Consider the following 230,686-nt stretch of genomic DNA (forward strand, 5'->3'; position numbering starts at 1 on the left):
ACAATTTGTAGTATCTGCTAGAAAATACCGTCCGCAAACTTTTAAAGATGTGGTAGGACAACAGGCGATTACCAATACTTTGGTAAACGCTATCGAAAACAATCACTTGGCTCAGGCCTTGTTGTTTACCGGTCCTCGTGGTGTCGGTAAAACGACCTGTGCGAGAATTTTAGCTCGTAAAATCAACCAAGTGGGCTACGACGACCCTACAGAGGATTTTGCGTTTAATGTATTCGAACTCGATGCGGCGTCTAATAATAGTGTGGAAGATATCCGTAATTTGATAGACCAAGTGCGTATCCCACCACAAACGGGGCAGTACAAGGTATATATCATCGATGAGGTACACATGTTGTCGAGTGCAGCTTTCAATGCCTTTTTGAAAACCTTAGAAGAACCGCCAAAACATGCTATTTTTATCTTAGCTACTACTGAAAAACACAAGATTATTCCTACGATATTGTCTCGTTGTCAAATTTTTGATTTTAAACGAATCACAGTTCAGGATGCCAAAGAGCATTTGATGGAAGTAGCAAAATCTCAAAATATTACATTTGAGGAAGATGCTCTACAAATCATTGCACAAAAGGCAGATGGAGCGATGCGTGATGCCTTGTCTATTTTTGACCGTGTGGTCTCGTATTGTGGAAATCATTTGACGTATAAGGATGTAGCAGAAAATCTCAATGTATTGGATTATGATACTTATCTAAAAGTAACTGATAGTATGATTGTCAATGATTTACCTCAGTTGTTGTTGGGATTTGACGATATATTGGCAAGAGGATTTGACCCACATCATTTCGTAATGGGCTTGAGTTCACATTTCCGTAATTTGATGGTTTGTAGAAATCCCCAGACATTGGAGTTGTTGCAAGTATCTGACGAGGTAAAAGAGCAATTTAAAATTCAGGCACAAAAACTTTCGCAAGCTCAGTTGATAGAAGCGATAGAAATTGCCAATACATGTGATTTGAATTATCGTACCAGTCAGAACCAGCGATTGTTGATTGAGTTGTGTTTGATGCAATTGGGATCAATTACACATCCAGAGACTGAAAAAAAAAAAGTAAATTTTTCATAATTCCCACTTCGTATTTCGCTACTCAATCCGTAGAATCGCAAACTTCGGTGCAAAATGTAGTAAAACAAATAGTAAATTCAACTCAAGAAGAGAAAGTAGCCGAATCACAAGGAGAAGTTTATTCGAGTTTGTCGTTGAAGAGCATAGAAAACAAACGCAAATTAGAATCGAGCATTCACCCCATGGATATGAGTGACGAAAACAAACCACAGGATAGTTTTTCCGAAGCACAATTGTATGATTTGTGGGAGCAATGTGAGAAAAATTATTATACTACTGGTCGTATGGTGATGGCGTCTAATATGCAAATAGCTGAAAAGCGATTGAATGAAAATATTTTACAATTGGAATTTCCATCAGAAGGAACCAAATTGAGTTTTGAAGAAAATATGTATGATTTGGTTTCGTTTTTAAGGCGAAAGTTAAACAATTATAATTTTCAAATTGAAACAATCGTTAATGAAAAGATGCCTACAAAGAAAATGATTTTTACGACGGAAGAAAAAGTAAATCATTTGAAAGAGAAATATATAGCGTTTCAGGAGTTGATAAAAGTATTTGAATTATCATCGAAAGATTAGGTGTTGATAGAAAAGAGAAAGATAAAAAAATAAAATATTTTCAAAAAAGTTTGCTTGTTGTAGAAAAAAGTTCTACTTTTGCAACACTTTTAAAAAAGAAAAGTTCTTATCATTGTAAGAAAAAATAGGAGAGGTGCCGGAGTGGTAACGGAGCAGATTGCTAATCTGTCATCGGGTAACCGATGCCAGGGTTCGAATCCCTGTCTCTCCGCACAGAAAATATTTCGGGGTGTAGCGTAGCCCGGTTATCGCGCTTGGTTTGGGACCAAGAGGTCGCAGGTTCGAATCCTGCCACCCCGACAAAGTATTTTTCATAATTTTTGGGTTTTAAGTATTATAATGGTAGGTCCAGTAGCTCAGCTGGATAGAGCAACTGCCTTCTAAGCAGTAGGTCTTAGGTTCGAATCCTAACTGGATCACGAGAAAAGTTCATTCATTTATATGAATAGGAGAGGTGCCGGAGTGGTAACGGAGCAGATTGCTAATCTGTCATCGGGTAACCGATGCCAGGGTTCGAATCCCTGTCTCTCCGCACAGAAAATATTTCGGGGTGTAGCGTAGCCCGGTTATCGCGCTTGGTTTGGGACCAAGAGGTCGCAGGTTCGAATCCTGCCACCCCGACAAAGATTTTCATAATTTTTGATTTTTAAATTGTTATTCATGGTGGGGTCCAGTAGCTCAGCTGGATAGAGCAACTGCCTTCTAAGCAGTAGGTCCTAGGTTCGAATCCTAGCTGGATCACTTCATCAGACTCGATAGCTCAGTTGGTAGAGCACAACACTTTTAATGTTGGGGTCCTGGGTTCGAGCCCCAGTCGGGTCACGAAAGCCTTCTTGCTAAAGAAGGTTTTTTTATGTCTTTAACCTTCATTAATGGTATTTTGTGAATTTTTTTCCGAACTTTTTATTTATTTTGTAGCAATTTTATAAAAACGAATATTTTTTATGCTAAAACATATAGTTTCTTGTTTATTGCTGTTTTTTATCTCCACAACTTCTTTTGCCCAAGTGGTGTTTGAAGTCAAGGTAAATCGCTCAAAAATAGCTCCCGACGATGTGATAGAAATTTATTTTGTTTCTAATGTAAATGGTAGTATCTCTTTGCCAAATTTTGATGGATTTCAAATTTATGGTGGTCCCAATCGTTTTCATAATTCATCTAATATTAATGGTAAAGTAACTACCGAGTCAGGAATCTCTTTTGTACTTTCTCCTAAAAAAAATGGAACCATAACCATCGAAAGTGCTCAACTGGAATACCAAGGAAAAAAATACCAAACCCAACCCATCCGCATAGAGGTGAGCGAAAAATATCAAAATCAACAGCCCCGTCAGCAATCTCCGCAAAACAGACATCAGCAATTGTATCAACAGATGCAACAGCAAATGCAACAACAGATGCAACGTCATCAGCAAATGATGCAACAGTTTGACGAACTATTTGAACAAAGACAGCGTCCTCAATTTCGCATTCCTCAAGATGCGGGAAGAGGGGTTCATATCGAAACAAAAGTGAGCAAAAACTCGGCTTATGTAAACGAACCAATCTATATCGAGTACATCTTGCATGTGAGTTATTTTTCGAGTGCAAATGATATCGAATTTGAACAAGCTCCTGTGTTTAAAGATTTTTGGAACTATACAGAAGATAATAGAAATCCGCCGATTGAAGAGCGAACTTACAATGGTAAGAAATATCGCTCAATCGTGTTGAAAAAAGCGGTGTTGATGCCTCAAAAAGAAGGTACATTGGAAATTCAGCCTGTAAAAATGCGAATGATTCAAGAAGATTTTACCGATAGTTTTGATGCTTTTGGTCGTCCGCAAATGGATAGAAAGCGTGTTACTATTGCTTCCCAACCTGTGAAAATTCAATCAAAAGCTTTGCCTGTAGCCAATCAACCAGTCAATTTTTCGGGAGCGGTTGGTAGTTTTGATCTGTCGCAAACAATTGATAAAACCATTCACAAAGCTGGGGAAGCGATGACGTTCAGCATCACTCTCAAAGGAAAAGGGAATCTCGATTTGATTCAATTGCCTACTTTGAAATCGGTAGAACATTTAGAAATCTATGAACCGACCATCAAAGACAATTTTTCTAAAAATATTCAAAACGGATTGGAAGGTTCGCGTACCTATACCTACACGATTGTTCCTGCATATAAGGGTGATTATACCATCGAACCGATTGAGTTTTCGTATTTTGATTTGGCTTCGCAATCTTATAAAATATTGAAAACAAATGAAATAAATCTTAAAATAACTGAGGGAGATACACCACCAATAGAAAGTGATTTGGACGAAAAAGAATTAGATACTACGGTTGTTCAATCTATAAAAAAACAATTTGATACAAACAAAGGACGTTTAGGATGGGCAAAATCTAAGAGTTTTGATTGGTTGTTTTTTATCCCATTGGTTGCTATTCCTATGCTTTTTATTGGAAAAAAATATTCAAAAAAAATAGATTTTTTACCTAAGGAAAATCAAAGTAAATTGGCAAAAAAATATTTATTTCAGGCAAAAGCTCAAATAGAAAATCCTACTGAATTTTATTTTACCTTAGAAAAATGTTTACATAATTATTTAAAAGGAAAATATCAGTTGGAAATCAAAGATTTGACTTCGGAAAAAATTGCTCTTTTGTTACAGGAAAAAAATGTTTCGGAGGAAATAATCAGCCAATTTATACAGTTGAAAGAAACTTGCGAAATGGCAAGATATGCCTTGGTTGATCATCAAAATACAGAAAATGATTATCAACTGGCAGTAGAAACGATTCAAAATTTAGATAAACAATTGAAAAAATAATATGAGAAAGTTACTGATAGTGTGTGAACTGTTTTTTTCAATTTCGTTGTTTGCACAGGATGCTCAATCGTTGTTTTCAAAAGCAACTACGGCTTATGAAAAAAATGATTTTCCTACAGCAATTACATCCTACAAAACTTTGTTGAAAGACTATCCTTACAACGTAGATATTCATTACAATCTGGCAAATGCCTATCAAAAACAGCAAGATACAGTTTGGGCAGTGTATCACTACGAACAAGTGTTGAAAGTGCAACCTGACTTTAAAGCTGCGAGGGTAAATTTACAGTTTTTACGTCCAATAGAATCACCTGATCGTCATTTTCAAATGGAAACAAGCGAAGTCTTTTATAGTTTGTTTTCAATGTTTTCTATTGGAACTTGGTCGATGATTGCCTTGTTGTTCAGTGTTTTGACATTGGTAGGATTTGCTGTAAAATTGTATGTTGCAAATAATACCAAAATCGGAAATTACGCGTTTTGGATTGCCCTTCCGTTGGCATTGTTTAGCTATGGAATAGTAAAATTTCAGCAAAATTATTTAACCACACCTCATTATGTTTTGACTTTGAAATCTGCTTCATTGAAAAATGAACAAAGAGAGTTTTCTAGAGAAATTATGACTTTACCACAAGCAACCAAATGTAGACTTTTGTCAAAAGAAAATAATTGGTATCAAGTGCAATTGGTAGATGAAACCGTTGGTTGGGTAGAGAAAAATTTGGTGATTGGTTTGTAATATTACATTATACTCCATTCTATTAGAAAATACCAAAATCCGATAGTGAGAAATGATATTGGAATACCAAAACCGACCATCATATTGCTCAATTCGGGTTTTAGACCGTATGAATTGGCTAAAATGGCTCCTGTAATCATAGGAGCCATTGCTGCTTCTATGATACATATTTTTGTTTCTAAAGTGTTGAATCCTAAAATGTAATAATATAAAGTGAAAATCACAAAGGGGAATAAGAGTAATTTATATGCAAGTCCCAATCCCAAAAAGCCAAAGTGTTTGCTATAGGTTTTGAATTTGAGTTGAAAACCTACCGAAATCAACGCAATAGGGGATATGGTAGCAGCTAATCTTTTGAAAACTTCTTTCAACTCGAAAGGAAAATCTATACCGAGGATTAGTAAAAGTATAGCAAAACAAAATGCAATAAAAGGAGGAAAAGAAATGATTTTTTGAATGAGACTTTCGCTTTCATTTTTAGCAGATTTTTTTGCATAATAGGTAGCAGTCAAAATTCCCAAAGTAGATAAAACGACAAAAGTACCAGGTAAATCTACGATAATTAGTGTTTTCATTCCCTCGTCACCATATAGTCCAGTAATAATCGGAATGCCAACGAATGAGGTGTTTCCCAAACCTGCAGTGAGTGTCAAACAGCCGATCAGTTTTTTTGACCAATGAAAGATTTTTCCCAACAAAGCAAACAACAAAAATGAAAGGGTAAAACAAATCCAAGCTACGCCAATTGGTAATAACAACGACCATTGCAATTGCAAATCGGGGATGTAATATAGTGCCATTGCCGGAAGTGCTACATATAGTATATAGCCGTTGAGAACGGCAGGTGTGTTTTTGGGAAAAGTTTTGCTGTATCTCAATCCGATACCGATTGCCAAACAAATAAATATGAGTAGTATCTGTGTCATAGTCTAAATGTTTTGATGTCGTAAAGATACTATAATTCTATTGTTTTTAGAATGAATTTAAAGAAAAAGATTTTTTTATGTCAAAAAAAAAAGAGGCTGAAATGTCGCCTCTTTTTCATTATTATTCTTCAATAGGTAAATAACCTCTTGTTTTTAAATTTTGTTCTGTTGTTTCGTACATTTTTCTATACAAAGTAATGGCTTCTTCAACAGATGTAAATTTGGTTTTGTCTAAATTATCTTCAAACCATTTTTCAACCTTCTCCAAATGTGGATAAAGGTTAGAGGTTTCTTTTAGGAATTGTTCAATACTTACCTTTGAGTTGAATCGTCTAATCAAACCAATTTCCGTATCATATTCCATGCTCTTGTTGTAGTTTTCACGAAGAATATTCATTCTATCTGTTTCAGTTTCTTGAGCAGAAACATTGAATAATGTGAGTAAAAAAGCTGATAATATTATTATTTTTTTCATTGTTAATGAATATTATTAATTAATTATTTATGATTCGAGAAAATGAGTTCCAAGGTTATTATATTTTTTATAAATGCAAAAGTTTTTTAATTTTTTAAGGAGGAATAATTAAATTTCTAAATTTATTATATGGTAAATTTAAATGTTATAAAAAAAGAGGCTGTTTTTTACAGTCTCTTTTTTTATTTACTTTACTGGTGTTCCGTACAAATCAAATTCTGTAGCATTGTGAATCTCTACATTGACAAATTCACCTACTTTTACATAGTGTTGAGTAGCATCGATGAGTACTTCGTTGTCCACATCTGGCGAATCGAACTCGGTGCGTCCGATGAAGTGATTGCCTTCTTTGCGGTCGATGATACAACGGAACGATTTTCCGATTTTTTCTTGGTTCAACTCCCACGATATCTGTGCTTGTATCTCCATGATTTCATTGGCACGGACTTGTTTTATCTCTTCTGGCACATCGTCTTCCAATGTATAGGCGTGGGTATTTTCTTCGTGTGAATAGGTAAAACAACCCAATCTTTCGAAACGCATTTCTTTTACCCAATCTTTCAAAATTTGGAAATCTTCTTCTGTTTCACCAGGATAGCCTACAATCAAAGTAGTACGAATAGCCATTTCGGGTACGCGATTTCTAAATTCTTTTAACAAATCGGTTGTTTTTTGATAAGTGGTACCTCTACGCATAGATTTCAACACATTATCAGCGATATGTTGCAATGGAATGTCAATATAATTACAGATTTTTGGTTCTTTTTTCATCAAGTCCAATACCTCCATCGGAAAGCCTGTTGGGAAGGCATAATGCAAACGAATCCACTCAATACCTTCTACTTGGGCAAGGTTTTCCAGCAATTCGGCAAGGTTGCGTTTTTTGTATAAATCCAATCCGTAGTAGGTCAAATCTTGTGCAATCAAAATCAATTCTTTTACGCCGTTTTTTGCCAAATTTTCCGCTTCTTTTACCAATTTTTCAATAGGTTGAGAAATGTGTTTTCCTCTCATAATCGGAATCGCACAAAACGAACACGGACGGTCGCATCCCTCAGAAATTTTGAGATATGCATAGTTTTTTGGAGTAGTCGTCAATCGCTCACCCAACAATTCGTGTTTGTAATCCGCCCCTAACGCTTTGAGCAACAACGGTAAATCTGTAGTACCAAAATATTTGTCCACATCTGGAATTTCGGCTTCCAAATCTGGTTTGTAACGCTCAGAAAGACAACCTGTAACAAATACTTTATCTACTAATCCTTGTTCTTTTTTGTTTACATATTCGAGGATGGTGTTAACTGATTCTTCTTTGGCGTTGTTGATAAATCCGCAAGTGTTGATCACCACAATATTGGCTTTGTCGTTTACTGCCTCATGGGTTACATCTTTACCACTTGCTTTTAGTTGCCCCATCAATACTTCACTATCGTAAAGGTTTTTTGAGCAACCAAGGGTTACTACATTGATTTTATTTTTTCTAATTGATTTTGTACGCATGGTGTTGTTAGTTTATTTTGATAATTCCTCCAACGGCGATTATCGTTTGGAAGAAGGTAAAATCATGAGAGACAGAATCGTTTCCTGTGTCAGATGTTGGACTTTTTACGATGTCGATATATCCCACTTTTGATTCGTATTGAATAAAAAAGTGTTTAAACAAAGTAATATTTGCACCAATTTTGGCACCAGTACCCCAACCCGCTACATTAAAAGAGTCTTTTCTACCACGACCTAAAACAGTTGCATCTGTACGGGGATACAAAAATCCTACTCCTGCACCTGCTAACGCATTTATTTGGATTTTGTCTGTGTTTCTGATACCTAAATATTTTGATATATCTCTGTATAGGTAAATTCTGTGTTTACATAATTGAGTCCGTCTGTATGCTCAAATTGTAAAAAATGAGGTGTGAGTTTGGTCATTCCATCAGGCATTACCTCATTGTAGCTACCTACATTTGGGTAGTGTCCCGTAACTCTTGCTACTTGATTTTGAGTCATTACGTATTTCATGTGGTCAAATCCCAATGACACATTCCACTTGTCAGAAAAGAAATACCCCATACGGAAATTGGTTTGAGGAATCGTCAATCTCAATGGATTGATGTAGTCGATGTGCCAACCTTTAGGTCTATCATGAGCCGATGCATCATGAACAACAAAATCATAATCAGCTCCTTTGAAATGCAAATCAGAGTTGGAAAAATAACCTCTGTTTCCACCCCAATAGGCAAAGAACTTTCCTTTGTTTCCGTCTGTAAACTTTTTAGATTCAAAATCTTGTGCTGTAGTTTGTACGCTACTTATCAGAGCAATTGCTCCTATGATATATTGTAATTTTTTCATGTGGGAAAATTTTTGCAAAGATAAGGTATTAAATTTACATTTTTACATTGAATTCCTCTTAACTTCTTGTTTTTACATATCAGATGATATACGGATTCGAGTTTAAATTGATAAAACAATTACAAAATAATTTTTATTGTCCAAAGTTCTTTTATAAAATATTACTTACGCTTTAATTCTTAAGATTATACAAATACTCTTTGATTATAATACCTTTGTGGTCGATTACTTGATACAAACGGTTGAAACTATCGTATCGATAGGATTCTTTTCTACCGTTGGGGTCGGTTATACTACTCACACCTACCAAAGGTTGATGTAAATAGGTTGTAACAAATCCTTGAGGAAAATGATTTCTCAATTGATTCAAAGCGGTAATTAACAAATTTTCATTGTATTGCAATGGATTGGAATATTGTGTAATTTGGTTAATTATCGATGTAGGAATCGTCGAATAACGCACATTTTCCAATTTTGCAACCAATTCTGTTTGGTTATATCCCCATATTTGTGAAACCCATACACCTTTGGCTGTTTTATATTCGAGTATATTTTCGTTTTTGTCATAACGAGTTATTTCTTGCTCCATCTCAAATGGTAATTCTGCCTTGGCGATATGAGTTTTCGTTAAATTATACCCTTGTTGAAAATTACTCAATCCATATTTTTGATAATCCCATTTCGTACGATTGAGTGGTTGATTGTTTTTGGTATTGACTACTTGAGTTTTGTAATACGCATTTCCCAATTTTGAATAACTGATTTGTTTGTCTAATGTTTCATTCAATCCTACTAAATGTATTTTTTGTCGAGTCATATTTTGGGTAATACTATCATACGAACTCTCAATAATAGTTTTATTAGGAATGTTTGAATTGCTTTCATACAATGAAATGGTCGATTTTTCAGACAACATTTTAGGGTGAATAGAAACGCTATTCCCATTTATACTCAAATTATATGGAGCAGGTGAAAATGTTTGCTCTATCTCGATAGTTTCAATTAATTGATTCAGAGTGTTGTATTTTTTTATGCCGAAAGGATATTTACTTTTAAATACACTATTAGATTCTGATAAATCAAATTCGTTGATAACTTTACCTTTACTAGGCGTTTCTACCGTTATAAATTTATACATAATCAAAGAATGAAAATCGATGATGTTTCTGGTTTTATACCAATTATCTGTATAATAAGTGGTAAAATAGTGCGAATATCCACTACTTGTACGCGGATGATTGGGAATTTCGTAAGAAAACAATTGCTCATTGACCACATTTTGATTGGAATTGATATTAGTGGTGTTTTTTGAGAAACTTTTTATTCGTTTGATACGACTTCCCAAAGTATAATTGTAAAATTTCAATTGGTTAAACGGTTTAGCCTTTTTATAATAGGCTCTTACATATTCATAGTACTGCTTGTATTCAGGTTCTATTTTTATAAAATAAATTTCATCATCTAATACCCTATTCAATGTTGCTTTAGGAAAGCAATTGGTGTTGTTTTTTAGTTGATTATATGATGAAACAGCCGTTTGAGGATTGTTTTTCTTAGAATTCACAGCGTATATTTTAGGGTAATAAAAAGAGTGCTGTGGAAAATTAGTAAAAATAGGATTTAACTTAAAATCAATAAATAACTGCCTATAAATATCTGTATCATAAGGTTCGTATAATGTCAAATCAACCCAATAGCCACCATTTTGAGCATCGTAAGTTAGAGGAATTTCTTCAAAAGTATAATTTTCAGCAACACGAGTTTTAAATTCATTTAGAATCATATTATAAACAGGTCTTCCAGGAGTAGCTCTTGTGAGGTTTGTATATTCTTTGTACCCAACAGTATTAGGTTCGTATTCATAAAAAGTTACACCGCCCTCTGGAGTGATGATCTTTGAAACAGCTCCTAAAGAAAAATAGAGGTTTGCAGGAATAAAACCATTATCAGGACATTCTATTTTGTGATAAAAACCATTATAATTTTTATCAGGAGAACCACCTATCAAATCATAGAATATTTGATAGGTTCTTTTAGCTGTTCTTTGCTTGTTGTGAAAAACTACTTTGCCTAATGCTACTTTGAAAAAACTAGAGGTCATTTCAAAATCTATATCCGCTATCACATGACCGCTTAAATTTTTATACTTCAAATTTCTTTTTGGAGACTGTTTAGGAGAAAGCTCAATTGTGCCTTTATTAATAATATCAACAGATTTGAAGTTACAACTGTATTTTTTTCTAAATGTTACAGTTTTTGTATTTTCCTCGTCGTAATTGTATTTCAATAATTCGTTATTGTGTTTGTCTTGTATCCAACTTACATAAAAAGTTCGTTTTTCTGCAAACAGTGTATTTGTAAAAGCCCCTTCGGAAACTCCTTCTTTGGCACTATTTGCAAAATGATATTTAGTACCATGCTTGTCAGTAATAGTAAATGTATGCAATCGAAACTTTTCATTTGAATATGTATAATGAAATTGAATATCAGCATAATCATTTTGTTCTAACACTTTGATTGTAAAATTCGTATTTTTTTTAACGATTACAAATTTTCCAGTCAATCCCATTATGCTATAATGATAAACAGCATTTCCGTTTTTAGAATGAAAATCGGAATAATAAGATTCGTCATACCCCGAAGTAATTGCAATACTACCTATTAGGTTCAACGACCAACAGTCTCCTATATCATTGGTAGAAAAATATTTATTGATCGATGCATAGTGATTGTTTTCTACTTTTAGTGAAAAAGAGAAGTTAGGATTTTGCGTTTTTACATCAAACAGTGGAATTTCAATTTGCGGAATACCTGTATGCAAAGCCACTGGAAACACGGCATTGTTTACCGTTTGTACATTAGATTCTTGTGCAAAATTGAAATAACTGATACAACAAAATATCATTGTGTAGATTTTTTTCATCGTGTATTTTTATTTATTTAATAACATCTGATTTTCAATCAACAATATATTTTTTTTTCTATTTTCCAATAAAAAATAAAACGTTTCACAATCCAAATCACGAAAATTATATTCAATATAAGGGATTTGCCAACCATCCTCCAAAACGAAATTTTCAACATTCAGCAAATCAAAAATTCTATTTTTTATTTTTTCATTTTCGCTAAAAGCACTAATTTCATTAACAAATTGGTGGGAAATTTCAATAAATTCTTTTCCTTCTTTGGTCATTTTTGTTCGCTTTCCCTTTTCAAAAAAAGGATTGTATTCTCCTGTACACAAACGCTGATAATATTCGAGCTTTTCCAAATAATTATCTATCAAAAAAGAAAGTTTTGCTTCTCCTTTTCTTAATTCCTCATTTGAATTTTTAAGATAAACAATGTCTTCTGTAAACGAATGTTGTACATTCATCACAGACCTATCCAATACCAAGGGTTCTTTAGGTAAATTGGGTACATTTGTCGGTTTTTCTTTACACGAAACAAAAATCAATGTGAGTAATAAAATAGTTGTTGTTTTCATTTTTTATTATAAATTTACCTCGACAAGAAATACACTGTTGGAAAAATAAAAGCAACAAACCAAAATATAGCATTGAGAATACCATCTTTCATTAACGATAAATCGTTACTCCAAAATGTATCTTTCGGTTCTCGACCATAAAATTTCACAATTATCCAAACAAGAATTTTATACGAAACCCATTGAATAATAGGGATTTTTAAAAACTCAATTCCTTTTATATCTTTAAACAAAACAGCTAATAGAAAAAATAAAGTTCCTAATACAATGAAGTATTTGTTGTATTTTGGATTACTCAATATAGTTCTATCAAATAAGAAAATAGCTACTATTATTAAACTTATTATCAAAAATAAAGGTGCCATAAATATATTAATTAAAAGAATTGTACAATGAATCAAATGCTCCTAAACTATCTGCAACACCAAGAGTAATTGAAATTACCTTAATAGCATAGGTTGTTGTTTTACAATTTGTTTAAACCCAGAAGCACTAAATTTGATAACCCCTTTATCTAATAATATTTCATAATCATATAAAAACACTTTGCCATTGACAGATTTTCTTTTGTTTTTCATAATAATTTCTGAAATATACAATGACATTGAATCTTTATAATCTATAGAAATTTCTAAATTAGAAACATCATTAAAAATCAAAGTACAAGGCGAAATCCATAAATCATAAACATTTTGCTTATTTAAATCCCATTTAAATATATATTCAAGTTCAATTTTAAACTCGAAATTGTTATCTGGAAAAGATATTGAATGAATTAAAGAGTCATGCCAACTCATATCAATAAAATCTGTTTCTGTCCAAACATTTTTTTCTATCATTTTTTTCTATTTATGTGATTATAGATAGTTCTAATATCTTGTTGTGTCATAGGACGTACCCAATGCCTATCTTTATTCCAAAAAATTTCACCTGTATTTGGATTAAAATTTTTATATGAATGTTGTACATGAGGGGTTGGAACCCCTTTATGAGTTGCTCCAACTAAGTCATAATGAATAATCTTATTTGGTGTCCTTAATGAAATAGAGTTTTTTCCAATTTCTTTACTTACTTTAGTCGCTTGTTCAGCAACAGAAGCGGCTTTGTATGCATATTTCCCTCCTTTTGCTAAATCTCCAAAAGGCAAAATTGATATTGCACTAATAGCAGCACTTCCATAATCTCCGTTAATTAAATATATTACAGCATTTATTCCATCAGAAATACCTGTTGGATCGAAAACTCCAATTACATCAAGAGTAGTTTGTAATGACGAAACTACACCGTTAGTACCATTATATAAATTTCCACTTCCTCCTATATTTCCACCACCACTACCTGAACTACTTCCTGCACCGCCTCCGCCAGTAGTACCGTCGTATTTAAATAATTCGAAAATCATTTCTCCTTTTATGAGATAAGCAACTTGCAATTTTTGTCCTACGCGTACATAAGAAATCGAATTATGATCAACTCCCCAAAGTCCGTCGGTTCTTTTATACAATTCAAAACCAGACAGATTATTCCTCAACGCAAACGATTTCGCCTCCATTTCACTTTCAAACAACCCTGTTCTATCTTGCCAATATATAGGATTATTAAACCCATAACGGTACGGAGTGATGTTTGGGGCTAACTCACTTAGCAAATCTATTGAGCTAAATCGCTCAATTGCCGAGTTGTAGTGGCGGAAATCCGTTTCTACAACATGCAATCCTAATCGTTTAATAAAACATCTTTTTTTACTAACAACACATCTCTTTTTCTTTTTTCTAATTGAAAAACAACCATTTTTGGAGAATAACCATTGAAATACCAATACATATACAAAGCAAAACTATTTTCACCTATTGGAACATCATGCACCCCTAAAAGTTTTTCTATTCTTAGTTTAGAAGTTGATGAAAGTTCAAATTTCTCAAAACAAGAAAGATATTCTTTTGTTAGGTTCATAAAATTTTTACTCTCTGCGATTTCTTGGTCGTTTTGAAAAAATGGATTACTGTTTTCAACAGTAGTTTTTTCAATGATTTCATCTAAATATGTAATATAATCCTCAGTTTTTTGCTTGAAATTTTCATATCCTTCAGTTGTTCGTTTTGACTTTTCTATTTCTAAAATTTCTTGTTGCAAAAAATCAAAATCACTTTTTTCTTTTTTAGCATATTCAATAAAAAGGTTGTCGTGATTAATTTCATTTCCTTTTTGATTTTCACTACACGACACACATATTAATGTGAGTATTAAAATTGTTGTTGTTTTCATTTTATCTAATTGTATCTCCGTTAATAATATATCCTCTTCCATTACTGATAATTACATCATAAGCTCTACTTTTTGCACCTACAGGATTGAAAGAGTTAAACCAAATAGTGTCTGTTCTAATATAATTAAAAGACCTTATATCCACTTCGTTATTTGGAAAAAAACTATCTATTAAATCTTGTCCTATACTAATTCCATCCATTAAAGTTGAAATATGTTTCAAGAGGTTAACTCTTGTATTTAAATCAAGGCTTGGACTGTAGATATTATTCATTGAACCGTATAACACTCCATTACTTCCTAAAGAAGAGCCTATAAAGCCAGAACTCATTCCTCCTCCGTATTGAATATAACCACTAAAACTATTACCTAAAAAACTACTATTAGAACCATTAGGAATAGCAACATTATGGTGACAACAGGCAGTGGGTATTCCACTTATATTATTGGCTACACCTAAACTACCACCACTACCAGAATTACTTCCGCTACCGCTACCTCCACCACTACCTGTAGTACCGTCGTATTTAAATAATTCAAAAATCATTTCATCTTTTATGAGATAAGCAACTTGCAATTTTTCTCCTACGCGTACATAAGAAATCGAATTATGATCAACTCCCCAAAGTCCGTCGGTTCTTTTATACAATTCAAAACCAGACAGATTATTCCTCAATGCAAATGATTTCGCCTCCATCTCGCTTTCAAACAAACCTGTTCTATCTTGCCAATATATAGGATTATTAAACCCATAACGGTACGGAGTGATGTTTGGGGCTAACTCACTCAACAAATCTATTGAGCTAAATCGCTCAATTGCCGAGTTGTAATGACGGAAGTCGGTTTCTACGGCGTTTAATCCTAAATGTCTTTTTCATTACATATTAAAATTTTACTTTTGAAAATGAACGATATAGACCAACATAGGATTGTCTTTACTAAAATTTATATGAACACTTTCTCTATTAAAATTTTCATCATTTGTAATTGAATAATGATAACCTTTGTATACTAAACTATCTATTTTATTTTCATAATAAGTGAACTTTTTCAAATTAGCATATAAAATCGATTGTGCTTCTTCATTGGACAAAGGTATAATAAGAGTAGTAGTTTGCGAACTAAAATCTTGTTCTGTTTCAAAACCAATTCTATTTTCATTTACTTTAAATTCTGTTTGTAACAGTTTATTTAGTTGGTTTATGAAAATTTCTTTATCACTTCTATAGCTATTTGTACAGTTGAAGCATAAGACATACAGTAAAATCAAGATGTTTTTTTTCATCGTGTATTAATTTTTGTTGTACCATTAAAGTATATAGGATAAGCCGTACCGTGTCCATTAAACATCCCTCCCATAAAAGTTAAAAAATTTCTCATTGTAAAAATTTTTCCATGGTGTATTTCAAAATTGTATGTATTGGGTAAAGCCATTATTCTATTATTTCCAATATATACTAATGATATATTTCCGTAAATCAACCCTTGCTCTACTCTATTGTTTACAAAATCATTTCCTAAAAAATTAACAACTAACATTTTATGATCTTGATATTCTAATTTATATTTTAAAATCTTTCCACTGTAATTCCATCAAAATTTAAAGAACTTAAATTTACATAAACAGGTTCTCCTTTACCAAAATTATAATGATATATAGCATCTTCAAAAGTAAAATTGTTTAAAAACTTTTGTTTCAAATGTTGTTGATAAAAATCGTTATAACTTTTATAATTTCTATTTCCTAGAAAACTATTTTTTTTATCACCTCCACTATTATTACTACTGCTTCCACTCCCTTCACCATCCTTATCAAACGAAGACAACTTCATAATATTTTGTACAGTTACTTCTAATTCTTGTTTTGCAGTTTGTCCTGTCAATAGCATAAAAATATCTTTAGCGTCTTCGCCTGTAAATTGCCACCCCATCAACTCTCCATTGTGATAAATAGAGGTTGCATCTGCTCCGCTTGGGGCGCTCCAATATACAGGATTCCCACAAGTGTTATTTATTTTCATTTATCCAAGTAATAAAAACAATACAAAAAACTAAAAATAAAAGATATAAACCAAATGTCAAATTGTCTCTGAATTTATTTCTATTTTGGGAACTATATCTTTCGTTCAATTTATAAATCCATTTGTTTTTTAAAAAAAGAAAATAATTTAATCCTATTCCTAATGTTATAAAGAGAATTTTAAAAATAATGTCAGAATCTGAATTAATATTAATTTGAACATTTAAGAGTATTTCAACAAAACCTAATGCAATGACGATATGAATCAATTCAAATATTGACATAAAGCAAGTGAAACCTATAACAATAGGTACTGTTTCGTTTTGTTTTAAAGCTATTCTGTATATTTTGTAAATCATTAATTTGTAAATTTTTTTCATTTTTAAGAATCTATATAATTATAAAGTTGTTCTCCATACTCATTTTCTAATGCATTTAGAGCTATTCCTACAACAACTCCAACTCCTGGTATCCATAAATTTAAACCATATTCAATAGTTATAATACCTATCTGAACTCCAACTCTTGTAGTATTTCCCCATGTCTTGTTGTTATTCCAAGAGTAAATAGCACTTCCTAATGTAGAAACATTACCAACAATAGAAATAGCTCCTGTAACTTTGACTATTTTTGAAATAGCTTTTAAATCTTTTGGTGTTGCATTTTTCTTTGCTCTTAACGCACCTGTTTCAAAAATATTAGAAACATGGGTTGCAGTAAACATAACTCCATTATTGAAATCATTTAATTGATTTCCGAAACTACCTCCACTACTGTTATTTGATGAATTTCCTGTTGTGCCTAAACCAGAACCAACACCTCCCAATCCACCTCCTCCAGAAGAATCAGCACTCATTATTTCTGTGAAATTTATAACAAGAAGGTTACCAATATTATAAAAACTTTTAAGAGTAGTGCCAATTTTCATATATGTAGTTGCATCATACCTAACCATCCAAGTTCCTGCATCACTAAATATTTCTGCACAATACATTTTATTTCTCAATGCAAATGATTTCGCCTCCATCTCGCTTTCAAACAACCCTGTTCTATCTTGCCAATATATGGGATTATTAAATCCATAACGATACGGAGTAATGTTTGGTGCTAATTCACTTAACAAGTCTATTGAGCTAAATCGCCCAATTGCCGAGTTGTAGTGGCGGAAATCCGTTTCTACAACATTCAATCTCAATCGTTCTTCGTACTCCTTGTTGAGATATTTGTAGCGATGATTGGTACTTGCTAACATATTATACCCCTCGTGTTGCAATCCAAATGGGTAATAATTCGCCTCGTCGATGATTTCGCTTACAGGTTCGATACTGCCGTTTTGATTGAGGTCGGCATAGCTCAAACGGATATTCCCTAAATGGTCTTTGTACTGATATACATACAAATAACCACCGTTGTGTGGTTTTACATAGCCTTCGGGCTGGGCAAAAAACTGTAAATTGCCGTTTTCGTATTGAAAACCGTGCGTATAATCACTCGTAACTACTGCTCCTTGGTTGGGCTGTATGCGTTTTTGTAATTTCGTGCCTACGGCGTCGTAAAGATAATAGATTTTTCCTTGCGAAAGATGTACTTCCACCGGTTGGTTCAAATGATTGTATTTGATATGATAAATCCCCTTGTTGAGGTCTTCGGTCATATTGCCCAAATTGTCATAGACATAATCCATTCCTTGGGTGTTACCGTCTTTAAATCCTGCTGTGTGGTTGGTAGCATCGGCTACATCAAGCAATTGATTGCCCCAATAGTTGTATTGCAAATCGTCTATCTGTACCGTTTGCCCATTGATGGTTGCCCCTGTGCGTTGTAGGGTTTGTATATTGCCGTTTTTGTCGTAAGTCAATTGCTCTCGGTAATCGTTTTGTAGCAAATAGCCATTCAATGCCGAGCGATACTGCAAACTATGGGCTTGTGTCAGTCGGTTCAATGGGTCGTACAAATAGCGGTAACCTCGAGTAATTCCGTCGGTTTGTGTTCGCCATATTGTACTGTTGATATTGCCATTATAGAGCGGTTTTGCTCCTGCCACATTGGGGTTTTGGTTGTAGTTGAGTTGCAAGCTAAACAACTGCTCTGCATCGGCTTGTTGTGGATTGGCATTGTTGATGTCGGTAAGCCAACCTCTTATGTTGCGTTTGTATTGTACGGTTTGCAAAGGTGTGGTTTTCCCACCTACTTTTTTGGTTGTAAGATTTCCTAAATCGTCGTAACTATGCTCTACAATGGTTTCTATGGCTTGATTCCCTATTTGTTGTTGGTGTTTGTGCAACTGATTTTTATGCGTATAGCTATACAAATCTTTTACTACCAAGGGCGTAGATTGTGCATTTTTCTTATGTGTAGTAATACTTTGCGTTGCCAATCCTTGAAAATTGCGACTGTATTCGGTAGTTGTATCGCCTTGCAAATGATGGGTTGCATAGGTTTTAATGATGTGATACTTGTTGTTGTACAGCGTATAACTGTGCGAACCCTTCATTTCGTTGGGGTGAGTCAGTGTACGCGTAAAACTTCCTGTGGGCAATCCTTTTACTTTTTGCAAAGGTGTTTGTCCTTGCACAACAGCAAACTGTGTAGGTGCTTGTGGAAATTGATAATCGTCGTAATACTGCACCGTTAGCAATTTGTATTGCGTAGGAAACTGCTCGTTGCTGTATCGCACCGCCAAACCGTCGATGGTTTGTGTAGTGGTGGTTTTTTGTTCGGCATAACTCGGATAGGAATTTATCAAATCTTGTAAGGCTTTTCTATCGGCAGAAGAAACGCTATGTTGGTCGTAATATCCTGTGAGAATTGCTCTGCCCAGGGCATCGTATTTTGTCAATGTCCAACCTTGCGTTTCTGTACCAAAAGGATTATAGACCGGAGCGGTCAAAACTACTCGGTCGTTTTTGTCATAGACGATGTATTCCCAATCTTTTTGAGGGAGTTTTTTCTCTACCACACGGTTTTTGTGATCGTACAAATATTGATAGGCATACAATTCCAACGACATCACATCAATAGCACCGTTTGTCATTGGTGGGAGAATGTAGGACAGGTTGCCGTAAAAATCATAAATATGATAAGTGTCTAATACCTCATTGTTGAGGTAAGTTCTCCTCAAAATCAGTTTTTTATCCAAGGTAGAAAATTCCTCAACGGTATTATTTTTTCCGTCGTTGGGTTGCCAATTTTCGTTTTTGATAGTTTTCTTTTGCAAATTACTTTCTGCAAAAAATCCACCATTGCTCAGCTGATTGACAAACAGCCCACGAGTGGCATTCCACGAAGAATTTACCACAAATTTCTTTACTTCATTTGCAGTATTAAACCCATATTGTATGCGTTGCGTATGGCGATGATTTTCATTGGCAGACGAAGCCAAAGACCAAGTTGTACCTGCCGCAGTTTGTTCGATTACTCGAGCATTGGGCGAAGCCTCTACTCGTTGTTCGCTATACGGATGTTGCCCTTCATCAGGAAAGCGATTTTGATAATAGGTATGCGTTTCGCTTTTTGCATTGGATTCAAAATGAGTAGAATGTATATTATTCAAAAAAGAACTTCCTATACTACCACTGCTCCCTTTGTTTATTGCAGATTTTACATAAGGCAAATAGTTTTTTACTTGCCCTAAATTTTTCTCGTATTCGATATGCGTAATAGTATTGAGAATAAAATTTCCCGTATGACTATTAACCACTTGAATCGGTCGTTGAAAACCATCGAAATAAGTAGTAGTAACCTCTGCTTTAGGAAGCATTGTTGTTTTTCCATTAGGGTAAACAATCTCTGTTGTATGATTTTCTGTAGAGGATTGGGGGTAACTTTTCCAACTAAAAATCAATAGTAATATATAGAAAAAGTACTTCATATTACTCTCTAATCACTTTTATTGAATTTTCAAACGAGTCTGTTTTTACAAAAACAATATAAACACCTTGCGGAAACGAACTAAAATCTACGGGAATTATTCCGTGTTTTATTTTTTCGGAATGATACAATTTCCCACTCATATCATATATGCTCAATTCGCCTTGTTTGTACGATTGATGAATGACTATTTGTGAAAATTCGGCTGTAGGATTGGGAATGGCTTCCAATGGTGTTTGTTGAATAAATTCTTTTCCGTTGTCTTTCAATTTCAAAATCCAAAAATCCTCTTTTCCAATGCTTTGTTTCTTGTATTGTGGATTTTTTCCTGTAGAATTTCCTGCCAAAACTATTCCTTGGTCTCTGGTAAATACGGCTTTTCTCAGTAAATCATCGCCGTCGGTAGTTATGATTTTGTCCCAAATTTTATTTCCATTTCCATCTAATAGCAACGAAAAATATTGCTGTTTATTCGTGCGAATATCTTGTAAAATTCCTGCTAATAAATACTGATTGTCTTTTGTTTTTACAGTCGAACTCAACTGTACATCGCCCGAAAAGGAATGTGCTGTTTTATGAATGATTTGAAAATTTTTATCCAACTGCCAAAACACAATTTCTTGTATTCCGCTTTCTAAAGATGTTCCTGTTAGGGTATAATTTTCAGTGTTTTTATCCCAAAATAAATCGTTAGAAAAATCATTTTCTAAAGTTCCTATTGTTTTTTGTTGCAATAAATTTCCTTGTTTGTCTAATTTTAAAATTACAATATCGTTTGAACCCGATGGATTTATCGATTTAGTAAACGAATTGCCCAAAATCACAAAACTGTCCTGCAATTCCACAACCGCTTGAGGAATATCGTTGTAATTTTTACCAAAACTTTTCTCCCAAACCAATTGTCCAAAAGCGTTGATTTTCAATAACCAAAAATCCAAACCTCCGAAGTTATCTTGCGATTTAAACGCATGTTTATCCGAATTGGAAGTAGCTAAAATCAAAAATCCTTTATCTTGAGTTTCAATGATTTTTATCAATTGTTCGTTGCCTAATCCACCATAGGATTGTTCCCAAACCAATTGCCCTTTTGCATTGATTTTTACCAACCAAAGGTCGTTTTTTCCAAAATTTTCACTCGATTTATCTGCACTAATTCCAGAATTGGAATAACCGCCCAACAAATAGCCTACATCTGAAGTTTGCACTATACTTTGTAACACATCTTGCCCATCTCCACCAAAACTCAACTGCCATTCGGGATTGCCTTCACGATTCATTTTCCAAAGGAAATAATCCAAATCACCTTTGTTTTCTTCTTTTTTCAGTCCCGATTTGTCTGAAACCGAACTACCAGCCAACAAAAAGCCATAATCTACTGTTGGAACCATGTCAAACAAATAATCGGCGTGCGAACCACCGACTGTTTTTTGCCATAAAACTTCTTGGGAATATATTGTGAAACAGACAACTAATGATAAAAATGTAGTGAATTTTTTCATTTTATAATTATGTAAAGATAAAGAAATAGTTAGAATACAAATCCTGAATTTCTTGGGACTTGGTATTAAGGCTAATGCTTACACTAATTCGACACTGCTTTTAATCCTACAATCGAGGCGATGAGTGTGCTAATAAAAAACAATCGCCAAAAGCTAGCGGGTTCTTTGAAAACAAAAATTCCTACTAATACCGTTCCAACGGCTCCGATACCAGTCCAAACGGCGTAAGCAGTTCCTAAAGGTAAATTTTGAGATACTTTTACCAATAAACTCATGCTGATAAATGTGCAAACAGCAAATCCTAAATACCACAGATATACCATGTTTCCTGTGGCTTCTTTTGCCTTTCCTAAGCAAAAAGTAAAGGCTACTTCAAATATTCCTGCTATAATAAGTAATATCCAGTACATAGTGCTACGCAATTTAGTGCTTGACGATATTTAAACCTTCGGTATTAGAGTCTTCGACACTAGAGATTAGATCCTAACGGCATTAAAGCTTTCGGCATTTAGAAATTCTCAATCTCTTAATTAATCATATACCCCAACGCGATTCCCAATACAATTGCCAACATTTTGGCCGCATTGAATTTGTGTCCTTCGCTACTTTCAAAAATGATGGTTGAGGAAATGTGGAATAAGATACCAATTACAAAAGCTGAAATCTCAGTGTAATAGGTTTGTAAAAACGGCAATACATCAGAAATATAGGTTCCTGCAGGCGTCATTGCCGCAAATAAGATCATAAACAATGCGATAATTTTTTTGTTCAAACCTCCTTGGATGAAAAACAATGTCAAAATAATAGCAATGGGGAAGTGGTGAATGGCGATTCCCCAAGCCAAATGCGAATGCTGGCTAATAGGCATACCTTCAAACAAAGCGTGAATACACAAACTAATAAACAATGTCAGCGGAAATGCCTTTTGATGTTCGTGTGTGTGTGTATGTCCGTGTTCGGCACCACGAGAGAAATATTCCAAAACGATTTGAAAGATAATCCCCAACATAATAAACAAACCAATGTGTTTCATCATACCGTGATCGTGATGTATATGTGCATCTTCGCTTCCGTGAGAGCAATGTTCATCATGTACATGCTCTTCTTCGTTGTGAATATGTTTCGAAGGATTCTCGTGCGAATGCTCACAATTTTCATCGTGTATATGTTCATCGTGCTCGTGCGAATGTGAGTGTTCTACTTTTACAATTTCGTTGGCATAGACTTCGGGAAGTAAATGCGAAACCGTCATCGTCAACAAAAAAGCACCACTAAATGCCAAAAGTAATTTTACAACCTGTTTGTTTTTCGGTTGCATCACTAACGCAATCAAGTATCCAAGGATTACGGCTATAAAAGGGACAATATATATTTCCATAACAATAATAAAAGAAAGAGGCAATCCTTTTGAATATACCTCTTTTTGTAAATTTTAGTTTGCAAAATTAGAAAAAAATATGGTACAAATGTGATATTTATTTATATCTTTTATTTCAATCATAAATATTAGGCTAACTTTGTAGTTGAAATCACATTTAGCATATTATGAATTCAAACGAATTTTATTACCATTTAGTCAATCAATCGTCGGTAGCATTAACTGCCAAACAAGAGCAATTTTTACAGATGATTGCTCGTTTTTTGTTTCAAACTCAAGACGATCGTTTGTTTATTTTGAAAGGATATGCAGGTACAGGAAAGACTACAATGCTTTCTTTGGTAGTCAATTCATTGGCTATGATTGGCAAAAAATCTGTGATGTTGGCACCTACGGGGCGAGCAGCAAAAGTAATTGCTGGATATTCCAACAAACCCGCATATACCATTCACAAATGGATTTATTTTTCGCAAAAAGACGGTGGATTTGTATTGAAAAAAAACAAACACAAAGACACGGTTTTTATTGTAGATGAATCTTCGATGATTTCAGATTATGCAACAGAATACATCGGAAAAACGCAAAAATCCCTGTTGGAAGATTTGATTACTTATGTGTATTTGGGCACCAATTGTCAATTGATTTTTACAGGAGACACCGCCCAGTTGCCACCGATAGGCAGCGAGGAAAGTCCGGCGTTGAGCAGTTATTATTTGAGTAGTAATTTTCCCGTCGAAGTCGAAGAAATCGAATTAAACGAAGTGGTTCGTCAGGCGGAAGATTCAGGTATTTTGTACAATGCCACCGAATTGCGTTCAATGATAGAAGAAGATTTTTTTGAGTTTTTCAATTTTCAAACCCAATATTTCAAAGACATTCGGCGATTGACCGACAGCTACGATATACTCGATGCGATTCACGATTCGTACAGTCGAAAAGGGGTAGAGGACACCATTTTTATTGTGCGTTCCAACAAGAGAGCCAATCAGTACAATCAGCAGATACGATTCAAAATTTTGGATAGAGAAGGGGAGTTGTGTGCAGGAGATTTGGTAATGGTGGTAAAAAACAATTATTTTTGGTTGAAAGAAAGCAAAATCACCGATTTTATAGCCAATGGCGATGTGATGGAGATATTGCAAATCTACAAATTCATCGAATTGTATGGATTTAGATTTGCATCCGTACGCGTACAAATGATCGATTATCCCGATTTAGCCCCCTTTGATACCATTGTGCTTTTGGACACACTTAACGCCGATGCACCTGCTTTGACTTACGAACAAAATCAAATGTTGTATCAAGAAATAGCCAAAGATTACGAGGACATTTCACAAGCCTATTTGCGTATGCAAAAAATCAAAAACAACGAATATTTCAACGCTTTGCAGATAAAATTTGCCTATGCTGTTACCTGCCATAAAGCACAAGGTGGACAGTGGGATACGGTTTTTGTAGAGCAACCTTATTTACCAGAAGGACTGTCAAAAGACGCTGTTCGTTGGTTGTACACCGCCCTCACTCGTACCCAGAAAAAAGCCTATTTGATAGGTTTTGAGGATAAGTATTTTGATAATTAATAATGTATAATGTACAATTGAAATACGAGGTGAAGCCGACTGAGATAAAAATCGTATATTTACAAAAAAATAGAATAGCATGGGATGTTAGTTCATGCAACAACAAATAGTCAAAATGAGGTTTTGATAGCTTTATTAAAAGAAATGAATATAGAATTTGAAATAACTACAGAATATGAGTATGATTATTTGCAGAAGAAGATTTACTAAAAATTGAAAAAGGAAAGGAACAAGTCAAATTAGGAAAAGCGGTACCAAGTTATGAAGTTATAAAAAATATGCGAAACTAGGATATGGAGATAGAATGGGTTAAAGAAGCGAATGTTAGTGTTCAAAATACCTTAGATTATTGGGATGAAATAAATAAATTTATTTTTTATGCCGATAAAATTATTGATGCTGTAGAAAAGAAGAAGAAATATAGAAAAAAGATCCTTATTTTCTATCAAAATATGTAAAGAAAATAAACTTTTTTTTAAAAGTGTTTTTTGATGGAAAGTTTTCTTTGTTTTATGATATTGATGTAGAAAATGGTGTAATAAGAATAATACATTTTCGAAGCAATAGACAAAAAACTTTAAATTAATTTATGAAAAAAATAGCTGTAATACCTGCAAGGTATAATTCTACAAGATTTCCTGCCAAATTGGTGCAAGACCTAAACGGAAAACCAGTAATTGTGAGAACATATCTTGCAGTAAAAAATACCCAATTGTTTGACGATGTTATCGTTGCAACCGATTCAGAACAAATAAAACAACTCATCGAGAGCGAAGGTGGTCGTGTATTTATGAGCGTAAGATCTCACGAAAGCGGAAGCGACCGCATAGCTGAGGCTGTCGCATCTATTGATACCGATGTAGTGGTAAATATTCAAGGAGATGAACCCTTTGTATCGAAAGAAAATCTTCAAGCTATGCTCGATGCCTTGGAGGCTGATACCGAAAAGCAAATTTCTTTGGCATCGGTGATGACACCAATCACCGCATGGGAAGATATAGAAAATCCCAACCATGTAAAAGTGGTATTGGATAAGGACGATAACGCTTTGTATTTTTCGCGTTCTGTAATTCCATATCCAAGAGAAAAACAGCAAAAGATGCCTTATTTCAAGCATATAGGATTGTATGCCTTTCGCAAAGAAGCCTTGAGGCAATTTACACAATGGGAAACAGGCGTGTTGGAAAACATCGAAAAACTCGAACAACTCCGCTATCTCGAAAACGGAAAGAAAATAAAGATGATACGCACCCAACACATAGGAATAGGTATCGATACTGAGGAAGATTTAACAAAAGCACGTTTACATTGGCATAAAGATTGATATGTATCTATACTCAAAGTAAATGAGTAAATGAATATGAAAAAATCGATAATAGCTTTACTACTTCTTGGGAGTTTCACCGCATGTAACAACAAGGTAAATCCAGAAATCGGAGGACAAAAAGACGAATATGGTTGTCTTTCTGCTGCTGGTGAAACGTGGAGCGAATTGAGGCAAAGTTGCATTCAGGTTTTTAACGAAGGTCTGCGTCTCAATCCTATCATTACAAGTGACAACGATGCGGTAATCAGTGCTTTTTTGTTGGAAAGCGAAGATAAAAAAACGATGGAAATATTTTTGCCATCAGGAGAGACACAGTTATTGCCTGTTACTGCCGAAGGAGTTTATGAAAAGAAAAAATACAAATACATAGCCGAGGAACAAGCATTGTATATAGACAATGTGATAAAATACAAAGGATAATATTAATTAATTTTTTATACATAATGAGCAGACAAAACACTTACGAGTTGGCATTGAATCAATTGTTGGCCAATTATCAAGTACACTATCAAAACTTGCGTTCTTTGCATTGGAACATCAAAGGAGAAAACTTTTTCGAATTGCATGTAAAATACGAAGAATGGTATAATCGTACTTTGGAAATTATTGACGAATTGGCAGAGAGATTATTGACATTAGACTTGCAACCGTTGTCAAATTTTTCTTCTTATTTGGCTACGAGCGAAATCAAAGAGAACGATATTATCACTGACGGCAAAACAGGTATGCAATACATTTTCGAAGCTCAGCAAATTTTATTGAAGCAAGAGCGTTTGATTATGGGATTGGCTGATGAAAAAGAAGATGAGGGTACCAACGCATTGATGAGTGACTTGATCAGAGAAAAAGAAAAGGAAAACTGGATGCTACGTGCGTGGTTAAACAAATAAGAAAAAGCTGCCAATTGGCAGCTTTATTTCTTATTCTTTTGTATTACTGTAAATCTTTTGATACAAATCTTTGTACTTTTCCAAAATTACTTTTCGTTTCAATTTCAAAGTTGGAGTCAATTCTCCTGTGTCTATAGACCAAACATTTGGTGTGAGTTCAAAGCGTTTGATTTGCTCCCATTTACCAAATTTTTGATTGATATGTTCGATTTCTTGTTTGATTCGTTCTTTTACCTCTGGATGGTTACAAACTTCTTCTAAAGAAAAACCTAATGAAATTCCTTTTCTATTGGCCCATTCTTTTAAAAAATCAAAATTTGGTTGAATCAAAGCCGCTGGCATTTTTTCTCCCTCACCAATTACCATTACTTGTTCGATAAAACGAGAAAGTTTAAACGAATTTTCCAATACCTGTGGTGCAATGTATTTTCCCCCCGAAGTTTTAAACATTTCTTTCTTGCGGTCTGTGATAAACAAGAAACCATCTTCGTCGATTTTTCCAATATCTCCAGTGTGGAACCAACCGTCTGTAAAGGCTTCAGCTGTTTTTTCTTCGTCTTTAAAATAACCTTGAGTTACCGAAGGAGCTTTACATAAAATCTCACCATCTTCGGCAATTTTTACCGTTACATTGCTCAATACTTTTCCTACAGAACCCAATTTCCAACCGTTGTTTCGGCGGTCGTTTACAGAGATTACTGGCGAAGTTTCCGTAAGTCCATACCCTTCCAAAATAGGAATATCTGCCGTGGCAAATATTCTACCCAATTTTCCAGAAAGTGGAGCAGAACCCGATACTAAATAATGTAAATTTCCACCCAATGCCTCTTTCCATTTAGAGAAAATGAGTTTGCGTGCCCATTTCAATTGGAAGTTGTACCATGCACCGGCTTTCAATGGCACATCAAAATCTTTTCCTAAGCCCAATGCCCAGAAAAACAAAGCTTTTTTGATTCCTGTAAGTTCGCTTCCTTTCGCATAAATTTTATCATAAACCTTTTCTACTACTCTTGGTACTACGGTCATTACATTAGGTTTTACCTCTTGAAGGTTTTGCGAAATCGTTTCAATCGATTCGGCAAAGTGAATAGAAACCCCATTGGCTTGATAGATATACAATACGGTGCGTTCGAAAATATGACAACAAGGCAAGAAACTCAACGATTTAAAGTTACCTTTTGTCAAATCAAAGCGTTCTGTACCACCAAACACATTGGAAACGATATTGTTGTGTGTCAACAATACCCCTTTGGGTTTTCCTGTAGTACCCGAAGTGTAAATAATTGAAGATAAGTCGTTTGGGTGTACTCGATTTTTGTGTTCTTCGATAAGCAGAGGGTTCATAATGTTTTTTCCAGCTTCGAGTACTTTTGACCAATTGGCACAACCAGGAATTTCGTCAAAAGAAAAAATACCTCTCAATTTAGGCAAATTCATTTTGATTTGATCCAATTTGTCGAGGATAGATTTATCCGAAATAAACACATACAAACTTTCAGAGTGTTTCAAAATATATTCGTAATCTTCGGCAGAAATGGTAGGGTAAATAGGTACAGTTACAGCACCCAGCTGCAAAATACCAATATCCATAATATTCCATTCTGTACGATTGGATGAGGTAATCAAGGCGATTTTATCACCTTTTTTGATTCCCATATCGAGCAAAGCACTCGAGATATAATTTGCCTGTTGAATATATTCATCGATAGAAGTAGCGATCCATTCGCCGTTTTTCTTACTTACCAAAGCTTTTTGCTGAGGATAATGTCCCTTTTGATAATAGGGAATGTCAAATATTCTATAAATTCCTTCCATAGTTGTTTTGTTTTATTTGTTTATCGTATCTCTGTAATCGATTTTTTAAGCTAAAAAATCATTTTTAGAGATAAAACAAACCTTTATCGGTATAAATTTAAAAAAAATGTTTGATAAATTTTATTTTCGAAAAAAATAATGCTTTAATTGTTCAATTTTACTTGTTTTCTACTCTTTGTCTTCCCAAAAATCACAATTTTTCAAACCAATTTTTTTCGAATTAAATACAGGTTTTTCTATGCCATTTTTCTTTTGTTTGAGGTAATCTTTCCATACTTTGATGACGATATTGCTCAGCAATAATATTGCGATAATATTTACCCAAGCCATCAATCCTACACCAATATCACCTACAGCCCAAGCCAATTTTGCTTCTTTTATCGTTCCTATATAAATAGCAAATAGAAAACACACTCTCAATATCCAAATATAAACCTGGGCATTTCGCTTTCCTTTAAAAATATAGGCAATATTGGTTTCGGCATAATAATAATACGCCAAAATCGTAGTAAATGCAAAGAAAAATAATGCAATAGCTACAAAATGCGAACCGATACTTGGGAAGTGATGATTCAATGCCTCTTGTGTAAACGAAGTGTATTCAACCCCTGGTAAATGTTCAACAACAAACTGTTGTGTAGCTTCGTTTTGTACATTGTATTTTCCGGTAAAAAGTATCATAAAAGCGGTCGCTGTACAGATAAAAAGTGTATCTACATATACCGAAAACGCTTGAACCAATCCTTGTTCGGCAGGGTGATTTACTTCAGAAGCTGCTGCTGCATGAGGAGCAGTACCTTGCCCTGCTTCGTTGGAATAAATTCCTCGTTTGATTCCCCATGCAATAGCCGACCCCATCATACCAGCAAAGGCTGATTCGTTACTAAACGCCGATTCAAAAATCAATGAAAAGGCGGCAGGAATTTCTGAAAAATGCATCCCTATAATGATGAGTACCATGATGATATATCCTACCGCCATAAAAGGTACGATGATTTGAGTTACATTTCCCAATCGTTTTACACCTCCAAAAATGATGATAGAAACTAAAGTAATAATTGCCAATCCTACAGTATTGATTTCCACAGATGCTACGGTGATATTTGGAATGCTAACCGATTGATTTAGTGATTGTACGATGCTGTTGCTTTGGATTCCTGGTAGCAACAAACCACAACTCAAAATTGTAATTAGGGCGAATAAGATAGCGTACCATTTGATACCCAACCCTTTTTCAATGTAATAGGCAGGTCCCCCACGATATTCGCCTTTGATTTCTTGTTTGTAAATTTGCCCTAAAGTAGCTTCAGCAAATGCAGAAGCAGCTCCCAATACGGCAATCAACCACATCCAAAACACCGCACCAGGACCTCCTAAAGCGATTGCCGAGGCTACTCCGATGATATTTCCTGTACCCACACGACCAGAAATAGCCAATGAAAAGGCTTGGAAAGGAGAGATTCCTTGAGTAGATTTGTTTCCTGTAAGAAGCAATTTAACCATAGTAGGAATATAGCGAAACTGTAAAAATCCCGTGCGTATCGAAAAATATATTCCCGATAGTACACACAATCCTATCAAATAATACGACCAAACATAATCGCTAATTTTTGCTATAAAATCTTCCATTGTTTTATTTTTCAAAAAGTTATATAAAAAAGATATAGGCCAATGTAAATGAGGCTATAAACCCAATCAAATCAGAAAAAAGCATGACACCGAGTGCATATCGTGTGTTTCTGATACCTACAGCTCCAAAATAAACAGCCAATACATAAAAGGTCGTATCTGTACTACCTTGAACGATGCCTGTCAACTTTGCTTGAAAGGAATCTACACCAAACGTATTCATCGCATCGACCATCATACCTCTTGCCCCCGAACCAGACAATGGTTTGATGAGTGCTGTGGGTAATCCGTCAACAAATCTTGGGTCTAAACTCGTATAAGAAACTCCCCATCGAATACCGTCTAATATCAAATCAAATACGCCCGAGGTACGTAATAAGGAGATACTAATCAAAATTCCTACAAGATACGGCATGATTTTTACACAGACTGAAAATCCGTCTTTTGCACCTTCGATAAATGCATCAAACACATTGATTTTTTTGTAAACTCCTCCTAATACGATAGCTAAAAAGATAAAAAGTATTAGTCCATTGCTCAGTATTTTGCTAAACGAATCAAGCTCCATTTTGTCTAATTGAACTAAAAAATAGACAAACGTTGCAATTACAAAGGATATTCCTCCCAAAAATAAAAATAATACAGGTTGCAACAAATTGATTTTCTGTTTTACAGCTACTAAAATCAATGCAGCTAAGGTAGACATAAAAGTTGACAACATACATGGTAAAAAGACGTCAGTAGGGGATTCGGCTCCCATTGATGCTCTTATGGCGATGATAGACACAGGGATGATCGTCAATCCGCTGGCGTGTAAACACAAAAACATAATTTGCGAATTGGACGCTTTGTCTTTATCAGGATTGATTTCTTGTAAACTTTCCATAGCTCTTAGTCCAAAAGGCGTTGCTGCATTGTCCAATCCTAAAAGGTTTGCCGAAAAATTGAGCATCATTTGTCCAAAAGCAGGGTGATTTTTGGGTACTTCGGGAAATAATTTTGAAAAAAAAGGATGAATCCATCGACTCAACAGTCGTATACCACCTGCTTTTTCGGCAATAGACATAAATCCCATAAATAGCGTCATAATACCGATCAATCCCAAACAGATATTGATAGCTATTTTACTTGTAGTAATGATACCATCGGCTTTTTGAATGCGATACAAAGTGATGTTTTCTTGTTTTTCTTTGTATAAAATCTCTTTAGAATCGTTGATTTTATCTTGGTGTAGTTCGAAAAAATCACTTTTCGGATAAGTTTGCAACCAAACGGTATCACCAGAATTTCCAACAATCATATCGTTGTAAATATCTTTGTATGAGTCTGAAAATAGATGTTTTCCAAATGCAATGGAGATAGCTACAATGATAAAAGCACTCCAAATTCTACTTAATGCCATAGTTTTTTGTTTGATTCACAAATTTAATTCAATTGATTGGAAATTGGTAATGAAATAGATAAAAGATGTTTATTTTATTTTTGTTTTTTATTAAATGTTTAAAATTGAGATGTTTATTAGTTTTTTATATTTTGTTGAATGTAGCTAATCAATTCCCTTTCCCAAGAAATTCAGGATTTGTACTTCTTTGTATTTAATACTTTGTATTTAATACATTAAATCGTACCTTTGTAAATTATCTAATAGAAATGACACACAAAGCAGGTTTTGTAAATATTATCGGAAATCCCAATGTGGGAAAATCTACACTGATGAACGCTTTCGTTGGTGAGCGTTTGTCTATCATTACTTCAAAAGCTCAAACCACTCGACATAGAATATTGGGGATTGTAAACGGAGATGATTTTCAAATGGTGTTGTCTGATACACCTGGAATCATCAAACCCGCTTACGAATTGCAATCTTCGATGATGGATTTTGTAAAAACAGCTTTCGAAGATGCCGATGTGCTGATTTATATGGTGGAAATTGGTGAAAAAGAACTAAAAGATGAGGATTTTTTTAGAAAAATTCAACATGCAAAAGTTCCTGTTTTACTTTTGATTAATAAAATAGATAAATCCAACCAAGAAACATTAGAGGCTCAGACACAACATTGGAAAGAAAAAGTGCCCAATGCGGAAATTTATCCTATATCGGCATTGAACAATTTCAATGTGCAAGAAGTCTTTAATCGCATTGTAGAATTATTGCCGGATTCGCCTCCGTATTATCCAAAAGATGCCTTGACAGATAAACCAGAACGATTTTTTGTAAACGAAATCATTCGCGAAAAAATCTTGTTGAACTATCAAAAGGAAATTCCGTATTCGGTAGAAATCGAAACCGAAGAATTTAAAGAAGACGACGAAATCATCCGTATTAAAGCGGTGATTATGGTGGAAAGAGATAGCCAAAAAGGAATCATCATAGGACACAAAGGAGAGTCTATCAAAAAAGTAGGTATGCAGGCAAGAGAAGAAATGGAAAAATTCTTTGGAAAGCAAGTGCATATAGAAATGTTTGTAAAAGTAAATAAAGATTGGAGAAACAATTCGTATCAATTGAGGCGTTTTGGATACCAACAAAAATAATAAAATATGGGAAATATAGTAGCCATAGTAGGAAGACCCAATGTGGGCAAATCTACATTTTTCAATCGTTTGATTCAGCGTCGTGAGGCGATTGTAGATTCGGTAAGCGGTGTTACTCGCGATAGAAATTATGGAAAATCTGAGTGGAACGGAAAGGAATTTTCTGTTATCGACACAGGGGGATATGTAAAAGGTTCGGATGATATTTTCGAAGGAGAAATACGTCGTCAGGTAGAATTGGCAATAAACGAAGCAGATGCCATTGTTTTTGTGGTAGACGTGGAAGAGGGAATTACCCCTATGGATGAGGAGGTTGCCAAATTGCTAAGAAAAGTTACCAAACCTATCATTTTGGTAGTAAATAAGGTGGATTCTGCCAAAAGAGAGCAAGATGCCTTTGAATTTTACAATTTAGGATTGGGAGAATATTTTACCATGTCAGGAATCAGTGGTAGTGGTACAGGAGAAGTTTTGGATAAAATCGTAGAGGTATTGCCAGAATTGGAGGCTCCAGACCCAGATGCAGAAGAATTGCCAAGATTTGCCGTAGTAGGTCGTCCAAATGCAGGAAAATCGTCGTTTATCAACGCATTGATTGGCGAAGAACGCTTTGTAGTTACAGATATTGCAGGTACTACTCGCGATGCGATTGACACCAAATACAACCGTTTTGGATTTGAATTCAATTTGGTGGACACAGCCGGAATCCGCAGAAAATCAAAGGTAAAAGAAGATTTGGAGTTTTATTCGGTAATGCGTTCGGTTCGTGCCATTGAGCATAGTGATGTATGTATTTTGATGATTGATGCCACCAGAGGATTTGAAGGTCAAGATCAAAATATCTTTTGGTTGGCAGAAAAAAACAGAAAAGGTGTAGTGATTTTGGTAAACAAATGGGATTTGGTTGAAAAAGATACCATGACAACCAAGCAATATGAGGAAAAAATCCGCAAAGAGATTGCACCTTTTACCGATGTACCTATTTTGTTTGTATCGGCATTGACCAAACAACGTTTGTTGAAAGCCTTGGAAGCAGCAGTGCAAGTATATGAAAACAGAAAACAACGCATTGCAACATCCAAACTCAACGAAACTATGTTGCCAATCATCGAACACAATCCACCACCAGCAATTAAAGGTAAGTATATCAAAATCAAATATTGTATGCAATTGCCAACAGCAATACCACAGTTTGTATTCTTTGCCAATTTGCCACAATACATCAAAGATCCTTACAAGCGATTTGTAGAAAATAAATTGAGAGAAATCTACAATTTTGAAGGAGTGCCTATTGATATTTATTTCCGTCAGAAATAATAATGGATATAAAAAATCCCTTGAACATTGGTTCAAGGGATTTTTATATTAATTCGCTACTTCACTAATAAATTTGATACGCATTAGACGCAATTCTTCGATATCGTAATCTCCATCAAATTCTTTCAAAGCCGTGTCAATATCATCTGTATCGGCATCCATGAAATAATCGTAAATCTCATCTTGCTGATCTTCGTCGAGAATTTCCTCTATCCAATAGTTGATGTTCAACTTTGTACCCGAGTAAACGATGAGTTCCATGTCTTTAATCAACGCATTCATATCCAATCCTTTGGCAGATGCAATGTCGTTTAATGGCAATTTTCTGTCAATGCTTTGGATAATGTACAATTTGTTGCTCGAATTTGCACCTGTCGATTTGAAAACTAAATCATCTGGGCGTAAAATGTCAAATTCTTCTACATATTTGTCAATCAAAGCAACAAATTCTTTCCCATATTTTTTCGCTTTACTTTCAGAAACTCCATGTACATTAGACAATTCTTCAATGGTAATCGGATATTTCAATGCCATATCTTCCAACGATGGGTCTTGGAACACCACAAACGGAGGAACTTCCATTTTTTTAGCTACCTTTCTACGCAAATCTTTCAACATAGCGATGAGTTTTTCGTCGGCAACCAAGGCTTTGTTGTTTACACCCGTGGTATCGGTAGAAATTTCATCGTAATTGTGGTCTTTGGTCATAAGGAATGAAGAAGGATTTTTCAAAAAATCATTACCTTTTTCCGTCAATTTCAATACGCCATACGATTCTATTTCTTTGCGAATCAATCCGTGAACCATCACTTGTCTAATCAATGCCATCCAATATCTTTCGTCCATATCATTTCCAGAACCAAAAAATGGCTGTGCATCGATTTTGTACGATTTTATGACAGAATTTACTTTTCCTATTAAGGTATAAATAACTTCTTTTGATTTGTATAATTGTTTGGTTTCTTCTATGACTTTCAGTAGTTTGATAACATTTTCTTTAGCTTCTACTTGTTCTTTAGGGTTGCGTGTGTTGTCGTCCATATTGGCACCATCGCCATTGATTTCGTCAAATTCTTCTCCAAAATAATGCAATAAAAACTTACGACGCGAAACAGTAGTTTCGGCATACGCCACCACTTCTTGCAACAAAGCATTTCCGATTTCTTGCTCTGCCAAAGGCTTTCCGGTCATAAATTTTTCCAATTTTTCGATGTCTTTGTAGCAATAAAAAGCCAAGCAATACCCTTCACCGCCATCACGACCCGCACGACCTGTTTCTTGGTAATAACTTTCCAATGATTTTGGAATGTCGTAGTGAATCACAAAACGCACATCGGGTTTGTCGATTCCCATACCAAAGGCAATCGTAGCTACCACCACATCTGCCTCTTCCATCAAAAACATATCTTGATGTTTAGCACGGGTTTTTGCATCCAATCCTGCGTGATAAGCAATAGCTTTGAAACCATTTACTTGCAACAATTGCGTGATTTCTTCAACTTTTTTTCTACTCAAACAATAAATTACCCCCGATTTTCCTTTAAAACCGTTGATAAATTTGATGATGTCAGTATCTATATTTTTGGTTTTTGGGCGTACTTCGTAATAAAGGTTGGGTCTGTTGAACGACGCTTTGAATACATTGGCATCGGGCATATCGAGGTTTTTCAAGATATCTTCTTGAACCTTTGGAGTAGCAGTAGCCGTAAGACCTACGATTGGAATATCTCCAATTTTTTGAATAATGCTTTTGATGTTGCGGTATTCGGGTCTAAAGTCGTGTCCCCATTCCGAAATACAGTGAGCCTCATCAATGGCAACAAATGAAATAGTCGTACATTTTAAGAAATCGGTGTATTCATCCTTGGTAAGAGATTCAGGAGCCACAAACAAGAGTTTGGTCACACCGTCTGCAATGTCCTTTTTCACCTGATTGATTTCAGTTTTGTTGAGAGATGAGTTCAACACATGAGCGATACCATTTTCGTTGGAAAGCGAACGCACAACATCCACCTGATTTTTCATCAGAGCAATCAGCGGAGAGATGACAATGGCTGTACCTGGTAAAATTAACGCTGGAAGTTGATAACACAACGACTTTCCTCCACCCGTAGGCATAATTACAAAGGTATTCTGCTTTGAAATGACACTTTCTATCACGGATTTTTGTAACCCCTTGAATTGAGAAAAACCGAAATGTTTTTTTAATTCCTTATGTAAGTCAATTTCGTTTGATTTCATTTTATTGTATTGCTTTTTTGAAGTAAATTTGCAAGTATAAAGATAGTATAAATCTTTAAACAACAAAAATAATTAATAAAAGATTTTACAAGTGTTTTCAACGAAAGAAATAATAGATACTGCAAAAACTGTTTTGGTGTCTGAAAGTGAGAGTGTTGTGAAAAGTATTGACTTTTTAGACGAACATTTTTCAAAAGCTGTCGAAACGATTTATCATACAAAAGGAAGGCTGATTGTAACGGGGATTGGGAAAAGTGCACATATCGGAGCCAAAATCGTAGCTACCTTAAACTCTACGGGAACTCCAGCAGTATTTTTACACGCAGCCGAAGCTGTACATGGAGATTTGGGAATGATAACCCAAGACGATACTATATTATGTATATCAAAAAGTGGAAATAGCCCCGAAATAAAAGCATTGGTGCCTTTGTTGAAAAGAGATGGCAATCCGTTGATTGGTATGACGGCTGATGAAAATTCTTTTTTAGGAAAAGAATCAGATTTTGTAATTAACTGTTTTGTAGAAAGAGAAATTTGTCCCAACAATTTAGCACCGACCAATAGTACGGTTGTACAATTGGCGTTGGGAGATGCCATTGCCATTTGTCTGATGAAAATGAGAAAATTTACGGCGGAAAATTTTGCAAAATTTCATCCAGGTGGATCTTTGGGAAAAAAATTGTTGCTAAAGGTAAAAGATATTTTTTCGGAAACGGCTCAGCCTAAAGTGAGTCCATCAGCGGGAATACAAGAAATAATTTACGAAATTTCGAGTAAACGATTGGGAGTAACCGCAGTCTTGGACAACCGACAATTGGTCGGTATTATTACCGATGGAGACATTCGACGCATGTTGGAAAAATCGGTGGATATATATAAGGTAAAAGCAGAAGAAATTATGACTAAAAATCCTCGTACGATATCATCCGATTTGTTGGTTTCAAACGCATTAAACGAAATGGAAAACAACAAAATCACGCAATTGGTTGTAATGGAGGGTACGGAGTACAAGGGAATTGTACATTTACATGACATATTAAAAGAAGGAATTGTATGAGCCATTTGGTAGATAAAGAAATGTCGTTGTTAGAACATTTGGGCGAATTGCGAAAAATGATCATGCGTAGTGTATTGGGTATCATCATTTTTGGAATTGTAGCTGTATTTATAAAAGATTTTATTTTTGATTCAGTAATATTTGGACCTAAAAAGGCAAATTTTATTTCCTATCAATGGTTTTGTCAAGTAGGAATGGACAGTTTTTGTGGTAAAGTATTGCCCTTTTCATTGGAAAACCGTACGATGGACGGACAATTTTCTGTGATGATGTGGACATGTATTACTGCTGGATTTATCATGTCATTTCCATGGATTTTGTATCAATTGTGGTTGTTTATTAGTCCGGCTTTGTATCAAAATGAGAGAAAATATGCTGTGTGGTTTATCATTGTTTCGAGCATTTTGTTTTTCTTGGGAGTGTTATTTGGATATTTTATCCTCTTACCTTTGTCATTGGACTTTTTATCTGGAATTTCGGTAAGTGATGAAATCAAAAATGATATCGATGTGAAGTCATATATCGGAATGGTAAAGACAACCTCATTGGCAACTGGCTTGATTTTTGAGTTGCCAGTAGTAATTTTTTTTCTTGCTAAATTAGGTTTGGTAAGTGATTTATTTTTAAAGGAATATAGAAAATATGCTATCATATTGATATTGATTTTAGCAGCAATAATTACCCCACCAGATTTTATTAGTCAAATTATTGTAGCAATTCCTATGTTAATATTATATGAAATAAGTATCTTTATAGCCAAATTTGTACAGCCAAAACAAAAAGTGTAAAATGAAATTACGAGCAGAAAATTTAATCAAAACATACAAAGGCAGAAAAGTAGTAAAAGGCGTTTCTGTCGAGGTAAATCAAGGAGAAATCGTAGGTTTGCTTGGCCCTAATGGTGCAGGAAAAACCACTTCGTTTTACATGATTGTAGGTTTGGTAAAGCCCAATGGAGGGAATATTTTTTTAGACGACCTTAACATAACCAATTTTCCGATGTACCAAAGAGCTCAGCATGGAATTGGTTATTTGGCACAAGAGGCATCGGTATTTAGAAAAATGAGTATCGAAGATAATATTTTGAGTGTATTGCAATTGACTAAATTGTCAAAAAAAGAACAAGAAGCGAAAATGGAGTCATTGATAGAGGAGTTTAGTTTAGGACACATTCGTACCAACAGAGGCGATTTATTGTCGGGAGGAGAGAGAAGACGTACAGAGATTGCAAGAGCATTGGCAACCGATCCAAAATTTATTTTGTTAGACGAACCCTTTGCCGGAGTTGATCCTGTGGCGGTAGAAGACATTCAACGCATAGTAGCAAAGTTGAAAAAGAAAAACATAGGGATATTGATTACCGACCACAATGTACAAGAGACTTTGGCGATTACCGACAAAACCTATCTAATGTTTGAAGGAGGAATCTTGAAAGCAGGAAAACCAGCAGATTTAGCAGAAGATGAAATGGTAAGGAAAGTGTATTTAGGGCAAAATTTTGAATTGAGAACGAAAAAGTTGGAGTTTTAAAGTTTTACTAAAGTTTTTATTCTGCTGTATAATAAAGATATATAAATTTTACATGATTCTTTTTCCTATCATAAATGTGATACCTTATAAAAATCACCCAATATGAAACAAAATTACAATATTACAAATTATATAAAATCTATCACACAAATAAACTTTTTACCTAGGTGGATAGTACTATTACTCGATGTATTGATGGTATTTTTGTCATTTATGATAATCAATTATTTGATCGAAGGAGTAATAGCAGGATTTAAAAATAAAGAATATTTGTTTGAGTGTGTATTGTTTACATTAGTAAATATATTTTATTTTTGGCGTTTTAAAGTGTATTCTGGTATAATAAGACACTCTACTTTTATAGATTTACGAAAGATTATATTGTCTCAATTTTCAACTTCGTTGACGATATTTTTACTTAATACATTCTATTTTTTATTATATGATGTAAAGTTTTATTTAACGACTCATATCGCCTTGGTATTTGTACTTTCAACACTTTTTTTGTTGTCATTGCGATTGTTTGTTAAAACTTTTTTCTTGTTTTCAAAACGTTATATATCAAATTGCGCTCAAAAAGGATTGATTATTTATGGTGTGGATGAAAGAGCAGTGTCACTGGCAATGTCAATAAAAAACGACCCTGAATCACAATATGTTGTTAAAGGATTTATCAATCCTACAGTTACAAAATCGATAAGCTCATTGTTAAATTTACCTGTATATGGTCAAAAAGACAAACCGTATGTTATTGCCAGAAAATTAGGAGCAGAAGCGATACTTTATCTATCCAATAGTACCTCTATAAAAGAAAAAGTTAAAGAGGTGCGTACCAATATAGATTACAATATACAGGTCTTGTTTCTTCCAGAAATAACCGATTATAATGATCATAAAAAGATTTCATCAAGCATACGAAACTTCAAAATTCAGGATTTACTTGAAAGAAAAGAAATCACCATTCACAATGAAAAAATAGCTGAAGATGTAACGCATGAAACTATTTTAGTTACAGGTGCAGCAGGGTCTATTGGTAGTGAGATTGTAAGACAATTATTGAAATACAATCCTAAACGACTCATTGTTTTAGACCAAGCTGAAACACCTTTGCATAATATTTCTTTAGAATTAGAGAAAATCAAAGCAGATACAGAAATTGTGTATGCTATTGCTGATATTCGTAGAAAGGATGAACTGGAACATATTTTCAAAACTTACCAACCCAAAATCGTCTATCATGCTGCTGCCTATAAACATGTTCCATTAATGGAAAACAACCCTATTCAAGCGGTGAATACCAATATAATAGGCACTATGAATTTAGCCGAATTAGCGATGCGCTATTCGTTGAAAAAATTTGTTATGATCTCTACGGACAAAGCAGTGAATCCAAGTAATGTAATGGGAGCAAGTAAACGAATAGCTGAAAAGTATGTACAATCATTATCAAGCAAAATAGAACACACAACACAATTTATTACCACGCGTTTTGGAAATGTATTGGGATCAAATGGTTCGGTTGTACCGTTGTTTACACAACAAATCGAAGCAGGAGGACCGATTACAATTACACATCCAGACATTATTCGTTATTTTATGACCATTCCAGAGGCATGTCAATTGGTTTTAGAAGCTGGAACCATGGGTAAAGGAGGAGAAATTTTTATTTTCGATATGGGTGAGCCTGTAAAGATTATCGATTTAGCAAAAAAAATGATTCAATTGGCTGGTTTAAAATTGGATGAAGACATTGAAATAAAAGTGGTAGGATTGCGACCTGGAGAGAAGTTGTATGAAGAATTGTTGTACGATACAGCGACTACATTGCCTACCCATCACGAAAAAATTATGATTTCTAAAGACCAAAATGAAACATTTGAAGTTATAAGTAAAGAAGTGGAAAATTTGCGTATATTTGCAAACCAAAATAATGTTATAGAGGTTGTGAAAAATATGAAAAAAATAACTCCAGAATTTGTGAGTTTAAATTCAGAATACTCTTTATTAGATAAGAAAAATGTATGAAAAAATTAAAAGTCTCTTTGTTTTTGACGCTTGTTGCCATGATGATGTTTTCATGTGCATCTAAAAAGAATTATGTTTATTACAATGAAATAGATAGTAAAAATTTATTTCAAATAAATTTTTCAACTGAATTTCAAACGGATGATTTGTTGATGATTATTGTTTCAGCACAAGATCCAAAAGCTGCTCAGCCTTTTAATGTTATGACGCAGATGACGGTAAATCCTGAGAGTCAGAATGTTGCTGGGCAGTATCAGCAACAATTGTATTTAGTAAATAATAAAGGAGAAATTGAATTTCCTATATTAGGTACTTTAAAGGTTGCTGGTAAGACGAGAGAACAATTTACTAAGGAGTTACAGGAAAAAATATCAAAGTATATTCTCAATCCTATAGTAAATATACGTATAATGAATTATCAAATTGCTGTTCAAGGAGAAGTAACTATACCAGGCGTATATCGTTTTGAATCTGAAAAAGTGTCTTTACCTGAGGTTTTAGCTAAAGCAGGAGATCTGAGTATTTACGGAAACAGAACAAATGTTTTAGTCATTAGAGAAATAAATGGAGTACGTACTACAAAAAGAATCGATTTGACGAAATCAGATTTTATGTTTTCTGATTTTTATTATTTAAAACAAAACGACATCGTTTATGTAGAGCCAAATAAAGTGAAAGTTAACTCATCTGCTGTTGGTCCTAACGTATCCGTAATGTTATCAATATTGTCAAGTGTAATTGCAATTGTAGCTTTAGCAATAAGATAAGAAATGGAAGGAATTATAAAAGAACAGGAAGTCAATCTAAAAGATGAAGTCTTTAGATATTTAGTTCATTGGAGATGGTTTGTAATAGGTGTATTACTATCTCTAGCATTAGCCTTTATTTATGTAAAAAAGGCTACTAGAATCTATAGTGTCGAGTCAAAAATCTTGTTAAAAGAAGATAGTAAAAATGATTTAAGTAGCAAGTTATCTGCTTTTACTGAAGGAGGAGGGTTTTTAGGTGGTTCAGATAGAAATATAGAAAATGAAATTGAGATTCTAAAATCAAGAACTCTACACGAAAAGGTAGTTGACTCATTAAAAGCTTCAGTTGAAATTTGGAGTCAAGGAAGATTAGGAGAATCTTTTATTTATATTGATAATCCGTTTGATATAATCTATTCACTAAAAGAAGAAGAAAGAAATAAAGTACAAAATCTTTCTTTTTTAATTGAAAATAATAAATTGACAATAAATGTAAATGATGAGTCATTTACTAATGTTAATTATGGTCAGCCAGTAACAACTGAAAATGGAATTTTGACTATTTCAAAAGTTCATATAAAAAATAAAAAATTGCATGATAAATATAGGGTTGTTATAAAGCCAAGGTTAAAAGCGGTGGAAGATTTACAAAAATCTTTTGAAACAACTTTAACAAACAAGCAAAGTAGTGTGCTACAATTAAATTTGAAGCATCCAAATCCTGATTTTGCGGCTGATTATTTAAATACTTTAGTGTATTTTTATAATAGACAGTCAGTTGCTGACCAGCGTTTTGTCTCTGAAAGTACTTCTAGATTTATATCCAATCGTTTGGATATCATCGCCGAAGAACTGGGCGATGTTGAAAAAAACGTTGAAAGATATAAAGAAAGTAATCGCATTGCAGATGTTGAATCTGAAGTAAAATCATATATTTCCAATTTGTCTTCATTAGATCAAGAGGCAATAAGGAACGAAGCTCAGATTAGTATCGCTAAAGATTTAATTGGTCATATCGCTCGTTCAAAATCAGATGATTTGATTCCAAATGGAATCTTTACTGGAGAACCTGCTGCGGAATCTATGATAAATGAAGTAAACTCTTTGATATTGGACAAACAGCGAATGTCTTTGAGCTCGACTACTGAAAACCCTAATTATATCATTCTTGATAATAGAATTAAAGAATTGAAGTCGAATATTCTACAAAGTTTGCATTCGCATTTGAACTCCCTTCAAATTGTAAGAAATAATTTAAAGCGACAAGAAGGTGAATTGCAGTCAAAATTGGGGCGTGTGCCTCAACAAGAGAGAGAATTTAGAATCATCGATAGACAGCAAAAAGTAAAAGAAGCGTTGTATTTGTTTTTGCTACAAAAACGCGAAGAAACAAATATTACCTTGGCTGCGACTGAAAGCAATGCTAAAATCATCGATAAAGCGATTCCTACAGAAAAACTTGTTTCGCCAAAATCTATGATTATACTTTTAGTAGCAATTGTGCTTGGCGTTACGATTCCATTTGCTATTTTGTATTTAAAAAATATTTTAGATGATAAAGTACAAGATAGAAAGGATTTAGATAAATTTACTGAGATTCCTTTCTTAGGAGATATTCCTCACGCTGTTGAACCTTTTGATATCAACAAACTCAATAGTAGAAGTTCAGTTCTTGAGGCAGTACGTATTATTCGTACCAATATTGATTTTATCTTATCGATGTTGCCAAAAGATCGTGCAAAAGTGATTTTTACAACATCTACTATTCCCGGAGAAGGTAAAACACACACTTGTGTAAACTTAGCAACAGCTGTTGCTCTCACAGGTAAAAGAGTATTGTTGATGGGTATGGACTTGAGAAATCCAAAATTGAAGGAGCATATCCCTATGCCAGTAAGAGGATTTACCAACTATTTGACAGAAGGAGATAAACCAATCGAAGATTACATTGTTTCTCTAAATAATTTTATTCAATTTGACGTGTTGCCAGCAGGGAATATTCCACCAAACCCAGTAGAATTGTTGCTCAACGAAAAAGTTACACAGACTTTCGAACATTTGAGAGAAAGTTACGATTACATTTTCGTAGATACCGCTCCAGTAGCACCTGTAACTGATACCTTGTTGATTAGTTCAAATGCAGATATGGTAGTGTATGTAGTGAGAGCAAACAAATTGGAAAGAAGATTGTTGGATGTACCAAGAAACTTCTTTACTCAAAACAAATTGCCACGTATGGCATTTGCTCTGAACGATGTAAATACTTCTAAAGGATATGGTTATGGATACGCTTATGGATACGGCGTTGATAAACCTAAAGAAAAGAAAAGCTCTTTGGAAACGAATCTTAGGAATTTAATAGATTAATTTTTTAAACCATTGAGAAAATATAAGGTTGTTTTTATTTAACTGATTTTATATTTTCTTGATGGTTTTCTTTTTCAATTATGGAATTATTACAAATTTTAGAACAACAATTTTTGAGAAATACACATCGACATAAAGAGATGCAATGGAGTGAAGTGCTAAACATTTTGAATTCTCAACCAAAATATCTCGAAATTCGTTCAAAAATGGGGACAACTATTAACCGAACAAGAATATCATTGGTTGCAACCCTTTGAACCCTTTGATACCAAAACTTCCTCATGGATTTTTACACCAGATGAAAATAGAAAATTGGGCGGTGCATTATTCGGAGATTTTCGTTACAATCGAGTGTTTATCTATCACAATGGAGCCGAATCGTATTATGTTTCTATAGGATTTCGTGCAAAGTTGGTTTTGAAACAATAATTATATTCCCATAAATTAAAAAATAGTATCTTTGCACCATTGTTAAAAAAATAAGACAAAATAATATGTTGACAGTATCAAATCTTTCGGTACAATTTGGAAAACGAATTTTATTTGACGAAGTAAACGCTACTTTTACTCAAGGTAACTGCTACGGTATTATCGGAGCAAATGGAGCAGGAAAATCTACTTTCTTGAAAATATTAGCTGGTGATATCGAACCTACTTCTGGACATGTGATTCTTGAGCCAGGAAAAAGAATGTCGGTATTGAATCAAAATCACAATATGTTTGACCAACATACAGTATTGGAAACCGTATTGATGGGAAATAAGGTGTTGTATGCCGTGAAAAAAGAAATGGACGAATTGTATGCTGATTATTCTGACGAAAATGCAGATAGAATCGGTGAATTGCAAATTCAGTTCGACGAAATGGACGGTTGGAATGCCGACTCATCAGCAGCGTCTTTGTTGTCAAATTTAGGTATTTCTGAAGATTTGCACTATATGCAAATGGAGGATATGGAACCTAAAAACAAAGTGCGTGTGTTGTTGGCTCAGGCGTTGTTTGGAAACCCTGATGTATTGATTATGGACGAGCCTACAAACGATTTGGACTTTGAAACCATTGCTTGGTTGGAAAACTTTTTGGCAAACTATGAAAACACTGTATTAGTTGTATCGCACGACCGTCATTTCTTGGATGCGGTGTGTACGCACATCTCTGATATTGACTTCGGAAAAATCAATCACTATAGCGGAAACTATACTTTCTGGTACGAATCTTCTCAATTAGCAGCGAAACAAAGAGCTCAGCAAAACAAAAAAGCAGAAGAGAAAAAAGCAGAATTGGAAGAGTTTATCCGTCGTTTTTCTGCAAATGTGGCTAAGTCTAAACAGGCTACTTCTCGTAAAAAAATGATTGAAAAATTGAATGTAAACGAAATCAAACCGTCTTCTCGTCGTTATCCGGCGATTATTTTTGAGCAAGAACGCGAAGCGGGTGATCAGATTTTAAATGTAGAAAATTTATCAGTTTCTGTAGAAGGTGAAACTTTGTTTAAAGATGTACATTTGAATTTGGCAAAAGGTGATAAAGTTGTAGTGTATTCGAAAGATTCTCGTGCTACAACAGCTTTTTATGAAATTTTAAATGGAAGATTGACACCTGATACAGGTTCATTTGAATGGGGAATCACAACGACTCAGTCGTATTTACCAGCAGAAAATCACGAGTTTTTTAAAGACGATTTAAATTTGGTAGATTGGTTGCGTCAATGGGCAAAAACTGAAGAAGAAAGAGACGAAGTATATGTACGTGGATTCCTTGGGAAAATGTTGTTTTCTGGTGAAGAAGCCTTGAAAAAAGGAACTGTTCTTTCTGGAGGAGAAAAAGTGCGTTGTATGTTGTCACGTATGATGATGATTCGTGCTAATGTATTGATGTTGGACGAACCTACCAACCACTTGGATTTAGAATCGATTACTGCGTTCAACAACTCGTTGAAAAACTTCAAAGGTACAATATTGTTTACCACTCATGACCACGAATTTGCACAAACTGTGGGTAATCGTGTAGTGGAATTGACACCAAATGGAGTAATCGACCGCTATATGACTTTCGACGATTATATGGACGATCCAAAAATTCAAGAATTGCGTAAGAAAATGTATGCGAAATAATATATCATAAAACCGTTTTGTATTCCAAAACGGTTTTATTTGTTTTGATTTTATTTTCAAATAATAAATTTTAGATTACGAAAGTGAAAAACAAATTAAAAATAATCAATGACCCTATTTATGGATTTATTTCAATTCCTCATACTTTGTTATATGATTTAATAGAGCATCCTTATTTTCAAAGATTGAGGCGAATTAAACAAATGGGATTGTCAAGTTTGGTTTATCCAGGGGCTACTCATACTCGTTTTCATCATGCGTTGGGTTGTATGCACATGATGCAAAGAGCTGTTCAGGTGTTGAAATTCAAGCAGGTAGAGATTTCTGAAGAGGAAGAATTAGCATTGTATATTGCTATTCTATTGCACGATATTGGACATGGGCCTTTTTCGCACGCTATGGAAAATAGTATCGTGGAAAACATTCATCACGAAGAAGTTTCCGTAGCCTTGATGGAAAAATTAAATAAAGAACTTGATGGAAAATTGAATTTGGCATTGAAAATTTTTAATGGCGAATACCACAGAAAATTTATGTTGCAATTGATTTCAAGTCAGTTGGATATGGATCGTATGGATTATCTAAAAAGAGATAGTTTTTACAGTGGAGTAGCCGAGGGAAATATCAATTCCGAACGATTAGTACAGATGATTCAAGTGTATGATGATGAGTTGGTTGTAGAGGAAAAAGGAATTTATTCGGTTGAAAAATTTTTAGTAGCTAGACGTTTGATGTATTGGCAATGCTACCTTCACAAAACAAGTTTGGCAGCCGAAATTATTTTGACAAAAATTTTAAAAAGAGCTAAAGAACTATCTTTAAACGGAGAGCATCTTTGGTGTAGTGAATCATTGTCTTATTTCTTGAAAAATTCGGTTACAAAAGACAAATTCAATGATGAAATTTTAGAAAAATTTACTCTTTTAGACGATTCTGATATTTTAGGAGCTTTTAAAATCATGGCAATTCCATTCAGATAATGTATTGTCCACTTTGAGTTCGGCAATCGTCAATAGAAAATTGTTTAACATAAAGCAAGTGTCTTTTGAAGAACAACAAAGAATTTTGACAGAAAAGCGTAAAGAATTTCAAGAATTGTACAATATATCTCCAGAATTGATTGATTATTATGTTTTTGGAGAAAAATTAACCAACCAAGCATATAGTAAAAAGGCAACAGCAATTAAAATTTTAGGAAAAGACAATCAGTTGAGCGATGTGTTAGAAGCGTCAGATCAATTGCACTTGAAAGCTTTGTCAGAACCTGTAACTAAATATTTTGTTTGTTTTCCAAAGAAATTATAACTATAGAATGCTAATTGATTTTAGCAATTTATGATGCAGTATAATTATTTAAGCAGATTGAAAATTTGTGTAAACGTAAATTATGTTTTCAAATCAATAGTATAAACTAAATTAACTTTTTTTCTTCATAACAATAAAATAATTTTTACTTTTGTAGAATGAAAGTTACAGCACAGCAAATAGCCGATGTATTGGAAGGAAAGGTTGAAGGAAATCCTAAAGTGGAAGTTTCTTCACTTTCCAAGGTTGAAGAAGGTAAAGAAGGAAGCATTTCTTTTTTATCCAATCCTAAATATACCAATTATATATACACTACGCAGGCTTCGATTGTTATCGTGAACGATTCGTTGGTTTTAGAAAAGCCAGTGGAATCGACTTTAATTCGCGTGGCAGATGCTTACAAGGCTTTTACCAAATTGTTGGAATTTTACGACAAATTGCGTTCTATGAAATCGGGTATAGAACAGCCTGTTTTCGTTTCAGAAAGCAGTCAGTATGGTGAAAATGTGTATATTGGTGCGTTTGCATACATTGGCGAAAATGTAAAAATAGGCAATAATGTAAAAATTTATCCTCATGTGCATATTGGTGATAATGTGGAGATTGGAGATGATACCGTATTAAACGCTGGTGTAAAAGTATATTACGATTGCAAAATTGGTAAAAACTGTATTATTCACGCAGGAGTAGTCATTGGTTCAGACGGATTTGGATTTGCACCCAACGCTGATGGATCGTATCAAAAAGTACCTCAAATCGGAAATGTTATAATTGAGGATGATGTAGAAATTGGTTCGTGTACTACGATTGATAGAGCTACTTTGGGTTCTACGATTATCCGTCAGGGAGTGAAATTGGACAATCAGATTCAGATTGCACATAATGTAGAAGTGGGAGAACATACTGTTATCGCTTCACAATCGGGAATCGCAGGTTCTACAAAAATTGGAAAACATTGTGTCATCGGAGGTCAGGTCGGAATAGTTGGACATATAACCATTGGCAATTATGTGAAAATCCAAGCTCAATCGGGGGTAACGAAATCGTTGAAAGACAACGAAATTGTGCAAGGTTCACCCGCAATGAATTTCAATGACTATTCAAAATCGTATGTGTGTTTCAAACAATTACCACAATTGGTAAAGAAGATAAAATAAAACGGTTGTATAATGTAAAATTGTATAATGCTCATTTTACTACATTTGTTCAATATACAATACTACAATATACATTGATACAATAATAAAAACATGTCAAAGCAAAAAACTTTAGCAAAGGAAATTACTATTTCAGGAGTAGGATTGCACACAGGTCACAATGTTGTGATGACAATGAAACCAGCTCCAGTAAACAACGGATTTACATTTGTGCGTACCGATATTGAAGGTTCGCCTGTTATTGAGGCAAATGCCACTTATGTGGTTTCTACCGAAAGAGGAACTAATTTAGAATATAAAGGTATGCAATTGCATACTACCGAGCATGTATTAGCTGCTTGTGTTGGTTGCGATTTAGACAATGTGATTATCGAATTAAACGCTTCAGAACCACCAATTATGGACGGTTCGTCTATTCGTTTTGTAGAGGCAATTGAGTCTGCGGGTGTTGTAGAGCAAGAAGCAGAAAGAGAGGAATATGTAGTAAAAGAAATCATTACTTACAAAGACGAACGCACAGGGTCTGAAATTATTGTAATGCCTTCGGATTCGTACGAAGTTACAACTATGGTAGATTTTGGTACTAAAATTTTAGGTACGCAAAATGCTACTTTGTTCAATTTAGAAGATTTTAAAACAGAAATAGCACCTGCAAGAACTTTTAGCTTTTTGCATGAATTAGAAATGCTTTTAAACCACGGATTAATCAAAGGTGGAGATTTGAACAATGCCATTGTGTATGTGGATAAAGAAATTTCTGATGAAACCATGGATAATTTGAAAAAAGCCTTTGGAAAAGAGCAAATTTCTGTTACTGCCAATGGTATTTTGGACAATTTATCATTGCATTATCCAAACGAAGCTGCAAGACATAAATTATTGGATGTAGTGGGAGATTTGGCGTTGATTGGTACGCGTATTAAAGGTAGAGTGATTGCCAACAAACCGGGACATTTTGTAAATACTCAGTTTGCTAAAAAAATGGCAAAAATTATCAAAGAAGAAAAGAGAAATCAAGTTCCAACATACGATTTGAACCAAGAACCTTTGATGGATGTAAACAAAATCATATCGATGTTGCCTCACAGATACCCATTTATTTTGGTGGACAGAATTTTAGAAATGACCGACACCAGTGTAGTGGGGATGAAAAATGTAACCATCAATGAGGAGTTTTTCAACGGACATTTCCCAGGAGCTCCTGTGATGCCAGGAGTTTTGATTATCGAAGCGATGGCTCAAACAGGAGGTATTTTGATTTTGAGTACCGTTCCAGATCCAGAAAACTATTTGACTTACTTCATGAAAATCGATAATGTAAAATTCAAACACAAAGTACAACCAGGAGATACTTTGATTTTTAAATTGGATTTGTTGTCGCCAATCAGAAGAGGTATTTGTCATATGCAAGCCAATGCGTATGCCAACGGAAAATTGGTCGCAGAAGCAGAATTGATGGCACAAATTGTAAAGAAAACCAATTAATTAAATTACGCAAAAAATATGAATCAACCATTAGCGTATGTACATCCAGGGGCAAAGATTGCTAAAAATGTAGTGATTGAACCTTTTACTACTATTCACAACAATGTGGAAATAGGCGAGGGAACTTGGATTGGCTCAAATGTTACCATTATGGAAGGGGCAAGAATTGGAAAAAATTGCCAAATCTTTCCAGGAGCGGTCATTTCGGCAGTACCACAAGATTTAAAATTTGGTGGTGAAGAATCTTTAGCTATCATTGGAGACAATACCACAATCAGAGAATGCGTTACGATCAATAGAGGAACGGCAGCTTCTGGTCAGACCATTGTAGGAAGCAACTGCTTATTGATGGCGTATGTGCATGTGGCTCACGATTGTATCGTTGGAAACAATGTAGTTATGGCAAATAGCGTGGCATTGGCAGGACATGTTACAGTAGGAAATTATGCAGTAATTGGCGGTTTAGCCGCTGTACACCAGTTTATTACCATAGGAGACCATACTATGATTTCTGGAGGTTCGTTGGTAAGAAAAGATGTGCCACCGTATATCAAAGCAGCAAAAGAACCTTTGTCTTACATCGGAATAAATTCTATCGGATTGAGAAGAAGAGGATTTTCAACAGAAAAAATTAGAGAAATTCAAGATATTTACCGTATCTTGTACCAACAAAGATACAACAATACTCAGGCGATTGAAATCATCGAAGCAGAAATGCAGGCTACGCCTGAACGAGATGAAATCATTCAATTTGTGAGAAATTCGTCTCGAGGAATTATGAAAGGATATTCAAAAATAATTTAATCAATAATAAAAATTAGAAAATATGGCAAGTACTGCTGATATTAGAAACGGATTGTGTATCAAACACAACAATGACATATACAAAATTGTAGAATTTTTGCATGTAAAACCTGGAAAAGGTCCAGCTTTCGTAAGAACAAAATTGAAAAGTGTAACTACTGGAAAAGTATTGGACAATACATTTTCAGCAGGTCACAAAATTGATGTAGTGCGTGTAGAAACACACACTTTCCAATATTTGTACAACGAAGGAAATGATTTCCACTTTATGAACAACGAAACTTTCGAGCAAATCACTTTGGACAGAAACTTGTTAGACGCTCCAGATTTGTTGAAAGAAGGTACAAATGTAATGGTACAAATCAACACAGAAACAGAAAGCCCATTGTCTGTAGATATGCCAGCTTCTATCGTGTTGGAAGTAACTTACACTGAGCCAGGTGTGAAAGGAAATACAGCTACAAACGCTACAAAACCAGCTACAGTAGAAACAGGAGCTCAAGTAAATGTACCTTTGTTTATCAACGAGGGAGACAAAATTAAAATAGATACAGCTTCTGGAAGTTATGTAGAGCGTGTTAAAGAATAATACATGAAGTTTCCAAAAACATACAAACTTAAAACGATTGCAGAAATGCTCGGATGTTCCTATGTGGGAGCATCCGACTTTCCTGTTTTAGGAATGAACGAAATCCATGTGGTTGAGGCAGGGGATATTGTCTTTGTCGATCATCCCAAATACTACGACAAAGCCTTACAATCCAATGCAACGATCATTTTGATAAACAAAGAAGTGGAATGTCCAGAAGGAAAAGCCTTGTTGATTTCAGACAATCCGTTTAGAGATTTCAACAAATTGGCAAATTTCTTCCGTCCATTCGTTCCGTCTCAATCCAATATTTCTTCAACTGCCGAGATAGATGCTTCAACGATTATTCAACCCAATGTTTTTATAGGAAATTATGTAAAAATTGGTAAAAATTGTATCATTCATTCCAATGTTTCCATTTATGACCATACCGAAATTGGTGATAATGTAGTTATTCATGCAGGCACGGTCATCGGAGCAGATGCTTTTTATTATCAAAAGCGACCAGATTATTTCGACCCATTGGTTTCGTGTGGACATGTGGTCATAGAAGACGGTGTTACTCTCGGAGCATTGAGTACCATAGACCGCGGAGTTACAGGAGCAACCACCATCGGTCGAGGAACAAAAATCGACAATCAAGTACATGTTGGACACGATACCGTCATCGGAAAAATGTGTTTGATTGCCGCACAAACCGGAATTGCAGGTTGTGTAGTCATTGAAGACGAAGCGGTACTTTGGGGGCAAGTGGGAGTAACCAGCGGAATCACAATTAAGGAAAAGGCTGTGGTTTTGGCACAAACAGGCGTAACCAAATCATTGGAAGGAAACAAAAAGTATTTTGGAACACCCGTACAAGAAGCAAGAGAATATTTAAAACAAATCGCAAAATTAAAAAAGCAAGAGAAATAATGGCAACCGCAAGAAATATCGTTGTAAAGTTTTATGAATCAGCAGGAATTTTGAGTAAAAATTACCTGTTGGATATATTGCATGAAGATGTTCAAATGGAATGGTACAGTTCCAAAGGATATTTAGTGCTTGATTATAACGATATTTTGGCAATGTCTAAAGATATGCGTTCTACTTACGACAATCTTCGTACAGAAATTATTGAGGTAGTAGCAGAGGGAGATAAAATCTCTATCGTGCATTCGTATTATGTACGAACGATTGAAAACCCAGAAGAAGAAATAATTTTGGCAACATTTTTTACCATTTGGGAAGTAAAAGATGGAAAATTGTTTAAAGGAATTCAAATGAGTCAATTGGGGAAAAGGTAAAAAAATCAGAATTATAATCTGAAAATATCACTAAAAATGCTTAATTTTGCACCATTGAAAAATTGAAAATAAAACAAAAAATAAATTATGAGTGTTTTAGTAAATAAGAATTCTAAAATAATCGTTCAAGGATTCACAGGAGGAGAGGGAACTTTCCACGCTACTCAAATGATTGAGTACGGAACTAATGTAGTTGGTGGTGTTACACCAGGAAAAGGTGGTTCTACTCACTTAGACAAACCAGTTTTCAACACAGTAAAAGACGCTGTAAAAGAAACAGGTGCAGATACATCTATCATTTTCGTACCACCTGCATTTGCAGCAGACGCTATCATGGAAGCAGCAGAGGCTGGAATCAAAGTTATCATCTGTATTACAGAGGGTATTCCAGTAGCTGATATGGTAAAAGCTTACGACTATGTAAAATCAAGAGATTGTCGTTTGGTAGGTCCAAACTGTCCAGGGGTAATTACTCCAGAAGAGGCAAAAGTAGGTATTATGCCAGGTTTCGTATTCAAAAAAGGAAAAGTGGGTATCGTTTCTAAATCTGGAACACTTACTTACGAAGCAGCTGACCAAGTAGTAAAACAAGGTATGGGAATCACGACAGCGATCGGTATCGGTGGAGACCCAATCATCGGAACTACTACAAAAGAAGCAGTAGAATTGTTGATGAACGACCCAGAAACTGAAGCAATCATCATGATTGGTGAAATCGGTGGACAGTTGGAAGCAGACGCTGCTCGTTGGATCAAAGCAGATGGAAACAGAAAACCAGTTATTGGATTCATCGCTGGAGAAACAGCTCCTAAAGGTCGTACAATGGGACACGCAGGTGCTATCGTTGGTGGAGCTGATGATACAGCTGAGGCTAAAAAACGCATCATGAGAGAAAATGGTATCCATGTTGTAGATTCACCAGCTGAAATCGGTAAAAAAGTAAAAGAAGTATTGGGGTAATTTTTATTTCAATCTTGATATAAGCAAATTAAAGGAAAAACTGTTCGATTCGTCGAGCAGTTTTTTTTATTTTTGTTTCATCCACTTCATTCTGTCCTTACTCTGTGGATTTGTAATTTTTCCAGAAATGAAAACAATATTTTTTACCCCTATGTTTTAGATCGTAGTTTTATCAACTATAATCAGCCCAATAATGATAGTTAACATTCCGTTTTTCAAAAGATTTATTAAAAAATGTGATTTTAGATAAATTTTTCTTGTTTTTTAGTGAAATTTTACTCTATCTTTGTATCATTATCAAGAATCCTACAGAATAGGTAGCAACCTGCATCAACAAGCAAGGTGCTAAAAATGATAAGCCCTTAGGGGAAAAAATGTTGAAATGACTACCAATATTTGTATTCGATTTTTGATAAATAATTTGTTTAATTAAATAATATCAATCGAATATGAATGAAAAAATATCTTTCGTAAGTATTTTACCTTTAGTATTATTTGTCGGGACGTTTATCGGTTGTGGGATTTATTATCAAGATTTTTATGCTATTCCATCACCTATTGCTGTAATTATTGGTATCATTTCGGCTTTTGTGTTGTTTCGTTCGACCTTTAATGAAAAAGTATCTACTTTTATTGCAGGTTTAGGAAATTCTAACATTCTAACCATGTGTGTGATATATCTTTTGGCAGGTGCTTTTGCGACGCTTTCAAAAGATTTGGGATGTGTAGATGTCATCGTCGAATTGAGCGTTCAATGTATTCCTATTCAATACATTCCTTTAGGGATTTTTATCATAGCCTCTTTTATATCTTTGGCGTCAGGTACTTCTGTGGGGACGATTGTTACTATTGCACCTATTGCATTTGGTTTTAGTCAAAACTACGAGTTAAATCATTCGTTTGTAGCAGCATCGCTTTTAGGAGGAGCAATGTTTGGTGATAATCTTTCGATGATTTCTGATACAACAATTGCAGCCACACAGTCGTTGGGATGTTCGATGAAAGATAAATTTTATGAAAATCTAAAGTTTGCCATTCCAGCCGCACTTTTGACTTGTGTGTTTTATTTGTATTTGTCAGAACCTGTCGAATATCAATTGGTAGAGTATGACTATTCTATAGTAAATTATTGGTTTGTTTTGCCTTATTTATTGGTTATTCTACTGGCTTTATTGGGAATACATGTATTTTTAGTGTTGATTATTGGTGTATTGGCAACTGCTTTTTTAGGAATATTTTTTTCAGATTTAAATTTTTTAACCCTATCAACATCTATATACAAAGGTTTTTCAGATATGAACGAAATCTTTTTATTATCACTTTTGACAGGAGGATTGGCTGCAATGATAGAGGCAGCAGGAGGGGTTCAATATATATTGAATAAAATTCAAAAAGTAATCAAAGGGAAAAAATCTGCTATGTTTGGAATAGGAGGATTGGTGAGTTTGGTTGACATTGCCACGGCAAATAATACGATTGCAATCATCATTTCCTCAAAGATTGCTAATGTCATAAAAGAAGAGTACAAATTGTCAGCCAGACTTACTGCTGCAATTTTAGATATTTTTTCTTGTGTTTTTCAAGGAATATTGCCCTACGGAGCTCAAGTGCTATTATTGATAGGACTTAGCAATCAGTTGGTTGCCTATGATACCTTGATATCTTATACCTATTATCCGTTTTTATTATTGTTTATAGTAATAGTTTGGTTGTTGATTGTACCGAGAAAAAGATTATCAACAAATGATCTGCATATCAACAAATAGTAATTTATGGCATGATTTGTGAAATATTTACTATAAATAGGAAATAAATTGTCGAATATTTAAAATTTTGAGATATGAAAAAAATTACGCTTATTATGATGATGTTTATACAAATGAGCGTTTTTTCTCAAGAACGCACATTGATTAAAAATGAAATGGGTACTCGTGATCGTCAGGAATTGAATGTAGAGAGATATCGTAGAGGAGCATCACAAGCAATCGAAAGAGGTAACCAAGCCGTGAGACAAACGACAACAACTACAACATCAAATCGTATAAATGATTCATTCAATTATTCATACGCTCGTAATGCAGGAGCAGAAATGAGGTTGTTTATAGCTGATAATGGATATTATACAGTAGAGATCAACAATCAATTGATGGCTTCGCCTTATGGAAGATTTCATTTCTTTGATATACCAAACGGAAGAAATCTATTGTCGATTTATGAAGATGGCTATTTGATTTACAGAGCAAATGTTTTTGTTCAAAGCAATAGAATGGTAAATTTAGAATTTCAAAAACGCACTGGATTGTTTGAAATATTTACACCTGTAGTAGGAGGAGGAAATCACTATAGTCCGTATTATTCGGCTGAGGTTACTGCAAATGAATTTTCTGATATGTTGCGACACATCAATCGCAATACTTCTTTTGACGATGATCGTATGAGGTATATACGCACGATGAAAGTAAATAGATATTTTACCTCAAATCAAATTGCAACATTAGTAAAAGCATTGTCTTTTGACAAGAACAAGTTGATAATGGCAAAAGAATTGTATTTGCACTGTATAAATCCTCATAACTATTATGAAGTGTTTGATATGATATCTTATACTTCAAACAAGAGAGATTTAGAAAAATATATACAACAACAAAATACAATTAGAAGATAATTGATTTTTTTAATATATTAAAACACACACTTTTACAATTATAAAGTGTGTGTTTTTTATTGTATATTAGTTAGTTACCAATTCGGAAGAAACCATCGATGCTCCAATTACTCGGTCGTGTCTATCCAATACGCCTTTGTAATAGGCTACAAAATGGTAAATGTTTTGAGTCTCTGCAAAATTGCCGTTTACAGCATTTTTAGTGTCGATTTTGTTGTTTTTTACCGTAAAATATTGATAATTGGTAACTCCTTGTTTGATTAAAATAGGAATTTCATAATAGTTGTTTTCCTTGTTGTAAACCATTTTGTTGGAATCGTTGAACTGGTAATTATTAAACATTCCACCAACATAAATATCCTCGTTGGTTGGTGCTTTTTTTAAACGAAAATACACCCACGAATAATCCGATTCATTAGCAAAAGTTGATGCATTTCTATTGCGAATGGCAGGATAAAATGCTCCGTTTAAATCAGGGTAAAAAGTGTAAATATCATTTGCTTTAGGTTGGTCTGGATACAGATGAGTAATATATAAATCAGCACTTTCTACTTGAAAAACCGTATTGTTTTTTTGTCTTATATCACTATTGTCAAAATACAAAAATTCGTTTCCTGCATAGAGCATAGTTGGCTCTTCGTATCTGTACACCAGTTGATTACCTATGCTGTATTGCGCTTTTAACGGTTGGGTCATCGATTGAAAAATACCATTTTGTATGATTGAAAGTTCGATGTTTTGTTGAGGATTTTGATAGGTGTTTTCTCCCAATTCCAATTGGATATGAAAATTGTGCATTGTAGAAGCCTTGTCCAAATCTCTGGGACGATAGACAGTAGCACCAATGTTTATAGTGTTTTCAAAAAGGATGAGTTTTCTCGTAGCTACTACAGCTCCTGAAATATCAGCAATTTCCAATAAGTAATTTCCACTTACTAATGGTTTTATAAATTGATTAGGAAAAGATGCTTGATAGTTGCAATACAGTTGCAGTGTGTTGAATGAATTTTTTACATTTCGTATCAAAACCCATTCATTGCCTTGCATATACTCTGAACGATTGAGAGTAGAAGGCTTCCAATTGCGATCGCATAAAGTCAACCTGTAATACATATCCGATTCGTCACCGTAGAGATTATCAAAATTGAAAGATACTCTATCTCCTAATTGGAAAATAGGTATTTTTGACTCTTTAGTTCCTTCAAATTGGAAAGATTTTATATGAAAAGCATCTTGTGCAATTGCCCATTGTATGGAAAGTAATAGTATTGATAAGTAAATTTTTTTCATTTAAAAAATGATTAAAGATTTAAAGGCTAATATACTGTAAAACTTTTAAACTATATCCAAACATAGAAAAATTAATATCAAAAAAAATTTTTTCGCAATAAAAAGGAAAAGTCTGTTTAAAAAAGAGTCGTGTTAGCTTCTAAAATAAAATCTCAAAAAAAATCATCGAATTACTTTTTCCATTAAAAATTTTCAAATAATCTCGTAACTTTACAACTTTAAATTGTATTCAAATGAATTATATATTATTTGATGGAGATGTACGTGATGATTTATTACCATTTACGTTTACAAGATCCGTTGCCGACCTGCGTATTGGAATTTTAACCATTAGAGAAAAGTGGGAAAAATATTTAGGTGTTACAACCACCACACTTACAGAGGAATACTTGTCTGAAAAATTTCCAATGGTAGAGTTAGATCATAATATTTTTATCAATGCTGCTTTTTGTCCTACTCAAAAATTAGTTGAAACCATCGAATTTTTACAACCTAATCAAGGTGTGAAAATAGGCGATGATATCCTTGCTTTTTATTCGACTTTAGACCAAGAGGAAGTGGATTTTGATTCTTATGATTGGATTTATCATGAGGAAGATGTATTGAAAATCAGTCATACTTGGGATTTATTTCAAAAAAACGACAGAGCAATTCGCGAAGATTTTATGTTGATTACAGAGGATAGAATTTCACAAGAAATTCCTACTACAGTACAAGTTTTAGGAAAAGAAAATATTTTTATAGAAGAGGGAGCTGTATTAAATTTTTGTACGCTAAATGCCACTAAAGGTCCTATTTATATCGGAAAAAATGCCGAAATTATGGAAGGTTCTGTCATTCGTGGACCTTTTGCTTTGGGTGATCATGCTCAGGTAAAATTGGCTACAAAAATCTATGGTGCAACTACCGTTGGGCCTCATTGTAGGGTAGGAGGTGAGGTAAGTAATTCTGTACTTTTTGCCTATTCAAACAAAGGACATGACGGATTTTTAGGAAATTCTGTTTTAGGCGAATGGTGCAATATCGGTGCAGATTCTAATAATTCCAATTTGAAAAATAATTACGGAACCGTAAAACTTTGGAATTATCCAAAGGGTCAAATGATTGATACTCAATTGCAATTTTGTGGTTTGATGATGGGCGATCACAGTAAATGTGGTATCAATACGATGTTCAACACGGGTACTGTGGTTGGGGTGTGTGCCAATGTTTTTGGTGCAGGATTTCCTGACAATTATATTCCCAATTTTACTTGGGGTGGCATAACGGACAAAGAAAAATATTTGCCAGAAAAAGCATTTGAAACAGCAAAAATAGTAATGAGTCGTAGAAATGAAGAATTTACTGATTTGGAAAAAGACATTTTACTGGCTGTTTTTGATCAAACGGAAGAATGGTTGTAATTTATTGAAATAATAATATATAAATTCATGCAAGTTCGTAATCAACTGATTTTTTTATTTTTTATCTTTCTAAATTCTTTGGCTTTTTCTCAAGAAGTGAAGTTTGATGAAAAAAAAATAGAAATCATTCACGCAGATTTTACCGATTATAACGAATATGAATTACCGGGGGCGTTGGTGCTAACGGGTAACATTCAAGCTCAACACGACAATATGCACTTGTGGTGCAACAAAGCATATTATTACCAAGCTGAAAATTATATCAAATTGTTTGGAAATGTTCGTATTTTACAAAACGATACCCTACAGTTGACCTCAAAATATGCCGAATACAACGGACTTCAAAAAGTTGCTTATGCCTCTGGAAATGTGCTCATGACTTCTCCACAGTCTAAAATGCAAACTGAAAGTGTGTATTACGACCGCAACACAGGAATCGCTCATTACAACAATAACGCAACGATTACCAACAAAGAAAATACCCTAAAAAGTAAAGCTGGAAAGTACTACACCCACGAGTTGAAATACGAATTTCGTACTTCGGTAGTGTTGACCAATCCTACAACGAAAATCACCACAGACCATTTAGATTTTTATGAAAGTTCGGGACATGCTTATTTATTTGGACCTTCGCATATACACAACGAAAACGCCTATATCTATACCGAAAACGGTTTTTATGATACGAAATTAAACACAGGCGATATGATAAAAAACAATCATATTTTGTATGACAACAAACGCATAGAAGCTGATAAATTACATTACAATAAAGAAAAAAGTTACTACAAAGGTGTTGAAAATGTAAAAGTTACCGATACTGTTAATAAAATGATTGCTAAAAGTCATTTTGCCGAAGTATTCCGTTTTCCCGAAAGTGATTCGGTATATATGACTAAAAAACCGTTGATAAAAGCATTGGTAGAAAAAGATTCTGCATTCATTCACGCAAAAGATATTTACATTACAGGAGCAGATAAAGAACGAAAAATCAAGGCATTAAAAAATGTGCGAATGCTTCGTGAACCCAATATGAGTGGTCGTGCAGATACCTTGTTGTACAATCAAAAAACAGGTTTGATGCAATTGTTGGGAAAACCAGTTACCTTTAGAGGATTGTCGCAAATGACAGGAAAAGAAATACAGTTGATCAACAATCCTGTTACAGAGAAATTGGATTCGTTGAAAGTATTGAAAGACGCCTTTTTAATAGAAAAAGATACTTTAGGAACAGGTTACAATCAAGCCAAAGGAATTAATTTGTACGGAAAATTTATTGAAGATAAATTGACCACAGTAGATTTGGTTCAAAATGCAGAAATGATTTATTACATCTACGACGAGGGCGAATTGGAAGGTGTGGACAAAGGGATTTGCAGTCGTATATTCTTGGAATTTGAAGACCAAAAAATAGAAACAGCAACGCGATTTGTCAATCCGTCGAGTACCACCTATCCACCAGGACAATTTCCAGAATCTGAGGCAAAACTACCTGGATTTTTATGGCGAGGAGACGAACGCATTTTAACGAAAGAAGATATTTTTCCACCTGATGAAGATATAAACAAAGAAGAAAATTCGGAATCATCAACAGAAGGAGAAAAAACAACGAATGATACAGGAACATCCTCACAAACCGATACTAAAACCAATCAAAAACAAAACGGAAAAATGTCAAGTAATAATCTGAGACAAAATCTCACTACAGAACAAGAATTGGATGCAGTAAATCCAAATCAACCGATGCCTGTTTTAGAAAAAACTAAGAACAAACAAGGGAAAAAGTAAAATGTCTTTATGTTTTTTAAAAAAGTTTTGTAATTATTCACAAAACTTTTTGTTTTTTTTAAAAAAAATGTAAAATTGCAATGTATAATTTTAAAATTTATTAATTATGAAGAGAGTGTATCACTTATTGCTTGGAGGAAGTATTTTGCTTTCCCTTTTTGCGACATCCTGTTCTTCGGAATTTAAAGACAATGAAATTACTAAAAACGCTCATGAAAAAACTAATAATAGGATTAGTATTCAACAAGCGAAAAAGGTTACGGTTGATTTTATAAAAAAAACAAGTAAAACAAAAGGGAAAGGAATTCCTGCTATTACGCAAGACAACCTTGAAGATGTTCAAACACTTGTAAATGACAATAACCTACCTGTTCTTTATGTGTTGAATATTAAAGAAAATAAAGGATTTGTCGTTATGTCTGCCTCTACACTTGAGAGACCCATTTTGGCTTATTCTGATACAGGGCGTTTTGATTTGAATAATGCAAATGAATTTGACGGAATTACAGATTGGCTTTTTAATAAATATTTAAAAATAGAAAGTCTTGAATCTAAAGGCAAACCGTATAATAATGAAATCTCAAATCAGTGGGCTAGTATGGGATTGTATGCTAATGAAGTAGTTATTTTTGACAGAGATGGTAATATTGTTCCTTGGGTTCCACCTGTATTGATAGATGAAACTACCAATACCTACGGTCCTCTACTTGGCGATATAAAATGGGGTCAAAGCTATACTACTACTTATGTAATGTATAACAATACTGTACGGTATAATAACTGTCCAGCAGGAACAGCTCCAGCAGGTTGTGTGGCTACAGCTATGGGACAGATTATGAAATACCACAATCATCCCGATATTTTCAACATAAGTACTATGTACCCATATGTTACTATCGGAAGTCCTTATTATTATGATTCAGTACCGGCTCAAAATATCGCAAATTTTTTAGGTCATATAGGAAATAGTGTACAAATGAATTATTCTTGCGATAGATCAGGAGCACCTTCTCAAAATGCAAGAAATGCTTTCAACACTGTGTATAATTACAGCACAAGTGATTTACAACCGATAAATCTAAATATTTTAAAGACGGATATACTCAACGGAAAGCCAGTATATTTAGACGGATATCAAGAAAAAGAAGTAATTGTAATTAAAAAACCAATTAGACTACTTTTTGGAATGTCAATCGGTAAAACCAAAACAGAAATTATTTATAAAGAAGGACACGCATGGGTAGCTGACGGATATGAGGAGGTTATAGGTACCTATCAATTTCCAGACACGAACAATACATTTACAGCTAAAATAGCAGACCATATTCACATGAATTGGGGGGGAGAGGATATTTTAACGGTTGGTATGACTTTGATCGCTGGGAAGATATTAATCTTACCGAAACTCCAGTATCAACTCAATTTATATATTACCAAAGAATGATTAGTAACATAATACCTAATTAATTATGAAAAAAATATTAAACGTACTGTATGCTTTTATCACTTTATGTTTACTTAGTAATTGTGGTAACACAGATAATGAACCTATAGTAGAACCTTTTAAACCAAGTATTGTTATCCTTGATCAGGCTTTTAGATACAGAAATAAGACAGGTGAAAATCTACTTGCTAATGGTGTCTATAAAGATAAGTTTTTGAGTATAATCCGTACAGACGAAAATTATAATGATGTATATATAAATGGGCAATTACAAGCAGATATAAAAAATCATCTTGAGATAATTGAAAAAGGTGAAGATTTATTAGTTATAGGATTTGCTACTTTTCATCATATTGACAAAGAAAACAAAACTGCAATAGGTCATTATAAGTTGAAATACGACGAAAATAAATACGATACTATTACCGTACATTTTTATTTCAATTTAAAAGGTGGTATAAAAATGTACATTACCAAAGTTGTTTACAACGGTGTAGAATATCCGTATTCTCGAGCTCCTATCATTATTGTAAAAGACGAATAAACCTAAATGATAAAGACTATCCTAAAAAGATGGTCTCTATTTTTTGTCAATCATGATTATTCCTTTAAAAATTTTAGTATAGTTATAATAAAAATCCGATAGTTAAATAGTTAATGAAAATTCACATAATTCGTGGCAAAGCAAATTTTTATTTTTCGTAACTTGCAACTTTTACGGAAAGTACCTATAATGAAACGAGATTTTTTTAAATATCAAGCACAAACAACTTTACATCCTTTGGCAGAGGAAATTTCCCATGCAAAAGGTTCGTATATTTACACTACCGACGGAAAAAAACACTTAGATTTTGTAGCTGGGGTGTCGGCTTGTGTACTTGGACATCAATATCCGCGAGTGGTCAATGCCATCAAAGAGCAGCTTGACAAATACCTGCATGTGATGGTTTATGGGGAGTATATCCAAAAACCTGCCGTTGATTTTTGTAAATTATTGGCTCAAAATCTGCCTTCGTCGCTTAACAAAACTTATTTGGTTAATTCGGGTACGGAAGCAATGGAAGGGGCGTTGAAATTGGCAAAACGCGTTACAGGTCGCAGTCATATTGTGTCGTGTGTCAATGCGTATCACGGTAATACTCAGGGTTCTATGAGTATTTTAGGAAACGAAGAACGCAAACGAGCTTTTCGTCCGTTGTTGCCTGATGTGTCATTTATAACTTTTAATCAAGTTGAAGATTTACAACAAATTACCGAAAAAACAGCTTGTGTGGTTTTGGAAACCATTCAAGGAAGTGCAGGGTTTATCACACCAGAAAACGATTATTTATCAAAGGTTCGCAAGCGTTGTGATGAAGTAGGAGCTATGATGATTTTAGACGAAATTCAACCGGGATTTGGACGCGTAGGAACGTTGTTTGGTTTTCAAAAATACAATGTGATTCCCGATGTGGTTGTGATGGGTAAAGGAATGGGCGGCGGAATGCCTGTAGGTGCGTTTACTGCCAATGAAAAGCATATGGATTTGTTGGCACACGACCCAAAATGCGGACATATTACAACTTTTGGAGGTCATCCTGTGATTGCTGCGGCTTCTTTGGCAACTTTGCAAGAATTACTCGAAACTTCATTGATGGATGAGGTAGCGGAAAAAGAACAATTGTTTCGACAGCAATTGCAACATCCATTGATAAAAGAAATTCACGGAACAGGTTTGATGTTGGCACCAATGACCGAATCAGGCGAAATCACTAATCGAATCATATTGAAATGCAAAGATAAAGGGTTGATTTTGTTTTGGTTGATGTTTGAAGAAAGAGCTATTCGCATTACACCTCCATTGACAATTTCAAAAGAAGAAATCATCGAAGGGTGTCAAATTTTATTAGAAGCCTGTGATGAGGTGCTAAAAGAACTAAATTTATCGAAATAATGAGAAAATTTACGGTTTTATTCGTCTTATTGATGGTGTTTTCCTCTACCAATGCTCAAATTTTTGGAAGAAAAAAGAAATCATCTACCAATAATAAACAAACTATCAAAACAGAAAAAGTAATTGAAATTGTTGATGATAAAGTCGAAATTCCTGAAAAGATAGAGGATGTTTGGAAGGTCGATTTGCCTAAAATTAATCGTGAATTTAGAGGAGCATGGATTGCAACTGTAGCCAATATCAACTGGCCATCTAAAAAACATTTAACGGTAGCTCAACAAAAAGAAGAGGCAATTTATTTGCTCGATTTATTGGAAAAACACAATTTTAACGCAGTAATCTTTCAAGCCAGACCATCTGCAGATGCATTTTATCAAAGCAAACACGAGCCTTGGTCGTATTTTTTGACAGGAGAAACAGGCATTGCACCTGTACCTTTTTACGACCCATTGCAATTTTGGATAGAAGAAGCACATAAAAGAGGAATGGAATTACATGTGTGGATCAATCCCTATAGAGCTCATCATTCCAATGGTGGAAAAGTTTCACCATGTTCGATTGTAAAAAAGATGCCCGAAAACATTGTACGTCTGAAAAATGGTATGTATTGGTTTGACCCATCACACAAAGCTACACAAGACCATATTTCAAAGGTTATCAAAGATTTGGTTAAAAGATATGATGTGGACGCAGTACATTTTGACGATTATTTTTACCCTTATTCGTCTTATAATCAAGGAGCAGATTTTCCCGATCATACTTCGTGGAATGCATACAAATCAAATGGAGGAACTTTGTCAAAGTCAGACTGGCGTAGAGCTCACGTCAATGCCATTGTAAAACGCATCCATACCGAAATAAAAACTGTAAAACCTTGGGTGAAATTTGGAATCAGTCCGTTTGGAATTTGGAAGCCAGGATATCCCGAAGGAGTAGTGGGACTCAATCAATACGAAGAACTTTATGCAGACGCTAAATTATGGCTCAACGAGGGATGGGTGGATTATTTTGCCCCACAATTGTATTGGCCGATGGAATCTAAAAGGCAAAATTTTACAGATTTATTGCGTTGGTGGGCGAGTGAAAATACGCACAATCGTCATTTGTGGCCAGGATTGAATACGGTAGAAGTAAAATCAACCAATAGAGCACAAGAGATTAGAAATCAAATCAATGCTGCCAATAAAATGCTGACCAAAAGCCCAGGGGTTATCCATTGGAGTATCGCAGGTTTGACGCAAAATCCTACCTTGTTGCAGCAATTGAAAAACGATCAGTACAAAGAGAAAGCCTTAGTGCCTCTGAGTCCGTGGATCAAAGCAAATAAATTGGAAAAACCCATTCTTTCAGCAAGTGAAATGCAAACCAATGCACAAGTTTCATGGAGTAGTAGTGGAAAAGAAGAGGTGTTTCAATGGGCAGTATATACTCAATATGGAAATGATTGGCATGTGGAAATTTTGCCCAAACACATCGGAAATAAACTGTTTCCAATGATAAAAAACAATAAAAAGCTCAATGGAATTGCTGTAAAAGCCATCGACCGTTTAGGAAACGAAAGCGAAGAAACTACAAGGAAAATGTAATTTTATCAAAAACTCATTTGTCTTTTCAATGGCAAATGAGTTTTTTTATGAAAATATAAGAGTTCAAATTTTTAAAACGAACCTTAATTTTCTATTTTTGCCCAACAAAATATTGAAATTTATGGATTTTGAACATGAAGGTATCTATGAAGAGTTAGTAAAACGTTTTGAAAAAATGGTTCAAAACGATGCATTTGAATTTTTCGATACAGAGGAATATCAGGATATTGTGGTCTATTATATCGAAAAAGATAATCTATTTATGGCAAAAAAAGCCTTGGATTATGCCTTGCATCAATATCCGATGGAACTAGATATTTTGGTAATACAAGCAGAAATCTTTATCGTAGAAGGCAAGTTTGATACAGCTTTGGAATTACTCAATCAGTTAGAGCAAAAAGATGACAAACATTATGAAGTTTTGTATCAAAAAGGAGTTGCATATTCTCGAAAAGGCAAACACCGTCAGGCTATTGACTATTTTTTCCGTGCCTCTTCTCAAACCATCGAAAAGGACGAAGCTTTTCATCAATGTAGGGATAGAATATATCTTTTTACAGGAATATCCTCATGCAATGGAGTATTTTCAAAAAGCATTGAAATACCAGCCGTTGGAAATGGTAGCATTGCAAAATTTATTGTTTTGTTATGAAGTGCAAAACTTGCATCAAGCAGGAATTGATTTTCTTAACGAATTTATCGATAAATATCCATACAATGATTGGGCATGGCAACAATTGGGCAAATTTTATTTCAATATCAACGAATTTGAAAAATCTGCCGAAGCATCAGATATGGCAATTGTAATCAATCCGAAATCTTTGCATGCCTATTTAGAAAAAGCATCCGCTCTCGAACGTGCAAAAAAATACAAAGATGCAGTAGAGACTTACCTCGTTTTTACAGAACTATTCAAACCGACGTCGTATGTGTATTCTCGATTGGGGTATTGCTATTTAGAAGTCGGAAAAACAACACTTTCGAAAGAATATTTTGAGAAAGCACTAGAATTAGATCCCAAATTTGAATTGGTTTTGTTGTATTTGGTAGAAATATACATTGCAACAGGAGATTTTCAATTGGCAAAAGAATCGATTGAAAAAGTAATAGCTATTGACCCTTCAAACGCAGTTTATTGGAAAAAAAGAGGGTTTATCTGCATAGAAACAAAAGATTTAGATCAAGCCTGTGAATCGTTTGGAAAAGCCATCGATAGAGGAGAAAACAGTGTAGAACTACACTTGCTCTACGCTCAGTTTTTATTATTCCTCGATAGAGCCGACGAAGCAATTGAAGTTTTGAAAAACATAGAAGAAAAAGCACCTGCTGTAGCCTATGTATATTTTATTGCAGGCTATTATGATTTAGGACAAATAGACCTCGCATTGGAATATTTATACAAATTGATGGAACGCGACCCAGAGGAAATAGTGGTACTCTATGACCGTTTTCCTGAAATTTGGCAAAAAGAAGAAGTGCAAAAGATCATTTTTCCAAAGTAATGTTTTTTTACCACCGAGAAACAGAGACGCATAGTGCTTATTCCCTTTCTTTCAAAAAAGGGGGGGCTGAAAGGCGGGGTAGTTGAAATAAACAGATAGGACACAATAGAAACATAGAAATAACTTTGTGAATAAAATTAGACACTTAGCTTTTGAGAGTACACCCCGTAGAATAATTTCATTTTCAACAGAAAAAACATAGATTGTTGTTTTTAAAAATTCAATGTTTCTATTTGTTTAAAAAACAATACACCTATGGTTTAAAAAAAACACAACGAAACTAAATAACTTCTTACAGTTGGGTAAAGCCTCGGCGCGTGGTTAAATAAACACAGTAAGTGTAAAAAAAAGAAAAAAATGAAAACATTAGGATTGATAGGGAAAAATATATCCTATTCATTTTCAAGATTGTATTTTACAAATAAATTTGAAAAAGAAAATCTATCAAAAATAGAATATGTAAATTTTGATATAGAAGCTATATCCAATGTAAAAGATATTTTACAAAATGAGAAAAATGTAGGGTTTAATGTAACTATTCCCTATAAAGAAGAGATGCTACCGTTTTTAGACCAATTGGACGAGCATGCACAAGCAATTGGAGCGGTCAATGTCATTGTAAAAAAAGAAGGAAAAACGATTGGAAGTAATACCGATTGGATAGGATTTTTGCAATCATTACCAGACGATGTTAATAAACTACACAAAAAAGCCTTGGTTTTGGGTACTGGAGGAGCCTCTAAAGCGATTGTTTATGCCTTGCAACAGGTGGGTATAGAAGCATTGCGTGTGAGTAGATTTAAAAAGGATGGAGCGATAAGTTATAAAGACTTGACTCATGAGTTGATACAATCACACACATTGATTATACATACAACGCCCATAGGAACATTTCCTCAAATAGAAAAGAGTATAGACTTTCCCTTTGAACATATTACAGAGCAACATTATGTCTATGATTTGATTTATAATCCTGAGGAGACAATGTTTCTAAAAAAGGCAAAAAAAAGAGGGGCAAGGACACAAAATGGTTATCTGATGTTGATATATCAAGCCGAAGCAGCATGGAAGATGTGGGGATTAAATAATTTGTAATCAATAAGAATAAAAAAATAAAAGAATTTATTTAAAAATATTTGGTTTTTATCAAAAAAACTTATTATCTTTGCAATCGCAAATAGGGAGAGATATTTGCAAAAGTTCATAAGAAATGCGAAAATAGCTCAGTTGGTAGAGCGCAACCTTGCCAAGGTTGAGGTCGCGGGTTCGAACCCCGTTTTTCGCTCAGAGGATATTGAAAAATTTAATTACTCATTTTGCTCGAGTGGTGGAATTGGTAGACACGCTGGACTTAAAATCCAGTGAACAGTAATGTTCGTGCGGGTTCAAGTCCCGCCTTGAGTACAAATTTTTCTTTATTTATTACCTTTTAAACGCTCGAGTGGTGGAATTGGTAGACACGCTGGACTTAAAATCCAGTGAACAGTAATGTTCGTGCGGGTTCAAGTCCCGCCTTGAGTACAGAATCGCATCTGAAAAGGTGCGATTTTTTTTATAAAAAAGGCAAATATTTTTAATCGTTAGTTTTTTCCAAATCCTTCAAAGCTTCAAAAATCAATGAAGTTTCATAACCTTTGCGGATAAAGTAATTGCAAAATTTTTGTTTTTTCTTGTCCGTGTTGTGCTCTTGGAGTTCGTTCCATTTTTTTTCGGCGTAGAGGTAGAAGTTGGAAATGTATTCTTTCTCGATTTCTTTCATACCTAACTTGATATTGTAAGCAGAAATCTCACGAAGTTTTAATTCGTGTTCGATGCGAATTTTTCCCCATTTTTGATGATGGTGTTTGCCTCTGCAAAATGATTGTGCAAAGCGGGTTTCGTCTATAAATTTATGTTGAGATAAGTGTAGAAGGATGTGCTCGATGGCTTCTTGAAACATCCCCAACGATCGCAATTTTTGCTCAACTTCTTTGTAGCATCGGTCTTGATAGACGCAATAATGCTCTGCTTTTCGTTTCGCTTCTTCTACACTTAGCCCTTTGATTTCCATTATTTTATTCCTAAATTTTTGTGAGTATCGGTGATAGCTCTTTCGTTTTTCTCATCTATCCATGCCTGTCCTTTTCGTTTACGCATAAAGTTGTCAAAATGACGCATAATTGCTACATTGTAAATCGCTTTCAATAAAAATTTAGGATTGCGAGGTAAGGCTCTCAAACTCATCGAAAAACTCGGTGTCAAGTACTTCATATAGTGCCAATAACCTTCGGGCATATACATCATTTCCCCGTGGTTGAGGTCGCAAATATATCCTTGAGCTTGTTTCAAGGCAGGAAATTTTTCAAAATCTGGATTGTCAAAATCTATATCCTCTCTACAAATCAACGAATGTGGTACTTTGTACATATATTTTGATTGTTCTGGCGGAAAGATGATACAACGTTTTTTTCCATGGAAATGAAAATGTAAAATATTGGAATAGTCAATGTCAAAATGCATGAAAACTTTAGAATTTTCACCACCAAAAAACAACATAGGCAATTGTTTGATCAATCGTAAACCAATGTTTGGCCATTTGAAATCGTTTTTCAATGTCGGCACTTCTTGCATGATGTTGTACAAAAAGATTCTATAATTAGTAGGTTCTTTTTCCAACAAATCGATATAATCTTTCATTTTCATTTCTGCGTGAGCTTGATTAAAACCATCTTCGGCTCTCACAGGACGATCGTCATACAGAGGTACAATTTTATCGCCAGCTATTTCTCTGATATAGTTCAGATTCCATTTTTCATAAGCAGGCCAGTCTTCTGTCAATTTTTCTACTACAACGGGAGTTTGAGTTTTTACGTATTTTTCAATAAAATCTTTTTTTGAAATCGTTTTAACTCTTTCAATTGGTTTTAAATTTAATTGACTCATTTTCTTTTCCTAATATTAGTAATAAATTGAAATAGCAAAAGTTGTCTAAAAATAAGATATTTACACAACTTTTGTTTGGTATTTGATAAATGATTATTTTTTTGCTCTTGATCGACCTTTTGGTTCTTCGGTTTTTTCCTCCTCTTTCTTCTCTTCTTCTTTTCCTTCTTGATTTTCTACTTCACATTCATCACCTTCACAACAAGAATTGAAATCCTCTTCTTCAAATTGGTCAAAGTTTTGCAAGAAATAATCCAATTCTTCGTTTGTCAATTCTTCATCTACAAAAAAACTCTCAACTAATCCGTTTAATTTATTGATGCTTTTTCTCAATTTTTTATTGATAGCCTCTTGTTCTTTTAATAATTTCTTGTAAGATTTGATGATATTTTTTTGTTCTTTCAACAATTCTTCTTGTTTTTTGTTGGCTTTTTTAAGTTCTGCTTTTTTCATGATGTTACATATTTTGATCATGATATAAAGGTAGGTATTTTTTTCTATATAAAATGTTAACGATTGATATTTTCATATGGATTTTTCCATTGAGTAGCTCGTTGATTTCTCCATGATAGCCCTATTCCTGCTGTCCAAAACTTTTCCTTACTATTGGTTCCAATCCCAAAATGAACGTCTGATTGAAGGTTTTTATGCCATCTATAGGTAGCTCCTCCTTGCAATAGTTCTCTTTCGTGTGGCAATAAATAGGTATAGTCTCCCCATTTTTTTGTATGTTCGGCAAACAAAGCCACTTTCGGACTTGCGGCAAAAGAAAGTGTTGCAATATATCCCATATAGGCCGTTTGTAGAGTTGGCAGGTGTTCGTAATTCCAATTGGTGATTAGAGTCCATTTGCGGGACAAATGTTGTTGTGTTGTTAATCGGAACGACCAATGGTAGTTGGGTACCACAGTCGAAAAACTATTAGGAAAGTGAGTGTGATACCCTGCATACAATGCCACCGCAGGTATTAATCGTTTGAATTTATAACGTTGATTTGCTTTCCAACTATACAAATTGATGGGTTCGGAATAGTTTTTATACGCATCATAAATAATCAACTTTGTACCCAATTCCAATTTTCTAAAGCCATTGATTGTGGTTTGATTATTTGAAAAAGTTGTATAGTCCGATTGTAATAAAAACTCCAATTGCTCGAAAAACAATCCTGTTCGTACTTGCAATTGATAGGTTGAGCTTTTTCCGTGGTCATAAGTTGCCATTGTATAGCCCGTTTCTACTTGAAAGACATTTTTTCCTACGCCATAACTTCCCATTGATAGACTTGGTCGGTTACTATTTATATGTTGGGTAAATTGTGCCTGAGAAAATGTTCCTACCAAGCAAAATAAAACTGCAAATTGTTTTTTCATTTTTAAATTTTATTGAAATGTAAATTTACAAATTTTCGACATATCTTTTAAATGTACCATCACTAAAAAAATAAACTATGGATTCTATTTTTTTAGGGGAAACATTTTTTGTAGGCAAAACATCATTATTCAAAATAGGAAGGGAGGTTATATGTTGAAAATTTTCCTCTTGTTTTTCTTCTGTAATTTCTTTCAAAAAATCTTCCTCATGTTGATGATTTTTCTCTTGAAAAAATGTTTGTTTTTTAGATGAAATTTCGCTTTCAAAATTATCATTTTTTTCTTCAAAATGGGCTGTGTTTTGAATGTTATTTAGATTCAAATTTTCGCTTAAATTTTCATTGATTTTTTCATTCAAAAACATAGTTTGCGAACCATCAGCCAACCAGTATAAATTTAGGGTAGGGTAGTGTTCGATGATTTTGAGTAAGAGTTCCAAACTTGGCTTATTTCTGTTGGACAACAGATGAGAAACGGTTGATTTTTGAATGCCAATCAACTCGGCAAATTGTGAGGATGTAAGTTGAAAGGTTTCGAATATTTTGTGTAATCTGTCCGAAAATTGTGTCATTTTATTCAAATAATTGTGTTGTTTACATTTGTAAAATTACAAAAATATACAATTGTAAACAATATAAAGTAAAACTTTATTTAAAATAATTTATATATCTGATTATAATAGTTATAATATAATGTAAAATATGAGTGTTCGTTCAGTGGTTTACAATTGTAAATCGCTAAATTTGAATGTAAATATTAAATACAACAATAAAAATTGTTATCTTTGAATGTACTAACAAATCAATAAACCAATGCTTACAAAATACATAGCGACACCGTTTGTCAAAGGGAGATATATCCGGCTGCAAGAGGTTGAAAAAATGATAGAACTACTTCCCAAAAGTTTGTTTTTTATCAGAGAAATTGGTCAAAGTGTGCAGGGAAAATCCTTGTATAAAATTCAATTTGGGGCTGGAAAAACACGTGTGATTTTATGGTCGCAAATGCACGGAAATGAGGGGACGACAACCAAGGGATTGATGGATTGGTTGTACGCACTTTTACACGATGTAAATTACTATCGTTTTATCAGTGAAAATTATTCGATTTGTATCCTACCGATGGTCAATCCTGATGGAGCAAATATGCACACGAGGGTCAATGCAAGTAACATAGATTTAAATCGAGATGCAAAAATTATTTCGCAACCCGAAAGTCAACTTTTGAGAAAAGCAATAGAGGATTTTCAACCTGATTTTGCATTGAATTTACATGACCAGCGAACCATTTTTGGTGTTGGAGAAAGCGATACTCCATCGACAATGGCATTTTTGGCTCCTGCATTTAATGAAGAACGAACGATAAATGGAGTTAGACAGAAGGCAATGGCTGTTATTGTGGCAATCTATGAACAATTGAGTAAGCAAATCGGTCAGCGAATAGCTCGTTTTGATGATGGATTTAATGATAATTGTATTGGAGATTATTTAACCTTGAAAAGCATACCAACGATTTTGTTTGAAGCAGGGCATTATCCCAACGATTATCAAAGAGAATTGACTCGCGTGTGTGTATTTCAGTCAATTGTTTATGCTTTTGCTTATATGTACAATTTAGAAGATTTAAGCGATGATATTGTTGAAAAATACCGAATGATTCCAAATAATTTAAAAACGTTTAATGACATAAAAATCGAGGGGTATTCGTATTGTGAACCATCATTGTTGAAAAATGGTCATTTGATGATTCAATTTGTAGAACAGCTAAAAGCTGAACAAATAGATTTTGTACCAACAATTGATCGAGATGAAACCAATCATTCGATGCATGCACATTTAACTATTATGGCTAAAAATTATTCATTTTTTAATGAAAATGACGTTTATCAATTTTTAAAACAAACGCTCTAATTATTGATGCTTGTTTGTAAATATACTTTTTTATTTTCTAATATATAGTATATTCAATTTATTTTTTATGTCTTTGTAATTTGTAAGTTGTTTTAAATGTTTGAAATTTAACGATTTTTTTCTAAATCAAAATAAAATGTTATATTTGTTAATAAAAGAAAAGAAAAAATAAAAAATTATGAACAAAGTACGTTTAGACGAAATCGACCACACAATTTTGGATATGTTAATTGAGAATACACGTGTTCCATTTACTGATATAGCAAAAGCGTTGGATATGTCTGCAGGAACAGTACATGTCAGAGTAAAAAAAATGGAAGATGCTGGGATTATCCAAGGTTCTACTCTTACTGTAGATTATGACAAAATAGGCTATACGTTTGTAGCTTATGTTGGAATCATTTTGGAAAATACTGCTCAGACCAATTTTATATTGGAGCGTATCGGAAAGATTCCTTATGTAGTAGTAGCTCATATTATCACTGGAAAATATGATTTGTTTATTCAGCTTAGAGCAAAAGACAAAGTACATGCGAAAGATGTAATTTATCAAATCAACGACATCGAAGGAATTAGGCATACGGAGTCGATGATTTCGCTTGAGGAATGTATCAATGATACCAGTCGATTGATGCACAAAATCTTTAGAGAATTATAATAAGAAGTTGTGTTTTTTTATTGAAATAATTTTACTATTCAAAAATCCTGTCCAATAGTATTTCTGGACAGGATTTTTTATTTTTATGTAAGCATTGTAATTTCGTATGTCAATTTGTGTTTAGATTCCTACCGAGTGTCAAGGAAGAGTGATTTTTAGTAAATCTAAAATTAAGAACTATTGATATTATACAAAAAAACTCGAGCAATTTGCTCGAGTTTTTTATAGATTGTGTAAATTATTTGATACCTAATTCTTTTTTTACTTCTGCCATCAAGTCTTTACCTTTAGCAATGATTAATCCAGAACCAGAGTCAAAAACGTAAGTATATCCACCCGTGTTTGATACTTTTTCTACTGCTTTAAACGCTTTGTCCATGATAGGGTTGTTTAATTCAATAGATTTTTTCTGAATTTCTTGAGCAGCTGTTTGTTCAAATTGAGCAATTCGCATTTCAGCTTCTTGCAACTCTTTAGAACGTGCTTGATTTGTTGCATCTCCTGCCGTAGGAGCTTCTTTTTGGTATTTTGTAGCTTTAGTTTGGAACTCGTTTACCATTTTGTCGTAGTCAGATTTGTATTTAGCTTGTAAATCTGTCAAAGTTTTTTGTGCTGCTGCTGTTTCAGGCATCGCTTGTACCAACTCTGCAAAGTTTACATGTGCAATTTTATCTTGTGCTGACGTTGTAAATTGTGTTCCTAAAAATAACACTGCTGCTGCAAAAATGTTTCTGATTTGTTTCATGTTTGTTATAATTATTTATTTGTTGATTTTACTTTTTGTTTTTGTTCCTTTTCTTTTTGTTTCTGTTGTTCTTTCAACTTGCGTTGCTGTTCTTTTTGTTTTTCCTTTTGTTCTTTTTCTATTTTCTTTTTTTGCTCTTCTATTTCTTTTTTTCTCTTTGCTTTTTTAGCTTCGACTTGTTTCTTTTGAGCTTCTATTTGTTTTTTTCGTTCATTGAGTTTTTGTTGTTTTACTTTTTCTAACTCAATTTTCTTTAACAATTGTTTTCTCGCAAGCTCTTCTTGTTTTTTCTTTTGCTCTTCGATAGCCTTTCTTTGTTTTTCCTCTTGTTTTTTCTTTTCATCGAGGATTTGTTGTTTTTTCTTTTCGGCTTCTTCGATGGCTTTCTTTTTAGCTGCTTCTGCTTTAGCTTTTTGCTCTTCTATTTTTTTCTTTTGTTCTTCAATCTTCTTGATTTGCAATTGCTTTGCTTCTTCAGCTCTTTTTTGTTGCTCTGCTTTTTGCTGTTCTATTTTTCTTTTTTGTTCTTCTACAAAAGAGGTTGCAGCGTTTGGATTTTCTTTGCGATAATTTTCGATGATTTCATCTTCTTTCAATCGTTGCAATTCTTTTTGCTTTTGGGCAAACTCTTCACGTTTGTCACGTTGTTTTTCTTGCTGAGCCTCAAATTTTTCTTGTTCTTCGAGAGCTTTCAATTCTTTTTTCGACAGTTTACCTTTCGAGCGATTTTTTTCCAATTGTTTGATGACTTGGTCAGAAATATCGTATCGTGAATTGGAATATATAATGCTATTGCCTTCGTCGCTTTTATCAATGACCATACTGTATTTTTTCTTTTCTACTATTTCGTTTACGATAGTAAAAATTTGGTCTTGAGCTGCCTTGATCGAATTGGTCTTTTGAACAAAATAATCTCCATTGGGTCCGTATTTTTCTTGTTGGAAATTGAGCAACTCTGTTTCAAGGATACTGATATCTTCTTGTTTTTCGCTGATGAGTTGTGGGGTCAATAGATTTTTTTCTACAGCCAACAAATCTTTTAAATCTTTGATTTCTTTTTTCTTGTGTTGGATGATTTGATCCCATTCGTTGGTTCGTTTTTTCAATTCGTTTTCGGCTTCACGAACCTCGGGCATGGTTTTCAAAATGTATTTGGTGTCTATCACTGCTACTTTGTCTTTTGCTTGTGCATGTGCAAAATTTATAGATGAAAGAGCAACCAATAGAATTAACGCAAACTTTTTCATAATAATTATTTTTTCAAAAGGTATGCCATATTTTTTAGAATTGCTGTCCTAAAATAAAATGGGTTTGCCATCCTCCGATGCGGTTGGTACCAGGAACCTTGTCAAATCCATATCCAAAATCCATACCCAACAATCCAATCATCGGCATAAATACTCGTACTCCTGCCCCTGTAGAGCGTTGTAATTGGAATGGTTTGTAGGTTTTGAAATCGTTATATACTGCTCCCGCATCAAAGAATCCCAATATAAAGGCAGACATTTGTGCTTTTAAGGTAATTGGATAACGCAATTCTAATGAGAATTTGTTATACGCAGTACCTCCAATAGGCATTCCTGTATTGTTTTTCTGGTTTAACTGATTGTCTTCATAACCTCTCAATGCGATGTTTTCTCTACCATCCAATGCAAAGTTCATCATTCCACTTCCTCCTAAGAAATATCTTTCGAATGGAATCAATCCTCTGTCTTGGTTGTAGGCACCTATAAATCCAAACTGTCCTGTAGAACGCAATACCAATTTGTCAACTAACAGAGTGTACCAATCGGCTTTGAAATTGAATTTGTAATATTCCAACCAATTGAATCGTTTTTGGTCGATTTTTGTTTGGTTTGGTGCGGCATCTCTGTAATCGGCTACAGGGTATCCATTAGCGTCTATGTAGGTACCAATTGGAATATCAGCTCCTGTTACTGGATGAGAAGTCAAAGTAGTGGTTACCGTTTTGTACTCTCTTTGATTTTCTAAATCGGCATAATTTACTCCGTTTACCAATGAATATGGGAATGTAAATTTACCTGAAATACTCATTATAGAACCAGCTGATGGAAAAATTGCTGGGTGTAATCCGCCTCTGTTGTCTCTTGTCAATTCGATGTTGTAAGCCAAATTCTTTGAATAACCGTTGTTAAACGCCAAATATGACAAGTTGTAATTGTTCAAATTATAGTTTTGATAACTTAATGAGTGTGACAAGGTAAAGATTGGGTCAGCCAAACGTTTTGCTAAACCTATATTTACCGATGTAATTGCCAATCCTTGCGAACGGTCAATTTTGTATGTGTATGGATCAAATGCAGATTGTTTACTATACGAAATCGAACCAAATAATGAGATTGGTTTTCTACCTCCAAACCAAGGTTCTTGGAAACTCAAACTCAATGTTGTAAAATAGGTAGATGCTTGTGCTCTAACTGAGAATTTTTGTGCATCTCCCATAGGGAATGGTGTATAGGCCTTTTTGTTGAAAATATTTCTGATAGAGAAATTGTTGAACGAAAGGGCTACTGTACCAATAAATGTACGACCTCCGTACCCCCCTTGTACTTCTACTTGGCTCTGTCCGTGTTCTACTACTTGCCAATCTATATCAACTGTAGAGCTCACAGGGTCGGCATTTTTTACATCTGGAACAATGTTTTGTGCATCAAATATGTTCATACTCTGTAATCTACGCATAGATTCAAAGATGTTTGAACGATCCCATTTTTGTCCTGGGATAGTACTTAATTCACGTAAAATGATGTAATCTTTGGTTTTGTCATTTCCAGAAACGGTAACATTGTTGAAACGAGCAACTGTACCTTCGGAAATTCTCACGTCAAAGTCGATAGTGTCATTATGTGTTTGACGTTCAAGTAAATTAATACGCGAAAATAAATAACCATTGTTTTGGTACATGTTTCCGATATTGTTTCCGTCTGGGTCGTTGATATCATTTACACGTTTGTTCAGTAATACTCCGTTGTACAAATCACCTTTTTCAAATCCGATGACTCTTTTTAGTTGATAATCAGAATATACCGTGTTTCCAATAAAACGAATATCTCCGATAAAATATTTTTTACCTTCTTCGATTTGAATATCGATATTCATACGGTTGGTTTGTGGGTTGTAAGTAGCTTTTTCGCTTACAACACGAGCGTCTCTAAAACCGTTTTCTTTGTATTTATCTACGAGATTTTCAAGGTCTTTTTCGTATTCTTTGGCAATAAATTTTGATGGTGTGAAAATACGCAGAGGGTTCAAAGGACTTCTCTGTTTGGTTTTCTTCATTGATTTTTTCAATTTTCCATCAGCCAATTGATTATTTCCGTTAAATTGGATTTTTTCAATTCGTACTTTCTTACCTTTGTTGATATCGATGTGTAAGCTCGCTTCCTTTTTATTGGTAGGAGATTGAACTGTTTTGATTTCAACTTGGGCGTTGTAATAACCGTTTTTTCTGTATTTGTTTAGAAGGAAATTACGCGTATTGGCAATCAAATTTTCATTGATGATTTTGCCTTCAATGATTTTCAATTTCTTATTATTGTTTTTACCAGTAGTTTCCTCGTAGGCAAATTTCATTTCTTTTAGAATTTCCTCTTTTTTCGATTTTTTCAAACCAGTGATTTCTACATTTTTCAATCGAGGAAGTTCTTCTAAATAGATTTCGATATCCAATACATTTCCAATGATATTTTTTTCGTATATTTTGATATCGCTAAAATATTCTAGATTCCAAAGTTTTTTGATAGCATCAGACAGTTCGTCTCCAGGCAAGTGGATGTTTTGTCCTTTTTGCAAGCCAGTGAAGGTCTGAATAGTCATTGGGTTGAAATAGATGTTACCGCTGATGGTAATTTCTCCCAATGTATAGGTTTTGATTCCAAATTCGTCTGTTGCGATTGTTTCGGTAGTTGTTTCTGTTGCGATTGTTTCTTCTTGAGCGTACAATGATACACTTGTACTAAAAAACAATACAGATATGTATTTCAAACTTTTTTGATACATCACTTTGAAATTCTTTTATTTAGTTAGTTGTTCGCTTGTTTTACCAAAGCGTCTTTCTCTATTTTGAAAATTGTAAATCGCCTCTGCCAATCCTTCTTCGTCAAAATCTGGCCAAAGAGTTTCGGTAAAGTACAATTCTGAATATGCCAATTGCCACAAAAGGAAATTACTGATTCTCTGTTCGCCACTGGTACGAATCATCAAGTCTACATCTGGAATGTCGTGTGTAAACAGATTTTGTGAAATGGTATCTTCGGAAATTGCATCAATAGCTAATTCCCCATTTTGTACTTTTTGAGCTATTTTTTTCACAACTTGAGTGATTTCATCACGGGAACCATAACTCAATGCAACGCTTAGTGTCATGCGTTTACCGTTTTTGGTCACTTCCATTGCTTTTTTGAGTTCTTTACTCACTTCAGATGGTAAATCGTCGATGTTTCCGATGACATTGAATCGAATATCGTTTTCAACAAAACTTTTAATTTCGTTTTTCAATGCAAAAGACATCAATTTCATCAAGGCGTTTACCTCAATAGCTGGACGGTTCCAGTTTTCAGTACTGAAAGCGTATAATGTCAAATGAGGAACGCCTATTTGAGCACAGTATTTCACTATTTTTTTTACAGTTTTTACACCGTTTTCGTGTCCGATATTACGCAAAAAGCCCCATTTTTTTGCCCACCGACCGTTTCCGTCCATGATGATGCCGATGTGTTGAGGCAATTTGTCTAATTGTATATTTTCTGTGTATTTCATTTGTTTAGGTTTCTTTTTTTTACCACATAGCTATATCTATTTTTTTACCACCGAGTTCCGATAATTATTGGGAATTGCTAAAATAAATTTTACATATTCCACTCTTCGATTACCTTTCTTTCCTTCGACTTAGCTTAGGGTGACAAGAGGCGGCAAACGTGTGAAACAAAATAATTACTAATTTCCTTAAAAATTAATCGGTGTACAATAGCAAGGATTTTTTCCAAAGGTATAGGTAATAGCAATTTTGGTAAACATATACCAGTCGTTACTAGTAGGATTACCAAAATTTAGAGCATTTATACCAGGATGGCTTCCGTCTAGATTGTCTGTAAAGGTGTATCTTGCACCTACTTCGGCACTGAACACCAATCGTTTTCTCAGTTGCGTTTTCAATCCCAAGGCAAAAGGAACGGCAGGAGTAAATTTGTACGTATCGTTTTTTACCTGTACATCATTTGTAAAAAAGGATTCATTGTATGAAATTGCGGCGATTCCCAAGTGCATATATGGTGTAAAACCCACCCACTCATTATGCAAGTCAAAAGGGAAAAAGTTGAATTCTAAACCAGCAGAAAACTCATGGATTTTGTTGGAAAAATGATAGTTTCTTGCTTTTCTAAATGCCATATCCGAATCTTTGTCTGCCCCCGAAATAGAAAGGTTGGAATAGTTTAAACGCCAAGAATGTCTTGGGCTTCTATTCCATCGGTATTGAAATCCAAATCCAAAATCCTTTGGATTGATATATTTAGTAGATCCTATATCTGTGATGGTATTGATAACCCCCACAACGATTCCCAATTCATTGATTTGAGCGTGAGAATTCATACTAAAGCATACCAACGATAGGGCAAATACTATTTTTTTCATACAATTTTTATTGCTATCTGTTGAAATTTTCAAATTCTTTAGACAAAAGTCATCGGATTTGACCAAACATTTTTCTACTTATTGAATAGAAAAAGTCTACAATTCGCAAATATACAAAAGAGTTTAAGATGTGAAAACTACAAAAGCACTATTTTGAAAAGTTTTTGATATTTTTAATATAAAAGCTGATTTTCAATCATTATTACAAAATTTTTTATGTTTTCAATTTTTATCAATTAATCTTCCATATAAGGAAAAAATCTTATTTGATTGTTTTCTCTAAATTCTCCAAAATGTTCATTAAACAATTGGTCTATTTTAGAATCTAACAAACAAGATAATTTTATAGGTTTTTCTTCTTCTTCTTTTAAATATATTTTTATGAAAAATAAATTATCTATTAACCAATATTTGATAGAACTATTTAATGATTTAGTTGCTGTACATACCAATTCCCAATTACAAATATTTTCTTGATTTATTGTAATTGTTTTACCATTTTTATTAATAATCAACTGATTTTTTTTAAAACAAATATGAGTATTTTTGTCGTATAAATAATGATTAATCAATAAAACGAGTTGTGGAATGATAGGTATAATCACAATCAATAGTATCCCAATGATAAAATTATTATCTTTTTCTGATTCAAATGTTATATCCGAAAACCAATAGTAGAATATACCTATGATTACACTATTTGCAATAAATAAAGGAAATAGAAATTTTAAAATTTTGAAAAATGATATTTTCATGTTAATAATTATTTTATGTTATACTTCATCCAATTTGATATAGCCGAATCAATAAAACGATTATAACCATCCAAAAACCCAGGTTTAGAAGCTTGATATGCTCCTTTTGTTACATCAAAAGTAGCTCCTACTAAAACACCCACAATAGCTCCTTGTACTCCTCCTATTTGACTTCCAATAACAAAGCTCGTTAATGTACCTGTTGTATCATAAAAAAATTCTGTTTTTGTATATCCATTTTTTAATTCATGAGAATGGCTCAATTTGTAATAATTACCTCTTCTCCATTGTGATAAATAGAAGTTGCATCTGCTCCACTTGGGTCGCTCCAATATACAGGATTGTTGTCAAATGCATTGTAAGGTGAGTATTCATAATGAATGACAGGGTCTTGTATTACCCAACGAGCTATGCTTGGATTGTAATGTCTGAGATCCATTTCATAAAATCCAAATCCTAAATTGTCTTCATATTCAATTCCATTAAATTTATATTTCTCCGCTGCTTTGTTGCTATTGACATTCCCCATCATATTATACCCCTCGTGTTGCAATCCAAATGGGTAATAATTCGCCTCGTCGATGATTTCACTTGTGGGTTCAATACTGCCGTTTTGATTGAGGTCGGCATAACTCAAACGGATATTTCCTAAATGGTCTTTGTACTGATATACATACAAATAACCTCCATTGTGTGGTTTTACATATCCCTCTGAGTGAGCGAAAAATTGTAATACACCGTTTTCGTATTGGAATTCTCCGAAATAATCGGTGGTTGTTACTGCTCCTTGGTTGGGTTGTATGCGTTTTTGTATTCTTTTGCCTGTGGCTATCACTTGTTCATCTTCCTTTCTTTCTCTTCTTCTATTGCTTTTCTATAAAAAGGAGCTATTTCGATTAAAATTTTTTCGTCATTACGAAAAACTTGAATTATGGAATCACCTTTTACTTTGCTGATAGAATCGCCAACCTCCATCTTCCCCCAAAAATATGGATGAATTCCTCTATTTGTACCGTCTGAAAATTCAACCATCGAACTATTATGATTTACTTTATCTGCATATTTTTTTATGATTATTCCGTTATAACTATCTTCAATTTCTACTTGATAACTTTTGTCCAAGTAGTATAAAAGATCCTTCTTATAAACTTCAAAGTACAGTAATATTAATACTCCTATAAAGAAAACAACCATAAACCATTCATTTCCTCCTCTTCTCATAATTAATACACCCAAGTTTTAGATTCAGTTATCATTCCTCCTACATTTATTCCTTTAAACCAAGGGTGTACATCTTTTATTTGAAAAGATGGGTAATGTCCTGATTGTGAACCAGCATTATAAATATAAGCTCTTCTGTTTTGTTCTGTAGGAATACCATAATTTTCAAATCCATTACCTTGAGTACCTCCTCTTTCGTAAGATAAAAATCCAACATTTATACTCCACGAATTACCACTTCCAGAAAAATCATTTACTGAAAAAGTTTGGTTATTTGTTGGTGAAATTACTCCCGAATTTATTCCCAATCCACCTCCTAATCCTGCATAACCACTAAATGTGAAATAGAATGAACTTTCTCCAAAATTATCTCTTACGACACCAAAAGCTAATCCTATCCCTCCACCCGCAGCACCTCCAAGTGAGAATTCTGTAAATTCACCTCCTCGTTTTTCAGGGTTCATAACCATTGAACCTCCTTTGGTTGTATGATTGTTTGTTAAGTCTAATAGTTTTCCATTTTTGTAAACTTTATTGCCTTTGAATTCATAATGATAGGCTTTCTGATTCGTTCTAATATGTGTGCCTATTAAATCGAAATTTTCTCCCATGTATTCTTTACCTGGTAAAAAGGTATCAACTTCTTTTTGAGATGTAATTGTTGCATCATAGGTATAAGTATCCGTACCGTTGTCATTGGTAGATTTAATCCACCCATCCCCAAAATACGAAAAATTAAAAGCAGCTCCCGTCATCAATAAATTTCTTCCGTAGCTATCCGTTGGAAAGGCTTGCATTCCGTCGGGGTCGATAAAGAAAACGGGATTGTTGTAGGTGTAATTGTATGGTGTCCATCGGTAATAAATATTTATATAGGCTTATTTTTTATTTTATGTAATATAATCCTTGAAGGTTTTCTGACATATAAACATCATTAATTCCGACATCATATTCTTTACAAATATTGATATTTTTTACTATGATACAATCTATATTTATATGATTTTCTAAAACAATTATTTTTCCATTATCATTTATTTTGATATTAAAAATAGATTCTTTCAATAATTTATATTTTCTCCCTTTTTTTATTTTTTTTCCTTTTTTTCTTGAGGAGTTTGTTTCAAAAGATATAAATTTATACAACCTATTTTCTTTTTTTGCGTAAATAATATTAATTTCTCCTGTTCTTTTTATTTCACATATTTCATAGAAATCTTTATTACATGTTTGAAACAGTAAAAAAAAGCTAATAAAAAATGCTATCATAGTATAATTATTTTAAAATTCAAATTTATAAAAATGGAAAAGTTTATCCCCATTATTTCCAGTGTAAAAATTTATCCTTTGAGGAAAACCATCTTTAATATCAGTTGGCTCAATTCTTAAATTACCTCCGGGAGATATTGCAGAATTATGGGCTCTATAATAAACAGAATTTGGATTGTTTGCATCTCCCATAGTTGCAGGACCAACACTATTTTTTTCATTTAAAACAATCTTACCTGCTAAATACGACTCTGTAACTTCGTGAAGAATTGACCTCCCTTTAGAAAAGTCATTTGCCATATCTAGTTTGTTCAAAAAGCCCGGATTTATTTCTTGATTTGTACTAACTTTTCCATTTGATTCATATTTAGCACCCATAAAATTACCTGTTCTAAATGACATATTATTACTATTATAAATATCATCACTTGCGTCTATATTGACAGTAATATTCTTATCATTTATTGCGTTAAATAAGTCGTTTGCTCCTTGAGATAAATCATTTTCACTAATCCTACTAACTCCTAATTTCCCATTTGAATCAATAGATAATATTAATTCATTTGATACAGTATTTTGTAAACTATCAAACGCCTCTTGAGTCATATTCCCTGTAATAATCACATCTTCTTTTATCATTCCTGTTGGGTCTTTAAACATTATGGGATTGTTTCCACAATATTGATATGGTTCAAGCGTTTGTGCTACCAACGGATCTACATTCAACCACCTACCAATCGCTGCGTCATAATTTCTCGCATGAAAATCATACAAATTCAAGCCTAACTCGTCGTTCCATTCTTTGTCACCGAATTTGTATTTCTCGGCGGCGATGTTTTTATTTATATTGGTGATTTCATTATATCCTTGGTGTTTTAAACCAAATGGATAGTAATTACTCTCCTCAAGTATCTCTGAATTTGGTTCTATTATGCCATTGTTATTTACATCGGCATAGCTTAGGCGAACATTATCTAAATGGTCTTTGTACTGATATACATACAAATAACCGCCGTTGTGTGGTTTTACATAGCCCTCAGGGTGAGCGAAAAATTGTAATACGCCGTTTTCGTATTGGAATTCTCCGAAATAATCGGTGGTTACAACTGCTCCTTGGTGGGGTTGTATGCGTTTTTGTATTCTTTTGCCTGTGGCGTTGTAAAGGTAATAAATTTTTCCTTGTGGCAACTGTATCTCTACAGGTTGGTTCAAATGATTGTACTTGAATAACTATACAGGTTTATTAATTTTTAATTAAAGGATAATAAACTTCTATAATTTCTATTTTTAAAAATGGATATGTTTTTTTAAACATTAAATCTAAATTTTCATTGTATAATGAATTAATAATTATTATTTCATTATTTTTAGATTTAATTTCATAATAATAATAATTTTCAAAAGCAAAATTTCTATTAACTATATTAGATATTCTAGCTCCAGACATAAAAACACTAATATTAATAATATCAGATATATTAATTACAATAACACTATTATTCCTTGATGATTTTATTATTATTTTTTCATTTTCAAAAATTAAAATTTCACCTCTTATATTCTTATAGTAATTATAATGAATGTATATTGTTGGAAAGGTAAATAATCCTAGCAATAATAATGACACAATAGACATATATTTTATGCTATAAGTAAAATAAAACAAAAATATAAACAATATCATATATATAATTAGAAATGATAGTTTTCTTAATTGTGATTTTATTGTGATTTTATTTTCCATATTTTATTAGTGATATTTAGATATATTAGCATTAATTTGATTAATAAATTGATTAAAACCTGATTTTAAATCTCTTGAAATAATATCATAAGCCTGTTCCATTGTATTAAATCCTGCTCCCATTATTAATCCAGTTGCAGCCCCCGCAGCAGTACCTATACCTGGAGTTGTTGCAGTGCCAATTGCAGAACCTACTTTTACTGATGCTATAGTACCAATTAATACACCACTCGAGCGATAAACAGTTCTTCCAATACCTATGTTATTATTAGAATAATCTACGAATGGTTTTGTTACACCAAAAGCTGTATTAACTTTACTAATTTGTCCTCCGTATTTAAGTAATGAAGTCGAATTATTACCTAAAATTTGCATAAGTTCAGAAGAGTTGTTTAGTTCAGAAATCACATTCTTTGTTTCGTTAAAAATCTCAGTAAATTGAGTCTGTTGATTAACCATTGGTGATATAGTCGTGCCTCCTTTAGTCGTAAAACTAAAATTCATTTGTTGCCCATATTGATTAGTTACTGTACCGTCTGAATTTAAAGAAAAATTATATCTACCATCTGCAACATTATTTGTTGTACTAAATACATTTCCAGACTCCATATATTTATCATATCCTAAATCTTTATAATTATCAGCCGTTATATTTTCATTAAATTCCCATGTATTATCTTTTTTTCCCCACCCATCCCCAAAATACGAAAACTCAAATGAAGCCCCCGTCATTGACAAATTTCTTCCGTAACTATCCGTTGGAAAGGCTTGCATTCCGTCGGGGTCGATAAAGAAAACGGGATTGTTGTAGGTGTAATTGTATGGTGTCCATCGTTTGGAGTTTTCCGCCAACGGATCTACATTTAGCCACCTACCAATCGCTGCATCATAATTCCTTGCATGAAAGTCATACAAATTCAGTCCTAATTCATCGTTCCATTCTTTGCCTCCGAATTTGTATTTTTCAGCGGCGATGCTTCGGTTGGCGTTTGCTACTTCGTTGTAGTCTTGGTGTTATTAGTTACATTTCAATTTAGGAGGTTCGTATGTATTATATGCTTTATTACTTCTCACTATTTTAAATTTTCGTTTGTTTTTACAAAAATAGTACTTATCTCCTACTATTCGATTATCAAACTCTACTAAATGAAGCTCTTTATAATCTTTAGGTAACAATCCCAAATGTTTTTTTATCACAGTAGAATCTAATACCCCATAACTATTAATTGCTTCTACTATTTCTCTTGACAGTGGTGTAATAGAATCTTGCCATAAAAATAATTTTCTTTTCTCTATAACATATCTATTAGGAAGGTTGCCTTTTGGTACTTTTCCAATTGAATCATCGGGATATATTGTAATGAAATTAGATTTACTCGGATATGAAGCAATTATTTTATACGAAATAGTATCGTACTCATGTTCTATCCCTATTTTATAATTTCTTGGAGAAATTCCTATCACAAAATGATCGGTATTTTCTTCATATATATTAACTTCAAATACATCAAACTCTTTATTATTTCGTTCTTCTAAAAAAACTTTAGGAGTTTTATATTTTTTAGCATAATTTTTAATGATCATTTCAATGATTTCGTCTCGATCAAAATTTCTTTTTTTAGTTGATTTTGTTACTATGCAGCTTACAAATAATACACTACTCAAAAGTGTAAAAATAAAATTAATATTCTTTTTCATACCCTCCAGATACTATATAATATTTAATATTTGTATTTATAGATTTATTTTTAAGGTCTCTTTCTGATGCTACATGATCATAAAAAGGATGCGTGTGAAAATGAGCTTTTAAGTCTTTTTCCAAAAGTTATTTTTAACCATTCCTCAGGTGTTTGTGAATAATCTCTAGTATTATTTTTATATTTGTAAGTAATTACTTCATAAACATTTGGATTGCTAGTTTCATTACCAAGCCTTATACCTGCTATTTCTGTTTTTATGTAATCTGTAAATCTAGAAATAAATCTATTAAAATCTTCTATACTTGGCGTTCCTGGCAGATTTACAATAAAAGAATTATCTATCGTTTTAAGGTTTAACCCGTTTCTTAAAATACCTTTAGGAATATTATCGATAATCACCTTTTCATTGTTATCATCTTTTTTTTCTATCAATCTGTCAAAGTTGTCATCCGTTTTATTTACAAGTGTTATTCTTCCAGACTCTCTATCTAATTGATAGTCATTCTCAACTCCTTCTCCTTTAAATTGTTCTTCTCCAAAATAAGAAAAGTTGAAAGCTGCCCCTGTCATTAACAAGTTTCTACCGTAACTATCGGCAGGGAAAGCCACCATCCCTGTAGGATCTACAAAATTTATCGGATTATTATTCAAAAACGATTGTGGCGATAATCTATAAAACTCCTCTGCCATTGGGTCGTAAGTGGTTGTTCGCCCTATCGCTGCATCATAATTCCTTGCATGAAAATCGTACAAATTCAATCCTAACTCGTCGTTCCATTCTTTGCCTCCAAATTTGTATTTTTCTGCGGCAATGCTTTTATTTACATTGGTGATTTCATTATATCCTTGGTGTTTTAAACCGAATGGGTAGTAATTACTCTCCTCAAGAATTTCACTTGCTGGTTCAATAACTCCATTGTCATTTACATCGGCGTAACTCAAACGGATATTACCCAAATGGTCTTTGTACTGATAGACATACAAAAATGCTCCGTTATGTGGTTTTACATAGCCTTCTGGCTGTGCGAAAAACTGCAATATGCCGTTTTCGTATTGAAACTCTCCGAAATAATCGGTGATTACAACTGCTCCTTGGTTGGGTTGTATGCGTTTTTGTATTCTTTTGCCTGTGGCGTCGTAAAGATAATAAATTTTTCCTTGTGTGGTAAACATCTTTAATCCAATCACTTTTTAAACTTATCCAACTCAAGTAAATCAAAATACAACTGCCATTTCTTATCCATTTCTTTTTGTAAAGAATCTATATTTTTTATTTTTCCAACAAGAAACCAAAAATTATCTGAATAAGACGCTTTGAAAACATAAATTGTGTCATTTTTTTGATTGTTTATGGTATCATTCCAAACAGTATCCGAAGGTAATAAATATTTTAATTGTTTGCCATTTTTTTGAAAATACTCCATTTTTCTTGAACCTTGTTGAAATTTAAATTTTGTTTCAAGTATTCCACTTTCTGATACTATATACAGTCTATTTCCCTTGTTATCATATTTTTCAGGCTGTCCATTTTCTTTATCAAATAAAATAATTACAGCTCCTTCATAATCATTTGGCAAGATAAACACTTCATTTTCTGCTGTAGTAAACATTTGCCAAAAAATATACATTATTCCCCAAAACATTAATATTCCAAGTATGATATAACCAATTGCTTTTAAAATATTTTTCATAGTGTTTTAAGGATTTGGATTTTTATTTAAAAACTGTTTGTTATAATCTTGAATATTAATCCAGTTTTCTCCTTGCTGAACACTAATAAAGTTACCTGTGTTAGTATCTGTTTTAACATTCAAATTGACATCCATAATATGTTCTGTTGCAGGACCAAATAAGTCTGTTGGGACTTTATCTTGCCCAGAAGCTCTTACATCCACCCCAATAAACAATTTTTGCCCACTTGGATCCTCAATAAACGCTTCTGTATTAGGAAAATTGTCACCAGCAACTTGAGCATTAATATTTAATATATCTCCATTTTGAGTTAATTTTATTTTTGCATCTACATCAATTTCAGGAGTTGGTCCACTTGCTAATGGATTTTTTCCATTATATCCTGTTTCAAATGAAATAGAATTATTACCACTTCTTACTTTTCCTATGTATCCATCTGGTACATCAGTTGCAACCCCTTGTGTAGGGTGATGTGAAGGGTCTGAATAAGTTCCATTCCTTCCCCTTCCCGAATAAGTAACAGTACCCGCTTGCGGATCTGCTACAACTCTGTGATGAATACGAGATGAAGCGTTTCGATCTAAACTAAAGCCTCTATTATCTCCTGAATATCCTTTACCGTTCCAAGTAGGTGGTAACCCCCAATATCCTCCGCCAAAAGAAGCAGAAGGATGAAATGAACGTATAATTATTGGATATGGCCATAATCCATCTGGATCAAAGAAATTTATAGGACTGTTGAAATTAAAATTGTATGGAGAGTAATGTTTTCCTCTTTCCGCCAAAGGATCTACATTCAACCATCGCCCTATCGCTGCATCATAATTCCTTGCATGAAAATCATACAAATTCAAGCCTAACTCGTCGTTCCATTCTTTGTCACCGAATTTGTATTTCTCGGCAGCTAAACTACGGTTGGCGTTTACTACTTCGTTGTAGCCTTGGTGTTTTAAACCAAAAGGATAATAGTTGTTCTCTTCAAGAATCTCTGAATTTGGTTCTATTATGCCATTGTTATTTACATCGGCATAACTCAAACGGATATTTCCTAAATGGTCTTTATACTGATATACATACAAATAACCGCTATCGTGTGGTTTTACATATCCTTCTGGATGAGCGAAAAATTGTAATACGCCGTTTTCGTATTGGAATTCTCCGAAATAATCGGTGGTTGTTACTGCTCCTTGGTTGGGTTGTATGCGTTTTTGTATTCTTTTGCCTGTGGCTATCACTTGTTCATCTTCCTTTCTTTCTCTTCTTCTATTGCTTTTCTATAAAAAGGAGCTATTTCGATTAAAATTTTTTCGTCATTACGAAAAACTTGAATTATGGAATCACCTTTTACTTTGCTGATAGAATCGCCAACCTCCATCTTCCCCCAAAAATATGGATGAATTCCTCTATTTGTACCGTCTGAAAATTCAACCATCGAACTATTATGATTTACTTTATCTGCATATTTTTTTATGATTATTCCGTTATAACTATCTTCAATTTCTACTTGATAACTTTTGTCCAAGTAGTATAAAAGATCCTTCTTATAAACTTCAAAGTACAGTAATATTAATACTCCTATAAAGAAAACAACCATAAACCATTCATTTCCTCCTCTTCTCATAATTAATACACCCAAGTTTTAGATTCAGTTATCATTCCTCCTACATTTATTCCTTTAAACCAAGGGTGTACATCTTTTATTTGAAAAGATGGGTAATGTCCTGATTGTGAACCAGCATTATAAATATAAGCTCTTCTGTTTTGTTCTGTAGGAATACCATAATTTTCAAATCCATTACCTTGAGTACCTCCTCTTTCGTAAGATAAAAATCCAACATTTATACTCCACGAATTACCACTTCCAGAAAAATCATTTACTGAAAAAGTTTGGTTATTTGTTGGTGAAATTACTCCCGAATTTATTCCCAATCCACCTCCTAATCCTGCATAACCACTAAATGTGAAATAGAATGAACTTTCTCCAAAATTATCTCTTACGACACCAAAAGCTAATCCTATCCCTCCACCCGCAGCACCTCCAAGTGAGAATTTTGTAAATTCACCTCCTCGTTTTTCAGGGTTCATAACCATTGAACCTCCTTTGGTTGTATGATTGTTTGTTAAGTCTAATAGTTTTCCATTTTTGTAAACTTTATTGCCTTTGAATTCATAATGATAGGCTTTCTGATTCGTTCTAATATGTGTGCCTATTAAATCGAAATTTTCTCCCATGTATTCTTTACCTGGTAAAAAGGTATCAACTTCTTTTTGAGATGTAATTGTTGCATCATAGGTATAAGTATCCGTACCGTTGTCATTGGTAGATTTAATCCACCCATCCCCAAAATACGAAAACTCAAATGAAGCCCCCGTCATTGACAAATTTCTTCCGTAGCTATCAGCAGGAAAAGCCACCATCCCTGTAGGATCTACAAAATTTATCGGATTATTATTCAAAAACGATTGTGGCGATAAGCTATAAAACTCCTCTGCCATAGGGTCATAAGTATTCGTTCGCCCAATCGCCGCGTCGTAATTCCTTGCGTGAAAATCGTACAAATTCAAGCCTAATTCGTCGTTCCATTCTTTGCCTCCGAATTTGTATTTTTCAGCGGCGATGCTTCGGTTGGCGTTTGCTACTTCATTATACCCTTGGTGCTTTAATCCGAAAGGGTAATAATTGTTCTCTTCAAGTATCTCAGAGTGTGGTTCTATAACTCTGTTATCATTCACATCGGCATAGCTCAAACGAACATTGTCCAAATGGTCTTTATACTGATATACATACAAATAACCGCTATTGTGTGGTTTTACATATCCTTCTGGGTGAGCGAAAAACTGCAACACGCCGTTTTCGTATTGGAATTCATTTTGGTAATCTGTAACGATTGCAGAGTCTAATTTAGAGAATCAACCGATAAATCTATTTCTTCTGTTTTCAAATTGAACAAGATAAACAAAATATCCAAATTACTTTCTTCATTTTGAATAATTTCTTTCAATGTGATAAAAATGTACTTATTATTGTCAGATATTTTATCGTTTTTAATTATTTCTTCAATTTCATTAAATGCAAAATTTTTCCCTTTGAAATAACAATCTAAAGCTATTTTATAAAATTGTTCTTCTATTTCCAATTTTTCATTTTCGTATTTATTATAAATATTTTGTAAAACGACTGTTTCTTTATTTGAATCTTCTTTGATTTCAATAAGACCTTTCAATAAATCAACAGAGATAGAATTAGTATCTTCTAATGTATCAAATACCAATAAAGCCTCTTTATAGCTTTCCAATCTACATAAAAATTTTACTTTTTCTATTTTATAAAAATCATCTTTTGTATTTTTTATCAATTCATTTAAAAAATACAATACAGAATCTTGCTTTTTTTTTGAAAAAGTGTCTAAACTCCATTTTTCATAACTATCACTATACTTATTTTCTATTTCAAGTATTTTTTTGTTTTCAGTACTACTACAATTATGCATGAAAACAATGAGACTGATGTAAACAATTATTTTTTTCATTAACCTGTTGTGCATTATGAAATAAAATAAAAAAAGTTGTTCATTTAACTGAAATTCAGTATATTTAGTTCGCTAAAACAAATAAAAAATGAACAACTTAGAGCAAATATACGAAAGAATTTTAGAAGTTTTAGAAGATTTTTTTCCTCATCAACTTTTACCTTATCAAAGGAGAAAGCCAAAAATGAGTGATTTAGAATTGGTGAGTTTAAATTTAACAGCAGAATATTTAAGTATTGATAGTGAATTACAACTCTTTAGAAAAATACCTAATTCTTTGAAAAACAAAATAGAAAGAAGTGTTTATAACAAAAGAAAACGAAATCTTTTTTATTATATAAATCAGATTAGGGAAAAACTTGCAATGTGTTTTAATAGAGAGGAGAGTTATTTTGTAATTGATAGTATGCCTTTGAAAATATGTGAAAATGCTAGAGCAATGAGAAGTAAAATTTGTAGAGACGAAAGTTTTTCATATCCTGATTATGGTTTTTGTGCTAGTCAGAAGTTACATTATTTTGGATATAAATTACACATAATCTGTTCAATAGAAGGTATTGTACAAAGTTTAGATATGACTCCAGCATCTGTTCACGATGTTCATTATTTAAAAGATGTTAGTTCTCAAATTCAAAATTGCGTTTTGATTGGTGATAGAGGTTATATATCGTCACAATATCAATTAGATTTGTTTAACACTGCTACTATTCAGTTAGATACACCTAAAAGAATAAATCAAAAAGATTACAAACCTCAATTTTATTTATTCAAAAAGAAGAGAAAAAGAATCGAAACTCTATTTTCTCAACTTTGTGATCAATTTATGATTAAAAGGAATTATGCTAAATCATTCAACGGTTTTAAAACACGAATTATCAGTAAAATAACTGCTTTAACCTTAATTCAATACATTAACAAATTTGTATTAAAAAAGGAAATAAATAAAATTAAAGCAAGTATAATTTAAAATGCACAACGGGTTTTTCATTAGTAAAATCTTATATTATTTCCAGTTGTAAAAAATCCTCTTTTTGCACTTAATTGTAAATTAAAATTAACTGTTGAATTAACTCCTAAGATAAATCTTGGATTTTCTGTAAAATTATTTGTCATTGTTTTTAATCTATTAATTCCTACAGTCATCATTGTTTGACCTGATGCATGTGAATTATAATTTGATAACATTGGATAAGTAAGGTCTGAAAATGAATTACTAACAAGGGTATTTCGATAACCAATAGGAGATAGTCCTCTTATACTTATATTTCCTCCAATATTTTTTAGGTTTACCCCAGGTGCGTTTGTTTCAGAAGACATTCTAACATTTATATTCAGACCTGAAACTTTCGATTGACCATCTACTAAAATGGGAATTCCTTTTAGATTATTTACACTATCTATGTTAAGATTAAAACTAATATGAGCTGTGTTTTTAATAACAACAGGTGCAAAAGTACCTCTTCTACCATTTTCACCTCTTCCAAAGGCTACAGCATCGAAAGTTGTCCATTTTATTGTTGTATCTTCAGGTAATTTTAAATTTTCTTTAACATCATTTAATGTTGCTCCAATATTTTTCCAAGATTCACCTTTTTTATCTGTAAATTCAGAATCTTTACGATCAAACCATACTATATCATCCCCATTTTTATACCAATCATCCCCAAAATTAAAAAACTCAAATGAAGCCCCAGTCATCGATAAATCTCTTCCATAACTATCTGTTGGAAAGGCTTGCATTCCATCTGGGTCGATAAAGAAAACTGGATTGTTGTAGGCGTAATTATACGGTGTCCATCGCTTGGAGTTTTCCGCCAACGGATCTACATTCAACCATCGCCCTATCGCTGCATCATAATTCCTTGCATGAAAATCGTACAAATTCAATCCTAACTCGTCGTTCCATTCTTTGCCTCCGAATTTGTATTTTTCAGCGGCGATGCTTCGGTTGGCGTTTGCTACTTCGTTGTAGTCTTGGTGTTATTAGTTACATTTCAATTTAGGAGGTTCGTATGTATTATATGCTTTATTACTTCTCACTATTTTAAATTTTCGTTTGTTTTTACAAAAATAGTACTTATCTCCTACTATTCGATTATCAAACTCTACTAAATGAAGCTCTTTATAATCTTTAGGTAACAATCCCAAATGTTTTTTTATCACAGTAGAATCTAATACCCCATAACTATTAATTGCTTCTACTATTTCTCTTGACAGTGGTGTAATAGAATCTTGCCATAAAAATAATTTTCTTTTCTCTATAACATATCTATTAGGAAGGTTGCCTTTTGGTACTTTTCCAATTGAATCATCGGGATATATTGTAATGAAATTAGATTTACTCGGATATGAAGCAATTATTTTATACGAAATAGTATCGTACTCATGTTCTATCCCTATTTTATAATTTCTTGGAGAAATTCCTATCACAAAATGATCGGTATTTTCTTCATATATATTAACTTCAAATACATCAAACTCTTTATTATTTCGTTCTTCTAAAAAAACTTTAGGAGTTTTATATTTTTTAGCATAATTTTTAATGATCATTTCAATGATTTCGTCTCGATCAAAATTTCTTTTTTTAGTTGATTTTGTTACTATGCAGCTTACAAATAATACACTACTCAAAAGTGTAAAAATAAAATTAATATTCTTTTTCATACCCTCCAGATACTATATAATATTTAATATTTGTATTTATAGATTTATTTTTAAGGTCTCTTTCTGATGCTACATGATCATAAAAAGGATGCGTGTGAAAATGAGCTTTAAGTCTTTTTCCAAAAGTTATTTTTAACCATTCCTCAGGTGTTTGTGAATAATCTCTAGTATTATTTTTATATTTGTAAGTAATTACTTCATAAACATTTGGATTGCTAGTTTCATTACCAAGCCTTATACCTGCTATTTCTGTTTTTATGTAATCTGTAAATCTAGAAATAAATCTATTAAAATCTTCTATACTTGGCGTTCCTGGCAGATTTACAATAAAAGAATTATCTATCGTTTTAAGGTTTAACCCGTTTCTTAAAATACCTTTAGGAATATTATCGATAATCACCTTTTCATTGTTATCATCTTTTTTTTCTATCAATCTGTCAAAGTTGTCATCCGTTTTATTTACAAGTGTTATTCTTCCAGACTCTCTATCTAATTGATAGTCATTCTCAACTCCTTCACCTTTAAACTGTTCGTTTCCAAAATTAAAAAACTCAAAAGCCGCCCCAGTCATCAATAAATTTCTTCCGTAGCTATCAGCAGGGAAAGCCACCATCCCTGTAGGATCTACAAAATTTATCGGATTATTATTCAAAAACGATTGTGGCGATAAGCTATAAAACTCCTCTGCCATAGGGTCATAAGTAGTCGTTCGCCCAATCGCCGCATCGTAATTCCTTGCATGAAAGTCATACAAATTCAGTCCTAATTCATCGTTCCATTCTTTGCCTCCGAATTTGTATTTTTCGGCAGCTAAACTACGGTTGGCGTTTACTACTTCGTTGTAGCCAAAAGATTAAAAACAATTCTGTCATTTATAAATAGAATTATTAATCAATATATAAAGATGAATCTCTCTTTTTCAACTCCTTTAATATGTCTTTTAATTCTATTTCTAATTCAGATGAAGATACTGATTCAACAAAACATTTCATATCAATAGAGTAATATTCATTTTTTTCCAAATTATCTGAATAATATTTTACAAAAATATAATAACTATGCCATTCTTCACATTCTAAATTATCTGTAAAACAGGTAGATTTTTTTATACTTTCAAAAAAATTTACTTTAGATGGTAAATTTATTTCAGAAACGATTTTTCCATTAATTAATTTATAAATATCATATTTACCCTCATTATAGGATAAAATAAATGAATAGTTTGCAATTTCATAACTTACAACAATAATATTTTTATTTTTTTTATAAATCTTTTCTGATAGAAAAAATGTCTTTTTTTCATTTTTTTGAATTTTTCGATTAACTGAACAAGCTAAAAAAAGAAATATAAAAGAACTAATGATTGTAAATTTTAAGTAATGTGTCATATTTAATTGTTAAATAACTTCCGTTTTGATTATAAAATTGTACTTTTCTGTCTAATAAACCTATTACAAATGCAGTCCCTGTAAATCCACCATTCACATATCGATTCATATTCGGTACATCTCCTTTAAGACCATTTATATTACTTGGAGTTGAGTATCCTATTTTATAACCACCTGGTAATTTAACAATAGGGTGTGTATGCCACATATATTCAATATTTCTTAAATTTACATTCATTCTTCTACCTTGAAAGAAAAAAGGTTTTATACTCATATAATATAAAAATCCATTTGATGTTTCTTCTCTTTTAAGAGGAGCTCCCGGATCCCATCTATTTACAATGTTTGACCCAAAATTCACATGTCCCCCTTGTTCTAGACCTGATTCTGTAGTTTGATTTACTGAAGTAATAATTTCTTTTAGAATATCATTATTTGGAATACTTGCAGCATTTTCACCTAATGGTATTTCCCCATTATAATATTCTCCATTACTTGTAGCTTTTTTCACTTCTTTTTCGATGTCTCCTGTAACCACATATCTTTTTCCATCATCTTTTCCATCACTTCCAATCTTGTTTCCATCTCTATCATAATAATCCCCAAAATTAAAAAACTCAAATGAAGCCCCAGTCATCGATAAATCTCTTCCATAACTATCTGTTGGAAAGGCTTGCATTCCATCTGGGTCGATAAAGAAAACTGGATTGTTGTAGGCGTAATTGTACGATGTCCATCGCTTAGAGTTTTCCGCCAACGGATCTACATTTAGCCACCTACCAATGGCTGGGTCGTAGTTTCGGGCGTGGAAGTCGTATAGGTTTAAGCCTGGATTGTGGTAGTTATCTTGCCTTAACATTTTTCGTTTTATTTATTTTTCCTAAACACCAACATAAGTGTAAATATACAGAATTTGGAGGAAATATCAGTCACTAATTACAAATCCGTGCCATCGGGGAAACGCCAGGCTTACAGCTTGGCGTTTTTTTGTTATAAATCTATAAATTTGCTTTTGCAAGTATACCATTACCTAAATTTCCTACAAAAAGACTGTCTTTGTAAAAAATATATGGAGGCACTAATGTTCCTTTCTCTAAATTTAACTCATTAAATACTTTGCCTGCGTCTTTTGAGTAAATAACACTTTTTCGTGTCCCTCCAAAACCTCCAAGCATACTTTCGTCAACTTTATACGTTATAAGCCCTATTAAATCTTTATATACATAAAATCCATCATCTGATATGTTGTCTATATTATCCATTAGGGTTGTAAATGAATTTTTACGATATTGGACAAGATTAATTTTACCTTCAGTAGTTCCTTGTAAAAAATAGAACGTTACACTATCTGAAATTCTAAAATCAAGATTTAACTTTTTATCTGTAGAGAATATTATTTTTTTTGTCTCTAATGATGCATCAAGTTCTTCCAATTGCGTAATACCTCCTTTTTCAGAGAGCTTGTATATCTTTTCTCCAAACAACTGATAAGAGCTATTTGTGGATTTTTCAGTTAGTTTTATTTTTTCATTACCCTGAACTTTATAAAGGCTATAACCATCATAAAATAAATTTTGCACTGCATCATACCAAACTATATGATTCTCGTGTTCAAAAAGTTTGGTGATAATCCCTGACGAATATTTATAAAATGTATCTGATTTTCCATAATTAAGATCACGAGTAAAAAAGCATATGGAAGTATTATCCATCTGTGGTAAAAATCTAGCTGAATTTACCTCATTAAATTCTGTTATAAATTCTAGTTTATCATAAGATTCATTTATTCCTTTTGAAAATAATTTGACTTTAACATCAGTTTCTATGTACCTGTCTTTAGGTTCAGAATACACATATGTAGATTTATTCGTCAAGATATAAAACTCATCATCTATAACAAAAAAATCTTCAAAACTACCATTCTCTTTTACAAATATTTCAACATTTTCATAAATCATTTTATCATTTTTTTCTTCAGAACAAGAAATACTTGTTATTAAACACATTAACAAAATCAGCTGTTTCATAAATCAGAAAATTTTAGGGATAATTTGCCTTACTTGTCTCATACCATCAGGACTTGTTAAATCTTTTAAATCCGGAGTAGTCCCAATTTTGAATTTATCTGAAAATGGTAAATTCTTCAGTAATCCACCTTTTATATAAGACGGAACGTGAGTATCAAAAGCTTTTGTTCTGAAAGCATCATTATTACTTTGAATATAAGAGTCATTCTTTATAAAATTTTCCATTTGTTTTTGTAGCTCTGTAACAGTCTGATCTATCCATTTTTTACCTGCATCAGATAATTCGTTTCTTAATTCTTTAGTGAACTTATTGGCATACTTATGACCATATGACAAATAATAATCTGGTGGAGTTGTGCCATATGATTCAATATGAGCTTTATACCGTTGCTCATAATAACTCGCATCACCTGTAGGTGCTATTGCAACTTTTTGAGAATAATCCGGATTAGGATTTGCATTAACTAACTCCCAAGAGTTATTTTTTGTAAAAGTCCAATCATTACCAAAAGCATCTGTTTGTTTTGCTCCATAATTGTATGTAAATATAGGTTTTGAGGATTCTAATTTGGCAGCAAAAGTAACATCTTTTATTGGAGGTGCACAAGGGACGTATTCTCCATTACTAGCTCGTGTATAACATCTTCCGTCTGGATCAACAAAATTAACAGGATTATTACCTGTATATATGTATGGACTTTCGTTAGGATAATTCTCCGCCAGCGGATCTACATTCAACCATCGCCCTATCGCTGCATCATAATTCCTTGCATGAAAATCGTACAAATTCAATCCTAACTCGTCGTTCCATTCTTTGCCTCCAAATTTGTATTTTTCTGCGGCAATGCTTTTATTTACATTGGTGATTTCATTATATCCTTGGTGTTTTAAACCGAATGGGTAGTAATTACTCTCCTCAAGAATTTCACTTGCTGGTTCAATAACTCCATTGTCATTTACATCGGCGTAACTCAAACGGATATTACCCAAATGGTCTTTGTACTGATAGACATACAAAAATGCTCCGTTATGTGGTTTTACATAGCCTTCTGGCTGTGCGAAAAACTGCAATATGCCGTTTTCGTATTGAAACTCTCCGAAATAATCGGTGATTACAACTGCTCCTTGGTTGGGTTGTATGCGTTTTTGTATTCTTTTGCCTGTGGCGTCGTAAAGATAATAAATTTTTCCTTGTGGCAACTGTATCTCTACAGGTTGGTTTAAATGATTGTATTTGATGTTTGATATCCCCTTGTTCCAATCCGTGAGAATATTTCCAAACGAATCGTAATGGTAATCATTGTCTGTATTTGTGCCGTCTGCAAACCCTGTGCTGTCGCCTGTATTGTCCGTTACTTTTTGCAACTGATTGCCTTGATAGGTATAAGACAAATCGTCAATTTCGTGAGCGAGGTTGCTCAAGTTGGTGTTGCGTTTTAGCGATAATATATTACCATTTTTGTCGTAAGTTAGAGCTTCGTTGTAAAAATTGTTTACAACGGTGTTGGCTCCTGTTTTGGTAAAACTCATCGCTTTTTCCAATCTGTTGAGTGGGTCGTACAAATAGTTGTATCCTCGGGTAATATTGTCTTGCTTGGTGGTGTAGTTCAAGCTCGATATATTTCCATTATACAAAGGTTTGTGCGTGTCTTGGTTGTATTTCAATTCATAGACAAACAAATCATTAGGCGAACGGTCTTTGTTGATATGCGTTAGCCAATTGCGAATGTTGTAGGTATAATCTACCGTCTGCAATGTACCTTGCAATCCGCCTACTTTTTTTTGTACCAATACGCCCAGTGGGTCATAACTGAGTGTTTGTATTTTTTCCGTTCTCGTGCCTATGGTTTGCGTATGCGATAGCATACGATCTCTGCGGTCGTATGAAAAATTATCGGTATAGCTCAACACGGGCGAACTGCTGTTGTATTTGGTTATGGTTACCACTTGGGTCGGCATTCCTGTAAAGGTCAATCGGCTGTCTTTTTGTGTAAAACCCCCCAAATGATTGCTCTCAAAACTGCGAATCGGTCGGTATTTGTGGTCGTACAAGGTATAAGACAAATTGCCGTGGGTTTCGTTGCTTTGGGTAAGTACGCGTGTCCAAGTTCCCGTTGGTTGCCCTTTTACTGCTGTGTTGGTTGCCTGATTTTCTATGGCAGGAAAGGCGGTAGGGGCATTCGGATACTGATAATTGTCGTAATAATTTACACTCAACAGTCGAAACTGCGTCGGAAAACTCACATTGGTATAATGCACCGAAATACCGTCTATGGTGTTGGATTGGATTTTCTTTTCTACGGAAAAGGTATTTTGCGACAAGGCGTGTCTTGTGGCAGAAGAAAATGTGGTTGCAGGATAAAATCCTGTATATACCACTCGCCCAAAGGCATCGTATTTCGACACCAGCCAACCTTTGCTGTTTTGCCCCCAAGGGTCGTAAACCGGTCCTGACAATACCACACGGTCGGCTTTGTCATAAATGAGATATTCCCACTCTTTTTGTGGGAGTTTTTTCTCTACCAATCGCTTTTTTGCATCGTAATGGTATTGGTAACACAATTGGTCTAACACCTCTTGAGACACCGCACCATTTGCCAACGGAGGCAACACAAATGCCAACAAATTTTGCTCGTTGTAAATATAGTAAGTATCGTGGAAAACACCTTTGCTAAAAGTGCGTTTTAGTACGATATTGCCTTCAGCATCTTTAAATTCTATCAGTGTGTTGTGCAATCCGTCGCCCGATTTCCAATTTTCGGTTTTGGTAGTGGTTTTGGTAAGCGTATGGGCAGGATAAAAACCATTGGCTGTTACCGTATTTTTATACACACCATGAGCAAAAGTAGTCTGTACGAAGTATCTTTTTACTTCGTTTGCTGCATTAAATCCGTATTGGTTTCGTTCGGTGTTGCGTTGGTTTTCAGCGGCGTAATCCATACCCCAATCTGCACCAGGAAAGGCAGTTTCCAATTCTCTTCGCCTTGTCGAACGCTCAACCTTATGCTCTACAAAAGGATTGGGCGTGTGTTCATAATAAGGCGTGTTGTAAAAAGTTAAAGTCTTGGACTGGGCGTTTTCTATGAAATTGGCGTGATAAGTTGTTTGTGTAATTGTACCTCCAAATCTTATATTCGGCACCACGGTTACTACTTTATCCTCTTGTGTAAAAGGCAAATACTCTTTTACTTGTCCCAAATCTTTTTGGTATTCGATATGGGTAACTATGTTTTTAGCTTCCTCTGGCGAACTGTTTTTATCAACTATTTGTATCGGTCGTCCTAATCCATCGAAATAGGTAGTGGTTTCTATATGAGGACTTACACTTCCAAAGATTTGAAAGCTAAGAGGAAGTTCCCGTCTTATAGTTTCTTTTACATAGTTTTTGTTGGTGGTTTGCCCAAATAGTCCACTTGTAAACAAACTAAGTATAATGAGTAGTAGGTTTTTCATGATTGATTTAATTAAAACATCAATAATATCTGTGTTATCTGCTAAAATCAAAGTAAGCGTAACGAAGATAAATTAAAAAATCTGCGTGAAACATTTCTTCTAATTTGTAAGATTGTAATCATATTCTTTTAGAATTTCCCTTTGATGATTTTTTATGGTTTTCAATCTTTGGAATTTATCATATTCATAATAAGTCGATTTACCATTTTCATCGATGATTTCCGAAATACCAATCAACGGTTTGTAGATATAACAAGTAACCATTGCATTTGGCACAATAGTATGCAAATTTGCCAAAATGTTTTTCAACTGTGTTTCGTTGTAATTTGTGTTCAAATTTCCGTTGGCTAAAAGCTGATTTGAACGGTTATTGATTTGATTTATAGCCGAAACAATGCTCAGATTACTTGTAAAATCTGTATAGGAAAGATTGACCAATTTGGCGACAATCTTGGTTTTGTTATACCCCCAAATGTAGCAGGTAGAAACACCATCTGGAGTAATGGTTTGTACCAAATTTCCTTGAGCATCGTATCGATTAATTGTTCCTATTGGTTCCAACGCAGGTACTTCTGGAGTTTTGAAATCCGAACGCAACAAATCTCCTTTTGCGTTGTACGAATGCTGTACTTCTTCTTTCAACTGATTGTTGATATAGTTTTTATCAACCCTTTTAACCATTCGTTTATTAGACAATTGTTGATAACTATGTTCTACTTTGGTATTTTTCCCTAAATTATTGGTCGAACTCTGCGAGATCAATTGACGATGATTTACATCAAAGTTCTGCACAGTAGTAGCTGTAGTAAAATTGTCTTGTTCATAGTGTTTTTTATCAACAGTCTGTTGAGTCAATATATCCTGCTTTCCAACGGTTGTATAAACTCTACTGTAATGAGTTTCTTCAATCAAATTGGATTGAGTATCATACACTTTATTCCATTTTGGGAGCATATTTTTTCTGTACCAAAAAGACTGTAACCAATGTACATTGTTGAAATTCGTTACTACCTTTCCAATGTTTCTTTTGGTTGTGGTTACTTGCTCGTACAACAATTTCTTTTTATAAAAACTATCCGACAAAGGATCGTTTTCATATTGTAATCTTCCTGTCGTACTCAAAATATCATTTTCATTGTGGTAATCAAAACTCAACAATTGCTCAGCTAAATTTGCAGTATTATTGGCTTCCAAATAAGTATTAGCAACATTTGTTATAAAATGACCAATGCGTTTGATGCGTACGCCATGACCATATTCAAATTTTTCCATAGCATGAGCTGGTTTTGGTTTTATAGCCAAAACGGTAATTGTAGGTACACTAAATGTATGGGTTGGCCCTGTGATTTCAAAAACACCCCATCTGCCTTGTAAATATAGTTCGTTCAGACGATAATCGTGTTTACAAAAGTTTTCTAATTTTAAACCATGATTAGCCCATAAACTACTTAAATGTTGCCCATTATGAAACAAAGAATAACTCCCTGAGTTATAAGATAATTTAATATACAATTTTTCATATCCTTGTGGAACTTGAAAAGTGTATTTCAATGTATTAGGGTTGAAAGTTGGAGTGATAGTAAGGTATTCTTTATTGAAAATATTCCACTGTGAATAACTTGAACTCTGAAAAGTATTGGGTTCAAATTGATACAGTGTATAACCTCCCGTAGGATATTTCACTTTTTGCAGGGTCATATATTTTGCTATATTTGAAAAAGTAGTGAAATCACTATAGCAATCTTTCAAAGTTAAAAATCCGTCTTTTATAGTAACTTTCGTAGCATTCAAATGAGGTTGATAATAGCTCAATTCGTAATTTTCTGATTTGGATTTGTCATTATTAAACGATTTGATTTTGTTGAGATATAATTTTATAAAATGATTTCTTCCATTATCCATAGACAAACTAATCTTTTGATAATCAAATTCAATCGTTTTTACAAGATTATTTCTTACATCTTTGATTTCAATAGATTTAGTATAGGAATTGGTTAGATTTTTAAAATTTGTACCTACTATATTAGTAAAAGAAATTTTACCAATATTGTTTACAGAAATGTTTTTGATATATGCTACAGTTGAAAATCCCATTGAAACATTTTCATATTCAATCTCGAAAAGCGTTTTATTGTTATGGTCTTGCACTTTCTTTAAATACCACATAGAAGTATAAGCTGGGCCATTCAATTCTTCAACAGTGTAATCATCTACAGGAGTGTTGGGATTATAATTGGGATTGTGTATCGAATTTTCTGGAAAAGGATTAGGAGTAGATCTGAAATATTTATTTTCATCCCTTACTCCTTCATCTTCAAAGTAATATGTATATCCATTTTTATCCTTTACGGTTATCAATTGAATTTTTCTAATAGATTGATTGTAATCAACTGTAATAGACACAAAATCATTGTTTTGTAACAATTCAGCGACTAACACATTGTTTACCTTTGAGAGTTTAAATTTCCCTTCCAATCCCAAAATATTGAAAGTATATACATCATAACCTATTTCATTACTCATATTGGAATGGTTTGCGTAAAAATAAGATTCGTCTGGTACGAGATAGTTCATACCAGGTACAGCATTAATTCTTGATACTTTTCTCGAAATTGTACCCAGCATAGTCAAATTCCACGCATCTCCAAACTGACTTCCCATAGATTCGGTAGAAAGTCCACCTATAAGGTTGTACTGCAATGAAAGGTCAATATTCATATCGCCTTGCGTTTTTATTTGATGCAATGGGATTTTTACATCAGGCACTCCCGTTGCCGATGCGGTTGGTATCTCGGTAAAATCTACCATAGAGTTGATTTTAAACGGTGCAGGTGTATCTTGTGCCGATGCAAATTGCATCAAAAACAATAAAATAAAAAGGACTGTTTTTTTCATGACTTATTTTTAATTTGTGTTTCACGCAGATTTTACTTTTAAATTAGTTACGCTTATTTTATTTTAGCAGATGACACAGATTTTTTTGATTTACCAAAAAATGTAATCTGCCAGAAACTTAAAAAAAGCGTAGCGTCTCTGTTATCTTTATAAGCGTAGCGTCTTTGTTTCTCGGTGGTAAAAAGAAAAAAAACTGTGATAATCTGTGGAATTTGCGTGAGAATAAAATCTACGAGTTTTTTATTTTCTTATTACTTTGACTGAACCGTTAAACACATCAGTCTTTATATTTACAATATAAGCACCTGTGGGATAAGATGATAAATTTACAGGAACTAAATCGTACTGTATTGGTTCTGTATGCAAAAGTCGCCCACTGACATCATACACATTCACTTCGCCTTTTTCGTATTTGTGATTGACGATGATTTCTGTCCAATTTTCTGTTGGGTTGGGATAGGCTTCCAATTCTATTTCATTTGCTTTTGTTTTTTCTTTTGAGTGCAATTTCACGACCCAATAATCATCTCTACCAAACGAAGTTTTCTTATAGGTTACGTTTTTATCATCGGAATGCCCAGCCAATACAATTCCGCCATCTTTGGTAACAAGGGCATTTCTCAACACATCGTTTCCAGTGGTCGAAATTTCCTTTTCCCAAGTTTTTTCGCCATTCCAATCAATGGTAAATGCCAAAAAATTCTTTGTATTTTCTTTGAAATCTTGTTTGTATCCTGTCAATAAAAATTCGTTGTTTTGGGTAAATTTGGTAGAAGTTAAAAATTCATTTCCTCCAAAATTATATGAAAATTGTTGAACAGGTGTAAAGCGTTCGTCTGTTTTGACAATCATTACATCATTCTGATTTTCTGAAGAATAAGTTGTTATAGAAATCAAATAGCTATTGGTGTTTTTGTGATAAATGATTTCATTGAGGATATCATCTTGTTCTTCTCCAAATACAAATTGCTCCAATAAGTTTCCGTTTTCATCAATTTTTATAATCCAAAAATCGTATCCACCATTGTTATCTTGCGTTTTGTTGCCCGATTGTGGCGAATTGGAATTTCCACCAATGATGTATCCGTTTTCGGTAGGAATAGCTGTAACAGGTTCGTCATTGTAACTACCTCCGTAAGTCTGTTCCCAAAGAATGGTTCCTTTAGCGTCAATTTTCAAAATCCAAAAATCAAGACCACCAAACCCATTTTGTTTTTTAAACGAATGAGCCTCAGAATTGGAAGTTGCTAAAATCAAAAACTCACCTTTTGGAAGAGGTACAACCTTAATTAATTCATCATTTCCAGTTCCACCGTAACTTTTTTCCCATTCCAATTCACCTTTCGCATTGATTTTTACCAACCAAAGGTCGTTTTTTCCAAAATTTGGAGAAGATTTATCTCCACTTTTAGCAGAATTGGAGTAACCACCCAACAAATAGCCCATATCGTTGGTTTTGGCGATACTTTTTAATAAATCTGCACCATCACCACCAAAAGAAATCTGCCATTCTTGTTCGCCTTCGCTGTCTATTTTCCACAAAAAATAATCTAAATTTCCTTTGTTGGTACTGTTCTTATTACCACTTTTGATAGAAAGGGAACTCCCCGCAAGTAGAAAACCATTGTCTAAAGTGGCAGTTGCATCAAATAAGTAATCTGAATAGATTCCACCGATTGTTTTTTGCCATAAAACTTCCTGAGAATGTGTTGTAATACAAACAACTAACGATAAAAATACTGTGAGTTTTTTCATTGTAAAAGTTTTTTACAAAGATACTGATTATAAAAAAAACAAAAACCATTTTAGCTTCTGAGGTACATTGTTTTATTATTGAAAAATTAATTTCTCTTGTCTTCTCCCCACAATAGTTTGTTTCTCAGGGTTTTTACAAAGGTTACAGATGGGAATTCGACTAAGTTTACCGTGTGGTTGGAAAGCGAAATTTCGATTTCTTCTGCTGTGGAAATCGTAGCGGTATCCGAATCCATCGAAAGTAAAAATTGTTGTTCTCGACTTTCTACTTTCATACGTATTTTGCTTCTATCGCTGATAATCAACGGTCTTGTGGTGAGATTGTGTGGTGCAATGGGTGTGATAACCAAGCAGTTGGAATTTGGTGCAATGATAGGTTCACCACAACTCAAATTGTATCCTGTCGAACCAGTTGGGGTAGAAATAATGATGCCGTCTGCCCAATAGGTTGCCAAAAATTCGTTGTCGATATAGGTATCGATAGTAATCATCGATGTCGTGTTTTTTCGAGCCAAAGTAATTTCGTTTAAGGCAAAGTTTACCTTAAAATTAGTAACATCTACCGTCGGATTGTCCACTTTCAACAAAGTACGACGTGACAAAGTAAATTGATTGGTAAACAACAATGGAATCAGAAAATCAATGGCACTTTCTTGTACATTTGCCAAAAATCCCAATCGACCTGTATTTACACCAACCAATGGAATGTTTTTGTTTTTTACAAAATTAGCGGCACGCAACATGGTACCATCTCCCCCAATACTTATGAAAAAATGTGTAGTTTCGTCCAAATCATCATACGTAGAAAAAACAGAAAAATCTTCAGTCAATACATGATTTTCTTTCAATAATTGATAAAATTCGGCTTCAAATGCAATCATTCCACCGTTTTTCTTAATAGCCTTGATCAACTTATTGACGATCTTGTGGTAATGAGGTTTATAATTTTGTGCGTAAATAGCAAATTTCATAGATTAGATATTTAGGTATTTGTCAAAATATTCTGAATGGTCTTTCAATTCTTCAGCTAATAAATCTTCGCTGTGTTTGGATACGATTTCATAGTCAAATCTCCTAAAAGTTTGAATGATATCGTTGATGTTCAGAGCATTGAATTTTAGAGAAATTTCTGTTCGCATCGCATTGATTTCTGTGATAAAAACTCCTAACAATTTTCCGTTGCCATTTTCCACAATTCTCGCTACTTCGCCCAAGGAATAATTGGGGGTAGGAGTGGAGATAATCAACGAGCAACCTTCTTCTTTGAACATAGGGATTTGCATTGTGATTTTGCTCATATCTTTTAGCAAAATACAACCTAAAAATTTATTGTTAAAACTCAAAACGGGCAAAATATTCGCATCGTTTTTATAAAAATTTTCATACAACTGCATTCCATTAAAATCTTCTCTAATAAAAAATGGCTGTAATAGGTATAAATGTTCTAAAATAGTATCGTTTTCATTAATTGAAAATAAGTCTTCTAAGTAAATCATTCCCCAAAAAATACCATGATATTGAATGGGATAATGCGATACTTCTAATGATTGCATAATATCAATCAATTGTTTTACAGAAGTTTTTGCTTCTAAACTGCTAATTTCTTTTCTAATTAATTTGTTTGAAAACATAAATGTCTATTTTTTTTGTGCAATTATATCAAAAATAAAGCCTAAATATAGTTATTACTTTGTAATTTTGTTTTTAAAATGCAAAAATATGACAAAACTATCAGTAAATATAAATAAAATTGCCACATTACGCAATTCCCGTGGTGGAAATGTTCCTAATTTGTTGCAAGTAGCGACTGATGCTCAGAGATTTGGGGCAGACGGAATCACTGTGCATCCAAGACCAGACGAGAGACACATTCGCTATCAAGATGCCAGAGATTTGCCGTCGGTAATCACAACCGAATACAATATTGAAGGAAATCCTATGGATCAATTTCTTGACTTGGTGTTTGAATGTATGCCTACACAGGTTACTTTAGTACCTGATGCTGTGGATGCTTTGACCTCAAATGCGGGGTGGGATACGGTAAAACATAAAGATTTTCTTACCGAAGTCATCACTGAATGTAAAGCAAAAGGTATCCGTACATCGATTTTCGTAGATCCCGTTTTGGAAATGATAGAAGGGGCAAAAGTGGTAGGTGCCGATCGCATCGAATTATATACCGAAGAATTTGCTCATCAATACGGTTTGGGCAACGAAAAAGCGATTGAACCTTATGTGAAATCAGCTGTTTTGGCAAACGAATTAGGTTTGGGAATCAACGCAGGACATGATTTGAGCCTACAAAACATCGAATTTTTTCAAAAAAATATTCCTAATTTGTTGGAAGTTTCGATAGGTCATGCCCTAATTGCAGAGTCGATTTATTTGGGATTGGAAAATGTAATTTGTATGTATAAACAAAAATTGAGATAAGATGATTTACGGAAGAGTAGAAGGTGAAGGAACGCCATTTATTTTTATTCACGGATATTTGGGAATGTCTGACAATTGGAAAAGTTTTGGAACAGAAATGGCAAATCGTGGGTTTCAATCTCATTTGATAGATATGCGAAATCACGGTCGCAGTTTTCATTCGATGGAATTTTCTTATGAAATTATGGCAGATGATGTAAAGGGATATTGTGATGCTAATGATTTGAAAAACATTGTTTTATTAGGACATTCTATGGGTGGAAAAGTAGCAATGTTGTTTGCTACAAAATATCCAGAATACATTAAAAAATTAATTGTAGTAGATATTGCACCAAAATATTATGCTCCTCATCATCAGGAAATTATGAAAGCATTGAATGCAGTGCAATTTTATGAGGGAATTACAAGAAATGAAATTCAAGACACCATTTCATCTTATATCAAAGAGTCAGGAGTGGTTCAATTTTTAATGAAAAATGTGTATCGAGTAACACCTGAGCAATTGGGCTTTCGATTCCATTTAGAAGCATTTAATGCCGATGATACTTCCATAGGAAAAGCCTTGGATAGCGAGGCAACATTTGATGGTGATGTTTTGTTTATCAGAGGTGCATTGTCAAAATATGTTTTGAATGAAGATTGGGAAAGCATTCTACATCATTTTCCACAGGCAAAATTAGCAACTATCGAAGGAGCAGGACATTGGGTACATGCCGACAAACCAAAAGAAATTACAGAAACAATTATTGATTTTGTAAAATAATCAGAAAAAATATTTAGGAAAAAATTCTATGCAACACTATATCGACCAATTAAACGAGGCTCAACGAGCTCCGGTTTTGCAAAAAGACGGGCCAATGATTGTCATTGCGGGTGCGGGTTCTGGTAAAACGCGTGTATTGACTATGCGTATTGCGTATTTGATGCATCAGGGAGTTGATGCATTTAATATCCTAGCTTTGACCTTTACTAATAAGGCGGCAAAAGAGATGAAAGAACGAATCGCTCACATCGTCGGTAGTGCTGAAGCAAAAAATCTATGGATGGGTACTTTTCACTCAGTTTTTGCAAGGATTTTGCGTGCAGAGTCAGATAAATTGGGCTATCCGTCCAATTTTACGATTTATGATTCACAGGATTCTCAACGATTGATTGGTCAGATTATTAAGGAAATGCAACTTGATAAAGATGTGTATAAACCCAAAGAAGTTGCCAATAGAATTTCGTCGTTTAAAAACGGAATGATTACCGTACATGTGTATTTCAATACACCCGAATTGATGGAGCAAGATGCCATGTCGAAAAAACCGAGAATTGGGGAAATTTATCAAGAATATGTGGCTCGTTGTTTCAAAGCTGGAGCTATGGATTTTGATGATTTATTATTGAAAACCAACGAATTGTTTGTGAGGTTTCCAGACGCATTGTTGAAATATCAATCGCGTTTTCAGTACATTTTGGTAGATGAGTATCAGGATACCAACAATTCGCAATACATGATTGTTCGTGCATTAGCAGATCGCTTTCAAAACATTTGTGTAGTGGGAGATGATGCACAGTCGATTTATGCGTTTCGTGGGGCGAATATCAACAATATTTTAAACTTTCAAAAGGATTTTGAAGGGGTAAAAACTTATCGTTTGGAGCAAAATTATCGTTCGTCGAAAAATATAGTAGAAGCAGCCAACACGGTGATAGACAAAAACAAAGTGAAATTGGACAAAGTGGTATGGACAGCCAATGACGATGGTCCAAAAATCAAAGTTCACCGTTCGTTGACCGATGCAGAAGAAGGTCGTTTTGTAGCATCGACGATATTTGAAGAAAAAATGACCAAGCAGATGAAAAACGGTGATTTTGCCATTTTGTACCGTACCAATGCACAATCTCGTGCTATGGAAGACGCTTTGCGAAAACGAGACATTCCGTATAGAATCTATGGAGGATTGTCGTTTTATCAACGCAAGGAAATCAAAGATGTATTGGCGTATTTGCGTATGGTCATCAATCCGAAAGATGAAGAAGCGTTGGTACGAATCATCAATTATCCAACCAGAGGAATAGGAACTACTACGGTAGAAAAACTCAATGTAGCTGCCAACCATTACAAGCGAAGTATTTTTGAGGTAATGGAACACATAGACAAAATAGATTTGAAATTGACCACTGGTACCAAAAATAAAATCAGTGATTTTGTTACGATGATTAAAAATTTTCAAGTCATCAATCAAAATCAAGATGCTTGGTATTTGACGGATTATATTTTGAAAAAAACGGGCTTGATTCAGGAGTTGAAAAAAGATGGAACACCCGAGGGAATTGCTCGTTTAGACAATATTGAAGAATTGCTCAATGGTATTAAAGATTTTACCGAAGGTCAAAAAGAAGTAGATGGAGCAAGAGGTGCTTTGTCAGAATTTCTCGAAGATGTGGCATTAGCGTCGGATTTAGACAATGACAAAGGAGACGACGACCGTGTGGCATTGATGACGATACACCTGGCAAAGGGATTGGAATTTCCTACGGTTTTTATCGTCGGAATGGAAGAAGATTTATTTCCAAGTAGTATGAGTGTCAATACCCGTTCGGAACTGGAAGAAGAGCGAAGATTGTTTTATGTAGCCCTTACTCGTGCCGAACATCAGGCGTATTTAACCTATTCGCAGTCTCGCTATCGTTGGGGAAAACTCATCGATTGCGACCCATCGCGTTTCATTCAAGAAATCGAACCACAATATTTGGAGTTTCTCACAGCACCTGAGACCAATTATCGTTATCAGTCGTCGTTGTCGCCAGATATTTTTGGCGATGTAGACAAATCTAAACTACGATTGACTAAACCAGTGGCAGGTACACCACCGAAATACACCACCGAAGACCGTGAAAGAGCCAGAGCTACTCACGATATTCGCAATTTGAAAAAGGTAAGTCAGGCTGTGAATAGCAATGCATCGGCAGAAAATCAGCAGTTGCAAATAGGTCAGTTTGTCAATCACAACCGCTTTGGTGTAGGAAAAATATTGAACATCGAAGGAGCAGGAGCTGACAAAAAAGCCACTATCGAATTTGAAACAGGTGGAGTAAAGACATTATTGCTTAGATTTGCTAAGTTTACGGTGTTGTAATGCTTTAGGCAGTCTCGCATTAGGTGGGACAGGGAGGTAAGAGGTATTTGACGCTACAAGGAGGTGTTGTTGTTTTACATAAAAACAACTCGTAGAGTTGAACTATGCTTAACCCAATGCGTCAGCTTTAGGGAGAAGATACAATATTTTCACATTCGCATAGAATGTACTTCTATGATAATAATAAATTTTAAAATCAAAATTTTGTCAATTTAGTAAAAAATCAAAAACTATGACTACAGTATATATTCAAAACAATGTAACAAATGATCAATATCAAAAAAATGTTCATTATATTCAATCATTGGGATTGGAAGTTAAAAATCCTGAATTAATGGAAGATGATACCGATTTGTCTTTAGAAGATTTGAAAAGAATTGAAATCTCAAAGCAACAAATAAAATAGGAAAAACTATAAAAAGTTTGGAAGTTCACCAAATAATGAAGGAAAGGCTATGCAAATAGAATGGTCAGAAGAAGCATTTCAAAGTTATCAAGAGACATGAAAATCTACTACTACGAACAAAACGGCAAACAACAAGGTCCCGTTGCTAAAGAAGATTTGAGAGGAAACATCCGCTCAACAACTTTGGTGTGGACAGAAGGAATGGCCGATTGGGTAGAAGCTAAGGAAATCGATGAATTGAAAGAATTGTTTTCTACTCCACCGCCCTTAAAAAATGGAAAATCAAAATCGAACATTCAAGTATTGTTTGAAAAAAATAAAAATTTGATAGTCATTTGTTCAACGATGGTAGTATTGTTTTTCATAGGAATAGCAATTTTTAATTCGACTACCAACGAAAATGAAATTCTGAAACGAAAACAACAAGATTTGATTAAAAGCAAATACGATTTAGTCAAAGAAAACGAAGAATTAATCGAACAAATTTCTGAAATCGACAAAGAAAAAGAAGAACAAGCCCGATTGGAAATCGAAACCAAAAGAGAAAAAGACTATGTAAAGAAGAATTGGCGAGACTACATTGAAACAGAATATGGCAGACCAGAAATTGATTTTACTTTTGGAGGAATATCTTCATTTTCGGTTTCTGCAACCAATAAAAGTAAATATTATTTCGACAAAGTAGTTTTTAATGTGATTTACATAAAAAAAGATGGTGATGTATATAAAAAAGAGAAAGTTACCTTAAAAAATATTCCACCACAAAGCACAGAAACAACTCAAACACCTAAAAGTAATAGAGGTACGAAAGTATTGGTTCAAATTTCTCAAGTGGTGTGTAAAGAAATAGAATTAGACGAAAAAATAATTCAATAAAGAACAAAAAGTTATGGCACAGTTTATAAAAATATACCCTGAAAATCCCAATCCAAAGGAAATCAAAAAAGTTGTAGATATACTCAAAGACGGTGGATTGATTATTTATCCAACCGATACTGTATATGGATTGGGGTGTGACATTACCAATACCAAGGCGTTGGAGCGATTGGCAAAACTAAAAGGAGTGAAATTAGAAAAGGCAAATTTCTCATTTGTTTGTTCCGATTTGAGCAATCTTTCAGATTATGTAAAGCAAATCGATACACAAACATTTAAGATATTGAAAAGAGCGTTACCAGGACCATATACATTCATTTTACCTGGAAATAACAATTTACCAAAGGAATTTAAAAAGCGTAAAACAGTGGGTATCCGTGTACCTGATCATTCGATTGCGATAGAAATCGTTAAACATTTAGGCAATCCTATTGTTTCAACATCTATTCACGATGAGGATGATATCATTGAATACACTACTGATCCTGAGTTGATTTTTGAAAAATGGCAAAAGTCTGTAGATGCAGTTATTGACGGAGGTATTGTAGGAAATGAAGCCTCGACGGTAATCGATTTGTCGGAATATGAACCAGTGGTGGTAAGAGAAGGAAAAGGGAATATCGATATATTGTAATTTTGGAATCAAATAATTAAAGCGTATTTTTGCGTTATGGAAACAAACAGACAGAAAAAAATGGGTGCTTTGTTGCAAGAAGAATTAGTGGATATCTTGCAAGGCGAAGTGCGTAAAAACGGAATATCAAACTTAATTATTTCAGTTTCAAAAGTATCGGTAACTACAGATTTGTCGATTGCCAAAGTGTATTTGAGTATTTTCCCAGCCGAAAAAGGAGGTGAATTGATCAAAGCCATTCAATCAAATGCACCGCTTATTAAACACGATTTGGCTCAACGCGTAAAAAATCAGTTGAGAAAAGTGCCTAATCTTTCGTTTTATATCGACGATTCGTTGGAATATATCGAAAAAATCGACGAAGCATTGAAAGGAACAGAAAACCCTATTGAAAATAGAGATTTATTGGTACGAAGAAAGAAAAAATAATCGCGTAGGGGCAAAAAATCTTTTGTCCTTTTATGTTATTCTTATTTTTTAATTCGATTTACACAAATGTTTTTTTGATAGATAAAAAATAAAATCTGTGATAATCAGCCTTAAATCGAAGGTTTAATCGTTTCTAAGAGCAGTTTTATGAGTAATTCTTTCGAAAAAAAATTGTGTGATCTCCGAAATCTGCGTGAGAACAGAATGTACGATTTGATATTTGTAATAATTTAAACCGTGATAAAACTCGTCTATTACATCGCAAAGCGATATGCGTTTAGCAAGAGCAAAACCAAGGGCATCAACATCATTACGACGATTTCCAGTTTGGGAATTGTCATGAGTACGATGGCGTTGTTTGTAGTTTTGTCGGTATTTAGCGGATTGGAATCACACATTCGTACGTTTACAGACGCACTCGATCCTGAATTGACGATTTTTCCCAAAAAGGGAAAAACGATTCAATTATCGCCTGAGAAATTACAACAAATCAATCAAATAAACGGAGTTCAACACACGGCTCAGGTAGTCGAAGAACGTGTAGTGTTTACCTACGGAGGCAAACAACAAGTAGCGACTATCAAGGCGGTAAGTGCTGGATATGATGAAGTATTTGGCGTCAGAAATTTTACAGATTACGACCAATGGATAGACCCTAATACCCACGAAGTGGTGTTAGATAAAAATCTGGTGTATCAATTGGGAATCGGTCAAAATCCTGAAGAAAACATCTTGGAAGTATTGGCGATGAAGCCAGGAAAAGGACTACTTGGTTCGGTTGAAGATGCTTATGTGAGTTTTCCGTTGTATCCTATAGATGTGTATATGGCAGAGGCGGCAGGTGATGGAAAAAGTTTTGTATTTGCCGATTTGGAAGTAGGGCAGAAATTATTGTCGCTCAACCAAAATCAATATTCAAAATTGGAACTAAAAATTGATGAAAATCAAAATTTAAAACCAATTATTCAGCAAATAGAAACTCATTTTCCCAATCAATTCGAAATAAAAACACGCGAACAACTCAATGATAGCTTGTACAAAATGCTAAAAACCGAAGCCTTGGCAGTGTATTTGGTATTTACTTTGGTAATTGTGATTACGCTATTTTGCCTATGTGGAGCGTTGATTATGATAATATTAGAAAAAAAGGAAGCGATAAAAACATTGAGTTACTTAGGATTTACCATACAAAATATCCGCAAGATATTTTTCTTACAAGGAATGATTATCACCGCCTTAGGAACATTGGTTGGACTGATTTTGGGTGTAATTATAGCCTTTTGTCAGAAACAATTTCAATGGATTATGGTCAATCCCACATTTGCCTATCCGATAGAATGGCGTTTTGAAAATGTAGCAACCGTACTTGCTACACTATTGATTTTGGGATTAATAGCTTGTTTGATTACTTCTTCGAGGATTCGTCGAGAGATGATTGAGAGGTAGAGGTTTGATTCTCAATATGAACAACAAATTTACCAATGGCATATCTCTTATGATAAGTAAAAAATATAACTATTGCGATTTTCAAAAAGAAAATCATAATAGTCTTTTTCATTTGATGTTTTCATTTGGATTTAATTCTTATTTATTATTATTTCGGTTGTTTGCAAAAGAAATTGCAATAAAACCCAACAAAAATAAAATAACTATTATTAAAGTCATCATTTTTACTTTTTTTGAAATTAAACAATTAACATAAGACAAAAATAATTATATCCATCGAATATAAATCAGTAATTCTTAAGTAATAATACCATTTGTATAATAAAAAGAAAAATTTTATCTTTATACCCTATTAAAGTCAATAGATTTATAGGTTTTAAACTTTGTACCTAATATTTTGTACAATAATTCGTATGAAAGAAAACACCTTACCAGAAAAAAGATATTATTCCATAGGCGAATTGGCTACTTATTTTCAAGTAAATGCTTCGTTGTTGCGTTTTTGGGAAAAGGAATTTGATATTTTAAAACCAAAGAAAAACGCTAAGGGAAATAGAATGTTTACACCGCAAGATGTAAAGCATTTGCACACTATTTTTTATTTGGTAAAAGAAAAAGGTTATACCCTCGATGGAGCGAAAGAATATTTGAAAAATTCGTCAAAAGAGCCTTTGACAATCCTTGAAATCATTCAGAAATTACAAAACATAAAACAACAATTAGTACAAATAAAAAACAATCTTTAAAAAAACAGACAAATATGAGAAAAGTATTACCAGCTATTGCCGTAGTAGGCGTATTGATTATTGCGATGTTTTTCGCATGGATGAATTTCAACAATACCGCTTTGAAATTAAACCAAGATACCGAGCGTACTTGGGCTGATGTAGAAACCGCTTATCAAAGAAGAAATGACCTAATTGGTAACTTGGTTAGCACTGTAAAAGGAGCGGCTGAGCATGAAAAATCGACTTTGGAAGCCGTGGTAAATGCAAGAGCAAAAGCAACACAAGTAACCGTAGACCCAACGAATATAACACCAGAGCAAATGCAACAATTCCAAGAAGCACAATCGGGAGTTTCGTCGGCTTTGAGTCGTTTGTTGGTTACGGTAGAAAATTACCCAACATTACAAGCAAATCAAAACTTTTTGAAATTGCAAGATGAATTGGCATCTACAGAAAATCAAATTCTTACAGCTCGTACACGATTTAATGCGACCGTTACAGAATACAACAATTATGTGATGAAAATGCCAAACAAATTGTTTTTAGGCAATTATCCTCAAAAAGCGTATTTTGCTTCGGAAAAAGGTGCTGAAAAAGCTCCAAAAGTAGAATTTTAATTCGATTTTACTCATATATTACACAGATTTATACACCTTTGGTGTAGATTTTTTAGCCACGAATTACACAGATTTTCATAAATTATTTTTTTTACAAATTACATAATTAGTGTTAAATTAATGCGTAAATTTTGGCGAAACCTTGGATCGTAAAATTTAATTCAAACAGTTGGAATAACCGTGTTTCGAAGCAACCCCTAAAAGCGGAAGCTTAAAATATCTGTGTCATCCGCTCGAATCAAAATAAACGCAAAGTAGATGATAAATAAAATCTGCGTGTAACAAAAATACAATCATGCCGCATACAAATAACTTTTTAACACACGAGGAAGAACAGCAAGTGGTTCAGGCAATTATTCAAGCCGAAAAAAACACTACTGGCGAAATTCGCGTACATATTGAAAATCATTCTAATAGCAAATTGATGGAAAGAGCTTGGGAAGTTTTTCACTTGTTGGAAATGCAAAAAACAAACGCCAGAAATGGTGTTTTGTTTTATGTAGGTACTATCGATCATCGTTTTGCAATCGTTGGAGATGAAGGAATCAACCGAGTTGTTCCCGATGATTTTTGGGAATGTACCAAAGATGTGGTGATTTCCAATTTTAAGAATAAAAACTATTGCCAAGGATTGGTAGAAGGTGTGTTGAGAGCAGGTGAACAATTGAAAAAATATTTTCCAGCGGACGAATCGACATCAATTGACGAATTGTCTAATGAAATATCTAAAGGAGTTTTGGGTGTTTCAAGTTGATTTTTGTTTTAGGATTTGAAACCTAAAACTTGAAACTTTGAACCTGAAATGCCAAAGGCAACAAATTCAAACCTTATTTTTTATTTATGAAAAAACTGCTACACTATATTTTTCCATTACTGTTGCTTTTTCAAGTAGGAATATCTTATGCACAATTTGAAATACCGCCCAAACCACAAGGTATTGAGCAAACCAGTGTATATGACTATGCAAATTTGTTGTGTTTAGAAGATAAAAAAGCCTTAGAGCAAAAACTCATCAATTATGCAGATAGTACTTCTAATCAGATTGTAATAGCCATTATTCCATCATTGAAAGGAGAATACGAGGGAACATTGGCACCTAGTTGGGCTCACAAATGGGGCATTGGTCAGAAAGGAAAAGACAATGGTGTTTTTATACTTTTGGCAGAGCAAGAACGCAAATTGTGGATTGCTCCTGGATATGGTTTAGAACACTTATTGACTGCGGGAGTCAATGGGCAAATTATTAGAAATGAAATCATTCCTTATTTCAAACAAGGAGATTACTACGGAGGATTGGACAATGGGACTGATCAATTGATTGCTTTGTTTTCGGGTCAATATATAGTAGAAGAGGGTTCAGATGAAGGAGCTAATGCAGGGTTGATTACCTTACTATTGATGATAGGTGTCATAGCGTTATTGGTTTATTGGTCAAATAAACAAAACAAAAAGAAAATTAAAAAATACAAAGACGCCGGTTTAAGCATGGAAGATATTATGATAATTCTTTCACGAGCAGGAAGAAATAATAAATCTGGTGGTTGGAAAGGCGGAGGCTTTGGCGGCGGTGGATTCGGTGGCGGATTTTCAGGAGGTTTCGGAGGAGGCGGATTCTCTGGAGGTGGAGCAGGAGGAAGTTGGTAAATAGTAAAAAATAATGTAAAAATACCTGTTGTGCATTATGAAATAAAATAAAAAAAGTTGTTCATTTAACTGAAATTCAGTATATTTAGTTCGCTAAAACAAATAAAAAATGAACAACTTAGAGCAAATATACGAAAGAATTTTAGAAGTTTTAGAAGATTTTTTTCCTCATCAACTTTTACCTTATCAAAGGAGAAAGCCAAAAATGAGTGATTTAGAATTGGTGAGTTTAAATTTAACAGCAGAATATTTAAGTATTGATAGTGAATTACAACTCTTTAGAAAAATACCTAATTCTTTGAAAAACAAAATAGAAAGAAGTGTTTATAACAAAAGAAAACGAAATCTTTTTTATTATATAAATCAGATTAGGGAAAAACTTGCAATGTGTTTTAATAGAGAGGAGAGTTATTTTGTAATTGATAGTATGCCTTTGAAAATATGTGAAAATGCTAGAGCAATGAGAAGTAAAATTTGTAGAGACGAAAGTTTTTCATATCCTGATTATGGTTTTTGTGCTAGTCAGAAGTTACATTATTTTGGATATAAATTACACATAATCTGTTCAATAGAAGGTATTGTACAAAGTTTAGATATGACTCCAGCATCTGTTCACGATGTTCATTATTTAAAAGATGTTAGTTCTCAAATTCAAAATTGCGTTTTGATTGGTGATAGAGGTTATATATCGTCACAATATCAATTAGATTTGTTTAACACTGCTACTATTCAGTTAGATACACCTAAAAGAATAAATCAAAAAGATTACAAACCTCAATTTTATTTATTCAAAAAGAAGAGAAAAAGAATCGAAACTCTATTTTCTCAACTTTGTGATCAATTTATGATTAAAAGGAATTATGCTAAATCATTCAACGGTTTTAAAACACGAATTATCAGTAAAATAACTGCTTTAACCTTAATTCAATACATTAACAAATTTGTATTAAAAAAGGAAATAAATAAAATTAAAGCAAGTATAATTTAAAATGCACAACGGGTGTAAAAATGTCTGGAAATTTATATTTCAGACATTTTTTATGTGCAAAATAAAATAAAAGTAAAACCTTTCTATCTGTAGCAATTGTCAACCTAATTTTTCTTTTATCTTTGCAGAAAGAACTTATAGTATGTCATCAATAAAAATTGTAAAATATTCCTTAAAAGATTATCATCTCTGGAACAACTTTGTAGCCCAAGCAAAAAACGCTACATTTTTGTTTCATAGAGATTATATGGAATACCATAAGGATAGATTTGAGGATTTTTCGTTGATGATTTTTGAAAAAGAGGAATTGATTGCGTTGCTTCCTGCTCATATTTCTGGGGATAAAATATTCTCTCACAACGGATTGACCTACGGAGGATTGATTTGTCAGTCAAAATTACGAACAACAGATTTTGTTGAAATTTTTTATCATTTGATGAAATTTTTACACGAAAATGCTATTTCTCAATGGTTTTGGAAGGAAATTCCGAATTTTTATACCACAAATGGCAATGATGAATTGAAGTATTTGACATTTGTAACCGAAGCAAAATTGTATCGCAGAGATTTGTGTTCGGTAATTGATTTAAAACAAAAAATCCCTACCACTCACGGACTGAATTGGAAAGTCAATAAGGCGAAAAAAGCAGGAGCAATCATTGAAAAAAGTACCAATTTTTCTTTTTTTTGGAATGAAATTTTATCGGTGGAATTGTTAGAAAAATACGGAGTAAAACCTGTGCATTCTTTGGAAGAAATTCAATTTTTACACGATAAATTCCCAGAAAACATTCATTTATATACAGTCAAATTGAATGATGAAATTGTAGCAGGAACGGTTTTGTATATTGATAAAAAAACGGTTCATTGTCAGTATATTTCCGTGAAAAAAGAATATAGAAATTTGAGAATTTTAGATTTTTTATTTCATCATTTGATTTTTGAGAAATTTTCAAATTTTGATTATTTTGATTTTGGAATTTCCAACGAAGAAAACGGAAAAAAACTCAACAAAGGACTGATGGAGTTTAAAGAAAATTTTGGAGCTCGTTCGGTTTCTCAGGATTTTTATCAATTGGAAACAAAAAAATATTCATTAATTGAATCTTTGTATTTATGATTCCATACCTCAATTTAAAGAAAATAAATCAACCTTATGAAGAGCAAATTTTGGAGAAAACCAAAGAATTTGTTCAGTCGGGACATTATATTTTGGGCGAACAATTGGATTTGTTTGAACGCAATTTTTCGGAGTATTGTGGCGTTCCGCATACGGTGGGCGTTGGCAACGGCCTAGATGCTTTAACACTGATTTTCAAGGCATATATACAATTAGGAAAATTGAAAACAGGCGATGAAATTATCGTTCCTGCCAATACTTATATTGCGAGTATTTTGGCGATTATCAACGCTGGTTTGAAACCTAAACTGATTGATACCAACTTGAAAACCTATAACTTAGATATTTTTTCAGTGCAAAACGCCATTGAACCTGGGAAAACCAAGGCGATTTTGATGGTGCATTTATACGGACAAATCAACGATGCCAAAGAATTGCGACAATTAGCAGAGGATTTCAATTTATTGTTGATAGAAGATGCTGCTCAGGCTCACGGTGCTATGCAAGACGGCAAACGAGCAGGTGCTATCGGACACGCCGCTGGGTTTAGTTTTTACCCTGGGAAAAATTTGGGTTGTTTGGGCGATGGTGGTGCCATAACTACCCACGACACGCAATTGGCAAATTGCATACGAGCGATGAGAAATTATGGTTCGGAAATGAAATATTACCATATTTACAAAGGTTGCAACTCTCGTTTAGACGAATGGCAAGCCGCAATTTTGAACCTCAAATTACAAGATTTGGATTTTGACAATGACAAACGAAGAGCGATTGCTTTAAGATATTTAACTGAAATTCAAAATAATAAAGTTGAATTACCTACTTGGGACGAATCTAAAAATCATGTGTTTCATATTTTTGTGGTTAGGGTAAAAAACCGAACGGCTTTTCAAGAGCATTTGTTGAGCAAAGGGGTTCAAACATTGATACACTATCCGATTGCACCTCATTTACAAAGCAGTATGACAGAATTTGAAGATTTGCAACTGCCTATTTCTGAGCAAATTCACCGTGAAGTAGTAAGCATTCCGTGTCATCAAATGCTTTCGTTTGAAGAAGTAAGTCAAGTGATTAAGGCGGTGAATAGTTATTAGGCTATAAGCATCCCACATTTGGTGGGACAGGGGAGGCAGGAAGCTATTTCTCACCACAGTTTGACAAACCATAAATAGAGCGTTGAAGTGGTTTGTCAAACTACAAGATAACCATTACATTCTATGTTTTCTTTAAAAAATGAAGCATCTTTGTTTCTAAGTTGTGAAAAATCTATGTGTCTATGTGGTAATATAATCTGAAAAAATGTCAAACTCAAAAAGTATATTAAAAAACACAGCGATTTTTGGAAGTGTGAAATTCATTTCCTTGGTAATTGGTCTTGTTAGAACCAAGTTGGCGGCTGTGCTTTTGGGTACGCAAGGTGTGGGATTTTTTGGTTTGATTGCCGCTACTATAGAACTCATCATCGGAATTTTTAACGCAGGTATTCCGACCAGTATGGTGAAATATCTCTCGGTTTCCACTGATGAAGATTTACCAAAAAAATTCTACATTGCTCGGAAAATCACCTTAGGTTTAGCCATTTTAGGATTGCTATTTTGCTTTATTTTTGCCGAAAAACTCAGTGATTTCACCTTTGGAACCAATGATTTTCGTTGGGCATTTCAATTACTTTCAATAGCCGTTTTTACAAGAATATTACTCATCGCTTTCAACAGTTACTTACAATCCAGAATTTATTTAAAAACACTTGCCAACGCTGCAATTGTCGGAAATATTTTAGGGATTTTTTGCACCATTCCGCTGTATTATTTTTTCAGAATAGACGGTGTGGTTTACAACATTGTAGCTATTGCTTTGATTGATATTTTGGTAATTTACATTGCTTTTAGAAAAATAAAACAACCTGTAAAAAAAGTTAGTCATCAAGAGTTTTCACAGGATTCAAAAAATATTTTAACCGAGAGTTTTTACTATAGTTTTGCAGGTATTTTGGCGGTATTATCAGCTTATATTGTACAAATTTACATCCGTAAAAGTGGTGACTTAGACGAATTGGGATTGTTTGTTACAGGAAATACGATTATCAATCAGTATGTAGCCATTGTATTTATGTCAATGAGTTATGATTATTTTCCGAGAATTTCCAAAGCTGCCAAAGACATCGTTCAACTCAATAAAGAGGTCAATCAGCAGTTGAAAATAGGATTGATAGTACTATTTCCTATATTATTGTGGCTATTGTTGTTGTGTGATTGGGTTGTACGACTTTTATTTAGTAAAGATTTTTTAGGGAGTGTTTCTTATGTAGAATTTGCCATTTTGGGAGTATTTTTTAAAATGATTTCGTGGATTTTAGCCTACACCTTAATTGCTAAATCTCAGAAAAAAATATTTGTAATAAACGAATTTATTTTTACTGTTTTATATATTGGTATTCATTTATATGGATTTCAAAATAATCAAATTACGGGGTTGGGAATAGCATATAGTGTGTATTTTTTCTTGTATTTGTTGGCTATATTTTTCATTTGCAAGTACAAAACAAAAGTGGAGATGAATAGTCAAAACTTCAAAATATCGGTTTTGTTTTCGTTTTTGATACTATTTTCAATAATTATTAAAATATTTGTAACAAATCCTATCGCAGTGAATGTATTGTTGGGGATTTTGACTATTTTTGCAAGTATATGGTCATTACGACAAATTGTAAACATTTATGCAATCAAAAATCATTAAACTACCAAAAATAGAAGACCCAAGAGGTAATCTTTCTGTGATAGAGAAAGACATTATTCCATTTGCCATCAAGCGAACATATTTTTTATACGATGTACCAAGTGGTGGTTCGAGAGGAGGTCATGCACATAAGGAACAAGAAAGCCTGATTGTAGCAGTGGCAGGTAGTTTTGATGTTGTTTTAAATGACGGAAAGCAAAGAAAAGTTTTCACACTCAACAGACCTTATGAAGGATTATATGTAGCCAAAGGCACTTGGCGAGAATTGGAAAATTTTTCTTCAGGAGCCGTGAGTTTGGTGGTTTCCTCTGGTGAATATGATGAAGAGGATTATATCAGGGATTTTGAGGAGTTTTTATCTACCTATTCAAAGTGACCATGCTTCTAAATATTTTGTTGCAATTTGAATGTAATGATGTTCCTTTTCAATGAATTTTCTAGTATTTTTGCCAATAATTTCTATTTTTTTAGGGTTATTTATCAAAAAATCCAATTTTGAGACAATATCTTCTACATTGGGTAACGCATTGATAGCAACATTATTTTCTTCCAAATTGAAATACTGTAACCAGTCTTTTTCAGCACCAGTAAAAACCACTTTTCCTTGAGCCATTGCCGTAAGAGCGTTATATCCTTGGTCATGTGCAAAAATTTGGTCAAGGACAATGTGGCTCTTGTTTATAATTTTTACATATTCTTTGTAAGGAACATTTTCAGAAATGATTATTTCTACTTTGTCTGAATATTTTTCTTTGATGATTTTTAAGGCTTGTTCAAAATACACTATCCCTTTTTTGTAATATGAAAACCGATTGATTCCTAATAAGATTACGATTTTGTCAGTAACTTTATTTTCATTGAAAACTATTTTATCACAATTGATAGGATTGGGAATAAAATGCGTTTTGAAACCCATTTTTTTCATAGGAATTTCGTAATCAAAATCCGAAGTAATGATAGAATTACAATGATTTTTCAAAAAATCAAATACTTTTTTGTAGGATTTTTGAGTATATTTCAAAGGATAGCTGAAATGAATTTTCAATGATTCATCTTCCAACATCGGTGTAAGAATATTGTAAAAATTTTTGTTTTTTAAATAAAAATCCACGATAGGTACTTCATCTCCGCATACCAATAGATTTAGGTTTTTCGTTTTTTTGAGTAATTGTTTGTAAAACCATTGATTTATAAAAGGATACGATTCTATTGCATTGGAATTGATGAGTTGGATACAATCAAATTGCTTTTGTTTTTGTATGAAAAAAAAGAATCTTAGAGCTTTTTCAGATTTTTCTAAGTTTAAAATTTTGATTTTTCGTAAAAATCTAAATAATATATTTCCTATTTTTGATTCTGTAAAAGAGGCATGAATTGAATGGTCGGTTGATAAATTTTTAAAAGAATCACCTGTGGAAACCAGAGTAACCTCGTGTCCCAAAGCGATTAATCCTTCTTTTAACGAATTGTGAAGATTGCTATATTCTCCCACCAACAATACTTTCATGATTTTTTATTGTATTTTTGCACAAAAATAAGGTTTTATGTCACAATTTTCTGCAAATGATTTAGAAATTTTAATTTCAACTGAAAATAGAAACAATTTGGAATTTCTTTTCAAAATGTTCCCTAATGATTTGTGGAAAAATATTTCTATTTTGATTGTAAATCAAACAAAAAAAGAGAATTTGGTTTCTCAATTTCAAAATGTTAGAGTAATTAATTCATCTGAAAAAGGATTGTCTAAAAGCAGAAATTTAGCTCTGAAAAATGCTCAAGGAAAATTATTGCTAATTGCCGATGATGATCTGGTATATCATGATGATTTTGTGGTAAATATTGTAACGGGATTTAATGAATTAGTAACTGATTTTGTGTGTTTTCAATATGTTGAAAATGGCAAAATTATCAAAAAGTACCCGCAGAAATCGCAAAAGAAATTATCTATAATACAACTTTTACATATTATTTCATTTGAAATTGCTTTTAAAAAAGATGTTTTAGATAAAAATCAAATCTATTTTGACAAAAGATTTGGTATCAATGCACCTTTTTTTATGGGAGAAGAAAATACATTTTTGTTGGATTATTACAAAAAAGGTTGTTCGTTTGGATTTTATCCTAAAATAATTGTTTCTCACAATCAACCAACAACCAACGATAAATTGTCTGAGAATCAAAGATATTTTAGTGCGGGAGCATTTTTTTATAGAAATTTTCCTAGAAATAATTTTTATTGGATATTCAGTAAATTGTTTTTTGATTTGAAGCAAGGTAAAATCAAATGGAAAAATGTTATTAAACTATACAAACAAGCAATAAAAGGAAAAAATCAATTAAAAAATGAAAAAAAAAATAAATAGATTAGAAGATTTAGGTGGATTTGTGTTTTCTACCAACGAAGATTTTGAATTTGATAATTCAGAAGAAATAGAAACTTTGGCTCCTGAAGATCAAAGATTAGAAGCTCATCTTGATAAGAAAAATAGAGGAGGAAAAATCGCAACAATCATCAAAGGTTTTGAAGGTAAAGAGGATGATTTGAAACAACTCGCAAAAGACCTTAAAACATTGTGTGGAGTAGGGGGAAGTGCCAAAGATGGTGAAATCATCATTCAAGGAAATTTCCGAGATAAAATTATGGAATATCTTCTAAAAAAATCCTATAAAGTAAAAAGAGTTGGGGCGTAATGAATAATGAGAATACTATGAATACAGAAGGAATTCGTATCAATAAATTTTTGACCGAAATTGGTTATTGTTCTCGTCGAGAAGCCGATCGATTGTTGGAACAAGGGAGAATTACTTTGAATGGAGTTGTTCCTGAATTAGGTACCAAAGTTCAACTCGATGATGTAGTTGCAGTAGATGGAACGATTGTTCGAGCGAAAAATGAAGAGGCAAAAGTCTATTTGATGGTCAATAAACCTGTGGGAATTGAGTGTACTACCAATCCAGAGGTAAAACACAATATTGTAGATTTTGTGAATTACCCTAAACGTATTTTTCCAATCGGAAGGTTGGACAAAGATTCGGAAGGATTGATATTGATGACCAACGACGGTGATATTGTCAATAAAATACTCAGAGCGAGAAACAATCACGAAAAGGAATATATTGTAAAAGTGGATAAACCTATTACAGACCGTTTTATCACTCGTATGGGAAATGGTGTACCGATTCTCGATACAATCACCAAAAAATGTAAGGTAGAACGCATTACGAAAGATACGTTTAGAATCTATTTGACACAGGGATTGAACCGTCAGATTCGTAGAATGTGCGAATATTTTGGTTATACCGTAGTAGCTTTGAAACGAACACGAATCATCAATATTACTTTGGATATTCCATTGGGAATGCATAGGTTACTTACGGATGCAGAGATGAAAGAACTCAATCGATTGATTAGTGATAGTACCAAAACAGAAGAAGGAAGTTTGCCAAAAGTAGAGCGAAAACCCAAAAATGAAACACAATCAATGGAAAAAAGAGATTTCGCAAAAACTTTTCTAAGAATAAAAAGAAAGTAAACCTGTAAGCCGGGTTCTGTAAAAAAGAGGTAGGGTTACCTCTTTTTTTCTTATCATTTATCTAGACTAACAGTTGCCCGTAAGTTCTATCTGCCTACCCTCCAACGTCGAACGAGCAGCTCTCAAGCGTTGGTTTACATAGCATTTCACCAAATAGAGTTTACCTGATTTCACTACAGCCGAACTGTACATTCTTTCTGTTGCACTTGTCCTCATCTTTCGACGGACGGGCGTTACCCGCTATTTTGCTCTGTGGTGCCCAGACTTTCCTCTGAATAAATCCAGCGATAAGACGGTTTACTTTCAGCCTGCAAATGTAGGAGTTTTTTTGTGAAAAAATAATACATATTTTTCTATTTTAAAAGTTTTCTTTACTATTGAAAATTATTTAACAATTTTTCTGTTACATTTGCATCAAAATTTCAATAGTTTAAACCATGAGCTCCACTACAAATAAATTAAAAATTACCAAAGGATTACGCACAGTAGCCATTGGAATTTTATGTATGTTTATAGGACCAATAGTATTAAATTCGGCATTTAAAAACGAACAACATCCTCTGTATTATCCTGTGATGATTATTGCAATAGGAATATGTTTAACGGCTATGTGGTTGTTTTTTAAAGGAATAAAAACTATGGTCAGTGGATTGTTTAATGAATAGGGACTGGTGGATAGTGAATGGATTTAGCTTTTTGTCTAAAAAAATAAACAGATAAAGAAATGAAATATTTAGGATTAACAATTATCATGTTTTCTATGGTTTCGTGTTTTCAACCACAGAGAAATTGTAAAGATTATGAAACCGGAATTTTTGTGTTTGAACAAGAAATTGATGGCAAAAAACATCAAACGGTTTTTACTCGTACTGAAGAATATCAGATAGAAACTTATCAAGGAAAAACAGACACGGCAAAAGTGCGTTGGATCAATGATTGTGAATTTGTCTTAGAGCGAATCAATCCCAAAAATCGCACAGAAGAAAAGCCAATTCACATAAAAATTTTAACTACAGATGAAAACAGCTATACCTTTGAATACAATCTTGTTGGAAACAATCAAAAACAAAGAGGTGTAGCCAAAAAACAATAAATTTTTACTAAAAAATGGAACTATTATTTAGCACCGATGCAATTATTGCATTTTTGACCTTGACATTTTTAGAAATTGTATTAGGTATTGACAATGTGATTTTTATCTCTATTGTTACAGGAAAATTACCCGAAGAAAAACGAAAAAAAGCTACTCAAATAGGGTTGTTTTTGGCTATGTTTTTACGCATAGCTTTGTTGTTTGCCATTACATGGCTTACTAAAATGAAAGCTGCTTTGTTTAGCATTGATTGGGGATGGTTTCAAGCACAAATTAACGGTCAAGCATTGATTTTATTAGGAGGAGGAATTTTCTTGATATATAAATCTACTAAGGAAATACACGAAAAAGTAAATCACATTGAACATGGGGAAATTAACAAGGAACAAGTAGTGAAAAAATCCATTTCCTTTTCATCAGTTATTACTCAAATATTGATGATTGATTTGATTTTTTCTGTGGACAGTATTCTTACCGCAGTTGGGATGACCAACGGATTGTATCCAGCAGAAGCAGAGTTGTTGGGACAAAGACCAGAGTTGTTTATCATGGTTGCAGGAGTAATTGTATCAGTAGGAGTAATGTTGATGTTTGCTGTACCTGTAGGAAAATTTGTCAATCGCAATCCATCGATCCAGATTTTAGCATTGTCTTTCTTGATTTTGATCGGATTTATGCTCACTACAGAGGCGATGCATTTATCTCACGCCTTGTTGTTTGATCAAGAAATAGGGGCAGTACCGAAAGGATATTTGTATTTTGCTATTGCGTTTTCATTGGCTGTAGAGTTTTTGAATATGCGTATGCGAAAAAAATCAGTATAATATTCAAACAATAAATTGTTTCATAAGAAAATATGTGTATCTTTGCACTCGAATTTTTCAATTCAAACATTACATAATAATCATTTTAAACAATATTGGCATGTATTTAACTAAAGAAATCAAAGAAGAAATCTTCGCAAAACACGGTGGAGATGCAAAAAACACAGGTTCTACAGAAGGACAAATCGCATTATTCACTTTTAGAATCTCTCACCTTACTGAGCACTTGAAAAAAAATCGTCACGATTACAACACAGAGCGTTCATTGGTATTGTTGGTAGGTAAAAGAAGAAGACTTTTAGATTACTTAAAGAAAAAAGATATTAACAAATATCGTGAATTGATCAAAGAATTGAATATTAGAAAATAATCAATTTTACAACACAAAGAGGCTGTCCAATTCTTTTTGGACACCTCTTTTTTTGTCCTGAAAATTTTCAAAAAGATAAAATTTTGTTATCTCTCGCAGATTACACAGATTTTTTGTAGTCGTTAAAAAATCAACTAAATATCGATTAAACCATCGGTTTAAAGCAGATTTTTTTTTGATATATAAAAAAAATCGGCGGAAATCAAAATTAGGTATTGATATATAAATATATCTATTCAAATCAGCGTGAAACATATTATTTTTTTTAAGATAAGGACTGAAAAGTTTTTTATTGGGTTTACTACAAAACAACAACAACACACACTTTCATTATTCATTTAAAAACACAAAAAAATGATTCCAAAAGTAACCCAAGAAACAATTTCATTAGGAGACGGAAGAAGTATCCTAATCGAAACAGGAAAATTGGCTAAACAAGCCGACGGATCAGTAGTAGTACGTATGGGAGATTGTATGCTATTGGCAACTGCTGTATCTGCAAAAACTGCAAATCCAGGGGTGGATTTTTTACCTTTGACGGTAGATTATCGTGAAAAATTTGCTGCCGCTGGTAGATTCCCAGGTGGATTCTTCAAAAGAGAAGCAAGACCAAGCGACCAAGAGGTATTGACCATGCGTTTGGTAGATCGTTGTTTGCGTCCTTTATTTCCAGATGATTATCACGCCGAAACTCAAATCATGATTCAATTGATGTCTCATGACGAAAATGTAATGCCTGATGCTTTGGCAGGATTGGCAGCATCTGCTGCATTGGCTGTTTCGGATATTCCTTTCTACAACTTGATTTCTGAAGTTCGAGTAGGTCGTGTAAACGGTGAGTTGATTATCAACCCTACAAAAGCTCAATTGGAAGAGTCTGACATCGATATGATGATTGGTGCTTCTAAAGATTCGGTTTGTATGGTAGAGGGAGAGATGAAAGAAATCTCTGAAAAAGAAATGGTGGACGCTATCAAATTTGCTCATAATGCCATCATCGAACAAATCGAAGCTCAAGAGCGTTTGAGAGCTCAATTAAACCTTGAGTACAGAACTTACGAGCCAGAGGAAAACGATGACGAATTGAAATCTAAAGTTCACGCATTTGCTTATGATAAAATGTATGCAATCGCTTCAGAAGCTAGTGCAAAAAGCGAACGAAGTGAGAAATTTGCACTAATCAAAGAAGAATTTTTAGCTCAATATTTAGAAGAAGAATTGACCGACGAATTGACGGTTTTGATTGACAAATACATTTCAAAAACTCAAAAAGAAGCCGTAAGAAATTTGATTCTCGACCAAGGATTGCGTTTGGATGGTAGAAAAACGACAGAAATCCGTCCTATTTGGAGCGAAATCGATTATTTGCCATCAACTCACGGTTCGTCTATCTTTACAAGAGGGGAAACTCAAGCATTGGCTACAGTAACTTTGGGAACTTCGAGAGAGGCAAATGTTATCGACCTGCCAAGCGAACAAGGTGAGGAAAGATTTTACTTGCACTACAACTTCCCTCCATTCTCTACAGGTGAAGCAAAACCTTTGAGAGGAACTTCGAGAAGAGAAGTAGGACATGGAAACTTCGCCAAAGAGCATTGAAAAATATGATTCCAGCAAATTGTCCATATACAATTCGTTTGGTATCAGAAGTATTAGAATCAAACGGTTCGTCTTCTATGGCAACAGTATGTGCAGGTACTTTGGCATTGATGGATGCAGGTATCCAAATCGAAAAACCAGTTTCTGGTATTGCCATGGGATTGATTTCTGATGCAAAAACTGGTAGATGGGCGGTATTGTCTGACATTTTGGGAGACGAAGACCACTTGGGAGACATGGATTTTAAAGTTACAGGTACAAAAGATGGTATTACGGCTTGTCAGATGGACATCAAAATCGAAGGATTGGCTTACGAAATTATGGAGCAAGCGTTGAAACAAGCTCACGAAGGTCGTATGCACATTTTAGGAAAAATCACTGAAACAATCGATACTCCTAAGGCAACTGTAAAAGCTCACGCACCTAAAATCATTAAAATTCAAATTCCTAAAGATTTCATCGGAGCAGTTATCGGACCGGCTGGAAAGAATATTCAAGCATTACAGCAAGATACTGAAACTACGATTGTTATCACAGAAGAAGGAGATTTTGGAAACATCGAAATCTTGGGTACAAACCAAGACGGTATGGACAAAGCAATTGCTGCTATCCAAGCACAAACATTTACTCCAGTAGAAGGCGAAGTTTACAAAGTAAAAGTAACGCGTATGTTGGAATTTGGTGCAGTAGTAGAATTTGTACCAGGAAAAGATTCGTTGTTGCATGTATCTGAATTTGATTGGAAACGTATCGAAAATCCTTCGGATGTATTGAAAGAAGGAGACGAATTGGAAGTAAAATATATGGGATTAGACCCTAAAACAAAGAAACCAAAAGTTTCGAGAAAAGCTTTATTACCTCGTCCTCCAAAACCAGAAGGAAAAGATAAAAAGTAATAGAAAAAGCCCATCGTAATGATGGGCCTTTTTATTATATGAAAAATGTTTCTGCTACTTTAATATTTTCTGGTTTTCCTACGTCAATCAATTGTGCTTTGTGGAGAAAACCGTGAATATTTTTACTTTTCATTTGGTTTAAATATTCCTCGATGATTGAAAATTTTCCTTTATGAGTAAAGTTTTTTATAAATTCTGTACGAATACAATGAATACCACTAAACGCATATTCCGACAAATTTTCTGATTTATTTCCTAAAATTATTTCTCCTGTTGAAAGATTTTTCCATCCGTTTAATTGGAAATTTTCATCAAACAACAACTTACGCGAACTATCCCTATCAGAAATAGCCATCGTTGCATAATGATCATTTTTTATATGTGCGTCAATCAATTCCATAATATTTAAATTTGTCAAAATATCGGCATTTATTATCAAAAGATGTTCGTCGTTTTCGAACATGTGTAACGCATAAAGCAACGCACCACCGGTTTCTAACAATTCTGCTCTTTCATCAGAAACTTGAATATTTACACCAAAATTTTGATTTTCGGTTAAAAAATCGATGATTTGCTCACCAAAATGGTGAATGTTTATAATAAAATCCTTGATTCCAAAAGATTTTAAATAATGGATATTTCGCTCCAAAAGAGTTTTTCCATTGACTTGAGCCAACGCCTTTGGATGTGAATATGTAAAAGGTTTTAGTCGTGTACCTTTTCCTGCTGCGAATATAAATGCTTTCATATCAATTCAACTGCGGTTGTTCGTCGTGAGTAACATTTACCGTAATATTTGGGTATTTTTTACGCAAAATTTTAGCAATGGTTTCAGCCGAATACACCGAGCGATGTTGTCCGCCTGTACACCCAAAATTGATTTGTAGATTTTCAAATCCTCTTGAGATGTAATCGTCAATGGTAATAGTTACAACTTGCAAAACACCTTCAAGAAATTTTGCAATTTTGGTTTGTGTTTCCAAAAAGTCAATAACCGCTTGATCTTTGCCAGTCAAAGACTTGTATTCTTTAAATCTACCTGGGTTTAAAATTCCACGGCAATCAAAACAAAAGCCACCGCCGTTACCTGTTGCATCTGCTGGATACCCTTTTTTTTTGTACGAAAAACTGTGAATGTCTATTTGTAACATACTCTTTATTTTATTTCAACTTTTCAATAATCGTTTTCAACTCCGTAAACCTTTCCATTTCCTTCCATTCTTGAATGGTTTGTTGTAAATTTTCTATTCCTTGCGGAATACTTTGTATAAAATGTTCTTTTCTCTGAATCAATCCCCGAAAACCATAGGCTCCTAGCACTTGTAAATTTCGCATCAATCGCAAGGGTAAAATAGAATCACGCAATTGTTTTTGAACATTTATATCTTGGTGCAATTGAATGTAAGATTCCAACATTTTTGCTTTAAATACTTCCGAAAAATTGGCTTTTGCCTGATTCAAAAACGAAATGACATCGTACATCAATGGACCTTGCATGGCACTTTGATAATCGATAAAATACACCTCTTCATTATTGACCATAATGTTTCTCGATTGAAAATCTCTCAACATCAATCCTTTGGGAGAAATATTTTCGATGAGTTGAACAATTTCGTGAAATTCTTCAATCAATTTTTGTTTGTTGTAACTGATTTCCAATACATCTACAAACATAAATTTGAAATAAAACAAATCGTGCAAAATAGGAATGTGATTGTAAGCTCGGTATTCAAATGTGCGTGAAAAATCAATTTTGCCTTGAGTTTTAGACTGTAAATCAATGAGTTTAAATAGAGTTTTTTCAACTAAATATTCAACATTAGAATCTTTTTCGCTGATTAATTGAGAAAGCGTTTTTTCCCCTAAATATTCTTGAATATAACTTTTTTTATCCTCCGAAATTTTAAAAATTTTTGGTGTATTGAGTTTTAAATTTGAAAAAACATCTGAAAAATAGAAAAAACTTTCATTTTCAGATACATTTTCATTTTCAGTCAAAACATATTTTTGACCATTTGCCTTAAAAATAAAATTTCTTCGTTCCGACCCACTGGCAGGTAACTCTACAAAATCTTCGATAGGTTGATTTTTTAAAAAACTTTTAATAAATGTTTGGTTTGAATGCACAATTGACATTTTTTATAACGAATGTAAAGATAAAAAAGTATTAAATAAAAAGATAATAAAAACGGATAAATTATTTCGTTAAAATAAATATTTTCACTAATTTTGAAATCAAATTAAAATAAACTTTTTTATTAAAATAAAAATATGACAGTAAATAGTTATTCTCCAGAAGAATTGAAAAAAGTAGATCCAGTTTTTGGACAAATTTCTTTCGACGGACATGAGCAAATCGTATTTTGCCATTGTAAAGACTCAGGATTAAAAGCAATCATTGGTATTCATAACACAGTATTAGGTCCAGCATTGGGCGGAACGCGTATGTGGAATTATACTTCAGAATGGGAAGCATTGAACGATGTTTTGCGTTTGTCAAGAGGTATGACCTATAAATCTGCTATTTCTGGTTTGGATTTAGGAGGTGGTAAAGCGGTAATCATCGGAGATTCTAAAAAAGATAAAACGCCAGAATTAATCAAAGCATTTGCTCACTATGTACACTCTTTGAGCGGAAGATATATCACTGCTGAGGATGTAGGTACTACTACACCAGATATGGATTTGATCCATACCATCACTCCGCATGTAACGGGTATTTCTGAAAGCCTTGGAGGTTCTGGAAATCCATCACCTGTAACGGCTTATGGTGTATTTGTAGGTTTGAAAGCGGCTGCAAAATTCCAATTTGGTACAGATGATTTGGCAGGAAAGAAAATCTTTGTTCAAGGAGTAGGAAATGTAGGTGAAACTTTGGTAAAACACTTGTCAGAAGCAGGTGCAGACATCACAATTACAGATATTACAAGAGAAAGAGTAGAAGAAATCGCTAAAAAATACAATACAAAAATCTACGAAGGAAACGATTTGTATGCTGAAGAAATGGACATATACGCTCCTTGTGCTTTGGGTGCTACTGTAAATACAGAAACTATCCAAAAATTGAAAGCAAAAGTAATCGCAGGTGCTGCAAACAACCAGTTGGCTCAAGAGCAAATCCACGGAAAAATGTTGCAAGAAAAGGGAATTGTTTACGCTCCAGATTTCTTGATCAACGCAGGTGGTATCATCAATGTATTTGGAGAAATTGCAAAATACGACGCTCAAGAGGCATTGAGACGCACTGAAAATATCTACAACACTACTTTGGATATTTTAAATAGAGCTAAAGAACATAACATTACTACGCATCAAGCAGCTATGGCAATGGCTGAAGAGCGTATCGAAAGAAAGAAAAACGAGCAAAAATAATTATTGCTTCATTTGTTTTTTTCATATATTTGCAAACGATAATCCAAATGGGTTATCGTTTGTTTTTTTATATTTAAATATTATTCACACTACATTAAGTTCTTAGTCCTATGCTAAACAGAAGACACATCAGAGTAAAGGTCATGCAAAATCTTTACGCGATTAAAAAATTAAACACTGACGCCATCGATGTACAAGAAAAATTCTTGGTACAAAGTATGGAAAATACTAAAAAATTGTATCTCTTGATGCTTTCTGCATTGATAGAAATTCAAAAGAAAGAATTGGAATACTTGGAAGTATCTTCTCAAAAGCATTTGGCTACTCCTGAAGAAAAAAATCCAAATAAAAAATTTGTCAATAACGCTGTTTTACAAATACTTGTAAACTCTGATTCTTTGAATAATAATATTGAAGAAAACGGAATTGATGCATTTAAAATTCACGAAAACTATATTACGTATTTGAGAAAACAAATCAAAAATTCGGATTTGTACAAACATTATATGCGAAATAATAAAAATGATTTTTCTGAAGATCAGGATTTTATTATCAATTTATACAAAGAAATCATTGCTCCTGACGAGAAAATTTATGAGTTTTTGGAAGATAGTAAGTTAACTTGGATCGATGACATTCCTATTGTAAACACTGCCATCGTAAAACAATTGGCTATTTTGAAACACGACAAAGATTATTTCAAAGTTGCCAAAGTGTTTAAAGATGATGAAGACAAAGATTTTGGAAGACAATTGTTTAAAAAGACAATTTTGAATTATCCAGAGTTGAAAGCCTTGTATTTTACCAAAACCAATAACTGGGATATCGACCGCGTTGCAGAAATGGATCATATTTTAATGACTATGGCGATGTGTGAAATTACAAAATTTCCGTCTATACCTGTAAAAGTAACAATTAACGAATATTTAGAGATTGCTAAAGAATATTCTACACCAAAGAGTAGTATCTTTATCAATGGTATTTTGGATTCTACAGCCAATGAGTTGAGAGAACAAAATGCTTTTCAAAAAATAGGAAGAGGTTTAATGGAATAAAATAAAAAATAAATGAAAAAAATAGTAATTTTAGTTTTGGCTTTGGCATCGTTTACTGCTTGTAAAAAAACAGAAGATGCATCTAAAAAAGTAAATGAAATTACAGTAGATGAAAATGCTACTGTTTCATCAGAAGATTTACCTATAATTGAGTACGATACGGATACTCACGATTTTGGAGATTTGAAAAAAGGAGACAAAGCAACGCATGAATTTAAAATTAGCAATACAGGAAAAAGTGATTTGGTAATCATTAATGCAAGTGCGAGTTGTGGATGTACGGTTCCAGAAAAACCAACAGAACCTATCAAACCAGGGGAGTCTGCATCTATGAAAGTAGAGTTTTCGGCTACGGCAGCTGGTGTTCAAAGTAAAACGGTTAGTGTGGTGTCAAATGCATCAAACTCTATGACACAGCTGACAGTAAAAGCAAATGTAACAGAATAATAAATAGATAAAAATGGAAAACATTCAACAATTTTTACCGATTCTTTTGATATTTGGTGTGATGTATTTTTTGATGATTCGCCCACAACAAAAGAGAATAAAAAAAGAAAAAGAATTTGAATCTTCATTAAAAGTAGGGGATAAGGTAATTACAAAGGCAGGTATTCACGGTCGCATTTCAGAAATCGGAGCTGATGAAACTGTAATTTTAGAAACTATGGCAGGAAAACTAAAAATGGAAAAAGCTGCAATTTCTTTAGAAATGTCTCAAAAAGTACAGAAAGTATAAAACAAAAACGCCCATTTGGGCGTTTTTTTTTATTATTTTCTTGCTTTTATAAAATCCGTTATCAAATAAGCGATGAGTTTACCTACTGTACTTGGCTGAGTGCTATCTAGACTTGGAGCTCCTTCGCAAAGGTGCAAATAACTCGCCTTGTCGTGGCCACCCATGGTGTGTACAAATTGTCGTGCTTGTTTGCTGTGATAACCTGAAGGGGTTACTGCACTACTGGCAACGCTCTCGATTGCATCTAAGTCTAACTCAATACCAAACGGTTTATTTTTGATAAATTGTTTTGCTAATAAAAGTTGTTCGTTGAACTTCTTTTCACTTCGTATTTCCATCGCTTCGTACGAAACATATTGCAAACGGTCGCTGTTTTCTTTTAGTGTTTTGAAAATATTTTTTGATGTATAATTTTCGTGTAAACCAAAGATGAAATAGCGGTCTAAAAATCCCTCTTCAAACGCATAAGAAAATCCATTACCACTGTGTCTGCCTTCCAAGGCTCTAAAATCTGTGTGAGCATCGAAATTGACAGCGTTTACTGATTGATTTTTTGCCAAAGACAAACCTTTGATATGTCCGTAAGCATTGTTGTGTCCACCTCCAATGATGATGGGAATTTTTCCTGCTTTGATGATTTGTGTATTGAGAAAGGTAATCTGCTTGTCGATTAAGCTCACTTTTTTTCGCAATTTGTCGATGTTGTCGTTTTCGGCTTGTTGTTGTAATTCTGAAAAATCAAATGTCCCCAATATACTCACCCACGAACCTTTGCAAAGTACGTTGTGCTGTATGTTGAGTAAATTTTTTATGGCAACATCAAAAGCGGTTTCCGTACCAGTGCGACCCAAATTTGCCGCTACTCCGATACTTTCTTTGATGGCATATACCACAAACAGTGCAGAGGTTTCTTTCAAAAAAGCCTCTAACGATTGTTCGGTGGGTTTTAGTTTTACTTTTTCACCAAATTTGGTTTCACCCTCGCGTTTTGATACAATCGATTCAAGGTGATTATCGTTGAAATATATGAAATTTTCCATTTTTTAGTAGTTAGTGATAATATAATTTTCAAATCATAAATGATTTCTCCTTTCGTCGAAATGAAAAATTTTCAAATCTCCAAATTTTCAAATTGACACCCCATTCAAATACACTTGTTCTATTGGATTGCTTCCAAAATTGTATGGAATTGCATAAAACGAGTGCAATGGTTTGGTAATGATAAACGAAGCTTTTTTTCCTCTAGTGATACTGCCGTATTCTTTTTCCAATTCCAAGGCAAAAGCGGCATTGTAGGTTGCTGCATTAATGGCTTCCTCTGGCGTCATTTTCATTTTTATACAAGCAGTGGCTACTACAAAATTCATATTACCACTTGGTGTAGTACCTGGGTTGTAGTCCGAAGCCAAAACCAAAGGCAAATTGGCATCTAACAATTTACGAGCTGGTGTGTAAGGTATTGAAATAAAATACGAACAAGTAGGCAATGCTACAGGAATGGTGTTTCCTTTTTGCAAAGCTTGAATATCTTCGTCTGTTACCACTTCTAAATGATCAACTGATAGGACATTGTGCTTTACACACATTTCAATACCGCCAATAGCTGTGAATTGGTTCAAGTGAATTTTACTTTTCAAGCCGTGATTATGTGCAGCAATGATGAGTTTTTCGGTTTCTTCTACCGTAAAATATCCGGTTTCCAAAAACGCATCAAAGTATTCAGCCAAACCTTCTTTGGCAACTACAGGAATCATTTCGTTGCAGATATAATCTACAAAACCTGCTTGGTTGTTTTTGTATTCAACAGGCAGGGCGTGAGCACCCAAAAATGTAGCTTTTACTGCTACTGAATAATTTTTCTTTAGTTGAGCAATCACACGCATCATTTTCATTTCACTTTCCAAATCCAATCCATAGCCCGATTTGATTTCGATAACTCCTGTCCCTTGAATTATCAACTCTTCTAATCGAGCCGAAGCATCACGGTACAATTCTTCTTCAGAAGTAGTGCGTAATTTGGCAACAGAATTTAAAATTCCACCACCACGGTTGTAGATTTCCTCGTAAGATAAACCGTTGATTCTGTCCACAAATTCCTGTTCGCGGTTCCCTGCATATACAATATGTGTATGGCTATCAATCCAAGTAGGAAGTATCATTTTACCTGTAATATCTACGCATTGGTCGTAATCAGTTGGGCAATTTTCCATACTACCATAATCTATTATTATATCGTCTTTAATCAATAAAAAAGCATTTTTTATCGTAGGCAATTCTTTCATTTGATTACCTTTTAATATTTCGGTAGTATGTTCTCTAACTTGAATGAGTTCTTTGATGTTTTTAAAAAGTGTTGTCATTTTGTTATTTTTTCTCGTGCTGATTTCACAGACTTTTTCTGAAATGATTTTTAAGAATACTGTACTTAAAAACGATTAAACCTACGGTTTAAAGCAGATTACTTCAGATTTTGTTTTTTTGATAAATCAAAAAAAAATCCTCGAAAATCAAATCAATCAATTCCGAATCTTTAGTTACTAATGCCACAAAAATATAAAAATCTCTGAAATAGAAAAGTGATACCACTAATATTTTTGCAACTTGAGCCGATTATTTTGCGTAATCGGATCAAAATTTTCGTATTTTTGAGCCGATTAATCATTTTAATTGGCTCACGAATGTATAATTGGCAGTTTAAAGATTGGGGAAATTTTTCGTATAATGAAAGTGTTATCGACCCATATTTGACAGATATTTTATTGAATTTAGGGGAAATCAACGGGCTTTCATCCAATCTTCCTTTTGATATTCAGCAAGAGACTTTAATGAATATTATGATTTCCGAGGCTCAAAAAACTTCTGAAATTGAAGGAGAATTTTTCAGTCGTGAAGATATTTTTTCTTCATTAAAAAAACACATGGGATTTTCTGAAAATCAACTTATAATCAAGGATAAAAAAGCTCAAAATATTGCGAAATTGACCTTAGATGTCCGTAAAAATTTCGCCGAACCTTTGTCGGAAGATTTGGTAAAAAAATGGCATTTTATCTTAATGGAAAATTCATCGTATGTACAAGCTGGTGAATATAGAACAAGTGATGAACAAATGCAGATTGTATCTGGTAAATGGGGAAATGAAACGGTTCATTTTATCGCTCCGCCATCTCATCAAGTGCCGATTGAAATGAAAAATTTTATCAATTGGTATCAAAATTTTAAAACTTCACCAAAAGATGTAAAACAAATTTTGATAAAAACATCCATTGCCCATTTGTATTTTGAAAGTATTCACCCATTTGAAGATGGAAACGGTAGAATTGGTAGAGCTATTATTGAGAAATGTATGTTTGAATGTTTTCAAAATCCATTGTTTATCAGTATTTCAACAGCAATTGAAAACAACAAAAAAGCCTATTACACTCATTTGAAAAAGGCATCGAAAACTTTGGAAATTACCGAATGGATAGTGTTTTTTGTAGAATTGTTTCTCTCGGCACAAAATCATGCTAAAAGCACCATTCAATTGGTGTTGAATAAATCGTCGTTTTTGGACAAACACGCTCTAAATCTTAACGAACGACAATTGAAAGTGGTATTGAAAATGTTTGATTTGGGTTGGCGAAATTTTGAAGGTGGTATGTCTGCCAAAAAATATATGTCTATCACCAAAACTTCAAAAGCTACGGCAACTCGTGATTTGCAAGATATGGTAGCTAAAGGTGTTTTGCAAATGAATGGAAGTGGTAGAAGTATCAGATATTTCCTTGCTGTTGAATAATTTACCAACAGCAAGGATTTTTTTTTAAAAATTCGGACTCAAATTGTATTTTTTGTAAAATGTATCAATGATTTCTACAACTTCATCAGCTGAATCTACGATTTTTATCAAATTCATATCTTCGGGCGAAATCATAGTATATTCATCTCTCAATGTGGTTTTTATCCAATCAATCAATCCGCTCCAAAAGCTACTTCCTACCAAAATAATAGGAAATTTTCCAATCTTTTTGGTCTGAATCAGTGTGATTGCTTCAAATAATTCGTCGAGCGTTCCAAATCCGCCAGGCATCACAACAAAACCTTGCGAATATTTTACAAACATTACTTTTCGCACAAAGAAATAGTCAAATTGTAAATTTTTATCTCTGTCTATATACGGATTGTGATTTTTCTCAAAAGGCAAATCAATATTCAATCCTACAGATGCTCCTTGCCCAATATGAGCTCCTTTATTTGCAGCTTCCATAATCCCTGGACCTCCACCAGAAATAATTCCATAACCTGCTTTTGAAATTTTGAAAGCAATTTCCTCTGTGAGTTTGTAATAGGGATTGTCTGGTTGAACTCTCGCTGATCCAAAAATCGAAACACACGGGCCAATTCGACCCATTTTTTCGTACCCATTGACAAATTCGCTCATGATTTTAAAAATCGCCCACGAGTCGTTGCTTTTTATTTCGTTCCAACTTTTTTGTACAAAACTCTCTTTGATTAAATCTTCTTCGTTTATCATAGTATATTCTTATATCTCAAATTTGTAAGGTAAAATTGCTTGAATTTGATCAGTTTTTTTTATATAGTTGATTTGCTCCAACATTTTATAGTTTTCTAATCCAATTTCATTTATCAATGATTCTTTGATACTATTTTGAGTAGAAAGTCTAAAATATGAATTCAAAAAATCTGCAAATTTTATTTTGTAGGTTGGGTGTGTAGTAACTTTATAATTTTCTACACCCACTTTATTTGCTGCAAATTGGATTGCTTCGTCAAGACTACCTAATTTGTCAACCAATTTGTGTTGCAAAGCCATAGTTCCTGTCCAGACTCTTCCTTGGGCAACTTCGTGTACCTCTTCGGTAGTCATATTTCTCCCTTTAGCCACTCTTTCCAAGAAAGTGTCGTATATAAATTCGATATTTTCTGTCAAATATTTCTTTTCATTTTCCGAAAGAGGTGTAAATAATGACATACCAACAGAGTTTATATGTGTTCCGATTTGATGAGAAGTAATACCTATTTTATCTCCTAATTTTTCAGCATTAGGAATCATTCCATACACACCAATCGAACCTGTGATAGTTGTAGGCTCAGCAAAAATATAATCTGCGTTACAAGCGATGTAGTACCCACCTGATGCGGCAGTATTACCCATAGAAACAATTACTGGTTTTACTTTTTTAGTCAATTCGATTTCTCTCCAAATCAATTCTGAGGTCAAAGCACTACCACCCGGTGAATCAATTCTCAAAACAACGGCTTTAATTTCGTCATTTTTTCTTGCTTTTTCCAAAGAGCGATTGATAGAAATTTCACCAATATAATCAGAACTTCCTTCGCCTCCTCTGATATCTCCTTGAGCAAAAATTACCGCAATTTGATTATTTTCTTTCGAAGAATTGTTTTTTACATTATAAACATAATCCTCAATATCAATTTCTTTCAAATCTTTTGAATCTGAAATGTTTAACGCGTTTTTCAACGAACTTTTATATTCGTCTAAATAGGCTATTTTGTCTACCATTTTGTGTTCTAATGCCAATTGAGCTGTTCTTGCATTCTGATTGTCGGCAATTTCATTTAGTGTTTCAATCGAAATTTTTCTTGAAGAAGAAATGTCAGCAACTAGTTCATTCCAAATAGAATACAACAATTCTGTGTTTTGTAATTTGTTTTCAGGGCTCATTTCTTGCTGTAGAAAAGGTTCGACAGCAGATTTGTATTTTCCATGTCTGATTACTTGCATTTCTATTCCGGTATAGTTTTGCAAATTTTTCATATACAACAATTCTGTTGACAGTCCTTTAAAGTCAACTCCTCCCATTGGATTGATAAAAATAGTATCCGCAACAGAATTTAGATAATACTCTGCTTGCGAATAATGATTGGCGTAAGCCAAGACAAATTTTCCTGTTTTTTTAAACTCTTCCAATTTTTCTCTCAACGCCTGTCTTTGAGCTATTCCAATCGATGTACTATTATTTTCGATTGAAATCCCCTTGATTTTAGAATCATCTTTTGCGTAGTCGATCGCATTGAGTACATTATAAAAATCATATTTATTTTTTTCTTTATAGTCAAAATCTTCTATATAAACAGAGCCACCATAATCTTTATCTATGTTGGAAAGGTCTAATTTTAGCACACTATTATTGGCAACAGGTTTAGTAGAGCCGCTACTTGATGACATACTCGCAATCCCAAAAAAGAGGATGATGAGGAAAAAACCGATAAAAGTAAAAAGAATCAAACCAACGATGGTTGACAATACATTTTTAAAGAAATTCATGTTGTTAATTATTTGTTTTGTTTACGCTTAAAAATAAAGGAGTAAAAATAAATAAAATTTTAGTATTTTTGGCAACTTAAATTAGGAAAACATGAATTTAAAAAAGTCGTTTATAGTTATTTTTATTGTATTATTGATTGATCAATGGTCAAAAATATATATTAAAACCAATTTCCAGCTGCATGAGTTTGTAAATGTATTTGGATTGGAATGGTTTAAAATTCAATTTATTGAAAATGATGGTATGGCTTGGGGAATGGAAATTCCGGGTAATTATGGTAAATTGATTTTGACTACTTTTAGAATTCTTACAGTAGCCGTAATATTTTACTGGTTAAACAAATCTATCAAAGAAAAAGCACATTTTGCTTTGCCATTAGCTCTTTCGTTTATCATTGCAGGAGCAGTTGGAAATATTTTAGATTCTATTTTTTACGGAGTTATTTTTGATCATAGTTATGGACAAGTGGCGACTATGTTTGCCGAAAATCCTTATGGAACTTGGTTTTATGGAAAAGTTGTTGATATGTTGTATTTTCCAATTTGGCATGGGGATTTGCCTAATTGGTTACCTTTTTGGGGTGGTAAACCATTTACTTTTTTCAATGCTATTTTCAATGTGGCCGATGTGGCTATTAATATTGGTGTGATTTTAATGATACTTTTCAACGGAAAAATATTTAAAAAATAATATTTTGATGAATAAAAATCAGGTTAGACAATTATTTAAGGACAAAAGAAAGCAATTGACTGCTGATGAAATTACAGAAAAAAGTATTGCTATTGCCAATCAATTGTTGAAATTGAATATTTGGGATAAAGAATATTACCACGTTTTTTTGACTATCGAACGATTGATGGAAATTGAAACCGAAAGTATATTGACATTGTTGATGGCAAAGGAAAAATCAATAGTCGTTTCTCGTACTGATATCGATAAAGGAGAAATGAAACATTATTTGCTAAACGAAGAGACCAAGTTGAAAGAAAGTGATTGGGGGATTTTAGAGCCAATTTCAGGTCAGTTGGTACCAAGTAAAAAGATTGATGTCGTATTCGTTCCTTTATTAGGATATGATAAAAAAGGAAATAGAGTAGGGTATGGAAAAGGATTTTATGATAGGTTTTTGAAACAAACTACTGCTGAAGCATTATTAATAGGATTGTCATTCTTTGAGCCTATAGATGGTGAGATTTTGATGGAAGAGACAGATGTACCTATGGGAATAGTTGTGACACCTGATAATATAATTTACTGTGAATAAAAAAAACATCAACAATTGTTGATGTTTTTTTTGTGGTCCCACCTGGGCTCGAACCAGGGACCCCTTGATTATGAGTCAAGTGCTCTAACCAGCTGAGCTATAGGACCTGTCGTGATTCAAATTTCACGTTGCAATATTACGAATGTTTTTTGGTATTTGCAAAAATATTCTTGAAAAAATATTATTTTTTTTCACAAAGTTCAATCAATACTCCGTTTGATTGTTTTGGATGTAGAAAAGCTATACGCTTTTGATTGTTTCCAATTCTGATTTTTTCTCCAACAAAAGAAAAACCTTCTTTCTCCAATCGATTGATTTCCTTTTCAATGTCATCAACTTCAAAAGCGATATGGTGGATTCCTTCTCCTTTTTTATTCAAAAATTTAGCAATAGGAGAATCTTCGTTTGTAGGTTCGAGCAATTCAATTTTACTTTCACCTGTATGATAAAAACTTGTTTTTACACTTTCGCTCACGATGGTTTCAGTTTTAAAAGGTACTCTATTCAATAGTTTAGAAAATAATTTATCAGAAATTTCTAATTTTTTTACTGCAATACCAATGTGGTCTAATTTCATATCAATGATAAATTGTAAAGTCTATTCCTAATTTTTTTAATTTTTTTCTCAATTTAAGCATTTTTTTCAAAATAAAAGGTGGAGTGTATAATAAAATCTTTGATTGAATACTGATGTTTTTATTATCTACAAATTCTAAATATTCTTTTGATTTTTTAATTTCTCCTACCACTCGATAATTTACTGCATATTCAATTCTATAGATATCAAGAAATTTTTTAAAAGCTTGGATTGTTATTTTCAAATTCTAGATATTTATTCAAATTAGGTCTTGTTTTTTTGATAAATGGCATTTGAGAAATACTTTTTGTTTCTAAAGTATTGTAATATGATGATGTGATTTTGTTACTAATAGCAACTGGGTATTTAATTCCAATTCGAATCCAAAAGTCCAAATCTTCTCCGTTTGTCAAAGTTTTGTCAAATCCACCTATTTCTTCATATACTTTATGTTTGATACATACACTAGATGTGTGAGCAACTCTATCAATCCAACTACTTTTGAAAAAGTCTTTTACATAGCCTTCGTAGTCATCATCGATGTCTATCAGTTTGTTTTTTCTGAATTTGCTGTCGGTAATATAGGTCTGATATCGACTGCAATACATACCCGCATTTGGAAATTTTTCTATCAAATCAAATAAGGTTTGTAAATGATTTGGTTTCCAAAAATCATCGGCATCTATAAATGCAAAATACGGACTTTTAGCTAATTGCATACCTGTATTTCGTGCAATAGATACTCCTTGATTTTCTATTTTGTGATAGATGATTCTATTATCGTTGAACTGTTTTACAACATCTGGACTTTTATCTGTAGAACCGTCATCTATAACTATTATTTCAAAATTTGTAAATGTTTGGTTACAAACACTTTTTAAAGTTTTAAAAATGTAGGGTTCTTTATTAAATAATGGTATTATTATTGAGAAAAATGTAGTATTGTCTGTCATAGTTTGTAACGAATTGGAGTTACATAAAAAAAAGCTACTCTCTCTTGAGTAGCTTTTTGATTTATATTAACCTCTAGCTTTTTTTCTGTTAGCTTTAGTTGTACCGATTTTTGTCATGGCATTTCTAAATCCAATGAAATCAGTTGCAGTGTTTTGGTCAAGATATCTTCTTGTAGCTGGATCTAACCAATAAGCTCTATCTTTCCAAGACCCTCCTTTATAAACTCTTGAGTGATTGTTGATCAAAGTAGTTCTATTGTTATTGTCGTATTGATAGATAGGGTTTCCTTGTCCGTCAAAATCAACTACATTTAATGGAGCGTTGTACATTTGAGAGTTTCTTGTTACACCTGCTAAATTATCTCCATCTTTATAATTGATTGAGTTTTTATCATTGATATTTCTTCTCAAGTACAAGTCTTTTTCTTCTACGCTTGTTTTAGCCACTTGACCAGGCAATGCTTTAGGACGCAATCTACCATTTGGCAATGTATCGTATTTAATGTTTGACTCATCTACGATTACCACATTTCCATTTGCATCAATTGCTTTTTTAGAATATACGTTACCTCTAAAGTAGTTGATATCGTTTACGTCATCAGCAACTGCTGGTCTATAAACGTCTGCTACCCATTCTGCAACGTTTCCAGCCATATCATACAATCCCCAGTCGTTTGCAGGGAATGTTTTTACAGCTGTAGTCATTTCACCTTTGTCTGAAGTCCATCCAGCGATTCCACCGTAATCACCTCTGTTTTGTTTGAAGTTTGCTAAATAATCTCCTTTAGTTCTTCTTGAATTTGTACGCAATTCGTTAGAACCCCAAGGATATTTATTTCTTCCTTGTACGTTGTTGTATTCTCTTTGAGATCTTGAAACAGATGCAGCGTATTCCCATTCAGCCTCAGTTGGAAGTCTGAATTCTGCTGTAAACAATCCGCTTTCTTGTTTCAAATATACTCCACTTTGTCCTGTAGCTTTGTTATTTTTACCTCTGAAAACGATGCTGTCATTTCCTCCGTAAGATTGAGAGGGAGCAGATAAATATGCATCTGTTGAAAAAGAATTTGAACCATAGGCATCATTTACTTTAGCTCCTTTTTTCAAATATCCTGCTTTTTCTAAAGCCAATTCGTTTACACGGTCAGTTCTCCATTTTGAAAAATCATTAGCTTGTACCCAAGATACTCCTACTACAGGATAGTTTGCATACGCAGGGTGTCTCAAGTATGCATTTGTCAATGTTTCTGTAAAACTCAAGTGATTTCTCCATACTAATGTATCAGGCAAAGCTGCGTTATAGATATTGCGGTATCTGCTTTCTGAAGGTGGATATACAGCTTTAATCCATGACAAATACTCATTGTACATCAAGTTAGTAACCTCTGTTTCATCCATAAAGAAAGAGTTTACATATTGTTGTGTAGGTTGGTTGTTCCAATCGCCTAACACATCCTCTTGAATGCGACCCATTGTAAATGTACCACCTTCAATTTCTACCATTCCTACTGGTGCTTTTACACCGTCGAAAGAATTTCCATATTGAAATCCTCCTTTGCTATCATTTATTTTCCACCCTGTTGCTTGTGAAGTTACTGCACTGTTTCCACAGTTTGTAAGGGCAATCGATGCAGCAACCACTGCTGCAAATTGTAATGTCTTTAGATTATTTATATTCATCTTTATAAGTATGTAATAAATTTGGTGCAATATAATAATTGATATTTGAATAACAATGAATCTTTTAAAAAAAAATTAAGATTTTTTGATTTTTACCTATTTATTTAACTTTTTTATTCTTCATCGCCTCCAAAATCAGCTCGTAAATTTCATCGGTTTCCCAAATCGTTTCAATTTCTGGATGACTCATCACTTCTTTCATCACTTCCCCTTGCCAATCTGCAATTTTCAATACTTCGCTGTAGGGTTGCAACGAAAAAGAAACTCTATCATATAAAGGCAACCATTTTTCTGGATACTTTTTGGTAAACTTGGTTTCTATTTTCTTTTGCAACAAAAAGTTTTTATCGGCAGTATCGCTTCCCATTTCTTTAAAATTTCTAAAAGAAAGTTCGGCTATGGCATCAGCATTGGGTTTACGATTGGCTTGGTAATTTTTCAAAATCGTAGTCCAATCGTCGTTTTCTGTGATTTGTTTGTACAATTCGGTAATGTCTTCAAATCCTGCATTCATACCCTGACCATAAAAAGGTACAATGGCATGTGCAGCATCTCCCAATAGGGCTATTTTGTCTTTGTAAATCCATGGGTCGCATTGAGTGGTTACTAACGAACTCGTAGGATTTTGCATATAATCTTTTAAGAGATTGGGCATCAAAGGCACAGCATCTGGGAACAATTCTTTGAAAAATTCGATAACTTTTTCCTCTGTATTGATGGTTTCAAACGAATGTTTTCCCTCGAAAGGCATAAATAAAGTACAAGTAAACGAACCATCGATATTTGGCAACGCAATCAACATAAATTCTCTTCTTGGCCAAATGTGAAAAGATTTTGGGTCGAGTTTGTGCCTACCGTCTTCGTTAGCAGCGATTTCCAATTCTTTGTATCCCAAGTGCAAGAAAAACTGCGAATAGTTGAATCTATTTTGTCTTTGCATGCGTTGGCGAACTCTCGAAAAGGCTCCGTCTGTACCAAAGATAATATCGTGTTTGTGAGCTGTCCACGAAGATTTTTCGTCTGTATCCCCTACAAAAATTGTAGCGTCATCGAGTGAAATATCCCATACTTTGTGGTTGAATCTAAACTCAGTACCCACATCTTCGGCAAGTTGCACCATTTTTTTGTTCAATTCGCCACGCGAAACAGAATAAATTGCCTCGTTGTTTACTCCGTAATTTTGGTATTGAATTTCTCCAGAAATATGGTGAATCGCTCTTTTGTACATAGGCAAAGTGATTTCTTTGATTTCATCGACCAATCCTACGGTTTCCAATGCTTTCCACCCACGAGTAGAAATGGCAAGATTGATAGATTTTCCTTTGAAATTGATGGTTCTGATATCGTCAGAGCGGTCGTAAAGTACGGTTTCGTAGCCCAATTTTCTCAAGTGAATTGCGAGTAGAGTACCCACCAATCCAGCTCCGATAACACCTATTTTTTCGTGATTGTTCATGTGATTGTTTTATTTGTGCAATTCCAATTTTTCTGCAAAATAAGCACAGAAATCTCTCATGGTATCGCTCATTTTTTTATCGTCTGTAGCTCGTTCAAATGTATCTGTCATAGCTACCAATGTTTGATGAAAAAACTGTTTCATTTCATCTACAGGCATTTCTTTAGTCCACAAATCTATGCGTAAAGTTTCCTGTGCTTTTCCATCCCAAAGCGAAAGCAACATAGCTTTTGCTCGTTCGTTTTCTACACCACCGTCTTTGGCAGTCCAGCGAATATCTTCGGGTATATTGTTTTCGTCAAGAGAAACATTGACTTTTATTTCGGTTTGTTTACTCATTTGCGTTGAGGTTTGTATTTTGCGTTGTCAAATAATTCTTTGGTATCTTTTATCAAAAGATTTTGCAAAGATACATCTTTATTATTATTTATGTATGATTTTACGATTTGCCAACCGATAAAAACGCCAATACTCCCTGGTGATTCTTGATCAAATTCCAAATAAAATTTTGAAAAGGGAGCTTTTTGTATAAAACGCAAAAACAATTTTGGGTCGGTGTTGTATAAAAATTTGCTTTCAACAAAAAATTTCCAAATATTTTCTTCGTTTTCCTTTGCCCATTGCAATTGTTCTTTGGTATAATTGATTTGCAATTCTTCACTGGCAAAAGGCGTGAGTTTTTCAGCCACTGCCATCAATTTTCCAAAGTAAATCATTTGTCCCAAAAAAGTGCGGTCGTCTGTATAGGGAACCACTTGAGAGGCAAATTCCAAAGCCAAATCCACAGGAATGCGTTCTTTTTCAAATTCTTGCAAAGTATAAGTGTCAAAGTCCACATAAAATTTGTGATTTTTCCCTAAGTAAGTATCCAAAGAAAGCAACACCAAACTATCGGTATAAATGGTTCTGTTTTCAACATTTACCTCAGAAATCAACGAAATAACTTTTTTCGGTTGATGATTTGGGAAATAATAATGAATGCGTTTCAAAACCTCATTTACTTGATTTTTAGTAGTAGAAATATCCGAAAATTGGGTTTGAACTTCTTGATATAATTGTTGAAAAAGAGTGTCGTTTTGTTTAGCAATCCATTCATCATCAGAAACTTGAGGTGAAAGTAAAAAAGGATATTTTTTTCTCAAATCTAAGATGTTTTTATTGGTAGAAAATTCTTGGTCAAAACGATGCCACGATACTGGATAATTCATTTCGGCAATTTGTTTTTCGTCTTTTGATTGTTTGTTACACGCAATCAACGAAATAGCTAATGGAATGAAAAAATATTTTTTTAATGTTGTCATTGTTTCTATAAAAAGAATTACTTTTATTGCAAAGATAGGGATAAAATAAATATAATTTAAACGATTGAAAAATCAAATTAGGTTAAACGTTTTTTGAAAAATAAATATTTAATGGAAAAAATAAAAAATCATATTGTTTCTTGGTTAAAAGATTATGTAACCAATGCAAAAGTTGAAGGTTTTGTTGTAGGGATTTCTGGCGGAATTGATTCTGCGGTGGTCTCTACTCTTTGTGCTTACACAGGATTGAAAGTTTTGTGTGTGGAAATGCCTATTCATCAGGCGATTTCTCAGGTCAATCGAGCCAAAGAACATATCGACTTTCTGCAAAACAACTTTTCAAATGTGGAAAGGGTAGAGGTAGATTTAACGGAAACTTTTGAAAAAATGAAATCGGTGGTTCCTACTTCGGATAATGATGCTTTGTTGCAATTGACATTAGCAAATACTCGAGCGAGATTGAGAATGACAACTTTGTATTACCTTGGTGGTATCAATCGATTGTTGGTAGCTGGTACTGGAAATAAAGTGGAAGATTTTGGTGTGGGATTTTTTACCAAATACGGAGACGGAGGAGTGGATATTAGTCCGATTGCAGATTTAATGAAGTCTGATGTGAGAAAATTGGCAGCTTATTTGGACGTTCCAGTATCTATACAACAGGCAGCTCCTACAGATGGTTTGTTTGGTGATGACCGTACAGACGAAGACCAATTGGGTGCCTCTTATGACGAACTCGAAAAAGCTATGATTGCTTATGAAAATGGAGCAAAGGCTGATGATTTTTCTGGTAGAGAACGAGAGGTTTTTGAAATTTTTTCTCGTTTACATCACATCAATCAACATAAAATGAATCCGATACCAATCTGTGTGATACCTTTGGATTTGAAATAAATAAAACAAAATAGGCTGTCCTAATCGACAGCCTATTATTATTTCCTCAATTTACTATGATGTCTTGAATATCCAAAGTAAATAATCAACCCAATGAGCAACCAAAAACTAAAGTAAATCCAATTCCATAAGGTCAATTCTGCCATAAGGTACAAACAGCAAATCAATCCCAACATCGGAATTAAGGATAAATTTTTCTGAAAACTCCAAATATTTAATCCTATTAATGAAATTCCGAATATATATAAAGGTATGCGTTCGTTGTTCCAATCATTAGTTTCACTTAGGAAGAAAAAAGATTGTATTTGTTCGGTATTGAAATAATATGCCAAACTCAAAGTGGAAATCGCAATCAAAGGTAAAATATATTTCCCATTGATGTATGGAATTTTAAATTTTCCCTTAGGTACATTTCTTCCTTGTAATACCAATATTCCTGCACAAACCAACGAAAAAGCAAATAAAGTTCCTATGCTACAAAGGTCTGTTACCATTTTCAGGTTCACAAACAATGCAGGAATGGCAACGACAAATCCTGTTACAATGGTTGCATATGAAGGGGTTTTGTATTTTGGATGTACTTTTGAAAATTTTGGAGGCAACAAACCATCTCTACTCATCGTCATCCAAATGCGTGGTTGTCCCATTTGAAAAACCAACAACACACTTGCCATGGCTACGACGGCACTTACAGCGATGATTCCTGCCAACCATTTTAGATTGAGTTTTTCGAAAACATACGCCAATGGATCACCAACATTGAGTTCGCTGTGGTGTACCATCCCTGTCAAAATCAAAGCAATAGCGATGTAAAGCAAAGTACAAATCACAATTGAAGCAATCATACTACGAGGTAAATCTTTCTGTGGATTTTTACATTCTTCGGCAGTGGTTGAAATGGCATCAAAACCAATATACGCAAAGAATACCGCCGAAACGCCTTTCAAAACTCCAGAAATTCCATTAGGTGCAAAAGGCGACCAATTGTCCACATCTACATAAAACGCACCAACGATCAAAACCAAAAGTATCACCGCCAATTTTATCCAAACCATAGCATTGGCAAAGTTTTTTGACTCTCGTACCCCTCTATAAACCAAATAAGTAATCAAGAGGATAATCAACAAAGCAGGTGCATCTGCCACAAACGGAATTCCAAAAATAGTCGGAGCCGATTGATAGGCATTAAAGGTTTGTTGTAGATGGTTGGGGAGTGTTTCCAAGGGCTGAGTTTGCAGTAAAACCTGGGCTTCTTCAAAACCTTCTTTCGCAGTGAGAAAATCCATTTGCAACCACAGTGGTATGTGGATATTCATCGTTTGTAAAAGGCTGGTAAAATAATCGCTCCACGAAATAGCTAAAGTAACATTTCCAATTGCGTATTCCATAATCAACGCCCAACCGATAATCCATGAGATGAGTTCGCCAAATGCAATATAGCTATAAGTATAGGCACTACCCGAAACGGGAGCCATAGATGCAAATTCGGCATACGCCAACGCCGAAAATCCGCAGGCAATCGCAGTGAAAATAAATAAAAAAATGACGGCTGGTCCACCGTCATAACTTGCTTGACCAATTGTACTAAAAATTCCGGCACCTACAATAGCGGCTATTCCAAAAAAAATCAAATCTTTTTGGGTGAGATATTTTCCTAAAGAGTTTTGACTGTTTTGGTTGTCTTCCAATTCAGCTAAAATATCTTCTACTTTCTTTTTTCTAAACAATTGATTCATATGATATGTTGTTGTTTTGTTATACCCCAAGGGTTTGCTCAAACTATGTGTAGAAAATTACACGAATTATTTTTTTTACAACCAAGAAACAGAGACATTTCGTTTAAGAAGATAACGGTGGCTGTTGCGTTTAGAAAATCTATGTGTTTAAATAAATCGCACACAGCTTTTTAACTTCTCAGAAGTTAAATATTTCATAAGGTTGAGTGTCTCAAAAAATTAAATTCTAAATGGTGAAGAAAAATATATTTCTTTTGTCGTTTAAACCTTATCACTCCCAAACAAACGAAATTTTCTTTTCGATATTGGGATGTAAGCTAAAAATCACAGGACAAGTCATTGCAGCTCGTTCCAAAATGGTTTGTTGTTTTTTGTCTGCTTTTCCTTTCATTGCAAACGAAATAATGATTTCGCCAATTCTTCGTGGTTCGTTGTACATCACTTTGGTTACTTCTGCTGTAGAATTTTCGATAGCTACACCTAAATCTATCGCTTTGATTCCCATGATAGTAAACATACAAGTAGCCAGCGAATTAGCAACCATATCGGTTGGTGAAAAAGCCTCTCCATTTCCGTGATTGTCTTTGGGTGCGTCAGTTAAAATTTCTGTACCAGAATCGGAGTGAGTTGATTTTGTGCGTAAGTTTCCTTTGTAAATGATTGTGCTTGTAGCCATAATTATTTTGCTTCTTTAATTTTTAAATCCTTGGTATATTGCAAGATATATACTCCGCTGTTGTAAACGCCTTCATCTTTTTTGATATAGACAAATTTGTTTTCCACTTGATTGGTTCCGTAATCAAACAAATCTTCGTGGTCTGTACCCGAAAACATACGATTGACTACATCATACACCACATCATAACCTCTTACAGCGTATTTACTTGGATTTTTTCCGTATTTGTCATTAAATTTTTTGTAAAAATTGGTTCTTTTCCACGAATTTTCCTCGTTCGTTACCGAAGGATAAATCATTTCCAATTGAGCCAAATCTTTTACATCTACATCTGTCGATTCTAAATGGTTATTTTTTTGAAGAGTAACCAATTGAATGTCATAATTTGATTGTAATTTTTTCAAACTCATTACGGCTTCTACCGTTGCCAAATGATTGTCGGCATCGAGGATTACAAAATTTTTCCCACCTTTTACCAATTGAGGTTCGATAATCGATACAGGTACATTTCCTTTAGAATTGGTACTTACTTTTTTCACTTGAGGAAATTCTGCATACAATGCATTGATTTTACTCGTTTGTGATGGCAAATATACCGAAACAATATTGGCATTCTTTGATTGTAAATAATGCAACACTTCGCTTTTCATCAAATCCTCATTTGGCATGGTATGAATTTGATTTCTATATGATTGCCCTTTTTCAGTTGAAATAGGAGAAACCACCACCGTAGAAGTATTTGCCAATTTTTTACTCAAAGCATCCACATTTTTTTGGAAAAATGGACCAACGATTACATCTGTATTTGAAAAATCAACAGAAGATTGTAACGCATTGATGTCCAACGAACGATTGCTTTCTTTTGAATCTATTACTTTAACTTCTAAAGCGTATTTTTTTGATTTTAAATCATCTAAAGCCAATTCAGCTCCAGCGTAAAAATCAACAGCAATGTTTAAAAATACATCTTCGTTCAGTTTCTTCTGAGTAGCAGACGAATTTGGATTATTTGCATCTAAATTAAACGGCATCAAAAGCACCAATTCTCTTTTTTCTTTGTTTTTTCCGCTGAAAAGTTTCTTTGTTGGTCTGATTTCCTTAGTTTTAATTTCAGTTGGAAGAGCTATTTTTTTGTTGTCATTTTCTATTTTTTCGCCTACATTATTTGAATTTTTCACAGGAACTTTTAGGGTAGTTCCCTCTTTCAATCCATTAGCAATTTGCGGATTGTGTTTCAATAATTCTTCATACGAAACATTGTATGTCTTCTGAATATTGTACAAAGTTTCTTTTGGTTCTACAACAACTGTAGTAAAATTCTCTGTTTTAGATACTTTCATCGTCATTGTAACAGGTTTTGCTACTGTTTCTTCCACCTGAATGACTTGTCCTTCTTGTAATGGTTGTGTGTTCAAAATAGGGTTCCATTCATACAAATACGAAATTGCCACATTGTATTTTCGTGAAATAGAAAACAGGGTTTCGCCTTTTTCTACAGTATGCGTTCCCTTGGTAGGAACTAATGTTTTGGTACTGCTACTTGAGGTTGTAACCGTTGTAATTGTAGGAGTAGAAATCGCCGAAGAATTGTTTTTTGTAAGGAAAATTGTTTGCCCTTCTTTCAGTCCATTTTCTTTCAATCCAGGGTTGAATTCGTACAATTTTTCGATAGCGATATTATATTGTTTTGAAAGTCCGTACAAAGTTTCTTTGGGTTGAACGGTATGTTGTAATTGCGAATTTTTAGGGATTTTAATCACCTGTTCTTCTTTGATACCGTCGGCAGTTTCTGGATTTATCGTTACGATAGATTGTACCGTAACATCATATTTTTTAGCAATTTGATACAGCGTTTCCCCTCTCGAGACGGTATGTGTAGTAGTATGTGTTTGCCCAATAACATTTTGAGCAAATAGTAGTCCAAGTAGTAATGTTATCTTTCTCATATCGCAAATATAAACAACTTTGCTAAAAATTGATAAAATAAGTAGATAAATATTGAGTTTTGATACAAAAAAAGCTACTTGTAAAAAGTAGCTTTATATGATTGATTATGATTAGTTTACCGGAGTAATCGGAATTACCAAATCGTCTTTTACAAACTGTCCACCGATCATTGGTAAAAACATTCTGTTGTATTTGTGTCCTTCTGTTTTTGCGTGAAGTACTCCACGAGCTGTGTTTAATGTAAAGAATGCCAACTCGTTTAACAATCCTGCAGGTAATACAATGTTTTCTCCTTTTACGAAAAACTCCCAACCTTTGTCTTCAAATTCAAATTCGCAAGAAACTGCCATATCTACGATATCTGTTCCTTCTAAGTTGAACTTGAATTTAGCTACTGATTTTACAAATCTTCTTTCGTGGTTTACACCAAATTGAAAATCAAAGTTTAAATCTAAATTTCCACCTTCTTTATCTGTTTCTACCAAATTAAACGTTTCAGTAGTCATGTTAATCAATCTGAAATTGATATTTACTTGTTGTTGGTTGTTTACTGGTTCTTGACTCATTTCTAATAAATTTATTTTAGTTGTTATTTTTGATTAATTGTTCTAAAAAATCTCGCAGGTTAGACAATCTTGGTATTTTGTTTTGTCCGCCCAATTTTCCTTGTTCGTTTAGCCAATCGTGAAAGAGATTTTTTCGTGCTACATTCAATTTCAAAGGATTCAAAGTCATATTATTATATCGTTTGGCTTCGTAATCCGAATTGATCGCTTGTAAATTTCGGTCTAAAATTACGGAAAATTCTTCAATATCTTTCGGATTTTCTATAAATTCTATCATCCATTCGTGAGCTCCTTTTTCTTTTCCTTGCATAAACACAGGTGCTACGGTATATTCCAATACTTTTACGCCAAATTTTTCGCAAGTTTGTGCCAGTGCTTTGTCGGTATTTTCTATCATCAATTCTTCGCCAAATACATTGATGTAGTGCTTGGTGCGTCCTGTGATTTTAATGCGGTACGGATGGGCTGAAGTAAATCGCACGGTATCGCCCAGTAAATACCTCCACAAACCTCCATTGGTTGTAATCAGCACGGCATAATTTACACCAAGTTGTATCTCGTTGATGGTTACTACTTTTTGATTAGAACTTCCGAAACTATCCATTGGGATAAATTCGTAGAAAATACCATAATCGAGCATCAACAACATATCATCGGCTCCGTTTCTATCTTGAATGGCAAAAAATCCTTCCGATGCGTTGTAGGTTTCGTAATACCTGAAATTTTCGGACGGAAAAAGTTTTTTGTATTGGTCTCGATAGGGTTCAAAACTCACTCCTCCGTGAAAATACACTTCGGCATGTGGCCAAATTTCTAGCAAATTGTTTTTGCCTGTGGTTTCGAGCATTTGATTGAGCATCACCAACATCCACGAAGGCACTCCCACCAAACTGGTAACATCTACTTTGCGTGTTTCTTCGATAATGGCTTTCATTTTTTCGTTCCATTCGCTCATCAGAGAAACTTTATTTGAGGGCGTAGAGCTAAATTCTGCCCAAAAAGGCAAATTGTCTATCAAAATTGCCGACAAATCACCGAAAAAAGTATTGTGTTCTTCGTACAATTCTTTGCTACCTCCCAAACGCAAACTCTTACCTGTAAATAATTTAGAATTTTCGTTGTTGTTGAGATACAAGCAAAGCATATCTTTACCCGCTTTGTAATGACAATTTTCGAGAGCGTCATTGCTCACAGGGATAAATTTTGACTTTGCATTGGTAGTACCGCTCGATTTTGCAAACCATTTGATAGGTTCGTGCCACAAAATATTGTTTTCTCCTTTGCGAGTTCGGGTAATCAAAGGTTCTAAATCTTCATACGAATGAATAGGAACATTTCGAGCAAAATCTTCATAAGACTTGAAAGATTCAAATCCGTATTTTTTTCCAATTTCTGTATGTTGAGCCATTGAAATCAGTGTAGTAAGTACTTCTCTTTGAACTTCATTTGGATATTTCAAAAACAATTCAATCTGATGAATGCGTTTTTTCAAAAACCAAGATGCAATCGAGTTTAATATTGATAATGCCATTTCTTTACCATGTGTTTACAAAGTATTTTTCAAAAATAGTGATTATTCTTGTATTATTTTATAATTTTACGACAAATATTTATATTCTCTCGCAGATTCCACAGATAAACACAGATTTTGTTTGAAATTTTTGCTCACGCAGATTGAATAGATTTATTTTCTTTGTGTCGATTTGATTTTCGTAGTTTTTTTGATAAATCAAAAAAAACTAACTTACGAAGTTTTGTTATACACAATAGACACTGTTTCCCCCAAGTTTACACTTGGGGTTACACAAAGTTCGACACTCCTTGTCGCCAACTGAGCAAAGTCTCCGAAGATTTGGAGGAGAGTATGTGCATCGAAATTCCGCAAAGCAACTCGGAAAATTGAACAGTGAATAACCCAATGTGTCAGCTTTTGGAAAAATATCACAAATGCCTATATTCCGTAGGGAGTACGGTACAAAAATAAATATCAATAATTCGATTTTATCTCCGAAAGTTTGATTTTTATTATAAATCAGTTAAGAAAGATTTGATACTAATTTACTTCGTACTTTTCGGCAAAGTATAGGGTCGTGTAATAAAATAATTAATGAAAATTTTTGTAATTCGTGGCTAAAAAGTAAAAAAAAATGATTTTTGAAGGTATATTAAAAAAAATGGATACTGTTCTCGATGAACAGGTAAATTATTTTCTATTTAAAGACAGTGGTTTACTGCATGTAAATCAGTTGATTGATAGGAAAATATCACTAAAACATACGGGCTTTTGTTGTCTGAATTGCGGACAGGAAAAAAAAATCTTTCGTCAAGGGTTTTGTTACGACTGTTTTATGACCAGTCCGGCAGTGGGAGATTGGATTATGCATCCAGAGTTGAGCAAGGCTCATTTGGGCATTGCCGACCGTGATTTGGCTTACGAACAACGCGTACAATTGCAACCGCATATTGTGTATTTTGCTGCAGCAAGTGATGTGAAAATCGGTGTAACTCGCAAGACTCAAATGCCTACTCGTTGGATAGACCAAGGGGCTCATTTGGCATTGCCGATAGTCGAAGTTCCTAATCGTTATTTAGCTGGTATTACGGAAGTTGCCTTAAAAAAACATTATTCCGATAAAACCAATTGGCGAAAAATGCTTCAAAATGATATTATTTCTTTAGATAGTGAATTATTGTTAAATCAAGTGCAACCGCTATTGCCTCAAGAAGTAGTTCCATATTTTGAAAACACCATTCACAATACACTGGAAATCAAATACCCAGTAAAACAATATCCAACCAAAGTAAACAGTTTGAGTTTAGAAAAAACACCAGAATTTGGTGGAGTATTAAAAGGTATCAAAGGACAATATTTGATATTTGAAGACGGAGGCGTATTCAATGTACGCACATTCGAAGGGTATAAAGTACAACTAACAATAGAATAAAAATGAACATCAAAAACGCACAAATCGAAGTAGATAATTGGATAAAAGAACACGGCGTTCGTTATTTCAACGAATTGACCAACATGGCTCAATTGACAGAAGAAGTAGGAGAAGTAGCTCGTATTATTGCTCGTAGATATGGCGAACAATCTGAGAAAGAAAGTGATAAAAACAAAGATTTAGGAGAAGAATTAGCAGATGTATTGTTTGTATTGTTGTGTTTGGCAAATCAAACCGGTGTAGATTTACAAGAGTCTTTTGATAAAAAAATGGTTTTGAAAACCAAACGCGACCACGACAGACACCATAATAATAAAAAATTACTGTAGGGGCAAATCGCAATTCGCCAATTAACGCAATTTGCCCATTATTGCAAATCATCAATTAACTCAATTTGTTCATACAACAAAAACCGAAGGTTAAAAATAATCAATGTTAATTCGTGTAATTCGTGGCTAAAAACATCATCCTTCTTCAAAAAATCAAAATAAAAAGCAATCATTCAGTAGTCATTGGAGGGTCGAAATCCGAGACCAATCGATTGCTGTTGCTTCAGGCGTTGTATCCGTCGTTGGAATTGGAAAATATTTCCGAATCAGACGATAGCCAAGTAATGCAAATCGCTTTACAATCAGACTATTACTCAATTGATATAGGTCATGCAGGAACTGCTATGCGTTTTCTCACAGCATATTTTGCTTCGCAACAAGGAAAAGAAGTGATTTTAACAGGTTCGAAGCGAATGAAACAACGACCGATTAAAATTTTGGTCGAAGCCTTACAATCCTTAGGGGCAGATATCGAATATTTAGAAAATGATGGGTGTCCGCCGTTGAAAATTAACGGAAAAAAGATAGAAAAATCTGAAATCACCATCGATGCTTCGGTGAGTAGTCAGTATATTTCAGCTTTGTTGTTGATAGCTCCAAGTTTGCCAAATGGATTGAAAATCAAATTACAAGGGGAATGTACATCGTTGCCTTATTTGAAAATGACCACGCAAATTTTGGAAGATTTGGGAGTGGAATTGAATTTTTCAAATGATGAAGTTCAAGTTTTTCCATGTAAAAATATTTCTAAAAAACAATTTATGATAGAATCCGATTGGTCGTCGGCTTCGTATTATTTTTCATTGGTTGCACTGAGTGAAATAGGAACTACTATTCATATCCAATCATTCAAAGTAAATAGTTTACAAGGCGATAAGATATTAATTGAATTGTATCAAAACTTTGGCGTTTCAACTCATTTTGAAGGGAATAATCTGATTTTAGAAAAAACACATCAACCAGAGATTAAACATTTTTCAGTTGATTGTACAGCATTTCCAGATTTGGCTCAAACACTTATGGTAACTTGTTTGGGATTGCAAATTACAGCAAAATTTACAGGATTGCATACCTTAAAAATAAAGGAAACCGATCGCATCGAAGCAATGGCAACCGAATTGAGAAAATTTGGTTTGGAAGTCGCAACCACCACAAATTCATTAGAGATTTTGAACACCGTTTCCTTTACAGACAATCAACAAACGATAGATACTTATCACGACCACCGTATGGCATTGGCATTTGCACCTTTGTGTTTGAAAACGCCAATTCAAATCAATGATGCTGAAGTGGTAAGCAAGTCGTATCCCGATTTTTGGAAGGATTTGGAGAGAATTTTATTTGTTGAATAAATGAAACGATTTATCTATATCATTTTCTTTATTATAGCAATCTCCATTTACATTTTACAAAAAATGGAAATTGCTTTACATCCATTGATCAATAATTATGTAAATGATTTTTTGAGTATTCCCTTGGTTTTGAAAATTTCTCAATTAATCTGTGAAAAATTTATTTACCAAAAAAAAATCAACTTTACTTTCTCATTGATTATTGCCATATGTATGTATTGGAGTTTGCTTTTTGAAGTGATTTTTTCTAAAATTTTATCCCGATATACTACTGATTATTTAGATATTTTTGCGTACTTTGTGGGGGGAATCGTTTATTATCTTATCGAAAAATATGAAAATAATAAAATGTTCAAAATGCAATGAATTTAGCAAAACTGAACCTTATTGCGAACATTGCAATCAATTACTTTTTACCGAAGAAACGAGAAAACAAGAGGTGTTACAATCGCACAACGAACGATTGGCAAAACCCAAAGTGGATCATCCAGTGCTAAAGGCGGTAAAAGCCATGCAAAATCATAGATTTTTTGTAGTGCAAATGATAGGGCATCTGTTGTATGGGATTGGTTTTGTTGTATTTTCGATTATTTCTTTTATAGCTTGGTTGGTTGCAGCGATTGCGGCTTGATTTTCAATAAAGTAAACAAACTAAAACTTTATGAATACAAAATACATTTACTTTGCAGGAGGGTGTTTTTGGGAAACCGAACATTTTTTCAAACAAATAAGAGGTGTCGTTTTCACTCAAGTGGGGTATGCTAATGGGAAACAGAATATCCAACCTATGAGGAAGTTGATACCGATACTATAGGTTATGCAGAGGTGGTAAAAGTGGGAGACAATCCAGAAGAAATTACGCTCCAATTACTGATTGATTTATTTTTTAAAACCATAGACCCTACAAGTCTCAATCAACAAGGAAATGACATTGGAACGCGTTATCGCACAGGAATTTATTATACAATAGAAGAAGAAAGAGAAATTATTTATCAAAAAAACAAGCATTTATCTGTGCTTTATGATGAACCTATAGTAATACAAAATCTTCCGTTAAAAAGCTATTATTCAGCCGAAGAGTATCATCAAGATTATTTATACAAAAATCCATCGGGCTATTGTCATATCGACCCACAATTGTTTCAAATGGAAAAAGCTGCAAATCACAAAAAAGCAAATTATTTCAAACCATCTTATGAGGTTTTGAAAGAGAAACTTACGTCTTTACAATACGAAGTTACTCAAAATAGTGCTACAGAATATGCCTTTGAAAATAAATATTGGAATGAGTTTAGACCTGGAATATATGTCGATGTTACCACAGGTGAACCACTTTTTGTATATTCTGATAAGTTTGAATCTGGGTGTGGATGGCCGAGTTTTGCAAAACCAATAAATAAAGAACTCATCAAAGAAGTGTTGGACAAATCGTACCGTATGTTGCGTACAGAAGTTCGCAGTATGTTGGGAGATGCACGTTTGGGGCATGTCTTTACCGATGGTCCAGAAGAATTAGGAGGCTATCGTTATTGTATCAATAGTGCGTCATTGTGTTTTATACCTTTAGAAGAAATAGATCAAGAAAGGTATGCAGTCTATAAAAATTTGGTGGTATAAATAAAATCTATAGTAGAATAAAAAAAATCAATCAATTTTTATAGTTTACCATATAGATTGCCCTTATCTTTACAGTGTAAAAAAAATAGTAATCATATAAAAATAAAAATTATGGCATTAGTAGGAAAACAATTCCCAAACATCACAGTAGATGCAATTTCTGAAATGGGCGACAATTTGAGAATCAATGTATTGGAAGAAGCAACAAAAAACAATAAAAAAGTATTGTTGTTTTGGTATCCAAAAGATTTCACATTTGTATGTCCTACAGAGTTGCACGCTTTCCAGTCAGCTTTAGGAGAATTTGAAAAAAGAAACACAATCGTAATCGGTGCATCTTGTGATACAAACGAAGTACACTTTGCATGGTTAAACACTCCAAAAAATCAAGGAGGAATCGAAGGTGTAACTTACCCATTATTGGCAGATACTACAAGAAACTTGTCAAACGCATTGGGAATCTTGGATGTAGAAGAAGTATATTGCGAAGAAACAGACACAGTATTGTTGGAAGGGTCTAATGTAACTTTTAGAGCTACTTTCTTGATCGACGAAACAGGGAAAGTATTCCACGAAGCAGTAAACGATATGCCTTTGGGAAGAAATGTAAACGAATTCTTGAGAATGATTGATGCATACTCTCACGTACAATCTCACGGAGAAGTTTGTCCTGCAAACTGGGAAGCTGGTAAAGAAGCTATGAACGCAAACAGAAACTCTACAGCTGAATATTTAGCTAAACACTAATTTATAGACTTTTTGTAATATTGTAAAATGTATATTGTAAATTGTTTGTAACAAGCAATATACATTTTACTGTTACAAGATATTAAATAGTTACTTAATACTTTGTACATAAAACTTTGTACTCAGTACTTACTACTTAAAAATATTTGCCATGTTAATCGAATTATCACAAGACAATCTACAAGAAATCATTTCACAAAATCCTAAAGTAGCTGTACAATTTTCAGCATCATGGTGTGGAAACTGCCGTATTATGAAGCCAAAATTTAAGAAATTGTCAACAGAAAAAGAAGATATTACATTTGTAATTGTAGATGCAGAGCAATTTACAGAATCTCGTAAATTGGCTAATGTTTCCAACTTGCCTACATTCGCAATTTTTGTTGACGGAAAATTGGTAAACGAAACTCAAACAAACAAAGCTGAGGTATTAAACGACTTAATCAACGAAATTGCATAAGTTATGAAATTACCTATTATCAAACATTTGACTCAGTTTATTGAAGAAAACGACCAAGATTATGTAGTAGAAGCCATCGAAGTATTGGAAGCACTTACCGAAGTTCCATCGTTGAAAGATGAAGAACTCGATGTAATCGGCGAACTAATCAGTAATATGTACGGTGCTATCGAAGTAGATAAATTGGTAAAAGAAGGAACTCCTAAAAAAGAAGCTTTAAATGCATTTATGCAAAGAGTGTTAGGTTCAATTGATAAATAAACTATTTCATTATTCTAAAAACTATCCAAACGATTGGGTAGTTTTTTTGTTTTTAAGCGTGATTTTTAGAAAAAAAGAAAGTATTTTTGTACTAATTAGAAAAAAAAGTATGCAAAATATAGATAAAACCTCGTTATTGGAAAAAATCAATGCGTACAACAAAAACACATTGATGGAAACACTCGAAATTGAATTTGTAGAAATAGGTGATGACTATCTAAAAGCCAAAATGCCTGTAAATCCTCGTGTACATCAACCGATGGGTTTGTTGCACGGTGGGGCAAATTTGGCTTTGGCTGAAAGCGTGGGTAGTTGTGCGTCCATTTTGTTTGTTGATGTTACAAAATTTGACATTCGAGGGATTGAAATTTCGGGAACTCATGTAAAAAGCAAACGCGAAGGAACGGTCTATGCCACAGCAAAATTGGTTCACAAAGGTCGTACGCTGCATTTGTTTGAAATCAATATTACCGACGAAAACGACCAGTTGATTTCCAAATGCAAATTGACGAATATTATCTTACCCAAACGCAATGAAACTAAATTGTAGAGTAGAGGAGGCACTTTTGCACAATCGCCCGTTTGTCTTGTATCGAAAACCAAATGAAACTCAAATAAATGCTTGGTTTCAAAATACTGATAAATTGGTGCAATTTGCTGATTTTATAGAAAATAGTTTTGTGTTTGCTCCATTTGCTTTGGATGAAAAAATCTATTTTTTGCAGAAAGATTGTGAAATTTTTCAAGAAGAAATCAATTTTTTAGTTGAAAATAATCAACAAAAAGTAAACGATTTTCCTACGATTAAAAATGAAGAAAATATAAAAAAACAACATATTTCTTTAGTAGAAAAAGCCGTTTCTTCCATAAAAAACGACGAATTTTCAAAGGTAGTTTTGGCTCGAAAGGAAGAAGTTTCGGTTGAAAAAAATGATTTTTTCTTTTATTATCAACGATTGTTACAAAATTATCCTACCGCCTTTGTGTATTGGTGGTTTCATCCTAAAGTGGGAATGTGGATGGGAGCAACGCCCGAATTATTGCTCGAAAATCAAAATCAAACAGTAAAAACGGTCGCTTTGGCAGGAACCATTTCGGCAATTGGAAAAAATAAAGAGGAAATCGTTTGGGGAGAAAAAGAAAAAGCCGAACAACAAATCGTAACGGATTTTATTGTAAATGTGTTGAATGCTCATTGTGAAACGGTAACAACCTCTCAAGTTTATACCCATCAAGCAGGAAATTTATTTCATTTGAAAACTGATATTCAAGGGGAAATTTCGGATGAAAAACAATTGGAATTTATTGTAAAAGATTTACATCCAACCCCAGCACTATGTGGTTTTCCCAAAGAAAAAGCCAAAGAATTTATCTTACAAAACGAAGGATTTGATAGAGAGTTTTACGGTGGATTTTTAGGCGAATATCAAATCAAAGAAAAACAAACACAACTATTTGTCAATCTGCGTTGTATGCAATTGGTGGAAAATAGAGCGTATATATACATAGGAGGAGGTATCAATGTGGAAAGTATCCCAGTAAACGAATACGAAGAAACGGTAAATAAATCAAAAACTATTAAAAAAGCGTTGAATTAATTTTAGTTTTACTATGGAGGTTATCTCGATTTTAAGTGCTATTTTTTTAATCATTTCAAAAAAATCTGTGCCAATCTGCGAAATCTGCGAGAGAAACTGGACTTTTAAAAAAGTCGGAAAATGTATGTAACAATTAAAAAAGTGTAATTATGAAATTAGATATATTAGCCTTTGGAGCCCATCCAGACGATGTAGAATTGGGATGTGGAGGCACGATTGCCAAAGAAGTTTCTTTGGGTAAAAAAGTGGGAATCATCGATTTAACCCAAGGAGAGTTGGGAACGCGTGGTTCGAAAGAATTGCGAAAAATAGAAGCTGATAATGCTGCTAAAATTTTGAATATTTCAGCCAGAGAAAATCTGAAATTCAAAGATGGATTTTTTGTAAATGACGAAGTTCATCAGTTGGAAGTTATTAAAAAAATCAGAAAATATCAACCCGAAATTGTGATTTGCAATTCGATTAGAGATCGTCATATCGACCACGGAAAGGGAAGTAAATTGGTATCGGATGCTTGTTTTTTATCGGGATTAATCAAAATCGAAACTCGAGATGAAGAAGGCAATCTTCAAGCATCATGGCGACCAAAAGTGGTGTATCACTATATACAATGGGAAGACATCAGACCCGATTTTGTGGTGGATATTTCAGGATTTATGCAGCAAAAAATTGATTCTGTAATGGCGTATAGTTCACAGTTTTACAATCCAGAATCCAACGAACCGATTTCTCCCATTGCAACCAAAAATTTCACCGAAAGTATCGAATACAGAGCCAAAGATTTGGGAAGATTGGTGTTTGTAGATTATGCCGAAGGATTTACCGTTGAGCGATACCCAGCAGTGAATAGTTTGGGGGATTTGATTTGAAAATGAGCTAATTTGGATCCCACATTGGGCGGGACAGGAATTTGGAGATTTGTTGGGGAATTTAGGAGAAAAATTTTCAATAGGAGAAAATAATGCATACAGCTTCCTTCCTCTTTTTTAGCTTTTGACAAAAAAACAAAAAAATACTTGCATTGTATTTAAAAAGGTTGTACATTTGCACTCGTAAAAATACACGGTGGTTGTAGCTCAGTTGGTTAGAGCGTCGGATTGTGGTTCCGAAGGTCGTGGGTTCGAGACCCATCATCCACCCAAAAAGCTTTGAGTTGAGCTTTACAAACAACAGACTCTATACACGGTGGTTGTAGCTCAGTTGGTTAGAGCGTCGGATTGTGGTTCCGAAGGTCGTGGGTTCGAGACCCATCATCCACCCTGCAAACTGTCTAAACGATGTTTAGGCAGTTTTTTTTATTCCTTTTTGTAAAAAGTATACACTTATTTCCTAAATTTGTAAAAATATTTAACATTTTAAACAATGAAAAAACACAATTTCATTTTTTCGTTTTTGTTGTTTTTTGTTATGACGATTTGTGGTTTCAGTCAAGAGACAACTAATGCTTTTTTTCAACCTAAATATTGGTTGCAAAATTTCACTTCTTCTACAGATGCAAATCATTTGTTAAATGGTCATGCACCTTTACAATTGTCAAAAGATAAAATTTGGACTACTTATGATAAACTTAGACACACCAATCAATTGTTTGTAGTGGTAAAAAGCAACGAAGAATTGCCTGTTTTATTTGTTTTGGGGAATAAAAAGAATTTCTTTTTACAATCGTCCAGTTTTCAATTGGATTATGAACGTAATTATTCTATAAAACAATTTCAACCCACAGGAGAATTGTTGGATTTTTTTCTCACAGACTTTGGAAAAAATCAATTATGGATTGTTCCTAATGACAATTTTCAATTATATGAATTGATTATCGATTCATCTGTTACTCCTAAGAATGTAAATGAAATTCGTACCTATTTATCCATAAAATATGGAATTAATTTGCTGGAAACCAATCAGTATTATTATAATGGAATAAATTTGTGGGAAAAAGATTCTAATGATAAAAACATTTTTGGATTGGCAGTCTTTGATAAATATGTGTTGAAACAATTGAGTAGTACTCATTCTAGAACACAGGATATTTCACTTTCATTTTCAGAATCGATAGAACGCAAAAAATTAAGCGACGGAAGTTGTATTTTATTGGGAACAAATGAAAAAGACTATCAATTTAGAGAGGATGTATGCGAAAAACAATGGACGCTTCAATCGACACTATCAACTAAAATAGATTGGCAATGGCATATTTCTCAAAAAGAAGCATCTACACAGGTGGATTATTATTTGCTTGTTGATAAAAAAGAATATCAAGGAAAAGCTTACAGACAACAAAGTGGTTTTTCAAGAAATAGATGTACATATAGGAAAACAAAACATACAATTGATAAGAAAAAATGCCAAAAGAATAGAGGAGGTAAAAAAAGATCTGGAGGAAGCAATTGTTGAAAAAACGGAACAATCATTGGTTCATAAATTTGAAAATCACTCCAGTTGGACAGTACATCCCAATCCGTCAAAAACATCGAGTGATATCTATTGCCGATTCGATTTTCCAGAAAATAAAAAAGTACGATTGGCGATTTATCAAACTGACGGACGATTTATAAAACAGTTTTCAGAAATAAACACAGCCACACAGCCAACATTTGTATTTCAGTTGGATACCGTAGGTAGCTATATGCTCATTGCCTATTTTGAAGATAGAGTTGAGTTGAGGAAAATTGTGGTTTTAGATTGATTTTTTTAACACATAGGCTCATAGGAAACATAATTTTTTATGTATAATAATCTATGTTTTCTCTATAAGCGAAGCATCTCTGATTTATGGGAAAGTCTTTTTAATATTGGTTTTGACCATATTAAAATATACTATTCAGATAGAAAAGAATGTAAAGACGAACCTTAAAACCCCAATAATATACATCATCAATATAGTTTTTATTAGTAATTTTTGCAAAAAACTTATTTGTATTAATAAATAAATATAATTTTTAACCCAATAAAAATACATTACCTTATGAGACGACACCAAAAGACTATTAGTTGGTTTTTCTTGTACCTATTTGTTTTTCAAATAGGTATAGAATCGGTATATGCGTTGAAAAATCATGATATAATTTCATATAGATTTTGGAATTCTAAAGAAAATATTAATATAAGTGCGAGTTTCTTAACTCCTCAAGTCAGCCCCCTAACCTCTACACCAGTAAAAGCCGAACTGTACGAAGTAAAAGAGGGAACTAATACTGTCGCGTGTAGTAATAACACCGAATACACAAACTTGAAATCTGGCACGAGACAAAGCCGACTGAACGAAGTTAACCAAGGAACTTCCAACCATTTCATCATTGGTTATCACCCTGCGACTGGTGTGGATGAGCCGTTTGACAATGTGTTTGTGTTTGATTGGGAGACAAAAGATGTTGACAAACAAGTATTTTTGACTGCGGATGTCAAAGGTGTGAGCAATGCTTCGGGCTTGAGTTTTTCTGTAAACCAACAACAAGTGGTTGGTGGGTATTTTGTGGAAAAATCCAACGATTGGAAACGCATAAAAATTCCGTTGTCAACTACTCATTTACACAATGGTAAAAATCATATTTTGTTTACCAATGGTGACAATCAACAGTTGTTTTACGAACTGAAAAATCTACAAATCCAGATTGAAAACACTAATAAAAACACAGATTTTCAATTGTTTGATGAGCAGGTTTTATTTACGCATAATCAAAAGGCGTATCTAAAAGGTACTGTTCAACCCAATGTGAAAAACATTCGTATAAATGGCGTAAAAGCTCAACTGCAAGGCGATTTTTTCGAGGTAGTTTTTCCTATGGAAAGCAATTGCAATAGCGTCACTATCGAATTGGATAAATCCAATACTACAGAAAGTCTTCAACATACTTTTTCAGAACAAAAAGAACTGACTTTCGCTCAAAAAATGGAAGAATTTTCTTTGTCCACAGCGGTTCAGTTTGATGCAAATTCTTCAACTTGGCAAGTAAGTCTTCCATCCCTTTTTTTAGAAATCCCCTCAGAATCTTATCCGAAGGCATCGCAAATTACCGCAACGCCTTTGCGTCCTCGTGATGTGGCTCCTTTGGGACAAAAAATCGTGAATGTTACTGCTACCAATAGCGGGTATCGCCTATTGCCAGCTGGGGCAAAATTTTCTGAAAGTCTATCACTTTCCTTGGGGATTGATGATCAAAAATTACCCAAAGGCTATCATTTGCACGATGTGCAAATTTTTTATTTCGATGTCGATGAAAAGCGTTGGGTAGCTATCGAAACCAAAAGTATTGATACAGAAAATAATACGATTACAGGGCTTACCAATCATTTTACCGATTTTATTGCAGGGGTGATTCAAGCACCCGAACATCCAGAGGGTGAAGCGTTTGCACCGACCACGATTAGCGATATGCAAGTGGCTCAACCCTTGGCAAATCAAATGCAAATTGCTCCACCCACTGCCAATCAGCTGGGAGATGGTCGCATCGAATTTCCGATACACATTCCCAGTGGTCGCAACGGTTTGCAACCCAATTTGAGCCTTTCGTACAACCACAGCGGTTCGAGTAGCGTAGTGGGGTATGGTTGGGATTTGCCTATTCCGTCGATTGCCATCAATTCCAAATTTGGAGTACCCGAATTTCACGCCCAAAAAGAAACGGAAAGTTACCTTTTCAACGGCGAAGAATTGTTGCAAAAAAATGGAAGCAACCTCTATTTAGCGCATAGAGAAGAACATCACATTAACCGAACTTCGCCTGCGTTTTTTTATCCCAAAGTAGAAGGAGATTTTTCACGAATCGAGCGATTGGGTACTGCTCCAAATGCATATTCGTGGGTGGTTTGGGACAAATTGGGAACCAAATATTACTACGGAACTCATTTAAATTCAAGAATGTACGATTCGGCAACTGGAAACATCAGCCAATGGTTTTTGGACAAAATCGAAGACAAAAATGGCAATTATATTTCGTATAATTATCATACAAAACATTATGAATCAGATCATTTAGAAGGAGGAAAAGAAGTTTTGTTGGGATCTATTGGATACACTTTTCATCTCAATTTACCTTATGGAAACTTCAACCGACATCAGATAAATTTCATTTATTCTGATGCTTCTCGACCGGATGCTACGATTAGCTACCGCAATGGATTTAAGGAAGTTAGTGCCTCTGTATTAGAAAAAATCGAAGTTTCATCTTATGATACTGGTAGAAAAAAATCCGAATATGGTATCAATTATTTACTCAATCATTCGACAGGTGTTTTTTCAAAACATTTATTACAATCTATTGAAACACAGTATGTAAAGTACAATGCTCAAGGAGGAATAGAAAGTTCGCATTCGTATCATCACGCCTTTGATTATTACAATGATGTATCTGGTGGTTTGTTTGGCGAAGAGCGTATTTTGAATACTCCGAGCGATATTGGTTTGGGAATTATTGACGACTTAGATTTTCTCAACAAGGTAGATTTGTCGATGCTCCATGCCTCGGTGGACAAGGGGGTAGAACAAAAGCACATCGAAGGTGGCGTAGGCGTTGGATTGGGAACATTAGCATCCAACAATCCCATCACCTATATAGGGACAATCAGCACGGCGTTTGCCTTTCCGGTGCGTGTTACCAACAAACCAATAGTGCAACTGGTTGATATTGATGCAGATGGATTGCCAGACAAAGTGGTAAAAATTGGCAATCAGTGGAAGTATCGAAAAAATCTCGATGGACTGGCATTTTCGCCTCAATTGTACTCTATCCACAATTTCAACGAGTTGAATGTAACCGCATCAAAAACAGTAAATAAGCCCGATATAAATCTCAATTTGTTTCATACAACGATTGGTTTTTCTAAAAACAATACGCTGAGCAATACAACCACCTATCTCTCGGATGTCAATGCCGACGGTATTCTCGATTATGTCCGAGACAAAAAGGTGTTTTTCGGAAAAATAGACTCAACCTTAGGTCAGCCGACGTTTACGGTCAATAGTGCCGAAACACCCAATGTGATTTACAAAGGTTCTGAGGTAGAGGAGTCGGTTCTCAATCAGCCGGTTGAGTTTTCTAATGCCAACGATTTGATGGAAATTGTCAAGGTTTGGCGTGCTCCAAAATCGGGAAAAATCAATATTAATGGTACGGTTTCAAAGGATTTTACCTCGGTAGATCAAGGAGTACGTGTGGCGATTCAGCGTAGTTATTGGCAAACGTTTTCCAATGGAAATTTTTTGCTAAATGATGAAGAGGAAAATGATGAGTCTTTGATTGAAAATGATGAATTCGTTGAAGAATTAGTCGAAAATTCAGTTGAAAATGATGATTTCGTTGAAGAATTAGTCGAAAATTTAGTTGAAAATGATGAATTCGTTGAAGAATTAGTCGAAAATTCAGTTGAAAGTGATGATTTCGTTGAAGAATTAGTCGAAAATTCAGTTGAAAGTGGTGATTTCGTTCAAGAATTAGTCGAAAATTCAGTTGAAAGTGGTGATTTCGTTCAAGAATTAGTCGAAAATTCAGTTGAAAATGATGATTTCGTTGAAGAATTAGTCGAAAATTCAGTTGAAAGTGATGATTTCGTTGAAGAATTAGTTGAAAATCATTTCAGTCCGATAGGAATAGGTAGATTTTATACCAATTCATATATCCTTTCTCCCTCGTTGATGGTTGCTCAATCTATGCCGACCAATTTTCAAAATATTTCGGTAACGAAAGGAGATTTGATTTTTTTTAGGGTAAACAGTAGTCAGATTCCGGTGGATGAATTGTCGATTACTTGGAATCCTGAAATTGTTTATACCAATGAAAATTTTGAGTCGCCCAATAGCTATAAACAATATTCTAGCAACTACAGCGATGCCTTTGTTTATGGGACTTCTCAACCCAAAATCGAAGTAATCAAAGAGCCTGGGGTCTATCAATTGGGGTGGAATGCGTTTCCAATAAACAATGTTACTTTTCAAGGAGCGGAGCTTTCTGACGAAGTGCGTATTCGTTTTTCGGTTTATAAAACTGCTCAAAATGGCGTACAATTGGTCGAGCAAAAAGAAACCATCATTCCTATTAATGGAAATCATTTGGTTCAAGCTCCTCATTTTCAACTCAATCTTTCTCAAATCGATAAATACAATCCAGATACCTATCGTTTTGTAAAAGTGGAGGTATTGGCAAATTCGCAAATCAATTGGAAAAAATTGGATACTAAATTCAACCCTTTTTTCCAAAAAATAGGCGGAGAAAAGGTGGATTTGATTCCTTATTATCAAGTGTTTGCCAATCAGCATACACAATACGCTCCGTCTGTTTTGGTGGGTAGCCCTAAAAAGGTGGTGGTCAAACACAATTTTAGTTTATCAAACTGTACTTCTGTAGATTGCGAAAATCAATACGTTTATTTTGTTGTAAAAAATCAACGGGGACAGATTCCGAATAATTTGATTGTCAATGGTCAAAATTTTCCTGCAAAAATTCGTTACAAACTCAATGCTCAAGGGCAAGTCACCGAGCGAAAAGCTTATAGTCATTCCACCAAAGATTATACGGTTTCGATTCCTACGACACAGAGTATTTTGAGTTTTTCGATACCTCATTCTGCTGTGATTCAACGCAAAACGCACTTTTTTGAATACTATACTTCGAGTAAAAAAGTTGCGCACAAATTGGCGAGTTATCAAAATTTCAATTCATTGGTTTTTAATGAAAATGGCAGTTCGGCTCAAAATAATTATGTTGCTGGATTTCAAGGGCTGTACAAAGCCAATATTTTTAGTAGTGAAAACAATTTACAAGTAGGAACGCTCTATCGCAATTGGGGTCAATTTGCTTACAAAGGAGCCAATCCAGGAGAACCCTTTCAATACATCAACCGCAACCATTTATCGATCAGTCCGCTTGTGGGTGACAGTGAGGGATATTCTCAATCATCGATACAGCAACTTGAAAATCTGATGAATACTCCTGATAGCGAGGCTGATTCTATCGACGAAAACGACAATGGAACCATTGCTATTGGAACAAATACAGTGCTCAATACCAATCGATTGCAAGCCTTGGAACGCTTTGCAGCATTGACACCCCATCGAGCAAATGCTTCGTGGCAAATGCACAACAAACTCAAGGTTACAGCCACCCAAAGTAGTCCGTTTTTGCGTTACGAAGATCAAGATGCTTCTTACAATCCGTCGGTATCTACTACGGTTTCGCCTTGTGCTTCATGCGAGGCGGTGGGAATTGTAAAACAAAGCGAAACCCACTCAAAATCACGTACGCGTTCATCAAGTATTGTTTTTACTTCAATTTCAATGGCGACCAATTCGGGAGAAAGTCGTATGCTCAACGATTTTACCGACATCAATGGCGATGGTTATCCCGATGTGTTGGGAGGAGCGATTCAGTTGACCAATTCGAGAGGAGGATTGACCAATACATTACAAGCCAAAAGTTTGCAAATGAACCAACAAACCAATGGTTCGGGAGCGACTGCGGGTGGTTCGGCACAGGTGTTTTCCACCTCAATCAAAGGGCAAAAAAGCAACACACATACAGTAAAAAATCACCACAACATCAATGGGGCAGGTTCGCTTTCGGACAGTTATTTTGAATCGACTACTGAAAATCAAGGGATATTTATCGATTTGAATGGCGATGGATTGGCTGATGAAGTAGATTTTGACAATAAAAAGGTGTTTTTTAACCTAGGAAAAAGCTTTCATACGGAAAATTACACAGGATTTGCTGTACAAAATAAACATTTGGTTTCAACATCGAGAAACTTTGGTATTTCGCCAAGTGCAGGCTTGGGCTATGCTTTTACGCCTAATGTCAATGACCGTTTCAATGCCGATTTTCACTTGGGCGTAACGGGTTCGGAAACTATTTCGGAACAAAAGACACAATTTTATGACATCAACGGTGACGGTTTGGTCGATTTTGTAAGCAATAAACAGGTCTTTATCAATACAGGAACAGGTTTTGTTACTTCAGGAATGCAATTGCCGGATTTTGAGAAAAATACGACGGTTCAAATCGGTTGGATGACCAATTTGTCTGTATTGTTTCCGGTTTCTGTATTTGGGATTACTATCAAGTTTGGTGGCGGTGGCGGTTATAGCCGTTCGAGTAGTTTTCATTCAGAAAAAATCCGTTTGATGGATTTTGACGGCGATGGTTTTGTTGATGTGTTGTATTCAGACAAAGAAGAGCGGTTGAAAGTGCGATTGTCAAATATTCGCCGTACCAATTTGTTGAAAAAAGTGAGCAATCCTACGGGTTCGTCGTTTATTATGGATTACGCAACGACAGGTTCTACCTATAAAATGCCGTTTAAAAAATGGGTGTTATCGTCTGTGGATATTCACGATGGATTTGTGGGCGATGGTGCCGATGTACAACGCCAACGCTTTGAATATCAGAATGGATTTAAAGACCGTAGAGAACGCAAATTTTTAGGATTTGGCGAAATCAAAACCCATCAATTGGACGATAATGAGCAAGTGTATCGCACACAAACACAGGAGTTTGTGCTAAACCAGCTGACCGATACAGAGGCAACGGAACCGAGTATGAGCGGAAAGGTGCGAAAATACCAATACATTGGGCAATTGCCTTGGAAATCATCATTGAAAGATGCGTCTGGTCGAGTGCTAAACGAGCAAATTACCGATTATCGTTTGGTGAGTTTAACAGCTAATCAACCGATGGGTAATTTCAATACTACAGAGGCTTCGACCCAAAATTTTGGAGATAAAAGTCGTATTTTGCCCTTGGTGAAAACCCTTACACAAAAGACGCATCATTTTGAGGGAATGAGTAACGATTTTATTACCCATACACAGAGTACACAATTTCAGCGATATGACCGGTATTCACAGCCGTTGCAAGTGAAATTGGTAGAGGACAATTTGGATGTGCGTATTTTGTATCACACGATAAATAATTCGTCAAAATATTTAGTATCTATTCCACGTCAACACCGCATTTTGCATAACAATCAAGTGTTGCGAAAAAGCGATACCACCATAGATGCTGTAGGAAATATTAGGAGTATTTCTCGCGATAGATTGGACGGTCAACAAGCGATTACAAATTATGAGTACAACACATTTGGATTGCTGACGAAAGTAACTTTACCGAAACAAACTGCCAATTCTCCAGAGAGTAGTCGCATGTCCTATTCATACATTTACGACCCAAAATATTATCAATTTGTAACCCAAGTAACGGATGCTCACGGCTATATCAGCAGCAAATCGTACAGTAATTTTGGAAAAATAGAAAGCGTAACGGATACCAACGGCAACCAATTTTTCTATGATTACGATGCGATGCAACGATTGGTTTTGTTCAAAGGACCATATCACAATGAAAAAACGATTGAACATGAGTACGGTCGCACGGTGCAAAATATACCTTATGCTGTAACCAAACATTATATTACCGACAATCAACATGCACAAAATGCACCGCAACAAATCGTGCATACAGTCAGTTTTTCGGATGGATTGGGTCGCATTATTCAAACCAAAAAACAATTAGACACACCGCAGGAATGTGTAGGTGGCAATGGCTATTGGTTGGAGGTTTCGGGCAAACAATTGTACGATGCCTTGGGACGAGTAACCGCTTCGTATCTGAGTAAAGAGGAGAAAAATTGTCAAGGAGATTTTAATACTCAACTGCGATTGTACAGCGATTTGACACACAACAATCAAGAAAAAACAACCGTTGCTTACGATGCCCTCGACCGACCGCTCTTGCAGACCGTTGTAGGCTTGGATGCTGTAACTTCGTATATTTATGGCAAGGACAACGCTACCCAAACGGCAACGACCCAAGTCATATTGCCAGAAGGCAACCAAACCACGACTTATACAGACCGCCGAGGACACACTGTGCAATCGGTGCAGTACAACAGTGATACAAACGAGGCTTTAGCCACACAATTTGCTTACAATGCCTTGGGCGAATTGCTACAAGTAACCGATGCCGAAGGACATCATACAAAATATCAGTACAATAAATTGGGACAAAAAACTCAGACGATACATCCTGATAGCGGAACAACCAAGTTTGAATACAATCTCGACGGTTCGTTGCGACGCATGGCAAACGAAAAACTCAACCACAACAACCAGTGGATCAATTATTCGTACAACAAAAATCAGTTGATACAAGTACAGTATCCGTCGCATACAGTATCGTATGAATACGGAACCGCGAGTGATTTGGGCAACGGACAAAACCGAGTAGGACGTTTGAAAAAAGTAACGGATTTGACGGGTACTCGAGAGTTTTCGTACGGAAAATTGGGAGAAATCACGCAAGATTACCGAGTGTTGCAATCGCAAAACGGAGTGATGCAATTCTACACCACGACCCAAACCGATTCGTGGGGGCGTGTGTTGGAGATGACTTACCCTGACGGAGAAAAATTATTTTACGAATACAATACAATAGGACAATTAAAAAAGATAAAGAATTCAAATAATTATGTATATTTGAGGCACGTACTCTATACGTTTTTCGGCGAAGCCAAAGAGATAGAATACGGTAACAAAGTAAAAACCCAAAACGATTTTGATACCATGCGACGTTTGCGTACGATGCGATTGCGAAGACCGAGTAACCACATTTTTTCAAATGTGCAGTACGATTATGACCGTAATCAAAATATTGTAAGACAACGAAATACGGTATCACAGCACAACAATTTGCATTTGGGAGGCGTGAGCGATAAGCAATACCAATACGACAAATACAATCGTTTGTCGAGAGCCATAGGTACATTTACAGGATTTAAGGAAGAGCAAAACTATGATTTGACAATGAGCTACAACGCGACTCATAGTATTGTAAACAAAAACCAGACACACAATGTAACGCTGAATCAAGTACCACAAAATTCGGTGCATAATTATCAAGCGGAGTATTTTTACGATGATGATACACACCCTCACGCACCGTCATTGTTGCAATACCAAGACGGAAAAAGTATTAAATTGAGTTATGATGCCAACGGTAATTTAGAGCATATACAATCAGACAAGGATTTGGTCGTTGTAGGCAATAGAGATTTTGAATGGGACGAGCAAAACCGTTTGTTGTCTGTGGTGGACAATGGCGGACAGCAGATCAGTCATTATGTATATGACCACACAGGCGAGCGAACGTTTAAGTCAGAGCAAGGACTTAGTTTGGCAAATGTATCAGGACAGCAAGCGTATGAAGTATCAGATATGACAAACTATACGCTGTATCCATCAGGCTTTGTCACGGTAAATCCGGAGCGAAATGAATATACCAAGCATTATTACAACAACGGCAAGCGATTGGCAAGTCGCTTGATGACTCTACAAGGACAATTTGTCTCTCAAAATCAGTTGCAACCACAGGCGATGAGTATGCAGGCGATGTCGGCTACTCAAAGCCCACAAAACTGTCAGCAACAGTTGGATGCGATTATGCAATACCTTGCCAATGACCCTGCGATGACAGATTGTTTGACAGCGGTACAAAACATCAATGCAGACCCATCTTATCAAAATGCTTGTGATAAACTCTATGCCGTAAACGCATTAAACTGCTCACCCGCAGATGTTATTGATGTGGTGATTACAGACCCTGTGTACACTCCAGAGGAAATCAGTGAGTTGGATTGTATTAATGCGATATATCAATTGTTTTATTTGTCTGTATATAAAAGCAGTAGTACCTATTGGTTGAATGCAGATGTAAAACGCTGTTATAGCCAAATAAAAGGTATAATCATGAAATATTTTATAACACCAGAACCACAACGAATGGATCCTTGTGAGTTTTGGGAGTATTTACAACAATTTTTACCGTGTGAACCTACGCCAACAATCCAAGAGCCAGTTCCTACACCAACAGAGCCAATTACGTATGAACCACCTGTAATGACACAACCTACTCCAATTGTAGGTTTCGAACCTGTTGAGCAAAGTATTGACAAGGTGTATTACTACCACGGTGACCACTTAAATTCAAGTACTTACGTTACAGACAACAACGGACGACCTGTTGCGTATTATGACTACTTACCGTTTGGAGAGGTAGCTGTGGAGCATAATCAGACTACCAATTTCAACAACGGATATAAATTCAACGGCAAAGAACTCGACGAAGCAACAGGGATGAGTTACTATGGAGCGAGGTATTATGATTCGAGGTTGTCGGTTTTTGTGAGTGTAGATCCGCTGGCGGAGGAGTTTGTAGGCTGGACACCCTACCATTATGTGCATCAAAACCCTATCAACTTGATAGACCCAACAGGAATGAGTGCCGAAAATGGGGATGGGAAAGGCAACGGATGGTTATCTAAAATTTGGAATAGGGTTAAAAATACTTTTAATCCTAATAGTAAAATAGAAGATATAACAATATTAGATGAAATCATAATAAACATTAATAAAATATCAGAAGAAGAAAGAATAAAAGAAAAGCAAATTGATAAAATAAAAGAAGAGTGGAAATCTGAAGAAGTTAAAAATGAATGGAGAAGATTAGGTGTATGGGACGATAATGTTTCTTATAATAACTATTTTGAAGCATTAGGAAATCAACTTTCTTTGATAATGCCAAATGCTGGGGCAAATGTTTATTTAGCTGTAATTAAAAATGTAAGAAACTTCAAATATTTTGATAATCTTGATGATTTAAAACCCCTTTTTAAAAACAAATCATTAGATGATTTAAGTACGATTTTGCAAAAAAATGGATGGAATAAATTAGAAGGTAATTGGAAAACAAGAACAGTTTTCGAAAAAAGGATAGGAAAGAAAAAATTCTATGCTCAATGGGAAGTGAATAATGTACATTCTAAAAACAATAAACCTGTAGGGTATTGGAAGGTAACATATGGTAAAATAAACGCGACAAAAAGGAATACATTTCGAGTTTCACCAGATTATAATTTTAAACCATAACTTTTATGAATTATAATATCTTAAAATTTCAGTATGAAGAAATAGTATATATTTTACTAATTCTCTCATCTGACATGTCATATTATAGTAAAGAAGTACAAATGGAATTTGCAGAAGTGCTATATAGACTATTAGATTATTCTGATAAAAATTTTTTGTTAAAGTTAAAACTAATAAATAAAAATATAAACCAAGAGTTTATAGAATCTTTTATTAAATTAGATGATATAGCTAAAAAATTTTATAAAAATAAATGGTTCGATAATATAAATTACTATAATTCATATATAATAAAAAGTAAATTAATAGCTGAAAAGTTATTAGTAATAATGAATGAAGAAAAGATAGAACCTTTAGAATATTTAAATAACAATATGAACTGTTAGTTGTTAAGCTAATTTATTTAGAAAGTATTTTTATTTGAGTTAAAAAATTGGCGGTGGCGGTTATAGCCGTTCGAGTAGTTTTCATTCAGAAAAAATCCGTTTGATGGATTTTGACGGCGATGGTTTTGTTGACGTGTTGTATTCAGACAAAGAAGAGCGATTGAAAGTGCGATTGTCAAATATTCGCCGTACCAATTTGTTGAAAAAAGTGAGCAATCCTACGGGTTCGTCGTTTATTATGGATTACGCAACGACAGGTTCTACCTATAAAATGCCGTTTAAAAAATGGGTGTTATCGTCTGTGGATATTCACGATGGATTTGTGGGCGATGGTGCCAATGTACAACGCCAACGCTTTGAATATCAGAATGGATTTAAAGACCGTAGAGAACGCAAATTTTTAGGATTTGGTGAAATCAAAACCCATCAATTGGGCGATAATGAGCAAGTGTATCGCACACAAACACAGGAGTTTGTGCTAAACCAGCTGACCGATACAGAGGCAACGGAACCGAGTATGAGCGGAAAGGTGCGAAAATACCAATACATTGGGCAATTGCCTTGGAAATCATCATTGAAAGATGCGTCTGGTCGAGTGATAAACGAGCAAATTACCGATTATCGTTTGGTGAGTTTAACAGCTAATCAACCGATGGGTAATTTCAATACTACAGAGGCTTCGACCCAAAATTTTGGAGATAAAAGTCGTATTTTGCCCTTGGTGAAAACCCTTACACAAAAGACGCATCATTTTGAGGGAATGAGTAACGATTTTATTACCCATACACAGAGTACACAATTTCAGCGATATGACCGGTATGCACAGCCGTTGCAAGTGAAATTGGTAGAGGACAATTTGGATGTGCGTATTTTGTATCACACGATAAATAATTCGTCAAAATATTTAGTATCTATTCCACGTCAACACCGCATTTTGCATAACAATCAAGTGTTGCGAAAAAGCGATACCACCATAGATGCTGTAGGAAATATTAGGAGTATTTCTCGCGATAGATTGGACGGTCAACAAGCGATTACAAATTATGAGTACAACACATTTGGATTGCTGACGAAAGTAACTTTACCGAAACAAACTGCCAATTCTCCAGAGAGTAGTCGCATGTTCTATTCATACATTTACGACCCAAAATATTATCAATTTGTAAGCCAAGTAACGGATGCTCACGGCTATATCAGCAGCAAATCGTACAGTAATTTTGGAAAAATAGAAAGCGTAACGGATACCAACGGCAACCAATTTTTCTATGATTACGATGCGATGCAACGATTGGTTTTGTTCAAAGGACCATATCACAATGAAAAAACGATTGAACATGAGTACGGTCGCACGGTGCAAAATATACCTTATGCTGTAACCAAACATTATATTACCGACAATCAACATGCACAAAATGCACCGCAACAAATCGTGCATACAGTCAGTTTTTCGGATGGATTGGGTCGCATTATTCAAACCAAAAAACAATTAGACACACCGCAGGAATGTGTAGGTGGCAATGGCTATTGGTTGGAGGTTTCGGGCAAACAATTGTACGATGCCTTGGGACGAGTAACCGCTTCGTATCTGAGTAAAGAGGAGAAAAATTGTCAAGGAGATTTTAATACTCAACTGCGATTGTACAGCGATTTGACACACAACAATCAAGAAAAAACAACCGTTGCTTACGATGCCCTCGACCGACCGCTCTTGCAGACCGTTGTAGGCTTGGATGCTGTAACTTCGTATATTTATGGCAAGGACAACGCTACCCAAACGGCAACGACCCAAGTCATATTGCCAGAAGGCAACCAAACCACGACTTATACAGACCGCCGAGGACACACTGTGCAATCGGTGCAGTACAACAGTGATACAAACGAGGCTTTAGCCACACAATTTGCTTACAATGCCTTGGGCGAATTGCTACAAGTAACCGATGCCGAAGGACATCATACAAAATATCAGTACAATAAATTGGGACAAAAAACTCAGACGATACATCCTGATAGCGGTACAACCAAGTTTGAATACAATCTCGACGGTTCGTTGCGACGCATGGCAAACGAAAAACTCAACCACAACAACCAGTGGATCAATTATTCGTACAACAAAAATCAGTTGATACAAGTACAGTATCCGTCGCATACAGTATCGTATGAATACGGAACCGCGAGTGATTTGGGCAACGGACAAAACCGAGTAGGACGTTTGAAAAAAGTAACGGATTTGACGGGTACTCGAGAGTTTTCGTACGGAAAATTGGGAGAAATCACGCAAGATTACCGAGTGTTGCAATCGCAAAACGGAGTGATGCAATTCTACACCAGGACCCAAACCGACTCGTGGGGGCGTGTGTTGGAGATGACTTACCCTGACGGAGAAAAATTATTTTACGAATACAATACAATAGGACAATTAAAAAAGATAAAGAATTCAAATAATTATGTATATTTGAGGCACGTACTTTATACGTTTTTCGGCGAAGCCAAAGAGATAGAATACGGTAACAAAGTAAAAACCCAAAACGATTTTGATACCATGCGACGTTTGCGTACGATGCGATTGCGAAGACCGAGTAACCACATTTTTTCAAATGTGCAGTACGATTATGACCGCAACCAAAACATTGTGCGACAACGAAATACGGTATCACAGCACAACAATTTGCATTTGGGAGGCGTGAGCGATAAGCAATACCAATACGACAAATACAATCGTTTGTCGAGAGCCATAGGTACATTTACAGGATTTAAGGAAGAGCAAAACTATGATTTGACAATGAGCTACAACGCGACTCATAGTATTGTAAACAAAAACCAGACACACAATGTAACGCTGAATCAAGTACCACAAAATTCGGTGCATAATTATCAAGCGGAGTATTTTTACGATGATGATACACACCCTCACGCACCGTCATTGTTGCAATACCAAGACGGAAAAAGTATTAAATTGAGTTATGATGCCAACGGTAATTTAGAGCATATACAATCAGACAAGGATTTGGTTGTTGTAGGCAATAGAGATTTTGAATGGGACGAGCAAAACCGTTTGTTGTCTGTGGTGGACAATGGCGGACAGCAGATCAGTCATTATGTATATGACCACACAGGCGAGCGAACGTTTAAGTCAGAGCAAGGACTTAGTTTGGCAAATGTATCAGGACAGCAAGCGTATGAAGTATCAGATATGACAAACTATACGCTGTATCCATCAGGCTTTGTCACGGTAAATCCGGAGCGAAATGAATATACCAAACATTATTACAACAACGGCAAGCGATTGGCAAGTCGTTTGATGACTCTACAAGGGCAGTTTGCACAAAACACCCCTCAAGCGATGAGTATGCAGGCGATGTCGGCAACGCAAAGCCCACAAAACTGTCAGCAACAGTTGGATGCGATTATGCAATACCTTGCCAACGACCCTGCGATGGCAGATTGTTTGACAGCGGTACAAAACATCAATGCAGACCCATCTTATCAAAATGCTTGTGATAAACTCTATGCCGTAAACGCATTAAACTGCTCACCCGCAGATGTGATTGATGTGGTGATTACAGACCCTGTGTACACCCCAGAGGAAATCAGTGAGTTGGATTGTATTAATGCGATATATCAATTGTTTTATTTGTCTGTATATAAAAGCAATAGTACCTATTGGTTGAATGCAGATGTAAAACGCTGTTATAGCCAAATAAAAGGTATAATCATGAAATATTTTATAACACCAGAACCACAACGAATGGATCCTTGTGAGTTTTGGGAGTATTTACAACAATTTTTACCGTGTGAACCTACGCCAACAATTCAAGAGCCAGTTCCAACACCAACGGAGCCAATCACATACGAGCCACCTGTAATGACACAACCAACGCCTGTACACGGTTTCGAACCTGTACAACCATCGTTGGACAGAGTATATTATTATCACGGAGACCACTTAGGAAGTAGCACTTATGTAACCGACGACAACGGACGACCTGTTGCGTATTATGATTATTTGCCATTTGGAGAAGTGGCGGTTGAACACAACCAAACCACAAACTTTAACAACGGTTACAAGTTTAACGGCAAAGAGCTAGACCAAGCCACGGGTATGAGTTATTACCATGCTAGGTATTACGACCCAAGAATAAGCCTGTTTGTGAGTGTGGATCCGCTGGCGGAGGAGACCTTTGAACCTTACAGCTATGTAGGGAATAATCCTATTATGTTTACTGACCCGACGGGGATGTATAGAGAGGGAGTGGAGAATGAATGTGATAGTTGTAAAAATGAGAGCGATTGGAATGCTTATAGAGATCAAGCAAAAAATACAGCTTCTATGATAGGAGAAGATTTTGATATGGTTTCAATGGGCGTAGGAGATAGAATGAAAGTAGGATATAATGAAGAAGGTCGTCAAATATATTTTTTAGATGGAGAAAAAATGGATTTGAGACAATACGACAGTAGATTACTTGTTGCAGCAAGTTTTATTAATGATGCTGCATTGATAGAAGCACCTATCATGTTACTAAAAAATAGTGGAAAGATTTTAAGTACTTTATTTAGTAAAACTAAAAATATTAAACCTAAAAGTTCTGAACTATTTTCCGATACAGTTCGTGAAAGTTTTTTAAGACATGCTTTTTCAAATAATAGACATACAGATTTGGGTATGAGTAATCAAGAAATAACCAATAAAGCAATGTCTTTGATAGAAAAAAATAGAACACTATTAAAAGAGGGAGATAACACTTTAATAGGCAAAGTAAATGGAATTGAAAAATCATTTAAAGCATATATGAAAAACGAAAAAGTAATATCTATAAATATGTACCCTGGTATATCAAATAGAAGTATAGGAACTGTAATTAATTATGGAGAAATAACATGGAAATAATAGGTAAGAATTTAGATACTATAGAAGCGTCTTATTTAAAAAATACAAACAAAACGGTTATTATAAAAAAATGTATAATTAATATAATTGATTTAGAGGGAATTTTCGATTTTAATCAAAAATTAATTATTGAAGACTGTATAATTAATGATTTTCAAATTCATTCCTGCTGGTTTATTAATGGTTTAATTTTAAAAAACAATATAGTTAATAACTATATTGATTATCAAATGGGAGGACATAATCTTAAAAAAATAGAACTAACAGGAAATATTTTTAAATCTTTTTTTAACTTTTTTGACTGTCAGTTTAAAGAAAAAATAGAGGTAACAGGAAATGTTTTTTTAGAGGGGTCTAATTTGTTAGGGAATAAAGGTGAAAGTTTTGAGAATATTTTTGAAAATGGATTTTTAATTGAAAACAATGTTGGGAAGTTAAATTTTAACATTTAATCATAAATTTGTTTGAAATATATACATTTTTCGGCGAAGCCAAAGAGATAGAATACGGTAACAAAGTAAAAACCCAAAACGATTTTGATACCATGCGACGTTTGCGTACGATGCGATTGCGAAGACCGAGTAACCACATTTTTTCAAATGTGCAGTACGATTATGACCGTAATCAAAATATTGTAAGACAACGAAATACGGTATCACAGCACAACAATTTGCATTTGGGAGGCGTGAGCGATAAGCAATACCAATACGACAAATACAATCGTTTGTCGAGAGCCATAGGTACATTTACAGGATTTAAGGAAGAGCAAAACTATGATTTGACAATGAGCTACAACGCGACTCATGGTATTGTAAACAAAAACCAGACACACAATGTAACGCTGAATCAAGTACCACAAAATTCGGTGCATAATTATCAAGCGGAGTATTTTTACGATGATGATACACACCCTCACGCACCGTCATTGTTGCAATACCAAGACGGAAAAAGTATTAAATTGAGTTATGATGCCAACGGTAATTTAGAGCATATACAATCAGACAAGGATTTGGTTGTTGTAGGCAATAGAGATTTTGAATGGGACGAGCAAAACCGTTTGTTGTCTGTGGTGGACAATGGCGGACAGCAGATCAGTCATTATGTATATGACCACACAGGCGAGCGAACGTTTAAGTCAGAGCAAGGACTTAGTTTGGCAAATGTATCAGGACAGCAAGCGTATGAAGTATCAGATATGACAAACTATACGCTGTATCCATCAGGCTTTGTCACGGTAAATCCGGAGCGAAATGAATATACCAAACATTATTACAACAACGGTAAGCGATTGGCAAGTCGTTTGATGACTCTACAAGGACAATTTGTCTCTCAAAATCAGTTGCAACCACAGGCGATGAGTATGCAGGCGATGTCGGCTACTCAAAGCCCACAAAACTGTCAGCAACAGTTGGATGCGATTATGCAATACCTTGCCAATGACCCTGCGATGACAGATTGTTTGACAGCGGTACAAAACATCAATGCAGACCCATCTTATCAAAATGCTTGTGATAAACTCTATGCCGTAAACGCATTAAACTGCTCACCCGCAGATGTTATTGATGTGGTGATTACAGACCCTGTGTACACTCCAGAGGAAATCAGTGAGTTGGATTGTATTAATGCGATATATCAATTGTTTTATTTGTCTGTATATAAAAGCAGTAGTACCTATTGGTTGAATGCAGATGTAAAACGCTGTTATAGCCAAATAAAAGGTATAATCATGAAATATTTTATAACACCAGAACCACAACGAATGGATCCTTGTGAGTTTTGGGAGTATTTACAACAATTTTTACCGTGTGAACCTACGCCAACAATTCAAGAGCCAGTTCCAACACCAACTGACCCAATCACATACGAGCCACCTGTATTGACACAACCTACGCCTGTACACGGTTTTGAACCCGTACAACCATCGTTGAACAGAGTATATTATTATCACGGAGACCACTTAAATTCAAGTACTTACGTTACAGATGATATCGGACGACCAGTAGCATATTATGACTACTTACCGTTTGGAGAGGTAGCTGTGGAGCATAATCAGACTACCAATTTCAACAATGGTTATAAATTCAACGCTAAAGAACTTGACGAAGCAACAGGTATGAGTTATTACGGAGCGAGGTATTATGATTCGAGGTTGTCGGTTTTTGTGAGTGTAGATCCGTTGGCGGAGGAGTTTAGAAACTTTTCTCCATACATATACACTTTGAATAATCCTATCCGTTTTGTAGATCCTGATGGACGTTCTCCTAAGCGTCCTAATTTATCAGGCATCACTAATGTTAGAAATGTTTTATCAGGTAAACAATGGATAAGATATGGTAGTAATGTAACGGTAATTTCAACAAGAAGTTTTTTAGGTTATGAAGTTAGTAGAAGTACTGAAACGAGGTCATCAAATAATGGAACCTATCAATGTGCTGATTATAGTAGACTTCAAGTTAAACAAGGAAATGGAGATCATACTGCTGTTGGAGCAAAAAAAAGAATAGATATGTATGTGAAAACAGGAGGAGATAAATCTAAACTTGATTTACAGAAAGGAATAAATTTAATAGTTGATAATTTAAAAGAAGGAAAGGCAGTTATGGCAGGTGTAATGTACGATGCAAATAAGGAAACAGGAAACGCTAATTCAGCAACAAATCACTATGTTACAATTGTAGGTATGGGAAAAGATGATAATGGATATTATTTTTCTTATTATGATAATTATACTGGAGGAGCAGGAAAAGAAGTAGGTACTGATCTGGAATTAAATAAATTTAGGTTACAAAAATCATCTAGTGGCTTCTATTACTTTTCCGACGGCGAGGATGGGAATATTCCTTATAATGGAAATAAACCAGCAACACCGGGAAGTCCTTCAAAATATATATTAACCGAAGTTAGAGATAATGAATAAAATACTAGTTCCACTTATTTTATTATCTTGTTTTTCATCATGTAAAAATGATAATAAAATTATAGGTCTTTATAAAATGGATAAATATGTAATCTTAAATAAAGAAAACGATATTAAAGATTACCATTTTTTAGAGTTAAACTCAAATGGAGTTTTTAATGTTTTTCATAGTAGAACAGATTCTACAAATCAAATACAAGGTAAATGGAAATGCTTAAGTAAAGCAAAAAACAATGAATTACTAGTTCAATTTGAATATGAAGGTAAAACAATTGTAGGAAATTTAAGAGGAAATATTTTTTACTTCATCGAACCAAATGATTTTCACAATAACAAGTACAAAAGTATTTTATATGTTAAATCTTTGGAATTATAGGGAGGGAATGAAGCTTTAACCCCAAACTCCGCCAAGTTTTAAACCTAGCGGATTTTGTATTTATAAGATAGATTGAATTTTTCTTTTAGCGATAAAGGCGTCGATTACGGAGTGATGCAATTCTACACCACCACCAAAACCGATTCGTGGGGGCGTGTGTTGGAGATGACTTACCCTGACGGAGAAAAATTATTTTACGAATACAATACAATAGGACAATTAAAAAAGATAAAGAATTCAAATAATTATGTATATTTGAGGCACGTACTCTATACGTTTTTCGGCGAAGCCAAAGAGATAGAATACGGTAACAAAGTAAAAACCCAAAACGATTTTGATACCATGCGACGTTTGCGTACGATGCGATTGCGAAGACCGAGTAACCACATTTTTTCAAATGTGCAGTACGATTATGACCGCAACCAAAACATTGTGCGACAACGCAATACGGTATCACAGCACAACAATTTGCATTTGGGAGGCGTGAGCGATAAGCAATACCAATACGACAAATACAATCGTTTGTCGAGAGCCATAGGTACATTTACAGGATTTAAGGAAGAGCAAAACTATGATTTGACAATGAGCTACAACGCGACTCATAGTATTGTAAACAAAAACCAGACACACAATGTAACGCTGAATCAAGTACCACAAAATTCGGTGCATAATTATCAAGCGGAGTATTTTTACGATGATGATACACACCCTCACGCACCGTCATTGTTGCAATACCAAGACGGAAAAAGTATTAAATTGAGTTATGATGCCAACGGTAATTTAGAGCATATACAATCAGACAAGGATTTGGTTGTTGTAGGCAATAGAGATTTTGAATGGGACGAGCAAAACCGTTTGTTGTCTGTGGTGGACAATGGCGGACAGCAGATCAGTCATTATGTATATGACCACACAGGCGAGCGAACGTTTAAGTCAGAGCAAGGACTTAGTTTGGCAAATGTATCAGGACAGCAAGCGTATGAAGTATCAGATATGACAAACTATACGCTGTATCCATCAGGCTTTGTCACGGTAAATCCGGAGCGAAATGAATATACCAAGCATTATTACAACAACGGCAAGCGATTGGCAAGTCGCTTGATGACTCTACAAGGACAATTTGTCTCTCAAAATCAGTTGCAACCACAGGCGATGAGTATGCAGGCGATGTCGGCTACTCAAAGCCCACAAAACTGTCAGCAACAGTTGGATGCGATTATGCAATACCTTGCCAACGACCCTGCGATGACAGATTGTTTGACAGCGGTACAAAACATCAATGCAGACCCATCTTATCAAAATGCTTGTGATAAACTCTATGCCGTAAACGCATTAAACTGCTCACCAGCAGATGTGATTGATGTGGTGATTACCGACCCTGTGTACACTCCAGAGGAAATCAGTGAGTTGGATTGTATTAATGCGATATATCAATTGTTTTATTTGTCTGTATATAAAAGTAGTAGTACCTATTGGTTGAATGCAGATGTAAAACGCTGTTATAGCCAAATAAAAGGTATAATCATGAAATATTTTATAACACCAGAACCACAACGAATGGATCCTTGTGAGTTTTGGGAGTATTTACAACAATTTTTACCGTGTGAACCTACGCCAACAATCCAAGAGCCAGTTCCTACACCAACAGAGCCAATTACGTATGAACCACCTGTAATGACACAACCTACGCCTGTACACGGTTTTGAACCCGTACAACCATCGTTGAACAGAGTATATTATTATCACGGAGACCACTTAAATTCAAGTACTTACGTTACAGATGATATCGGACGACCAGTAGCATATTATGACTACTTACCGTTTGGAGAGGTAGCTGTGGAGCACAACCAAACCACAAACTTTAACAACGGTTACAAGTTTAACGCCAAAGAACTCGACGAAGCCACCGGCATGTACTACTACGGAGCAAGGTACTACGATCCGAGACTATCAATTTTCGTGTCGGTAGACCCGCTAGTAGAAAAAACCTTTGAGCCGTATTCATATGTTGGTAATAATCCTATAATGTTTATTGATCCTACTGGGATGAGTAAGGAGAAAATTGTTCCAAGTAAAATCTTTTTATCAAAACCATATGGACATATTCATAATACTTTGATGAAGAGTAATTCAATATACAATTCATTATTAAATAAATATAAAAACTCTAACAACTTTAATTATTATCTATATGTTAATGATAAAAGAAAATTAGCTGGTAGTAGAGCTAGTACAGAAATAAGAGAAGCGTATATAAGAGAACAATTTATTGGTATTGAGGGGAAAACATTTTATCAAGACAAGGGTGTTGATAAATTCTCTGAGATAGCTATAGCAAAAACCCTAATTCATGAAGCTGCTCATTTAAAAATAGCTTCAGAAAACAATACCACAAAAGATGATAATAATCACGATTATTTTGCTAGTGAAAATTACGCAAGTGTTATTAAAAATGCTCTGATGGAATATAACGCCGAACGCAAGTTAGGATATAGCGAAGAAGAATTAGAGGCATTAAGTTGGGAGGGAATCCATACATCAGATGCATTTAAAAGTTACATAAATGATAAAATGAAAAAAAATGACACAAGTTATGATACAGAGTATAATAAATGGAAAAAGCAGGTTGAAGATATTAGAAATATCAAAAAAGAATATTAACTTAACTTTTACAATATTGTTTTTCATTTGCGGTTGTGGGGTTAATGCTCAGAAAATAAGCTACAAATTCTCTGGAAAGTATGATTATGAAACGGAGTATTATACTAAAGTTATTATAAATGATAGTATGTATATCGAGAAAAATATATTCAAACAAATATCACTTGGTGTAAAATTTTTGAAAGATACGAAAACACATACTATATATATATTAGATGGTAAGAGAAAAAAACTTTTTTTTAATGGAGTTACAATGAATATACCTCTAATTTATCAAAATAAAGAGTTTGTTTTATTGTGGAAAAAAAATAATTTAAGAACTAGTGAAAATAACGATATTTACCAAGTAACTATTATAGAAAAAGAAGTTCATATTACTCATAGACCTATATATTATTTTACATTTGAAAATGGTGTTATATTAATAAAGGGGAGTGAAAGTTTATTAAAAAGAGAAGACTTCAGTTATTTAGACCTACCTATCACTAAATAGTCTCCGATGGCGTAGATTTGTAATTTGTGACTTTTATTTTCTCCAAATTCTGTATATTTACACTTATGTTGGTCTTTGGGAGAAAAATCGTCCAATCTATAAAAAAAACAAAAAAATGTTAAGGCAAACTAATTATCTCGATTTAGGTGTAAACCTCTACGACTTTCATACTCGGAATTATGACCCAAGATTGAGTATTTTTATCAGTGTAGACCCGCTAGTAGAAAAAACCTTTGAGCCATACAGCTATGTAGGGAATAATCCTGTTATGTTTACCGACCCAACGGGGATGCATAGAGAGGATTGGGTAAAGAATAATAGTACAGGAGAATATATTTGGGATAATAATATAGATTCAGAAGCAAATACTCCAGAGGGCTTTAAATATATTGGTAGAGATGATCAATCAATAGTTAATGATATATTTTCAGGTTCTAGGTTTAGTTATTCTACTAAAGATTATGGAATTATAGATGTTCAAGATTTTGAAAATGCATATTCTGCAAAAGGTTCAGCACCATTTTATATCACAACAGAAACAAAAATGGATATAAATTTAAGAGCCAATGTTACTTTAAGTATAGATAAAAAAGGAAATTTATCTAAAAAATTTAACGGAATAGATTTTAATGTTACTATAAGTGGTAAGGTAATAGCACCTTATCCAGATATGTCAATGAAATTATTTGATAGAGAGATGAGTTTACAAGGGAATCCGATGACTCCTGATATTTCTCAAAACCCTTCTTTTATTCAAGGTGGTGATGTTCCAACTTTAACCTATAAAACACATTGGAGTTCAACATCTATCCAAAAAAATTATGGAAAATCCTTTAATATCAATTTTAATTTTAAAGGGCAATATGCTAATGGATTAAAATCAATGACAATGCCAAGTATTTTAGGAGTATTAGGTATTCCTAATACTACAAATATAAGAACATTTATAAAATTCAATAATCAACGGAAATAATGAAAAAAAAAATCTTACTATCAATTCTTTTAATCCTACTTAATTGTAAAGAAAAAAAAAATAATGATTTAATTAACCAATCATTGGAAAAATTTTATCGAACAGAAGACTTAAATAGTTTGATAGAAACATATAATCAATTATTTAATGATGTAAATAAAAAAGAAGTTTTAAAAAGATATAATAAAAAACAGGTTATACCTTTTTTTATTGCTCTGAATAAAAAGAAAGAACTTAAAGAAATATTAGAATATCAAGAAAAAATAGATTATCATGACAAACTTTTAATTAATCTATTAGCTTATAATATAGAAAAAGAAAATGGAAATATAAACAAACAACCAATTTATAATAATATAAAAATTATACAAAAGGAATTGTCAAAATCTCCAAAGGATTCTATTTTATATATTGATTATTTTTCTATGAGATCAATGTTGGTTGATGAAACGGAACTAAAAACAGAAATAGATAGCATGAGATATACTAATTTTTATTTTTCAAACAATTTTTATGAATTTATTATTGAAGATGCTATTAATGAATTAAAAAACAATGAGGTTACTAAGAATATTTTTAAAAGATAATTTTTCCTTTGATAAATTTAAAAATTAATCCCTTTCGCCAAGTGCAGGCTTGGGCTATGCTTTTACGCCTAATGTCAATGACCGTTTCAATGCCGATTTTCACTTGGGCGTAACGGGTTCGGAAACTATTTCGGAACAAAAGACACAATTTTATGACATCAACGGTGACGGTTTGGTCGATTTTGTAAGCAATAAACAGGTCTTTATCAATACAGGAACAGGTTTTGTTACTTCAGGAATGCAATTGCCGGATTTTGAGAAAAATACGACGGTTCAAATCGGTTGGATGACCAATTTGTCTGTATTGTTTCCGGTTTCTGTATTTGGGATTACTATCAAGTTTGGTGGCGGTGGCGGTTATAGCCGTTCGAGTAGTTTTCATTCAGAAAAAATCCGTTTGATGGATTTTGACGGCGATGGTTTTGTTGATGTGTTGTATTCAGACAAAGAAGAGCGGTTGAAAGTGCGATTGTCAAATATTCGCCGTACCAATTTGTTGAAAAAAGTGAGCAATCCTACGGGTTCGTCGTTTATTATGGATTACGCAACGACAGGTTCTACCTATAAAATGCCGTTTAAAAAATGGGTGTTATCGTCTGTGGATATTCACGATGGATTTGTGGGCGATGGTGCCGATGTACAACGCCAACGCTTTGAATATCAGAATGGATTTAAAGACCGTAGAGAGCGCAAATTTTTAGGATTTGGTGAAATCAAAACCCATCAATTGGGCGATAATGAGCAAGTGTATCGCACACAAACACAGGAGTTTGTGCTAAACCAGCTGACCGATACAGAGGCAACGGAACCGAGTATGAGCGGAAAGGTGCGAAAATACCAATACATTGGGCAATTGCCTTGGAAATCATCATTGAAAGATGCGTCTGGTCGAGTGATAAACGAGCAAATTACCGATTATCGTTTGGTGAGTTTAACAGCTAATCAACCGATGGGTAATTTCAATACTACAGAGGCTTCGACCCAAAATTTTGGAGATAAAAGTCGTATTTTGCCCTTGGTGAAAACCCTTACACAAAAGACGCATCATTTTGAGGGAATGAGTAACGATTTTATTACCCATACACAGAGTACACAATTTCAGCGATATGACCGGTATGCACAGCCGTTGCAAGTGAAATTGGTAGAGGACAATTTGGATGTGCGTATTTTGTATCACACGATAAATAATTCGTCAAAATATTTAGTATCTATTCCACGTCAACACCGCATTTTGCATAACAATCAAGTGTTGCGAAAAAGCGATACCACCATAGATGCTGTAGGAAATATTAGGAGTATTTCTCGCGATAGATTGGACGGTCAACAAGCGATTACAAATTATGAGTACAACACATTTGGATTGCTGACGAAAGTAACTTTACCGAAACAAACTGCCAATTCTCCAGAGAGTAGTCGCATGTTCTATTCATACATTTACGACCCAAAATATTATCAATTTGTAAGCCAAGTAACGGATGCTCACGGCTATATCAGCAGCAAATCGTACAGTAATTTTGGAAAAATAGAAAGCGTAACGGATACCAACGGCAACCAATTTTTCTATGATTACGATGCGATGCAACGATTGGTTTTGTTCAAAGGACCATATCACAATGAAAAAACGATTGAACATGAGTACGGTCGCACGGTGCAAAATATACCTTATGCTGTAACCAAACATTATATTACCGACAATCAACATGCACAAAATGCACCGCAACAAATCGTGCATACAGTCAGTTTTTCGGATGGATTGGGTCGCATTATTCAAACCAAAAAACAATTAGACACACCGCAGGAATGTGTAGGTGGCAATGGCTATTGGTTGGAGGTTTCGGGCAAACAATTGTACGATGCCTTGGGACGAGTAACCGCTTCGTATCTGAGTAAAGAGGAGAAAAATTGTCAAGGAGATTTTAATACTCAACTGCGATTGTACAGCGATTTGACACACAACAATCAAGAAAAAACAACCGTTGCTTACGATGCCCTCGACCGACCGCTCTTGCAGACCGTTGTAGGCTTGGATGCTGTAACTTCGTATATTTATGGCAAGGACAACGCTACCCAAACGGCAACGACCCAAGTCATATTGCCAGAAGGCAACCAAACCACGACTTATACAGACCGCCGAGGACACACTGTGCAATCGGTGCAGTACAACAGTGATACAAACGAGGCTTTAGCCACACAATTTGCTTACAATGCCTTGGGCGAATTGCTACAAGTAACCGATGCCGAAGGACATCATACAAAATATCAGTACAATAAATTGGGACAAAAAACTCAGACGATACATCCTGATAGCGGTACAACCAAGTTTGAATACAATCTCGACGGTTCGTTGCGACGCATGGCAAACGAAAAACTCAACCACAACAACCAGTGGATCAATTATTCGTACAACAAAAATCAGTTGATACAAGTACAGTATCCGTCGCATACAGTATCGTATGAATACGGAACCGCGAGTGATTTGGGCAACGGACAAAACCGAGTAGGACGTTTGAAAAAAGTAACGGATTTGACGGGTACTCGAGAGTTTTCGTACGGAAAATTGGGAGAAATCACGCAAGATTACCGAGTGTTGCAATCGCAAAACGGAGTGATGCAATTCTACACCAGGACCCAAACCGACTCGTGGGGGCGTGTGTTGGAGATGACTTACCCTGACGGAGAAAAATTATTTTACGAATACAATACAATAGGACAATTAAAAAAGATAAAGAATTCAAATAATTATGTATATTTGAGGCACGTACTTTATACGTTTTTCGGCGAAGCCAAAGAGATAGAATACGGTAACAAAGTAAAAACCCAAAACGATTTTGATACCATGCGACGTTTGCGTACGATGCGATTGCGAAGACCGAGTAACCACATTTTTTCAAATGTGCAGTACGATTATGACCGCAACCAAAACATTGTGCGACAACGAAATACGGTATCACAGCACAACAATTTGCATTTGGGAGGCGTGAGCGATAAGCAATACCAATACGACAAATACAATCGTTTGTCGAGAGCCATAGGTACATTTACAGGATTTAAGGAAGAGCAAAACTATGATTTGACAATGAGCTACAACGCGACTCATGGTATTGTAAACAAAAACCAGACACACAATGTAATGCTGAATCAAGTACCACAAAATTCGGTGCATAATTATCAAGCGGAGTATTTTTACGATGATGATACACACCCTCACGCACCGTCATTGTTGCAATACCAAGACGGAAAAAGTATTAAATTGAGTTATGATGCCAACGGTAATTTAGAGCATATACAATCAGACAAGGATTTGGTTGTTGTAGGCAATAGAGATTTTGAATGGGACGAGCAAAACCGTTTGTTGTCTGTGGTGGACAATGGCGGACAGCAGATCAGTCATTATGTATATGACCACACAGGCGAGCGAACGTTTAAGTCAGAGCAAGGACTTAGTTTGGCAAATGTATCAGGACAGCAAGCGTATGAAGTATCAGATATGACAAACTATACGCTGTATCCATCAGGCTTTGTCACGGTAAATCCGGAGCGAAATGAATATACCAAACATTATTACAACAACGGCAAGCGATTGGCAAGTCGCTTGATGACTCTACAAGGACAATTTGTCTCTCAAAATCAGTTGCAACCACAGGCGGTGAGTATGCAGGCGATGTCGGCTACTCAAAGCCCACAAAACTGTCAGCAACAGTTGGATGCGATTATGCAATACCTTGCCAACGACCCTGCGATGGCAGATTGTTTGACAGCGGTACAAAACATCAATGCAGACACATCGTATCCCGATGCTTGTGCAAAGTTGTATGAGGTAAATTCATTAAACTGCTCACCAGCAGATGTGATTGATGTGGTGATTACAGACCCTGTGTACACCCCAGAGGAAATCAGTGAGTTGGATTGTATTAATGCGATATATCAATTGTTTTATTTGTCTGTATATAAAAGCAGTAGTACCTATTGGTTGAATGCAGATGTAAAACGCTGTTATAGCCAAATAAAAGGTATAATCATGAAATATTTTATAACACCAGAACCACAACGAATGGATCCTTGTGAGTTTTGGGAGTATTTACAACAATTTTTACCGTGTGAACCTACGCCAACAATTCAAGAGCCAGTTCCAACACCAACGGAGCCAATCACATACGAGCCACCTGTAATGACACAACCAACGCCTGTACACGGTTTCGAACCTGTACAACCATCGTTGGACAGAGTATATTATTATCACGGAGACCACTTAGGAAGCAGCTCGTATGTAACAGACGACATAGGGCGACCAGTTGCGTATTACGATTATTTGCCCTTTGGTGAAACAATGGTAGAACACAACCAAACCACGAATTTCAACAATGGGTACAAATTCAACGCTAAGGAGTTAGATGAAGCAACAGGTATGAGTTACTATGGAGCGAGGTACTACGATCCAAGAATAAGTGTGTTTGTGAGTGTAGATCCGCTGGCGGAGGAGTTTGTAGGCTGGACACCTTATCATTATGTACATCAAAACCCTATCAACTTGATAGACCCAACAGGAATGAGTGCGGAAGATGGTAATGGTAATCCTGCCAAAAATATTGTAATAAACTTTTTGAGAAATGATAGAGGTTCAAAAAATAAACCCTTAGGTAATTTTGACAATAATGATTTAGCAAAAAATGGATGGCATGTAATTGATGTTTCAACTATTCAAGAAGCTAGTGATAAGTTAAAAAAATATTTGAATGGAAATAAGATAGATAATTTATTTATAAATGCTCACGGTAATTCTATAACATATAGCTATGAAGATGGAACATTTGCTGATTTTGCTTCAGGGGTGAAGTTAGGAGATATTTTTATTTCAGGTAGAACCTTACAGTTATATAGTGAAGGCAAGTTTGATGAACTTAATGATTTTCATAAAGGTGCGGTTAATGCAATTTCAGCATTAGATGATATTTCAAAAATGATGAATACTAACTCTAATTTAATTTTTGGAAGTTGTTTTTCTGGAAATGAGCATAGATTTGGAGAATTTATTTCACAAATGAATCCACAAATGAATGTATTTGCATCAGGCGACGGGTACTATATTGAGCATAATCAAAAAAGTAAAAAAACATCTTTTGCTAACTTTTCTAATTATGCAATTAGGAGAGAAGATTTTGAGATTGGAATGCGTCGTTATAGATCAGGAAGATTAATAGACGAAGGTTTTAACATAAAGATAAATAATAAAAATGGAATTAGTATTTTTAAATAAATATATAAAGTATTGGATTTTTATTTTCTTTTTACATTATTCCACATTAATTGCACAAGATAGAATTAGCTTTAGAGAATTTGAACAAAATTTAATAGATGGAGAGGGGTTTACAGAAAGTGAAATTGTAAAAATTAATAACTATTCGTTTGTAAAAATAAAGGGATATGAAATTTTGGATGTTTTTTTGCCAGTTGTAATTGATTTTGACGAGGATAATGAGTTAAAAGAATATTGTTCAGGAGGATATTTGTTAATCTATGATAAAAATCGAAAATGTTTTTTTGAAATAAGAGTCGATAGGAGAGGTATTTGCTTAGAAAAAGGTATAGGTAATACTTTTAATATAAATGCAGAACTTTTTTACGAATTTACCAAAGATTATTCTGTTGGTATAGATATAAAATTAATAACGCATGAAAGACAAAAATATTGGTTTCAGTTGGTTGAAAGAGAAAATAAAATGATTGTATATGCAAAATGTTTAGATAATAGTTATAACAAAGTTTTGGAAATTGACGGTAATTTGAACAATCTTTTTATAGATGACATTTTTGAAAAAATTCTATTGTTGGATTTTAATAGGTTAGAATCAATGGAAAAAAGTTTTTATTTTAGAAATGATATATAGGATAGAAGAGTTTAAATTGTTTTTACCTTTTGAAACTCCTACAACCATACCACAACCCACACCCATCGACCCTATAAATTATACCCCCTCCACAAGCAACGAAGCCTGCTCTGGTACACGGTTTCGAACCTGTGGAGCAAAGTATAGACAGAGTATTTTATTACCACGGCGACCATTTAAATTCAAGTACTTATGTAACCGACGACATAGGACGACCAGTAGCATATTATGACTACTTACCGTTTGGAGAGGTAGCTGTGGAGCATAACCAAACCACTAACTTCAACAACGGCTATAAATTCAACGCTAAGGAGTTAGACGAAGCAACAGGTATGAGTTACTATGGAGCGAGGTACTACGACCCAAGAATAAGCGTGTTTGTGAGTGTGGATCCGCTGGCGGAGAAATACAGAAACATTGGAGGTTATGTTTATACTGCTAATAATCCAATAAACTTTATTGATCCTGATGGGCGTGAACCGATTAAACCATACGTTGGTACAGTAAGTAATTTTGTTTCCCTATTAAATAATAGTTCTAGAAAAGTAGGAACTTTTAAAGGAGCTCAAGCTAGTTCATATCTAAGTAGTTTGAGTAATACTAAATTTGATTTGAAAAAAGGGAGACCTTTGCCAACTCAAACAGGGTACTTTAATATGAAAAAAGGGCGATATATTTATACTACTAAAGGAGGGTGGGTTGATATGACACATTTTTTATTTTATGCTGGAGCAGCATATAATTATAAACAAGATGGTTCTAAGAATCCTATAGGAGAAGCGGTTCAAGATGGTTATAGACAGGAAGCTTCAGATGTATTTTTTGCTCCTCATTCAGCTTATAGCTATGAAGATCTACCGAGTGATAAATTTGGTGCAGACTTCGCAGTTAATTTCTTTGACCCAAATAGTGATTTGACTTTTGCAGAACAACTTGAAAGTTATTTAGTAAATGAATTAGGGGCAACAAATCCATCAAATGCACCGAATTATGATAATTTACCTAGTTCTGATAACCAAAAGAAACCCACCAGACAAAACGTAACGACAACTCCTGTGTATGTTGATGGAGATGATGGTACTGTTGGGCAACCAAGAAAAAAACCTGAAAATGAAAATCCTGGAAGAAGAAAACCGGGTGAATTTTAATTCAAAAATATGAGACGTGAAACAGTATTTATTTTCGTGTTATTAATTATAGCATCTTTTTTGGTTTACTTCTTTTACTTTAATACGGAAGAAAGAGGATTAATAAATCAAGGAAACATAATTGTTGAAAAAATAGAATCTTATAAATTAAAAGAGGGATATTTACCAAACAGTTTGAATGATATCGGCATTGAAGAAAAAATGGAAAGTCCATTTTATTACACTCGCTGGGATAGCGTAAATTATATTCTATATTTTACAAAACCAGGTGTTGGAGAGTCAATGAATTATTATTCAGATTCCAAAGAATGGAGTCATATACAAAGAGGCTTCCAATCTGAATAACCAAAAACGCCAGCTTACAGCTTGACAGAGTGAATTTCTTTGAATATCGGTAGGATGTTAGACGTTTACCTTTCATTAAAAAAACATTTTTTATCTTGCTAAAGATCATTACATTTATCTCGTTGTTTAGATAAAATAAATAGTTTGTGAAAGATAGGTTTGTAAGTCTCGAACCTGTACAGCCCCCACTCGATAGAGTGTATTATTATCACAGCGATCATTTGGGTAGCAGCACTTATGTAACCGACGACATAGGACGACCAGTAGCATATTATGACTACTTACCGTTTGGAGAGGTAGCTGTGGAGCATAACCAAACAACGAATTTCAACAATGGGTATAAATTCAACGGCAAAGAGCTAGACCAAGCCACCGGCATGTACTACTACGGAGCAAGATACTACGACCCGAGGTTGAGTGTTTTTATCAGTGTAGACCCATTGGCGGAAGTTCAACCAAACAAGACACCATATCATTTTGTAAGCAACAACCCTGTGAATTTTGTGGATCCTGATGGGAGATTTCCATATCCAATAGTCATACGTTCATTTCATCCAGCAGCTTCTTTTGGCGGAGGAAAAAGAGGATTACCACCAACTTGGAATGGTTTGGGCTACTCTGGTGATAACAGAGGTTTTAGTTTAAATAGTACTGCATCTTCCCGTATTCATCATAGAGTTGTAGCAGACCCTCAAAAGGGAACAGTAAGTTATTCTGGCAGAGGTAGAGGAGGAACTTATTCAGATCCCTCTCATCATCCAACGCAAGGTGTAGCAACGGATGTTCCTAATGGATATATAGGTCGTGTAAGGTCTGGTAATAATTCTGTATCATTTGAAACGGGATATGAAGGAAAGAATCCTTTGGCAAGTGGTCCGATTTCTTATATTGATGTAGATGCAATAATTTCACTGTCACAGAATGGAGATATTTTAAATATCAATGCACAAGTAGCAGGAGATAATTTTCCAAATACAGAAGCTTTTATTACAGATCCAAGTGGACAAAAATTGTTCATAGGAACTGATGTAAGAGCGGCTGGGCAAGATGATATGCCTACTATATTGTTTGAACCAGCAACAGAGCATATTATGAATGTTAATATGAATGTTAAGACAGATCCTAAAACAGGCAATTTTATCAGTGTTCAAAAAGGTGATGACTGGATTAGTGTTCAAGATTATAACAAGCAATATTTAAATAAAAATCCTAATCCATAAAAAATATGAAAAAGACATTTAGAGTGTTTGGTTATATTCTATTAGGTTTATTGCTAATTTGGAGTGTAATGTATCTTTTAGAGCAATGGTGCTATAAGGCAGAAAGTGAAATTTTTATTTTACCTGATAATTTTGAAGGGGCGGTTATTGTCTTATATAATGAGAAAGACGGAGAGCCTGAAAAATATGATAAAAAAGGAAACAGAGTTTATGATATTCCTGAAAATGGTTTATTGAAAACGAGATTTAAGTTTCAGGATGGTTGGCGAGATATTAAGTACATTCAAAGGAACGGAGTACAATTAAGATATTTACTTCCATCTGATAACGTTTGGAACGATACAATTACAAAAAGAAGAAATGACAGTATTTATGTTTTTAATGCTTCTTACTCTGATGATTATTGGTTCCTTGTAGGGAAAATAAAGGATATTGATTCTCTAGGAAAAGAAATGGATAAAAAATGGGAAGCTTTTTTCAAATCCTGTTATTTTGAAAGAGGGAGACAGCATTGGAAACGTAAGACACAATAAAAATTTTGATAAAATAAAAGCCCGCAATTAGCGGGTAGTGTTCCAAAGTTAGTGATGGGCAACTATTCTAATAGGTAACTAGCTGATATATAATAAAAAAACGAATAAAAGAATAAAGCGTTTTCACCATATAAAAATATGCCCTAAAAATTTTGCTCTTTCAAAAATAATGTTTACTTTCGGTAAAGTTTAACCATAAAACCATATAGTTGAGACCTTTGCAAGAACCGTCCATTCTCTATTTTTCCTATATTCGGATGATTTTTTTAGAAAATGGGGTTTTGAAAATTCGAAATTGTATTCTTTTTCATCATTTTTTATCTCTTTTTCGGGAAGATTTTAATCAAAAGCTCCCTTTTTTGAGCTTTTTTTCATTAAAAGGCAGGAAGTATCTCCATCTTCGGACTTCGCTTCAGATTGTAGGCAATGGCTTCCAAAATAGGTTGTGTGTGTACCTTGTCCAAACCTTTTAAACGAGTCTGCCCCACACCAAACCATCGCTTTTGACTCCCAAAAGTACGCTCCACTACCCAACACGTTTTAGAAATCAACTTGTTAAACACTCTCTCCCATTTACTTAGCGGCTTATTTCTCTGTGCTTTATGCTGTATCCTGTCCTTGGATTTTCTTCTCTTAAGATATTCCCTATTCACCTTGGAAGCATAGCCTTTATCGGTAAAAACACCTTTTTTAATTCGTTCATTGTCAATTTTTTCCAATAAAGGAATCAAGCCTTTGCTATCGTGCTCGTTAGCCGCTGTGGTATGAACCGCCAATACCAAACCATTACTATCCACCGCAATTTACTTCTTGTATCCGAAATAAGTTTTTGTGCCTTTTTTAAGCCATCTCGCTTCCTTATCTACCCCATCTTCAGCCACTTCCCTGAAAAAATGCTCTTGTTTTTCAATTTCCACCTCGGGCAATTCGTCTTCTTTTCGGTCTTGGGCAATTTCAAAAGTTTTTGGCTTTTTCGAATGAAACAAGCTCTGCTTAATACTAGCATCTATCTTTACGCCTTGATGAATGATGATTCTGTGTTTTTCCAACTGATGGTTGGTTTCAGAAAGCAAAGAAATCAAAGGCTTTCTTTTCGGTAAGCTCGGTGCGAAATAGACTTAAAACACTGTAGCTTGGTACAGAATCTTCCAATTGCATATCGCAGAATTTCATCGCCGATAGGCTGTCATTTACATACTCTTCTAGCTTGATATCCGAGAGATTGTTCCACATCCCGATGAGTAGCATTTTGAAAAGCAGGAGTCCATCGTAAGGTTTTTAACCCGAGGTGGAAAGCCCTTTTTTGATAGTTTTTGTCGATGATAGCGGAAATAGGTCGCCAATCAATAATGGTATCGACTTGTGCGTAAAAAGAGCCTTTCGGGTGCGTCTTTCTACATCATAAGTAGCAAAGGACATAGCGGATAGAGTTTTGGTGCGTTTCATAAAACAAACGCACAAAATAATAAATTGATAATCAATTGATTAAAAAAATCACTTCTTGTTTTCTTATCCTGTAAAAGTCTCAATACTGTTTGTTATGGGAATCTTTTTTGATTTTAGAATTGATGAGATCAGAAAAAAATGTTTTATAAAAAATTTCAAAGCACTACTTTTTTATATTATTTTTTATATTATTTTTTATATTTTTGTACAAATATTTAACATTTTAAACAATGAAAAAACACAATTTCATTTTTTCGTTTTTGTTGTTTTTTGTTATGACGATTTGTGGTTTCAGTCAAGAGACAACTAATGCTTTTTTTCAACCTAAATATTGGTTGCAAAATTTCACTTCTTCTACAGATGCAAATCATTTGTTAAATGGTCATGCACCTTTACAATTGTCAAAAGATAAAATTTGGACTACTTATGATAAACTTAGACACACCAATCAATTGTTTGTAGTGGTAAAAAGCAACGAAGAATTGCCTGTTTTATTTGTTTTGGGGAATAAAAAGAATTTCTTTTTACAATCGTCCAGTTTTCAATTGGATTATGAACGTAATTATTCTATAAAACAATTTCAACCCACAGGAGAATTGTTGGATTTTTTTCTCACAGACTTTGGAAAAAATCAATTATGGATTGTTCCTAATGACAATTTTCAATTATATGAATTGATTATCGATTCATCTGTTACTCCTAAGAATGTAAATGAAATTCGTACCTATTTATCCATAAAATATGGAATTAATTTGCTGGAAACCAATCAGTATTATTATAATGGAATAAATTTGTGGGAAAAAGATTCTAATGATAAAAACATTTTTGGATTGGCAGTCTTTGATAAATATGTGTTGAAACAATTGAGTAGTACTCATTCTAGAACACAGGATATTTCACTTTCATTTTCAGAATCGATAGAACGCAAAAAATTAAGCGACGGAAGTTGTATTTTATTGGGAACAAATGAAAAAGACTATCAATTTAGAGAGGATGTATGCGAAAAACAATGGACGCTTCAATCGACACTATCAACTAAAATAGATTGGCAATGGCATATTTCTCAAAAAGAAGCATCTACACAGGTGGATTATTATTTGCTTGTTGATAAAAAAGAATATCAAGGAAAAGCTTACAGACAACAAAGTGGTTTTTCAAGAAATAGATGTACATATAGGAAAACAAAACATACAATTGATAAGAAAAAATGCCAAAAGAATAGAGGAGGTAAAAAAAGATCTGGAGGAAGCAATTGTTGAAAAAACGGAACAATCATTGGTTCATAAATTTGAAAATCACTCCAGTTGGACAGTACATCCCAATCCGTCAAAAACATCGAGTGATATCTATTGCCGATTCGATTTTCCAGAAAATAAAAAAGTACGATTGGCGATTTATCAAACTGACGGACGATTTATAAAACAGTTTTCAGAAATAAACACAGCCACACAGCCAACATTTGTATTTCAGTTGGATACCGTAGGTAGCTATATGCTCATTGCCTATTTTGAAGATAGAGTTGAGTTGAGGAAAATTGTGGTTTTAGATTGATTTTTTTAACACATAGGCTCATAGGAAACATAATTTTTTATGTATAATAATCTATGTTTTCTCTATAAGCGAAGCATCTCTGATTTATGGGAAAGTCTTTTTAATATTGGTTTTGACCATATTAAAATATACTATTCAGATAGAAAAGAATGTAAAGACGAACCTTAAAACCCCAATAATATACATCATCAATATAGTTTTTATTAGTAATTTTTGCAAAAAACTTATTTGTATTAATAAATAAATATAATTTTTAACCCAATAAAAATACATTACCTTATGAGACGACACCAAAAGACTATTAGTTGGTTTTTCTTGTACCTATTTGTTTTTCAAATAGGTATAGAATCGGTATATGCGTTGAAAAATCATGATATAATTTCATATAGATTTTGGAATTCTAAAGAAAATATTAATATAAGTGCGAGTTTCTTAACTCCTCAAGTCAGCCCCCTAACCTCTACACCAGTAAAAGCCGAACTGTACGAAGTAAAAGAGGGAACTAATACTGTCGCGTGTAGTAATAACACCGAATACACAAACTTGAAATCTGGCACGAGACAAAGCCGACTGAACGAAGTTAACCAAGGAACTTCCAACCATTTCATCATTGGTTATCACCCTGCGACTGGTGTGGATGAGCCGTTTGACAATGTGTTTGTGTTTGATTGGGAGACAAAAGATGTTGACAAACAAGTATTTTTGACTGCGGATGTCAAAGGTGTGAGCAATGCTTCGGGCTTGAGTTTTTCTGTAAACCAACAACAAGTGGTTGGTGGGTATTTTGTGGAAAAATCCAACGATTGGAAACGCATAAAAATTCCGTTGTCAACTACTCATTTACACAATGGTAAAAATCATATTTTGTTTACCAATGGTGACAATCAACAGTTGTTTTACGAACTGAAAAATCTACAAATCCAGATTGAAAACACTAATAAAAACACAGATTTTCAATTGTTTGATGAGCAGGTTTTATTTACGCATAATCAAAAGGCGTATCTAAAAGGTACTGTTCAACCCAATGTGAAAAACATTCGTATAAATGGCGTAAAAGCTCAACTGCAAGGCGATTTTTTCGAGGTAGTTTTTCCTATGGAAAGCAATTGCAATAGCGTCACTATCGAATTGGATAAATCCAATACTACAGAAAGTCTTCAACATACTTTTTCAGAACAAAAAGAACTGACTTTCGCTCAAAAAATGGAAGAATTTTCTTTGTCCACAGCGGTTCAGTTTGATGCAAATTCTTCAACTTGGCAAGTAAGTCTTCCATCCCTTTTTTTAGAAATCCCCTCAGAATCTTATCCGAAGGCATCGCAAATTACCGCAACGCCTTTGCGTCCTCGTGATGTGGCTCCTTTGGGACAAAAAATCGTGAATGTTACTGCTACCAATAGCGGGTATCGCCTATTGCCAGCTGGGGCAAAATTTTCTGAAAGTCTATCACTTTCCTTGGGGATTGATGATCAAAAATTACCCAAAGGCTATCATTTGCACGATGTGCAAATTTTTTATTTCGATGTCGATGAAAAGCGTTGGGTAGCTATCGAAACCAAAAGTATTGATACAGAAAATAATACGATTACAGGGCTTACCAATCATTTTACCGATTTTATTGCAGGGGTGATTCAAGCACCCGAACATCCAGAGGGTGAAGCGTTTGCACCGACCACGATTAGCGATATGCAAGTGGCTCAACCCTTGGCAAATCAAATGCAAATTGCTCCACCCACTGCCAATCAGCTGGGAGATGGTCGCATCGAATTTCCGATACACATTCCCAGTGGTCGCAACGGTTTGCAACCCAATTTGAGCCTTTCGTACAACCACAGCGGTTCGAGTAGCGTAGTGGGGTATGGTTGGGATTTGCCTATTCCGTCGATTGCCATCAATTCCAAATTTGGAGTACCCGAATTTCACGCCCAAAAAGAAACGGAAAGTTACCTTTTCAACGGCGAAGAATTGTTGCAAAAAAATGGAAGCAACCTCTATTTAGCGCATAGAGAAGAACATCACATTAACCGAACTTCGCCTGCGTTTTTTTATCCCAAAGTAGAAGGAGATTTTTCACGAATCGAGCGATTGGGTACTGCTCCAAATGCATATTCGTGGGTGGTTTGGGACAAATTGGGAACCAAATATTACTACGGAACTCATTTAAATTCAAGAATGTACGATTCGGCAACTGGAAACATCAGCCAATGGTTTTTGGACAAAATCGAAGACAAAAATGGCAATTATATTTCGTATAATTATCATACAAAACATTATGAATCAGATCATTTAGAAGGAGGAAAAGAAGTTTTGTTGGGATCTATTGGATACACTTTTCATCTCAATTTACCTTATGGAAACTTCAACCGACATCAGATAAATTTCATTTATTCTGATGCTTCTCGACCGGATGCTACGATTAGCTACCGCAATGGATTTAAGGAAGTTAGTGCCTCTGTATTAGAAAAAATCGAAGTTTCATCTTATGATACTGGTAGAAAAAAATCCGAATATGGTATCAATTATTTACTCAATCATTCGACAGGTGTTTTTTCAAAACATTTATTACAATCTATTGAAACACAGTATGTAAAGTACAATGCTCAAGGAGGAATAGAAAGTTCGCATTCGTATCATCACGCCTTTGATTATTACAATGATGTATCTGGTGGTTTGTTTGGCGAAGAGCGTATTTTGAATACTCCGAGCGATATTGGTTTGGGAATTATTGACGACTTAGATTTTCTCAACAAGGTAGATTTGTCGATGCTCCATGCCTCGGTGGACAAGGGGGTAGAACAAAAGCACATCGAAGGTGGCGTAGGCGTTGGATTGGGAACATTAGCATCCAACAATCCCATCACCTATATAGGGACAATCAGCACGGCGTTTGCCTTTCCGGTGCGTGTTACCAACAAACCAATAGTGCAACTGGTTGATATTGATGCAGATGGATTGCCAGACAAAGTGGTAAAAATTGGCAATCAGTGGAAGTATCGAAAAAATCTCGATGGACTGGCATTTTCGCCTCAATTGTACTCTATCCACAATTTCAACGAGTTGAATGTAACCGCATCAAAAACAGTAAATAAGCCCGATATAAATCTCAATTTGTTTCATACAACGATTGGTTTTTCTAAAAACAATACGCTGAGCAATACAACCACCTATCTCTCGGATGTCAATGCCGACGGTATTCTCGATTATGTCCGAGACAAAAAGGTGTTTTTCGGAAAAATAGACTCAACCTTAGGTCAGCCGACGTTTACGGTCAATAGTGCCGAAACACCCAATGTGATTTACAAAGGTTCTGAGGTAGAGGAGTCGGTTCTCAATCAGCCGGTTGAGTTTTCTAATGCCAACGATTTGATGGAAATTGTCAAGGTTTGGCGTGCTCCAAAATCGGGAAAAATCAATATTAATGGTACGGTTTCAAAGGATTTTACCTCGGTAGATCAAGGAGTACGTGTGGCGATTCAGCGTAGTTATTGGCAAACGTTTTCCAATGGAAATTTTTTGCTAAATGATGAAGAGGAAAATGATGAGTCTTTGATTGAAAATGATGAATTCGTTGAAGAATTAGTCGAAAATTCAGTTGAAAATGATGATTTCGTTGAAGAATTAGTCGAAAATTTAGTTGAAAATGATGAATTCGTTGAAGAATTAGTCGAAAATTCAGTTGAAAGTGATGATTTCGTTGAAGAATTAGTCGAAAATTCAGTTGAAAGTGGTGATTTCGTTCAAGAATTAGTCGAAAATTCAGTTGAAAGTGGTGATTTCGTTCAAGAATTAGTCGAAAATTCAGTTGAAAATGATGATTTCGTTGAAGAATTAGTCGAAAATTCAGTTGAAAGTGATGATTTCGTTGAAGAATTAGTTGAAAATCATTTCAGTCCGATAGGAATAGGTAGATTTTATACCAATTCATATATCCTTTCTCCCTCGTTGATGGTTGCTCAATCTATGCCGACCAATTTTCAAAATATTTCGGTAACGAAAGGAGATTTGATTTTTTTTAGGGTAAACAGTAGTCAGATTCCGGTGGATGAATTGTCGATTACTTGGAATCCTGAAATTGTTTATACCAATGAAAATTTTGAGTCGCCCAATAGCTATAAACAATATTCTAGCAACTACAGCGATGCCTTTGTTTATGGGACTTCTCAACCCAAAATCGAAGTAATCAAAGAGCCTGGGGTCTATCAATTGGGGTGGAATGCGTTTCCAATAAACAATGTTACTTTTCAAGGAGCGGAGCTTTCTGACGAAGTGCGTATTCGTTTTTCGGTTTATAAAACTGCTCAAAATGGCGTACAATTGGTCGAGCAAAAAGAAACCATCATTCCTATTAATGGAAATCATTTGGTTCAAGCTCCTCATTTTCAACTCAATCTTTCTCAAATCGATAAATACAATCCAGATACCTATCGTTTTGTAAAAGTGGAGGTATTGGCAAATTCGCAAATCAATTGGAAAAAATTGGATACTAAATTCAACCCTTTTTTCCAAAAAATAGGCGGAGAAAAGGTGGATTTGATTCCTTATTATCAAGTGTTTGCCAATCAGCATACACAATACGCTCCGTCTGTTTTGGTGGGTAGCCCTAAAAAGGTGGTGGTCAAACACAATTTTAGTTTATCAAACTGTACTTCTGTAGATTGCGAAAATCAATACGTTTATTTTGTTGTAAAAAATCAACGGGGACAGATTCCGAATAATTTGATTGTCAATGGTCAAAATTTTCCTGCAAAAATTCGTTACAAACTCAATGCTCAAGGGCAAGTCACCGAGCGAAAAGCTTATAGTCATTCCACCAAAGATTATACGGTTTCGATTCCTACGACACAGAGTATTTTGAGTTTTTCGATACCTCATTCTGCTGTGATTCAACGCAAAACGCACTTTTTTGAATACTATACTTCGAGTAAAAAAGTTGCGCACAAATTGGCGAGTTATCAAAATTTCAATTCATTGGTTTTTAATGAAAATGGCAGTTCGGCTCAAAATAATTATGTTGCTGGATTTCAAGGGCTGTACAAAGCCAATATTTTTAGTAGTGAAAACAATTTACAAGTAGGAACGCTCTATCGCAATTGGGGTCAATTTGCTTACAAAGGAGCCAATCCAGGAGAACCCTTTCAATACATCAACCGCAACCATTTATCGATCAGTCCGCTTGTGGGTGACAGTGAGGGATATTCTCAATCATCGATACAGCAACTTGAAAATCTGATGAATACTCCTGATAGCGAGGCTGATTCTATCGACGAAAACGACAATGGAACCATTGCTATTGGAACAAATACAGTGCTCAATACCAATCGATTGCAAGCCTTGGAACGCTTTGCAGCATTGACACCCCATCGAGCAAATGCTTCGTGGCAAATGCACAACAAACTCAAGGTTACAGCCACCCAAAGTAGTCCGTTTTTGCGTTACGAAGATCAAGATGCTTCTTACAATCCGTCGGTATCTACTACGGTTTCGCCTTGTGCTTCATGCGAGGCGGTGGGAATTGTAAAACAAAGCGAAACCCACTCAAAATCACGTACGCGTTCATCAAGTATTGTTTTTACTTCAATTTCAATGGCGACCAATTCGGGAGAAAGTCGTATGCTCAACGATTTTACCGACATCAATGGCGATGGTTATCCCGATGTGTTGGGAGGAGCGATTCAGTTGACCAATTCGAGAGGAGGATTGACCAATACATTACAAGCCAAAAGTTTGCAAATGAACCAACAAACCAATGGTTCGGGAGCGACTGCGGGTGGTTCGGCACAGGTGTTTTCCACCTCAATCAAAGGGCAAAAAAGCAACACACATACAGTAAAAAATCACCACAACATCAATGGGGCAGGTTCGCTTTCGGGCAGTTATTTTGAATCGACTACTGAAAATCAAGGGATATTTATCGATTTGAATGGTGATGGATTGGCTGATGAAGTAGATTTTGACAATAAAAAGGTGTTTTTTAACCTAGGAAAAAGCTTTCATACGGAAAATTACACAGGATTTGCTGTACAAAATAAACATTTGGTTTCAACATCGAGAAACTTTGGTATTTCGCCAAGTACAGGCTTGGGCTATGCTTTTACGCCTAATGTCAATGACCGTTTCAATGCCGATTTTCACTTGGGCGTAACGGGTTCGGAAACTATTTCGGAACAAAAGACACAATTTTATGACATCAACGGTGACGGTTTGGTCGATTTTGTAAGCAATAAACAGGTCTTTATCAATACAGGAACAGGTTTTGTTACTTCAGGAATGCAATTGCCGGATTTTGAGAAAAATACGACGGTTCAAATCGGTTGGATGACCAATTTGTCTGTATTGTTTCCGGTTTCTGTATTTGGGATTACTATCAAGTTTGGTGGCGGTGGCGGTTATAGCCGTTCGAGTAGTTTTCATTCAGAAAAAATCCGTTTGATGGATTTTGACGGCGATGGTTTTGTTGATGTGTTGTATTCAGACAAAGAAGAGCGGTTGAAAGTGCGATTGTCAAATATTCGCCGTACCAATTTGTTGAAAAAAGTGAGCAATCCTACGGGTTCGTCGTTTATTATGGATTACGCAACGACAGGTTCTACCTATAAAATGCCGTTTAAAAAATGGGTGTTATCGTCTGTGGATATTCACGATGGATTTGTGGGCGATGGTGCCGATGTACAACGCCAACGCTTTGAATATCAGAATGGATTTAAAGACCGTAGAGAACGCAAATTTTTAGGATTTGGTGAAATCAAAACCCATCAATTGGGCGATAATGAGCAAGTGTATCGCACACAAACACAGGAGTTTGTGCTAAACCAGCTGACCGATACAGAGGCAACGGAACCGAGTATGAGCGGAAAGGTGCGAAAATACCAATACATTGGGCAATTGCCTTGGAAATCATCATTGAAAGATGCGTCTGGTCGAGTGCTAAACGAGCAAATTACCGATTATCGTTTGGTGAGTTTAACAGCTAATCAACCGATGGGTAATTTCAATACTACAGAGGCTTCGACCCAAAATTTTGGAGATAAAAGTCGTATTTTGCCCTTGGTGAAAACCCTTACACAAAAGACGCATCATTTTGAGGGAATGAGTAACGATTTTATTACCCATACACAGAGTACACAATTTCAGCGATATGACCGGTATGCACAGCCGTTGCAAGTGAAATTGGTAGAGGACAATTTGGATGTGCGTATTTTGTATCACACGATAAATAATTCGTCAAAATATTTAGTATCTATTCCACGTCAACACCGCATTTTGCATAACAATCAAGTGTTGCGAAAAAGCGATACCACCATAGATGCTGTAGGAAATATTAGGAGTATTTCTCGCGATAGATTGGACGGTCAACAAGCGATTACAAATTATGAGTACAACACATTTGGATTGCTGACGAAAGTAACTTTACCGAAACAAACTGCCAATTCTCCAGAGAGTAGTCGCATGTTCTATTCATACATTTACGACCCAAAATATTATCAATTTGTAAGCCAAGTAACGGATGCTCACGGCTATATCAGCAGCAAATCGTACAGTAATTTTGGAAAAATAGAAAGCGTAACGGATACCAACGGCAACCAATTTTTCTATGATTACGATGCGATGCAACGATTGGTTTTGTTCAAAGGACCATATCACAATGAAAAAACGATTGAACATGAGTACGGTCGCACGGTGCAAAATATACCTTATGCTGTAACCAAACATTATATTACCGACAATCAACATGCACAAAACGCACCGCAACAAATCGTGCATACAGTCAGTTTTTCGGATGGATTGGGTCGCATTATTCAAACCAAAAAACAATTAGACACACCGCAGGAATGTGTAGGTGGCAATGGCTATTGGTTGGAGGTTTCGGGCAAACAATTGTACGATGCCTTGGGACGAGTAACCGCTTCGTATCTGAGTAAAGAGGAGAAAAATTGTCAAGGAGATTTTAATACTCAACTGCGATTGTACAGCGATTTGACACACAACAATCAAGAAAAAACAACCGTTGCTTACGATGCCCTCGACCGACCGCTCTTGCAGACCGTTGTAGGCTTGGATGCTGTAACTTCGTATATTTATGGCAAGGACAACGCTACCCAAACGGCAACGACCCAAGTCATATTGCCAGAAGGCAACCAAACCACGACTTATACAGACCGCCGAGGACACACTGTGCAATCGGTGCAGTACAACAGTGATACAAACGAGGCTTTAGCCACACAATTTGCTTACAATGCCTTGGGCGAATTGCTACAAGTAACCGATGCCGAAGGACATCATACAAAATATCAGTACAATAAATTGGGACAAAAAACTCAGACGATACATCCTGATAGCGGTACAACCAAGTTTGAATACAATCTCGACGGTTCGTTGCGACGCATGGCAAACGAAAAACTCAACCACAACAACCAGTGGATCAATTATTCGTACAACAAAAATCAGTTGATACAAGTACAGTATCCGTCGCATACAGTATCGTATGAATACGGAACCGCGAGTGATTTGGGCAACGGACAAAACCGAGTAGGACGTTTGAAAAAAGTAACGGATTTGACGGGTACTCGAGAGTTTTCGTACGGAAAATTGGGAGAAATCACGCAAGATTACCGAGTGTTGCAATCGCAAAACGGAGTGATGCAATTCTACACCAGGACCCAAACCGACTCGTGGGGGCGTGTGTTGGAGATGACTTACCCTGACGGAGAAAAATTATTTTACGAATACAATACAATAGGACAATTAAAAAAGATAAAGAATTCAAATAATTATGTATATTTGAGGCACGTACTTTATACGTTTTTCGGCGAAGCCAAAGAGATAGAATACGGTAACAAAGTAAAAACCCAAAACGATTTTGATACCATGCGACGTTTGCGTACGATGCGATTGCGAAGACCGAGTAACCACATTTTTTCAAATGTGCAGTACGATTATGACCGCAACCAAAACATTGTGCGACAACGAAATACGGTATCACAGCACAACAATTTGCATTTGGGAGGCGTGAGCGATAAGCAATACCAATACGACAAATACAATCGTTTGTCGAGAGCCATAGGTACATTTACAGGATTTAAGGAAGAGCAAAACTATGATTTGACAATGAGCTACAACGCGACTCATAGTATTGTAAACAAAAACCAGACACACAATGTAACGCTGAATCAAGTACCACAAAATTCGGTGCATAATTATCAAGCGGAGTATTTTTACGATGATGATACACACCCTCACGCACCGTCATTGTTGCAATACCAAGACGGAAAAAGTATTAAATTGAGTTATGATGCCAACGGTAATTTAGAGCATATACAATCAGACAAGGATTTGGTTGTTGTAGGCAATAGAGATTTTGAATGGGACGAGCAAAACCGTTTGTTGTCTGTGGTGGACAATGGCGGACAGCAGATCAGTCATTATGTATATGACCACACAGGCGAGCGAACGTTTAAGTCAGAGCAAGGACTTAGTTTGGCAAATGTATCAGGACAGCAAGCGTATGAAGTATCAGATATGACAAACTATACGCTGTATCCATCAGGCTTTGTCACGGTAAATCCGGAGCGAAATGAATATACCAAGCATTATTACAACAACGGCAAGCGATTGGCAAGTCGCTTGATGACTCTACAAGGACAATTTGTCTCTCAAAATCAGATGCAACCACAGGCGATGAGTATGCAGGCGATGTCGGCTACTCAAAGCCCACAAAACTGTCAGCAACAGTTGGATGCGATTATGCAATACCTTGCCAACGACCCTGCGATGGCAGATTGTTTGACAGCGGTACAAAACATCAATGCAGACCCATCTTATCAAAATGCTTGTGATAAACTCTATGCCGTAAACGCATTAAACTGCTCACCAGCAGATGTGATTGATGTGGTGATTACAGACCCTGTGTACACCCCAGAGGAAATCAGTGAGTTGGATTGTATTAATGCGATATATCAATTGTTTTATTTGTCTGTATATAAAAGCAATAGTACCTATTGGTTGAATGCAGATGTAAAACGCTGTTATAGCCAAATAAAAGGTATAATCATGAAATATTTTATAACACCAGAACCACAACGAATGGATCCTTGTGAGTTTTGGGAGTATTTACAACAATTTTTACCGTGTGAACCTACGCCAACAATTCAAGAGCCAGTTCCAACACCAACGGAGCCAATCACATACGAGCCACCTGTATTGACACAACCAACGCCTGTACACGGTTTCGAACCTGTACAACCATCGTTGGACAGAGTATATTATTATCACGGAGACCACTTAGGAAGTAGCACTTATGTAACCGACGACAACGGACGACCTGTTGCGTATTATGATTATTTGCCATTTGGAGAAGTGGCGGTTGAACACAACCAAACCACGAATTTCAATAATGGGTATAAATTCAACGCAAAAGAGTTAGACGAAGCGACAGGTATGAGTTACTATGGTGCGAGGTATTACGACCCAAGAATAAGCCTGTTTGTGAGTGTAGATCCGCTGGTGGAGAAAACAATGACTCCTTATCAGTATGTGCATCAAAACCCTATCAACTTGATAGACCCAACAGGAATGAGTGCGGATGGTTGGGTGCAGAGAAAAGATGGGACTATTTATTGGGATGAAAACGCAACTTCACAAGCCACGACCAAAGCAGGCGAAACATATTTAGGAAAGACTTACGAAAGAGAAAAAATTTGGAGTAATGTTAATGTCAGAGGGAATATAGAAAATGGTCTAATGCGAGAAAACTATAAGTCCAATGGTAAAATGGAGTATACGAATTTGACTCCTTGGGTAGATAAAGCTTTTGAAGAAATGGCTAAGGGAATATCTGAAACAGGTAGTAACCCCGAAATCACAAAATATTGGGAATACACACAAATGCCTAAAGCTGCCGCAAATGGAGATAAGTGGGCTCAAAGTGTTTTGAAAGAAGACCAAACCCCTTGGTGTGCTGCCTTTGTTAATTACAGTTTAGAAACTTCAGGGGTTGATGGAACTATGTTTGCTACAGCATATTCCTTTAAAAAATATGGTCAAAATTTAGGGAATAACAAACCTGTATATGGCTCAATCGCAGTTATGAATTATTCACACGTGGGTTTTGTCGTTGGTACAAATAAAGATGGTAGAATTATACTACTTGGAGGTAATCAAGGGAATGCTATTAATTTAAGCCCTAATGGAAAGTCCTCAGTTATACAATATGTATATCCAAGCGGACATACTCCTACAAACCTTTCACTGCCTCAATATGATTTAAAAGGACGCTCACTAACAAATGCAACATCAAGATAAGATATAAACAAAATGAAAAGCTTATTTATAACCATAGCAGCTACTATAGTTAGTTGTTTTAATAAACAACCAAAATCCGACCAAGGTATATTTAGTAGTAAAACCCACCAAGATACTCTTGTATATTTGAACAATGATTATAAAATGACGATTTATTCAAGAGATAAAGCAATCTATGATTTTAAACTGTATAATATCAAAACCTTTGTACAATTGGAAGGAACACCTCAATTAATTTTAGTGGAAGATGAGATACCTGAAGGTTCATTGAGGGAAGACCATAATAATCCCAATGATTATAGAGGGTATGAATGTGATAGCGCATATCAATATATAATTGAAAAGATAAAAGTTGTTTTTGCACTTGAAAAAGGTACAAAAAATAGGCTTGATTTAGTAATTTATGATTCTGATTATAAAGATTTTGTAAATGGTGATTATACTTTAGTTAAACAGAATGAAAACATTAGTATTAGAAACTTACCAATCCAATAGAAAAATGACTTATTCTAAATAAATAGGATTAAATATAAACATTACAGGAGAGACTAAAAAAACAGGACGAAAAGATAAAATAGGAAGAGATGCGTATTTTGCAGAAGGTTCAGCACCATTTTATATCACAACAGAAACAAAAATGGATATAAATTTAAGAGCCAATGTTACTTCAAGTATAGATAAAAAAGGAAATTTATCTAAAAAATTTAACGGAATAGATTTTAATGTTACTATAAGTGGTAAGGTAATAGCACCTTATCCAGATATGTCAATGAAATTATTTGATAGAGAGATGAGTTTACAAGGGAATCCGATGACTCCTGATATTTCTCAAAACCCTTCTTTTATTCAAGGTGGTGATGTTCCAACTTTAACCTATAAAACACATTGGAGTTCAACATCTATCCAAAAAAATTATGGAAAATCCTTTAATATCAATTTTAATTTTAAAGGGCAATATGCTAATGGATTAAAATCAATGACAATGCCAAGTATTTTAGGAGTATTAGGTATTCCTAATACTACAAATATAAGAACATTTATAAAATTCAATAATCAACGGAAATAATGAAAAAAAAAATCTTACTATCAATTCTTTTAATCCTACTTAATTGTAAAGAAAAAAAAAATAATGATTTAATTAACCAATCATTGGAAAAATTTTATCGAACAGAAGACTTAAATAGTTTGATAGAAACATATAATCAATTATTTAATGATGTAAATAAAAAAGAAGTTTTAAAAAGATATAATAAAAAACAGGTTATACCTTTTTTTATTGCTCTGAATAAAAAGAAAGAACTTAAAGAAATATTAGAATATCAAGAAAAAATAGATTATCATGACAAACTTTTAATTAATCTATTAGCTTATAATATAGAAAAAGAAAATGGAAATATAAACAAACAACCAATTTATAATAATATAAAAATTATACAAAAGGAATTGTCAAAATCTCCAAAGGATTCTATTTTATATATTGATTATTTTTCTATGAGATCAATGTTGGTTGATGAAACGGAACTAAAAACAGAAATAGATAGCATGAGATATACTAATTTTTATTTTTCAAACAATTTTTATGAATTTATTATTGAAGATGCTATTAATGAATTAAAAAACAATGAGGTTACTAAGAATATTTTTAAAAGATAATTTTTCCTTTGATAAATTTAAAAATTAATCCCTTTCGCCAAGTGCAGGCTTGGGCTATGCTTTTACGCCTAATGTCAATGACCGTTTCAATGCCGATTTTCACTTGGCCGTAACGGGTTCGGAAACTATTTCGGAACAAAAGACACAATTTTATGACATCAATGGTGACGGTTTGGTCGATTTTGTAAGCAATAAACAGGTCTTTATCAATACAGGAACAGGTTTTGCTACTTCAGGAATGCAATTGCCGGATTTTGAGAAAAATACGACGGTTCAAATCGGTTGGATGACCAATTTGTCTGTATTGTTTCCGGTTTCTGTATTTGGGATTACTATCAAGTTTGGTGGCGGTGGCGGTTATAGCCGTTCGAGTAGTTTTCATTCAGAAAAAATCCGTTTGATGGATTTTGACGGCGATGGTTTTGTTGACGTGTTGTATTCAGACAAAGAAGAGCGATTGAAAGTGCGATTGTCAAATATTCGCCGTACCAATTTGTTGAAAAAAGTGAGCAATCCTACGGGTTCGTCGTTTATTATGGATTACGCAACGACAGGTTCTACCTATAAAATGCCGTTTAAAAAATGGGTGTTATCGTCTGTGGATATTCACGATGGATTTGTGGGCGATGGTGCCAATGTACAACGCCAACGCTTTGAATATCAGAATGGATTTAAAGACCGTAGAGAACGCAAATTTTTAGGATTTGGTGAAATCAAAACCCATCAATTGGGCGATAATGAGCAAGTGTATCGCACACAAACACAGGAGTTTGTGCTAAACCAGCTGACCGATACAGAGGCAACGGAACCGAGTATGAGCGGAAAGGTGCGAAAATACCAATACATTGGGCAATTGCCTTGGAAATCATCATTGAAAGATGCGTCTGGTCGAGTGATAAACGAGCAAATTACCGATTATCGTTTGGTGAGTTTAACAGCTAATCAACCGATGGGTAATTTCAATACTACAGAGGCTTCAACCCAAAATTTTGGAGATAAAAGTCGTATTTTGCCCTTGGTGAAAACCCTTACACAAAAGACGCATCATTTTGAGGGAATGAGTAACGATTTTATTACCCATACACAGAGTACACAATTTCAGCGATATGACCGGTATGCACAGCCGTTGCAAGTGAAATTGGTAGAGGACAATTTGGATGTGCGTATTTTGTATCACACGATAAATAATTCGTCAAAATATTTAGTATCTATTCCACGTCAACACCGCATTTTGCATAACAATCAAGTGTTGCGAAAAAGCGATACCACCATAGATGCTGTAGGAAATATTAGGAGTATTTCTCGCGATAGATTGGACGGTCAACAAGCGATTACAAATTATGAGTACAACACATTTGGATTGCTGACGAAAGTAACTTTACCGAAACAAACTGCCAATTCTCCAGAGAGTAGTCGCATGTTCTATTCATACATTTACGACCCAAAATATTATCAATTTGTAAGCCAAGTAACGGATGCTCACGGCTATATCAGCAGCAAATCGTACAGTAATTTTGGAAAAATAGAAAGCGTAACGGATACCAACGGCAACCAATTTTTCTATGATTACGATGCGATGCAACGATTGGTTTTGTTCAAAGGACCATATCACAATGAAAAAACGATTGAACATGAGTACGGTCGCACGGTGCAAAATATACCTTATGCTGTAACCAAACATTATATTACCGACAATCAACATGCACAAAATGCACCGCAACAAATCGTGCATACAGTCAGTTTTTCGGATGGATTGGGTCGCATTATTCAAACCAAAAAACAATTAGACACACCGCAGGAATGTGTAGGTGGCAATGGCTATTGGTTGGAGGTTTCGGGCAAACAATTGTACGATGCCTTGGGACGAGTAACCGCTTCGTATCTGAGTAAAGAGGAGAAAAATTGTCAAGGAGATTTTAATACTCAACTGCGATTGTACAGCGATTTGACACACAACAATCAAGAAAAAACAACCGTTGCTTACGATGCCCTCGACCGACCGCTCTTGCAGACCGTTGTAGGCTTGGATGCTGTAACTTCGTATATTTATGGCAAGGACAACGCTACCCAAACGGCAACGACCCAAGTCATATTGCCAGAAGGCAACCAAACCACGACTTATACAGACCGCCGAGGACACACTGTGCAATCGGTGCAGTACAACAGTGATACAAACGAGGCTTTAGCCACACAATTTGCTTACAATGCCTTGGGCGAATTGCTACAAGTAACCGATGCCGAAGGACATCATACAAAATATCAGTACAATAAATTGGGACAAAAAACTCAGACGATACATCCTGATAGCGGTACAACCAAGTTTGAATACAATCTCGACGGTTCGTTGCGACGCATGGCAAACGAAAAACTCAACCACAACAACCAGTGGATCAATTATTCGTACAACAAAAATCAGTTGATACAAGTACAGTATCCGTCGCATACAGTATCGTATGAATACGGAACCGCGAGTGATTTGGGCAACGGACAAAACCGAGTAGGACGTTTGAAAAAAGTAACGGATTTGACGGGTACTCGAGAGTTTTCGTACGGAAAATTGGGAGAAATCACGCAAGATTACCGAGTGTTGCAATCGCAAAACGGAGTGATGCAATTCTACACCAGGACCCAAACCGACTCGTGGGGGCGTGTGTTGGAGATGACTTACCCTGACGGAGAAAAATTATTTTACGAATACAATACAATAGGACAATTAAAAAAGATAAAGAATTCAAATAATTATGTATATTTGAGGCACGTACTTTATACGTTTTTCGGCGAAGCCAAAGAGATAGAATACGGTAACAAAGTAAAAACCCAAAACGATTTTGATACCATGCGACGTTTGCGTACGATGCGATTGCGAAGACCGAGTAACCACATTTTTTCAAATGTGCAGTACGATTATGACCGCAACCAAAACATTGTGCGACAACGAAATACGGTATCACAGCACAACAATTTGCATTTGGGAGGCGTGAGCGATAAGCAATACCAATACGACAAATACAATCGTTTGTCGAGAGCCATAGGTACATTTACAGGATTTAAGGAAGAGCAAAACTATGATTTGACAATGAGCTACAACGCGACTCATAGTATTGTAAACAAAAACCAGACACACAATGTAACGCTGAATCAAGTACCACAAAATTCGGTGCATAATTATCAAGCGGAGTATTTTTACGATGATGATACACACCCTCACGCACCGTCATTGTTGCAATACCAAGACGGAAAAAGTATTAAATTGAGTTATGATGCCAACGGTAATTTAGAGCATATACAATCAGACAAGGATTTGGTTGTTGTAGGCAATAGAGATTTTGAATGGGACGAGCAAAACCGTTTGTTGTCTGTGGTGGACAATGGCGGACAGCAGATCAGTCATTATGTATATGACCACACAGGCGAGCGAACGTTTAAGTCAGAGCAAGGACTTAGTTTGGCAAATGTATCAGGACAGCAAGCGTATGAAGTATCAGATATGACAAACTATACGCTGTATCCATCAGGCTTTGTCACGGTAAATCCGGAGCGAAATGAATATACCAAACATTATTACAACAACGGCAAGCGATTGGCAAGTCGTTTGATGACTCTACAAGGGCAGTTTGCACAAAACACCCCTCAAGCGATGAGTATGCAGGCGATGTCGGCAACGCAAAGCCCACAAAACTGTCAGCAACAGTTGGATGCGATTATGCAATACCTTGCCAACGACCCTGCGATGGCAGATTGTTTGACAGCGGTACAAAACATCAATGCAGACCCATCTTATCAAAATGCTTGTGATAAACTCTATGCCGTAAACGCATTAAACTGCTCACCCGCAGATGTGATTGATGTGGTGATTACAGACCCTGTGTACACCCCAGAGGAAATCAGTGAGTTGGATTGTATTAATGCGATATATCAATTGTTTTATTTGTCTGTATATAAAAGCAGTAGTACCTATTGGTTGAATGCAGATGTAAAACGCTGTTATAGCCAAATAAAAGGTATAATCATGAAATATTTTATAACACCAGAACCACAACGAATGGATCCTTGTGAGTTTTGGGAGTATTTACAACAATTTTTACCGTGTGAACCTACGCCAACAATTCAAGAGCCAGTTCCAACACCAACAGAGCCAATTACGTATGAACCACCTGTAATGACACAACCTACTCCAATTGTAGGTTTCGAACCTGTTGAGCAAAGTATTGACAAGGTGTATTACTACCACAGCGATCACTTAAATTCAAGTACTTATGTAACCGACAACAACGGCAGACCGGTAGCATATTATGACTACTTACCGTTTGGAGAGGTAGCTGTAGAGCATAATCAAACCACTAACTTCAATAATGGGTATAAATTCAACGCTAAAGAACTAGACCAAGCCACGGGTATGAGTTATTACGGAGCGAGGTATTATGATTCGAGGTTGTCGGTTTTTGTGAGTGTGGATCCGTTGGTGGAGAATTATCCTAACGAAAGTCCATACATATATACAGGTAATAATCCTGTTAATTTTGTTGATCCAGACGGAAGATGTTATACACGAGCTAGTAATGGAGAATACGTCCCTTGTGCACCTCCAATAAAAGATGTTACTTTTGCTGCCAAATTAGAATCCTCAAAACCTATATTTACATACAATTATGGAGCAAAACAAACAGATGCTTTTGGTAATGATTGGACTTTTACAAAAAATAACTCTTGGGAGTTAGTTAATGCAAATCCTAATCCGGATTATTCTCAAAAAGTTGCAATAGCACCTACAGGTGATGCGAGTTATTATGAGCAACGGTATAAAGCTCATATTGAATCATATGGCACAACTCCACCAGATTATTATTTGTCATATGGTCATAAGTATGCCAATAAGTTCACTAAAGAATTAAGAAACGAATTATCTGATGCAGGTAAAAAATGGATAGATCAGACTGTTACAGAGCTACAAAAACAAATGGAAAATTTTATAAAGAATGACTCTTATATTCAAAGTAATAATGATGCTTTCAGAACAAAAGCTTTTGATACTCACGTTCCGTCTTATATAAAAGGTGGATTACTGAAGAATTTACCATTTTCAGATAAATTCAAAATTGGGACTACTCCGGATTTAAAAGATTTAACAAGTCCTGATGGTATGAGACAAGTAAGGCAAATTATCCCTAAAATTTTCTGATTTATGAAACAGCTGATTTTGTTAATGTGTTTAATAACAAGTATTTCTTGTTCTGAAGAAAAAAATGATAAAATGATTTATGAAAATGTTGAAATATTTGTAAAAGAGAATGGTAGTTTTGAAGATTTTTTTGTTATAGATGATGAGTTTTATATCTTGACGAATAAATCTACATATGTGTATTCTGAACCTAAAGACAGGTACATAGAAACTGATGTTAAAGTCAAATTATTTTCAAAAGGAATAAATGAATCTTATGATAAACTAGAATTTATAACAGAATTTAATGAGGTAAATTCAGCTAGATTTTTACCACAGATGGATAATACTTCCATATGCTTTTTTACTCGTGATCTTAATTATGGAAAATCAGATACATTTTATAAATATTCGTCAGGGATTATCACCAAACTTTTTGAACACGAGAATCATATAGTTTGGTATGATGCAGTGCAAAATTTATTTTATGATGGTTATAGCCTTTATAAAGTTCAGGGTAATGAAAAAATAAAACTAACTGAAAAATCCACAAATAGCTCTTATCAGTTGTTTGGAGAAAAGATATACAAGCTCTCTGAAAAAGGAGGTATTATGCAATTGGAAGAACTTGATGCATCATTAGAGACAAAAAAAATAATATTCTCTACAGATAAAAAGTTAAATCTTGATTTTAGAATTTCAGATAGTGTAACGTTCTATTTTTTACAAGGAACTACTGAAGGTAAAATTAATCTTGTCCAATATCGTAAAAATTCATTTACAACCCTAATGGATAATATAGACAACATATCAGATGATGGATTTTATGTATATAAAGATTTAATAGGGCTTATAACGTATAAAGTTGACGAAAGTATGCTTGGAGGTTTTGGAGGGACACGAAAAAGTGTTATTTACTCAAAAGACGCAGGCAAAGTATTTAATGAGTTAAATTTAGAGAAAGGAACATTAGTGCCTCCATATATTTTTTACAAAGACAGTCTTTTTGTAGGAAATTTAGGTAATGGTATACTTGCAAAAGCAAATTTATAGATTTATAACAAAAAAACGCCAAGCTGTAAGCCTGGCGGAGTGAATTTCTTTGAATATCGATAGGATGTTAGCCGTTTGCCTTTCATTAAAAAAAACATTTTTTATTTTGCTAAAAATCATTACATTTACCTCGTTGTTTAGATAAAATAAAAAGTTTGTGAAAGATAAGTTTGTAAGTCTCGAACCTGTACAGCCCCCACTCGATAGAGTGTATTACTACCACGGCGACCACTTAAATTCAAGTACTTATGTAACCGACGACAACGGACGACCTGTTGCGTATTATGATTATTTGCCGTTTGGAGAGGTAGCTGTGGAGCACAACCAAACTACCAATTTCAACAACGGATATAAATTCAACGGCAAAGAACTCGACGAAACAACAGGGATGAGTTACTATGGAGCGAGGTATTATGATTCGAGGTTGAGTGTTTTTATAAGTGTTGACCCGTTAGCGGAGAAAATGCCAAGCTGGTCGCCGTATCGTTATGGGTTTAATAACCCAATCCGATATACCGACCCAACGGGAATGTTTGAGGTAGATGGTGAGTATGAAATTACTCACGATAAAAATGGTAAAGAAGTCAGAACAAAAGTTTCAAATTTAGGAGATGATGTTGGCATAGATTTTAATCATCATTTAGATGGGGATAGAAAAGGTCAAACCGAAATTGTAAATACAAAGAATGGGTTTACCAATTGGATTGCTGATTCACGTTTTATGAGAGGTTATACTCAAAGAGACGAGAGTATTAATTGGAAATCTGTTTATGACGAGTGGCAGTCAGGTACTGGACCAGAAAACAGTTTGTTTTTTGGTAGAGATAATAATATGATTAAAGATATTAGAAAAAGTAATCTTTATCACGGAGCAAGAAATGATTATTTAAAAGCTAAAAGCTTGGGATTTTGATAATAAGATTTCAAAAAAATACATTCCAATAGATTTTGGACTTTCTGGATTGTTGCTTTCAGGAACTAATATGACTATGCAAATGATGGGTTCAGGAGGTGTGAGTTTTTATGATATTGGGAACCATCAAAGATTGGTAATGATAACAGACCAAAAATCCAAAGAATCTTTTTATTATCATTTACCGTGGATTAAAAATATTAGTAGAAATAATGGATGTATTTGTATACAACCAAAACAAAGTACAACAAATCAAACATATATTTGGATTGATAATAATGTTGAACCGTGATGAAAAAGGAAAATGTTTGTTTCTTAGTAGCTATCTTTTTTACAACAATATCTTGTAAAACGTCAGAAAGTAATCTTATAGGAATTTATATTAAAAATCCTAGTGAGAACACCATAGACACTTTGTTTTTGTATGAAAATCATAAATATAAACAAGTGATTTATTATAAAACAGGTGAATTATTTGGTGTAAATGAAAATAACTGGAGATTAAATGGGGATAAAATTGACTTTATGAATTTGTATTTAAATTATGACTTAGATTTAAGTAATTATACCAAGCCTGAAAATGGAATTATAGGAGAAACATTACTTATGACGAGTTTGCTTCCTTTTTCAAATGGAAAGATTATAATTGATAAAGACCGGAAAGTATTTTATTTTAAAAAGTCTAAATTGTAACCAAAATCGCCAAATTTTATCTTACCAAGCATTATTACAACAACGGTAAGCGATTGGCAAGTCGTTTGATGACTCTACAAGGGCAATTTGTCTCTCAAAATCAGATGCAACCACAGGCGATGAGTATGCAGGCGATGTCGGCTACTCAAAGCCCACAAAACTGTCAGCAACAGTTGGATGCGATTATGCAATACCTTGCCAACGACCCTGCGATGGCAGATTGTTTGACAGCGGTACAAAACATCAATGCAGACCCATCTTATCAAAATGCTTGTGATAAACTCTATGCCGTAAACGCATTAAACTGCTCACCAGCAGATGTGATTGATGTGGTGATTACAGACCCTGTGTACACCCCAGAGGAAATCAGTGAGTTGGATTGTATTAATGCGATATATCAATTGTTTTATTTGTCTGTATATAAAAGCAATAGTACCTATTGGTTGAATGCAGATGTAAAACGCTGTTATAGCCAAATAAAAGGTATAATCATGAAATATTTTATAACACCAGAACCACAACGAATGGATCCTTGTGAGTTTTGGGAGTATTTACAACAATTTTTACCGTGTGAACCTACGCCAACAATCCAAGAGCCAGTTCCAACACCAACAGAGCCAATTACGTATGAACCACCTGTAATGACACAACCTACGCCTGTACACGGTTTTGAACCCGTACAACCATCGTTGAACAGAGTATATTATTATCACGGAGACCACTTAAATTCAAGTACTTACGTTACAGATGATATCGGACGACCAGTAGCATATTATGACTACTTACCGTTTGGAGAGGTAGCTGTGGAGCATAATCAGACTACCAATTTCAACAATGGTTATAAATTCAACGCTAAAGAACTTGACGAAGCAACAGGTATGAGTTATTACGGAGCGAGGTATTATGATTCGAGGTTGTCGGTTTTTGTGAGTGTAGATCCGCTTGTAGATCAAACCTTTGAACCATACAGCTATGTAGGGAATAATCCTGTGATGTTTACTGACCCTACGGGGATGAGTAAAGATGAGGTGATAATTACAGGAAATATGGCAAAAGAAGCTTTCTTAGAGTTGCAATCTGCTGTTGCTGGTCAATTAATTTTGACAATGGATTTTTCAGGTAAATTATCATACAGACCAATAGAAGGAGTAAATATTAGTTCTGATACTCAACAATTAATAGATGCTATTGATGATAACTCCATTATTGTGAATATAATAGCAGATGATACATATACAACTCCGAATAATGAATTATTTATAGGTGGTGCCTTTATGGGAAATACAGTAATAAATGACAATGGTAAAAAAAATGTTGTTGCCGAACAACTTATCAATCCAAATGTTTTAAAAAAACTTAGTGCAGACTATAATAAACCAGGTGCAGATACTTTACATGAAATCACAGAAGCTTATCAAGGAGGGCTTATTTCAAAATCAAAAAATATTTCATCTCCTGCTGGCGGAAAACCCAATAGTGTTTATACTCAGGCACATAATACAGCGACACCTCAATCAGGTATTGTTAAAGAATTTATTTATGATGAAAAGGGAAATGAACTTAAATTAACACCTTCAGGAAGATTTCCTCCAAACGCGACAAATTTAGAGTATAAGACATCTAATGGAACAATAATATTAAAAATACCATAGTATTATGAATAAAGTTATTATATGTTTTTCTTTTTTTTTATTAATAAATTGTAATATTGTAAAGAAAAACAGTAATCAAAATGAATTATATCATAAAATAACAAAGATAGATTCGATAAATAGTTATTATCTTGTTTATACCACAAAAGGTGATTCTGTTTTTCAAATAGTATCAAAAAAAGAAGTAGTAGAGAGCTGTAAAAAAATAGAAATAGGGAAAGATTATATGCTTAAATTAACTTCTTTCCGTTCTACAGCTCCCTATATTGGGAATATTAAAATATCACCTGTTAATGATTTACATATAAAATGTTTTCAATTTGAAGATAATACAGAAATATGTAAAGAAGAAGGTATAAGCGATTTGTATTTTACTAAAAATTTGAAAGGATTGTGTATAAAATAAGTATGTTCAGCTTACAAGAAAAAACCTTTGAGCCATACAGCTATGTAGGGAATAATCCTGTGAATTTTGTGGATCCTACGGGGATGAGTAAGGAGGATCCGATAGGTCCAGGTTATTATACTGCGACTGTAAATTCTAGGACAATAGGCTTTGCTTTAAGGCATCCTATAGCAGCTGTATCAATAGGAACGCCGAGTAAAGGATGTACTAATATTTCCACTAATTCTGTCAGATTTTCAACTCGTATAGGTTTAAATGAAAATGCACAAAAAGAGGGGTCGCAAGTGAATGCTTATAGGCATACTTTGTGGCAAGCTGAAATTACAAAAGAATTTGGTACAAATATAGCAAAACAAGTTGGAAATGCTCACGAAGTCAATCCGTTTGCAGCTACAGGAAACAATTTAATAACAACTTTCAATACACTTGCAGAAGCAGATGAAACAATTGATTTACTCAACAATATAATCGGAAGAAGTATAGGTGAAGCTAATCCTAATGCTAATATGCAAGAATTAGCTATGAAAACATTAGATTATTTTAAAAATAAAGGTCTTTGGACAGCAACGGTTATAATCGATGAAGAAGGGAATACAACAGGTTGGAGTATATCTCAAACAAGATTGAGTAAAGAACAATATAATAAAGCAAAAGATATTATTCAGGGATTAAACACGAATGGTTTTACTCAATCAGAACAGAAAATACGAGATGCAAAAAGTCAAAAAAAGATTGAACGTTTAGAAAGAGGTCCTAAATGGTAATTTATGTATGAAAAGGATATTGATAATTTTAATCATACTTGTGATTTACTCTTGTAATGACACATCGGATAGCAAGATTAGTGAAAAAATACAAAATGTTTGTTTAGAACGGGAGGATAATTGTATGGTATCTTTAAAAGATATTGTTGTAGAAGATTGGGATTATGTATTAATTTCGACAGAAAGTTTATCATTGGAGAATTTGAATAACCAATTAGGATTTGAATATCCTTATTTTACTGATATAGCTAAAAGAATAATCTTTGTTAAGGGAGATAAAATAGTTTATCACGAAGATGAATTTCCAAATCCTGAACAAGTAAAAAAAGGAAAAGTTTCTTTTGATATAGGAAGCAATAGTTTTATGAAAATAGAAAGAGATAAAGCTATATTTAAGGTTGTAAAGGAAAACAAACACTATTTATTAATTCATACAAAAGGCACTCATAATAGCAAATAAGTATATCTGATTTTAGAGCATCAAGAGTTGCAAAAATGAATAAATAGGTACTACTACGGAGCAAGGTACTACGACCCAAGATTGAGTGTTTTTATATCTGTAGATCCGATGGCGGAGGAATACAGAAACATTGGAGGTTATGTTTATACTGCTAATAATCCAATAAACTTTATTGATCCTGATGGGAGGGAAATTAAAGATCATGATAATGTTGTTGCGAATTTTAAAAAAGAAATAACAAATAATATCAATACTCAAAAAGAGTTAATTAAAAAAGGATATATAGATTCAAATTCAGGAGAAAAATTAATTTCTTTTTACACTAACATTTTGGATGAAATATCTAAATTAGAAAAATCTGATCAGATATATAATGTATATCTTGACACTTCAAATAAAGAAGGAGGAATGAAGTATGATATGAGTTCAGGAGAAATTATGATTAGCGTAGATAACAATATTGGATTAGTAGCACATGAATTACATCATGCTTATCAGTATGAAGTTGGAGATGTTTCGTTAGTTGTTGATAATTCTTCTTATGGAATGCTGTATGATATTACAGATGAAACAAATGCATATAATAGAGAGAGGGCATTAGTTACAGGAATGCAATTCTTTCAGACACCTAATTCAATAGTAGAGGGGTATCCCTTAAAAATGAGTGATGATGATGTTAGACAATTAGGAAGCACTATGACACCTGCAGCTTATCAGATTTTACCAAATGGACCTATTGGTTTGAAATCTAATATTGGTAAACAGTTGAGAAAAAAAACAACAGAGGCTGGTAAATTAG

198 protein-coding genes, 13 tRNA genes, 1 other RNA gene, 6 pseudogenes and 1 riboswitch (2 of these 219 only partly in view) are annotated in these 230,686 nt (G+C 34.4%); of the genes and pseudogenes, 131 read left to right on the plus strand and 87 right to left on the minus strand.

Features of this window, described 5'->3' with window-relative positions:
• The 11 genes from dnaX to AB4865_RS05770 all read left to right on the plus strand — a co-directional run.
• On the plus strand, nt 1-1,084 hold the 3' portion of the coding sequence (gene dnaX, locus AB4865_RS05720) for a DNA polymerase III subunit gamma/tau (RefSeq protein ID WP_372474888.1). 5 nt of this gene lie to the left of the window's left edge; only the last 1,084 of its 1,089 coding nucleotides appear in the window; its start codon lies beyond the left edge, outside the window; it ends in the stop codon at nt 1,082-1,084.
• Nucleotides 1,085-1,131: 47 nt separating this feature from the next.
• Nucleotides 1,132-1,665, plus strand: a complete 534-nt coding sequence (locus AB4865_RS05725; RefSeq protein ID WP_372474767.1) for a hypothetical protein — start codon at nt 1,132-1,134, stop codon at nt 1,663-1,665.
• Between the two features lie 127 nt (nt 1,666-1,792).
• Nucleotides 1,793-1,876, plus strand: a tRNA-Ser gene (locus AB4865_RS05730).
• A 14-nt stretch (nt 1,877-1,890) separates the two neighbouring features.
• Nucleotides 1,891-1,965 (plus strand) — tRNA-Pro (locus AB4865_RS05735).
• Nucleotides 1,966-2,010: 45 nt separating this feature from the next.
• Nucleotides 2,011-2,084: transfer RNA gene (locus tag AB4865_RS05740), tRNA-Arg, on the plus strand.
• 29 nt (nt 2,085-2,113) lie between these two features.
• Nucleotides 2,114-2,197, plus strand: a tRNA-Ser gene (locus AB4865_RS05745).
• Nucleotides 2,198-2,211: 14 nt separating this feature from the next.
• A tRNA-Pro gene (locus tag AB4865_RS05750) sits at nt 2,212-2,286 on the plus strand.
• A 46-nt stretch (nt 2,287-2,332) separates the two neighbouring features.
• Nucleotides 2,333-2,406: transfer RNA gene (locus tag AB4865_RS05755), tRNA-Arg, on the plus strand.
• Between the two features lie 8 nt (nt 2,407-2,414).
• A tRNA-Lys gene (locus tag AB4865_RS05760) sits at nt 2,415-2,487 on the plus strand.
• Nucleotides 2,488-2,609: 122 nt separating this feature from the next.
• Nucleotides 2,610-4,475: a BatD family protein gene (locus AB4865_RS05765; RefSeq protein ID WP_372474768.1), complete on the plus strand. Its 1,866-nt coding sequence runs from the start codon at nt 2,610-2,612 to the stop codon at nt 4,473-4,475.
• 1 nt (nt 4,476) lies between these two features.
• Nucleotides 4,477-5,214 carry a tetratricopeptide repeat protein gene (locus AB4865_RS05770; RefSeq protein ID WP_372474769.1) on the plus strand — a complete coding sequence of 246 codons (738 nt, stop codon included), beginning with the start codon at nt 4,477-4,479 and terminating at the stop codon, nt 5,212-5,214.
• 2 nt (nt 5,215-5,216) lie between these two features.
• On the opposite strand, the gene AB4865_RS05775 is transcribed toward AB4865_RS05770, so the two are convergent.
• The 20 genes from AB4865_RS05775 to AB4865_RS05870 all read right to left on the minus strand — a co-directional run bounded on the left by AB4865_RS05775 (nt 5,217) and on the right by AB4865_RS05870 (nt 23,483).
• A complete protein-coding gene (locus tag AB4865_RS05775; protein WP_372474770.1) occupies nt 5,217-6,140 on the minus strand; it encodes an AEC family transporter in 924 nt (307 codons plus the stop codon).
• Between the two features lie 121 nt (nt 6,141-6,261).
• Entirely contained in the window at nt 6,262-6,615 is a 354-nt protein-coding gene (locus AB4865_RS05780; protein ID WP_372474771.1) for a hypothetical protein, read from the minus strand.
• Between the two features lie 186 nt (nt 6,616-6,801).
• Complete coding sequence (gene rimO, locus AB4865_RS05785; RefSeq protein WP_372474772.1) at nt 6,802-8,115, minus strand: 30S ribosomal protein S12 methylthiotransferase RimO; 1,314 nt, start codon at nt 8,113-8,115, stop codon at nt 6,802-6,804.
• A 7-nt stretch (nt 8,116-8,122) separates the two neighbouring features.
• Nucleotides 8,123-8,380, minus strand: a complete 258-nt coding sequence (locus AB4865_RS05790; RefSeq protein WP_372474773.1) for a hypothetical protein — start codon at nt 8,378-8,380, stop codon at nt 8,123-8,125.
• A gap of 59 nt (nt 8,381-8,439) precedes the next feature.
• Nucleotides 8,440-8,964: a hypothetical protein gene (locus tag AB4865_RS05795; protein ID WP_372474774.1), complete on the minus strand. Its 525-nt coding sequence runs from the start codon at nt 8,962-8,964 to the stop codon at nt 8,440-8,442.
• A gap of 172 nt (nt 8,965-9,136) precedes the next feature.
• A complete protein-coding gene (locus AB4865_RS05800) occupies nt 9,137-11,887 on the minus strand; it encodes an RHS repeat domain-containing protein (protein WP_372474775.1) in 2,751 nt (916 codons plus the stop codon).
• Nucleotides 11,888-11,896: 9 nt separating this feature from the next.
• Entirely contained in the window at nt 11,897-12,451 is a 555-nt protein-coding gene (locus AB4865_RS05805; RefSeq protein ID WP_372474776.1) for a hypothetical protein, read from the minus strand.
• A 14-nt stretch (nt 12,452-12,465) separates the two neighbouring features.
• Entirely contained in the window at nt 12,466-12,816 is a 351-nt protein-coding gene (locus AB4865_RS05810; RefSeq protein WP_372474777.1) for a hypothetical protein, read from the minus strand.
• 75 nt (nt 12,817-12,891) lie between these two features.
• Complete coding sequence (locus tag AB4865_RS05815) at nt 12,892-13,290, minus strand: hypothetical protein (RefSeq protein WP_372474779.1); 399 nt, start codon at nt 13,288-13,290, stop codon at nt 12,892-12,894.
• Entirely contained in the window at nt 13,287-14,165 is an 879-nt protein-coding gene (locus AB4865_RS05820) for a polymorphic toxin type 24 domain-containing protein (RefSeq protein ID WP_372474780.1), read from the minus strand. The genes AB4865_RS05815 and AB4865_RS05820 overlap by 4 nt, the downstream gene beginning before the upstream one ends.
• 2 nt (nt 14,166-14,167) lie before the next feature.
• The gene (locus AB4865_RS05825) at nt 14,168-14,716 is read right to left on the minus strand and encodes a hypothetical protein (RefSeq protein ID WP_372474781.1); all 549 of its coding nucleotides are present in this window, start codon (nt 14,714-14,716) and stop codon (nt 14,168-14,170) included.
• 1 nt (nt 14,717) lies between these two features.
• Nucleotides 14,718-15,506 (minus strand): hypothetical protein, encoded by a 789-nt coding sequence (locus AB4865_RS05830; protein WP_372474782.1) that lies wholly within the window; start codon nt 15,504-15,506, stop codon nt 14,718-14,720.
• A gap of 102 nt (nt 15,507-15,608) precedes the next feature.
• Nucleotides 15,609-16,001 carry a hypothetical protein gene (locus AB4865_RS05835; protein WP_372474784.1) on the minus strand — a complete coding sequence of 131 codons (393 nt, stop codon included), beginning with the start codon at nt 15,999-16,001 and terminating at the stop codon, nt 15,609-15,611.
• The gene (locus AB4865_RS05840) at nt 15,998-16,255 is read right to left on the minus strand and encodes a hypothetical protein (protein WP_372474785.1); all 258 of its coding nucleotides are present in this window, start codon (nt 16,253-16,255) and stop codon (nt 15,998-16,000) included. The genes AB4865_RS05835 and AB4865_RS05840 overlap by 4 nt, the downstream gene beginning before the upstream one ends.
• 29 nt (nt 16,256-16,284) lie before the next feature.
• Nucleotides 16,285-16,737, minus strand: a complete 453-nt coding sequence (locus AB4865_RS05845; protein WP_372474786.1) for a hypothetical protein — start codon at nt 16,735-16,737, stop codon at nt 16,285-16,287.
• Entirely contained in the window at nt 16,724-17,116 is a 393-nt protein-coding gene (locus AB4865_RS05850; protein WP_372474787.1) for a hypothetical protein, read from the minus strand. Before AB4865_RS05850 ends, AB4865_RS05845 begins: the two co-directional genes overlap by 14 nt.
• A gap of 2 nt (nt 17,117-17,118) precedes the next feature.
• The gene (locus AB4865_RS05855; RefSeq protein WP_372474788.1) at nt 17,119-20,607 is read right to left on the minus strand and encodes a DUF6443 domain-containing protein; all 3,489 of its coding nucleotides are present in this window, start codon (nt 20,605-20,607) and stop codon (nt 17,119-17,121) included.
• 1 nt (nt 20,608) lies between these two features.
• Nucleotides 20,609-22,105 (minus strand): T9SS type A sorting domain-containing protein, encoded by a 1,497-nt coding sequence (locus AB4865_RS05860; protein ID WP_372474790.1) that lies wholly within the window; start codon nt 22,103-22,105, stop codon nt 20,609-20,611.
• Between the two features lie 83 nt (nt 22,106-22,188).
• A complete protein-coding gene (locus AB4865_RS05865) occupies nt 22,189-22,515 on the minus strand; it encodes a multidrug efflux SMR transporter (protein ID WP_372474792.1) in 327 nt (108 codons plus the stop codon).
• Between the two features lie 116 nt (nt 22,516-22,631).
• Complete coding sequence (locus AB4865_RS05870) at nt 22,632-23,483, minus strand: ZIP family metal transporter (RefSeq protein WP_372474793.1); 852 nt, start codon at nt 23,481-23,483, stop codon at nt 22,632-22,634.
• Nucleotides 23,484-23,650: 167 nt separating this feature from the next.
• Between AB4865_RS05870 and AB4865_RS05875 the strand changes: the two genes are divergently transcribed.
• The 5 genes from AB4865_RS05875 to AB4865_RS05895 all read left to right on the plus strand — a co-directional run bounded on the left by AB4865_RS05875 (nt 23,651) and on the right by AB4865_RS05895 (nt 27,280).
• Entirely contained in the window at nt 23,651-25,063 is a 1,413-nt protein-coding gene (locus AB4865_RS05875; RefSeq protein WP_372474794.1) for an ATP-dependent RecD-like DNA helicase, read from the plus strand.
• A gap of 293 nt (nt 25,064-25,356) precedes the next feature.
• Nucleotides 25,357-25,521, plus strand: a complete 165-nt coding sequence (locus AB4865_RS05880) for a hypothetical protein (RefSeq protein WP_372474795.1) — start codon at nt 25,357-25,359, stop codon at nt 25,519-25,521.
• 131 nt (nt 25,522-25,652) lie between these two features.
• On the plus strand, nt 25,653-26,387 hold the full coding sequence (gene kdsB, locus AB4865_RS05885; protein ID WP_372474796.1) for a 3-deoxy-manno-octulosonate cytidylyltransferase: 735 nt from the start codon (nt 25,653-25,655) through the stop codon (nt 26,385-26,387).
• 36 nt (nt 26,388-26,423) lie between these two features.
• Complete coding sequence (locus AB4865_RS05890) at nt 26,424-26,810, plus strand: hypothetical protein (RefSeq protein WP_372474797.1); 387 nt, start codon at nt 26,424-26,426, stop codon at nt 26,808-26,810.
• 23 nt (nt 26,811-26,833) lie between these two features.
• Nucleotides 26,834-27,280 (plus strand): Dps family protein, encoded by a 447-nt coding sequence (locus tag AB4865_RS05895; protein WP_372474798.1) that lies wholly within the window; start codon nt 26,834-26,836, stop codon nt 27,278-27,280.
• A gap of 30 nt (nt 27,281-27,310) precedes the next feature.
• On the opposite strand, the gene AB4865_RS05900 is transcribed toward AB4865_RS05895, so the two are convergent.
• From AB4865_RS05900 to AB4865_RS05910, 3 genes are all read right to left on the minus strand, one after another.
• Nucleotides 27,311-29,095, minus strand: coding sequence for a long-chain fatty acid--CoA ligase (locus tag AB4865_RS05900; RefSeq protein ID WP_372474799.1), 1,785 nt, complete (start codon nt 29,093-29,095; stop codon nt 27,311-27,313).
• 168 nt (nt 29,096-29,263) lie between these two features.
• On the minus strand, nt 29,264-30,724 hold the full coding sequence (locus tag AB4865_RS05905; RefSeq protein ID WP_372474800.1) for an alanine/glycine:cation symporter family protein: 1,461 nt from the start codon (nt 30,722-30,724) through the stop codon (nt 29,264-29,266).
• Between the two features lie 19 nt (nt 30,725-30,743).
• Nucleotides 30,744-32,126, minus strand: a complete 1,383-nt coding sequence (locus AB4865_RS05910; protein WP_372474801.1) for a nucleoside recognition domain-containing protein — start codon at nt 32,124-32,126, stop codon at nt 30,744-30,746.
• Nucleotides 32,127-32,374: 248 nt separating this feature from the next.
• On the opposite strand from AB4865_RS05910, the gene era reads away from it, so the two are divergent.
• Nucleotides 32,375-33,259 carry a GTPase Era gene (gene era / locus AB4865_RS05915; protein WP_372474803.1) on the plus strand — a complete coding sequence of 295 codons (885 nt, stop codon included), beginning with the start codon at nt 32,375-32,377 and terminating at the stop codon, nt 33,257-33,259.
• 6 nt (nt 33,260-33,265) lie between these two features.
• Entirely contained in the window at nt 33,266-34,576 is a 1,311-nt protein-coding gene (gene der, locus AB4865_RS05920; RefSeq protein WP_372474805.1) for a ribosome biogenesis GTPase Der, read from the plus strand.
• A 48-nt stretch (nt 34,577-34,624) separates the two neighbouring features.
• Here the strand turns inward: der and AB4865_RS05925 are convergent, their stop codons facing one another.
• Complete coding sequence (locus tag AB4865_RS05925) at nt 34,625-36,817, minus strand: RecQ family ATP-dependent DNA helicase (protein ID WP_372474806.1); 2,193 nt, start codon at nt 36,815-36,817, stop codon at nt 34,625-34,627.
• A 91-nt stretch (nt 36,818-36,908) separates the two neighbouring features.
• Between AB4865_RS05925 and AB4865_RS05930 the strand changes: the two genes are divergently transcribed.
• The 19 genes and pseudogenes from AB4865_RS05930 (at nt 36,909) to AB4865_RS06020 (ending at nt 56,910) form a co-directional block, all read left to right on the plus strand.
• On the plus strand, nt 36,909-37,874 hold the full coding sequence (locus AB4865_RS05930) for an SIS domain-containing protein (RefSeq protein WP_372474807.1): 966 nt from the start codon (nt 36,909-36,911) through the stop codon (nt 37,872-37,874).
• On the plus strand, nt 37,871-38,662 hold the full coding sequence (tatC, locus tag AB4865_RS05935; RefSeq protein WP_372474808.1) for a twin-arginine translocase subunit TatC: 792 nt from the start codon (nt 37,871-37,873) through the stop codon (nt 38,660-38,662). The genes AB4865_RS05930 and tatC overlap by 4 nt, the downstream gene beginning before the upstream one ends.
• 1 nt (nt 38,663) lies before the next feature.
• On the plus strand, nt 38,664-39,404 hold the full coding sequence (gene lptB, locus AB4865_RS05940) for an LPS export ABC transporter ATP-binding protein (RefSeq protein ID WP_372474809.1): 741 nt from the start codon (nt 38,664-38,666) through the stop codon (nt 39,402-39,404).
• 102 nt (nt 39,405-39,506) lie between these two features.
• Nucleotides 39,507-41,429 carry a polysaccharide biosynthesis protein gene (locus AB4865_RS05945; protein WP_372474810.1) on the plus strand — a complete coding sequence of 641 codons (1,923 nt, stop codon included), beginning with the start codon at nt 39,507-39,509 and terminating at the stop codon, nt 41,427-41,429.
• Entirely contained in the window at nt 41,426-42,196 is a 771-nt protein-coding gene (locus AB4865_RS05950; RefSeq protein WP_372474811.1) for a polysaccharide biosynthesis/export family protein, read from the plus strand. Before AB4865_RS05945 ends, AB4865_RS05950 begins: the two co-directional genes overlap by 4 nt.
• Before the next feature lie 3 nt (nt 42,197-42,199).
• Nucleotides 42,200-44,545, plus strand: coding sequence for a GumC family protein (locus tag AB4865_RS05955; protein WP_372474812.1), 2,346 nt, complete (start codon nt 42,200-42,202; stop codon nt 44,543-44,545).
• Nucleotides 44,546-44,625: 80 nt separating this feature from the next.
• Nucleotides 44,626-44,802: a DUF4256 domain-containing protein gene (locus AB4865_RS05960; RefSeq protein ID WP_372474814.1), complete on the plus strand. Its 177-nt coding sequence runs from the start codon at nt 44,626-44,628 to the stop codon at nt 44,800-44,802.
• Nucleotides 44,789-44,974, plus strand: a complete 186-nt coding sequence (locus AB4865_RS05965) for a DUF4256 domain-containing protein (RefSeq protein WP_372474815.1) — start codon at nt 44,789-44,791, stop codon at nt 44,972-44,974. Before AB4865_RS05960 ends, AB4865_RS05965 begins: the two co-directional genes overlap by 14 nt.
• A gap of 65 nt (nt 44,975-45,039) precedes the next feature.
• Nucleotides 45,040-46,659 carry an ABC-F family ATP-binding cassette domain-containing protein gene (locus tag AB4865_RS05970; protein ID WP_372474816.1) on the plus strand — a complete coding sequence of 540 codons (1,620 nt, stop codon included), beginning with the start codon at nt 45,040-45,042 and terminating at the stop codon, nt 46,657-46,659.
• Between the two features lie 74 nt (nt 46,660-46,733).
• Nucleotides 46,734-47,964: pseudogene (locus tag AB4865_RS05975) on the plus strand (HD domain-containing protein).
• Nucleotides 47,965-48,122: 158 nt separating this feature from the next.
• The gene (lpxD, locus tag AB4865_RS05980; RefSeq protein WP_372474817.1) at nt 48,123-49,121 is read left to right on the plus strand and encodes a UDP-3-O-(3-hydroxymyristoyl)glucosamine N-acyltransferase; all 999 of its coding nucleotides are present in this window, start codon (nt 48,123-48,125) and stop codon (nt 49,119-49,121) included.
• A gap of 93 nt (nt 49,122-49,214) precedes the next feature.
• Nucleotides 49,215-50,606, plus strand: coding sequence for a bifunctional UDP-3-O-[3-hydroxymyristoyl] N-acetylglucosamine deacetylase/3-hydroxyacyl-ACP dehydratase (locus AB4865_RS05985; protein WP_372474818.1), 1,392 nt, complete (start codon nt 49,215-49,217; stop codon nt 50,604-50,606).
• A gap of 18 nt (nt 50,607-50,624) precedes the next feature.
• Nucleotides 50,625-51,410 carry an acyl-ACP--UDP-N-acetylglucosamine O-acyltransferase gene (gene lpxA, locus AB4865_RS05990; protein ID WP_372474819.1) on the plus strand — a complete coding sequence of 262 codons (786 nt, stop codon included), beginning with the start codon at nt 50,625-50,627 and terminating at the stop codon, nt 51,408-51,410.
• Between the two features lie 22 nt (nt 51,411-51,432).
• Entirely contained in the window at nt 51,433-51,999 is a 567-nt protein-coding gene (gene efp, locus AB4865_RS05995) for an elongation factor P (RefSeq protein ID WP_372474820.1), read from the plus strand.
• A 3-nt stretch (nt 52,000-52,002) separates the two neighbouring features.
• Nucleotides 52,003-52,914, plus strand: a complete 912-nt coding sequence (locus AB4865_RS06000; protein ID WP_372474821.1) for a UDP-3-O-(3-hydroxymyristoyl)glucosamine N-acyltransferase — start codon at nt 52,003-52,005, stop codon at nt 52,912-52,914.
• Nucleotides 52,914-53,285 (plus strand): nuclear transport factor 2 family protein, encoded by a 372-nt coding sequence (locus AB4865_RS06005; protein WP_372474822.1) that lies wholly within the window; start codon nt 52,914-52,916, stop codon nt 53,283-53,285. Before AB4865_RS06000 ends, AB4865_RS06005 begins: the two co-directional genes overlap by 1 nt.
• A gap of 87 nt (nt 53,286-53,372) precedes the next feature.
• Nucleotides 53,373-54,245, plus strand: a complete 873-nt coding sequence (gene sucD / locus AB4865_RS06010) for a succinate--CoA ligase subunit alpha (RefSeq protein WP_372474823.1) — start codon at nt 53,373-53,375, stop codon at nt 54,243-54,245.
• 289 nt (nt 54,246-54,534) lie between these two features.
• A riboswitch (SAM-I-IV-variant riboswitch) is annotated at nt 54,535-54,630 on the plus strand.
• A gap of 64 nt (nt 54,631-54,694) precedes the next feature.
• Complete coding sequence (locus tag AB4865_RS06015; RefSeq protein WP_372474824.1) at nt 54,695-56,011, plus strand: Na+/H+ antiporter NhaC family protein; 1,317 nt, start codon at nt 54,695-54,697, stop codon at nt 56,009-56,011.
• Nucleotides 56,012-56,085: 74 nt separating this feature from the next.
• Entirely contained in the window at nt 56,086-56,910 is an 825-nt protein-coding gene (locus tag AB4865_RS06020) for a DUF4476 domain-containing protein (RefSeq protein ID WP_372474825.1), read from the plus strand.
• 66 nt (nt 56,911-56,976) lie between these two features.
• Here the strand turns inward: AB4865_RS06020 and AB4865_RS06025 are convergent, their stop codons facing one another.
• Nucleotides 56,977-58,200 (minus strand): type IX secretion system plug protein domain-containing protein, encoded by a 1,224-nt coding sequence (locus tag AB4865_RS06025; RefSeq protein ID WP_372474826.1) that lies wholly within the window; start codon nt 58,198-58,200, stop codon nt 56,977-56,979.
• Nucleotides 58,201-58,433: 233 nt separating this feature from the next.
• Here AB4865_RS06025 and AB4865_RS06030 point away from each other — a divergent pair, with 233 nt between their 5' ends.
• The 12 genes from AB4865_RS06030 (at nt 58,434) to AB4865_RS06085 (ending at nt 69,377) form a co-directional block, all read left to right on the plus strand.
• A complete protein-coding gene (locus tag AB4865_RS06030) occupies nt 58,434-59,603 on the plus strand; it encodes a GlmU family protein (RefSeq protein ID WP_372474827.1) in 1,170 nt (389 codons plus the stop codon).
• Nucleotides 59,604-59,630: 27 nt separating this feature from the next.
• Complete coding sequence (locus AB4865_RS06035; RefSeq protein ID WP_372474828.1) at nt 59,631-61,391, plus strand: OstA-like protein; 1,761 nt, start codon at nt 59,631-59,633, stop codon at nt 61,389-61,391.
• Between the two features lie 106 nt (nt 61,392-61,497).
• A complete protein-coding gene (locus AB4865_RS06040) occupies nt 61,498-62,835 on the plus strand; it encodes a C10 family peptidase (protein WP_372474829.1) in 1,338 nt (445 codons plus the stop codon).
• Between the two features lie 214 nt (nt 62,836-63,049).
• A complete protein-coding gene (locus tag AB4865_RS06045; protein ID WP_372474830.1) occupies nt 63,050-63,379 on the plus strand; it encodes a hypothetical protein in 330 nt (109 codons plus the stop codon).
• A gap of 189 nt (nt 63,380-63,568) precedes the next feature.
• Nucleotides 63,569-64,768, plus strand: a complete 1,200-nt coding sequence (locus AB4865_RS06050) for an aspartate aminotransferase family protein (RefSeq protein WP_372474831.1) — start codon at nt 63,569-63,571, stop codon at nt 64,766-64,768.
• Entirely contained in the window at nt 64,768-66,354 is a 1,587-nt protein-coding gene (locus AB4865_RS06055) for a glycoside hydrolase family 10 protein (RefSeq protein WP_372474832.1), read from the plus strand. The genes AB4865_RS06050 and AB4865_RS06055 overlap by 1 nt, the downstream gene beginning before the upstream one ends.
• 121 nt (nt 66,355-66,475) lie before the next feature.
• Complete coding sequence (locus AB4865_RS06060; RefSeq protein ID WP_372474833.1) at nt 66,476-67,006, plus strand: tetratricopeptide repeat protein; 531 nt, start codon at nt 66,476-66,478, stop codon at nt 67,004-67,006.
• A complete protein-coding gene (locus AB4865_RS06065) occupies nt 66,930-67,856 on the plus strand; it encodes a tetratricopeptide repeat protein (protein ID WP_372474834.1) in 927 nt (308 codons plus the stop codon). Before AB4865_RS06060 ends, AB4865_RS06065 begins: the two co-directional genes overlap by 77 nt.
• 357 nt (nt 67,857-68,213) lie before the next feature.
• A complete protein-coding gene (locus AB4865_RS06070) occupies nt 68,214-68,951 on the plus strand; it encodes a shikimate dehydrogenase (RefSeq protein WP_372474835.1) in 738 nt (245 codons plus the stop codon).
• A 117-nt stretch (nt 68,952-69,068) separates the two neighbouring features.
• Nucleotides 69,069-69,141 (plus strand) — tRNA-Gly (locus AB4865_RS06075).
• A gap of 33 nt (nt 69,142-69,174) precedes the next feature.
• Nucleotides 69,175-69,260 (plus strand) — tRNA-Leu (locus AB4865_RS06080).
• 31 nt (nt 69,261-69,291) lie between these two features.
• Nucleotides 69,292-69,377 (plus strand) — tRNA-Leu (locus tag AB4865_RS06085).
• Nucleotides 69,378-69,429: 52 nt separating this feature from the next.
• On the opposite strand, the gene AB4865_RS06090 is transcribed toward AB4865_RS06085, so the two are convergent.
• The 5 genes from AB4865_RS06090 to AB4865_RS06110 all read right to left on the minus strand — a co-directional run bounded on the left by AB4865_RS06090 (nt 69,430) and on the right by AB4865_RS06110 (nt 72,719).
• Nucleotides 69,430-69,906 (minus strand): regulatory protein RecX, encoded by a 477-nt coding sequence (locus AB4865_RS06090; RefSeq protein ID WP_372474836.1) that lies wholly within the window; start codon nt 69,904-69,906, stop codon nt 69,430-69,432.
• Nucleotides 69,906-70,778, minus strand: a complete 873-nt coding sequence (locus AB4865_RS06095) for a cupin-like domain-containing protein (protein ID WP_372474837.1) — start codon at nt 70,776-70,778, stop codon at nt 69,906-69,908. The genes AB4865_RS06090 and AB4865_RS06095 overlap by 1 nt, the downstream gene beginning before the upstream one ends.
• A gap of 93 nt (nt 70,779-70,871) precedes the next feature.
• Nucleotides 70,872-71,231, minus strand: a complete 360-nt coding sequence (locus AB4865_RS06100; RefSeq protein WP_372474838.1) for a hypothetical protein — start codon at nt 71,229-71,231, stop codon at nt 70,872-70,874.
• Nucleotides 71,232-71,287: 56 nt separating this feature from the next.
• Nucleotides 71,288-72,148 carry a transporter gene (locus AB4865_RS06105; RefSeq protein ID WP_372474839.1) on the minus strand — a complete coding sequence of 287 codons (861 nt, stop codon included), beginning with the start codon at nt 72,146-72,148 and terminating at the stop codon, nt 71,288-71,290.
• 25 nt (nt 72,149-72,173) lie between these two features.
• Complete coding sequence (locus tag AB4865_RS06110; protein WP_372474840.1) at nt 72,174-72,719, minus strand: helix-turn-helix domain-containing protein; 546 nt, start codon at nt 72,717-72,719, stop codon at nt 72,174-72,176.
• Between the two features lie 241 nt (nt 72,720-72,960).
• Between AB4865_RS06110 and AB4865_RS06115 the strand changes: the two genes are divergently transcribed.
• Both AB4865_RS06115 and AB4865_RS06120 read left to right on the plus strand, forming a co-directional pair.
• Complete coding sequence (locus tag AB4865_RS06115; protein WP_372474841.1) at nt 72,961-74,058, plus strand: M14 family zinc carboxypeptidase; 1,098 nt, start codon at nt 72,961-72,963, stop codon at nt 74,056-74,058.
• Nucleotides 74,059-74,236: 178 nt separating this feature from the next.
• Entirely contained in the window at nt 74,237-74,716 is a 480-nt protein-coding gene (locus tag AB4865_RS06120; protein WP_372474842.1) for an Lrp/AsnC family transcriptional regulator, read from the plus strand.
• 238 nt (nt 74,717-74,954) lie between these two features.
• Here AB4865_RS06120 and AB4865_RS06125 read toward each other — a convergent pair whose 3' ends face one another.
• The 21 genes and pseudogenes from AB4865_RS06125 to AB4865_RS06225 form a co-directional block, all read right to left on the minus strand.
• A complete protein-coding gene (locus tag AB4865_RS06125) occupies nt 74,955-75,461 on the minus strand; it encodes an OmpH family outer membrane protein (protein WP_372474843.1) in 507 nt (168 codons plus the stop codon).
• 11 nt (nt 75,462-75,472) lie between these two features.
• Complete coding sequence (locus tag AB4865_RS06130; RefSeq protein ID WP_372474844.1) at nt 75,473-76,708, minus strand: OmpH family outer membrane protein; 1,236 nt, start codon at nt 76,706-76,708, stop codon at nt 75,473-75,475.
• Between the two features lie 34 nt (nt 76,709-76,742).
• Nucleotides 76,743-79,466, minus strand: coding sequence for an outer membrane protein assembly factor (locus AB4865_RS06135; protein WP_372474845.1), 2,724 nt, complete (start codon nt 79,464-79,466; stop codon nt 76,743-76,745).
• A gap of 30 nt (nt 79,467-79,496) precedes the next feature.
• Nucleotides 79,497-80,246, minus strand: a pseudogene (locus AB4865_RS06140) (isoprenyl transferase); the annotation flags it as partial.
• 180 nt (nt 80,247-80,426) lie between these two features.
• Nucleotides 80,427-81,113 (minus strand): DUF6089 family protein, encoded by a 687-nt coding sequence (locus AB4865_RS06145; RefSeq protein WP_372474846.1) that lies wholly within the window; start codon nt 81,111-81,113, stop codon nt 80,427-80,429.
• Nucleotides 81,114-81,349: 236 nt separating this feature from the next.
• Complete coding sequence (locus AB4865_RS06150) at nt 81,350-81,868, minus strand: hypothetical protein (RefSeq protein WP_372474847.1); 519 nt, start codon at nt 81,866-81,868, stop codon at nt 81,350-81,352.
• 8 nt (nt 81,869-81,876) lie between these two features.
• The gene (locus tag AB4865_RS06155) at nt 81,877-82,131 is read right to left on the minus strand and encodes a hypothetical protein (protein WP_372474848.1); all 255 of its coding nucleotides are present in this window, start codon (nt 82,129-82,131) and stop codon (nt 81,877-81,879) included.
• Nucleotides 82,128-82,703, minus strand: coding sequence for an RHS repeat-associated core domain-containing protein (locus AB4865_RS06160; RefSeq protein WP_372474849.1), 576 nt, complete (start codon nt 82,701-82,703; stop codon nt 82,128-82,130). The genes AB4865_RS06155 and AB4865_RS06160 overlap by 4 nt, the downstream gene beginning before the upstream one ends.
• On the minus strand, nt 82,700-83,089 hold the full coding sequence (locus tag AB4865_RS06165) for a hypothetical protein (RefSeq protein WP_372474850.1): 390 nt from the start codon (nt 83,087-83,089) through the stop codon (nt 82,700-82,702). The genes AB4865_RS06160 and AB4865_RS06165 overlap by 4 nt, the downstream gene beginning before the upstream one ends.
• 2 nt (nt 83,090-83,091) lie before the next feature.
• Complete coding sequence (locus tag AB4865_RS06170; RefSeq protein ID WP_372474851.1) at nt 83,092-83,886, minus strand: hypothetical protein; 795 nt, start codon at nt 83,884-83,886, stop codon at nt 83,092-83,094.
• Between the two features lie 88 nt (nt 83,887-83,974).
• Nucleotides 83,975-84,358 (minus strand): hypothetical protein, encoded by a 384-nt coding sequence (locus AB4865_RS06175; protein WP_372474852.1) that lies wholly within the window; start codon nt 84,356-84,358, stop codon nt 83,975-83,977.
• 12 nt (nt 84,359-84,370) lie between these two features.
• On the minus strand, nt 84,371-85,570 hold the full coding sequence (locus AB4865_RS06180; protein WP_372474853.1) for an RHS repeat domain-containing protein: 1,200 nt from the start codon (nt 85,568-85,570) through the stop codon (nt 84,371-84,373).
• A 31-nt stretch (nt 85,571-85,601) separates the two neighbouring features.
• Nucleotides 85,602-86,102, minus strand: a complete 501-nt coding sequence (locus AB4865_RS06185; protein ID WP_372474854.1) for a hypothetical protein — start codon at nt 86,100-86,102, stop codon at nt 85,602-85,604.
• A 6-nt stretch (nt 86,103-86,108) separates the two neighbouring features.
• Entirely contained in the window at nt 86,109-87,077 is a 969-nt protein-coding gene (locus AB4865_RS06190) for an RHS repeat-associated core domain-containing protein (protein ID WP_372474889.1), read from the minus strand.
• Between the two features lie 42 nt (nt 87,078-87,119).
• Nucleotides 87,120-87,800, minus strand: a complete 681-nt coding sequence (locus AB4865_RS06195) for a hypothetical protein (protein WP_372474855.1) — start codon at nt 87,798-87,800, stop codon at nt 87,120-87,122.
• A 77-nt stretch (nt 87,801-87,877) separates the two neighbouring features.
• Nucleotides 87,878-88,990, minus strand: a complete 1,113-nt coding sequence (locus AB4865_RS06200) for an RHS repeat domain-containing protein (protein WP_372474856.1) — start codon at nt 88,988-88,990, stop codon at nt 87,878-87,880.
• The gene (locus AB4865_RS06205) at nt 88,987-89,493 is read right to left on the minus strand and encodes a hypothetical protein (protein ID WP_372474857.1); all 507 of its coding nucleotides are present in this window, start codon (nt 89,491-89,493) and stop codon (nt 88,987-88,989) included. Before AB4865_RS06205 ends, AB4865_RS06200 begins: the two co-directional genes overlap by 4 nt.
• A 6-nt stretch (nt 89,494-89,499) precedes the next feature.
• Nucleotides 89,500-90,729, minus strand: a complete 1,230-nt coding sequence (locus tag AB4865_RS06210) for an RHS repeat domain-containing protein (protein WP_372474858.1) — start codon at nt 90,727-90,729, stop codon at nt 89,500-89,502.
• The gene (locus tag AB4865_RS06215; RefSeq protein WP_372474850.1) at nt 90,726-91,115 is read right to left on the minus strand and encodes a hypothetical protein; all 390 of its coding nucleotides are present in this window, start codon (nt 91,113-91,115) and stop codon (nt 90,726-90,728) included. The genes AB4865_RS06210 and AB4865_RS06215 overlap by 4 nt, the downstream gene beginning before the upstream one ends.
• 2 nt (nt 91,116-91,117) lie before the next feature.
• Complete coding sequence (locus tag AB4865_RS06220) at nt 91,118-92,341, minus strand: RHS repeat domain-containing protein (RefSeq protein WP_372474859.1); 1,224 nt, start codon at nt 92,339-92,341, stop codon at nt 91,118-91,120.
• Between the two features lie 50 nt (nt 92,342-92,391).
• Entirely contained in the window at nt 92,392-93,024 is a 633-nt protein-coding gene (locus AB4865_RS06225; RefSeq protein WP_372474860.1) for a hypothetical protein, read from the minus strand.
• 88 nt (nt 93,025-93,112) lie between these two features.
• Between AB4865_RS06225 and AB4865_RS06230 the strand changes: the two genes are divergently transcribed.
• Nucleotides 93,113-93,991, plus strand: a complete 879-nt coding sequence (locus tag AB4865_RS06230) for an IS982 family transposase (protein WP_372472445.1) — start codon at nt 93,113-93,115, stop codon at nt 93,989-93,991.
• Between the two features lie 20 nt (nt 93,992-94,011).
• Here the strand turns inward: AB4865_RS06230 and AB4865_RS06235 are convergent.
• The 11 genes and pseudogenes from AB4865_RS06235 to AB4865_RS06285 form a co-directional block, all read right to left on the minus strand.
• Nucleotides 94,012-94,971 (minus strand): annotated as a pseudogene (locus tag AB4865_RS06235) (RHS repeat domain-containing protein); the annotation flags it as partial.
• 36 nt (nt 94,972-95,007) lie between these two features.
• The gene (locus AB4865_RS06240; protein ID WP_372474855.1) at nt 95,008-95,688 is read right to left on the minus strand and encodes a hypothetical protein; all 681 of its coding nucleotides are present in this window, start codon (nt 95,686-95,688) and stop codon (nt 95,008-95,010) included.
• A pseudogene (locus AB4865_RS06245) lies at nt 95,672-96,505 on the minus strand (RHS repeat-associated core domain-containing protein); the annotation flags it as partial. The gene AB4865_RS06240 and the pseudogene AB4865_RS06245, both read right to left, overlap by 17 nt.
• A 70-nt stretch (nt 96,506-96,575) precedes the next feature.
• A complete protein-coding gene (locus AB4865_RS06250; RefSeq protein ID WP_372474861.1) occupies nt 96,576-97,076 on the minus strand; it encodes a hypothetical protein in 501 nt (166 codons plus the stop codon).
• Nucleotides 97,045-97,935, minus strand: a complete 891-nt coding sequence (locus tag AB4865_RS06255; protein WP_372474862.1) for an RHS repeat domain-containing protein — start codon at nt 97,933-97,935, stop codon at nt 97,045-97,047. The genes AB4865_RS06250 and AB4865_RS06255 overlap by 32 nt, the downstream gene beginning before the upstream one ends.
• A gap of 139 nt (nt 97,936-98,074) precedes the next feature.
• Complete coding sequence (locus AB4865_RS06260; protein ID WP_372474863.1) at nt 98,075-99,103, minus strand: hypothetical protein; 1,029 nt, start codon at nt 99,101-99,103, stop codon at nt 98,075-98,077.
• Between the two features lie 3 nt (nt 99,104-99,106).
• Nucleotides 99,107-102,556 (minus strand): DUF6443 domain-containing protein, encoded by a 3,450-nt coding sequence (locus tag AB4865_RS06265; protein ID WP_372474864.1) that lies wholly within the window; start codon nt 102,554-102,556, stop codon nt 99,107-99,109.
• A gap of 99 nt (nt 102,557-102,655) precedes the next feature.
• Entirely contained in the window at nt 102,656-105,451 is a 2,796-nt protein-coding gene (locus tag AB4865_RS06270; RefSeq protein WP_372472429.1) for a hypothetical protein, read from the minus strand.
• Nucleotides 105,452-105,691: 240 nt separating this feature from the next.
• The gene (locus AB4865_RS06275; protein WP_372472430.1) at nt 105,692-107,206 is read right to left on the minus strand and encodes a T9SS type A sorting domain-containing protein; all 1,515 of its coding nucleotides are present in this window, start codon (nt 107,204-107,206) and stop codon (nt 105,692-105,694) included.
• A gap of 86 nt (nt 107,207-107,292) precedes the next feature.
• A complete protein-coding gene (locus AB4865_RS06280; protein ID WP_372472431.1) occupies nt 107,293-108,177 on the minus strand; it encodes an NAD kinase in 885 nt (294 codons plus the stop codon).
• Nucleotides 108,178-108,180: 3 nt separating this feature from the next.
• Entirely contained in the window at nt 108,181-108,837 is a 657-nt protein-coding gene (locus AB4865_RS06285; protein WP_372472432.1) for a CBS domain-containing protein, read from the minus strand.
• A gap of 88 nt (nt 108,838-108,925) precedes the next feature.
• On the opposite strand from AB4865_RS06285, the gene AB4865_RS06290 reads away from it, so the two are divergent.
• The 17 genes from AB4865_RS06290 to AB4865_RS06370 all read left to right on the plus strand — a co-directional run bounded on the left by AB4865_RS06290 (nt 108,926) and on the right by AB4865_RS06370 (nt 124,767).
• Nucleotides 108,926-109,639: a pyridoxine 5'-phosphate synthase gene (locus AB4865_RS06290; RefSeq protein ID WP_372472433.1), complete on the plus strand. Its 714-nt coding sequence runs from the start codon at nt 108,926-108,928 to the stop codon at nt 109,637-109,639.
• A 1-nt stretch (nt 109,640) separates the two neighbouring features.
• Nucleotides 109,641-110,402, plus strand: a complete 762-nt coding sequence (locus tag AB4865_RS06295) for an alpha/beta fold hydrolase (protein WP_372472434.1) — start codon at nt 109,641-109,643, stop codon at nt 110,400-110,402.
• A gap of 28 nt (nt 110,403-110,430) precedes the next feature.
• Nucleotides 110,431-112,764 (plus strand): ATP-dependent helicase, encoded by a 2,334-nt coding sequence (locus tag AB4865_RS06300; protein WP_372472435.1) that lies wholly within the window; start codon nt 110,431-110,433, stop codon nt 112,762-112,764.
• A 232-nt stretch (nt 112,765-112,996) separates the two neighbouring features.
• On the plus strand, nt 112,997-113,170 hold the full coding sequence (locus AB4865_RS06305; RefSeq protein WP_372472436.1) for a hypothetical protein: 174 nt from the start codon (nt 112,997-112,999) through the stop codon (nt 113,168-113,170).
• A gap of 96 nt (nt 113,171-113,266) precedes the next feature.
• Entirely contained in the window at nt 113,267-114,046 is a 780-nt protein-coding gene (locus AB4865_RS06310; RefSeq protein ID WP_372472437.1) for a DUF4339 domain-containing protein, read from the plus strand.
• A gap of 13 nt (nt 114,047-114,059) precedes the next feature.
• A complete protein-coding gene (locus AB4865_RS06315) occupies nt 114,060-114,680 on the plus strand; it encodes an L-threonylcarbamoyladenylate synthase (RefSeq protein ID WP_372472438.1) in 621 nt (206 codons plus the stop codon).
• A 36-nt stretch (nt 114,681-114,716) separates the two neighbouring features.
• Nucleotides 114,717-115,109 (plus strand): 30S ribosome-binding factor RbfA, encoded by a 393-nt coding sequence (gene rbfA / locus AB4865_RS06320; protein ID WP_372472439.1) that lies wholly within the window; start codon nt 114,717-114,719, stop codon nt 115,107-115,109.
• A 237-nt stretch (nt 115,110-115,346) separates the two neighbouring features.
• Nucleotides 115,347-116,555 carry an ABC transporter permease gene (locus AB4865_RS06325; RefSeq protein WP_372472440.1) on the plus strand — a complete coding sequence of 403 codons (1,209 nt, stop codon included), beginning with the start codon at nt 115,347-115,349 and terminating at the stop codon, nt 116,553-116,555.
• 413 nt (nt 116,556-116,968) lie between these two features.
• Entirely contained in the window at nt 116,969-117,301 is a 333-nt protein-coding gene (locus AB4865_RS06330) for a MerR family transcriptional regulator (protein ID WP_372472441.1), read from the plus strand.
• Nucleotides 117,302-117,315: 14 nt separating this feature from the next.
• The gene (locus AB4865_RS06335) at nt 117,316-117,900 is read left to right on the plus strand and encodes a LemA family protein (RefSeq protein WP_372472442.1); all 585 of its coding nucleotides are present in this window, start codon (nt 117,316-117,318) and stop codon (nt 117,898-117,900) included.
• 295 nt (nt 117,901-118,195) lie between these two features.
• On the plus strand, nt 118,196-118,654 hold the full coding sequence (locus AB4865_RS06340) for a TPM domain-containing protein (protein WP_372472443.1): 459 nt from the start codon (nt 118,196-118,198) through the stop codon (nt 118,652-118,654).
• Nucleotides 118,655-118,740: 86 nt separating this feature from the next.
• Complete coding sequence (locus tag AB4865_RS06345) at nt 118,741-119,544, plus strand: YgcG family protein (RefSeq protein WP_372472444.1); 804 nt, start codon at nt 118,741-118,743, stop codon at nt 119,542-119,544.
• A 109-nt stretch (nt 119,545-119,653) separates the two neighbouring features.
• Nucleotides 119,654-120,532: an IS982 family transposase gene (locus AB4865_RS06350; protein WP_372472445.1), complete on the plus strand. Its 879-nt coding sequence runs from the start codon at nt 119,654-119,656 to the stop codon at nt 120,530-120,532.
• 142 nt (nt 120,533-120,674) lie between these two features.
• Nucleotides 120,675-121,652, plus strand: a complete 978-nt coding sequence (locus tag AB4865_RS06355; protein ID WP_372472446.1) for a GNAT family N-acetyltransferase — start codon at nt 120,675-120,677, stop codon at nt 121,650-121,652.
• Nucleotides 121,649-122,749 carry a DegT/DnrJ/EryC1/StrS family aminotransferase gene (locus tag AB4865_RS06360; RefSeq protein ID WP_372472447.1) on the plus strand — a complete coding sequence of 367 codons (1,101 nt, stop codon included), beginning with the start codon at nt 121,649-121,651 and terminating at the stop codon, nt 122,747-122,749. Before AB4865_RS06355 ends, AB4865_RS06360 begins: the two co-directional genes overlap by 4 nt.
• Nucleotides 122,750-122,954: 205 nt before the next feature.
• Nucleotides 122,955-124,391: an oligosaccharide flippase family protein gene (locus AB4865_RS06365; RefSeq protein ID WP_372472448.1), complete on the plus strand. Its 1,437-nt coding sequence runs from the start codon at nt 122,955-122,957 to the stop codon at nt 124,389-124,391.
• Complete coding sequence (locus AB4865_RS06370; RefSeq protein WP_372472449.1) at nt 124,372-124,767, plus strand: FdtA/QdtA family cupin domain-containing protein; 396 nt, start codon at nt 124,372-124,374, stop codon at nt 124,765-124,767. The genes AB4865_RS06365 and AB4865_RS06370 overlap by 20 nt, the downstream gene beginning before the upstream one ends.
• Here the strand turns inward: AB4865_RS06370 and AB4865_RS06375 are convergent.
• On the minus strand, nt 124,759-125,898 hold the full coding sequence (locus tag AB4865_RS06375; protein ID WP_372472450.1) for a glycosyltransferase: 1,140 nt from the start codon (nt 125,896-125,898) through the stop codon (nt 124,759-124,761). The genes AB4865_RS06370 and AB4865_RS06375 overlap by 9 nt on opposite strands.
• 37 nt (nt 125,899-125,935) lie before the next feature.
• Here AB4865_RS06375 and AB4865_RS06380 point away from each other — a divergent pair, with 37 nt between their 5' ends.
• From AB4865_RS06380 to rluF, 3 genes are read left to right on the plus strand one after another with little or no spacing between them, the layout of a single operon-like run.
• Nucleotides 125,936-126,754: a glycosyltransferase family 2 protein gene (locus tag AB4865_RS06380; RefSeq protein WP_372472451.1), complete on the plus strand. Its 819-nt coding sequence runs from the start codon at nt 125,936-125,938 to the stop codon at nt 126,752-126,754.
• On the plus strand, nt 126,735-127,082 hold the full coding sequence (locus AB4865_RS06385; RefSeq protein WP_372472452.1) for a translation initiation factor: 348 nt from the start codon (nt 126,735-126,737) through the stop codon (nt 127,080-127,082). Before AB4865_RS06380 ends, AB4865_RS06385 begins: the two co-directional genes overlap by 20 nt.
• Before the next feature lie 17 nt (nt 127,083-127,099).
• On the plus strand, nt 127,100-127,924 hold the full coding sequence (rluF, locus tag AB4865_RS06390) for a 23S rRNA pseudouridine(2604) synthase RluF (RefSeq protein WP_372472453.1): 825 nt from the start codon (nt 127,100-127,102) through the stop codon (nt 127,922-127,924).
• On the opposite strand, the gene rnpB is transcribed toward rluF, so the two are convergent.
• An RNA gene (rnpB, locus tag AB4865_RS06395) (RNase P RNA component class A) lies at nt 127,914-128,228 on the minus strand. The genes rluF and rnpB overlap by 11 nt on opposite strands.
• A 133-nt stretch (nt 128,229-128,361) precedes the next feature.
• On the opposite strand from rnpB, the gene AB4865_RS06400 reads away from it, so the two are divergent.
• The 5 genes and pseudogenes from AB4865_RS06400 (at nt 128,362) to AB4865_RS06420 (ending at nt 132,706) form a co-directional block, all read left to right on the plus strand.
• Nucleotides 128,362-128,589, plus strand: a complete 228-nt coding sequence (locus tag AB4865_RS06400) for a DUF6095 family protein (RefSeq protein ID WP_372472454.1) — start codon at nt 128,362-128,364, stop codon at nt 128,587-128,589.
• Nucleotides 128,590-128,648: 59 nt separating this feature from the next.
• Nucleotides 128,649-129,017: a DNA topoisomerase IV gene (locus tag AB4865_RS06405; protein ID WP_372472455.1), complete on the plus strand. Its 369-nt coding sequence runs from the start codon at nt 128,649-128,651 to the stop codon at nt 129,015-129,017.
• A 14-nt stretch (nt 129,018-129,031) separates the two neighbouring features.
• Entirely contained in the window at nt 129,032-129,841 is an 810-nt protein-coding gene (locus tag AB4865_RS06410) for a TerC family protein (protein WP_372472456.1), read from the plus strand.
• Between the two features lie 100 nt (nt 129,842-129,941).
• The gene (gene rpsO / locus AB4865_RS06415; protein WP_372472457.1) at nt 129,942-130,211 is read left to right on the plus strand and encodes a 30S ribosomal protein S15; all 270 of its coding nucleotides are present in this window, start codon (nt 129,942-129,944) and stop codon (nt 130,209-130,211) included.
• Nucleotides 130,212-130,565: 354 nt separating this feature from the next.
• Nucleotides 130,566-132,706: pseudogene (locus tag AB4865_RS06420) on the plus strand (polyribonucleotide nucleotidyltransferase).
• 34 nt (nt 132,707-132,740) lie between these two features.
• Here the strand turns inward: AB4865_RS06420 and AB4865_RS06425 are convergent.
• The 3 genes from AB4865_RS06425 to AB4865_RS06435 are packed head-to-tail and all read right to left on the minus strand — an operon-like array spanning nt 132,741 to nt 134,842.
• A complete protein-coding gene (locus AB4865_RS06425) occupies nt 132,741-133,454 on the minus strand; it encodes an NDP-sugar synthase (RefSeq protein ID WP_372472458.1) in 714 nt (237 codons plus the stop codon).
• 1 nt (nt 133,455) lies between these two features.
• Nucleotides 133,456-133,857, minus strand: coding sequence for an ATP-binding protein (locus AB4865_RS06430; RefSeq protein ID WP_372472459.1), 402 nt, complete (start codon nt 133,855-133,857; stop codon nt 133,456-133,458).
• Between the two features lie 10 nt (nt 133,858-133,867).
• Nucleotides 133,868-134,842, minus strand: a complete 975-nt coding sequence (locus AB4865_RS06435) for an aminoglycoside phosphotransferase family protein (RefSeq protein ID WP_372472460.1) — start codon at nt 134,840-134,842, stop codon at nt 133,868-133,870.
• 135 nt (nt 134,843-134,977) lie between these two features.
• On the opposite strand from AB4865_RS06435, the gene AB4865_RS06440 reads away from it, so the two are divergent.
• The 4 genes from AB4865_RS06440 (at nt 134,978) to yajC (ending at nt 137,869) form a co-directional block, all read left to right on the plus strand.
• Nucleotides 134,978-136,078 carry a Glu/Leu/Phe/Val dehydrogenase dimerization domain-containing protein gene (locus tag AB4865_RS06440; RefSeq protein WP_372472461.1) on the plus strand — a complete coding sequence of 367 codons (1,101 nt, stop codon included), beginning with the start codon at nt 134,978-134,980 and terminating at the stop codon, nt 136,076-136,078.
• Between the two features lie 143 nt (nt 136,079-136,221).
• On the plus strand, nt 136,222-137,133 hold the full coding sequence (gene nusB / locus AB4865_RS06445) for a transcription antitermination factor NusB (protein WP_372472462.1): 912 nt from the start codon (nt 136,222-136,224) through the stop codon (nt 137,131-137,133).
• Between the two features lie 12 nt (nt 137,134-137,145).
• The gene (locus AB4865_RS06450; protein ID WP_372472463.1) at nt 137,146-137,580 is read left to right on the plus strand and encodes a DUF1573 domain-containing protein; all 435 of its coding nucleotides are present in this window, start codon (nt 137,146-137,148) and stop codon (nt 137,578-137,580) included.
• Nucleotides 137,581-137,593: 13 nt separating this feature from the next.
• Nucleotides 137,594-137,869 carry a preprotein translocase subunit YajC gene (gene yajC / locus AB4865_RS06455; RefSeq protein WP_372472464.1) on the plus strand — a complete coding sequence of 92 codons (276 nt, stop codon included), beginning with the start codon at nt 137,594-137,596 and terminating at the stop codon, nt 137,867-137,869.
• A gap of 32 nt (nt 137,870-137,901) precedes the next feature.
• Here the strand turns inward: yajC and AB4865_RS06460 are convergent, their stop codons facing one another.
• Nucleotides 137,902-138,909, minus strand: a complete 1,008-nt coding sequence (locus AB4865_RS06460; RefSeq protein ID WP_372472465.1) for an arginase family protein — start codon at nt 138,907-138,909, stop codon at nt 137,902-137,904.
• 87 nt (nt 138,910-138,996) lie between these two features.
• Nucleotides 138,997-140,229 carry an imidazolonepropionase gene (gene hutI / locus AB4865_RS06465; RefSeq protein WP_372472466.1) on the minus strand — a complete coding sequence of 411 codons (1,233 nt, stop codon included), beginning with the start codon at nt 140,227-140,229 and terminating at the stop codon, nt 138,997-138,999.
• A 285-nt stretch (nt 140,230-140,514) separates the two neighbouring features.
• On the opposite strand from hutI, the gene AB4865_RS06470 reads away from it, so the two are divergent.
• Nucleotides 140,515-141,648: a Fic family protein gene (locus tag AB4865_RS06470; RefSeq protein WP_372472467.1), complete on the plus strand. Its 1,134-nt coding sequence runs from the start codon at nt 140,515-140,517 to the stop codon at nt 141,646-141,648.
• Between the two features lie 24 nt (nt 141,649-141,672).
• Here AB4865_RS06470 and AB4865_RS06475 read toward each other — a convergent pair whose 3' ends face one another.
• Entirely contained in the window at nt 141,673-142,383 is a 711-nt protein-coding gene (locus AB4865_RS06475) for a TIGR00730 family Rossman fold protein (RefSeq protein ID WP_372472468.1), read from the minus strand.
• Nucleotides 142,384-142,392: 9 nt separating this feature from the next.
• Nucleotides 142,393-144,159: a signal peptide peptidase SppA gene (gene sppA / locus AB4865_RS06480; RefSeq protein ID WP_372472469.1), complete on the minus strand. Its 1,767-nt coding sequence runs from the start codon at nt 144,157-144,159 to the stop codon at nt 142,393-142,395.
• A gap of 91 nt (nt 144,160-144,250) precedes the next feature.
• Here sppA and AB4865_RS06485 point away from each other — a divergent pair, with 91 nt between their 5' ends.
• Nucleotides 144,251-144,850 (plus strand): lipoprotein signal peptidase, encoded by a 600-nt coding sequence (locus AB4865_RS06485; RefSeq protein ID WP_372472470.1) that lies wholly within the window; start codon nt 144,251-144,253, stop codon nt 144,848-144,850.
• Nucleotides 144,851-144,857: 7 nt separating this feature from the next.
• Nucleotides 144,858-145,424 (plus strand): 5-formyltetrahydrofolate cyclo-ligase, encoded by a 567-nt coding sequence (locus AB4865_RS06490; protein WP_372472471.1) that lies wholly within the window; start codon nt 144,858-144,860, stop codon nt 145,422-145,424.
• Between the two features lie 33 nt (nt 145,425-145,457).
• Here the strand turns inward: AB4865_RS06490 and AB4865_RS06495 are convergent.
• From AB4865_RS06495 to AB4865_RS06530, 8 genes are all read right to left on the minus strand, one after another.
• Nucleotides 145,458-145,531: transfer RNA gene (locus AB4865_RS06495), tRNA-Ile, on the minus strand.
• Nucleotides 145,532-145,605: 74 nt separating this feature from the next.
• The gene (gene mce, locus AB4865_RS06500; RefSeq protein ID WP_372472472.1) at nt 145,606-146,001 is read right to left on the minus strand and encodes a methylmalonyl-CoA epimerase; all 396 of its coding nucleotides are present in this window, start codon (nt 145,999-146,001) and stop codon (nt 145,606-145,608) included.
• Nucleotide 146,002: 1 nt separating this feature from the next.
• A complete protein-coding gene (locus AB4865_RS06505; RefSeq protein ID WP_372472473.1) occupies nt 146,003-146,245 on the minus strand; it encodes a hypothetical protein in 243 nt (80 codons plus the stop codon).
• Entirely contained in the window at nt 146,220-146,954 is a 735-nt protein-coding gene (locus AB4865_RS06510) for a glycosyltransferase family 2 protein (protein ID WP_372472474.1), read from the minus strand. Before AB4865_RS06510 ends, AB4865_RS06505 begins: the two co-directional genes overlap by 26 nt.
• A gap of 66 nt (nt 146,955-147,020) precedes the next feature.
• Nucleotides 147,021-148,634: a gliding motility lipoprotein GldJ gene (gene gldJ / locus AB4865_RS06515; protein ID WP_372472475.1), complete on the minus strand. Its 1,614-nt coding sequence runs from the start codon at nt 148,632-148,634 to the stop codon at nt 147,021-147,023.
• Nucleotides 148,635-148,734: 100 nt separating this feature from the next.
• On the minus strand, nt 148,735-150,090 hold the full coding sequence (locus tag AB4865_RS06520; protein WP_372472476.1) for an FAD-dependent oxidoreductase: 1,356 nt from the start codon (nt 150,088-150,090) through the stop codon (nt 148,735-148,737).
• A 9-nt stretch (nt 150,091-150,099) separates the two neighbouring features.
• Nucleotides 150,100-150,429, minus strand: coding sequence for a gliding motility protein GldC (gldC, locus tag AB4865_RS06525; protein ID WP_372472477.1), 330 nt, complete (start codon nt 150,427-150,429; stop codon nt 150,100-150,102).
• The gene (locus AB4865_RS06530; RefSeq protein WP_372472478.1) at nt 150,426-151,391 is read right to left on the minus strand and encodes a gliding motility lipoprotein GldB; all 966 of its coding nucleotides are present in this window, start codon (nt 151,389-151,391) and stop codon (nt 150,426-150,428) included. The genes gldC and AB4865_RS06530 overlap by 4 nt, the downstream gene beginning before the upstream one ends.
• Nucleotides 151,392-151,502: 111 nt before the next feature.
• Between AB4865_RS06530 and nadE the strand changes: the two genes are divergently transcribed.
• Nucleotides 151,503-152,285, plus strand: coding sequence for an NAD(+) synthase (gene nadE / locus AB4865_RS06535; RefSeq protein ID WP_372472479.1), 783 nt, complete (start codon nt 151,503-151,505; stop codon nt 152,283-152,285).
• A 38-nt stretch (nt 152,286-152,323) separates the two neighbouring features.
• On the opposite strand, the gene AB4865_RS06540 is transcribed toward nadE, so the two are convergent.
• From AB4865_RS06540 to AB4865_RS06560, 5 genes are all read right to left on the minus strand, one after another.
• Complete coding sequence (locus tag AB4865_RS06540; RefSeq protein ID WP_372472480.1) at nt 152,324-154,021, minus strand: APC family permease; 1,698 nt, start codon at nt 154,019-154,021, stop codon at nt 152,324-152,326.
• Nucleotides 154,022-154,292: 271 nt separating this feature from the next.
• Nucleotides 154,293-154,697, minus strand: a complete 405-nt coding sequence (locus AB4865_RS06545; RefSeq protein ID WP_372472481.1) for an OsmC family protein — start codon at nt 154,695-154,697, stop codon at nt 154,293-154,295.
• A 2-nt stretch (nt 154,698-154,699) separates the two neighbouring features.
• Nucleotides 154,700-156,643, minus strand: a complete 1,944-nt coding sequence (locus AB4865_RS06550; protein ID WP_372472482.1) for a LysM peptidoglycan-binding domain-containing protein — start codon at nt 156,641-156,643, stop codon at nt 154,700-154,702.
• Nucleotides 156,644-156,754: 111 nt separating this feature from the next.
• On the minus strand, nt 156,755-157,210 hold the full coding sequence (locus AB4865_RS06555; protein WP_372472483.1) for a hypothetical protein: 456 nt from the start codon (nt 157,208-157,210) through the stop codon (nt 156,755-156,757).
• Between the two features lie 16 nt (nt 157,211-157,226).
• Nucleotides 157,227-158,741 carry a GH3 auxin-responsive promoter family protein gene (locus tag AB4865_RS06560; protein WP_372472484.1) on the minus strand — a complete coding sequence of 505 codons (1,515 nt, stop codon included), beginning with the start codon at nt 158,739-158,741 and terminating at the stop codon, nt 157,227-157,229.
• 616 nt (nt 158,742-159,357) lie between these two features.
• Here AB4865_RS06560 and AB4865_RS06565 point away from each other — a divergent pair.
• The 31 genes and pseudogenes from AB4865_RS06565 (at nt 159,358) to AB4865_RS06715 (ending at nt 202,840) form a co-directional block, all read left to right on the plus strand.
• Nucleotides 159,358-160,155: a DUF2797 domain-containing protein gene (locus AB4865_RS06565; protein ID WP_372472485.1), complete on the plus strand. Its 798-nt coding sequence runs from the start codon at nt 159,358-159,360 to the stop codon at nt 160,153-160,155.
• Nucleotides 160,156-160,157: 2 nt separating this feature from the next.
• The gene (locus AB4865_RS06570) at nt 160,158-160,484 is read left to right on the plus strand and encodes a nucleotide pyrophosphohydrolase (RefSeq protein ID WP_372472486.1); all 327 of its coding nucleotides are present in this window, start codon (nt 160,158-160,160) and stop codon (nt 160,482-160,484) included.
• A gap of 122 nt (nt 160,485-160,606) precedes the next feature.
• Entirely contained in the window at nt 160,607-161,836 is a 1,230-nt protein-coding gene (locus AB4865_RS06575) for a 3-phosphoshikimate 1-carboxyvinyltransferase (RefSeq protein WP_372472487.1), read from the plus strand.
• A 334-nt stretch (nt 161,837-162,170) separates the two neighbouring features.
• Nucleotides 162,171-162,467, plus strand: coding sequence for a hypothetical protein (locus tag AB4865_RS06580; RefSeq protein ID WP_372472488.1), 297 nt, complete (start codon nt 162,171-162,173; stop codon nt 162,465-162,467).
• A 30-nt stretch (nt 162,468-162,497) separates the two neighbouring features.
• Nucleotides 162,498-163,453, plus strand: a pseudogene (gene msrB / locus AB4865_RS06585) (peptide-methionine (R)-S-oxide reductase MsrB).
• A 111-nt stretch (nt 163,454-163,564) separates the two neighbouring features.
• Nucleotides 163,565-164,200, plus strand: coding sequence for a peroxiredoxin (locus tag AB4865_RS06590; RefSeq protein WP_372472489.1), 636 nt, complete (start codon nt 163,565-163,567; stop codon nt 164,198-164,200).
• Between the two features lie 151 nt (nt 164,201-164,351).
• The gene (locus AB4865_RS06595; RefSeq protein WP_372472490.1) at nt 164,352-164,660 is read left to right on the plus strand and encodes a thioredoxin family protein; all 309 of its coding nucleotides are present in this window, start codon (nt 164,352-164,354) and stop codon (nt 164,658-164,660) included.
• Nucleotides 164,661-164,663: 3 nt separating this feature from the next.
• The gene (locus AB4865_RS06600) at nt 164,664-164,921 is read left to right on the plus strand and encodes a hypothetical protein (protein WP_372472491.1); all 258 of its coding nucleotides are present in this window, start codon (nt 164,664-164,666) and stop codon (nt 164,919-164,921) included.
• A 109-nt stretch (nt 164,922-165,030) separates the two neighbouring features.
• Complete coding sequence (locus AB4865_RS06605; protein ID WP_372472492.1) at nt 165,031-165,471, plus strand: PaaI family thioesterase; 441 nt, start codon at nt 165,031-165,033, stop codon at nt 165,469-165,471.
• On the plus strand, nt 165,455-166,519 hold the full coding sequence (locus AB4865_RS06610) for an isochorismate synthase (protein WP_372472493.1): 1,065 nt from the start codon (nt 165,455-165,457) through the stop codon (nt 166,517-166,519). The genes AB4865_RS06605 and AB4865_RS06610 overlap by 17 nt, the downstream gene beginning before the upstream one ends.
• A 149-nt stretch (nt 166,520-166,668) precedes the next feature.
• On the plus strand, nt 166,669-167,388 hold the full coding sequence (gene bshB1 / locus AB4865_RS06615; protein WP_372472494.1) for a bacillithiol biosynthesis deacetylase BshB1: 720 nt from the start codon (nt 166,669-166,671) through the stop codon (nt 167,386-167,388).
• Between the two features lie 196 nt (nt 167,389-167,584).
• Nucleotides 167,585-167,658 (plus strand) — tRNA-His (locus tag AB4865_RS06620).
• 46 nt (nt 167,659-167,704) lie between these two features.
• A tRNA-His gene (locus AB4865_RS06625) sits at nt 167,705-167,778 on the plus strand.
• Between the two features lie 103 nt (nt 167,779-167,881).
• Complete coding sequence (locus AB4865_RS06630) at nt 167,882-168,910, plus strand: hypothetical protein (RefSeq protein ID WP_372472495.1); 1,029 nt, start codon at nt 167,882-167,884, stop codon at nt 168,908-168,910.
• 16 nt (nt 168,911-168,926) lie between these two features.
• A complete protein-coding gene (locus AB4865_RS06635) occupies nt 168,927-169,202 on the plus strand; it encodes a T9SS type A sorting domain-containing protein (RefSeq protein ID WP_372472496.1) in 276 nt (91 codons plus the stop codon).
• A gap of 279 nt (nt 169,203-169,481) precedes the next feature.
• Nucleotides 169,482-180,428, plus strand: coding sequence for a SpvB/TcaC N-terminal domain-containing protein (locus AB4865_RS06640; RefSeq protein ID WP_372472497.1), 10,947 nt, complete (start codon nt 169,482-169,484; stop codon nt 180,426-180,428).
• 101 nt (nt 180,429-180,529) lie between these two features.
• A complete protein-coding gene (locus tag AB4865_RS06645; RefSeq protein WP_372472498.1) occupies nt 180,530-180,814 on the plus strand; it encodes a hypothetical protein in 285 nt (94 codons plus the stop codon).
• A gap of 46 nt (nt 180,815-180,860) precedes the next feature.
• Nucleotides 180,861-185,702 (plus strand): RHS repeat-associated core domain-containing protein, encoded by a 4,842-nt coding sequence (locus tag AB4865_RS06650; RefSeq protein ID WP_372474890.1) that lies wholly within the window; start codon nt 180,861-180,863, stop codon nt 185,700-185,702.
• Nucleotides 185,693-186,154, plus strand: coding sequence for a hypothetical protein (locus AB4865_RS06655; protein ID WP_372472499.1), 462 nt, complete (start codon nt 185,693-185,695; stop codon nt 186,152-186,154). The genes AB4865_RS06650 and AB4865_RS06655 overlap by 10 nt, the downstream gene beginning before the upstream one ends.
• An 8-nt stretch (nt 186,155-186,162) precedes the next feature.
• Nucleotides 186,163-188,619 (plus strand): RHS repeat-associated core domain-containing protein, encoded by a 2,457-nt coding sequence (locus AB4865_RS06660; RefSeq protein WP_372472500.1) that lies wholly within the window; start codon nt 186,163-186,165, stop codon nt 188,617-188,619.
• Nucleotides 188,612-188,995 carry a hypothetical protein gene (locus AB4865_RS06665; RefSeq protein WP_372472501.1) on the plus strand — a complete coding sequence of 128 codons (384 nt, stop codon included), beginning with the start codon at nt 188,612-188,614 and terminating at the stop codon, nt 188,993-188,995. Before AB4865_RS06660 ends, AB4865_RS06665 begins: the two co-directional genes overlap by 8 nt.
• Nucleotides 188,996-189,067: 72 nt before the next feature.
• A complete protein-coding gene (locus AB4865_RS06670; RefSeq protein ID WP_372472502.1) occupies nt 189,068-191,656 on the plus strand; it encodes an RHS repeat domain-containing protein in 2,589 nt (862 codons plus the stop codon).
• Nucleotides 191,622-192,149 (plus strand): hypothetical protein, encoded by a 528-nt coding sequence (locus AB4865_RS06675; RefSeq protein WP_372472503.1) that lies wholly within the window; start codon nt 191,622-191,624, stop codon nt 192,147-192,149. Before AB4865_RS06670 ends, AB4865_RS06675 begins: the two co-directional genes overlap by 35 nt.
• A 115-nt stretch (nt 192,150-192,264) precedes the next feature.
• Complete coding sequence (locus AB4865_RS06680; protein ID WP_372472504.1) at nt 192,265-193,122, plus strand: RHS repeat domain-containing protein; 858 nt, start codon at nt 192,265-192,267, stop codon at nt 193,120-193,122.
• On the plus strand, nt 193,122-193,709 hold the full coding sequence (locus tag AB4865_RS06685) for a hypothetical protein (RefSeq protein WP_372472505.1): 588 nt from the start codon (nt 193,122-193,124) through the stop codon (nt 193,707-193,709). The genes AB4865_RS06680 and AB4865_RS06685 overlap by 1 nt, the downstream gene beginning before the upstream one ends.
• A 49-nt stretch (nt 193,710-193,758) precedes the next feature.
• A complete protein-coding gene (locus tag AB4865_RS06690) occupies nt 193,759-198,963 on the plus strand; it encodes an RHS repeat-associated core domain-containing protein (protein WP_372472506.1) in 5,205 nt (1,734 codons plus the stop codon).
• A complete protein-coding gene (locus tag AB4865_RS06695; RefSeq protein WP_372472507.1) occupies nt 198,941-199,594 on the plus strand; it encodes a hypothetical protein in 654 nt (217 codons plus the stop codon). Before AB4865_RS06690 ends, AB4865_RS06695 begins: the two co-directional genes overlap by 23 nt.
• Before the next feature lie 131 nt (nt 199,595-199,725).
• A complete protein-coding gene (locus AB4865_RS06700) occupies nt 199,726-200,742 on the plus strand; it encodes an RHS repeat-associated core domain-containing protein (protein WP_372472508.1) in 1,017 nt (338 codons plus the stop codon).
• 9 nt (nt 200,743-200,751) lie between these two features.
• Entirely contained in the window at nt 200,752-201,087 is a 336-nt protein-coding gene (locus AB4865_RS06705; protein WP_372472509.1) for a hypothetical protein, read from the plus strand.
• A gap of 146 nt (nt 201,088-201,233) precedes the next feature.
• Nucleotides 201,234-202,307, plus strand: a complete 1,074-nt coding sequence (locus tag AB4865_RS06710; protein ID WP_372472510.1) for an RHS repeat-associated core domain-containing protein — start codon at nt 201,234-201,236, stop codon at nt 202,305-202,307.
• A 5-nt stretch (nt 202,308-202,312) separates the two neighbouring features.
• A complete protein-coding gene (locus AB4865_RS06715; RefSeq protein ID WP_372472511.1) occupies nt 202,313-202,840 on the plus strand; it encodes a hypothetical protein in 528 nt (175 codons plus the stop codon).
• A 374-nt stretch (nt 202,841-203,214) separates the two neighbouring features.
• On the opposite strand, the gene AB4865_RS06720 is transcribed toward AB4865_RS06715, so the two are convergent.
• Genes AB4865_RS06720 through AB4865_RS06730 form a run of 3 tightly spaced genes read right to left on the minus strand, consistent with a single transcriptional unit; the run spans nt 203,215 to nt 204,088 of the window.
• Nucleotides 203,215-203,637 carry a transposase gene (locus AB4865_RS06720; protein WP_372472512.1) on the minus strand — a complete coding sequence of 141 codons (423 nt, stop codon included), beginning with the start codon at nt 203,635-203,637 and terminating at the stop codon, nt 203,215-203,217.
• A 6-nt stretch (nt 203,638-203,643) separates the two neighbouring features.
• Entirely contained in the window at nt 203,644-203,922 is a 279-nt protein-coding gene (locus AB4865_RS06725; RefSeq protein ID WP_372472513.1) for a hypothetical protein, read from the minus strand.
• The gene (locus AB4865_RS06730) at nt 203,903-204,088 is read right to left on the minus strand and encodes a transposase (protein WP_372472514.1); all 186 of its coding nucleotides are present in this window, start codon (nt 204,086-204,088) and stop codon (nt 203,903-203,905) included. Before AB4865_RS06730 ends, AB4865_RS06725 begins: the two co-directional genes overlap by 20 nt.
• Before the next feature lie 428 nt (nt 204,089-204,516).
• On the opposite strand from AB4865_RS06730, the gene AB4865_RS06735 reads away from it, so the two are divergent.
• From AB4865_RS06735 to AB4865_RS06805, 15 genes are all read left to right on the plus strand, one after another.
• Nucleotides 204,517-205,545, plus strand: coding sequence for a hypothetical protein (locus AB4865_RS06735; RefSeq protein WP_372472495.1), 1,029 nt, complete (start codon nt 204,517-204,519; stop codon nt 205,543-205,545).
• 16 nt (nt 205,546-205,561) lie between these two features.
• Complete coding sequence (locus AB4865_RS06740; RefSeq protein ID WP_372472496.1) at nt 205,562-205,837, plus strand: T9SS type A sorting domain-containing protein; 276 nt, start codon at nt 205,562-205,564, stop codon at nt 205,835-205,837.
• A gap of 279 nt (nt 205,838-206,116) precedes the next feature.
• Nucleotides 206,117-217,135, plus strand: a complete 11,019-nt coding sequence (locus AB4865_RS06745) for a TIGR02594 family protein (protein WP_372472515.1) — start codon at nt 206,117-206,119, stop codon at nt 217,133-217,135.
• Nucleotides 217,136-217,147: 12 nt separating this feature from the next.
• Nucleotides 217,148-217,630, plus strand: a complete 483-nt coding sequence (locus AB4865_RS06750; RefSeq protein WP_372472516.1) for a hypothetical protein — start codon at nt 217,148-217,150, stop codon at nt 217,628-217,630.
• Between the two features lie 142 nt (nt 217,631-217,772).
• On the plus strand, nt 217,773-218,201 hold the full coding sequence (locus AB4865_RS06755; RefSeq protein ID WP_372472517.1) for a hypothetical protein: 429 nt from the start codon (nt 217,773-217,775) through the stop codon (nt 218,199-218,201).
• Nucleotides 218,201-218,788, plus strand: a complete 588-nt coding sequence (locus AB4865_RS06760; protein WP_372472505.1) for a hypothetical protein — start codon at nt 218,201-218,203, stop codon at nt 218,786-218,788. Before AB4865_RS06755 ends, AB4865_RS06760 begins: the two co-directional genes overlap by 1 nt.
• A 49-nt stretch (nt 218,789-218,837) precedes the next feature.
• Nucleotides 218,838-223,967, plus strand: coding sequence for an RHS repeat-associated core domain-containing protein (locus AB4865_RS06765; protein ID WP_372472518.1), 5,130 nt, complete (start codon nt 218,838-218,840; stop codon nt 223,965-223,967).
• 3 nt (nt 223,968-223,970) lie between these two features.
• Nucleotides 223,971-224,999, plus strand: coding sequence for a hypothetical protein (locus AB4865_RS06770; protein ID WP_372472519.1), 1,029 nt, complete (start codon nt 223,971-223,973; stop codon nt 224,997-224,999).
• A 157-nt stretch (nt 225,000-225,156) separates the two neighbouring features.
• Nucleotides 225,157-225,912: an RHS repeat domain-containing protein gene (locus AB4865_RS06775; RefSeq protein WP_372472520.1), complete on the plus strand. Its 756-nt coding sequence runs from the start codon at nt 225,157-225,159 to the stop codon at nt 225,910-225,912.
• A gap of 291 nt (nt 225,913-226,203) precedes the next feature.
• Entirely contained in the window at nt 226,204-226,605 is a 402-nt protein-coding gene (locus tag AB4865_RS06780; RefSeq protein ID WP_372472521.1) for a hypothetical protein, read from the plus strand.
• A gap of 53 nt (nt 226,606-226,658) precedes the next feature.
• Nucleotides 226,659-228,257: an RHS repeat domain-containing protein gene (locus AB4865_RS06785; protein WP_372472522.1), complete on the plus strand. Its 1,599-nt coding sequence runs from the start codon at nt 226,659-226,661 to the stop codon at nt 228,255-228,257.
• Nucleotides 228,258-228,261: 4 nt separating this feature from the next.
• Complete coding sequence (locus AB4865_RS06790; RefSeq protein WP_372472523.1) at nt 228,262-228,663, plus strand: hypothetical protein; 402 nt, start codon at nt 228,262-228,264, stop codon at nt 228,661-228,663.
• Between the two features lie 2 nt (nt 228,664-228,665).
• Nucleotides 228,666-229,427 carry a hypothetical protein gene (locus tag AB4865_RS06795; protein WP_372472524.1) on the plus strand — a complete coding sequence of 254 codons (762 nt, stop codon included), beginning with the start codon at nt 228,666-228,668 and terminating at the stop codon, nt 229,425-229,427.
• Nucleotides 229,428-229,434: 7 nt separating this feature from the next.
• On the plus strand, nt 229,435-229,887 hold the full coding sequence (locus AB4865_RS06800; RefSeq protein WP_372472525.1) for a hypothetical protein: 453 nt from the start codon (nt 229,435-229,437) through the stop codon (nt 229,885-229,887).
• Between the two features lie 39 nt (nt 229,888-229,926).
• Nucleotides 229,927-230,686, plus strand: partial view of an RHS repeat-associated core domain-containing protein gene (locus AB4865_RS06805; RefSeq protein ID WP_372474891.1) — the 5' portion only. It continues 56 nt past the right edge of the window; 760 of the gene's 816 nt are visible here — the first part of the coding sequence; it begins with the start codon at nt 229,927-229,929; its stop codon lies off the right edge, out of view.

The sequence above is a fragment of the Capnocytophaga sp. ARDL2 genome (assembly GCF_041530365.1).
GTDB lineage: Bacteria > Bacteroidota > Bacteroidia > Flavobacteriales > Flavobacteriaceae > Flavobacterium.

Bases quoted from the DNA above. Each gene is read 5' to 3' on its own strand.
- AB4865_RS05765 (WP_372474768.1), top strand. From the start codon at position 2,610: ATGCTAAAACATATAGTTTCTTGTTTATTGCTGTTTTTTATCTCCACA.
- AB4865_RS05770 (WP_372474769.1), top strand. From the start codon at position 4,477: ATGAGAAAGTTACTGATAGTGTGTGAACTGTTTTTTTCAATTTCGTTG.
- AB4865_RS05775 (WP_372474770.1), bottom strand. From the start codon at position 6,140: ATGACACAGATACTACTCATATTTATTTGTTTGGCAATCGGTATCGGA.
- AB4865_RS05780 (WP_372474771.1), bottom strand. From the start codon at position 6,615: ATGAAAAAAATAATAATATTATCAGCTTTTTTACTCACATTATTCAAT.
- rimO (WP_372474772.1), bottom strand. From the start codon at position 8,115: ATGCGTACAAAATCAATTAGAAAAAATAAAATCAATGTAGTAACCCTT.
- AB4865_RS05795 (WP_372474774.1), bottom strand. From the start codon at position 8,964: ATGAAAAAATTACAATATATCATAGGAGCAATTGCTCTGATAAGTAGC.
- AB4865_RS05800 (WP_372474775.1), bottom strand. From the start codon at position 11,887: ATGAAAAAAATCTACACAATGATATTTTGTTGTATCAGTTATTTCAAT.
- AB4865_RS05805 (WP_372474776.1), bottom strand. From the start codon at position 12,451: ATGAAAACAACAACTATTTTATTACTCACATTGATTTTTGTTTCGTGT.
- AB4865_RS05810 (WP_372474777.1), bottom strand. From the start codon at position 12,816: ATGGCACCTTTATTTTTGATAATAAGTTTAATAATAGTAGCTATTTTC.
- AB4865_RS05815 (WP_372474779.1), bottom strand. From the start codon at position 13,290: ATGATAGAAAAAAATGTTTGGACAGAAACAGATTTTATTGATATGAGT.
- AB4865_RS05825 (WP_372474781.1), bottom strand. From the start codon at position 14,716: ATGAAAACAACAACAATTTTAATACTCACATTAATATGTGTGTCGTGT.
- AB4865_RS05835 (WP_372474784.1), bottom strand. From the start codon at position 16,001: ATGAAAAAAAACATCTTGATTTTACTGTATGTCTTATGCTTCAACTGT.
- AB4865_RS05840 (WP_372474785.1), bottom strand. From the start codon at position 16,255: ATGTTAGTTGTTAATTTTTTAGGAAATGATTTTGTAAACAATAGAGTA.
- AB4865_RS05845 (WP_372474786.1), bottom strand. From the start codon at position 16,737: ATGAAAATAAATAACACTTGTGGGAATCCTGTATATTGGAGCGCCCCA.
- AB4865_RS05850 (WP_372474787.1), bottom strand. From the start codon at position 17,116: ATGAAAAAAATTTACAAATTAATGATTTACAAAATATACAGAATAGCT.
- AB4865_RS05855 (WP_372474788.1), bottom strand. From the start codon at position 20,607: ATGAAGTACTTTTTCTATATATTACTATTGATTTTTAGTTGGAAAAGT.
- AB4865_RS05860 (WP_372474790.1), bottom strand. From the start codon at position 22,105: ATGAAAAAATTCACTACATTTTTATCATTAGTTGTCTGTTTCACAATA.
- AB4865_RS05865 (WP_372474792.1), bottom strand. From the start codon at position 22,515: ATGTACTGGATATTACTTATTATAGCAGGAATATTTGAAGTAGCCTTT.
- AB4865_RS05870 (WP_372474793.1), bottom strand. From the start codon at position 23,483: ATGGAAATATATATTGTCCCTTTTATAGCCGTAATCCTTGGATACTTG.
- AB4865_RS05875 (WP_372474794.1), top strand. From the start codon at position 23,651: ATGAATTCAAACGAATTTTATTACCATTTAGTCAATCAATCGTCGGTA.
- AB4865_RS05880 (WP_372474795.1), top strand. From the start codon at position 25,357: ATGGAGATAGAATGGGTTAAAGAAGCGAATGTTAGTGTTCAAAATACC.
- kdsB (WP_372474796.1), top strand. From the start codon at position 25,653: ATGAAAAAAATAGCTGTAATACCTGCAAGGTATAATTCTACAAGATTT.
- AB4865_RS05890 (WP_372474797.1), top strand. From the start codon at position 26,424: ATGAAAAAATCGATAATAGCTTTACTACTTCTTGGGAGTTTCACCGCA.
- AB4865_RS05895 (WP_372474798.1), top strand. From the start codon at position 26,834: ATGAGCAGACAAAACACTTACGAGTTGGCATTGAATCAATTGTTGGCC.
- AB4865_RS05900 (WP_372474799.1), bottom strand. From the start codon at position 29,095: ATGGAAGGAATTTATAGAATATTTGACATTCCCTATTATCAAAAGGGA.
- AB4865_RS05905 (WP_372474800.1), bottom strand. From the start codon at position 30,724: ATGGAAGATTTTATAGCAAAAATTAGCGATTATGTTTGGTCGTATTAT.
- AB4865_RS05910 (WP_372474801.1), bottom strand. From the start codon at position 32,126: ATGGCATTAAGTAGAATTTGGAGTGCTTTTATCATTGTAGCTATCTCC.
- era (WP_372474803.1), top strand. From the start codon at position 32,375: ATGACACACAAAGCAGGTTTTGTAAATATTATCGGAAATCCCAATGTG.
- der (WP_372474805.1), top strand. From the start codon at position 33,266: ATGGGAAATATAGTAGCCATAGTAGGAAGACCCAATGTGGGCAAATCT.
- AB4865_RS05925 (WP_372474806.1), bottom strand. From the start codon at position 36,817: ATGAAATCAAACGAAATTGACTTACATAAGGAATTAAAAAAACATTTC.
- tatC (WP_372474808.1), top strand. From the start codon at position 37,871: ATGAGCCATTTGGTAGATAAAGAAATGTCGTTGTTAGAACATTTGGGC.
- lptB (WP_372474809.1), top strand. From the start codon at position 38,664: ATGAAATTACGAGCAGAAAATTTAATCAAAACATACAAAGGCAGAAAA.
- AB4865_RS05945 (WP_372474810.1), top strand. From the start codon at position 39,507: ATGAAACAAAATTACAATATTACAAATTATATAAAATCTATCACACAA.
- AB4865_RS05950 (WP_372474811.1), top strand. From the start codon at position 41,426: ATGAAAAAATTAAAAGTCTCTTTGTTTTTGACGCTTGTTGCCATGATG.
- AB4865_RS05955 (WP_372474812.1), top strand. From the start codon at position 42,200: ATGGAAGGAATTATAAAAGAACAGGAAGTCAATCTAAAAGATGAAGTC.
- AB4865_RS05960 (WP_372474814.1), top strand. From the start codon at position 44,626: ATGGAATTATTACAAATTTTAGAACAACAATTTTTGAGAAATACACAT.
- AB4865_RS05970 (WP_372474816.1), top strand. From the start codon at position 45,040: ATGTTGACAGTATCAAATCTTTCGGTACAATTTGGAAAACGAATTTTA.
- lpxD (WP_372474817.1), top strand. From the start codon at position 48,123: ATGAAAGTTACAGCACAGCAAATAGCCGATGTATTGGAAGGAAAGGTT.
- AB4865_RS05985 (WP_372474818.1), top strand. From the start codon at position 49,215: ATGTCAAAGCAAAAAACTTTAGCAAAGGAAATTACTATTTCAGGAGTA.
- lpxA (WP_372474819.1), top strand. From the start codon at position 50,625: ATGAATCAACCATTAGCGTATGTACATCCAGGGGCAAAGATTGCTAAA.
- efp (WP_372474820.1), top strand. From the start codon at position 51,433: ATGGCAAGTACTGCTGATATTAGAAACGGATTGTGTATCAAACACAAC.
- AB4865_RS06000 (WP_372474821.1), top strand. From the start codon at position 52,003: ATGAAGTTTCCAAAAACATACAAACTTAAAACGATTGCAGAAATGCTC.
- AB4865_RS06005 (WP_372474822.1), top strand. From the start codon at position 52,914: ATGGCAACCGCAAGAAATATCGTTGTAAAGTTTTATGAATCAGCAGGA.
- sucD (WP_372474823.1), top strand. From the start codon at position 53,373: ATGAGTGTTTTAGTAAATAAGAATTCTAAAATAATCGTTCAAGGATTC.
- AB4865_RS06015 (WP_372474824.1), top strand. From the start codon at position 54,695: ATGAATGAAAAAATATCTTTCGTAAGTATTTTACCTTTAGTATTATTT.
- AB4865_RS06020 (WP_372474825.1), top strand. From the start codon at position 56,086: ATGAAAAAAATTACGCTTATTATGATGATGTTTATACAAATGAGCGTT.
- AB4865_RS06025 (WP_372474826.1), bottom strand. From the start codon at position 58,200: ATGAAAAAAATTTACTTATCAATACTATTACTTTCCATACAATGGGCA.
- AB4865_RS06030 (WP_372474827.1), top strand. From the start codon at position 58,434: ATGAATTATATATTATTTGATGGAGATGTACGTGATGATTTATTACCA.
- AB4865_RS06035 (WP_372474828.1), top strand. From the start codon at position 59,631: ATGCAAGTTCGTAATCAACTGATTTTTTTATTTTTTATCTTTCTAAAT.
- AB4865_RS06040 (WP_372474829.1), top strand. From the start codon at position 61,498: ATGAAGAGAGTGTATCACTTATTGCTTGGAGGAAGTATTTTGCTTTCC.
- AB4865_RS06050 (WP_372474831.1), top strand. From the start codon at position 63,569: ATGAAACGAGATTTTTTTAAATATCAAGCACAAACAACTTTACATCCT.
- AB4865_RS06055 (WP_372474832.1), top strand. From the start codon at position 64,768: ATGAGAAAATTTACGGTTTTATTCGTCTTATTGATGGTGTTTTCCTCT.
- AB4865_RS06060 (WP_372474833.1), top strand. From the start codon at position 66,476: ATGGATTTTGAACATGAAGGTATCTATGAAGAGTTAGTAAAACGTTTT.
- AB4865_RS06065 (WP_372474834.1), top strand. From the start codon at position 66,930: ATGGAGTATTTTCAAAAAGCATTGAAATACCAGCCGTTGGAAATGGTA.
- AB4865_RS06070 (WP_372474835.1), top strand. From the start codon at position 68,214: ATGAAAACATTAGGATTGATAGGGAAAAATATATCCTATTCATTTTCA.
- AB4865_RS06090 (WP_372474836.1), bottom strand. From the start codon at position 69,906: ATGGAAATCAAAGGGCTAAGTGTAGAAGAAGCGAAACGAAAAGCAGAG.
- AB4865_RS06095 (WP_372474837.1), bottom strand. From the start codon at position 70,778: ATGAGTCAATTAAATTTAAAACCAATTGAAAGAGTTAAAACGATTTCA.
- AB4865_RS06100 (WP_372474838.1), bottom strand. From the start codon at position 71,231: ATGAAAAAAGCAGAACTTAAAAAAGCCAACAAAAAACAAGAAGAATTG.
- AB4865_RS06105 (WP_372474839.1), bottom strand. From the start codon at position 72,148: ATGAAAAAACAATTTGCAGTTTTATTTTGCTTGGTAGGAACATTTTCT.
- AB4865_RS06110 (WP_372474840.1), bottom strand. From the start codon at position 72,719: ATGACACAATTTTCGGACAGATTACACAAAATATTCGAAACCTTTCAA.
- AB4865_RS06115 (WP_372474841.1), top strand. From the start codon at position 72,961: ATGCTTACAAAATACATAGCGACACCGTTTGTCAAAGGGAGATATATC.
- AB4865_RS06120 (WP_372474842.1), top strand. From the start codon at position 74,237: ATGAACAAAGTACGTTTAGACGAAATCGACCACACAATTTTGGATATG.
- AB4865_RS06125 (WP_372474843.1), bottom strand. From the start codon at position 75,461: ATGAAACAAATCAGAAACATTTTTGCAGCAGCAGTGTTATTTTTAGGA.
- AB4865_RS06130 (WP_372474844.1), bottom strand. From the start codon at position 76,708: ATGAAAAAGTTTGCGTTAATTCTATTGGTTGCTCTTTCATCTATAAAT.
- AB4865_RS06145 (WP_372474846.1), bottom strand. From the start codon at position 81,113: ATGAAAAAAATAGTATTTGCCCTATCGTTGGTATGCTTTAGTATGAAT.
- AB4865_RS06150 (WP_372474847.1), bottom strand. From the start codon at position 81,868: ATGAAAATATCATTTTTCAAAATTTTAAAATTTCTATTTCCTTTATTT.
- AB4865_RS06165 (WP_372474850.1), bottom strand. From the start codon at position 83,089: ATGAGAAGAGGAGGAAATGAATGGTTTATGGTTGTTTTCTTTATAGGA.
- AB4865_RS06170 (WP_372474851.1), bottom strand. From the start codon at position 83,886: ATGCAAGCCTTTCCAACGGATAGCTACGGAAGAAATTTATTGATGACG.
- AB4865_RS06175 (WP_372474852.1), bottom strand. From the start codon at position 84,358: ATGATAGCATTTTTTATTAGCTTTTTTTTACTGTTTCAAACATGTAAT.
- AB4865_RS06185 (WP_372474854.1), bottom strand. From the start codon at position 86,102: ATGGAAAATAAAATCACAATAAAATCACAATTAAGAAAACTATCATTT.
- AB4865_RS06195 (WP_372474855.1), bottom strand. From the start codon at position 87,800: ATGAAAAAGAATATTAATTTTATTTTTACACTTTTGAGTAGTGTATTA.
- AB4865_RS06205 (WP_372474857.1), bottom strand. From the start codon at position 89,493: ATGAAAAATATTTTAAAAGCAATTGGTTATATCATACTTGGAATATTA.
- AB4865_RS06215 (WP_372474850.1), bottom strand. From the start codon at position 91,115: ATGAGAAGAGGAGGAAATGAATGGTTTATGGTTGTTTTCTTTATAGGA.
- AB4865_RS06225 (WP_372474860.1), bottom strand. From the start codon at position 93,024: ATGAAAAAAATAATTGTTTACATCAGTCTCATTGTTTTCATGCATAAT.
- AB4865_RS06230 (WP_372472445.1), top strand. From the start codon at position 93,113: ATGAACAACTTAGAGCAAATATACGAAAGAATTTTAGAAGTTTTAGAA.
- AB4865_RS06240 (WP_372474855.1), bottom strand. From the start codon at position 95,688: ATGAAAAAGAATATTAATTTTATTTTTACACTTTTGAGTAGTGTATTA.
- AB4865_RS06250 (WP_372474861.1), bottom strand. From the start codon at position 97,076: ATGACACATTACTTAAAATTTACAATCATTAGTTCTTTTATATTTCTT.
- AB4865_RS06255 (WP_372474862.1), bottom strand. From the start codon at position 97,935: ATGTTAAGGCAAGATAACTACCACAATCCAGGCTTAAACCTATACGAC.
- AB4865_RS06260 (WP_372474863.1), bottom strand. From the start codon at position 99,103: ATGAAACAGCTGATTTTGTTAATGTGTTTAATAACAAGTATTTCTTGT.
- AB4865_RS06265 (WP_372474864.1), bottom strand. From the start codon at position 102,556: ATGAAAAACCTACTACTCATTATACTTAGTTTGTTTACAAGTGGACTA.
- AB4865_RS06270 (WP_372472429.1), bottom strand. From the start codon at position 105,451: ATGAAAAAAACAGTCCTTTTTATTTTATTGTTTTTGATGCAATTTGCA.
- AB4865_RS06275 (WP_372472430.1), bottom strand. From the start codon at position 107,206: ATGAAAAAACTCACAGTATTTTTATCGTTAGTTGTTTGTATTACAACA.
- AB4865_RS06280 (WP_372472431.1), bottom strand. From the start codon at position 108,177: ATGAAATTTGCTATTTACGCACAAAATTATAAACCTCATTACCACAAG.
- AB4865_RS06285 (WP_372472432.1), bottom strand. From the start codon at position 108,837: ATGTTTTCAAACAAATTAATTAGAAAAGAAATTAGCAGTTTAGAAGCA.
- AB4865_RS06290 (WP_372472433.1), top strand. From the start codon at position 108,926: ATGACAAAACTATCAGTAAATATAAATAAAATTGCCACATTACGCAAT.
- AB4865_RS06295 (WP_372472434.1), top strand. From the start codon at position 109,641: ATGATTTACGGAAGAGTAGAAGGTGAAGGAACGCCATTTATTTTTATT.
- AB4865_RS06300 (WP_372472435.1), top strand. From the start codon at position 110,431: ATGCAACACTATATCGACCAATTAAACGAGGCTCAACGAGCTCCGGTT.
- AB4865_RS06305 (WP_372472436.1), top strand. From the start codon at position 112,997: ATGACTACAGTATATATTCAAAACAATGTAACAAATGATCAATATCAA.
- AB4865_RS06310 (WP_372472437.1), top strand. From the start codon at position 113,267: ATGAAAATCTACTACTACGAACAAAACGGCAAACAACAAGGTCCCGTT.
- AB4865_RS06315 (WP_372472438.1), top strand. From the start codon at position 114,060: ATGGCACAGTTTATAAAAATATACCCTGAAAATCCCAATCCAAAGGAA.
- rbfA (WP_372472439.1), top strand. From the start codon at position 114,717: ATGGAAACAAACAGACAGAAAAAAATGGGTGCTTTGTTGCAAGAAGAA.
- AB4865_RS06330 (WP_372472441.1), top strand. From the start codon at position 116,969: ATGAAAGAAAACACCTTACCAGAAAAAAGATATTATTCCATAGGCGAA.
- AB4865_RS06335 (WP_372472442.1), top strand. From the start codon at position 117,316: ATGAGAAAAGTATTACCAGCTATTGCCGTAGTAGGCGTATTGATTATT.
- AB4865_RS06340 (WP_372472443.1), top strand. From the start codon at position 118,196: ATGCCGCATACAAATAACTTTTTAACACACGAGGAAGAACAGCAAGTG.
- AB4865_RS06345 (WP_372472444.1), top strand. From the start codon at position 118,741: ATGAAAAAACTGCTACACTATATTTTTCCATTACTGTTGCTTTTTCAA.
- AB4865_RS06350 (WP_372472445.1), top strand. From the start codon at position 119,654: ATGAACAACTTAGAGCAAATATACGAAAGAATTTTAGAAGTTTTAGAA.
- AB4865_RS06355 (WP_372472446.1), top strand. From the start codon at position 120,675: ATGTCATCAATAAAAATTGTAAAATATTCCTTAAAAGATTATCATCTC.
- AB4865_RS06360 (WP_372472447.1), top strand. From the start codon at position 121,649: ATGATTCCATACCTCAATTTAAAGAAAATAAATCAACCTTATGAAGAG.
- AB4865_RS06365 (WP_372472448.1), top strand. From the start codon at position 122,955: ATGTCAAACTCAAAAAGTATATTAAAAAACACAGCGATTTTTGGAAGT.
- AB4865_RS06370 (WP_372472449.1), top strand. From the start codon at position 124,372: ATGCAATCAAAAATCATTAAACTACCAAAAATAGAAGACCCAAGAGGT.
- AB4865_RS06375 (WP_372472450.1), bottom strand. From the start codon at position 125,898: ATGAAAGTATTGTTGGTGGGAGAATATAGCAATCTTCACAATTCGTTA.
- AB4865_RS06380 (WP_372472451.1), top strand. From the start codon at position 125,936: ATGTCACAATTTTCTGCAAATGATTTAGAAATTTTAATTTCAACTGAA.
- AB4865_RS06385 (WP_372472452.1), top strand. From the start codon at position 126,735: ATGAAAAAAAAAATAAATAGATTAGAAGATTTAGGTGGATTTGTGTTT.
- rluF (WP_372472453.1), top strand. From the start codon at position 127,100: ATGAATACAGAAGGAATTCGTATCAATAAATTTTTGACCGAAATTGGT.
- AB4865_RS06400 (WP_372472454.1), top strand. From the start codon at position 128,362: ATGAGCTCCACTACAAATAAATTAAAAATTACCAAAGGATTACGCACA.
- AB4865_RS06405 (WP_372472455.1), top strand. From the start codon at position 128,649: ATGAAATATTTAGGATTAACAATTATCATGTTTTCTATGGTTTCGTGT.
- AB4865_RS06410 (WP_372472456.1), top strand. From the start codon at position 129,032: ATGGAACTATTATTTAGCACCGATGCAATTATTGCATTTTTGACCTTG.
- rpsO (WP_372472457.1), top strand. From the start codon at position 129,942: ATGTATTTAACTAAAGAAATCAAAGAAGAAATCTTCGCAAAACACGGT.
- AB4865_RS06425 (WP_372472458.1), bottom strand. From the start codon at position 133,454: ATGAAAGCATTTATATTCGCAGCAGGAAAAGGTACACGACTAAAACCT.
- AB4865_RS06430 (WP_372472459.1), bottom strand. From the start codon at position 133,857: ATGTTACAAATAGACATTCACAGTTTTTCGTACAAAAAAAAAGGGTAT.
- AB4865_RS06435 (WP_372472460.1), bottom strand. From the start codon at position 134,842: ATGTCAATTGTGCATTCAAACCAAACATTTATTAAAAGTTTTTTAAAA.
- AB4865_RS06440 (WP_372472461.1), top strand. From the start codon at position 134,978: ATGACAGTAAATAGTTATTCTCCAGAAGAATTGAAAAAAGTAGATCCA.
- nusB (WP_372472462.1), top strand. From the start codon at position 136,222: ATGCAAAATCTTTACGCGATTAAAAAATTAAACACTGACGCCATCGAT.
- AB4865_RS06450 (WP_372472463.1), top strand. From the start codon at position 137,146: ATGAAAAAAATAGTAATTTTAGTTTTGGCTTTGGCATCGTTTACTGCT.
- yajC (WP_372472464.1), top strand. From the start codon at position 137,594: ATGGAAAACATTCAACAATTTTTACCGATTCTTTTGATATTTGGTGTG.
- AB4865_RS06460 (WP_372472465.1), bottom strand. From the start codon at position 138,909: ATGGAAAATTTCATATATTTCAACGATAATCACCTTGAATCGATTGTA.
- hutI (WP_372472466.1), bottom strand. From the start codon at position 140,229: ATGACAACACTTTTTAAAAACATCAAAGAACTCATTCAAGTTAGAGAA.
- AB4865_RS06475 (WP_372472468.1), bottom strand. From the start codon at position 142,383: ATGATAAACGAAGAAGATTTAATCAAAGAGAGTTTTGTACAAAAAAGT.
- sppA (WP_372472469.1), bottom strand. From the start codon at position 144,159: ATGAATTTCTTTAAAAATGTATTGTCAACCATCGTTGGTTTGATTCTT.
- AB4865_RS06485 (WP_372472470.1), top strand. From the start codon at position 144,251: ATGAATTTAAAAAAGTCGTTTATAGTTATTTTTATTGTATTATTGATT.
- AB4865_RS06490 (WP_372472471.1), top strand. From the start codon at position 144,858: ATGAATAAAAATCAGGTTAGACAATTATTTAAGGACAAAAGAAAGCAA.
- mce (WP_372472472.1), bottom strand. From the start codon at position 146,001: ATGAAATTAGACCACATTGGTATTGCAGTAAAAAAATTAGAAATTTCT.
- AB4865_RS06510 (WP_372472474.1), bottom strand. From the start codon at position 146,954: ATGACAGACAATACTACATTTTTCTCAATAATAATACCATTATTTAAT.
- gldJ (WP_372472475.1), bottom strand. From the start codon at position 148,634: ATGAATATAAATAATCTAAAGACATTACAATTTGCAGCAGTGGTTGCT.
- AB4865_RS06520 (WP_372472476.1), bottom strand. From the start codon at position 150,090: ATGAACAATCACGAAAAAATAGGTGTTATCGGAGCTGGATTGGTGGGT.
- gldC (WP_372472477.1), bottom strand. From the start codon at position 150,429: ATGAGTAAACAAACCGAAATAAAAGTCAATGTTTCTCTTGACGAAAAC.
- AB4865_RS06530 (WP_372472478.1), bottom strand. From the start codon at position 151,391: ATGACAACATTAAAAAAATATTTTTTCATTCCATTAGCTATTTCGTTG.
- nadE (WP_372472479.1), top strand. From the start codon at position 151,503: ATGGAAAAAATAAAAAATCATATTGTTTCTTGGTTAAAAGATTATGTA.
- AB4865_RS06540 (WP_372472480.1), bottom strand. From the start codon at position 154,021: ATGAATCAATTGTTTAGAAAAAAGAAAGTAGAAGATATTTTAGCTGAA.
- AB4865_RS06545 (WP_372472481.1), bottom strand. From the start codon at position 154,697: ATGGCTACAAGCACAATCATTTACAAAGGAAACTTACGCACAAAATCA.
- AB4865_RS06550 (WP_372472482.1), bottom strand. From the start codon at position 156,643: ATGAGAAAGATAACATTACTACTTGGACTACTATTTGCTCAAAATGTT.
- AB4865_RS06555 (WP_372472483.1), bottom strand. From the start codon at position 157,210: ATGAGTCAAGAACCAGTAAACAACCAACAACAAGTAAATATCAATTTC.
- AB4865_RS06560 (WP_372472484.1), bottom strand. From the start codon at position 158,741: ATGGCATTATCAATATTAAACTCGATTGCATCTTGGTTTTTGAAAAAA.
- AB4865_RS06565 (WP_372472485.1), top strand. From the start codon at position 159,358: ATGATTTTTGAAGGTATATTAAAAAAAATGGATACTGTTCTCGATGAA.
- AB4865_RS06570 (WP_372472486.1), top strand. From the start codon at position 160,158: ATGAACATCAAAAACGCACAAATCGAAGTAGATAATTGGATAAAAGAA.
- AB4865_RS06580 (WP_372472488.1), top strand. From the start codon at position 162,171: ATGAAAATAATAAAATGTTCAAAATGCAATGAATTTAGCAAAACTGAA.
- AB4865_RS06590 (WP_372472489.1), top strand. From the start codon at position 163,565: ATGGCATTAGTAGGAAAACAATTCCCAAACATCACAGTAGATGCAATT.
- AB4865_RS06595 (WP_372472490.1), top strand. From the start codon at position 164,352: ATGTTAATCGAATTATCACAAGACAATCTACAAGAAATCATTTCACAA.
- AB4865_RS06600 (WP_372472491.1), top strand. From the start codon at position 164,664: ATGAAATTACCTATTATCAAACATTTGACTCAGTTTATTGAAGAAAAC.
- AB4865_RS06605 (WP_372472492.1), top strand. From the start codon at position 165,031: ATGCAAAATATAGATAAAACCTCGTTATTGGAAAAAATCAATGCGTAC.
- AB4865_RS06610 (WP_372472493.1), top strand. From the start codon at position 165,455: ATGAAACTAAATTGTAGAGTAGAGGAGGCACTTTTGCACAATCGCCCG.
- bshB1 (WP_372472494.1), top strand. From the start codon at position 166,669: ATGAAATTAGATATATTAGCCTTTGGAGCCCATCCAGACGATGTAGAA.
- AB4865_RS06630 (WP_372472495.1), top strand. From the start codon at position 167,882: ATGAAAAAACACAATTTCATTTTTTCGTTTTTGTTGTTTTTTGTTATG.
- AB4865_RS06640 (WP_372472497.1), top strand. From the start codon at position 169,482: ATGAGACGACACCAAAAGACTATTAGTTGGTTTTTCTTGTACCTATTT.
- AB4865_RS06645 (WP_372472498.1), top strand. From the start codon at position 180,530: ATGGAATTTGCAGAAGTGCTATATAGACTATTAGATTATTCTGATAAA.
- AB4865_RS06655 (WP_372472499.1), top strand. From the start codon at position 185,693: ATGGAAATAATAGGTAAGAATTTAGATACTATAGAAGCGTCTTATTTA.
- AB4865_RS06665 (WP_372472501.1), top strand. From the start codon at position 188,612: ATGAATAAAATACTAGTTCCACTTATTTTATTATCTTGTTTTTCATCA.
- AB4865_RS06680 (WP_372472504.1), top strand. From the start codon at position 192,265: ATGTTAAGGCAAACTAATTATCTCGATTTAGGTGTAAACCTCTACGAC.
- AB4865_RS06685 (WP_372472505.1), top strand. From the start codon at position 193,122: ATGAAAAAAAAAATCTTACTATCAATTCTTTTAATCCTACTTAATTGT.
- AB4865_RS06695 (WP_372472507.1), top strand. From the start codon at position 198,941: ATGGAATTAGTATTTTTAAATAAATATATAAAGTATTGGATTTTTATT.
- AB4865_RS06705 (WP_372472509.1), top strand. From the start codon at position 200,752: ATGAGACGTGAAACAGTATTTATTTTCGTGTTATTAATTATAGCATCT.
- AB4865_RS06715 (WP_372472511.1), top strand. From the start codon at position 202,313: ATGAAAAAGACATTTAGAGTGTTTGGTTATATTCTATTAGGTTTATTG.
- AB4865_RS06730 (WP_372472514.1), bottom strand. From the start codon at position 204,088: ATGCTACTCATCGGGATGTGGAACAATCTCTCGGATATCAAGCTAGAA.
- AB4865_RS06735 (WP_372472495.1), top strand. From the start codon at position 204,517: ATGAAAAAACACAATTTCATTTTTTCGTTTTTGTTGTTTTTTGTTATG.
- AB4865_RS06745 (WP_372472515.1), top strand. From the start codon at position 206,117: ATGAGACGACACCAAAAGACTATTAGTTGGTTTTTCTTGTACCTATTT.
- AB4865_RS06750 (WP_372472516.1), top strand. From the start codon at position 217,148: ATGAAAAGCTTATTTATAACCATAGCAGCTACTATAGTTAGTTGTTTT.
- AB4865_RS06755 (WP_372472517.1), top strand. From the start codon at position 217,773: ATGGATATAAATTTAAGAGCCAATGTTACTTCAAGTATAGATAAAAAA.
- AB4865_RS06760 (WP_372472505.1), top strand. From the start codon at position 218,201: ATGAAAAAAAAAATCTTACTATCAATTCTTTTAATCCTACTTAATTGT.
- AB4865_RS06770 (WP_372472519.1), top strand. From the start codon at position 223,971: ATGAAACAGCTGATTTTGTTAATGTGTTTAATAACAAGTATTTCTTGT.
- AB4865_RS06780 (WP_372472521.1), top strand. From the start codon at position 226,204: ATGAAAAAGGAAAATGTTTGTTTCTTAGTAGCTATCTTTTTTACAACA.
- AB4865_RS06790 (WP_372472523.1), top strand. From the start codon at position 228,262: ATGAATAAAGTTATTATATGTTTTTCTTTTTTTTTATTAATAAATTGT.
- AB4865_RS06795 (WP_372472524.1), top strand. From the start codon at position 228,666: ATGTTCAGCTTACAAGAAAAAACCTTTGAGCCATACAGCTATGTAGGG.
- AB4865_RS06800 (WP_372472525.1), top strand. From the start codon at position 229,435: ATGAAAAGGATATTGATAATTTTAATCATACTTGTGATTTACTCTTGT.